Consider the following 168,714-nt stretch of genomic DNA (forward strand, 5'->3'; position numbering starts at 1 on the left):
TCTGCCGTCATAAAAATCTTCGACTCCGGTTTCGGTCTCCTCGACATCAATCAGGTTTATTGTAATAGTAGCCGACGCCGACAATTCGCCATCACTTACCTCCACCACCAGCTCGAAAACAGGGGTAGTTTCGAAGTCAAGTGCTGCTGAAGACTTGACAATGAGGTCTTGGTTTGAGTTTAATTCAAAAGCATCGCCCACATTTCCCGAGCTAATCGAGTAAGTGAGGGGGTCATCATCTGGATCAGAAGCAGCAATAGTTCCCAAACCAATCCCTTCTGGCGAATTTTCCGGTACCGAAAAGCTTTGATTTGCAATCACTGGAGGCGAGTTTTCGGGCTCTACAACCTCATTCACATCGTTGAGATTGACTGTGACGATGGCAGTAGCCGTACCGCCTTGTCCATCACTGACTTCCATTGTCAGACTAAATGATGGCGTGACTTCGAAGTCAAGCGCTAATGTGGTATTAACGGTTAAGCGAGAAATAAATGGCGCCAGCTTGGATACCGTAAAGGCATCATTGGTATTGCCGTCCAAAATGGCGAAGGTCAATTCACCATCACCTGTCGTGGCAACAAGGTTGCCGACAATCGTCCCTTCTGGGGCATTTTCATCAATGGTAAATGTCTGATCGCCGATTGCAGGGCCCAGGTCATTTAGATTAACTGTAACTATGGCACTTGATGTTCCTCCCCTGCCATCGCTAACCTCCACGGTCAAATTAAATACCGGATTGGTTTCGTGATCAAGCGCTGTTGAGTTATGCGCATAAAGGCTATTGACGCCATTCAGTGTAAAGGCGTCTTCTGTGTTCCCAGCTGTAATTGAATACGTTAATACATCGCCATCTGGATCGGAGGCTGCAATAAGCCCGATAACCTCACTGTTGGTTCTGTTTTCATCAATGGTAAAAGACTGAGCCTCAATAACCGGTACTCGGTTACTTTCTGTCGTCACCGACGCTGGATCAGAGGTGGAAGAGCCGTATTCTGTTGTCACTGTAACGCCGAAAGCATATTCTGTATCGGGCGAAAGGCTACCAACCGTAAGCGTTCCTGTTTCGGCGTTGAAGCTTCCTCCATTTTCGTTTTTTATATTCACACCGCCAGCACTGCGGAAGACAGTAAAACTCATATCGCACCCCCCACAATTATCTTCTGGCTTTACAAAATTTACCCTTACTGACTTAGAAGTAATATTATCGTATGTTGGGCTTGCCGGTTTAGCAGGTGGCCCAAACTCGTCCTTGGTAGTGAAACGCCAAACGCTGCTGCCGCTGATGCCCGCATAGGGAGCCCCTTCAAGGTCTTCAAACGCAGTATCGTCGATTAAAACATAAAGCAAAGTACTAAAAGGCAAGTTAGCTCCGGGCTGCAATGTCGCCGTAGCCCCGCTAATGGTGACCTTGTCTGAGGTTACATCAATCGTTTCCACCACTGACCCATCGACTCCCGATTTGATATAGATATTACCGGTTCCCTTCTGAATGCTCTCATTAAATGTTAAAACCAGGGCTGACTCAACTTCTACTGCTACGGCGTTGTTGGCTGGTGAAAATGACACAACTGTTGGTGCAATATTGTTTGTTGTCACCTGACTTGCTTCAATTGAAAAATCGGATGATCCAACGGAATTTACTGCCTTTACCCGGTAAAAGTATTCCTGATTGTCGGTGAGGCTCGTAGCCGTATGGGTCAGACCATTACCATTAAATACTTCCGAAAATGCTCCTCCAACCCCTTGCTTTTGCTCAAGCACATAGCTGGTGATAGCACTGCCATTATCAGCAGGTGCCGCCCAGTTGACCACGATCGAAGTTGACGTAATGGCTCCGAAGGTTGGAGCCGCCGGTTTGCTCGGTGGCCCGGCCAAAGTGGTTGCACTAGCTTCTGAAGAATAGGACGAACTTCCAATAGCATTTGTGGCTTTGACACGGTAAAAATACTCTTGATTGGAAGCAAGGCCGGTGGATGAAAAAGTCAGCGCATCTCCGGTAAATATTGCTGCAAAGTCTCCGCCACTTCCCAATTTCTGCTCAAGCACATAACTTGTGATGGCGCTGCCGTTGTCGTTGGGTGCAGCCCAATTAACTACAATGGAGCTATTCGTAACTGTGCCAAAAGTAGGAGCTGCCGGCGCATCCGGGACACTGCTTGGAGTAAATGTGACCCCATCGCCCCATACCCCACTACCATTGGTGCCCACAAATAGGGTTGATGCTTTTACAATTAGAGGGCCTGTCGATAAATTATTGAGACCTGTATTGTAGGATGTAAAATTGTCTCCCAAATCGTCCGACACATAAACGCCATTGTCTTCAACAGAAAAATACAATTCATCCAAACTTAGAATGGCATGGCCAAGGACAGCCCCAGTCAGTCCTGTTCCAGCTGCAGTCCATGAATCTCCCTTGTTTGAGGATTTGTAAAAGCCCTCAGCCGTAGATGCATAGATACTGCTACCAAGGACATATAGATAGGTGGCAGTATTAAAGCCACTTGTATTAGCAATTCCGTTATCGGCAGCTACCCATGTGTCTCCATCGTCAGAAGATTTGGAAATAATATCACCAAAGAAGTTTCCCGTATATATGTTGGTCAAATCGGATGTCAATGTTAAAGGAATCCCATTTATCTCATTACCAGTCGTGCCATTTGCGCTACTCCAGGTCACACCGTTGTCAGTGGACTTACTCACTCCGCCCAGTAGCTCCAAAGCAAAATATGTATCACCAATGCCAACAATATTTACAACAGGCAAGCCATTCAATCCGGTATTTACTGCCGTCCAGGAAGCTCCTTCGTTGGTGCTTTTGTAAATGCCATTCCCGGTACCCGCCAGAATAAACGATACTTCGCTGTACAGAGTGAAAATCGTGAGTCCCAGTCCAGCCAACCCATTATTCTTAGCTGTCCACGAGCTTCCATTGTCGCTGCTTACAAAAAAACCTCCTCCATTGGTAGACGCATACAAGTCTTCACCGCTGCCTTTGAAGTCAGTAATCTTATGAGCATTGATGCCAGAATTTATTTCCACCCAACTCACCCCGGCATCCGTGCTTCGGAAAATTCCGCCAGTGGTACCAATCATTGACACGTCTGCAGCATAAAAACTCGTGACATTTATATTGGTGGGAATGGCTTCAAAAGCTTGTACCCAGGTGGAGCCCTCAAAGGCAAAAAGCAAGAGGCCGTCGGTTGTTCCGGCATAAACTCCATTGGGGCCCCGAAATACACGGTAAAAACCCTCCGGCGACAAGCCACCAACAGCATTCCAGGTGGCGCCGGCGTCGTCGCTGAAAAACGAGCCACCCTGGAAGTCGGTAACTACCAGCTCATCAGGGAAGCCAAAGGCGACGGAAGAAAAATCCTGAGAGGGTGCACCCGTTACATTGACTGTACCCCACGTCGCACCTCCATCTGTGGTCATATACAGACCTTCATCGGATGCGGCTGCGAGTAGATCAGGGTCTAATCCATCCTGTGAAAAGGAATTAATCTCTGAACTACTGGCTATGCCAGTCCCCAAAGCTGACCATGATGATCCATCGGCTGAGGTAGAGATACCTCCGGTATAACCAACCCAAAATTCACTTCCAATTGTTGCCACGCTTAGCAATTCAGTGTCGGTTAAGCCAGTGTTGGCGTACGCCCAGGTATCACCAGTGTCCGCCGATCTATACACTCCGTTCTCTGTAGCTACTACAATGTTTGTTCCCAGGGTGGCTATGCCAGTCGCTTCTACTCCTAGTATGTCATCGCCTACGAGTGTCCAGTTGTCGCCACTGTCGGAGGTTTTATAAACGCCGCCGTATCGGGTAGCGGCAATCCAGATTTCAGTTGAAATTAGTTTAATGTTAACAATATCACCCCCCTCCGGCCCAGGTGATTGCACCCACTGCGAATATGCCGATTCACTAAAAAAAATCAGCGCTGCAACTACCATTACCGGGATGGAGCGCCGTGAAGCTTTCGTAATTTTTATCATATCCCAAAGGTTTAAACCAGAAACATCGCTAAATTAAACTCGTTGATTATAAGGGAATTAGCATCGTACATAAATCGAAATCAAACTATTTTTGCGAGCTGAGGGAAAGCTTTTCCGAGTGGGGTGTTTTCTTTTCCGAGTGGAAATCCGAGCAACTAACATCACTTTGCAAATGAGGTTTTTTAGATGGTATGTTTACAAACTCCTCGTGAGATGGTCGTTCGCTACCATTTTTCATCTGGCCTTTGTGATGCCTGCCTGGTCTCAGACTACAAGTAAATTTGACAGTTTAAAGCGCAGGTTGGACAGGCCAATCAGCGAGCTGGAGAAAGCTGAAGTGTACCTGACACTGGCAGAGGAAATCAAAGACGTGAATATTTGGATGACGCCAGCTTATGTGGATTCTGCTTTTAAATATTCAAGCGCCCTGGATTACAAAAAGGGAGTTGCCAGGGCTCATTTTTTATACGGAGTAGAGCGTTGGCTCAATGGCTACTACGCAGAAGCTGAAAGCAAATACCACCAATCCATCAGGCTATTCGCATTGCTCAACGATTCATCCATGTTGGCCAAAAACTTCTCCTATCTGGGATTGTGTTTCCACTATCATACCGCCTACGATTCGGCATTATTTTACCACCAAAAGGCTTTGGTGATCAATGAAAGACTAGGCGACAAAAGAAAGATGGCCCACAACATTGACAACATAGCCCTGGTTCACCACCAGCTCGCCAACTTTCCCGAATTAATCAAGTACGCTACCAAATCCCTCGAAATTCGCAACACGATTCCTGGTTTTACGAGTAGAACAAACTTCTACAACTTCGGCGGCGAAATTTTTAGAGACAGGGCGCTTCGAGAGGCCCTTGCCTACCACAGAAAGGTATTGGTAGCGGAGAGAAAGAAGAAAAATGGAGACCTGGGTTCGAGCCTTAATAATATCGGGAGCGTTTACTACAATAACAAAAAGTACGATTCGGCAGTGTACTTCCTGCGGCTGGGGGCAGAGGAAATGCTAAAATCGGGTACAATGAATCAGTACGCCGGGCATCTCCACGAGCTGGGTGAGGCATTAAGGGAAAGCGGCAACTACCTGGACTCAGAGCGGGTATTTCTTGAGGCGATGGCCATCTGGGACTCCATAGGCACGAGGCATAGTGTTTCAATTATTCGGGGAAATTTGGCCCGCCTCTATTTTCTTATGGGGAAATACCCTGAAGGCTTGGCCTACCTGGATCAATCCCTGGCAATGGTAGAAGGGATGGCCTACAATCCCTTTTGTATCAAACTTTGGTCGCTAAAAGCAAGATATTTAATGAAGCTTGGTCAAACTGACGAGGCCCTCGTATTGGCCCATAAATCGCTGACTGAGGCAAAGAAAAAGCAAGTCGTGGTCTCCATTCTCAATAGCTTTGAATTACTCTCGGAGCTCTACTCCGCCATCGGGAACCATGAGCAAGCAATGTTCTATATGAAAGAACACACGGCCTTAAAGGATAGACTATTTAATGGCGAAAGCTCGTTACAGATAGCTCAACTACAGGTTCAATACGACACAGAAAAGAAGAACAAGGAAATAGAACTATTGAACGCCCAAAATACGGCCCAAAAAGCGAAGCTCTTCCAACGGGAACTTATGGTAGGACTGGTATCTATAGCAGTACTCTTATTTGGTTTCGCCTATTACAAACGTCAGAAGTACGTTAGAAAGCTCGGCTCTCAAAAAGACTTTATCGATCAGCAAAGGATAGAGTTGGCGCTTAAGAACCAGGAAAAGGACGTGCTATTAGGCGAAATTCACCATCGGGTAAAAAATAACCTCCAGATAATCAGCAGCCTACTCAAGCTCCAATCACGTCAGCTAACAGACAAAAAGGCCCAGAATGCTGTACTTGAGGGGCGTGACAGGGTGAAAGCCATGGCGCTAATCCACCAATGCCTCTACCAGCACGACCGTTTTTCCAGCATACAGATAGACAGTTACATCAAAAAGTTGATCGATGGCCTGATTTCTTCACATGGCTACAGCGATAGCGAAATTCAGTTAAATTACAATCTGCAAGAATTGCACCTTAGCGTAGACACCGCATTACCTATAGGGCTGATTGTCAACGAATTGGTAAGCAATTGTTTTAAGCATGCTTTTAAGAAAAGTAGAAAAAATTGTCTTTCTCTTCAGTTTGAGAAAAAAGGGAGGAAGCTTCTTTTGGTGGTTAAGGACAACGGCATCGGGATTCCCGATGAGGGCTTACATCCGACTAAGGTTAAATCCTTTGGAATCGGACTTATTCAATCTCTGGTCGAGGAGCTGGATGGAAATGTTGAATTTATAAGAGCTCGTGGAACAACAGTAAAGGTCTTTATTCTTAAATATAGTTTACATTCTGCCAGAAAATCGAGCCAACCCTCTTCCCTGGAATAAGCTGAATTCAATATTTTTTTGTAAATTATCATTACTTCAATCGGCGAGCCATAACACAAGTTCATTTAGGCTTGTGGCGTTTTAGTCTTCAATTTTTGGCAAAAATTCATGGCATGAAAATTCTTGTAGTCGAAAACAGCTCCATTGTTGCTAGTGACATTGTACTCAGCCTGGGTGATCTGGGTTATGAAGTAGTAAAGTGGGTAAAGACCGGGAAGGCAGCACTGGAAGCAGTGCACGACCTGGCTCCAGATCTCATTATCATGGACATCAACCTCGACGGCCCCATGGATGGCATACAGGCGGCTGAGTTAGTTAGCAAAATACAATTAGTCCCCATTATTTACCTAACGGCGTACTCCGACAACACTACCTTTGAAAGGGCTAAAAAGACACACCCGTTTGCGTACCTGGTGAAGCCTTTTGTTGAAAAAGACCTCGGCTTTGCCATCGACCTGGCTATTGATAACTTTTCGAAACAACTACAGGCAAGCACCATAACTGCCCCACCAACAGAGCATTTGGTTTTAGATGCGGTTTTTCTCAAAGTGAATAAGCATTATATTAAAATCCTTCTTCGGGACATATTGTATGTGCAGGCTGAAAGAAGTTACTGTAAGGTATTTACAGTGGAGAAAATCCATCTATTGACAATGAGTCTACATACTTTCGAAACTAAACTCAATAGCCAGGACTTCGTAAGGGTGAGCAGGTCGGCCTTAGTCAATATTCACCACGTAGACTCATTTGAAAATCATAGTGTATGGCTGGGCGATCAGGAAATAAGAATAAGCCGTTCATTTCAGGACGCATTTCAAAGTAAGTTCTTGTCAATTTGAGACGCTGTTCGTCAGCAAATAATGCGCAAAAAGGACTCCGGAGAATCCTTAAGGCAACCACAATATTCTACAGGGAAAGACTTGGGTCAGGGATTGCTCAAAACTCCAGACAAAATAGATCGAGCTAAGGTGACGAAATGCCCTACCCCTCGCTCTCCTCTGTCTGCAACTGCTTCTCGTAAAGCTCTTTGTAAATGCCGCCCTGAGCCAGCAGCGATTCGTGAACACCGTACTCTTTGATCTCGCCATCGTCCAGCACGATGATCTTGTTCGCTAGCTTGGCTGAGGAAACCCTGTGGGAAATAATGATGGTCGTGCGATTCACCATAATGCGCTTCATTGCCTGAAGAATGGAGTTCTCGGTTTTTGTGTCTACCGCCGAAAGCGAATCGTCGAGAATAAGAATCTGCGGGTTACGAACGATGGCACGGGCAATAGACAGCCGCTGCTTCTGCCCACCTGACAGCGTAATGCCCCTTTCACCTATCTTCGTTTCAAACCCGGCCGGGAATCCCTTTATGTTTTCGAGAAGGTCAGCATCTTCAGCAGCCTTTACTATTTGATCCCGGTTGTGATCGTTGCCACCAAAAGCAATATTGTTGGCCAACGTATCCGAAAAGAGGAACACGTCCTGCGGCACATAGCCTATCTGCCCACGCAAATGCTGGACATTGTAGGCCCTTATGTCGTGTCCATCCACTTTTATTTGACCCTGATTCACATCATACATGCGGCAAATAAGGTTGGCAATGGTCGACTTGCCGGATCCAGTTGTGCCAATCACAGCCAATGAGTCGCCGGGATCCACTGTAAATGAAACGTGGCTCAGCGCTTTGATGCCGGAATCGGGATACACAAACGACACATCTTCGAACTTAATTGCTCCCTTGATTTCTTGCTTCACATTGAGTGTCGAAACAATTTCCGTCTTTGTATCCAGAAACTCGTTGATCCGCTTTTGAGACGCCGCTGCCCGCTGGATGATACTGGTAATCCAGCCCAGCGAAGTCACAGGCCAGGTGAGCATGTTTACATAAATAATAAACTCAGCGATGATACCTGTGGTGATCGCTCCCGCCATCACTTCAATTGATCCGATATATACAGTGAGGATGGTGCTAAGTCCGATCAAAAACATGATCAGAGGAAAGAACAGCGCATTGACGAAGGTGAGCTGTAGCGACTTGTCCTTGTACTCATTGCTCTCCCTTTTGAACTTGTCATCAAAATCGTGCTCCCTCACAAACGACTTAATCACTCTTATACCAGAGAAAGCCTCCTGCACAAAAGTTGAAAGATTGGAAAGACTTCTTTGAATTTCTTCCGAACGCTTGTTGATAATGTTGTTAACGAAGTAGATACTGACCGACAACACAGGTAAGGGGAGCAGAGAATAAAGTGTCAACTTCGGGTTGATGCTGAACATAAATGGAATCACCATAAAGAACAGGGTGAACAGCGTGATTCCGTACATGATGGCAGGGCCAATATACATGCGCACTTTGCTCACATCCTCAGAGATTCTTGCCATCAGGTCGCCCGTATTGTTTCGGCGATAAAAGCTCAGCGGAAGGGTTTGATAGTGAGCGTAAATCTCGTTCTTCATGTCATACTCTATCAGGCGTGACATCACAATAATTGTCTGCCTCATGAAAAACAAAAACACGCCCCGAAGCAGCGCCATCAGCAGAATAAAAAATCCATAAATGAAGATGCTGGACGTAAACAAATCGTAGGTTTCCGACTGTAACTCAAGGCCCTGAAATGCGCTGTGCAGGCTGATTCCCCGCTGCACAATATCAAAAGCCTGCCTTACCAGGTAGGCCGGAATGATGGCAAACACATTGGAAATTATAATGAACAAAGTACCCAGAATCAGGTGGTACTTATATTTGAGGAGATACTTATTTATTGCTGCTAGATCTTTCACTGAATCTTAAAACGAGACTTTGGGTAAATGGTTCATTGGGCTGGCGAATACCTTGGTTCGCAACCTAAAAAAAACGTAGCTTTGTGGCTACAAACGCAATTCCGACATTTCTTGTCAAAAGTAGGGAAAGCTTTGAACCCAAATAACAACATGTGACCTTATTTTATCTTCGTGATGATCGAAACTTCAGAATTTAAAACCACCGGCATGGGTATTTTCAACCAGCTGTCGGAGTTGGAGCATGAGCAGGTGGTATTTTGCCACGACAAGGCAACTGGTTTAAAGGCCATTGTTGCCATTCACAACACAGTTTTGGGGCCTGCTGTAGGTGGCACCCGTATGTGGAATTACGCCTCTGAAGAGGATGCCCTTAACGACGCCCTGCGTTTGTCGAGGGGAATGACATTTAAGTCAGCCATTGCCGGCCTTAATATTGGTGGCGGAAAAGCAGTGATTATTGGTGATGCCAAAAAAATCAAAAACGAAGTCCTTATGCGCCGCTTTGGCAAGTTTGTGCATGGGCTGGGTGGCCGCTACTGGACAGCTGAAGACGTAAACATGTCCACCCGTGACATGGAATATATCAGAATGGAAACTCCCTACGTAACCGGCGTGCCGGAGTCGATGGGTGGTGGTGGTGACCCCTCTCCGGTTACGGCCTTTGGTGTGTTCATGGGCATGAAAGCAACAGCCAAAAAAGTGTATGGCAGCGATTCACTGAAAGGAAAAAAAGTGGCCGTGCAGGGAGCGGGCCATGTAGCTACTTACCTCATGGAACGCCTCGCAAAAGACGGGGCAAAAATATTTGTTTGCGACTTTCATGAAGAGAAGCTCAAGCATGCAGTGGACAATTTCGGAGCCACAGTGGTGCCTGTCGACGACATTTACGATCTGGACGTTGACATCTATTCGCCCTGTGCCTTAGGCGCTACGATAAATGACGACACAATCGGTCGGTTGAAATGTGCCATGATTGCTGGTGGCGCCAATAATCAATTGGCAGAAGAGCTGAAGCATGGCAGAAAGCTGATTGAAAAAGGAATCCTGTACGCACCAGACTTTCTTATCAATGGCGGCGGCATTACCAATGTTTATTACGAGCAGATAGGCAACTATAATAGGGACGTAGTGTATCAGCAAACAGAGAGGATATTTGAAACAACTCTCAGGGTATTTGACCTGGCAGAGAAAAAAGGCATTACGCCTCAGGAATCAGCCATGGAAATAGCCATTAACAGAATCAATGATATTGGTAAGATCAAGTTATCTTACTAGTTTAATAGAAATTTAAATAAAACTTTTCGTTCTTTTTTTATTGGGAAATGCTAAACAGAAGAACCCTTCGGATCAAAGCCGTGCAGTCATATTTTGCTCTTGAGCAAAGTATCATCTCAGACTTTGAAATCGCCAATCAGCAAATAGCCGATCACTTTCAGCCAGATTTGAATAGTATGGAGCCTCAGGACGCCAAACTTCTCAGGAAGAAAGGAAAGATAGCGCAAACTTGCTTCGCCGAGCAGCATAAGAATGACGTTATCCAATATCCTGCTGAAGCGGATGATGAGATGAGGAAATCTGTGGCAGATGCCGTCACCTACTTCAGGAATCAGGTCAAAAAAGACAAGGAGGCTTTCCAAAGCCGCATGCTGAAAGACGTGGATAGCATCCACGACTCTTACTACCTGGCATTGATGTTGCCTGTGGAGTTTGCACTCCATGTATCGAAGGAGAAAAGAAAGCAGCTAGGCAATCTGTCGTCCGAAAAAATTGTTGTGGCCAATGACTACAACCTGGCCGACAACAAGGTTGTGCAGGCCCTTCTTGACTTCGAACCGTTGCAGCAGCAGCTTGGCCAACGGTCGCTTAGCTGGTCAGCTTACAGAGACGACACAAGTATCTGGTACAAGGACATTCTGAAAGCGGACGAGGCCTACAAGGCCTATCAGCTACTTTCAAATCCAACGTTTGAGCAAGACAAAGAAGTCGCTTTGCACATTGTCAAAAAGCTGTTTTTCAAGCATCCAACCATTCAAACCTTCATGGAAGAGAAGGACTTGTATTGGGAAGAAAACAGCGGCATTGTAAAGAGCCTTGCGGTGAAAACGATCAAGGCGTATCAGGGTCAGGGCGAACCCTTCCAACTGCTGGAGCTTTCTGCCAACCTGGAAGACGACCTTGACTATTTCCGTGACCTGTTTAAAATAACATTTTCCAATAATGAGGAATATGAGGCCATTGTTGCTGAGAAATCAAAAAACTGGGAAATCGATAGAATTGCGCTTATCGATAAGGTGATTTTGAAAATGGCCATCGCAGAAATGGTTCATTTTCCTTCAATACCGGTAAAAGTGACGATAAATGAGTTTATTGAGATTTCAAAAAACTATAGCACGCCTAAGAGCAAGCAGTTCGTCAACGGATTATTAGATGTATTGGCCAACGATTTGGCAGCGAAAGGCGTTATAAAGAAAAGTGGAAGAGGATTAATTGATAACAAATAGAGATATACTATGAGCAGGACTACTGGTACCTTAATAGCATTTTTGGCTGGAGCCGCCACAGGAGCGGTGCTAGGTATTTTATATGCTCCCGATAAGGGAACTAACACGAGGGACAAGCTTTCCTTCCAGCTCGACAAGTACAAAGGTAGACTTCAGGAGTTGATTGATGAGCTGATGGAGAGCAAAGGCCTGGTGGAGAGCGAAGCGAAATCCGAAGGAGAAAGGATCATCAACGACGCCAAGGAAAAGGCAGAAAGACTGCTTGACGATGTGGATGAGCTCATCGGTCAGATCAGAAAAAAATAGTACGACCCGGGAAAAGATTGGTTAAATTCTCCTCTGCAAAGGGCTTTTCGCCTTTCGTGTAATAGGGAATCTTTAACCTGCCCATTCCGTTTTATTCATTGTTTATACTAAATTTGAAGTTCCTAACAGAATTTTACTAACCCTTCAAAATACCATAGTCATGAAGAAGTCAGTAGTTAACGTATTAGTTTTTGGAGCATTAGTGGCAGTAGGATTTAGCTGCTCAAATGCCGAAATGGAAGGCCGTCTGGCCAGATTGGAAGGTCGTGTTGCAGAATTGGAAGCCGGCAAAGCCAGAAGCGGACCAGCCTCCTCGGCAGCTACAGCCAGCCCTACAATTCAGCAAACTGCCCTTGAAGAAGAAGTGCCATCAGGGCCGGCACCGGTTTTTACCTGGGCCGAAGAGACCCATGATTTTGGCACAATCACAGAAGGTGAGATCGCCGAACACGTGTTCAAATTCACTAACACTGGTGAAGCACCTTTGATTATATCAAATGCTTCAGCTTCTTGCGGCTGCACCGTGCCAGTTTGGCCCAAAGAGCCTATTCCAGTGGGCGGAACAGGCGAAATACAGGTCAAATTCAACAGTAGCAACAAGCCGGGTGTGCAGAACAAAACTGTTAGCATCACTGCGAATACCGCACCTAAGCTGTCTCGTCTCAATATCAAGGCAGTGGTTGCTCCAAAAACTGGCGCCGCAGATGGCCCTGTTAAAAAATAATTATACCTAAACGATCACATAAGAATGCATTTGATTTTAGCACAGGCAAGTTCAGGTGGGGGCTACATGCAGTTTGTTATGCTGGGTGGCATGATCCTGATATTTTGGCTTTTTTTCATCAGGCCTCAACAAAAAAAGCAGAAAGAGCAACGCAAGTTTATTGATGAAATTAAAAAAGGTGATACTGTTGTGACCACCGGGGGAATTCACGGAAAAATAGCAGCAGTTGAAGGTGACACGATTGTTCTTGAGGTTGACAAGGGGCTGAAGATCAAATTCGAAAAGGCCGCTATTTCGCTGGATGCCAGCAAAAAATATGCGACTCCGGCAGCAGCAGCCTCATAAGGAAACCTCAAATATTGCCTGCTAGAATGGCAAATAAAAAAGTCTTTACATTTAAGATTGGAGAAAATTGGAAGGTAGTAGTATTGGCAGTTTTAGCCGCTACTACCTTTTGGTTTTTTAACTCCCTCAACAAAAACTACGAGGCCAGGCTTAGCTACCCTATTGCCTTCGATTTTCCACGTGATAGTGTCGTAATTGTTAAGCCACTTCCGGATGAAGTGCGTATTGACGTGGCCAGTGGGGGCTGGAACCTCTTGCGCAAAACTTTTTGGTTCAACGTTGACCCGTTGGTTATTCAACTCGATAACCCCACCGAAATAAAGTTTCTTACCAGAAACTCGCTCTACGACATCATAAAAGACCAGCTGACTGACATTGACCTGAACAGGGTGGTGACAGACACACTTTTTATTTCTGTCGAGCCCAAAATTCAGAAAATGGTAATGGCCGTGGTGGATAGCCTGACCATTCCCCTTGCAACAAACTACAGGCTTACCAGCCCAATTACTTACGAACCAGACAGCGTGCTTATAGAAGGCCCGTCAAGCCTAATGAACCGCTTTCCGTCCACCTGGCTGCTGGAGTTTGACCGCAGCGACATCGCTGGTGATTTCGAGCGCTCGCTGGCCGTGCCCCTGACTGACAATCGACTGATGAGTTCGACTCCCAAGTCAGTGACTGTTAAGTTCAGAGCCGAAGAATTCATAAGAGACTCCCTGCTGGTAGAAATTCAGCCCGTTAACTTCCCAAACAGATACCGGGGCAAAGTGCCTTACCTGGCTGATACAGTCACCTACGTCTTCTACACGATCAAAGGTGATCTCGCCAGCCAGGTTAGCGACTCAGCATTTTCGATTGCTGCCGATTTCAAAATGTACAACAGCGAAGACTCCACCATCACCCCTGTTGTCTTGTTCAGGCCGACGGAAGTGCTCGAACTTCAGCTGCTCCCTGAAAAACTTAAGGTCGGTCATGCCAACCAGTAAACCCCTGCTTGTTGGCGTCACCGGCGGCATTGGCTCCGGCAAATCAACAGTCTGCAAAATATTCGAGGTGCTTGGTGTGCCCGTCTATAACTCCGACAACAGAGCCAAGGCGCTAATGGTAGAAGACAAAGAGCTTGTGGAGGAAATAAAGGCGGCTTTCGGAGAAGAGGCTTACCTTGACAATAAAAACCTCAATAGGAACTTTTTGGCAAAAGAAGTCTTCTCAAATCCTTCCAAATTGGAAACACTCAATAGCCTGGTGCATCCCGCTGTCGGGCGGGATTTTGCTGCCTGGGTGGCCGTTCAAAGTAGTCAGCCCTACGTCATCAAAGAAGCGGCATTGCTGTTTGAAACGGGTTCACACAACTCGCTGGATAGTGTTGTGCTGGTCACGGCACCGGAAGAACTTAGAATAATCCGGGTGCTGGCAAGGGATCCCCAGCGCAGTGAAAAGCAGGTGAGGGATATCATCGGGAATCAGCTTAAAGACGAGGAGAAAAAAAAGCTGGCCGACTATGTGCTCAACAACAACGAGCAGAAACTTTTGGTGCCCGAGGTAGTGGCGCTACACGAAGCGCTACTGACTGCTGCCACTAAAAAAGCTGCAAAGGAAGCTTGATCTGGTCAGCGTAAAACTTTATTCTGGTGCTTTTGTCGTCGAAGGGTTCAATCTTGTCGATTCTGTCATACTTATGGTTGTAGAAAACCTCAAAAAGCTGAGAGCCCAATTGATAGAGGTTCACTTTGTGTCCATAGTACCTGATCGCAAACAGGAATTCTCCCTCAACATACAGTTTGTTGATTTTTTGATTGAGTGACAGTTGATCGAAGCTTTCCAAACCAGTTATTCGATTTACAGATGCCTGAATATCACAAAAAATCGGGTAAAGTGAAATGGACTTCGCCAAATAAAAAAACACCAGAGCGATACCCCGGTGCCTTTCTCTGAAACATACGTGCAATTATTAATTGATCATTATTTTCCTAACAAGCCTGCTTTTTCCCTGCACTACCTGAAGCAGATAAATGCCCGCTGGCTGGTCAGTCAGGTTAAACTCCTTTGAGTACCTGCCATCGAAAGTCTTAATTTCCTCTTCGTAAATAGTTTTCCCGCTTAGATCCACAATAGACACCTGCAACGGATCAGTTGACCTGAGTGACATCTTTAATGTGAAATGGCCATGACTCGGATTAGGGTAATAGGTCAGATCCAGCGGCTCGAGCTTTTCCATTTTTTTGGACGAGAGCTGATCAAGCGAAGCTTCGTTGTCCTCTATTTTTGAAATAGTTATTTTCTTTCGCAGCACTATAGTCGACCCATTCTTGTCGCCGTCTTCACTATTCCATTCGAAGAAGTAACCATTGTCACCACCCATTTCGAGCCGCTGTCCGAACACTTCCCTCAACGAGTCGATATCAAATGGGGCTAACTTCGTACTGAAGAGGCTATCCATCCCTCCAAACATCCAAACTGCATCTTCAGAGTCTTTGGGGGCCCTAAAAACATATGATTGCGCTCCATCCGCCCCATTGAACTGAAACGTTCCCGAGCCATCGAAAAAGAAAGACTTTAATGAGTCGGAGTCTGAGAGAATGTGTATTCGCTCTTTTACACCCGGAGACTGATCCAGAATGATGGTATGCAAGCCTTCTTCTTTACCATTACCGTAAAATTGCACATCCAGCTTATTCTCATCCAGAAAAGCCTTGAGCTCGTCGTCAGCCAGCATCTCCTCTCTGGTCTTATATTCCTTCTTGAAAGTTTTGGTGCTTCCGTCTTCATCAGTCCGCAACTCCACATGGATGCTTTTGTCTTTTGACTGTTGAATAGTGGTTTGCTTTTGGGCCCAAGCGCCACCAGCCAACAATACGAAGACCGGGAGCAAAAGCCTTATTCTTTTTGTTAATGTCATAGTTTTCATAGTTCGTAGTGTTTAACCAAATGTACTCCGATGAGCAAAGCGGGGATGTTAAAGCATGGTTAATTGTTGTTAAAAAAGGTTAAAAGCGAACCAGTTAGGTATCTTGAGCGTAAATTTGGAGCATGAGTAAGAACACCCTTCGTTGGATCATAGCGCTAATGAGCGTAGCCCTTATGGGGCTGGTAGCCTTCCAGCTTTACTGGATTGATGCTGTGATTGAGGTGAACCAGGAGCGCTTCCGAAAGGATGTACAAACAGCCCTGACCAACGCCGTGGATAAGCTGGAAAGGCAAGAGGCCATGCTCGTGGCTTTCGACAATTTCAATTCCAATATCAAGTTCAGAAGTGTCACGCCCATGGCCCCGGGCAATGTCAGGTATATTGAGAGCACCTATAAAAAATGGGAAGTGAAAAGTGGAGAAGAACCGGTTGAAGCTTCTCAAAAGATAAAAAAACTCCCTTATGGTGTGCAGTACCAATTCGAATCAAATGAAGGCGATAATATCTATGTTGTTCAGGACACGTCAGTTCTCGTGGTGCCATCATCACCCGGCGACGGATTCAGTGGTTTCACATTTACTTCAGAAATCGGCGACTCTACGCATTTTGCGGTAGGGCAGTACAAGAAAACCATACAAAAAGCAGCTCAAAAAACTGAAATGATCCAGGTGGCGCTACACGAGCTGCTTTTTGAGAAACCTACCATCTCCAATCGGATTGACCCACATCAGCTTGATTCTCTGCTGGCTTCGGAGCTCGAAAATAAAGGTATTAACACCGAGTATGACTATAGCATCGTGGATGAGGAGTCCGGTAAGATTGTTTTGGCTTCGACCAACTATCAGCCAAAAACAAGGCGGCACACGGAATTCAGGGCCAGCCTCTTCCCCAACGACTTGCTGGGTGAGGGCAGCACTCTTTTGATAAGCTTCCCCAATCAAAAATCGTTTTTGCTTCAGAAGATTTGGACCAGCATGGCCTCTTCAGCCGTTCTTTTGGTCACCATCATCTTTTGCTTTGGCTATGCCGTGCAAACCATCATCAAGCAAAAGAAAATATCGGAAATAAAAAACGACTTCATAAACAACATGACCCATGAGTTCAAAACACCGATCTCTACGGTCGCCCTGGCTTGCGAAGCGCTACAGGATGAGCAGGTGGCCGTTCAGCCCACTTTTCAGAAGCGCTACTTGAAAATTATTTCTGAAGAGAATAAACGCCTCGGGCTCCAGGTAGAAAAAGTGCTCCAAATGGCCGCACTCGACCGAAAAGATTTCAAGCTTAAACTGGAGAGCGTAGACATCAATGACCTGATCGAAAAGGCCATTGACAATGTGGTGCTTCAGGTGCAAAAACGAAATGGAACAATCACCACCGAGATGAGAGCCAATCCGGCCAAAATACTCGGGGATCAAATGCACTTAACTAATATCATACACAACCTGCTCGACAACGCCAATAAGTATTCGCCCGAAGATCCAGAAATTCTGGTTAAAACTTCTAATAGCAAAAATGGGATTGTCATCACGGTGGAAGACCATGGGCTGGGGATGAGCAAGGAGTCTGCTCAGAAGATATTCGACAGGTTTTACCGGGTGCCTACAGGCAACCTGCACGATGTTAAAGGCTTTGGCCTCGGGCTTGCCTACGTAAAAACCATGGTAGAGGCGCATGGAGGCACAATCGAAGTAAAAAGTGAACTCAAAAAAGGAAGTACATTCGAAATACATCTACCCTATGGAAGTGAAGCCTAAATTATTAATCGTTGAAGATGATCCGAATTTGGGCCAGATCTTACGGGAATATCTGGAAGTAAAAGGCTACGAACCAACTCTCTGTACTGACGGAGAAGCTGGATTTACCACCTTTGCCCGCAATAGCTTCGATATGTGCATTCTTGATGTGATGATGCCTAAGAAGGATGGCTTCACCCTTGCCAGAGAAATACGAGAGAAAAGCAAAACCATTCCCATCATCTTCCTCACGGCCAAATCGATGAAAGATGATACCATTGAAGGCCTGAAGATTGGTGCCGACGATTATTTAACCAAACCGTTTTCAATGGAAGAGCTCCTTTTAAGAATGAAGGCAATATTTAGAAGAACCAATGGCAGTGGCGGGGAAGCGACCCTTCAATTCGAAATCGGCAGCCTATATTTTGATGCTCACCTTAATTTGCTAAAAAGTCCAACTGAAGAAATAAAGCTCACATCAAAAGAAAATGCCCTTCTTCTTTTGTTCTGCCAAAACCTCAACAAAACCGTTGACAGGGCAGAGGCGCTTTTGAAAATCTGGCACGATGACAGCTACTTTAACGCCAGAAGCATGGATGTATACATTGCCAAGCTCCGCAAATACCTGAAAGAAGATGAACGCCTCAGAATTCTCACCGTGCACGGCCAGGGGTTTAAACTTGTGGAGCTCAAATAGATTTTGTATTTTCTTATCAGATTGAAGCTTGGCCTTGCTGGACAAACATTTCTCGGGGCTTTGGTACCTAACCAAATTCTGGAAAATATAATCACAGGCGAGGGTCTCTACGGCTAAAGTTTACTATTTTCACGGGCTCAAAATTTATTTATATGATACAGCTTGTACCATCCATAACAGTGATGAAGGGAAAGTCGGTGCGCCTTACCAAAGGAGACTTTTCCAGTGAGACCATTTATGATGAGCCTCCTTTGGATGTTGCAATGCAGTTTGAACAACATGGCATCGAAAGGGTGTACCTGGTGGATCTTGAGGGGTCAAAAAAGGGCAGTCCCGTTAACTACCATGTGCTGGAGGCTATGGCCGGACACACCAAGCTTAAAATCAATTACGCAGGTGGTGTTCACACCGATGGTGATATTTTGAAGCTGATAGAGTTCGGTGCAGACAGTATTACTTCCGCCACCATGGCCGTTTATAAGCCGGAGCTTTTCACGTCATGGCTGATGTCCTACGGCAGAAATAAGATTGCGCTTGGAGCCGACTCGCTCAATGGGCAGATTCGGGTAGGTGGCTGGCTGAAAGATACCAGTATAGACCTGTTTGAGCATATTGACTTCTTTTACCAGAACGGCCTCAAATACCTTAAAACTACCGACATTTCAAGGGATGGAGTACTTGAAGGCCCGTCTTTCGAACTGTTTGAACAACTGGTAGCCCGCTTTCCCAACCTCCACATATTTGCCAGCGGCGGCGTTCGCAATGTTGATGACATCAAGCGCCTGGCCGACATCGGTGTTTATGGTGTCATATTCGGGAAAGCCTACTATGAAGGCAAAATCACACTAAAAGACATTGAAAGCCTGGTGGTAAAGAGTGTCTGAAAAACTACCAGGCTTTACCATTCAAAGAATAGTGAATTTCTTTTTTGCAACACTGTTGCATTTAGAATTCCCTAGCCCTACTTTTGTTCTTTACAGAAGTTGATTCAACTGGCTTGAGCAAGAAAATATTAGCGTTTACATGTGTGTTGTTTATGGCAAAGGCGAGTGGCACTTTAGCCCAGGCCCAGCCCTGTAACCTAACTTTGCAGGGCACGGTCATCGACATGTCAACCAAAGAGGCGCTGCCCATAGCTGCTATTTGGTTAGTAGGCCCTGAAAAAGGAACTACTACTGACGAAAAGGGACGGTTCAATATAAAAGGGCTCTGCGCAGGCACCTTCACCGCCGACATTCATTACCTGGGCTATAAGGAAAAACACCTGACCATTACGCTTCCGCTACAAAACGAACTTTTCGTGTTGATGGAAGAAGATGAAGTATTGATAGACGAGGTAACCGTGCAGGGTGAAGTTATTTCGCCTGACAAAACACAATCAGAAGTAACGCTATCAGAAACCCAGTTGGCCAGAGCCAGCGGAAAGTCCCTTGGAGAAAGCTTGCAGGAGCTCCCCGGAGTCTCAAGTCTCAAAACAGGCCCAACCATTTCCAAGCCAATCATTAACGGGCTTCACAGCAACAGAATCCTCATCCTTAACAATGGCCTTCGGCAGGAAGGTCAACAATGGGGAACTGAGCACGCTCCCGAAATAGACCCAATGACGGCCACGCAAATTTCGGTGGTGAAAGGTGCCGCCGCCGTTCGTTACGGGCCGGAAGCTATTGGCGGTATTGTGGTAGTGGAACCACCGGCTTTGCCCTATGAGCACAAGCACCTCCACGGTAACGTTAGGCTGATGGCTGCCGACAACGGGAGAATGGGGTCGGCATCGACAACCTTGCAGGGGGGGCTGGGCAAAGCTGAATCGGTGGCATGGAGGCTACAGGCGACCGGGCGTCGTGCCGGCGACTTCAAAGCACCCGACTACATGCTCACTAATACTGGTTTAAAAGAGGCAGATTTTTCTGGAGCCATTGGATACAAAAAGAACGACTGGTTGGCGGAGGTCTATTACAGCAAGTTTACCACTGAGCTTGGCATTTTACGAAGCGCTCACATTGGCAACCTAACCGACCTCCAGGCTGCCTTTGAAAGCGAAAGGCCACTTATTGTAGAAGACTTTTCCTACAAAATCGACAACCCTAGGCAAGAGATAAGTCACGATTTGGCAAAGGCAACTTTTGGGAAGAAAGGTCACCTGGGTGATATCAAACTGGTGTACGGCTACCAAAGGAATATTCGCAAGGAATTTGACATCAGGCGTGGAGGAAGAGGAGAAACGCCTGCTTTACACATGGACCTGCTCACCCACTCAACCGACCTTATTTGGGAACAACGTACTTGGCAGAAGCTTAGAGGGCAAATCGGCGGAAGCTTTATTTACCAGGAAAACAGGAACGTGCCTGGCACAGGAATCGAGCCGTTGATCCCCAACTATAACAGTGCCACCTCAGGCGTGTTTGTCATCGAAAGGTGGATGGAGGACCGCTGGGAGATAGAGGCCGGGCTAAGGTTTGACAATAGAGCCTTTCAGGTATTTACCTTTGACGAGAACAACGAAGTAATACGACCCAAATACCATTTCAACAACTTCTCAGGATCAGTAGGCTTGGTGCTAAAGCCAGCAGATGGATGGAAGGTTACCTCCAACCTTGGCACAGCCTGGCGGCCGCCGAATGTAAGCGAACTCTACAGCCAGGGACTTCACCATGGAGCGGCCACGATAGAGGAAGGCAACACAGAACTTGACACTGAGCAGGCACTGAAGTGGGTCAACCAGCTGCTGATTCGCAAAGGCATTTGGTCAGCCGAGGTGTCGATATATGCACAGAAAATTGACAACTACATCTATCTCCAGCCACAGCCGGAACCACGGCTGACTATCCGGGGAGCTTTTCCGGTATACTCTTACGTGCAAACCGATGCCTTTATGGCCGGGACAGATGTTTCTCTTTCGGCTCAATTGAGCAAGCAGTGGCTGTACAGCCTCAAGGGTTCGCTTATCCGTGCGAAGGACGTCTCGAAGGACGACTTTTTGATATTTATGCCGGGAGACCGTGTCCAAAACAGTGTCACCTGGAGCTATCCATTCCAGTCTAAGAAGACATTTTTTGTTTCAGCCTCGCATAGCCTTGTGCGCAGACAAAACCGTTACCCAAGCGGGGTCGATTATGTAGATCCGCCGAAGGGATATCAGCTGTTTGGCCTCAACGTGGCCTACGGATCACAGCTGTTTGGCAATGACTACGAAATTTATCTTGAGGGCACTAACCTACTCAGTACTTCGTACAGAGAATACCTAAACCGGTTCAGGTACTATGCCAACGAACTGGGAAGAACGATCACTATAAGGTTTAACTATAAATTTTAATTTAACAATGATGAAAACACAATTTGCTTCCAGCTTTCTTTTTGCAACATTGTTGCTTTTTGGGTCTTGTAACGACGACCCCGATCCAGTTAAGGAAAATGAAGAAGAGCTTATCACCACCGTCAGGCTCACATTTACTGAAGGCACCAACTCTTTCGTGGCGGAATGGAAGGACGCCGATGGAGACGGAGCCAACTTGCCAACAGTGGATGACATCTCGCTGGAGGCTGGGAAAACCTATGCTGTGTCGGTAGAGTTACTCAATGAGTCAACCACACCCGCTGACAACATTTCAGCTGAGGTGAGTGAGGAAGGAGCCGAACATCAGTTCTTTTTTATCACAGGCGATGGTCTCGAGTTGACAACAACATACGATGATCAGGATGCTGACGGTTATCCTATTGGTTTGCAAAATACTTTTGTTGCCGGAGTGGCTGGTTCAGGGACGCTGACTGTGATTTTGAGACACGAGCCCAACAAAACTGCTGCGGGTGTAAGCGATGGCGACGCTGCCAATGCGGCGGGCGAAACGGACGTTGAAACAGCACCTCCTTTCAATGTCACTATCCAATAAGGCGATTCGGGGGATAAAAAAAAGGGCTGAAAAGCCCTTTATATTTTTAGTCTGTAGTTCTCGATTCCTGAGAAAACTCTTCTTCCGATTCTGAGTACTTAAACTTGTACACCAGATAGAATATGAAGTTATAAGAAAGCACCGAAGACGAATCAGCTTTGTTACTCAAACCTGGCACAATTTCACGGCTCTTCTGACTTGAAGCAGTATAGTTAACAGCCTTTGGCTTTTCCTTTACCACAGCAGCCTCTGCAGCTTTCTTGTCCTTATCTTCCTGATCGCACTGCTCCTTATTGTCTTTTGATTTGTCTTCGCTCCCATCCTCTATAGATGCTGACGCCAAAGAAGGAAGCAGGCAGATACAGCCTGCAAGTAGTAGTAATCTGAAAATATTCTTGGTATAAATCATATGTGCTTTAGACCTGAAAGGGAAACCAAGATACTAAAATTTTGTTTAAGATTCCTAATGCGTGCATCTAACATTTACCTTTCATCCCTTAATATTAGATTTAACATATTTTTTTTGACTTTCGTATAATTTACTAAACCATGATTGACTGGAGTGACTTTAAAAAGGTAGACATAAGAGTTGGAACCATTGTGGAAGTGTTGCCATTTCCGAAGGCACGAAACCCCTCGTACATTCTTAAAATCGACCTTGGCGCAGAGATAGGTGTGAAACAATCCAGCGCTCAAATCACAACGCTCTATACTCCGGAAGATTTGGTTGGGAAACAGATTGTGTGTGTTGCCAACTTCCCTCCCAAGCAAATAGCGAATTTTATGTCTGAAGTACTTGTTACCGGGTTTGCTAACGAATCGGGTGATATTGTACTTTGCACTCCCGAACTAAAAGTGCCCAATGGCGCAATGTTGCATTAATGAGTCAATACGAAATTCGCCCGCTCCAGCACAATGACCTGAGACAAATGCACAGGTCGTTTTTGGAAGCGTTCTCTGAATATCCCGTCCCTATGCAGCTTAGCTATTCTCTTTTTAAAAAGAGGATGCTTGGCAAGCTCAATATCAGATTTGACCTCTCGTTTGGGGCGTTTTCAGGCGAGAAGCTGGTCGGCTTTATATTTCACAGCCTGAACGAATACAAAGGCATTACCAGTATCTACAATGGCGGAACAGGAGTGATTCCCGGGCACAGAGGCAACCGCCTGACCCGACAATTGTATCAGGCGTTTCAGGAAAAAGCTAGCACGCAGGCAAAAAGATGTGTGCTCGAGGTAATTACTGTCAATGAAGTCGCTATCAAAGTTTATGAAGAGATCGGTTTCCGAAAAGTGGGCTTTTACAATTGCTACAAGCTTAATAAGATCCTTGAGCTTTCTAATCTAAACCAAGAGGAGTTTCTGATTGCCTGTGGCTCCCTCAGCAGGAAAGATTTGTACCAGCAACTGGACAGCGTGGAAACTTCGTTTTCTGACACGTTCGATCAGTTGGCATACAATGCAGCCTCCGAGACCTGCGTGGAGTGCCGTAGTGGCGGCAGGGTGGTTGGTTACATCATTTTTCAGGCTCAATCCGGAAGGATCACACGCATGGCTGTTGATGCCAGCTTAAGAAGAAAGGGCATTGGCACACGACTAGTTTATGAAGCATATATTCAAAGTGGAAAGAAGAACCTGACTGCGATTAACATCCCTGAAGCAGCAAAAGACATTGCAGGTTTTTTGCTGAACGTGGGGTTCGAAAACCAGGTAGATCAATGGGAAATGGAGTTGACGCTATGAGGAGAAACATACTATTTTCCGACCTGCCAAAGCATTGTAAAGGCAAAATCAGCGGTGCTGATACCCCCTCAGCAATCCTGTCGCTGTCACTCGACTCACGCAAAGTATTTTCCGGTGAGGGGGCTGTTTATTTTGCTATTAAAGGGCCAAACCACGATGGCCACTCTTTTCTCCGGGAGGCATATCAAAAAGGCTGGAGACTGTTTGTGGTGGAGTCTCTGCCAAAGGACACCGAGCGTTTTGAAAACGCCTCTTTCTTTCTCACAAGCGACTCCCTGCAAACATTGCAGGAGCTGGTAGCTGCCCACAGAAGGCAGTTCAGCCTGCCTATAGTAGCTATCACCGGAAGCAACGGAAAAACCATTGTGAAAGAGTACCTGTATCAGCTACTGGCCAGCAGTGTTTCCGTTGTCAAAAGCCCAAAAAGCTGGAATTCGCAAGTTGGAGTGCCGTTGTCGGTATGGCCGCTGGCCGAGCACCACGAAGCCGGAATTTTCGAGGCAGGTATCTCACAACCATGTGAAATGGCTCGCCTTAAAAATATTATCCAGCCTACCATTGGCATCATCAGCAACATTGGACCAGCTCACGACGCACTTTTCACATCCCGGGAGCAAAAGCTTGCTGAAAAAATGAAGCTTTTTGAGGGCTGCGAAAAGTTAGTCTATTGCACAGACCATTTGGCTATAGACAGGTTTCTGTCGGGCAATGTATTGGCGGGAGTAGCCCGAATAGGCTGGGGGCAGGGAAAGGGTGCAAAGTATACCGTCAGTGTAGTTGGAAGCAAATTGAAGCTAGCATGGGAAATGGGCATGGTGGAGATTGACCTGCCTTTTACAGATGACAAATCGGTTGAAAACCTTTGTCATGCCGTGGTAGCTGCACTCGAAATGGGAGTTAACCCGAGCTCCCTTGCCCGGCAGGTATCAGTGCTGTCCGCCATCCCTATGCGGCTGTCGCTGAAGGAAGGGGTGTTTGGTAGCAGGCTGGTTGACGACTCCTACAGCAACGATTTTCAGGGGCTGGAAGCAGCACTCGACCTCTCCATCAGCCATAGCCAGACCAAGCCCATCACTGTTGTTCTTTCCGACATACTCCAGGCCGGTGAAGATGAAAAAGAGCTATACCAACATGTGAACGACCTGCTGGGGAGCAAGGGCGTATCAAAATTAGTTGCCATTGGCCCGACTATCTCCGCCAATAGGGATGCTTTCAGGATGGCCTGTGAGACTTATGTATCCACAGAAGTGTTCCTGGAGCAGATAAAAGAAAAACAATTCGCTGGGCAAACAGTACTGATTAAAGGAGCACGCAGTTTCCGGTTTGAAGAGATTGTGAAGAAGCTACAAGCGAAAGTGCACAGAACTGTGCTGGAGGTAAATCTGGAAGCGCTGCAGCACAATTTTCAGTTTTACAAAAGTATTCTTGAGCCAGGAGTTAAAACCATGGTGATGCTGAAAGCATTCGCCTACGGAAGCGGAAGCGGTGAAATCGGACGAACGCTTCAATACCTGAAGGCCGACTATGTGGCTGTCGCTTACCCCGACGAAGGTGTTTTACTACGTGAACAGGGCGTTCATCTTCCGGTGATGGTCATGAATGCGCCGGAAGAAAGCTTTGATAAACTGCCTGCATATGCTCTGGAACCGGAAATTTTTTCGCTCTCCCAATTGCAAAACTATGGCGAGTGGTCATTGGGCAAGAGTGGAGCTCCCCTTATTCATATTAAAGTGGATACTGGCATGCACAGGCTCGGCTTCGTTGCCAGTGAAATAGAGGCTGTTGTGAAGCTGCTTAATCGATATCCAAACATCAAAGTAGCCTCTGTTTTTTCTCATCTGGCTGGCTCCGAAAGTAGCGCCTTTGACGACTTCACTCATGTTCAGGCCAGGACCTTTCTTGATTGCTACGAACAGTTGTCCCAACACCTTGGCTACAAACCCATCCGCCATCTGGTGAACACAGCAGGTATCAGCCGATTCAAATCGTATCAGTTTGATATGGTAAGAGTAGGCATTGGCCTGCATGGCATCGAGTCCACGGAAGAAGAGCAAGGCAAGCTCACCGTGGTGGCAACTCTTAAGACTGTGGTGTCTCAGGTACGGCGGCTAACAGCCGGACAAACTATTGGCTACAGCAGGGCTGGCAAAACCGATAAAGACACCGATGTTGCTACCATTGCTATTGGCTACGCTGACGGTTATTCCAGGGCATTGGGAAATGGCAGTGGGAAGGTGCTGATTAACGGACAACTGCTGCCCACCATTGGCAGCGTTTGCATGGACATGACGATGGTGGACGTAACGGGTGTTGACGTGCGGGAGGGCGACGAGGTAGTAGTGTTTGGTGAGCACCCATCTGCAAATCAGGTTGCGGAATGGGCAAACACGATTCCCTATGAAATCCTTACTTGCGTGTCTGAGCGGGTAAAGAGAGAATATCTGAGCTTTTAAGGCCTAGCCACACCCCAGGTTCTTCTTAAAATCCCTTTCTGGAATGCCGCCAAACTTATTCCCTTCCTCCGCTTCCTGATTTTTATCAGGCCTGACAGAAGTCAGCTCTTTTGGCCTCTCATTTTCCTTATTTCGGCCTTCGGATTTCGCTTTTCTTCGTTTTTTCATGAGAAATTGAATGAATGACAAGAATCAGGTTTGAAAACCGAAACAAATTTAGCAATTTTGAACTAATCTAAATAAGAATAGAGGATGAGAACAGTAGCTGATATGCGTCCGGGAGAAAGGGGAACTGTTACAGGATTTTCTGATCAGGAGCTTTCCATAAAGTTATTAGAGATGGGTGTTTTGCCTGGTACGGAAGTTATTATGAAGATTATTGCCCCCTTTGGTGATCCGGTTTGCATAGAAGTATCTGGCTATAACCTATCCATGAGAAAGAACGAGGCATCGACGATTTCACTCCTCTAAAGAATGCCCGATTCACATAAAGTTAAAGTTGCGCTCGTAGGAAATCCCAATGCGGGTAAATCTTCTCTATTCAACTACCTCACCGGCCTCAATCAAAAAATTGGCAATTTCCCGGGAGTTACTGTGGATAAAAGGACTGGTCAGGCGCAATTGCCCAATGGCCAGGTAATTGATTTGCTTGATTTGCCAGGCACCTATAGTATCTATCCTCGTTCGATGGATGAGCAGGTGGTGGTCGATACGCTCCTTAATGAAAATGCGGCCGACTACCCTGATGTCGTCATAGTCATTGTCGATGCCTCCAACCTTAAAAGAAACCTTTTACTTTTTACTGAAGTTCACGACCTCGGCATTCCGGTCATTCTCGCCCTCAACATGATGGACGTGGCCAGCCAGAAAGGGCTGGACATTAACGCCACCGCTCTAAGCAGGGTGCTTGAGGTTCCGGTTATTTCAATCAACGCCAGAACGGGCGCCGGGCTCGACAGACTGAAAAATGCGCTAACCATTCCTCTTGGACCGGTTACCCCGCCACTTTACGACGTGCTGGCATTAGCTCCCGAGGCAATAGCGGAAACAAAAAAACAACTGGAGCTGGATCACAACTACAAGGCATACCAATACCTGATCAACTCCCCCACTTTACCCAGCCTTAACGGTGACGGCGAATCGATTGCCAAACACATTATTCAGAAGCACGACCTTGAGGTTAGAGTTATTCAGGCTCATGAAACGCTTGAGCGCTACTCAATGATTGATGGTATTCTTGCCAAGGTGCTCAGCAGAAAGCCTACCCAGGAACAACGTCAGTTTTCAAACAAGCTCGACAGAGTTTTGACACACAAGTTGTGGGGCTACCTTATCTTCTTTCTGGTACTGTTTCTCATGTTTCAGTCGATTTTCGCCTGGGCTGAACCGATGATGGATTTTATTGACTTGACCTTTTCTGCGCTGTCAGATTTTGTAGGGTCTGTTCTGCCTGACGGCATTCTCAATCGACTAATCACCGAAGGCATCTTGCCGGGCATCGGTGGCATTGTTGTCTTCATTCCCCAAATTGCTTTCCTTTTTGCCTTCATCGCTATCCTCGAAGAATCAGGCTATATGGCAAGAGCTGTTTTTCTCATGGATAAGATTATGAGAAAGTTTGGTCTGAATGGAAAAAGTGTGGTTCCCTTGATTTCCGGAGTTGCCTGTGCTATTCCAGCAGTAATGGCTACCCGAAACATCGACAACTGGAAAGACAGGATAGTAACCATCATGGTAACGCCCCTGATGAGCTGCTCCGCAAGGTTGCCGGTGTACACCATATTGATTGCCCTTGTGGTGCCTTCTACCTCAGTTCTCGGGTTCTTCAGTCTGCAGGGAGTGGCCCTGATGGGGATGTACCTGCTTGGCTTTATCGCCGCTTTGCTTTCCGCATATGTGATGAAGCTCATTATGAAAATGAAAGAACGCAGCTTCTTTCTTATGGAGCTTCCGATTTACAGAATGCCGAGATGGAAAAATGTGGGTATCACCATCGTTGAAAAAGTAAAGACCTTTGTCTTCGAGGCGGGGAAGGTGATTTTGGCAATTTCCATCGTACTTTGGGTACTTGCATCCTATGGGCCGGGCGACGCTCTCACCAACGCCGAAGAAACCGTAAAAAAAGAGAGCACTCATCTGAATCTTTCGGAAGAGGAGATGAATGACAGAGTTGCCTCCTATAAGCTTGAGCACAGCTATGCTGGGTACCTGGGCAAGGTCACCGAGCCGGTCATCGCCCCGCTGGGCTACGACTGGAAAATTGGCATTGCCCTTATTACCTCGTTTGCAGCCAGAGAAGTTTTCGTAGGAACAATAGCCACCATATATAGCGTAGGCTCGGCAGGAGAAGACAATACAACCATTCGGCAAAGACTGGAAAAAGAAAAAAATCCAAAGACCGGCGGGCCCATGTTTACCCCGGCTGTTGCCTTCTCGCTACTAGTGTTTTATGCATTCGCCATGCAATGCATGAGCACCATTGCTATCGTGTACAGGGAAACCAAAGGCTGGAAATGGCCTGCCATTCAATTAATTTATATGTCTGCGTTGGCCTATTTGTCCGCTTTGGCCGTATACAATTTGTTGTCGTAGGAACAAATCGCAGAAATGGACGAAAAAGAAGCATTTTTTAAAGCTCGTATTACCACATTTGAGCGCCAAACATCAGAAGTTGCTAACAAGCTCAGAGAGTGGTCTGCCTATAGAATTGGGGTTTTTATAGTATCAACAATTGCCGTGGTTTATTTCGCCAATGCGAGAATGGCATGGCCAATTTTTTTAACGCTGGCTGGCTTTTTTGTGATTTTTGGCTCCCTGGTAAATTTATATAATAAAACGAAAAAGAAGCTTTCGTTTCTTAAGTCGATGCTGGCAGTCAATCAAGATGAAGTCAGAAGGCAACAGCTCGACATCAAGCACCTTTCGGATGGCAAGGAATTCCTCAGCGAACATCACCCATACGTAGCCGATCTGGACATTTTCGGGCGGCATTCCATTTTTCAGCTCGTCAACCGGGGATCTACTCCATCAGGAACGGCCACCCTTGCCTCATGGCTAAGCTTCCCCGCAAAGGCCGATGTTGTAAGCTCAAGACAGCAGGCTGTTCGTGAACTTGAAAGCCAAATCGAATGGAAGCAGGCATTTGAGGCCTTTGGGAGGATGAATCTCCCGGATAAGTCAAAGCCCATCGTCCCACTGGAAAGGCTTTTATCAAAGCCGGCTCCCATTTCTAAAAACTTCAAAATCTGGGCGGCCGTTTCAATGGCGATTTCCCTTATCATTTACGGGCTGACCATTTCGTCGGTATTGATTTGGCAGTGGGTATTTCTAGCGGCCATTTTCAACAGCTTCTTTCTTGTTGCATTGATGAAAGCAATGAACGAGGAATACCAAAAAATGCAGGGTCTGGCAAAACAGCTTTCTATCTATGTCGACTTATTTAACAGCATTGAAACCGGCAAGTTTGAGAACGCTTTACTTTGTGAACATCAATCCGTTTTGACGAGCTCAGGCCAGTCTGCATCAGTAGCCTTCAAAAAACTGCACGACGTGGTAAATCGGTTCGACAGCCGGATCAACATGCTCTATCAAATTCTCAACTCATTTCTTCTGCTTGACTTTTGGCTTATCACACTGGCGCAGAAATGGTTTGACGAAAACATTGATCACGTCGGCGGATGGATGGAAGCTCTGGGTGAAATGGAAGCTATTAGTAGCCTGGCAGGGTTTGCCTTTGCCAACCCGGCTTATGTCTACCCCGAAACATCTAGTTGGGATTTTGACCTGAAAGCCAGTCAGCTGGGCCACCCATTGATTCCAGCGAAGAAGCGAGTTGTAAATGATTTTGTGCTTGATGGCAAGGGATTGATATTGATTACAGGATCCAATATGTCAGGAAAGAGCACCTTCCTGCGAACAGTGGGAGTGAACTCGGTGCTGGCGTTGGCCGGGGCCCCGGTTTGCGCCAGCGGCATGACCATCTCCTATATGGAGCTCTTTACCAGCATGCGCACCCACGATGACCTATCGGAAAGTGTGTCGTCTTTTTACGCCGAACTAAAAAGGCTTAGGCAGCTTTTGGATCTACTGGAAACTGGTGCTCCTGTTCTTTACATGCTGGACGAAGTGTTGAAAGGCACCAATTCAGAGGACAGGCATATTGGCACGAAGGCACTCGTAAGGCAGCTGCTCAGAGAAAAGGCGGCAGGCTTTATTTCTACTCATGACCTCACTTTAAGCGAGCTTGGTAATACCGACCCTCTTGTCAGCAACTTCAGCTTTAACAGCCTGGTGAAGGGCGATGAGCTGCTATTCGACTACAAGCTAACTGAGGGGCCCTGCAAAAGCTTCAACGCCTCTCAACTGATGAAGAATATAGGAATAAAAATAATTCCCTAATTTCGCTGCATCAAACCATGGCAACAGTAAACAGAAAAATTGGCATTCTAGGTGGTGGCCAGCTCGGGCGCATGCTCATACAGTCCGGTATCGATTTTAACATCCCTTTCAAAGTAATCGACCCAGACCTCACTGCTCCCTGCAAAGCGCTTGTAGACGAATTTGTTAGTGGCAATCTCAAAGACTTCGACACAGTCTATCAATTTGGCAAAGACTGTGATGTTATCACAATAGAGATTGAGCATGTGAACACGCAGGCTCTCAGAAAGCTAGAAGAAGAGGGTAAGAAGGTTTTCCCACAGCCGCATATTATTGAATTGATACAGGACAAGCGACTTCAAAAACAGTTCTATCAAAAAGAAGGCATTCCTACCGCTGAATTTGTGCTGACTGAAAATGCGGCCGATGTAGCCACTCATGCTGATTTCCTGCCGGCAGTAAACAAGCTTGGAAGAGAAGGCTATGATGGGCGTGGTGTGCAGGTAATCAGGTCGGAAAAAGACCTGACCAAAGCATTTGACCAACCGGGGCTTTTGGAAAAACTGATAGATTTTGAAAAAGAGCTTTCTGTAATAGTTGCCCGAAATGAGCAGGGTGAAATCAAAACTTTCCCGGTAGTGGAATTGGTTTATCATCCCGAGGCGAACCTAGTTGAGTTTCTTTTTTCTCCAGCCCAGATTTCAAGCGAAGTGGAACAGAAGGCCAGGGCTCTTGCTGAAAAAGTGATCACCAAACTTGGGATGGTTGGGCTGCTCGCCGTGGAGATGTTTCTTACCAAAGACGGCGAGATTCTCGTTAATGAAGTGGCCCCCCGGCCTCATAACAGCGGACACCAGACGATAGAGGCAAACATTACCTCACAATATGAGCAACACCTGAGATCCATATTAGGATGGCCCCTGGGGAGCACCAGGGCCCACACTCCTGCAGCGATGGTCAATTTACTAGGAGAAGAAGGCTTTCAGGGAGGGGCGGTTTATGAAGGTTTGGAGGAAGTTTTGCAAAAAGAGGGAGTACATCCTCACCTTTATGGCAAAAGGCTAACAAAGCCTTTCAGAAAAATGGGGCACGTGACTATTGTCAGTGAAAAGACTGAAGACCTGAAGGCCCTGGCTTATTGGGTAAAACATAAACTGAAAATAAAGGCATAAAATGGCTGAAGATAAAAAACCAATAGTAGGTGTGATCATGGGTAGCCAGTCGGATCTCACTGTGATGCAGGAGGCTGCAGAAATACTGGAAGAGCTTGGCGTTCCCTGCGAAGTAACCATTGTCTCAGCACATCGCACCCCACACAGAATGATTTCCTACGCTGAAGAAGCCCGCAAACGAGGCCTGAAAGTAATTATAGCCGGTGCGGGCGGCGCAGCGCACTTACCCGGCATGGTCGCCTCCATCACCACCTTGCCGGTGATTGGGGTGCCGGTTAAATCCAGGAACTCTATTGACGGCTGGGACTCCATCCTTTCCATACTGCAAATGCCCGGTGGTATTCCTGTCGCTACTGTAGCACTGGACGGCGCCAAAAACGCAGGCATTCTTGCAGCTGAGATCGTTTCTACGTTTGATGACAAGGTTGCCGACGCCTTGCAGGCCTACAAAGACAAGCTCAAGTCGACAGTAGAGGAAAGCGCCACCAAGCTCGAAAGCCACGGGTGGAAGTCCGCACAAATAGGTTTCAAAAAATAGCTCAGATAGAACTTCTAATTGTTTACCAATTCAGGTTTTTTAGGGAAGATTAGGGAGAGTATGATAGATCCAATCAACACCACCAAAATCATACTGAATGACCATATCACGGGGACATGAATACTGAAAATGTCCACCAGCATCTTCGCTCCAATGAATATGAGGATGATCGCCAGGCCTTTTTGAAGCAGATAAAACTTATCAAGCACGTTAGACAGTAGGAAGAACATCGCCCTTAGGCCCATCACGGCAAAGATATTGGATGTGTAGATGATGAATGGGTTCTGAGTAATGGCAAAAGCCGCAGGAATAGAATCTACAGCAAAAATAAGATCCGTAGATTCTATTAGAATAATGACCAGAAAAAGCGGCGTAAATATAAGCTTACCTTGTTTGAAGATGACAAACCTGCCGCCCATGTCTCCTTTTGAGATGGGAAAGAACTTTCTGGCAAGTTGAATGAGGGGATTCTTCTCTGGCTCAATTTCCATGTCCTCATCATCCTTGAATATTTTAAGTCCAGAATAGACAAGAAAGACCCCGAAGACGTACAGAATCCAATGTGCTTTGCTAATCAAAAGCGCCCCGACGAAAATGAATATTGCCCGAAAAATAATGGCACCCAATATCCCCCAAAAAAGAATACCATGATAGTATTCATCCTTCACTTTGAAGTAGCGAAGGATAAGAAGAATAACAAATATGTTATCAATACTCAGTGCTTTCTCTGTGAGATATGCCGAGTAAAATTCCAGCATACTTTCATAGGGCGTAACGCCAGGCACAGGATTTTCATAGTAGAAATAGATGACCCCACCGAAAATAATAGAAACAACAACCCAAAAGAGCGACTGCTGAAGCGCATCCTTTTGGCTAATCTTTCCTGGTTTTTTGTGAAAGACACCTAAATCAAGAATTAAAAAAATGGTGATTACAATACCGAAAATGCCGTACAAGAGGTTTTCACTGTTGGCTAGCAGTTGATCAAGCATAAACAAAAGGCGTTAGGACACAGGTCAAAAAAGGCATTGTAAACAAAATAATAGCTGCGGTTTTTTTCAAACGACCGGCAAATTAAACAAGAATTAGGCAATATAAAAAACGATGCTAGGAGTCACAAGAGTGGATTATATTGGAAATGTACAATTTAAAGGCCCCACAAAATACGTATAAATATCAGTAGGGTAGCTGACCTTATCGGAAATCCTATTTGAAGCAAACGAAATTGTTTGAATTAACTCATTTAATTTGATAATACTACGGTTTTTTTGTAAAATCATTGTATAAAAGAGCTGTATGCTAGGTGGTTATACTTTAGATCTTATCCTTGTTGGGATTGCCTATCTGATACTCGTGTATCTGATGGTCACTCTTATGAAGAAGAGAAATAAAGATGTCGGCGGCCATGACGACGACGACGACGGAGGTATCACTGTCAAGGGGCCTCCGGAAATTGATCTTCCCCCTGGCGTTTGCCTGCCAGACGGCAACCCAAGACTAGTGCTTATTGACGAAGAAGAGCGGGAAGAAATGCCTGTTTGAGTTATTGCTGACAGTCCTTACAGTAGCCCGTCACCAGCATGCTTACATCCATCAAAACATACCCTGCCGGTAGTTTTATTCCTGGAATGTCTGATTCGTCGAGGCAAGTTGTGAGCCCACATCGGATGCATTTAAAGTGAACATGCTCATGCTTATGTAAGTCTTCGGAGCAGTCGGCATTGCACAAAGCATATTTCTGAGCTCCATTATCATCAAGCACTTTATGAATCAAGCCCTTGTCCACAAAGGTCTTTAGTGTTCGGTACACAGTCACCCTGTCGTAATGTTCGCTTACCCTGTCCTCAATATCGGCGTGGGACAAGGCAAAATCGTGCTCATAGAATATAGCAAGTATATCCGTTCTGCATTGCGTGTTTCGCAGCCGGTGTTCTTTTAGTGTTTCTTTTAAAACTATTTCTGACATTCCTGTAAGCTACCGGGGGGATGTTGTACAGTAATTTTTGAACAATATACAAAGCTCCTGACTAGACTGAAAATGGTTTTCACTATCATTAGGACACTTCGAGTTGCAGCTTAACAAGCTGACTGTATTTACCTTCCTCGTCAGTGGTCAGTTCGTCGTGAGTCCCTTCCTCAGTAATCTGCCCGTCGCCTATCACATAAATCCGATCCACCTTTCTAATCGTAGCCAATCGGTGGGCAATGATGATCGTTGTGCGATCCTTCATGAGTTTCTCCAGGGCATCCTGCACCAGTCGTTCTGACTCCGCATCCAGCGAGCTGGTGGCTTCGTCAAGTATTAGAATCGAAGGGTTTTTCAAAATAGCCCTTGCGATAGCAATCCGCTGACGCTGGCCCCCGCTTAGCTTTATGCCCCGTTCGCCGACAATGGTATCAAATTGCTCGGGAAAGCTCAAAATAAAGTCCAGGGCGTTGGCCTGACGAGCCGCTTCTACCACCTCGTCTTCTGTAGCGTCGGGTTTACCGTAGCGAATATTCTCTAAAATAGTGCCGCCGAAAAGAATCACTTCCTGAGGCACAATACCGATGTGCTTCCGCAAAGCTGAAATAGAATACGATTGGTTATCCTTTCCATCAATCAATATTTTTCCTGTATCTGGCTGATAAAACCTCATCAGCAGCTGAATGATTGTTGACTTACCAGCGCCACTTTGACCTACCAGCGCCACCTTACTACCATGAGGCACGTGGAAGCTTATGCTCTTGAGCACTGGCATTTCTTTACGGGTAGGATAACTAAAGGTCACATTTTCGTAGGCGATCTCACCTTCTATGCTGATAGATTCCTGCTCGACGCTCTCAACTTCCTCAGTTTCCTCAAGAATTTCCAGAATCCGCTCCGACGCACCAATTGCTTTCTGTATCTGACCAAACAGATCACCGAGGCCAGCAATTGACCCACCAATGAAAGTGGTGTAGAGCACAAATGAAAGCAGATCACCAACCGTCAGCTCTCCGTTTTGTACGAGCGTGGCACCATACCACATCACGCCCACGATGCCCCCGAACAATGCAAAAATCACAAAAGAGATAAAGCCTGCACGGTAGGTAGCGGTCTTTAAGGCTACCTTAACTACAGCCGACATTGAGGCACGGTAACGTTTTATCTCATACTGTTCATTGGTAAAAGCCTTTACCGTGTGGACAGACTGGAGCGTCTCCTCAGCCACTACGCTGGCATTAGCCAGAGCGTCCTGGGTTTTTTTCGACATTTTCCGGATAAACCTGCCGAAAAACATCGCTGCCAGAATCAACACCGGGAATGTGGCCAGCATAAAAACGCTCAGCGACGGCATCGTGTAAAAAATCAGCCCAAGGCCAATGATCAAGATTGATGTTTGACGAATCAGCTCGGCGAGCGTTACAGTAAACGTGTCCTGAATCATGGTCACATCCGAAGTGATTCTACTGATCAACTCTCCTGTTCTCTTGCTGTCGTAAAAGGTAATGGGCAGCCTGATAAGCTTTTGATAAAGATGGGTTCTTATATCTGCGACTGTGCGCTCAGACACGGTTGCGAAGAAATACACCCGAAAAAATGAGACAATGCTTTGCACCAGCAAAATCCCAATGAGTGCCAGGGCTATCGACGTGATGTCATTCAGCAACCAGGATCCCTTGCCGGAGGCAACATCTATGAGCTTGCCAGCCACATAAGGAAACGACAGCAGTATGCCACTTGTAAAAAGCAATAAAACCAAGCCGACTATGAATCCAGCCTTATAGGGCAAAATAAATCTGAAAACACCTAAAAGCTTTTTGAAATTATCTTTATTGAGGGGACGCTTCTCTTCTTTTTCAAGTGTGGAGAACCGTGAGTTACTTCTTGCCATCAGCTACTTATGTCAAACAATATTCAAAACTTTAAGTAATACATTGGGTACTAACAAACAGTTTTGTTCGGTACAAAGTTAAGAACCTAATCCCCGAATCGGGAGAGAAATCGAATGACAATTTCGACGGCCTGACGGAAATCATCAACGGCTCTTATAAAATTCATTGTAATTATCAGAAATATGACAAATATTCATGTCTGGATATTACTCAGTTTGCCTAACCAATTCGGAGACAAGCTATTCTTGAGCTAAATATCTTTTTAAGTCAAAAGTGCTATTTTAATCAATCTGTCATGTACCCACTTCAGCGAATTCTTGTTTGTCTAGACTTGTCACCCATCGATCAGACTCTGATGGAGTACACAGCTCATCTTAGCAAAGTGCTTCCCGAAGCAAAAGTCTACTTTATCCATGTTTCGAAAAAGCTGGAGATTCCTGAAGAGATCAAAAAAATGTTCCCGAACATCACCGGGCCGGCAGATGAGGTGCTTGAAAGAGGAATCAATGACGAGGCTTCCAAGTATTTTGCGAATAAATGTGACACGCCTTATGAGGCAGTGGTGAAAGACGGCAACGAGACAGAACAGATTTTGAAATGGTCGCAGGTTAAGGAAATAGACCTGATTGTGATGGGGCTAAAAAAATCTTTGAAGGGTGCTGGCACCAATGCAGCAAAAATTACCGCCATCTGCCATGCGTCAGTGTTGTTTGTGCCTGAAAACGCTTCTTTCAAACTGGATAGGGTGTTGGTACCTGTCGATTTTTCCAAAAACTCTGCCATGGCAGTTGATGAGGCCATGGCCTTAAAAAAATTGGGAAATGTGGATGTCCTTCTTCAAAATGTATACAAGGTTCCCGTTGGCTATCACTACACTGGCAAACAGTATGTCGACTTTGCCATCATTATGAAGCACAATGCCGAAAAGCAGATGAAGACATTTTTAAGTGCATATCAAATCAACGAGGAGGATGTAACACAAGTTTTCAACCTTGATGAAGATGACAAGCCGGCTGATGTGATTTTTACGGAGGCCAAAGTGCAAGCCGCCGACATGATTATCCTCGGTTCGAAGGGGAGAACCATGGTCGCTGCCATGCTTATGGGAAGTGTCGCCGTTGAGCTCTTGCGTGTCAACAAAGAGATACCCTATATGATAGTGAAAGACAAAAAGGCAAACATGGGATTCATGCAAGCCTTCAAAAACCTCTAATTGCGCGCTTTTGACTCAATTTGATAGTTTACTGTGTCCTTCATCAATATTTTTTGAAAGCCTTTGATGCTGTAGCTTTCCAAAGTGGACACGCCGTTTTGGGCAGCAAAGGTGGCAAATAGCTCACGACTGTTTTGGTACAATGCGTTTTCCTCTTCGAACCTGCCTGAAAAAGCGACTACATTCCCCTGACTATCATATTCAAGCTTCATCCACTGCACACCAGATTCAACCTCTGGCTTCTTTTTGTAAAGAACGCTGCTGCCATTAGATAAATTAGCTTTTTCCTCACTGAATGCCCCAACCAGCACAGCTTTGTTGATGTCCATATTAATGAACATAGACAATTCCTTAGTCCATTCAAGGCTATCGAACTTCAGTGTCTTCGTCTCAGTGAGGCTGTCAATAGAGGCTGACTTTTCGAATGAAGTACCCACAATACGATCAGCCTGTGATGTGAACAAGCCAGCCACGTCAAAATAGGCTGTGATTTTTGTCGCTGAGGAGCTGCTTTCACAGCCACTCAGCGCCAGGCCCAACATTAATGAGCCGATAACAATATTCCTCATATAAGTTCTTCGCCAGTCATTTCTGCTGGCTTTGGAATGCCAATCATCTTAAGAATCGTTGGCGCCAAATCTCCGAGTTTTCCATCCTTAATCGGGCCACGATAGTCGTTGTCTACGAGAATACATGGCACAGGGTTTGTGGTGTGGGCAGTGTTGGGCGACCCATCTTCATTGATCATCATGTCGGAGTTGCCGTGGTCGGCAATGATAAACGTGCTGTAGCCATTTTCAAGAGCCACATTGACAACAGCCTCAGCACAACGGTCAACAGTTTCAACCGCTTTCACTGCCGCTTCAAACACGCCGGTGTGGCCTACCATGTCGGGGTTGGCGAAGTTGAGGCAAACAAAGTCGGTTTCCTGCTTCTTTAACTCCGGGATAATGGCATCACGAATGTCCTCAGCGCTCATCTCAGGTTTCAAATCGTAGGTGGCCACCTTTGGCGATGGGCAAAGAAGCCTTTTTTCTCCATCGAAAGGTTCCTCCCTTCCTCCTGAGAAAAAGAAAGTAACGTGGGGATATTTCTCTGTTTCTGCAATCCTAATTTGTTTTTTGCCGTGGGCTGCCAGTACCTCGCCAAGGGTATTGACCAGATTGTCCTTATCGAACAACACTTTCACGTCTTTGAAGGTGTCGTCGTAATTGGTCATGGTCACATAGTAGAGTGGCAATTTCTTCATGCCGTGCTCTGGAAAGTCCTTTTGAGTGAGCACTTCTGTAATCTCCCTTCCTCTGTCGGTACGGAAATTGAAGCACAAAACAACATCACCTTCTTCTATCACAGCCAGTGGTTTTCCGGCAGCGTCCATATGGATGATAGGCTTGATGAATTCGTCGGTAACATTTTCATCGTATGAGGCCTGCATTTCTTTCAATACATCGCCAGTTTTTTTGCCCTCACCTTTTACCATAGCATCGTAGGCCAGCTTCACCCGCTCCCAACGCTTGTCTCTGTCCATAGCAAAATAGCGGCCAGTGATGCTTGCAAGGGCTCCGGCCGTTTTCTTCATATGCGACTGAAGGTCTTTCAGAAAGCCAAGCCCCGATTTAGGGTCGCAGTCACGACCGTCAGTGAAGGCGTGCACAAATACTTTTTCCAGTCCTTTTTCATGGGCCAGTGAGCACAATCCCTTCAAATGCAGGATGTGTGAATGAACACCCCCATCAGAAACCAAGCCAATGAAGTGCACTTTTTTATTGCTCTTTTTGGCATAATCCAGTGCCTTGATCAGCTCCTCATTATCACCAAGTGTGTTTTCTTCAACTGCCTTGTTGAGCTTTACCAGATCCTGGTACACTACTCTTCCGGCTCCGAGGTTCATATGGCCTACTTCGCTGTTGCCCATTTGCCCGTCTGGCAAGCCAACGAACAGACCCGAAGCCTGAAGCTTGCTGTGCGGGTATTTTTTATAGAGTGAGTCTACGAATGGCGTATTTGCAGCGTCTACCGCAGACACTTTCGGGTTGGAAGCTATTCCCCAACCATCTAAAATCATCAGAATTACTTTCTTATTCATGGAGGCAAATATACGGTTGTCCTTTTTTCTTTTGTAACTGCTGCCTGATTATGTTAGTTTCATTCTGTTAAATTGTAGTTTCTATTTTTCAAACTGCTCAATAGTGGCGCAATTTTTGTTATCAACAACTGTTGAATTCAGAATCATGAAACGGTTTACAATATTATTTCTTTTTACTGCTACCATGGCCTTTGGGCAAACACAAACGGAAGTAGTAAATAATGTGAAAGCGGCCATTAAAGCGGGCTCTTCCAAAGAGCTTGTTCGTTACTTCAATGAAACGGTGTCGCTGAATGTAGACGGCGAGAAGTCGAACTACAGTAAAACACAGGCTGAGATCATTATGAAGGATTTTTTCAAAGAGAATCCTCCTTCTTCATTTGACTATATACACCAGGGAAATTCGAAGGAAGGCTTGCTCTACACCATTGGTCAGCTTTCACACCCCAACGGAACCTACAGGGTGTATATGCTGCTGAAGTCGTTCAATGGCAAATATCTGGTGGACACGCTCGACCTGACAAAGGAGTAGTATTCACACTACCAGACTGCGTTCCGGAAATTTTCTCTTATCAACGAGTCCTTAGTGACAAGCATGCAATCACTCAATTGCGCCTGACTTACAATCATTCTATCGAATGGATCTCGTGTCCAGGAATGTTCCAGTGCGTTATTTACAAGCACATAAAGCGGGCTATCCCGATTAACAAGGGCTATTTCTATTTCCAAACTCTTCAGGATAATATCTGGAGCGACCTTTATTTTCCCTATTTCAAAGAGGTATTTCAACTCAAGTCTCACAAATGAAGAATAGTACAGGGTGGATTCTTCTATTATCGAGATTACTCTTGGCGAAATTTTACTGATTTCTCCTCCGTATAACCATACAACGACATGCGTGTCTAAATAGGCTTCTGGCTCCATTCGCTACTCCAATCAATGTGAACAAGTTCCTCAGAGTCACCCACAACCACATCACGTTTTTTCAGAGCAGCCAACTTAGACCTCTGATTTTCGACGACAATTTTGAGGATCTTTCCCTTTCTTCTTATTTCCAGAGGCTCACCTGTTTCAGCCACTTGGTCAAGTAACTTGTAGATGTTTTGCCTTAATTTTGATGTTGTTATGCCCATAGTTAAAAATACGTACGTAAATATAAATGGTTCGTACGTAAAACAAAAGACCGGCATTGCTACCGGCCTTTTTTAAGGTCAACAACAGATACTGTCAGCTTCCCAGCTTTTCCTCCTTCTTATCGTTGTTTGGAGCCACGTAGGGCACACCTTTCTCTTCCAGCATTTTGTTGTAGGCCGGAACATCATCATTCAAAATCTGCATGATCTCCGTTTTTCTAGTATTCCAGATTTCCTTCAAATCACTATAGCGTTCCTTCTCGCCATCCGTAAGCGGGGGTGAATTCCCGTCAATGGTTTGCAAAAGGTCGTACAGCTGGCTGTCGAGCATGCTGCGGAAGTTGACCACGTCCTGAAATGTCTCCTGCTTCGGCTGGATCAGTTTTTCTTCAGTCGCTCCCACTTTTTTTATAATGGCCTTGCTTTTGTCATTGATCGATTTGTATTCGTCCGAATCGCCCAGCCTCTCATCCATGGCCTTCAGTTGCTTGCGCACTTGCTGAAGGTCTTTCAGCGATTGGTATATGTCCTCAATGTCCAGCGCTATTCTTTCCAGCACTTGCTGCTTTTCCCGATGCTGCGCCAGAGTAGCAGCGTTCCTAGGGTCAGGAAGTATGTTGAGTGCCTGCTGCATTGTTTTGTCGCCAAAGGTCAGGGTTATTGTGTAAGTGCCTGGGCCTACCATATAGCTCGACATGCCCCCGCCACCAAAGCTTGGTACAAATACGCCTTCGGCTGTCTCGATATTTTCACCTCGTAAGTCCCACTTCAGCACATTCATGCCCGCCTTTTTTGGAAGCTGCTCTGCTTTCTTTTTTGAAGCGCTATTGAAAGTTCGTAAAACCTTACCTTCTGCATCAGCTATTTCAAGCTTTAACAAAGTGGAGTCTTTTTCTCCCATTTCCTTCAGGTGATATCGGATAAGGGCTCCTTTATAAGCGCTTTTGCCAACAGTCACATTAGGTAAATCGAAAGCATTACCACTTTTTACCACTTCCCGTGGTTTATACAAGTAGGCGTCTGTAGTTGCTACCTGCGGGGTCAGTTCCTGCAAAGCAGTGATGTCATCAAGGATCCAGAATGCTCTTCCTGAAGTAGCCGCCAGCAGGTCGTTATGGTGAATCTTGAGGTCAGTTACCGGCGTCATCGGGAAATTAAGCTTGAACTGGCTCCACTGTTGCCCGGCGTCAAAGCTGATGTAAATGCCTCTTTCGGTGCCGGCAAAAAGCAACCCCTTGCGGTTCGGGTCTTCTCTTACGACTCTCACAAATGCCTTTGCGCCGATACCTTTTGTGAGCATTTGCCAGCTTTGACCGTAGTCTGTCGTTTTGTATAAATAGGGAGTGAAATCCCCGAATTTATATTTCGTAAGGGCTACATAAGCTGTGCCGGGGGTGTGTGGAGATACTTCGATAGAGTTAATCATTCCCTCACCTGCCTCTTTAGGGCTAATGTTCGTCCACGTCTTTCCAGCATCTCTGGTAATATGCAATAAGCCGTCATCTGCTCCTGCCCAAAGTACTTTAGCATCATGCGGTGACTCGGCCAGGTAGTAAATAGTATGATAGATTTCGCCACCAGCGGCCTCGTTGGTAATTGGGCCGCCCATGAGCCCCAGCTTTGTGGAGTCGTTTCTGGTTAGGTCGCCACTCATTTCTTCCCAGGTCAATCCCCTGTTGGTGGAGCGGAGTACTTTGTTACCTGCGTGATAAATTGTGTTGGGGTTGTGTTGAGAAACAATGATTGGTGCATTCCAATTGAACCGGTATTTGACTTCGTCCGACGGTTCGCCCAGCCCACTTTCGGGGTAGGCTTTTATTCCCTTCGTTTTTTTGCTGGCCAGGTTATACTCATCGATAATCCCCTGATAGCAGCCTGCATACATCAGTATTGGGTTGTTAGGATCAAATGCCACATAAGCACTTTCGCAGCCGCCTACGCCGGCAACCCAGTCTTGCCATTCAATCACTGGGCCATTGGTGCTGCTGGGAATGGCTACTGAGGAGTTGTCCTGCTGACCACCGTACACCCAGTAGGGGAAACGGTTGTCGGCATTGATCCGATAGAACTGGGCCGTAGGCTGGTTCTCGATGGTGCTCCAGGTCTTGCCCGTGTTGAAGGAAATAGCGGCACCGCCGTCACCACCGTACACCATGTTGGCTGGTCGATCGGGGTTGATCCAGATTGAGTGAGTATCACCGTGGGGTACCGGTAAGTTGCTAAATGACTTACCTCCATCGATACTTCTCAGGAGAGGAGCATTCATTACATAAACAACGTCTGCATTTGACGGATCGGCCTGAATATGCATATAGTACCACGAGCGAGCCCTCAGCACCCGCTCTTTATTCATGTTTTTCCAGGTCTTGCCAGCATCATCGGAGCGATACAAACCACCTTCGTCTGACTCGACAATCGCATATACTCTTTCCGGGTCGGCAGGAGAAACTGAAACGCCAATCTTGCCCATCACCACTTTTGGCAAACCCTCGGAAAGTCTTTCCCATGTTTCGCCACCATTGACACTTTTGAATATGCCACTTCCTGCGCCGCCGCTTCTCGAATACCATGGCAGGCGTTGATGATCCCACATGGCTGCATAAAGAATTCTGGGGTTCGACTCGTCCATGCTCAAGTCACTCACACCGGTGAATTCGTTGACAAAATGTACGACCTTGAAGCTTTTGCCACCATCGGTGCTTTTGTAAACGCCCCGGTTGTCGCTTGGGCCATACGGGTTGCCCTGCACTCCCACATAAATCAAATCTGGGTCAGTTGGGTGGACAGCAATTTTAGAAATGTGCATGGAGTTTTCCAGCCCGATGTGGCTCCAGGTTTTTCCGGCGTCGGTCGATTTGTAAAGACCATCGCCACTGGAAGTCATCACACCACGAATAGGTGCCTCGCCCGTGCCAACGTAGATGACATTTGGATCGGATGCGGCTACAGAAATTGCCCCGATCGTTCCGGTATTGAAAAAGCCATCAGTAATGTTTTTCCAGGTAATGCCGGCATCGGTTGTTTTCCATACTCCACCACCAACCGTGCCCATATAGTAAGTTTGGTCGTCGCCCAGCACACCGGCCACTGCTGTGGACCTGCCTCCTCTTGGTGGCCCAATGTTTCTCCACTCAAGTCCTGCGTAAAGCTTCTCGTCCAGCGCCACTTGCTCCGTTTTTTCTTTGGCTCCCTTTTTCTGGGCAAAAAGCATAGTGGGAATTAGTGCCAGAAGAATCAATAGATTTCTCTTCATCATGTTCAGGTTGGTTATATCTCTAAGTAAATCGCTCTTTTGAGGTAGTATTTTCTTCCAATGTCTTAATTTCGAGCCTAAAGCCCAACACCACTCATAGAACTGGCCGGGAATTTTAGTCTTTGAATACAAAAATAAGAAGCGATGGAAACTGTTGTTAAAGATTTGATGGAGCTTTTCGAAAGGGATATAGATAGGCTACAGAAAGAACTCGAATTGACACCCGACGCTATTTTGTGGAAAACAGCAGGCCAAATCAATAATTCGCCTGGCAATCTTTTCCTCCACCTGGCAGGCAACCTGCAACACTTTATTGGCGCAGTTATTGGCAAAACACCTTTCGTAAGAGACAGAGAGGGGGAGTTTGGTAAAAAGGGACTCCCCAAAAGCGAGCTAGCGAGTGAGCTACAGGCAACAAGAAAGGCTGTGCTTGAAACGCTGGCTAAAATGACGTCAGAGCAACTGCACAGCAACTACCCTATTGAGGTTTTCGGCAAGCCAATGACGACGCAAAACTTCCTCATACACCTTAGTGGTCACCTTAACTACCATTACGGTCAGATCAATTACTTCCGCAGAATAGTGGCTAGCTAGTATGAAGCGCCTCCTCAAAGTACTGGCGTGGGTGGCAGGCGCTGTTTTAGTACTGGCGTTAAGCCTGCTAACGACGATTGACAGGACTCCCTATCAGGAAATGTCCTACTATGCGGCCATGCATGCCAGGATGGACTCCCTGGCAGCCGCCTACCAAAATTCAGTTGGCGATACGCTGCAAGTTGGCTGGGCGGAAGCTTCCCTGGTTTATCCTGAGTCCATTCCATTGGCTGGATATGGGAAAAGAAAAGGAGCCCATTTTGAGGGCGTTCATGATTCTGTTGGTGTGAAGACGATGGTGTTTTCCAACGGAAAAGCAAAGGCAGCAATCGTAAGCCTCGACCTCCTTATCACGCCCCCGGAGGTGGTTATCAGGTTAAAAAGCCTGCTTCCTGCATTGGGCTACTCTCTGCAAAACACTTTTTTTACCGCCGTGCACTCCCACTGCAGTATTGGTGCCTGGAGTCCGGGGTTGACAGGAACATTGTTTGCAGGCACCTACCAATCGGAAGTAGCTGATTTTATTGCTGGAGCGGTGATACAAAGTATAAAGGATGCGGAAGGAAACAGAGAAAAGGCCAAAATCGGGTTTGCGACATTCGATGCCGGCGAGCTGATGTATAACCGCCTGGTGAAAGAAAAAGGAACGATTGACCCCTGGTTCAGGGTGATGAAGGTGGTGAAAGACTCCGGCAAAAGTGCCTTGTTTACGACATTTGCAGCACATGCTACCACTTTACCTTCCAGCTTCCTGGCCTTGTCGGCCGACTACCCGGCTGCATTGCGAAAAACGTTTGTCGCCGACTCCCTGGCCGACTTTGTTATATACGGTGCTGGTGCTGTGGGCAGTCAAGGGCCCAATAGTCCAAAAGGAATTGACGGATGGGACAAATCAGAATACATTTCCGAGCACCTTGCGGATCAGTTTGCGCAAATTAGCTTTTTAATACAGCCGGGATACGTTACGTCGATTTCGAGTGGATACTTGCCATTGGAGCTGAGGCAGCCAAGTTTCAAGGTTTCCGAGAGTATTGCCGCCCGGCCGTGGGTGTTCTATTGGTTGTTCGGCGACTATGACTCCGGCATCAGCTATTTGAAGATTGGAGACAACCTTTTGGTCGGCACACCTTGCGACTTTTCCGGAGAGCTAATGGCACCACTTGACAGCATGGCCCGGGCTCAGGGACAAAACCTGATGGTCACCAGTTTCAACGGCGGTTATATAGGTTACATTACCAAAGACGAGTGGTACGATTTAAACAAATACGAAACCAGAACAATGAACTGGTTTGGACCTTATAACGGCGCTTACTTTTCCGAAGTCATTGGCGATATAATAGACACCACTAAATGAAAAACATTTATAGCTTATTAATATTCCTCTGTCTGTGTGGCAACGTAGTGGCGCAAACAGACAGCCTCGACATTATGATTGGCCAAATGATCATGATTGGCCTGGAGGAAAGGCAGTCCATAAAAGAAGGAGATGTGCTGCTGAAAGCCATTGAAGATGGCAAAGTGGGCGGCGTGATATATTTTGAGAAAAATCTGACCAAAACCAATACTGCCGAGAATCTCCGACAGCTCAACAATACGCTAAAATATGCCTCGGGTATTCCTCTTTGGATTGCGATTGACGAAGAAGGCGGAAGGGTGAACCGGCTTAAGCCAAAATATGGATTCGTTACCACTCAATCAGCACAAGAGCTGGGCAAGCAGGGCATTCCCGACAGCACGTACGCCCAAGCCAAGCGCATGGCTGTTCAGCTGCGAGAATTGGGTTTTAACCTCAACTTTGCTCCGTCGGTGGATGTAGCGGTGAATCCCGACAACCCTGTCATAGTAAAGCTCGGCAGGTCATTCAGTAGCAATGCCGATTCGGTGGCGTTGCATGCTGCAGCCTTTATCAAAGCACATCAGGAGGTAGGCATTGTCACGTCTATCAAGCACTTTCCCGGCCACGGCAGCTCCAGTAAGGACACCCACAGTAGTATGGCCGACGTAAGCAATAGCTGGCAGTTTGACGAAATCAGGCCTTTCAAACTTCTTATCGATCAAGGCCGGCTGGACGCTGTGATGTCGGCGCATATTGTGAATGCGCACCTCGATCCTGATTCCTTGCCAGCCACACTTTCTAAAAAAATCGTTCAAAACATCCTCAGAGACTTCATCGGATTCGACGGGGTTATTTTCTCCGACGATATGCAAATGCATGCCATCAGCAAACACTATGGCATGGACAAAGCGATTGAACTGGCCATCAATGCCGGAGTAGACATGTTGCTTATATGTAATAATGTGGGGCAGACAGAAAGATACTCAGCAGATCAAATCCATAAGATCATCCGAGGCAAGGTTGAAAGTGGCGAAATCCCAAAAGAGAGAATAAAGCAATCCTATGACAGGATAGTGAAGCTGAAGAGGGCCAGAGGATATTAAATATTTTCCTTCGACCTGTACAACACCTTTCTTGCATTCGACTTTCTCAGTTCCTGTTGTATATCGGCGATCAGCCCCATTTTCACTGCCTCATCTGCTTTCAGCACAATGATCATCTGGTCTTTGTATGCCTCCGGTAAGGTCGCCTTTTCCTGGTTGACCCATTGCACCAACTCGCTGACCTTCAAATAGTGGCCCCCGTCAGAAATCAAGGGCTCCGAGCCTAGCCGGGCATTGGCTGGCAAGCCCACCTGAAGCTCCCTGATGAGCGTCTTCATTTCAGCCTTGTTGATGTGCTTCGCCTTGGGCACTTCGTACTTCACGAGCTTTTCGTCTGTTCTGATAACAGCCGTTACCATAAAAAAGAACAGCAGTAAGAAGACGATATCGGGAAGCGATGCCGTAGAAATCTCGGCATTCACAATGGTTTTTCTCTTAAATGACTTCATGTGTATATAATTTGTTTTTCAGCGGCCACATGGAATAGCTAAACCCCCTTGGAATAGAATTTTCTCGTGTTAGAGGCATATTCATTCTCGTTGGGTATGGCTCTCCTTATGGCTATTTCATGACGCTATTTGTTTGGTTCAGCAATGGATATGTTCATCGGTATCCCTTCTTTACCCCTCTCGTATAAGGCTAGCTGCCGGGGATTGTCTAGGTCGAGATTTCGGTACTGGTCACCAGATAATCCTACCCTTTCCCCATATATATCGTAGTAAGCACCTTTCAATTCGTCCAGCACCGCAATAAAAGCTGCGTAGTCTGTACCACGGTTTGACTTTAGCGATACAATGGCCTTTTTGGGAGACTCGGCCAGGTCGCTGGCTGCGGCAGGGTTCAAAATGAACATTCTCACTTCTTCCTTAAGCCCAGCAAGATCTTCTCTTGGTTCGTCCTGGATCAAAAACTGGTTTTTGGAGTTGATGCTTATTTTGAAAAGGTTCCTGTCATTCACTGGCATCGCCTCCTGCTTTTCCTTATCAGGCGGCAGCGTAATCATGAGCCCTTTCTCCTGAAGGATGGTGGTGGAGACAAGAAAGAATATGAGAAGCAGAAAAGCGATGTCCGCCATTGAGCCTGTATTGACTGGCTCCTGATTTAGTTTTCGGGTGATTTTCATAGCCTTTTTTACTCTTATAATAAGAGAAAGGCTATAAAGTCACATTATCGCTGGTTTTTCTATACCAGATTGTTCGCATAAGCAAACTTGATCAGGCCAACAAGAGAGTTAGTCTTGGTTTTTCGAAAGATATTTTTGCGATGGGTTTCCACTGTGCGTTCACTGATGAACAGTTCTTCAGCAATGTCCTTATTCGTGTATTCTTTCGCAATCAGCTTCAGTATTTCCCTTTCCCGCTCGGTGAGCAGTTTTCCCTCGTCGGGGTTTTGCAAGTTTTGTATTAGCAGTGTATTAATCTCATTACTCAGATAAGTTCTGCCAGCTCTAATTTGATCGAGAGCCGCAATAAGCTCCTTTTGTGAGTCCTTCTTTAGCAAGTAACCCTTAATGCCCTCCTTTAGAATTTCCTTTACCAGATGCCCTTCATCGTGCATACTCATGATGAGAATTTTTACCTCTGGTCTTATGCGTTGCATCACTTTTACCAGCCCCAGGCCATCCATTCCCGGCAAGCTGTAGTCCGAAATGAGAATATCAACCGCTTCATTCTGAAGGTATTTCAATGCATCCTCGGCGGTAGAAGCTGTGCCAGCGACTTCATACTCATCGGTAGCATTGAGCAACGACTTGACACCATCCATGAGGATAGCATGGTCATCGACCAGGTACACCTTTGTTCTATTCATTTTTCTAGTCCCGCTAAACTTCCGGATGAATTTAGAGGAAATATTGCTGAAAGACTTCATGTCCGAAAATTAGTCCGACAATCAGTTTTTCAACATCCCCCCGGCAGGTGATTTTGCACTACGTACCACCCCTTACTAAAACAGCGCATAGGTAAGCAATGTTTCCACTTTGTTAGCGCCCGTTTGCGATTGATCTCCCTTTAGAATAGCCGGAACGTTCACCGTTAGCATTGTACCTTTTCGGCCTGGGGCCGTGTCCAGATCAATTGTCCCTTTCATCAGATTAGTACGTGACTGTAAGTTTTTCCAGCCGTTTCCCTGGCCCATCTTTAATATTTTTTCATCGAAACCCATACCATCATCTTCGATAGTAAGCGTTATCTCTGCCTCGTCACGTGTGATTTGGATAAAAATGCTTTTGGCATCGGAATATTTGAGAATATTGTTGGTCCACTCCTGAACGATCCGGTACAACGATATCTCCTGAATATCGACTAGTCTGTCGTCCAGATCGAAGAAATGACTTTCTGCTCGCAGCTTGCCGGTGTGATTGATTCTTGCCACCAGTTCATTGACCCCAACGGGTAGTCCGTGCTGAATAAGAGCCTTGGGCATTAAGTTAAAACATACGTTTTTCAACTCACCGTACATATCGTTCAGCACCGATACCGATTGGTCAAACATTCGCTGCCGGTCGACTGCGGCAGAAGGTGGGGCTGCCGACAGAGAATCGACGTTCATTTTCAATACCGAGATAAGCTGGCCAAAACTGTCGTGCAAGTCCTCCGAGAAGCGTTTTCTTTCTCCCTCCACAGAGCTGATCACAGCCCTGAGCAATTCTTCTTGCTTAGCCAGTTTTTCCTCATCCAGCTTTCGCTGGTAGGTAAGTTTCATCCTTGCTCTCACAAGTAAGCCAAGTACGAAAAGAAAAAGTAAGGCTCCGCCAAGTGCCAGCTGGGCAACTCTGTTTTTTTGAATCTCAAGATCCTTTTCGACAAGAGAAAGGCGTTGCAGCTCAAGCTCCTGATCCTTTTTCTCGGTTTCATATTTGGCCTCCAACTCCAGGGCAGCTTTGGTCTTTTCCTCTTCAAATGCCTTGTCTCGCAAGTCGATGTACTGTCGCTGGTAGCCAAAAGCTTTTTCATAGTTGCCTAGCTGCTGCTCACATCTGGTGATAATTACCAATGCCTGCATCAGCACGTCGCTGGCTTTGGCAGAAGACGCCAGGAGGTATGCTTCTGTGGCGTGAGCCAATGCCCTGGTGTATTCTCCTGACGCCAGTTCGTTGCCTGCGAGGTTCTTTAGCGTAAAAGCCACCTCAGCTGTGTTGTTGTTATTTTTATGCAGTGCTAAGGCCTGTTTGTAATAATCACGGGCAACCGAAAGCTCCTTCAGACTGTCATAAGCGATGGCCAGGTTGCCTAGCGAATAGGCCATGAGCCTGCTGTATCCGAGGCTTTCGTAGCCCTGGAGCGATTTTTTGGCAACCTTAATGGCTTGGTTGTAGTTTCCGAGAATAATAAGAATGGAGGCTATGTTTCCCTGCACCACCGACGAGCCGAAAACCGATTGTTCGTTTTCGTAAATTTCGAGTGCCCGTTCGTAGTAAGTGAGCACTTTGTCATAGTCCTTTTGTTTTTTGTACACGATGCCAATGTTGCCAAGTACCATGGCTTCGGAGAAAAGGTCATTGACGGCTTCGTACATCCTTAGGGCCTGAAAGTAGTTGGTCAGCGCCATTTCATCTTTGCCGAGCTGGTCATACACCATGGCAATGTTGTTGAGTGATGCGGCGATGTCGGTAGTGTCGCCAAGCGTCTGCTTGATAGCCAGAGACTTGTTGAAAAAAAGCAGCGCACTGTCAAAGTTGCTGGTGGCTTCGTAAACGGCACCAACCGACTGAAGTGATAGCGCCTCTCCCTCCGGATAATTAACTTCCGTCGACAATTTGAGGGCGGATTTGGCGAGCTCCATCGCTTTTGCGGTTTTTGCTTGCCGGTAATGCCAGGAAATGGCGTTGAGAGTGGATATTTTGTCGCTGCCCGCTTGTTGTGGCAAAGCTCTCTCCAAACTGTCGAGCTCGTCATTTTGTGCAAATAAGGCCGCCCCTCCCAAAAGGGAGAAAACAAAAAATAATAATACCCTTAGGCTCATACTGACTGTTGGCTGTAAACCCCTAAAGGTATAAGAGCAACATGGAATTACAAATGCCCCATATGGGGTATAAGGTAACCCAGTTGCTCGCAGGCAAAAACGAATTGCAGTGCTACTTACCGATTAGCTTTTTTGCTCGAACTCCCGGATGGTTTTCTCAATGATGTCACAGCACTCATGGAGTTGTTCTTCTGTCATCACCAATGGCGGCGCAAACCGGATGATATTCCCATGGGTAGGCTTGGCCAGCAGGCCATTGTCCTTAAGAGCCACGCAAATGTCCCAGGCTGTGCTGCTGTCTTCCGTATCGTTGACGAGAATGGCGTTGAGCAGTCCCTTGCCCCGCACCATTTTCACAAGCTTTGTTGTCTCAATGAATTTGCTCATTCTTTCACGAAAGATCACCCCCAGTTGGCGGGCATTCTGCGCCAGTTTTTCCTCTTTTACGACGTCGAGCGCCGCCATGGCCACTTTGCATGCAAGTGGGTTGCCACCGAAGGTAGAGCCATGTGTGCCTGGGGTGAGCACATCCATGATGTGATCATCGGCAAGAACGGCAGACACCGGATAAGCACCACCCGACATGGCTTTGCCCAATATGAGGATATCTGGCTTTGTATAGGTGGCAGCTTGCCGTTCGCAGTTACCTTCACACGAGCAGTTGCCGCAAACCGCCAGCAAACTGCCCGTCCGGGCGATGCCTGTTTGAATTTCGTCAGCTATGAAAAGGACGTTGCTGGCTTTGCACAAAGCGGCAGCTTCTCTTATATAGGTGTCGGCTGGTGTGTAAACGCCTGCTTCGCCCTGTATAGGTTCCACAAGAAAACCAGCCACATTGGGGTCTTTCAAAGCTTCTTTTAAAGCATCTATATTATTGTAAGGGATCTTTACAAACCCTGGTGTAAGCGGCCCAAAGTTTCTTCTGGCCCCCTCATCGCTGGAAAAAGACACGATCGTAGTGGTGCGGCCGTGGAAATTCTGTTCACAAACTATGATTTTAGCCTGATCGGCAGCAATGCCTTTCTTCTCATAACCCCACTTCCGACAAATTTTAAGCGCAGTTTCTACGCCTTCAGCGCCAGTGTTCATTGGCAGCACTTTTTCGAAGTCAAAATACTCAGTGGCATATTTTTGAAAGGCACCAAGGGCATCACTATAGAAGGCCCTTGAAGTCAGTGTCAAAGTCTCTGCCTGTTCTTTTAAGGCGCCGATAATTTTTGGATGGCAGTGCCCCTGATTAACTGCTGAGTAAGCCGAAAGAAAATCGTAGTACTTCTTTCCTTCAATGTCCCACACAAAGACTCCTTCTCCCCTCGAAAGCACGACCGGCAACGGGTGGTAGTTATGCGCTCCATACTTGTTTTCGAGCTCCATCGCTTCTTTGCTACTCATTGTCTTGATCATATCTTTGACTTTAGGATTGAACAATTGCCTGTTGGGCAGGGTTTCAAAGGTAAATAAAAGCCCCTAGACCGAAAAAGGCGATGGAGAAAGAATCAGCAAAGAAGGTTGAGTACGGGTTAAAGACCGAAGATTATTACCACACCAAAGAGGGGTTCCTTGTCTTTACAAAGGAATACCATCTGAAAAGAGGCTATTGTTGTAAGAGCGGATGCCGACACTGCCCTTACGACTACAAAAGAAAAGATGCATAATTATTCGCCCTCGTTTGTTGGTAATCAAATTTTTCCGATATTTGCAGACCCATTTCAAAAATACACTTATAAGACAATGGCGAGAGTTTGTCAGATAACCGGAAAAAGCACACGTGTGGGAAACAATGTTTCTCATGCAAACAATAAAACGAAGCGCAAGTTTTACCCAAACCTGCACACAAAGCGTTTTTTTATCCCTGAAGAAAATCTTTGGATTACATTAAAGGTTTCATCAACTGCTTTAAGAACCATCAACAAGAATGGTATCAGCGCTGTTTTGAAAAAGGCGAGAGCTAAGGGCAACGTAGTATTTTAAGCTAGAAGAATAGAATAGTCATGGCTAAGAACAAAAATAGAGTTCAGGTAATACTAGAGTGCACAGAGCACAAGACGACTGGTCTTCCAGGCACGTCACGTCACATTACCACAAAAAACAGGAAAAATACTCCTGAAAGACTTGAGATGAAGAAGTATAACCCCATACTTCGTAAGTATACTGTCCACAAAGAAATTAAATAATCATGGCAAAGAAAGTAGTTGCAACCCTGAAGAAAGAAGGTGGCAAAACCTATGCGAAAGTGATCAAGGCTGTAAGGTCTGAAAAAACTGGTGCATATACTTTCCGTGAGGAAATGGTTCCTGCTGACCTCGTAAAAGATACACTAGCGAAATAAGCTGGTTAACAGTACTTATTGACAAGAAAGTCCCTTCATGGGACTTTTTTTGTTACCAAAAGACGGCAGTCAACCCCTGGCGCCTGCATTATTTTTTCAATAATAACCAAACGCAGAATCATTTTCCGGTGGTTTAAGTTTGAAATTTGTATTTTCCGTTGGCTAAAGGAGATGCTCATTGTGCAACTCCGCAGTCAATAAGCAACCCTATTATATATGGCTTTATTTGGATTCATGTCCAAGGACAAAAAAGAGTCACTGGACAAAGGACTGGAAAAAACGAAGGAGAATTTTTTCTCGAAGCTCGGCAAGGCGGTAGCCGGAAAGTCGACGGTAGACATAGATGTGCTCGACGAGCTTGAGGAGGTACTGGTATCGTCAGATGTTGGTATTGAAACCACAGTAAAAATAATTGACAGAGTGGAGGCAAGGGTGGCCAAGGACAAGTACCTGGGCACCTCTGAGCTGAACGTTATTCTGAGGGAGGAGATTGCAGGGCTGCTCTCCGAAAACAACACTGAGGATGTTGAAGATTTTGAATTGCCAAAAGATAAAAAGCCATATGTGATCCTGGTGGTGGGTGTCAACGGCGTGGGCAAGACTACCACTATTGGCAAGCTTTCACATCAGTTCAAGCAGAAAGGATATAAGGTGATATTGGGCGCTGCCGACACTTTCAGGGCAGCAGCTGTAGACCAGATCAAACTTTGGGGGGAGCGTGTTGGTGTGCCCGTGGTAGAGCATGGCATGAATACCGACCCGGCCTCGGTGGCCTTCGATGCTGTTAAAAAGGGCGTAGACGAAAAAGCTGATCTTGTCATTATTGACACGGCAGGACGCCTTCACACGAAAGTGAACCTGATGAATGAGCTTTCCAAAATCAAGAAAGTAATCCAGAAGTTTATTCCGGATGCCCCACACGAAGTAATGCTGGTGCTTGATGGTAGCACAGGACAGAACGCCTTTATTCAGGCACAAGAGTTTACAAAAGCGACGGATGTCACCTCTCTGGCCATCACTAAGCTGGATGGCACCGCCAAAGGAGGTGTCGTTATTGGTATTTCAGATCAGTTCAAGATTCCGGTGAAGTATATTGGTGTTGGTGAGAAAATGGAGGAGCTGCAGGTGTTCAACAAAATGGCTTTTGTGGAGTCGTTCTTTACCCGCAACTAGGCCTCCTGACGCTACTTCAGCTTTTTCTTGGAGTCCTTCGGCCGTAGAGGAACGGCTTTGTCTCTGAAAGCCAGCTTGTAGTAGATGTGGTAACCGAAACCAAAATTTCCGCCATCGGTCACTACCCCATAACCGGGCACAGTATACGGAATGAGTGTTTCTGCTCCCTTTGTCTTTTGCCCAAACTTGCCTCGCAGGGTATAGCCCATGTAAAACTGCTTCCACACCTTCACTTTCATGCCGAACACAACCTCTATCCAGTAGGCACTGAGCCCGGCATTCGTCACGCCCACACTGGCAGGGCCCCAGTACGGCACCGCATAATCGAATGCCAGCGATTCGTCGAAAGTGGCGTGCGCATACCTTAGCCCGAAAAAAACAACGTCTTTGTTTGGGTTGTAAGGAGTCAGGTTAACGTCGACTCCGGCCCGGTAGAATGTGCCATTGGTGGTGTGTGTAAACCCTTCTGCCGAATTGTCGATCTCTTCTCTTCCCAGATCCAGTACAAAAAAGTATTTGTTGAAATCAATGTCTGCCTGAATCTCCTGCCGATTATAGCCATCAGTCAGGGCTGTTTTTGCAAGGCCGAAAACGTCCGCCCCCACCCTAACCGCTGAAGGACGCCAGTCTTCATCCTGGGCCCTGCTGATTATGGGCAACAGTAGCAGAAAAAGCAAAAGTGGGCTAGCGGTAGATTTTAACATTAACTTCTCCAAGTAGGGTAAGTTCTGGCTTGTTTACAATGACGGAGTCGTAAAACCCTTCAAACCCAGTCGTAAGGTTTTGAAACCTGAACCGGGGGCCACATTCTGGCGAAATCAGGTATTCCTTTCTATCGTACATAAAGGTCACTGAGTTGCACGTATCGTTGAGGCAGAAATGGTAAGTGGTGCTCGCTGCTTCGGGGTTTACGTATAATCCATAAATTGAAAGCGTTGTGTCGGCATAAAGCAAAGTGTCCGCATCATCGGCCCAAAGCGAGTCAAGCTGGACAGATTCAACGGTTTCAACACCAGCGTCGTTAACCGTGTAAAAGCTTGCCGTTACATAAGGCAGGTAAATATCTGAGCAGGAGGGGTCGGGTGCACAGGCAGACCAGCCCAACACAAAAATCAGCAACCACAAATGCCAGCCGGATTTCATTTGACTCATCAAATAAACGGATTCACAATTTTAAGTCTCTCCTCTACAACAAGTTCATGCTGCATGTCTTCAGAATATAACGTCTTACATCCACTTTCAAGTGCGGACGCCACAATCAATGAATCAAATAGCTGAAAATCGTACTTTTCTATCAAAAAGAGTGAAGCAACCAAGGTAGACTTTTCAATAGGCATAACCCTGCAATTGTCAATAAGCTGGATACACTTGTCTAAAATCTGTCTTTTTGGAAGGCTGAGGAGCCTTCTAGTCGTATTTAAGAACTCAGAAATCACCTGGCCAGAAATGAATGGCCCGTCGGAAACAAGTTTCTCGGCTATAGTTCTCTTGTGATTACTGCTCTGATCATACAAGTAAATCAAAACATTGGTGTCAATTGCGGCTTTGCTATTCTCCATAGTCGTTCGCCTGCTCTCTATCAAATTTAAAGCCTGACAAATCGACCTGACAGTCAGCAAATATCGAACGAACTTGAGCGAGCCTATCTTCATGTGTAAGTTCGGCTGTTCTGTCATCCTGGTCTTTTAATTCAAAAGCCAATACTTCTATGGTTTTTCCAACCATTTCATCCGGAAGCTCCAGCATAAAGCGCTTGCTTTTTGGCATTACAATTTGTCGTACCATACTGTCAAATTTGCTCAAAGATAGTCTTTTTGTAGCAATAGCCGATCCATATTACGCCCATGAACGAGATTGATGGCCAACACAAATCACTTTCGCCAACATGGAACTAACACCACAGGAAATTGTTAACTTGCGAGCCCATTGGCAGATAGAGAACAATTTCGTGGAAACCAGTGGCCAAATCCAATCTGACATTTGAAAACTAAAGGACTAAAAAATACGAAGGTGAACATCGTTACCCTTGGATGTTCCAAAAACTCTGTTGATTCGGAAGTTTTGCTTACCCAACTGCGGGGCAACGAAATCGATGCCGTGCACGAATCGGAAGACGACGATTCCAATGTGGTTGTTATTAACACTTGCGGGTTCATCGATAATGCCAAGCAAGAATCCATCGATACCATCCTGCGCTATGTAGATGCGAAAAAGGAAGGGCTGGTTGAAAAGATATATGTGACGGGCTGTCTGTCGCAAAGATATAAGGACGACCTGGAAAAGGAGATTCCGGAAGTGGATGCCTATTTTGGTACGAGAGATTTGTCGAGGCTTTTGAAGGAGTTCAAAGCCGACTATAAGCACGAGCTGGTAGGCGAGAGAATCCTCACCAACCCCGCTCACTACGCCTACATGAAAATATCTGAAGGCTGCGACAGACCATGCTCCTTTTGTGCCATTCCACTGATGCGTGGGGGCCATATTTCCCGGCCTATTGAAGAATTGGTGAAAGAGGCATCGCATCTGGCCAAAAATGGCACCAAGGAACTTTTGCTTATCGCCCAGGACTCAACCTACTATGGCCTGGATTTGTACAAGAAAAGAAACCTTGCTGAGCTGCTACAGCGCCTTTCGGATGTCAACGGCATTGACTGGATCCGGCTCCACTACGCATTTCCGGCTGGCTTCCCTATGGATGCACTTGATGTAATGGCAGAGCGCCCCAACATTTGCAACTATGTAGACATTCCCCTTCAGCATGCGTCGAACAATATGTTGAAGCTAATGCGCAGAGGCACTACCAGAGAAAAAACCGAAGACCTGCTGGCCACCATGCGCTCTAAAGTTCCTGGTATTGCTATCCGTACGACGCTAATTGCCGGCCATCCGGGTGAAACAGAGCAGGATTTCGAAGAGATGATGGACTTTGTACAAAAGTCGAAGTTTGACAGGCTCGGGGTGTTTAACTACTCACATGAGGAAAACACCCACTCATATAGCTTTGAAGACGATATTCCTGAAAATGTTAAACAAGAACGAGCCGACGCCGTTATGGAGGTTCAAGAAGCCATTTCCTACGAGCTGAACCAGCAGAAAATAGGCAAGACCTTTAAAGTGTTGGTGGATCGCAAAGAAGGTGGTAATTTCATCGGTCGAACAGAGTATGACTCACCCGAAGTTGACAACGAAGTCATCATTGATGGAAAAGAAAATTATTTACGTATTGGCGATTTCGCCACAGTTAAGATTTATGATGCTGCCGAATTCGATTTGTTTGGAGAATTGTTGTAACCTGAAATGAGAGTAGAAAAAATATCTCTGGGAGAGACTGGACAGTTCTCTCCTATTTTTTTGGAGTACCTGGCAAAAAATGAGTCACTAAAAGACTTTTATCAATACTATCCCTCCGTAGAAAATGCTGAGAAGCAGATAGCGCTGAAAAAAGCTTTCCCCAAAAAGAACAGGCTAAGGCTGGAGGCAGTACTCGACGAGCAGTATGGTGCACTGGATATGTCGCCCAAGTTGAGAGAGAACATCCACGCACTTTCCGAAGAAAACACATTCACCGTCACCACCGGGCACCAGCTAAATATTTTCACCGGGCCCCTGTACTTTATCTACAAAATTGTGACGGTGATAGATGCCTGCAAGCAACTAAAGGCAAAGTACCCCGATTTCCACTTTGTGCCTGTGTACTGGGCTGCTTCTGAGGACCACGATTTTGAGGAGATTAGCTATTGCTACCTGTATGGCAAGAAATATACCTGGGAAACTGATCAGAAAGGTGCCGTGGGACGCTTTATGCCCCATTCACTAAGCAAAGTGCTCGATGAGATGCCCGACAGAGCGTCCGTCTTTGAAAAAGCATACCTCGATCACAACAACCTGGCTGACGCTGTTCGGTACTATGTGAATGAGCTATTTGGTCACGAAGGTCTTGTGATGGTGGATGGGGATCACCCGGATTTAAAAAGGATTTTTGCTCCGATTATCAAACAAGATATTGAAGAACATGTGTCGGGCAAGCTGGTGGACGAAACCACCAAAAAGCTCGATGATGCCGGCTTTAAGACACAGGTGCATGCCCGGGAAATCAACTTCTTTTACCTGAACAGCATCCACAGAGACAGGATCATAGAAGAAGGTGGTATTTATAAAGTCAATAATACCGACCTGTCCTTCACGAAGGAAGAGCTCTGGCAACTGTTGGAAAAAAGCCCGGAGAAATTCAGCCCTAACGTAATCATGAGGCCTGTGTACCAGGAGGCCATTCTCCCCAACCTGGCCTATATAGGCGGCCCGGCAGAGGTAGCCTACTGGCTGCAATTCAAGGCTGTTTTTGATCATTATCAGTTGCCTTTCCCCATGCTGATGCCCCGCAATTTTGGACTGGTAGTGCAAAAAAGCCAGGCGAGCAAAATTGAGAAACTGGGATTGAAGCTTGCTGATCTGTTTATGGAAGGGCATGAGATCCGGAAAAAGTATGTGAGGGAGAACTCCGAAAATGAACTGCTGTTAGGCGAGGAAAAAGCAGCCTTTGCCAAGCTCATGGAGCAGGTGAAAGCCAAAGCAGTGGCCATAGACAAAACCCTGGATGGCTACATGGGCAAGCAGGAAACCCGACTGCTGCAGGAGTTTGAGGGCATGGAGAAAAAGCTGCAAAAGGCCGAAGAGAATAACCAGGCGGTGGCAATCAACCAGATTGAAAGTATTAAAGAGAAGCTATTCCCTGGAGGCTCATTGCAGGAGCGCCACGACAACTTCCTCAACTTTTACCTCACAAATCCTGCTATTTTAGACGAGTTCCTCAAAGGATTTGATGCATTCGACTTTTCCTTCCATATTTTTATGGAAGAATAAGCCACGATGGACAAACAGGCACTTCGAAAACAATACCTGGACAAGAGAAAAGCGCTAAGCTATCAGGAGTGGCAAGCGGCCTGTGACAGCCTGTTTGACCAGGTGAAAGCCAATAAAGAACTTATTGGACGTGGCCCGGTTCATATTTTTTTGCCTATAGAGAAGTTCAAAGAAGTAGACACCTGGCCCATCATTCGCTGGTTGTGGCGGGAGGGGATTCGCACGATGACTTCGCTCACCGATATTGAGCAAGGCACGCTTTCTCACGTTTGGTTTGACGACAAAACACATTTCAACACCAGTAAATGGGGGATTCCAGAACCCGTATATACTCCTCCGGCTGATCCTTCGCTCTGCACCGTGATTTTTGTGCCGCTTCTGGTAGCTGACAAACACGGCAACCGCATTGGCTATGGCAAGGGGTTTTATGATGGGTTTCTTTCTTCGATTTCCCCGGCAACAGGAAAAGTAGGACTCTCTCTGCTACCTATTTTGGAAGAGATTCACGAGGCGGAACAGCATGACGTGAAGCTTGACATGGTTTTGGCACCGGAGCGAAATTGATAATCAATAGTAAGTAGTTACTGGGAAGCCAGCCACCACTTACTGTCAACTGATTACCAATTACCTTCCTTAAATCCTCGCCTGATAAGTATACAGATCGAAGTACCTGCCTTTTTTCTCTATCAGCTCTTCATGCGTACCCCTTTCAGCAATTTTTCCCTGCTCAATCACCAGGATCTGATCCGCTCTGCGGATCGTGCTGAGTCTGTGGGCGATGACAAACGTGGTGCGGTCTTTCATCAACTCAGCTAAACTCTTTTGGATCATCGATTCGCTTTCGGTGTCCAGGTTTGAGGTAGCTTCATCTAAAATGATCACTTTCGGATTTGCGAGAATGGCCCTTGCAATGGCTATACGCTGGCGCTGCCCCCCTGAAAGTTTAACGCCTCTTTCACCAATTACGGTGTCCAGCCCCTCTTCGAACCGGTCGGTAAACTCGTGTACGTAGGCAGCCGTTACCGCATTTTTCAGCTCCTCTTCGGTGGCGCTGGGCCTTGGAAACAAGATGTTTTCCCTTATCGTCCCTTCAAAAAGAAAGTCGTCCTGCAATACTACGCCCAGGTACTGACGGAAACTCTTCAGTCCCACTTTCGACAGGTCTTCCCCATCGAGCGTAATGCGGCCTGCCTTTGGCGTGAGGAAGGTGGCCGCCAAACCCGCTATGGTTGTTTTTCCCGACCCTGAAGAGCCCACCAGGGCGGTGACCGAACCAGAAGGAGCGGTGAAAGTAATATCGTGGATCACTTCCTTGCCTTCTTCATAAGCGAAGCTGACATTCTCAAACGCATAATCTCCTTTCAGCTTTTTCAGCTGTATCGGCCTTTCCTCCGGCATGTCTTCAGGATCCATGTTCATGATCTCCTCGGTACGGTCAAGTCCTGCAAAGGCTTCGGTTAGCTGGCTGCCGATATTGCTCATTTGAACGATGGGCGCAATCATGAAGCCCAGGTAGAGGGTGAAAGCGATGAAATCACCCATGGTCATCTCGTTGGTGATGATCTGGTAGCCACCTATGCCCATGATACCTGTGGAGGCCAAACCAAGCAGAAAAGTAGCGGAGCTGGTCACTAGTGCGGTGGCGGTAAGGCTTGCTTTCACATTTTGAAAAAGCCGCTCCACGCCAGCTGCAAAAGTATTGTTTTCCTGCTCTTCGGCGTTGAAGCCCTTGATCACCCGAACGCCATTCAGGGTTTCCGTGAGGCGGCCCGTCACTTCGGCGTTAATCACACCACGCTCTCTGAAAATGGGGCGAATTTTCCCAAAGGCCTTCATGGCGATAAAGGCGAAAATACCTACCGGCACCAACACATAGAACGTCATCATAGGGCTGATGCGGATCAGCAGCACCAGCGAAATAACAGCAGTGATACTTCCCCCAACCAATTGAACCAAGCCGGTACCTACCAGGTTTCGCACGCCTTCCACATCGCTCATGACACGGCTGACTAAGGCGCCTGACTTGTTGTTATCAAAATACGAAATGGGCAGCGACAAAATCTTTCGCTGCACCTGTGCCCTGAGTTTACTAATGAGCAGTTGGGCCTCTACGCTAAGCAGGCGGGTGAGAGAAAACGACGTCACGGCTTGCAAAGTAATGGATGCCACCACCGCTATAAGCAACAGCTTAAGCATGTGTAAATCGTGATTGACAATTACATCGTCGATCAGGTATTTGGTGGCACCCGGAAGCACCAGGCTGGCGAGGCGACTAATGATGATGAGCACCAGGCCAACTGCCACAATCTTGCGACGTGGCCAGATAAAGTCTTTGAACGCCTGGGCTATGGTTACTTTTGATTTCGACTTGGACATGAAAAAAGGGATGGTTGGATTATCGGTTGTAAGTTAACGGATTAGTAACTGATTTATCGGGGCAAATAGTTCTACCTAAGACGGACGCCCTTTCAGAAAGACGCACACGCAGCATGGATTACTTTAAGAAAAGAACAAAAATATTTCATTTAGTTAACGGCTCGTCTGTGGAGGGCGTGTCTCAAGCCCAGCGCATTATTCAGAAATTCTGTACTTTCATTTTTGAAGCTCCTTCGAAAGGCCAGCAACGAAGGATATACCATCTGCTTTCAAGTAATTTTACTCGTTAACCTAACCACACCATGCACCCTACCTTTACCCGCCGGGACTTTGTAAAACTCAGTTCAATTCTCGCAGCCGCTTTGGCCACACAGCCTGTGCAGGCACTGTCCGTCAACGACCCCTGGAAAACGAGACGGGGCAATAAGCAGAAAGTCATCATTATCGGCGCAGGCATGTCTGGCTTGTCGGCTGGTATGGAACTGCGCAACCTGGGTCATGACGTCCAAATCGTTGAGGGGCAGATGAGGGCCGGAGGGCGTGTGTTCACTGCCCGAAACATGTTTGCTGACGGACTCTATGCCGACATGGGCGCCGCCCGAATCCCTGAAGACCATGAGTGGACCATGAAATACGTGAAGCAATACGGGCTTGAGTTATATCCTTTCAACCCAGCTGAAGGCGGTTTGCTGCACATGGTAAAAGGAAAAAAAATCCGCTATACCAGCAACCAACCAGCTCCATTGAAAGATTATCCCTTTTCGCTCACCCCCAAAGAAGTCGCCATGGACTGGGCGGGCATTAGTACACAACCGTTTCAATCCATCATGACTCAGGTGGGTGATGCCCGGGATTTGAGCTGGCCACCAGCTGCCATTGCAGGCTACGACAAGCTCACTTTCAAGGAGTTTCTTGTGAGCGAGGGCTACAGCCCGGATATCGCTGGTGCGCTGATGCTGGGTTGGGAAGAAGCAGGAGAAAAAGGTCTTTACTTCTCGATTCTTGAGATGGTTCGGGAGACAAGCTTGTCGTTTGGTGCCACTCGCAACAAGATTGTGGGAGGCAATGACCTGCTGCCCCGTGCGTTGGCCAAAGACCTTGAGCGATTGATACAATACGGCACCAAAGTGCTGGCCGTCGATCAGAATGAGACGGGTGTAAGCGTAACCGTGGATAGAGGAGGTGAACGCTCCACACTCACGGCCGACAGGGTGATTTGTACCCTGCCCTTGCCGGTGCTGAAGAAAATGGATTTTGTGAAGACGCTTTCGAACCCCAAACAAACTGCTATCAACAATATGGGGGGCTGGAACCTCGGCCGCACGGCGATGCAGGTAAGAGACCGCTACTGGAAAAAGGACGGCCTGACGGGCTTTGCAGCCACTGACCTACCTTCCGAAATCTGGGATCCACACTACGAATCAGATGCGACCAGGGGTATTATCGCACACTATGTGAAAGGCAGGGACGCTGGTAAGTTTATGACAATGAGTGCTGAGGAGCGCCTGGCCTTTTCTGCCAACCACGTCGACTCAGTCTTTCCCGGCCTCAAGCCGCAGCTGGAAGGGGCGTTTATTAAAGTATGGGGTGAGGACCCCTGGGCCGGGTATGCGCACGCCATTGGCACACCCAATGATTTAACGCAACACCTGCCCCACCTGATCACTGCCGAGGGACGCATTCACTTTGCCGGGGAGCATGCTTCCGCCTACCATGGCTGGATCCAGGGCGCTATTGAGTCGGGTAACAGAACGGCGAAGGAGGTAAATAGTTTTTAGATGAAGAAGGTTTCCTTCAGATTGATCCCTTTTGCAGGAAGAATTGAAGATACAGCCGGACAAGTAAAAAAGTGTGCAATATAAGTTAGTTGCTTTTCTCGACGGATGCGCAATGCCTGGTTTGACACAAATACTTTTCATACCGTCGGACATCAGCAAGAAAACCGTCATTGGTGGTCGAAAACTGTGCGCACGGTCTCGTTTCCCGGGGGACAGGCGATGATGAGTAAAAGAAAGAATGCGATGACCCTGAACCGAAGCTGCATATTGTAAAATAACAACATGTGAGACAAAGGGAAAGAAGTTCCTGGCCACGGTAAACTTCATTCAACACAGACTGGGGTTTTTACCTTCAAGGCTGGTCAACTGACCCTAAACCGGGGGCCATCAAGGGTAAAACAGTTTTGAAAGGCCTGTTATACTTTGTGTTGGCTTCTCTTAGTAAGATATCTTTAAATCATCAACATCTTCCAGGACAATACATTTACCGACCTACGATAGTTGGCAATAAATGAAAATTAGTCGAACATCAGGGATAAAAGGGTAACGAAGGTCTTAACTTAGCGGCACTATTTTCGGTGCTAAAATTCTTACACGTTAACCATGGATTTGATTTCACTCCTTATCGGATTAGCCATTGGCTTGGTGGCTACAGCACTTGTCCTGCTAGCCAGGCAGTCGACCACCAAACAAAGTTTGCAACATGAGTTTGAAGCAAAAAGCAATGAGCAGAATACACAAAACGCCCTACTGAAGGGCAAGCTGGAAGATGTGGAGAAAGAAGCCGCTGGGTACGTGCAAGAGATTAAGTCAGAAAGAGAAAAGGTAATTCAACTGAGCACAAGAAATTCCACGCTGGAGGCCAATTATAAAAATCTACAGGAGAGGCTGGACGAGCACAAAAAGGAAGTGGCTAAGCTCCAGCAACGTTTCACCGTAGAGTTCAAGCACCTTGCTCAGGAAATCTTTGAAGAAAAAAGTAAAAAATTCACTGACCAGAATAAGACGAATATAGCCGAGGTGCTCAATCCGCTACGGGAGAAAATAGCCGAGTTTGAAAAAAAGGTGGAAGACACGAACAAAGAAAGCCTGAAGTGGAACAGCAGCCTGAGCGAGCAAATCAAAAACCTCCGTGAGTTGAATCAACAGATTACCAAAGAAGCGGAGAACCTCACCCGAGCCTTGAAAGGCGACAGCAAATCACAGGGAAGCTGGGGTGAAATGCAGCTGGAGGCGATCCTCGAAAAAGCCGGCCTCCAAAAAGACATCCACTATTTCAAAGAGAAGAACTTCAAGAATGAGGACGGCTCCAATCAGCGCCCCGACTACATCATCAAACTTCCGGATGAAAAGTATCTGGTCCTTGATTCAAAAGTGTCGCTAACTGCCTATACTAACTTTTTCAATGCCGAAAACGACCTGGAACAAGCGAAATTCCTGAAGCTGCATATTGATAGCATTTACAGCCATATCAAGTTGCTCGGCGAGCGCAACTACCAAAACCTGTACGAAATCAGCCAGCCCGACTATGTGATGATGTTTGTGGCAAACGAACCTGCACTGACTGTTGCTTACAAAGAGGATCATGCACTCTATGAAAAAGGGCTAGACAAAAATATCGTGCTGGTGTCCACCACTACACTCCTTGCCACCCTGCGCACTATTTCGTACATATGGAAGCAGGACATGCAGAACAAAAATGCTGAAGAGATTGCGAGGCAGGCTGGTGCACTCTACGACAAGTTCGATGGTTTCGTGGCCGACTTGGTGAAGGTGGGCAACAGCCTTAAACAAACCAAAGAAAACTACGATGCGGCAATGAATAAGCTGGTAGATGGCAAGGACAACCTTGTTCGCAAAACCGAGCGGTTGAGAGAGCTGGGAGCTAAAACTACCAAGCAACTTGACCAAAGGCTCATCGACAGATCAATGGACTAAACTGTTTTGTGCATTTTTTGGTTTAAGAGTAGCTTTGAAACCTGATGAAGGGAAAAAGAATGGAATTGACAGCAGACAACAAGCTGAAAAAGCTGGTGATAGTGGGCGACAGGGTATTGGTCAAGCCAAAAAAGGAATCAGAGAAAACCGAAAGTGGGCTTTACCTGCCTCCGGGAGTTCAGGAGAAGGAAAAAATACAAAGCGGATACATCGTGAAAGCGGGGCCTGGCTACCCCATCCCTATGCAAACTGACGACGATGAGCCATGGAAAGCTGAAGAGGACAAAGTGAAATATGTACCGCTTCAGGCAAAAGAAGGGGACATGGCCATTTTCCTGCAAAAGGCTGCTTTTGAGGTGCACTACAAAGGCGAAAAGTACTTCATTGTGCCGCAGTCGGCTATTTTGATGCTGGAGCGGGAAGAGGATTTGTTTGATTAGACTTCAGTTTATCTAAATGGCAGCCACTTTCTTAAAATTTCCTGAAAGAATCCGATTTTCGGGTGACGAATTGCTGGAAATCTGCTTGGCTAACAAAGAACTACGTATAGAAAGAGACGTGCAGGGGAATCTTATCGTTGATTCCCTGGCGGGATGCCGTACAAGCAGCTTCGGTTTAAAAATTCTAGCACAACTTTGCAACTGGGTAGAGGAAAATTCCAGCCTTGGAATAGCCTTTTCCAATGGCGGATTTATTTTGCCCGATGGCTCCATGAAAGCTGCTCCCGCAACCTGGGTGTCGTTAGAAAAATGGAGTCAAATCAGCGACGAACAGAAAAACAAGTTTGCACCAATTACTCCCGATTTTATCATCGAACTTAAGTCTCCTTCTGATTCCCTTACTACATTAAAGAAAAAGATGGAAGAATGGATAGCCAACGGAGTGCAATTAGGCTGGCTGATCGACCCAGAACTGAAAAAAGCGTTTATCTACAGGCCTTCTCAGCCTGTCAAAGAGGTTGACTCATTTGATTTTTTCCTGGACGGCGAAAACGTGCTACCTGGCTTCCAACTGGACCTTTCGAAATTGACATAGAAGATTAAACATCCGCCTCATACTTCAACCCAATCTTTTCTCTGATCCTATCGAGGGTCTTTAATACAAGAAGGCTGTCGCCATAGCTCCAAAGATCGCTCTCTGTTTTGCCTTCATCCAGGCATTTGTGCACTTCCGTTATCTGATAGTTGAGGCCATTGCTCGGGTAGTCAAACTTGACCAGGCCCCGGGGTTTCCAGTCAGTAAAAATGTTGATGTTGGTTTGTCCCCAAAAAGGCTGGTCAATTTGAATGCGACTCTTCGATCCGTTGATGCTGGCCACTTGGGTATTATTTGAAATAATCGAGCATGAAAGGCTGGCAATGGCACCATTGTCGTATTCCAGCAGCATGGCACACTGCTCGTCTACGCCAGTTGGACCAATCACTCCGCTGGCCTGTATTTTTGCAGGCTCGCCCAAAAGAGCAGTAGTGAGAAATACCGGATAGATACCCACGTCCAGCAATGCCCCGCCACCCAATTCTTTGTTAAACAGTCGAGCCCCCGGGTCATAAGGAGCTTTGAAGCCGAAATCAGCCTGGATAGAAACAACATGTCCTATCTCTTCCTTTTTCACTATCTCAATCACCCGCTTCATCGACGGAAGAAACCTTGTCCACAAAGCTTCCATTATAAACACACCTGACTCACTGGCCACCTCATATACCTCTTTGGCCTGCTGGTAATTCATAGCAAACGGCTTCTCGCAAAGAACTGGCTTGCCAAAACGCAGACAGGCCTTGGCCAGTGATGCGTGGGACGGGTGTGTAGTGGCAATGTAAACTATGTCAACTTCCTTGTCGAGAATGAGATCTTCATAGTTATCGTAAAACGTCTTTGCTTCAAAACGTTCAGCAAAAGCCTCTGCATTTTGTCTGTCTCTGGAGGCCACCGCTACCAGCTGGGCAGTGGGAATCACTTTTAACGCTTCCGCAAATTTGTGGGCAATTCTCCCCAGTCCAACAATCCCCCAGCGATAGGTATTCATTAATTCTCTTTTATTAGAATAGTATTAGACAAATCTTTAGCTAAATACATCAATATTTTCATTTGAACGCCAATTTATAACAATAGTTATACTATCAAACCACTACTTTTTAACCTGCTGAGTGAGAGCAAAGTAGGGAGCCCCTGCTGACCGGCGATAATACTTGCTGCCAGCTTGCCCAGGCCAGGCCCATGCTTGAAACCATGTCCCGATCCTCCACCCAGCAACCAAACGTTCGAAGCTTCGGGATGTGTGTCCAGAATAAAGCTCCCATCAGGCGTATTTGTGTATTGACACACCCTAGACTCAACCAGTGGCAGACTTCCCAGGCCCGGAAACCGGTGATGCGCATAATCTCTTGCTCTCTCCACTTCCGACTCTTCTGGTATCCGGCTCTGTGTTGTTGGGTCAATTTCACGACCCCGCTTGTCGGACGCTACCTTAAAGCCCCTGTGGAAGCCGCCGGGAATGCCATAAAAGCCGCCCTCATGAGCCATATCAATCCAGCTAGGCAAATTTGCTTCAAAAAACCCAGCTTTTGCAGCAGGCAAACCAAAGTAATGTACTTCCTGGCGGGTCACGGCCAGGTGCGGGGCAAGCACATCTGAAAACAACGACTTAAGCCACGGCCCCCCGGCGAACAGGTAGATGTCTGACTCATGCCTGCTCCCGGATGAAGTTTCGCAGGCTCCTATTTTTCCTTTTTTGACCACACCAGGCTTTAGCGCCTCAGCAACATATTGCCCTCCCTCAGAGACAAATTTTTTCAGCACAGCCTGACAGCTTTCCCTGGCTTTAAGCACACCTGCCTTTTCTTCCAGAATCAGGTATGAAAGATCGGAACAATTCACATACGAAAACCGATCCGGCACTTCAGTGGCTTTGTAAAGCTGGTAAGGAAGCTTCAAACCATCCATCTGAACGACGGCGCTCTCCATCTCGTTGTCATTTTCACCCACCATCCACAAATTGCCCGTAGTATGCAATAGCTTGCTGCCTTCCCAAGCCTCTGCCTCCTTCCACATATCGTACGACTCATTAGCCAGCTTTGTGTAAAAGGTGTTGCTGCCATATACGCTTCTCATTAGTCTGGTCTCGCCTCCGGAACTTGACAAGGAATTGCCCGCACCCCATGGATCAAACAGCGTTACTTTGTAGCCAAGCCTAAGCAAATTCAACGCTGTCCACCCGCCAAAAGCACCCGCACCAGCCACGGCAATACGGCTGGACAAAGGAAGCGATGGTATCAAGCCAGCCACAACATTATCGGCCTCAGCGTATCTGGGGGCAATGGTCGACATATTTTTCCAGGCCATGGGGTATAATTATTTTGATGTGTTATTAGAGTTCTGGTAACTTGATTTTACTTGGTAAATGAAATTTATGTAATATTGAATTAGAACCTTAATTAAAACGAAAATTATGGAAGAACAGGCGTCAGGATTTCTTCTTGCTTGGCACAACTTCATGGAAAATGGAGCCTATGTATTGATTGCTCTCGCAGTTGTTATATACATCATTACAAAGCTTCGCATTTCCAGTTTTAAAGAGCTCAAGCAGAAGTATGATTTTACCAGTAAGTATGAATCAAAGCTCCTTTGGGTGATGCATTTGTGCATTGCGCTGGCCATTACAGCGTATGCCAACACTTACAAAGACGAGACAGTCGAACTGAACTTTGTGTGGTTCTTCGTTAGGCTGTTTATCACCATTGCCATAGGTACTTTGTACGGTTATGTTGCATTTCTTATCCTTAAATTTTACTACCCTACAGCCCAGTCCAAAAGGCTGAAAAAGTTCAGATATACTCCCCGGGTGAATCCCAAAACTGGCAACAAGATGAAGCTGCTTAGTGAAGAAGAAGAGGATGTTTACCTTGACGAGGGGATGCAGGCGGAGGAGAATATCTTCAGTGTTGACTATGACGTATGGATAGATCAGGAAACAGGCGAAACCAAGATTGAAAAGTATCCGGGCAACCTCATTGCGATAGAGTGCGACAGGTGTGGTTTCCAAACGCTGAAGCTCGAAAGTGAGGAAATTATCAGCGAGGCCACGGAAACAGAGGAAGGTAAAATTGTGCAGCACTACAAATGCTCATACTGTAACCGCATAAAGCACAAAGACAAGAAACTGGGGCTGGTTAGAAAAGACGGCCAGTTTATTGTGCCGGAGAACGCCACGTTTGTCGATGATCCTTTGGGTGGTAAAAAGGTGATTCTTATCAAGGTGGAGATTCACGCCAAAGACGGTGAATCTAAATCCTTCGAGTTCCAAAACCTTAAAGAGGCGCAGAAATTCATGGACGAGTTTGACTTTGACCGTGTAGTGGAAAAGTGATAGTCGTAGTTCTAAGCCTTCTTTTGAATTGGCTCCAAAGTGATTCATCAGGCACACTTACTGTGGAGATCAAAGGGATAAAAAATGTAAAGGGCGACATTCGTGTGGCCCTTTACGATTTAAAAGAGAATTTTCTTACGGATCGGCTTTACAAAGGCAGGGTAGAAAAGGTAAACGGAGAGTCGGTCCGGGTACAATTCACAAATCTTCCCTTTGGCTCGTATGCTGTTAGTGTGTTTCACGACGAAAATGAAAACGGCAAGCTTGACACGGGCCTTTTCGGCATACCAAAAGAACCTTATGGTTTTGGAAATGATTCTATGGGGCTACTCGGCCCTCCTGATTTCGAAGAAGCTTCAGTTACCTTTCAAGCAAAGACTACCACCCACAGCATCTCGCTTCGATAATTCGTCAGATCTTACTATCTCGTAAAACGGAAAAGCATAGTCTACCGACCAATCCAGCCATGAAAGTTTCAACGATAATTACCCATCTTTGCTTTTTATCGCTTATCAGCTCATTTCTTTTGACCTCTTGCGACCATAAAATGTCGGAGGAAGAAGTAGCAGCCTACAAAGTAGCTCATCAAAAATGGCAACAGGAACGAATTGAAAAACTGAAGGCCCCCAACGGCTATGTGAATCTTGCAGGGCTTTACATGCTCAACAAAGGCCTCTCTGCCTTCGGATCGGATTCGTCCAATAAGATCGTTTTTCCTGAAAAAGCTCCCGCCTTTCTTGGTAAGCTGCGAGTAACTAATACCAAATCTGTACTGTATGAGGCCCCTTCTGAGCCTGTGGTAATGATGAAGGAAGCGGGAAAAGACTCCACCTGGGAAGCCCCGGCCATGCAGTTGGTTTATGACGACTCTATGCGTATGAGTCTGCAAATGAGCCACGAGTCGCTTACCTGGTTTGTCATTAAAAGAGGTGATGAGCTGGCAGTGCGCCTTCGGGACTTTGAAAGCCCAAAATTAGACTCACTCCAATCGATCGATTCCTATCCTGTGGATGTAAATTGGGTGGTCACCGCTGAGTTTGAGCCATACGACCCGCCTAAAGTGCTCACAATCCAAAATATCCTTGGCATCACTTATGAGCAGCCAAGCCCGGGAAGGCTTGTGTTTGAAAAAGATGGCGACGAGTATGCGCTCGATGTGACAGAAGAAGGTGACGAGTTTTTTGTGACTTATGCTGATGAAACAACGGGACAAGAAACGTACGGAGGCGGCCGCTATATGTATACTACTAAACCAAACAGCAGCGGGGAAGTAGTGATGGATTTCAACAAGGGGTACAATCCACCCTGCGTGTACACACCGTTTGCCACCTGTCCACTGCCTCCCCCTCAAAACAAGTTGAAGGTGGCAATATTGGCCGGGGAAAAGTTTGCCAGCCGCTATTGATTCTCACACTTTTGATCAAAGGATTGGGCTTTTCTGTGCGATTTTCTAATTTCAGGCACCTACCTAAATATATCCACTGAATGGAAAGCAAATCGCTGGCTTCTAAAATTGGACTCGTGCTGGGGCCAGTCCTTTTCATCATCTTCCAGTTTATCGTGCAGCCCGAAGGGATGAGCGAATCCGGTCGCTCGGTCTTAGCCTGCACGCTTTGGGTAGCCACCTGGTGGACAACAGAAGCCATTCCTATGGCTGCTACTTCATTATTGCCCATTGTGATACTGCCATTAACCGGCGGCGCCAAAATTGACACAGTAACAGCCGCTTATGGCAATAAAATTTTATTCCTCTACATGGGAGGCTTTATTATCGCCATTGCCATGGAGAAGTGGAACCTGCACAAAAGGATCGCTCTCACTATTATTTCATGGGTAGGCACTAACAGCAGAGGCATTGTGCTAGGCTTCATTATCGCTACAGCCTTTCTATCCATGTGGATTTCCAATACGGCCACATCCCTAATGATGGTGACGATTGGCATTGCTCTCATCAGTCAGCTTGGAGGCATTATCGACAAGAGTGACATGCCTGACAAAGTGAAGCTCAAGGCGAATTTAGGCAAGGCACTGATGCTCAGCATTGCCTATGCGGCTTCCATTGGGGGTATGGGAACACTGATAGGTACGCCCACCAATGTTGTTTTTTCCGCCATCGCTCAGCAGCTTTTCGATGTCGAAATATCTTTTGCTCTTTGGATGGCTTTTGCTATGCCTCTTGTCATTGTTTTGTTGGCAATCCTCTGGTGGTATATGGTCAGGGTGGCTTACCCCCTACCTAAAAAGCCACTTGCCGGAGGCAGAAAACAAATTGAGGACGACCTGAAAGAACTGGGCAAAATGAGCTGGGAAGAAAAAGCCGTTTTCGCCGTTTTTATCCTGACTGCATTTTCCTGGATGACCAGTTCATTCCTTCTCAGGGAAATCTTACCTGGGATCGACGACACGATCATTGCTATGAGTGGCGCATTGGCTTTGTTTCTTGTTCCTGCTAAAAGTGAAACCAGCAAAATGGTCATGGACTGGGAGTCGGCGGTGAAGCTCCCCTGGGGCATAATTGTTCTTTTCGGTGGCGGGCTGGCATTGGCAGCTGGCTTTCAGGAGTCTGGCCTGGCGGAATGGATCGGCCAGCAAATGTCGTTGCTCGAAGGCGTTAACCTTCTGCTTCTTATTTTTATAGTCGCCCTTTTACTCAACTTCCTAACTGAGGTAACGTCCAACGTTGCTACGGCTTCTATCATGCTGCCGATTTTGGCTGCACTTTCTCAGTCGATTGGCGTGCATCCCTTTGGGTTGATGATTGCTGCCACCCTGGCGGCGTCTTGCGCCTTTATGCTACCGATAGCTACACCACCTAATGCGATCGTATTTAGTTTTGGTCATGTGGAAATGAAAGACATGATTCGAAAAGGCTTTGCACTGAACCTCACCAGCACGGTGCTGATAACGCTTTCAGTTTATTTTTTGATGGAGCTGGTGCTCGGTATCGACTTGTCAGTTAACCCGTTTTAAGCGAACTACTTTCTGTTGGCGATAAAAACACCCGCAAGAATAAGCGCCATGCTTATATAGTGGGTGACAAGCAATTTTTCGCCATCCAACAGGCCCCATATCACGGCAATGAGTGGTATGATATAAGTAACAGAACTGGTGAACAAGGGTGTCGAAATCTGCACTGTTTTATTGAATATGATCAATGCAATAGCAGTCCCGACAACACCCAGAATGCTGATATAGCCAAGGGCCTCCCAGGCTCCTTTTGTATAAATGATTTTTGTGCTGAAGTCGGTGGCGCTTGCCAGAATAACCAGAGCAAGGGGCAGCACCATGAGCAGCGAAACACTCGTAATTGTCAACGGCTTCAGGTCGCCAAGGTAGGCCTTGATAATGTTAAGATTGGTAGCGTACAAGATAGTAGCAAGCACTACGAACAGCGCATAAAAATTAAAACCCGAAATACCGCTATCGCTACCTGCAAAGATCAAAAGCACAGTGCCCACGAAGCCGATAGCGATGCCTATGGCATTCCTCCTGGTGAAAGTGGAACCAAAAAACCAGCCCCCTATTACTATAGTGAAAAGAGGGGTAAGTGCGTTGAGCGACCCTGCCAGCCCGCTATTGAGATGCGTTTGTGCAAGGGCAAACAAAAAAGCCGGTCCGAAGCTTCCTACAAAGCCAGCAAGAAGAAGAATCTGCCAGTTACGCTTCGAAAGTTTACCAATACGGCTGACAGCAATGGGCAGAAGAAACAAACCTGCTGTTACTATTCTCAGCGCACCGAGTTCCAATGGAGAATAAATTATGAGTCCTCTTTTGATAAGAATAAAGCTGCTGCCCCAAATGAAGGAAAGTGTAATCAATAAAAGCCATGCGAGCGCTTTGTCACTCATCTGGCTGGCTGGTTTGCTCATATTGTCTATGCCTCCACGAAAGCGTTCATGAATTCCTGCTCCATTTCACAAAGCAGTTGATCTACCTGTTCATAGGTGTCGAACTCCACCAGTTGTTGCCTGTAGGGCTTTATGTTGGGGATGTTTCTAAAATAACTAGTGTAGTGCCTGCGCATTTCCAGGATGCCTGTCTTCTCACCTTTCCATTCAACAGAGAACTTAAGGTGCTTTCTGGCCACCTCTATTCTTTGCTTCATGCTCGGCGCTGTCAGCTTTTCTCCGGTCTTCATGAAATGTTTGATCTCATTAAAAATCCAGGGGTAGCCTATTGCTGCCCTCCCAATCATGATGCCATCAACTCCATACTTGTTCTTGTATTCAAGTGCCTTTTCCGGAGTGTCAATGTCGCCATTGCCAAAGATCGGTATCTGTATCCTCGGATTCTCTTTCACTTTTTTGATTAACGTCCAGTCGGCTTCACCCTTGTAAAGCTGCGCCCTGGTTCGACCATGTATACTCAGCGCTTTGATCCCCACATCCTGTAGTCGCTCGGCCACCTCTTCTATGTTGATACTACTGTCGTCCCAGCCAAGCCTGGTTTTTACTGTCACTGGCAAGCTGGTAGACTTCACCACTGCCTGGGTCAGCCGAACCATCAACGGGATATCCCGAAGTACCCCGGCACCCGCCCCTTTGCAAACCACTTTCTTCACCGGGCAGCCATAGTTGATATCCAAAATATCGGGCTGGGTGGCATCCACTATTCTCGCCGACATAGCCATGGCCTCCTCGTCGCCACCAAAAATCTGAATACCAATGGGCTTTTCGTAAGGAAAAATGTCGAGCTTCTTCCTGCTTTTTATGGCGTCACGGATGAGCCCCTCGCTGCTGATAAACTCGGTGTACATCAGGTCGGCACCGTTATCTTTGCACACTGCACGGAACGGAGGGTCACTTACATCCTCCATGGGTGCCAGCAAAAGCGGGAATTCTCCCAGTTCTATGTTACCTATTTTTACCACCGTATGTCTACCTTTAGGGCCGAATGTGACCAGTTGTGTTACATCAGCTAATCTAACAAGATGCAAAAGTACAATAGTTTCCTTGAAATAAGAGATTTGAAGGGGCCGGGGCTTGGCCTGCTCCAGCTGGTTTTATTTTGTTTTGGTGGAATGATCGTGTTTCAGATAGTTTCCGTGGTGCCGCTGATGCTGCTTTTTAATACGGGGTTTGAAGAAACAATGAGGCTGCTGACGGACATGGGCGACCCACGATCCAAGGTGGCGCTGTACACCACCCAGGCTGTTGGATCGGTCGGAGCGTTTATTCTCGTGCCCCTGTTCTACATCAAACTTTATCAAGGCACAAAAGTAAGCACCTATTTTTCAGTTGACACCCGCTATTGGCAACCATTGATTTATGTCATCCTGATCACTTTTTGTTTCATGGTTGTCAACAGTCTTTTCATAGAATGGAATCTCAACCTGACCTTCCCCGAGTTTATGAGTGGCTTTGAGCAATGGGCTCAAGCCAAAGAGGAACAACTTAAAGTGATTACCGAATACCTGACCGACTTCTCTGGTTTTGGCGAGCTACTGGTTGCTTTGTTTGTAGTCGCCATTATACCCGGCATTGGTGAAGAGCTTCTTTTCAGAGGGCTTATTCAAACCAGGCTTCAGCAACTGGTTCGAAACCCGCATGCGGCCATTTGGATCAGTGCTTTGTTCTTCAGTGCCTTCCACGTTCAATTCTATGGATTTGTGCCAAGGTTATTCTTGGGTGCCCTTTTTGGCTACATTTTCTACTGGTCGGGCAGTCTGGTGCTTGCCATGCTGGCACACTTCTTCAACAACGGGTTCAGCCTGGTAATGCTTTACCTGTACAAAAATGACCTGGTCGACTTCAACATCGACGATACAGAGACTGTGCCTTTGGAAACAGTAGGGTTTTTCTTTATTATTGGTGCTGCCCTCACTTACCTCTTTATTAAGTTTCACAGGAACCTGGAAAACGCTGATGGATAACTGGCAAAAGGTGTTTACAAATAACCAACAACACAAAGCGGAAATTGTGAAGGCAGTATTAGAGGAAAATGATATTTCCGCTGTGGTAGTTAGTAAAAAAGATTCTCTCTATCAGTTGGGCAACTATGAGGTGTATGTTTCATCTGAGAATGTCCTCAGCGCTGTGAAAATGATCAACGATGACATCCATTTTGAATAGGTTCAACAACCTAACCCAAAGAATTATTGCCGCAGTCATAGGAGCCCCCATCTTGCTCTTCCTGATTATTTACAGCCCCTACACCTATTTTGCCATTTTTTTCATTCTGACTCTTCTCACCCAAATGGAGTTTTATAATCTGGTGCGGCTTCACGGCATTTTGCCGTTGCGCTTCCTGGGTTGCTTTATTGGGGCGATTATATTTTGTCTCACCTTCTTTGTTGAAACTGGAGAGATTGACGGTAAATACGCCTTTCTTATTTTTCCTTTGCTGGCAACCATCTTTTTTATCAAGCTCTATAAAAAGAACGAAAAGAACCCATTTACTAATATTGGTTTTACCTTTCTCGGAATTATCTACGTGGCGGTTCCTTTTGCGCTCCTTAACTTTATTGCCTTCTCAAGAGGCGAATATCATTGGGAAATAATAGTTGGCCTGCTGCTGATACTTTGGGCCAGCGATACCGGTGCTTACTTTGCAGGTGTCAACTTTGGCAAGACCAAACTTTTTGAAAGAGTGTCGCCAAAGAAATCATGGGAAGGCAGTGTGGGCGGTGCCCTGACCTCGCTGGCAATGGCTTATGGCCTTTCCATGTTCTTTACTGTGCTGCCCCTCTGGGAATGGCTGGCCGTTTCAGTCATCATCATCGTCGCCGGAACCTATGGCGACCTGGTGGAGTCTCTTTTCAAAAGAAGCATGGAAATCAAAGATTCGGGGAAAAGTATTCCAGGCCATGGAGGGTTTTTGGATCGATTTGATGGTTTGCTGCTTTCTGTCCCGTTTATTATTGTTTTCCTAAGGCTTCTTTGATTTTACCAGCGTGCAAAGCCATCATTCTCCAGATAGTTGACGCCTTTGCTAAAAAATGTACATTTCAGCTTTTTTGAGCAAACTTTCTATTGCTTTTAGTAGCTTTGCCACCGAATACAACACATTAACCCTTTTATATTTTTATGGCTTACATAGAACCGGCACCGATAAAGGACAAAGAAAATCCTTTCGAATCGATGATGTCCAGGTTTGACATTGCAGCAAAATGTCTTGGACTGGATGATGAGGTGTACAACGTGCTGAAGTCACCCGTTAAGCAGGTAATAGTGAACCTTCCTATTACCATGGATGATGGCAGCGTACAAGTGTTTGAAGGCTATCGGGTAATTCACTCCAACATTCTGGGCCCGTCCAAAGGTGGCATCCGCTACGACATGGACGTTCACCTGGATGAAGTAAAAGCATTGGCCGCCTGGATGACGTGGAAATGCGCCGTGGTGGACATTCCCTATGGTGGTGCCAAAGGCGGCATCATCTGCAATCCACGCAATATGTCGCCAGGTGAAATCGAACGGTTGACCAGGGCCTACACGGGCGCACTTGTCGAAATATTCGGGCCTGACAGAGACATTCCCGCCCCCGATATGGGTACCGGTCCTCGTGAAATGGCCTGGTTGATGGACGAATACTCCCGTGCTCAGGGCATGACTGTGAATGCGGTTGTTACGGGCAAGCCGCTCGTCTTAGGTGGTTCTTTGGGCCGCACTGAAGCTACCGGTCGTGGGGTAATGATTACTGCGCTGGCGGCAATGGAGAAATTAAAAATCAATCCTTATCATGCCAAAGTAGCTGTTCAGGGGTTTGGCAACGTAGGGTCATGGGCCGCTACACTTTTGGAAGAAAGAGGCGCCTCAGTCGTTGCCGTTAGTGATATTTCAGGAGCCTACTACAACGACAGCGGAATTGACATTAACAAAGCCATAGAGTATCGCAATGCAAACAACGGCTCACTTGAAGGCTTCAAAGGTGCCGAAAAAATTGCAGGCGACGACCTGCTCACCCTTAACCTCGATGTTTTGGTGCCAGCAGCAAAAGAAGACGTGATTACCGTGCACAACGCAGACCAGATAAAAGCGAAGCTGATTGTGGAAGGCGCCAATGGGCCAACTTCAGCCAAAGCCGATGCTTTGTTGAATGACAAGGGTATCATGGCTGTGCCTGACATCCTGGCCAACGCTGGTGGGGTAACTGTATCCTACTTCGAGTGGGTGCAAAACCGCCTGGGCTATAAGTGGACTGCAGACAGAGTGAGCCGTCGCTCTGACAGAATCATGAAGGATGCGTTCAACAACGTGTTCAAAACCTCTCAGGAGTATAATGTTTCTTTAAGAATAGCCGCTTATATTGTGGCCATCGATAAAGTAGCCAAAACTTATAAATTCAGGGGTAGATTTTAGTAGTATGACCATACACAAAGAAGGTAGAACATTATTGCTGGTAATGGCGATTATTTTCATCGGCTTGAACTACGTAGTTTTCAATTATGTGGCAATGTCGCTTGTTCATACCCTGGTGCTTGCTGCCAGCATAGTGATCTACCTTCTTGTTCTTCAGTTTTTCAGGCTTCCAACATGCGTGACTCCCGAAGACCCTAGAGCTGTTTATGCACCTGCCGAAGGAAAAGTGGTGGTGATTGAAAAAACCACGGAAGACGAATGCCTGAAAGACGAGCGCATACAGATTTCTATTTTTATGTCGCCTCTTAACGTGCATGTCAACCGGGCTCCCATCAAAGGAAAAGTAAGCTTTTTTAAATACCACCCCGGAAAATACCTTGTTGCCTGGCACCCCAAGTCGAGTACCGAAAACGAAAGAACGACCGTGGTGATGGAAAACGACAAGGGTGTGAAAGTGCTGTTCCGCCAAATAGCCGGCGCAGTGGCCCGCCGTATCAAATGGTATGTGAAAGAAGGCGATCAACTGACCCAGGGAGAAGAATTTGGCTTTATTAAATTCGGTTCGAGAGTTGATGTTTTTTTACCGCTTGATGCCAAAATTGAAGTCAACATCAACGACAAAACAACTGGCGGCAAAACGGTGATTGCCAGGCTGGCCTAAAGCATTCGCTTCCACAAAGGTGGTTTAGTGAAAAGAAATTTATATCTTTTCATAAAAACCAACCCTTACACACTATGTCATCTACTAATTATGCTGGATTTTGGCTGCGATTTGTAGCCTACATTATCGACTATATAATTGTTTATGTAGCTCAATCTTTCGTTTTACTACCAATTTTTGCAGCGCTGGGCTTTGGCTTTGCCACCACACCCGGCTTATTTGATGACTCGATGAGCACAGAAGAGGCCGTGGGTATGATAGCTGCTTTTGCTAGCGTAATGAGCGTCACCATTTTCATCACGTTTGCTATTCAAGTGCTCTATTTCTCCTTGATGGAATCGAGCAAAAGCCAAGCCACTGTCGGTAAAATCGCACTCGGCCTGAAAGTTACGGATGCAGACGGTAACAAACTCGATTTTGGCAAAGCCCTGCTCCGGAACCTGGGCAAGATTGTTTCTTCAATGATCCTGGGCATCGGGTATATCATGGCGGGCTTTACAGAAAAGAAACAAGCGCTTCACGACATGATTGCCAGCACACTGGTAGTTAAGAAGTAATTTGAAGCATTTCAATGATTTGTTCGAGGTAGCGCTGGTCTACCTCGTCAAACTCATTGAGTTTGTCGCTGTCCACATCGAGCACGCCAAGCACTTTACCGGCCCTGACGATGGGCAGCACAATTTCCGATTTTGAATCGCCGCTACAGGCAATGTGACCGGGAAACTGATCAACATCCGGCACAATAAAAGTCCTGGCCTCTTTCCACGAAGAGCCACAAACGCCTTTACCCAGGTTGATTCTGGTACAAGCGATTGGCCCCTGAAACGGCCCTAGTACTAGCTGGTCTTCTTTGACCATATAGAAACCAACCCAAAAGAAACCCATCCCATATTTTAATGCGGCGGAAATATTGGCCAGGTTGGCCGTGAGATCAGGTTCTCCCCCGATGAGTGCTTCAATCTGCGGTACAAGTGCTTCGTATTTGTCTTGCTTGGTAGCTTCTTTGGGAATAAACAGCGTTTCTGCCATTAGTTTCTTGTGTAAGTAATGAATGTATCGCCTAAAATATCTTCTTTCCTTAAAATAGTCCCTCCGCAAACTGGAGCCTTTATACCTGTCGTAAATGTCGTGGGTGCATAAAAAACCCTGGCCTCGTCCCAAAGGTTCATTTCTATGAACGATTCGAGCGTTTTGGCACCTCCCTCAATAATCACCGATCGGATGTTTCTTCTTCGAAGATCGGCTAACACCTCGGGTAAATAATGATGTGCATCGACCTTCACAAGCTCAAGGTTGGCGTCTATCGATTCTTGTATCGTTGTATAAATGATCGTGGAAACACTTCCGTCAAGTACATGGTAGTTACCATCCAACTCATCACCAGGATCCAGCACTACCCGCACAGGATTATTGCCTGGCCAATCCCTTGCCGTCAGCTGAGGGTTGTCATATGCCACAGTATTGCTCCCTACCAAAATAGCGTCCTCTTCCGTCCGCCACTTGTGCACCAGCTTTCTTGAATAGGCGTTGCTGATCCACTTCGAGTCATGGTTTTCCCGGGCAACAAAACCATCCATGGTTTGTGCCCATTTTAGGATGATGTAGGGCCTGTGATCTTTCATCGCAGTTAAAAACCGCCGGTTCAGCCACGTAGCCTCCTCAGCCAGCAATCCCACTTGCACTGTGATCCCTGCTTGTTTTAGCTTCTCTATTCCTCTGCCGGCCACTTGCGGGTTGGGATCCTCAACGGCCACCATCACTTCCGCCACCTGCTTGCTGATAAGCAGATCGGCGCAGGGGGGTGTTTTGCCAAAGTGGGAGCAGGGCTCAAGTGTGACATACACAGTGGCGCCTTGAAGCTGCTCAGGGTCTTTTGCCGCATTCACAGCGTTTACTTCGGCATGTGCCTCTCCGTATTTTCGGTGCCAACCTTCTCCAATGACATGGCCGTCTTTCACTATCACGCAGCCAACCAATGGATTGGGACTTGCACTGCCCAAACCTAACTGCGCCAGTTCAATGGCCCGTCGCATGAATACTTGGTGTTGTTCCAAATCAATTGCCATTTGCCTCATAAATTTGACATAAATTGTGAGACAAAAAAATTTATTGCCTTGCCTATCCCCGCTATTACTTCTGCCGACAAACTATTCACCGAAGTGGCCAATCAATTGATCCTGATTTATGGCGCCAATGAAGCACAAAGCATCACGGATTACCTGCTGGAAGGAACTTTGGCAGTTACTGCCAAAGAAAGACTGGCTAAGAAACCACTGGAGTTGTCGGACTTCGATCTCGACGTGCTTGAAGAAGCAGTTAAAAGGCTCAAAAATGAAGAGCCGGTGCAACATGTGGTAGGTTACGGCTGGTTCTATGGCAGAAAATTTCAGGTGAATAAAGAGGTGTTGATTCCCCGCCCTGAAACAGAGGAACTTGTACACTGGATCGTCAATTCTCATGAAAAACCTGACAGAGCAAAGCTTCTGGACATAGGCACCGGCAGTGGCTGCATTCCCATCAGTGCTAAGCTGGAAATGCCGACCTTTCAGTGTGAGGGCTGGGATGTTTCCGAACCAGCCTTGGCAGTTGCCAGAAAGAATGCGAGCAAGCTGGGAGCTGAGATCCAATTCAAACATGCCAATATTCTGGAGGCAATGATCGATAAAGGGGCTTTTAATATCATCGTTAGCAATCCCCCTTACGTGAGACATTCAGAAAAGCCTTTAATGGGCAAAAACGTATTGGCATTTGATCCCAGCCTGGCACTATTTGTTGGGGACGACGACCCGCTCATCTTTTACAGAAAAATTGCCGGGCTGGCACGCACTGGCCTGAAAAACGGAGGCTGGCTTTATTTCGAAATCAATGAAGCCTTCGGAAAGGAAATGAAAGACCTGCTTGATTCATTGAGCTACTCAAATATCGAACTGCGACAGGACATCAATGGCAAAGACAGGATGATCAGAGGACGGGTAGGCTAAAGTTGTTCCTCAAGGAGAAAGGGCAAATTCGAAGAAATAGAGACCATTTCATCCTTTTCAACGTCAAGAGCCATCTTGTTTAATGGGTTCTGAGATGGCTTTGTCGTAAAACCGCTCCACATAAACTCCTGCGGCTCATTGAGTGGCCGAACGGTAAGCCTGGCGCCTGCTGGCAACCACTTGTTGTATTGCCCACTTCGCAGCCACAACCATCGGCTTGTCTCTGTATAGAACACAATGTCCATATTGGCGAAAAAGAGCGCAAACTCCGAAAGGGAAAGGTCAAATGGCGAGGAAAAAATATTGACAGCTTTGTGTCGTTTTGCCAAAAGGTAATGAAGAGCAGCAACGATAGTATTCTGTCCGCTTGTTCTTTCCAAAATGGTCAGGGGGGCGAAAGCTTCCCAGGCGACGGCGTGTTGAATTTTCTCTTCATGGGTCGCCACCACTACATCGGGCTTGATTCCCAGGGTGATTAACACCTCCAGCTCCCCGGCGGGCACCACAATCGTCGGACTCCACTCCAGCAGACTCGCCAGCGTTTCGTCACGAAGCCATGCGGCATTCAGCGTCAACAAAGCCGGCTCTTGTTCATCCCGTACGATATGGTGCGAAGACATTAACAGTGATTGACAACGACACGAAGATGATTATTTCTTCCATGTTTTCATAAGCTCGTCGTTCACTTGTCGAATCTCCTGCCAGGCCCATATTTCCTTTGGCTCTGTTGACTGGTAAGCGTGGCGGTAAAAAGAAACGATAGTGTTTTCTAGCAACTCCGGATGAATAGACGACGAATAGAACTGCCTGTTAAAAGGGTGATCGAAACGTATTTCCTTGTCTTTGATCGAAGGGCCAAGACGAAGAATAGGCCCGGTGTCTGTCACATCGGCACCTGTCCACTTTTCACCGCAAGTTTCCAAACCATTTAGCTTTTCAATGAGTAGCTGAAAGTTAATCCTGGGGTACGGGTTTCGGCCGTAGGCGTCTACCCATGTCGTGTATTTATACTCTAACTCATACAGGTTTTCCGGGTAAATGGTCAGCACCATGTCTGCCTGCGCCGACTTTCCAAAAAGAGCATAATAATGAAGTGGCCTTGGAGCACGAACCACCAACAGCCTTATGTCTTCATAGAACTTCAAACTACCCTGATTGGCCAATAGCGATAAGTGCTGTCTGACCATCTCATATTCCTCTTCCCAATCGGCTCGAAACACCTCCGGGTCATTCAAAACTTTTTCAAACGCTGACAAAAAGAAGATGTACTTTTCAACACATGCCTCCTCTTCCAAATAAGCTTTTCCGAAAGGGGCATAAAACTTTTTCTTTTCTACGCTATTCAGCCATGCCACAAGTTTCAGCGCCTGATCAGCAAACGCTCCATCTTTCGGGAGCTCCCTGAAATCGCCAAGCAAAGCCATTGCCTTTAACAACTGCTGGTGCATTAGCGCCAGTTTCGGGTTCAGCAGCGACCAAATGCCAATAAACCCATCGACATCAAAGTGGTTATTGGTGACAAACCTCGCTTCAACTGGAACGGCGCCTTTTACCACAGCATTGATAGCAATGGCAGCACTGGTGTCCTCGGCCAGTTCAGCAGGAGGGCCTGCTCCCCTCCAGTGGCTCAAATTGAGCCTGCCTGGAAGGAAGCAGTCTACTCCAATCACCTGATGGTGATCAAGTTTTTTGGCTTCAGCAAACGGTATGAACTCCATTAAAACCTCACAGATAAAGCTGCCAGAAAGTTCCTCGTTGCCTGAGGATAATAGTAGTTTTCTCGCACCTCATAAGCTCCCCCGAAGTACCCGAAGGTATATCCATTGGAAGAGTATAGCGTGCTGAATACGTTGTTCACCAGCAAGCTGAGCCCTATCCTGTCTACCCAGGCCGGCTTCCACTCATAGGTAAAGCGAAGGTCATTCACAAAGTAAGGATCGATAGACCGGGACTCCATATGTGTGTTGTCCATGTATTGGCGGCCAACATACTTGGTAAGCAGCCCTGCTTCAAAGGCCGGGAACGGGCGGTAGAAAAGCTGAGACCCTGCAATGACATTGGGAGAGAAAGAGATGTCAGTGTCGTTATAAACATTTCTGATCTCGTTGTATTCGTCAAAGTTGGTGCCGTAGTCGTAAAGCACTTCTGTGAACTCCTTGATCTTGTTTCTGCTCAGCGTCAGATTGGCATTCCAGGTTAGCTGGTTGGTTAGCTGTAAAGAGCCCTGTAGTTCGATACCTGCCCTGTGGCTGTCGGCTACATTGGTACGGACGGACGAGCCTACGTCGTTAACCTCGCCAGTCAATACCAACTGATCTTTGTAGTCCATCAGATAGAAGTTGGCACCAGCCGAGTAGCGCTCACCGGCCGTTTTGTATCCAGCTTCCCAGTTGCCCAGCATCTCAGGCGACGGCACTTTTCCAGCAGGAGCATCGATGAAGTCGCTTCGAATTGGCTCTCTGTGTGCCACACTGTAGGAGGCATAAAGCTGGGAAGTCCCCTCAAGGGCATAAGTAAGGCCTGCCTTTGGATTAAAAAAGAAGAAATTCTTGTCCACATCAATAGCGGCCTGGTCGCTGTCAACCCCTTCGGCAGTGTAGCCAATCGTACGAATTTGCAGATCGCCGTAGGCATTCAACCTGTCGGTAAGTTGATAGTTGGCTTTCAGGTAGCTATTGAAGTCCTTCTTCAGCGCATTGCTTTGGTAATACCTGTCTCTGATTTCGGAATTGCTTGCATACCTGGCCCAAATGATCTCGCCAAAGTGATCTCCATCATACACGTTGAGGCCTCCGCCCAACGTTGTCTGCCACTTCTGGCCACTGTAGTTGATGCTATAGGTAAACCCGTAGAAATCATTGTCCAGCCAGCGACGGCGAATCAAATCTGTCGTCTCAATGGTGGTGTTTTCTGTTACGATCGGGTTGAGCCCATAGTCAGAAAAGTCGTCGCCCTCCCGGTACTGCTCATAGTAGCCCCGGCCATAAGTGTAATGCAATGCACCATTCACCGACCACTCTTTGCTCAGTTGGTGAGTCAGGTGCAGTTGGTAGTGGTCTTGCTGATAGTTATCAACCTCGTTGTCGTACTGATAGTAGTTGAAAGTGCGGCCCGAGTTGAGCAAGTTGTCTGCCTGAGCCTGCGAATACCCGTTGTTGGCGATCACTTCCTGCATACCTTCTTCGTCGTTGTTGAGCCTCGCTTCAGGCGTACCCCACCACGACTGGTAGGTTACTTCTTTGCCTCCAAAAACCAGCGCTTTCACAATGGTTTTCTTGCCGTAATACCCTCCTGAAAGGAAGTATGACTGCAAATCAGAAGACGCCCGGTCTATATAACCATCCGACGCAATTTTTGACAGCCTGCCTTCAAACGACCAGTGATCCTTGATCAAGCCGGTGTTGTACACAATGTTGTGTTTTCTTGTGCCGAACGATCCAAATGAGTTGTTGATTTCACCAAAACCTTCGGTAGAAGGCATGGAAGTTTGGAGGTTGATGGTGGCACCAAACGCCCCTGCTCCATTGGTCGAAGCACCCACGCCCCTCTGGATCTGAATATTGTTGGTAGATGACGCCAAATCGGGCGTATTGACCCAGAAAGTGCCATGCGATTCTGAATCATTGAGCGGAACTCCATTGATGGTCACATTGATCCGGGTAGCGTCGCTTCCCCTGATCCGGATACCGGTATAGCCAACTCCAGCACCTGCATCGGAGGTAGTCACCACGGATGGTGACCAGTTGACCAGCATCGGCATGTCCTGGCCAAGGTTTTGTGCCTTTATTTCCTTGTTGGAAATAGTGGAAAATGTCATCGGCGTTTTCTCATTGGCCCGTGTTGAGGACACAATGATGCCTTCATCAAGCAGCAAGTCTTTGGAAAGGCCAAAGTTCATGACTTCCTCTGTACCACCTGAAATTGCTTTCTCGACCGTTTCATACCCTACAAAAGACACTTTGATGGTCACCTGCCCTTTAGACAGTCCTGTCAGGTAGTAGTTGCCCAAATTATTGGTAGAAACTCCTTTTCCACTTTGTACAACGACCACATTAGCTCCCGGAAGGGCCTCATTCGTTTCTGCATCAGTCACTTTGCCTGAAAGCGACTGTGCACTTGCGTTCGCCGTGGCGAACACAGCCGTTAGTGCCAGCCATAAGCTGACGACCAACATTTTTTTGTTAAACATGTACTTTAAATTTTTCGGTTAAACATCAGTGGCATCAAGGGGTTTCTGCCACCTTAACGTTTCACCTCCTTTCCCTTGCGCCGGCATTACCCGGATCAGGTTCAAAGGGTATAATCTCAGCCCGAACTTATCCCGCCAACTGGCAGGTAGGGCACCCCTGGTAAAATTACGCTGCTAAGGTAAGGAAGAATTTAGGTAGGAATCAAATCGGTGAATCCGGCAGCCTGGAAAAGGAGCCAATTTCAAGCTGTCAGCGAGGCTACTTTCGCAATGGCTAATTGTAGCCTTTCTTCCTCATTCCCACTGACTAACGTATAAGGGAGACATTCCTTTTCGAGGTAGGTTTGGTAAATGTCAAAAAAATACTTTCGCATATGCGGATGCTCCCTCTGAGAGTCTTCTTCCCAGGGCATGTCAATGTCGGTCAGCAAAAAATAATCGTATTGCATCTGATCAACCTGCTCTTCAATCCAGGGGTCACATCGGCCATAACTGTGTTCACTCCACACTTTCACAACGATAAGTGTTGTGTCGCAAAACAAAAACCTGTTGGCGCTTCGAAACAACTGCTCCTCTTTCTCTTTCTGACCTTTTGCAATAGCCAGCAAATCACTTTCCTCGTACGGTCGATTAATGTCGATAAGGTATTGCCTGGCAAACTCGGGTACCCACTGTGTGTGGAAATGTGTCGCCAGCTGCTGGCTCAAAGTTGACTTGCCTGTTGATTCGGGGCCGATGATGCCTATCCTCTTAATCATACAGCCTTTTGTTTTTGTCGCTTCACATCATTTATCCAGGCGACAAGTCCCACCACGGCAATTATTGTGAAAATGAAAAACTGAAAGCTGGCCAGCAATAGCCCTTTGTAGAAGTAAAGTGGCACGGAAATCAGGTCGCCGAGAATCCAGGCGATCCAGTTCTCCACTTTCTTTTTTGCCATTAGCCACATGCCCACGATGAAAATTGCCGTCGTCAAGGAGTCCCAAAGAGGTACGTCACTGTCAGTATGCTGAGTAAGGATGTAATACCAGAATGCAAATGATCCACCCAGGAAAAAAAAGGTAATTACATTTTCCCGTCGGCTGTTATAACTCACCGGAAGCGCTTCTTCTCCAGGGTTCTTTTTACTCCAAAGAATCCATCCATACACACTCATGGCAGTGTAATAAACATTGATGGCCATGTCGGCATAAAGCTTGGCTGGAAAGCAGATATAGACAAAAATAACAGTACTTACTATTCCGGTAGGGAAAACCAAAATGTCTCTCCTCATGGAATACCACACGCTCAAAAGCCCAAAGAATACGGCTATTGCCTCCAGCCAGGTCATTTGTTGCACGCCACTCTTCAATCCTTCCAAAAACCACTCCATGCCCAAATATTCTTTCGTTAAAATTAATTTCGAACTAACCGTTCCGAATAATCTTTAATATCTTTAATTTTGCCCCGCAAATAATATCACGTAAATTATTATTTGCAAATGGCCCTCAATAACTCCAAGTTCAAGTACGAAGCGCTCACTTACGACGACGTACTATTGCTCCCAGCGTATTCTGAAGTACTTCCACGTCAGACAGATACTTCGACGCAACTTACCAGAAATATCAGACTTAATGTGCCCCTGGTGTCTGCGGCTATGGACACGGTCACCGAATATTCTCTTGCCATTGCTATGGCCTTAGAAGGCGGCCTTGGTTTCATTCACAAAAACATGTCGATAGAGGCCCAGGCCGAGCAGGTGCGAAAAGTGAAGCGCTCTCAAAGTGGCATGATCCTCGATCCCATCACGCTTGATGTGAACTCGACAGTAGGCGATGCCGTCGCTATCATGCGTGAATTCAAGATTGGGGGTATTCCGGTCATTGACGGAGATCGAAAACTGGTAGGCATCATTACCAACCGGGATTTGCGCTTTCAGAAAAAAATGAACGTGCCGGTAAAGGACGTAATGACCACAGGTAAGCTGATTACTGCAGATGTGGGCATCGACCTTGCGCAGGCTGAGGATATTTTGCAGGAGTTTAAAATTGAGAAGCTTCCCATCGTCGACAAGTCGGGCAGACTGAGTGGCTTAATTACCTATAAAGACATTTTAAAGAAAAAGGATCGTCCATACGCATGTAAGGATGAGTTTGGCAGGCTGAGAGTAGGAGCTGCGGTGGGCGTTACAGAGGACATTTTGGATCGGGTCGATTTGTTGATAAAAGCGGGCGTTGATGTGATCAGTATCGATACCGCACATGGCCATTCAAAGGGGGTTATTGACACCGCCAAAAGGGTGAAGAAGGCCTATCCCGACCTTGATATGATTGTCGGAAACATTGCTACTGGCGAAGCGGCCAAAGCGCTTGTTGATGCAGGTGCCGACGCCGTGAAGGTAGGCGTTGGCCCTGGCAGTATCTGCACCACCAGAATCATAGCTGGTGTGGGCGTACCTCAGCTATCAGCAGTGGTAGAGTCCGCAGAGGCTATCAAGGGCAGCGGGGTGCCAGTCATTGCCGACGGCGGCGTCCGCTTCTCTGGTGACCTGGTGAAGGCCATTGCAGGTGGTGCCAGCAGCATCATGATTGGGTCGCTACTGGCTGGGACAGAAGAGGCACCCGGGGAGATCATTATTTACGAAGGAAGGAAATTCAAGACATACAGAGGAATGGGCTCAGTCGAAGCCATGGAAAGTGGCTCAAAAGACCGTTACTTCCAGGATGCTGAGGACGACGTGAAGAAACTGGTGCCGGAAGGTATTGTTGGCCGTGTTCCTTTCAAAGGCCTGGTGTCGGAAGTTCTATACCAACTCGTTGGCGGACTGAAGGCGGGCATGGGCTATTGTGGTGCTGCTGGCATCGAAGACTTGCAGAAAGCCCATTTTGTGAAAATTACTGCCGCTGGTGTGCGTGAAAGTCATCCGCATGATATTGCCGTCACCAGAGAGGCTCCCAATTATTCGTCGAGATAATAATTATCACCATAGCATAATAAAAGCTGTCTTTGGGCAGCTTTTATATTTTTACAGTAATTAGTGATTTATTTAAATTGCCCTGTCAAACAGGTGTAACACTATTGGATGTTGTCGAACAAAAGCATCGTCAGACTTAGCATAGCCTTCGGAATTATATTCTGGACGTTGCTGCTATTGACCAACCTGTCGATCCTTTTCGATCAGAAGAACAACGCCTCATTGGGTATACCCCAGTTTTTACCCCACGCTTTTCTCATCCTTTTTATCTTGTCTGTTGGCGTTTATTATCGCTACAGCATTGGCAAGGCAGAGAGCATCAATTTCATCGATCTGTTGTGGCGGGTATTTGTAACGGGGCTCCTTACTACCATCGTTTCACTGTCGATCAAGTTCTTTTTCTATGTTTTTGGAGGCTCTATGCTCACCAAGAATATCCTGCTGATCAACTTCTTTTATCTGGTCAACCTGGGACTGATCCTGGCGTTTTTGATTTCCACCTTTATCGTTTGGAAAAGGCTGATCCTTTATCAAAAATCAAAAAAACTACTCCGCACCTGGCAGTTCTTTGAATATTTTCTTTTTCTAAGTCTAGCCTTTGAGTTTTCCGGATACAAGTTATTCGACGTTCCATTTAACACAGTAATTCTCTTGCTCGTTGGCATTGGGTTGATCTTGTCTGTCAATTTGAAATGGGTCGCCTATCTCAATTTCAAGCAAAAGTGGAAAAGCATCTTGTTTCTGCTGCTGGTCATCATTTATCTGTGGTACTTCTTCATGAGCCTGGTTGGATATTCCAACGAGTCCGTGCTCATTACTGACCTGCTGAACAATGTTTTTGTACTGGCTGTCTTCGCCTTCATCTTCATTTATTCAGTTTTTTCAGTCCTTGTCATCCTGTTTAACCTTCCCACGTCATCTGTTTTTGAGAGCAAGCTTGAAGAGGTAATAAATTTTCAGCGGCTGAGCCAGACCATCCCAACCGGACAAAAGGAAGAACAGGTCTTCGAAATACTGCTTGATAGTGCTGTAAGCGCTGTGTTTGCCGACGCTGCCTGGCTAGAAGTGACTGATGCCAAAGCTGGCAAGCAGGAGTTGCTGGTAAGAAACCTCAACCCAGACCTCATTGATAAAATAAAGGAGGCGGCTCAAAACAGCACGCTCAAACGCATCCTCAATTCCGAACTTGAACGGAACCCTACCAGTCAAAAGCTAACTGCTACGCTGAAAAAGGTGCCCTTCAAGTCAATACTGGTTTATCCGATCATTGTTAAAAACGAGCAAATAGGGACACTTGCCTTGCTAAAAGAGGTCGATGACTCCTTCAACAAGGAAATGATCGACATCATTAACACCTATGTGAATCAGGCGAGTATTTCGATTGAAAACTTTCGCCTGTTAAACGAGGCCCTGGAAAACGAACGGTACAAGGAAGAGCTGAAAATTGCCTCCCGGGTTCAAAAAAGCCTTTTACCTCAAACGCTGGATAAAAACCACGACTATAACATCACGGCATTTTCTATGGCTGCCGATGAAGTAGGGGGCGATTATTACGACACCTTTCGCATCAACGACAATAAAGTAGCCCTTATCATAGCCGACGTTTCCGGCAAAGGCACGTCAGCCGCCTTCCATATGAGCCAGATGAAGGGGATTTTCCACAGCCTTGCCCAGCTCGACCTGGAGCCGAAGGAGTTTATGGTACAAGCCAACAGTGCATTAAGTAGGTGCCTTGAAAAAACCTCGTTTATTACTGCTTCCTATTTCATTATTGATACAAAAAGTAAAATCGTCAGGTTCACCAGAGCAGGGCACTGCCCAACTTTATATCTGGATGGCCGTACAAGGGAGACCAGCTTCTTCAAAAATAAGGGTCTGGGGTTGGGGATATTACGAAACTCTTCCTTCGAAGACTATGTTCAGGTTAATGAGTTCTACTATAAGCCGGAGGATGTGTTTGTGTTATACACTGACGGTATTACGGAAGCCACTAATCAGAACCAGGAGGAATTTGGCTACGATCGCCTCCGCACCTCTCTACTTAAGCATGCTAACCTATCGCCCGACAAAATAAAGGACGGGATCATTGATGATTTATACGATTTCTGTGGAAAACGATCGTTGGACGATGATTATACCATGCTCATCGTAAAGTTCACTGGGCATGAAAACGTTAAAAGTGTTGAATCCGTAAAAACTAAAAAATGATTGAAATCTCTACAGCAGAAGACAAAGAGTATGTGTGCATTAGCGTTGGAGGCGAAGTGGATGCAAGTTCATCTATTCAGCTCGATGCAACCATCCAGAACGCTGTATCTGATGGCTTCAAAAAAATAATGATCGACTGCTCTGGGCTTAACTATATTTCTTCTGCAGGACTGGGAGTATTTATGTCGTACATACAAGAACTGGAAATAAAGGAAATTAACATGGTTATTTTCGGCTTGCAGGACAAGGTTTTCCATGTTTTTCAAATTTTGGGTCTCGATCAGCTTTTAAAAATTGTTGATGACGAAAAGTCCGCTAAGGGTTTATTAAATGTTATATAATTATAAGGCATCGTGCAGTACTGATAAACTTCAGGAGATTCGTCAATTCGTTGACGATTTGCTGAGGCAGCATGGCCTTTCCGATGTGGAAAGTCACAAGGTTGTGCTTGCTGTGGACGAGGTGTGCGCTAACCTTATCATTCATTCCCATGGGTGCGATGCCAACGAGTCGATTGAAATTTCGGTCGAATTCAAAGCAGATAAAACGACAGTATTCGAAATAAAAGACCACGGTGAGGCATTCAACATGGCTCAGTACAAAGAGCCCTCGCTGTCAGATATTATCAGAACCAAGAAAAAGGGAGGCATTGGCCTGATGCTCGTTAACCGGATCATGGATAAAATCGAATTCTACCAGTCCAATGGTTACAATGTTTGCAGACTCACGAAGGATTTTAACAAATAGTCAAAACACCTCGAACAGAATAATGAAGCCCAAGGGAGTCCTTTTTGCCTTTTTCATTTTTTCATTTGGTCTATCCAATCCGTTACTCTCCCAGAAAGATGATCACCTATTTCAGATTGGTGACGAAACCTTTTCGACAGACGAGTTTCTCTATGCCTTCAACAAAAACCGGCAGGCGACTTCCGGGTCTTTCACAGAGAAAGAACTTGACGACTACTTCAAGCTCTATGTCAATTTCCGGCTCAAGGTAAAGGAGGCAAAAGCACTTGGTTATGATAAAAAGCCAGCATTTGTTGAGGAAATGGCTGGCTACAAAAAACAATTGGCAAAACCTTACCTGACCGAAAACCTCATTAACGAGGAGCTGGTCAGAGAAGCTTACAGCCGCACCCTTGAGGAGGTGGAGGCTTCCCATATTCTCATAGAAGTACCAGCGAATGCCTCACCCGAAGATACCCTCAAAGCATACAACCTACTCCTTGACATCAAAAAAAGGGTAGGTAATGGAGAATCATTTGCCACCCTGGCCAAACAATATTCGCAAGATCCGTCGGCTGCGCAAAACAATGGCTATTTGGGTTATTTTGGAGCCTTCCAAATGGTGTACCCCTTCGAAAATGCGGCCTTTAAAACAGCGCCCGGAAAAGTATCTGACCCGTTCAAAACATCGTTCGGTTACCACGTTGTATATGTCCATTCAAGGCGAAAAGCCCTGGGGTCTATTAAACTCGCCCATATATTCTTCAAAATGAATGCCGATTCAACATTGGCGTACACCAGGGCTACGGAGGTAAAAGCAAAACTCGACAAAGGTGAAGACTGGAACACCTTGGTAGCACAATACAGCGACGAAGCCTCCAACAAAAGCAAAGGTGGAGAACTACCCTGGCTAACCTTTAGGCAGCTACCAGCATCATTTTATACGGCGGCAAGTGGTTTGAACAAGCCCGGCGACATTTCTGAGCCTCTCAAGGCACAAAATGGGTGGCACATCATCAAACTGGTGGAGAGAAAGCCAGTACCACCTTTGGAAGAAGTGAGGGCAATGATCGAATCACGCATTTCGGGCGACGACCGTGCCTCCAGCAGAAATGATCAAACTGTTGATAGTTTGATCAGTCGCCTAAACGTGAAGGTTTTTGTTGAGCAGAAAGAAGCCGCCTTCTCACTGCTGGATGGCAGGCTCACTGAGGGCAATTGGTCTTACGATGCCGGAGGCTCTGAATTGAAAAAAGTTTTGTTTAGCGCAGCCGAGACCCAATTGACAACTGAAGATTTCTTTAGGTATGTGGAGGTAAACCAAAAGAAAAGCAGCCACCTAACGGCTGAAAAATATGCTGCTGAGCTTTGGGACGATTTCTTACTCGAGAAACTGGAAGACATCGAGCTCCAGCAACTCTATGCCACTAATCCAGCTTACCGGTTTTTGTACAATGAGTACTTTGATGGCACTCTGCTGTTTGAGGTCATGAATGAAAAGGTGTGGCAGATGGCAAACACCGATACGGTGGGCTTGAACAACTTTTTCTCAGAGCACAGGGATGATTATATATGGAATGAACGGGCAGAGATATTGAGCATTGAAGGTGAAAAACAAGTGCTGGAAAGCCTGATGGGTTCTTCCATCGACACATTGTTTCTTTTAAGAAAGTACACCGTTGGCACCTCACCAGAATGGGAAGTAACAAAGGCTGGTCTTGCAGAGGTATTCAGTTCGATTGACACCTTAGGCCTGTTCATTTACGCAAACAAAAAATCCACTCAGGAAATAAAGACGGCATTTCCCGAGGTGGTGTCAAGGGTCGGCTTTATCGAAGATGAAATCAACTCCTCGCAAATTGAATTGCTCACCCGATCAAAAAGTGTGTTGGAAAAATATTTCAATGGCCCGGATACGCTATCTTTGAAGGTTTCAAATACTCTACTTGAGAAAGACAACAATCTGGTTCCCAAAGAATACTGGAAGGCGGGGATTCATTTCGTCAACGACGGCGCCTTCTCGAGGATAATGTATATAAGGAATATACAGCAGTCTGCCCGAAAAGATCTGGTAGAGGTCAAAGGCAAAGTGGTTTCAGATTACCAGGAATTTCTGGAAACCACGTGGCTAAATGAGCTGAAGGCAAAGTACCCGGTAAAGGTGAACGGCAGGGCTTGGAAAAATGTAGTAAAACAACTTAATGAAAATTAGATACCTTCCTTTTATTCTCTTCGTTTCTCTACTGCATAGCTGCGAGTTCATAAAGCTAAAATCAGGAGAGGAAGCTAATGTTCAGGAAATTCCGGTAGCACGTGTGTTTGACACTTACCTCTATAAAGCGGACCTCACGGGAATTGCTCCTGAAAATTTATCTCCTGAAGACAGTGTCAAGCTTGTTGAGAAGTACGTTGATGGTTGGATAAAAAAACAACTCATGATTGCCAAGGCGTCTTCGAAGATAGAATTCAACGAAGCAGAAATCGAACGCAAAGTGCTTGACTATAAATATGCCCTCATGGTGCATGAGTTTGAAAAATATGAGATCAGCAGGCGCCTTAGCAAGGAGGTTTCTGAGCAGGAAATACAAACCTATTACGATGATAAGTTTGAGAACTTTCTGCTGAAGCAGAATATTATCAAGTGCCTCTTTGTCAAAATTCCCAAGGAGGCCCCACGAATTTCACGAATCCGGGGTCTGTTAAGAAGTTACCCCGACTCCGACATGGAAGAAATCAAGTCATATTGCTTCAGGTTTGCAATATCCTCCTCACTTGAGGACAACGCCTGGCTCAACTTTGATGAGGTGGTGAAAAGCACGCCGCTTGCCACCATTCCCAACAAAGTTCAGTTTTTGCGGGATAATTCTTTCGTCGAGTCGTCGGATGACAAATTTATTTACTTCATAAAACTGCTTGAATACAAAATCTCTGATCAGGTTTCTCCGTTGGAGTTTATCAGAGAAGACATAGTTAATATTATTCTTAATAAGCGTAAAATTGAGCTCGCTAAGAAACTGGAAGAAGAGATCATAAACGAGGCGCAACAAAACGATGAATTTGAAATTTACAGGAACTAGAATATTCGCACTTTCACTGGCTTTGACTGCGGTGGCATCCCTGAAAGTAATGGGACAACAAACCATGGTATTGGATGAGATCATCGCTAAGGTCGATAACTATATCATATTAAGGTCGGACATGGAAAAATCCTACCTGGAAATGCTATCGAGAAACGATATTACAGGTATCACCAGATGCGACGCCTTGGAAACCCTGGTTATCAATAAAATGCTTGTAGCCAAAGCTGAAATCGACTCTGTGATGGTGGAAGATGGTGATGTGGAAAGTAATTTGGATCGCAGACTGCAATTCTTCATCAATCAGGTTGGCTCAGAGGAAAGGCTCGAAGAATTCTACGGGAAAACCATAGATCAGTTCAAAGACGAACTTCGTGAGAGCGTAAAGGAGCAGATGGTTGTGGAAAAAATGCAGGGAACCATCACCAAAGATTTGACTGTGACGCCAGCAGAAGTGAAGAAGTTTTTCAAAACCATTCCTGTCGACTCGTTACCTTTCTTCTCAACCGAAGTGACTATTGGGCAAATCGTAAAAATTCCTGAGCCTGGGGAAGTGGAAAAAGAAAAGATTCGCACGCAATTAATTTCGATCAGAAATAAAATCCTTGCCGGCGAAAGCATGGCCACACTTGCTCAGCAGTATTCTATGGATCCAAGTGTGAGGAGAAACAATGGTGAGCTCGGGTTCTTCAGACGGGGAGATTTGGCACCGGAGTTTGAAGCCACTGCGCTTAGCATGCAGCCGGGAGAGATTTCTATGCCAGTTGAAACCGACTTTGGGTTTCATATCATACAACTTGTAGAAAGAAGGGGAAACACCTACAACAGTCGGCACATCCTGATGATTCCTGTGCCCTCTCCTGCTGACATTAAAGCCTCCCGGGACTACCTGGACAGCCTAAAAACGCAAATTGAGGCAAAGACAATAACGTTTGAAAAGGCAGCGAAAGAATATAGTGATGACAAGGCGACAGCTTCCGACGGCGGTTTTCTGCTTGATGGTACCGGAGCTCCGAGAGTTTCCGTTGAAGAAATCGACCCAGTGCTTTTCTTTACTTTAGACACGATGAAGGTTGGCAACATTACTGCACCCATTGACTACAGGCTAGATGACGGGACTCAGGCTTTGAGACTGATCTACTACAAAGACAAGGTTTCGCCCCACCAGGCAAACCTGGAGCAAGATTTCCAGAAGATTTATCAGGCTACACTAAGCGCCAAAAAAAATAAGATTCTATCTGAGTGGTTTCGTAAAGCACAGGGAGATGTGTACATTGACGTTGATCCAGAATTCGACTTCTGCAATCTTTTAAAAGAGAATTACTGATAAACAATGGTTCAGTTTAAAAACGACAAAGAGGCCGCTGATGCTTTTCACCAGTCATATCTACAGTTAACAAAAGAAGTTTCGAAAGTAATAGTTGGTCAGGACAAGGTCGTTAAGCTATTAATTTCGTCTATTTTCTGTCAGGGGCATTCTCTTCTGGTAGGAGTGCCTGGCCTGGCTAAAACCCTGCTTATTCACACAATGGCGTCGGCGCTGCATTTGAAGTTTAACAGGATACAGTTTACTCCTGACTTAATGCCCTCCGATATTCTGGGAGCTGAAACACTTGATAAGGAACGAAACTTCAAATTCATATTCGGCCCCATTTTCGCTAACATCATTCTGGCCGACGAGATAAACAGAACCCCTCCAAAGACTCAGTCTGCGTTGTTAGAGGCGATGCAGGAATACTCAGTAACCATTGGCGGTAAAAACCACCCTCTTGAAAAGCCTTTCTTCGTTTTGGCAACACAAAACCCCATCGAACAAGAAGGCACCTACCCACTGCCTGAAGCGCAGCTAGATCGGTTTATGTTCAATATCAACCTTGATTACCCCACGCTGGCCTCCGAAATTGAGATTGTGAAGAACACTACTTCGGAGCGGGTACAGTCTGTAGATCAAGTAATGACGGCCGACGAGATCAAATACTATCAGCAGCTGGTGCGAAGAGTTCCTGTCGCAGATAATGTGATCGAGTACGCTGTGAAGCTGGTTCATAAAACCAGACCGAACGACGGAGGAGATGAGCTTGCTAAGCAGTACCTGGAGTGGGGCGCAGGCCCAAGGGCATCTCAGTTTCTTGTGCTTGGCGCAAAATGCAATGCACTTATGAACGGCAAGTATTCTCCGGACATCGAAGATGTCCAATCCGTAGCGGAGCCGATCCTCAGACACAGAATAGTGCGTAACTTCAAAGCAGAATCGGAGGGAATAACCGAAGAGCAGATCATCACCCGACTACTTTAGGGCTAGTTAGAAATGTAGAGGAATGTGCCATCCGACACAGCCCTGTATTCCACCAGAGGGTATTTTGCCGGGCCTGCGCTAGGATAGCCGTCAAGGTCGAAGGTCGACTTACAGCAGAGATCTTCCATATAAAACCCTGAGCTATTCATGGTCACGACTTCACATTCTTTATCTGGCCCGTAGGTACAGATTCGATCCCACACCCTATATTCTGATTGAGATTGCCGGTAAACAACCAGACCTTTGTTTCCGCCCGATAAGTACACAAAGCCTCCAACCTGCCGAAGTGATTGATATTGAATATTAGACAGGTTTATTTCGATGTTAACAATTTTTGGCGGGATATTAGGGCCAGTGTTCGATTCACTACATTGAGCAAAAATCAACGCCACTGCTAAAATTCCAAAGACACTAGCCAGCCTGCTCAAAGAATAGAGGAAAACTGTTTCAAGAAGCGAACATCGTTTTCAGTAAAGAGGCGCAGGTCTCTCACCTGATACTTCAACAAGGCCATTCTCTCTATCCCCATTCCAAAAGCAAAGCCCGTATATTTCTCCGAGTCAATGCCACAGTTCTCCAGTACATTCGGGTCAACCATTCCAGAGCCAGCTATCTCCACCCACCCTGTATACTTGCATATGTTACAACCTTCTCCATTGCAAATAAGACAAGAGATGTCAATCTCTGCACTGGGCTCCGTGAAAGGAAAATAGGAGGGTCGGAACCTTATTTTGACATCCTTATGGAACATCTCCTTGGCGAAATGATACAGGGTGTCCTTCAGATCCGCAAAGCTCACTCCTTCATCTATATACAGGCCCTCTACCTGGTGAAAAATGCAATGAGCCCGTGCGGTAATGGCCTCATTCCTAAAAACTCTTCCCGGCATAATAGCCCTGAAAGGTGGCTTGCCGCTCTCCATTAACCTTACTTGTACGGAAGAGGTATGCGTTCTCAGCAACACGTCAGGATTCTTCTCAATGAAAAATGTATCCTGCATTTCCCTTGCAGGATGATTTTCGGGAAAGTTAAGCGCAGTGAAGTTATACCAGTCAGTCTCAATTTCAGGCCCGTCGGCCACCGAAAACCCTATTCTTTCAAAAATCTCTATTATTCTTGCTCTGAGGGCAGTCAAAGGATGAATGCCTCCTATTTGGTCTGTTGCGGCAGGGAGTGTTAAATCCTTTGTTTCTGTGGTTGCCTCCCTACTCTCTTCCAAGCCAGACACCAGCTCCTTGAAACGATCCTGTACCAGCACTTTTAGTTGGTTCAGAGCGACTCCGTAATCTTTCTTTTGAGCTGGGGGAACGTCCTTGAAAGCATCAAACAAATCTGTAAGAACGCTCTTTCTGCTGACAAACTTCATCCTGAACGACTCAAGGTCAGCCTCCTTCTCAGCAACAAATTTCTGCACCTCTTCCTTTAACTCTTCAATTCGCTCAATCATGAAAGAAATTTTTTACAAAAGTAAGCAACTCGCCCCTTAATCAAAATGCTAGTTGCAGCCGACCAAGAGCCAAACTAAAGCCGTATGTTTTTCGAGCTATATATTCTATGAAACTCTTCGTAAACACTTCTTATTCCTTGTTCCAAAGTAATAGTTGGCTTGAAACCCATCGCCGAGAGACGGGATGTGTCCATGAGCTTTCTTGGTGTCCCATCGGGCTTTGATGTGTCGAACTTTAAGGTTCCCTGAAAGCCAACAATATCTTTTATTAACAGCCCCAGGTCTTTTATGCTAATATCCTCTCCCCAACCGATATTCAAAAATGACGGATTCTTTGAATGTGGCTTAGCATCGAATTTATCCATCAGATAAATACACGCTTCAGCCATGTCGTCGACATGAAGAAACTCCCTTTTGGGAGAACCGGTACCCCACACCTCCACCTCACTGGCGCCACTTATCTTTGCGTCATGAAATTTTCTAATGAGCGCAGGCAGCACGTGCGAATTTTTCAGATCATAATTGTCGTTCGGTCCATATAGGTTGGTAGGCATTACCGATACAAAATTACAACCGTATTGATCTCTGTAGGCCTCACACATTTTGATGCCAGCAATCTTAGCTATCGCATAGGGTTCGTTTGTCTCTTCCAACAAGCCTGTGAGCAAATAGTCTTCTTTAAGCGGCTGTGGGGCAAGTTTCGGGTAAATACAAGAAGAGCCAAGGAACATCAATTTAGTCGATTGATATTTCCAGGCCGAGTGAATGACATTGTTCTGAATCATCAGGTTGTCATGTAGAAATTCTGCCCGATAAGTGTTGTTGGCATTGATTCCTCCGACCTTAGCAGCGGCCAGAAAGACATAATCTGGTTTTTCAGCCTCGAACAGGCTTTCCACATCAGTTTGGCGACGCAAATCACATTCCGACGAAGCTTTCAATACAAGATTCGAGAAACCACGCTTCTGCAAACCCCTTAAAATAGCAGAGCCGACCATTCCCCTATGGCCGGCAATAAACACTTTTGATTCTTTATGCACTTGCTAGAACATTTTAAAGACCATTCTAATAGGCATTTTCCCTATTGAATACTATTGAATAAACAGTCAAAACTATGATTTTCAAGTCAAGAATAAAAGACCAATTCTGAAGGTAGAACCTGTCCAGTTTCACCCGTGAGCTCATTTGATGGAACTTTTGTATCTCGCCCCTATACCCCATAGCCTGGGCCAGGCCAGTGATGCCAGGCTTCGAGGCATGACGCTGAGTGAATTTGTGCACTCGGTTTTGATAAGACTCGTTTAGCGGAATTGGGTGGGGTCTTGGCCCAACTATCGACATATTGCCTATCAGGACATTTAAAAACTGTGGGATTTCATCAAGGCTTGTCCTTCTGAGGAACGTGCCAACCCTTGTAATTCTTGGATCGTTTCTCGATGCCCATTTGGTGTCTGCCACATTGTTGATCACCATCGTCCTGAACTTGTAGCATACAAATGGTGAATTTCCCTTCCCATGGCGAAGTTGCCTAAAAAAAACGGGGCCCGAGGACTCAAGTTTAATTAGCAACCCGAGTATCGGATATAACCAGCTTAGCACAAAAACCACAACAAACAACGAAAAGACAATGTCAAAAGTTCTTTTTACAACACGATTCAAGATGCCATCCAGGGGCAGGTCGTTAATATCGACTATTGAGATGTCATCAAATCTTGTAAGGGAGTAGGTCTTAAAAAGTTCGGTGTTGAACTGTGGAATTAACTTAACCTTTTTTAGTTGTGCGTCGGCAACATTAACAATTTGGCTAAGAGCAAATCGGTTTACACTTTCACTGACATAAATAAACTCCGTATCGTCAATACCATTCCTGATAAAGTCGTCTATTCCACCGAGAATTGGAATCCCATCTCTTTGAGAGAGCCCGGAATGAGTATCGTCATAAAACCCCACACACCTTATTCCATACTCAGGCTTTCTCTTAAACAAGTTATAAAGTCGCACGCCCTGCTGGTCGAAGCCAATAATAATGGCGCTTCTAACGTTGCCTCCAAACTTCCGATATTTATTAAGCGCTATGTGAACTAGCACTCTATAGAAGCCGACCGCAACAAATAGCTGAATGAAAATAAGAACTAAAAATTCCCGGCTCAGCTCGTATGCTTCAAACAAAACCCAGAAGAACGATATCAGTGAGAGAGAAATGAAGAGCGTAAAAAAAGCTCGCTTCAGCGTCACATAATAGTTTGTAGATCGGCCAATTTTAAAGTCCTCCGCCACAACAGAAACAGAGAGCCATATGCCCAGGTAAAACCCAAAAGCCCAACGGTACACTGGCGCAAGCTCAAGGTTGTTATTGATAATGTAATAGGAAAGCAGGAACGGAATAGATATTATAACGAGCTCTCCAAATATGAAAAGTGCTGGAAATAGTTTGTAAAACCTTTTAGGCATTTCAAAATGCGTTACAGAGTAAAATTAATTCTGCAAAATGTTTTCGGTCTCAATAAGGGTCTTTTCTACAATAGGGTGATTAGTAGGTACTTTGGCTCCAGGAAATTTTTTATTGACCAGTAATTTAGGGCTTTTTCTGACTTTATTTTTTACGGACCGCAAAACAAGATAGTCTAACGTAAGTCCGAGAAAAATGGCTGTACCAATTACAATGGGAAGCATCATCAAGTCTGAATAGCTTTTTCCAGCGATAGCAATCGCTACGAACAACAAGTTAACAGACGTCAATATAAGTGTGATATGTCGATGCTCAAACCCCATCCGCATAATGAAATGGTGTACGTGACTCTTATCAGGCGAAAGCGGAGACTTTCCTTTTTTCACCCTTTTCACAAAAATACGGGCGGTGTCAAAAATAGGTAAAATCATTACCGCCACTCCTGTGGCCACCGAACCACTGAACTTTATTGGAGAGCTCGCATCAAGAGCGTAATTGCTTTCGATAAATAAAACGGCGAAAGATGCCAGTAGCAAACCAATTGCCAAAGCTCCGGTATCTCCCATAAAAATCTTTGCGGGCGACCAGTTAAACATCAAGAAACCCACTATGCCACCGGCGAACGTAGCAGCTATGGCTGCATACAGATGCTGATCGTTCAGTTCAAACCATGTTCCAAAAAAGGTCAACGCTAAAAGGCTGCACATACCCGCCAGCCCATCAACACCGTCTATAAGGTTAAAAGCGTTGGTTAACACTATAACTGTAAATAGAGAGACTGGTATACCTACAAATACTGGTAACTCATATACACCAAAAAGTCCGTACAACGAAGTGAGCTGAACCCCACCATAGACAACTACAAGCAGTGCCGCAGCCAGCTGACCTACCAGCTTATGAAATGCTGAAAGGTTAACAAGATCGTCCCTGAGGCCGACAATAAACATGATAGTAACAGCAAATAGAATACTACGGCTTTGATTCAACTCCCCAAGGGTAAACCAAAGCAAAACGGCAAAAAACACACCAATCATGATTGGTATTCCGCCCATTGAAGGAGTGCTTGCTTTGTGTATTTTCCTTCCCCCTGGCGTATCGGTAATCCTGTTCCTTACGAAAAAATAGATAACCGCCGGAGTAAGTATGAAACAAATCAAAAAAGACGTAAGTGCAAAAAGTATCTTTTCCATATCGAAATTCGGATGACAAAGATAGTCCTTATCAATTGACATGCCAATTTATGCGTCCTAAATATTCCCAGTCAAAATGTGAATTTTTCAAACTTAACGCCGGTTGTTAGTAAATTAACTAACAAAATCCTGTAGGAAATAGATTGATATGGTCTTTTCCAGAAATTTTAGGCCGCACTGTATTGCCTGCGGAGATGGGTAAGTGGAGCCGGTGGGCTCTAATTTTGTTGTCACCATACCGCTCAAGGCAACTAGAACACAGGCTGATCCTATTGATTTTTAAGTCTATGCTCAATGAATCTGGCAAGCGCCAGCATCAGCCTGGTGTCTTCCGCATCAGCAGTCATCAGTCGGTCTTTTAGCCGGTTGTAAAGACTGGGCTGGCGGGGCACGTCAAGGTCACTAAGCACTTTCTTGGCCTTTTTTTTCAGAGCTTTTTGAGCACCTTCCTCCGCCTCCTTTTTTGGTGGTTTCGCTTTGCTACTATAGGAGGCTTTCGAAAGCTCCCAGGCGTAAATAAGGACACTTTGAGCCAAGTTTAGGGAGGGGTGCGGGGCTGCAAGCGGAATACTACTAATCAGATCACACATACCCATTTCTTCCTTTGTTAAACCGTCTCGTTCGCTCCCAAATACAATTGCAACGCTGTTGATCGTTCTGCCTTTTTCTTGCAGAAGGTTGCCGACTTTCTCTGGAGAATGATAGTCATGTCTCCCAAGTCTTTTCTTAGCCGTGGTGGCTATGCTCAGGTCGATATCGCTCAAAGCATCTGCCAGCGATGGATAGACAAGTGCGCTTTCTAATATATCATGTGAGCCGTAGGCTGTTTTCCTGGCCTGCTGCGAAAGGTGATCTGTTGGATTAACCAGCCTGAGACTGCCAAATCCCATTGTATTGATGGCACGGGAGGCAAACCCGATGTTTTCAGAAACAGCCGGATGGCTGAGAACGAAGTGGATGGTCATAGGTGCACCAAATTCCGGGAATCATTGATGGTGGTCAATATTTAGTTCATTCTTACCCAGTCATCTTCGTGATTGTGGCTTGCCACTGGCGTATACTTCACCCACTCTGTGTGGTATACTTCGCCGTCACGGTGAATTCGGATGAGTGTGTCGCCGGAGGTGAAACTGAACCTGTCGTGTCCATGATCAACGTCAGTTTGCATGGAGGAATAGATGATATGTAAAGTGCTGTCGGTTTCTACCGCCCGTCCGAGATACTGTTCAACCCAAAAGTTTGCATCGCTGTCGTCATCTTCCTGTTGTCCTTTTAAGATGACAGAGTAATGATGCTCCTCATCCGGTCTGCGGGGCTTTCTTAAAATCAAGTCGTGGGTATACGTGATATGATGACCTTCGTCGGATTCGTATTTTTCCAGATACTCATACTTAGAACCCCAGTTGTGCTTGGGATACCTGCCACTACAGGCCGCAAAAAATGTTACAATGAAAAATACCAGCCCTAGTTTAACAATAGCTTTCATAAGTCGAGGTCATTGATGCTTGTTAGAATACCTGTGAAAATTAAGAGTAATTGTGGGCTATTACAAATAAGGTGTTCGATATGAACAAGGCGGAATCAAGCTGAACAAAAAAAGACTACTCATTGAGAGTAGTCCTTTTTCACTTCTAACCTGTGAGCTTATGTGTAAAATCTACGAGTCAAGGTTGATGTTGAGCCCATTTCAAATACACATTACAATGTTAAGTATCGCCCATCCCGGATACATACCTGTTTTTAGGTATTTTTTAAATTATGTCGGTTTAGTACTATTTACGGGTTGCGTATCGACGCTGGATCCATCTCCTCTCCCTAAAGAGTCACCCGGTTAGCAGTTCTTATTGTCAGTTTGCTATTTTTGAGACTTATGCTGCGATACCTTATTGTACGGTTACTTTCTGCATTCCCCGCACTACTCCTTGGACTGATTGGGCTTTTTGTCTTCAGGGTTTTGCCGTCGCAGTCGGTGTGGGAGGAAAGGATTGACCTTCTGGCATTGGAAGGAGGCAGCTATAACACACTAAGAATCCAACAGGAAAAAATAAGGGTAAGGAAAGAGCTTGGTCTTGACCTCCCTGTGTTTTATCTGTCCTTGCGATCTGCAGCGTTGCCAGCAGCCCTGCCTCTTGACATGCCGGATGTGCAAAAGGAATGGGTCAGGAGCATTTGTTTGCTTACAGGTCAGCCAGAAAGGGTTCTGCAACTGGCAGCAGCTTTGCAGGCTAAAAATTTCTCTGCATGGGTGCCTGACAATACCAAATTGCAGTGGCAAAGTGTGCGAACCTGGGTTTTAGGCAATGAGGTGGCTGCATCATCCGAAATTCTTTCGCAGGTAGATGAGTTGGAAGCTTCGTCCCAGCAGTGGAGAGCTTATGTGCCAGCATTGTACTGGAATGGTTCAGACAATCAGTTTCATCTGTGGTTTTCTCAGCTTTTACATGGAGACCTGGGAGTGAGCTGGAAAAACCGGGAAAGGGTGTTTGACGTCATCAGCCGGGCGCTTTCCAACACCATTGTGTTCACGGTGCCTGCTATTATTCTGATTTTTCTTTCTGCCTACTGGCTGGTGATTGGGATGTCGCACCTCGGGCCCAGGACCAAAGCATTGGCGGATCAGGTCATTTATTTCTTTGACCTGGTTCCCCTCTTCGGTTGGGCGCTTTTGGCTATGATTCTGTTTGCTAGTGGAACGGTTTTCTCCTGGTTTCCGTCACATATTTCGGCCAGCTCACTCAATAGCTTTTCTTTTTGGTCGAGGAGTTTCTGGCCTTATGTGCTGCCGGTAGGTATTCTGTGGATCAGCACCTTGCCTTATATCACCAAGCACATCGACAATGCCTTTCAAAAGTCTGCCGACCTTCCGTTTGTGTTTATGGCCAGAGCAAGAGGCCTTGGTGAGCATACGATCAAAAGGAGATATAGACTAAGGTATAGTATGCTGCCAGCTATCACTCTCTTCGGACAATATTTGCTGGCAGTAGTAAGCGGCGCTTTGGTAGTGGAGGTGCTGTTCTCGATTCAAGGTGTTGGCATGCTACTCACTCAGTCGGTTGCTGCGCAGGACTATCCCGTTGTTAGTGGTATTATCCTGCTGTTGATTTTGGTTAGGATGCTATCCTACTTAATTACCGATCTCTTGTACTATTGGTTTGATCCCAGAATAAGGCTGTCCAACCAATGAGCAACCGACCGACATTCAGATGGTGGCCATTGGCGATGCTGGGAGCGATCCTGGGGGTTGTTGTGCTTACGTGGTTCTTTGACGGATTGAAGCCTGAGCTCAGGCTTGACATGAGAAGCCTGCCCCCAGGAGCAGGCCATTGGCTGGGAACGGACACACTCGGCAGAGATGTATGGCTGTCTATTTTGGCTGGCTCCCAAAGGTCAATTCTGGTCAGCATTGGTGCAGCGTTGATCGGTGGAAGCATAGGTGTTGGCTTTGGAAGTGTTGCTGCTTTTTTCGGAAATGACCGTCTGCGGTTTCCTTTGAGAACCTACCTTACGGGACTGTTGCTGCTGCTCATTGCCGTTTATTTTGCTGCGGTGCTTTGGCCGACCATTTCTTCCACTGGCCAGGTGCTTGCCGGGGCGCTGATTGTCCTTCTTCTGGTTGTTTCAGTTGTAGCAATATGGTGGTTGCTTAAAAGGTTTGGCGTTTTGGCGGGCAGAATGACTTTTCCCCTCGACACCATCACCCAGCGGTTTATTGAGGTGATCTCGGTCATTCCCCGCTTGTATTTAATCGTGGCTTTTGCTATGATCATTCCCATCAATATGTTCACTCTGATAATGCTGTTTGCTGTTACCAGCTGGGATGTGATGGCGAGGATGGTGCGTGCTGAGATGCTGAAAGTAAGAGAGATGACCTATATCGAATCGGCGAGGGTAATAGGGCTATCAGAATCTAAGGTCTTTTTTCGGCATGCACTGCCAAACGCCATCGGGCCGGTAGCCACGCAGGTGTGTTTTACCATATCGGGTTTGCTGATCGCCGAGGCCACCCTTTCATTTATTGGAGTAGGTATTTCTCCCGAGACTGTTAGTTGGGGAAGTATCATCCATGGCTACCTCGAAAACCTGCAAGCCTGGTGGTTGGCCGTTTTCCCCGGCATTTGTATTTACCTCGCTGTCATTAGCCTGCATGCAGTGGGCAATGATTTGGATAGGATGTACCATTCAAAGCATTAACAATCCCCACAACATCAGCTTAATACCTGACAGAAATCATACTTTGCCGAAGGGCATCATTGCATTTTTGTAAAGTCAAACAAATAGCAATGCCAATGCAAACTGACCTATTGTTCCAAAATGCCACCCACGAAGCATTCAATGCTTTAATTACAAACAAGTATATCTCAAGAAATGCTGAGAGCATGAACACACTTTCTTTAGCCCTTAAATACGACCTGATCAGGTTGTCTTCGCTTGGGGTGGTAGTGTTTTTAGAAGACAGAATACAATTGGCAGAAGGGATGGAAAGTTGGGTGCAGCTCTATTGGAGTGAGGTGAGCAGAACCTGGTAAAAAGGCTGAATTACTTCCTGTCCTTTTTCAACGATTTGATAAACTGCGCCCAGGCGAAAGGATTGAGTAGCGGATTGCTTCTGGGCTGAAATTTATCCGTCATCGCCAGAAACTGTTGATTGGAATAATACCTGTAATTTTCCGAAGCGTCCATAGGTGCCCCTTGCATCATTCTCATCAAAATGTCCGCCCTGAGCACCTCCTCCATCTTACGATAGTCTTCGGCATCAGGCAGCTTGAGGGCAAGCACAGCCTGCTTGAAGAGCTCTTCGGTAGGGTAAGGTAAAATTTCTATGGGTGGCAAATAAGTGGTGTCGGTAACGAGCTCAATGATCGCTGTAAAGTTCTCACCTTTGTTGCCGGGAACAATGAAATGCTGCTTTTCAAAGCCTATGGCACTGATCACCACACTGTCGCCAACCAGGGCAGGCATCGAGAAATAACCATACACATTGGAAGTAGTACCTCTTCCGGCTTTCGGCACATACACGTGCACTCCCGGCACTCCCGAAACGCTGTCCTCTCCCAATATTACCCCGGAAAACTGGATGACCCTGCTTCCGCCCTGGGCCCAGCTTTCCTGATGTGCCACCAGCATAAATAGGAAGCACATAAAAGGCAGAAAATATTTAGAGATGAACTTTGACAAGCCTTTCTTTACTTATGAATTAAGAGGATACTAATTATGGGTTAATAGTTGCAATTGGGCCCTAAGCTACAAATTATTAGATCAATTGCACAGGTTTTGTGTTACACGGATAAGCCATAAACTTTCATTATTGTTCCCATGAGGCTCAAAAACTTTAGTCTGCAATACGGAAACCAAATATTCAAATCCTTCTCGGAGGAGGCAAGAGTGCGTATTCTCTTTTTACTCTTCAATCAAAAAGAACTTTGCATTACCGATATTGAATTGTCTCTGGACTTTACTCAAACCAAAACGTCGAGGCACCTGACCTACCTGAGAAACGCCGGGCTGGTCAACGTCCGAAAAATAGACCAGTACGTTTTCTATTCTATCAAGGAGGAGGTGTCGGACATTGTCAGTCAAATATTTCAATTTTTGCAGAAAGACGCCAGCCTCCAGAAAGACCTTGAAACCTTTCGAATCCTTTATTCGAACAGGGAGCTGGTAAAAAACAAAATGGAAAAACGCCAGTTAACCGGCCTTAGATAAATGTATGGGCAAAAAATACAAACACCTTTTTTTCGACCTCGACCACACGTTGTGGGATTATGATCAAAATGCCAGGGAGTCCCTCATGGAGCTCTATTCCGTGTACGCTCTCAAAAACTTCGGTAAGTTCTCGGCGGAGCAGCTAGTTGATAAGTTTTTCCGGGTAAATACGCAGTTCTGGTATCTGTACGACCTGAAAAAAATTGACAAGGATCATCTCAGAGAGGAGAGGTTCAGGACAGTGTTCAGAGAGCTGGGTTTCGCAGACATGGATCTTGCTTTTCAGTTTGGCGAGGACTATGTGAACCTATGCCCCACCAAAACGGCTGTGATGCCAGGAGCCATAGAGTTGCTTACCTACCTTGTTGAAAAATACCCGATTCACATCATTACCAATGGTTTTGACGACATCCAGTCGGTGAAGATCAGAAGTTCAGGCCTGGAGAAATTCTTTTCTGAGGTTATTACTTCCCAGAGAGCTGGAGCCCGCAAACCCTCCCCACAAATCTTCGAGTACGCCATGCAGCTAACCGGGGCGACACCGTCTACGTCGGCCATGGTAGGCGACAACCTTGTCACAGATATTGGGGGAGCCAGAGGGCATGGCATAGATCACTTTTATTTCAACCCTGAAAAACTTCCACATACGGAACCAGTTACACTCGAAATACATTCCCTTAGTGAATTGCATCACCATTTCTAAAGGTTTTTAGGCCGGTGGTGAGTAAATTCGCCCCTCAATTTATTGCAGTCGACAAAACCAAATAAACAACATGTCATTAGCGATTTTTAAGACCCCCAAACCAACCAACGAACCTGTTCTCAGCTACGCACCCGGCACACCCGAGCGGACAGCACTCCAAAAGGAACTGAAGGAGCTGAAGTCAAAAGAGGCTGATATTCCTATGTACATCGGAAGTGAAGAAGTGCGGACCGGAAAGAAGATTCGGATGTCGCCGCCTCACGACCACAAACACACTCTCGGCTACTTTCACGAAGGAGATGCCAGCCATGTGGAGCAGGCCGTTAACGCTGCGCTTGGCGCCAAAAAGGCATGGGCAGAGATGAGCTGGGAGCACAGGGCAAGTATTTTCCTCAAAGCCGCCGACCTTCTGGCGGGCCCCTACAGGGCAAAAATAAACGCCGCCACCATGCTCGGGCAGTCGAAAAATGCTTTTCAGGCAGAAATTGATGCCGCCTGTGAATTCATTGATTTCCTAAAATTCAATGTGGCCTTTATGGTGGAGCTGTTTCACCAGCAGCCCGACTCGGCGCCAGGCATGTGGAACCGTATGGACTACCGGCCACTTGAGGGCTTTGTATTTGCCATCACACCCTTCAACTTCACCTCTATTGCAGGCAACCTGCCAGCCGCTCCAGCGCTGATGGGTAATACGGTCATCTGGAAGCCGGCATATACCCAGGTGTATTCGGCGGAAGTGATCATGGAAGTGTTCAAAGAATCAGGCTTGCCCGATGGCGTCATCAATCTTATTTATGTGGACGGGCCTGTTGCCGGAGACGTGATTTTCAACCACAAAGATTTTGCAGGTCTCCATTTCACCGGCAGCACCGGTGTGTTTCAACAGCTTTGGAAGACGATAGGCCAAAACATTACCAAATACAGAACTTATCCCCGCATTGTAGGCGAGACTGGCGGCAAGGACTTTATCATTGCCCACAAATCGGCTAATGCAAAAGAGCTGGCTACCGCTATTATCCGTGGTGCCTTTGAGTTTCAGGGGCAAAAGTGCTCGGCTGCCTCAAGGGCGTACATTCCTGACAACCTCTGGCCCGATGTGCAAAAGTATATGCTTGAGGATTTGAAGAATGTAAAAATGGGTGACGTTGAAGATTTTGGCAACTTTGTGAACGCTGTGATTGATGAGCGTTCATTCAACAAAATCACCAAATATATAGACGAGGCCAAGAAAAGCCCCATGGTGGAAGTGGTTGCCGGTGGCAATTACGATAACAGCAAAGGCTGGTTCATAGAGCCTACCGTGCTGCTTGCCAAAGACCCGATGTATGTAACCATGTGCGAAGAACTATTCGGCCCTGTGCTAACGGTTTATGTGTACCAGGCCGAGCGCTACGAAGAGGCATTGGAACTGGTGGATAGCACTTCGCCTTATGCTTTGACAGGCGCCATTTTCTCGAAGGATCGTTATGCCATCGAGCTGGCCATGAGCAAACTCATGCATGCCGCAGGCAATTTTTACATCAATGATAAACCAACAGGAGCCGTGGTAGGCCAGCAGCCTTTTGGTGGTGCCAGGGGGTCAGGAACCAACGACAAGGCGGGTTCTATTCTTAATTTGATTCGGTGGGTGCAGCCAAGAACCATCAAGGAAACCTTTGCTCCGCCAACGGATTTCAGGTACCCATTTTTAAGTAAATAACGAAAAAGCCCTTCAAAGGGCTTTTTTTATTGACTTATAGAGATAAATTAGCTCTATGGAAAACATCAGAACGCAGTTGTCGCTCCTCATTACCCTTGCCAACAGTGATGGTGAATTTCATGAAAGAGAAAGGCACGTTATAGAACGAGTGGCGAGGTCAGGGGATATCTCGCAGGAAGAACTGGAGCTTTTGATCAAGCAGCCCGACCCTGTCGAAGGCCTTGACAAGATGCCCTACGACGATCGCTTTGATTATCTCTACAATGTCATTCTGCTCATGAAGGCAGACAGCGTTATTCAGGACTCTGAGCTGCTTTTTTGTCAAAAAATAGCCAATTCTCTGGGCTTTCAACTAGCCGCATTTATGGAGTTGTATCCTCACGTGCACATCAATATGAAGGCACCGGAAGAGCTGAGGATGATGAGAAAGAAACTTCAGGACTACCACGCCGACTAGTTACCCCTTCCAGGCCAGCTCTTTTTCAAGTGCAGTGTCCAGCCTGTGAATCTTTGATTTTCTGTAATTAGCGAAGGCATGTTCATGTGCTTCCAACAAATCATCGTAAGGCCCCCTGGGGCTCATGAGTTTTACCAAAACGGGCGAAGCTTCTATCATTACAAATAGAAGCATTATGAAAATATTGGCAAATGCTATTGAAGAATGCTTGTTGGTAAGCCGGTCCAATGATTCGAGTTGCAATGCCAGCCCACCAATATGCGAGACATCAATTTTGGCCAATTCATTGGCTTGTAGTAGTGCTACTGAGTCTTGCTTTTCCCGTAAAGCTGAAATCAGTGCCAGGTGATTTGCCTTAAGCTCGTTCAACTCAGCTTCGGCTCTTTCAGCATTTGCTTTCTTTACGGCATAAATAGGCCCCAGATTACGACGGCCCGAACCGCCGGTGCCATCCGCCTCTTCCTGAGCCATTCGGGTAAGCTCATCTCTTGCTTGTTCTTTACTGGCAATTTGCGTTTCCAGCTGGTTGAGTTCAACCTTGTATTCAGCCACCTGAGGTGCATAGCGGGATGCAATCATCGTTCCTTCAGCAGTCTTTTGTTCTTCCTTGATGAGGACAAGTTCTGCCTCTATTTCAGGCTGAAATAACCGCAGCTCCAATGGTTTTGCTACCACTATCGCTATCAACACTGCAAGCACGATTCTTGGTGCGGCCATTAGCCACTCCTCCCATTTGTTTTCGTTTTTCTTTAAGCTGGAAACCAGAAAGCGATCGAGGTTGAATATCATAAGCCCCCAAAGCAGACCAAATAGCACTGCGACCCAGTAATTGCTAAAAACAGAATATAGAGCAAAGCCTCCACTTACACCCGCCAAAAGACCTGTGAAAAACACGGCACCACCAATACTCACAAAGCGGGCCGACTCTGTTGGGCATCTTTTCAGCAGCGAATGAGAAGCTCCCGAACAGAACCAGAAGAAAGAGGTAAATTTTTTCATCGAACACTTTATTGAAAAGAATAACGGCACCAACTCTAATAAGTTGCATTAAAAGGTTCCTTTTTATACATAGTAGTAAGGTTAACCTGTTTGAATATCAGTGCTGGTGGGTAGTGTTAAATACCCCGTATGAGCGATTTTCTCGAAATGCTATTATCAGGTACTTAGCACCAAATTAATCGACTATGAAAAAAATAGGATTACTCATACCGTTTGTCTTTTTGCTGGCTACTGAGATTTCTCAAGCGCAGGAAAAGAGAGGATTAAAGTTGGGTGAAAAAATAGGTAAACTAACAGCCAAGCTGATGACCTCCAAAACCTCCAACCTGGGAGAAGCTGCCGTATTGGTACATCATATCAACGGTATGCACACTATGGAAGCCCGGATTTCTGGCCAGGAGGTGTACCCCGAAGATTTTAAGGAAGGCGATGTGGCCGTTGCTATATTTTTTTCAAAAGCAGAGGGCCTCGGAATGCTCAACATAGACGGCTCAGTAACCAGCGAGGGCAAAGAGCTGACTTCGACGGGTTTGGGGTACTACATGATCGAGCTTGAGCCTGGCGATCTTAGCCCAAAAACCGTGAACGTGGAAACCGTAACGGGAGATAAAGCATCCTTTACGATTAAGCCTGTACCGTCGGTGAAAATCATTTCTGTGAATGGCTCGACGTCAAACGCTGAGGTCGACCTATCTAAAGATATTGAGTTAGTACTTGAAAATGGCTCCGGCCACGAAGGCAGCCTTTTAAATGTGGCGCTGGTGACTGACGTAGCCGGGGCAAGGGGGCTCAACTACTTTGCTTCATTCAAGTCTACCGATAAAGTAATCATCCCCAAGGAATCACTCAGCAACCCGACTATTTCAGGCAGTGTGGACGGCGTGGGCAATTACAACCAGGGAGAGAATTATTTGATAGTAGAACGCTATGTGCAAGCGCCTACCGATAAGCAGTCGACTGCCGCAGCAGAGCTTCAGAGCAGGGCGTATGGCTCGATGAAAGTGAATGTGTCAGGCAAGCAACAGGAAAGTGTTTATGGGTCCACAAGTGTGAAAGGGAAAATTGACAACCCTTCTGGCGTATTGAATTTTGCGGCCAGCAAGCCAAACGCAGCTACAGGGGCACCATTTTCGCAAGGATCGAAATTTGCAGTTTCATCGCTTTCTGTTCGGGGTGTTTTGTTCAAACAAGAAACCAGCGAATCAGTTTCATACGGCTACAATACAAAAATTACCACAACAACAACGACCACCTACCAGTTTCCAAAACTGCCAGATGCTTTCTGGGATCAACTGCTTAACAACATGCACGCTGACATTGTCAAAATGTTCAAAGAAGAATTTTCTATAGAAATGGTGCCTACTGAAAAGCTGACGGCATCTTCTTACTACGAGGAATTTTATCCGGTTAAAGAAAAGAATACCGATGACCTGATTGTGAAGACTTATAAAAACACGGTCAATATGCAGCCAACCAAGGTGGCTGACATTTTTGGTTCTATTTCCACCAATATGACCTCTGATCGGCCAATCATCAACCTGATGAAGGATGCGGATGTTGACGGCCTGATCAATGTGCAAATGGACTTGCAGATTGCGGGGGATGACAACGGAAAAATTATCCTTGTACCCAGGCTCAACTTTTTCATTCAAGGGAGGGAAGAAACCTATACCAATAAAGATGTGCAATATGGCTCAGGTTGGGTAGCAGCGTCCGATGGCAAGCCTTTCTCCGAGTCTGAGTTTAATGACATTAATGCCCTGAACAGCATAGTGAGAAAAGACGACATGATGAATGCTATGAGGGACGCAATGAAACGCCTGCGAGAAGCCGAAATAGAAAGAGGCTACGATAAGATCTGGGCATTAAAGTAAAATAGTTGGCTAAACATCGCATCCAGGAAAGGCCGGTCAATTAAGATCGGCTTTTCTTTTTTCAATCAACACTTCCCATCTTGTTTGGTATTTCGAAAAGGCCTATTTTGAATTGAATTCGAAAATTATCAATCTATGAAAAGGAAACTATTTACATCTATTCTAGCCTTGGCGGCATTTACTTTGGTTTTCGGCACCAGTGCTTTCGCTGCTGGAACGGAGCCAATGACAAAAGAACAAATCAATAACCTTACGGAAGAGCAGGCCGAAGAGAGAGTGACTCAGCTGACCCAAAGGGTGAATGAGATCAAAGACATGAAAAAAAATGAACTCTCAAAGGAAGATCGCAAGGAGGTGAAGAAAGAGCTGAGAGAGATCAAGAAAGAACTGGATTTCTTGAACAATAAGCTGACATTGTCAGTGGGTGCTATTATTATCATAGTACTACTGATCATTCTTATTTTCTAATCCTCCTTTTAGGAAAATAAAAAGGCGATTGGTTCAGACCGATCGCCTTTTTTGTTGCTTCTCAGCACTACTTTTTCAGTAGTCCAGCCCGACGCAGCAACGCTTTTGGGTCTGGTTCACGTCCTCTGAATTTCTTGTAGAGTATCATTGGGTGTTCACTGCCTCCCTTGGAGAGGATGTTGTCTTTGAACTTACCAGCTACCTCGCTGTTGAAAATACCCTTCTCTTTGAAAAACTCAAAAGCATCAGCATCCAGCACTTCGGCCCATTTGTAGCTATAGTAGCCAGACGAGTAGCCGCCATTAAATATGTGAGAAAATTGGCAGCTCATATTGGTTTCTTTCACCTGAGGAAGCACCTCCATTTTTTCGAATAGTGCTTTTTCAAACTCCCCAACATCCTTTATGCCTGATGGGTCTACGCCGTGGTAGGCCATGTCGAGCATGCCGAACGCTACCTGGCGGGTAGTAGCATAACCTGCCTGAAAATTAGCGCTGTCTTTCAGCCTTTGCACAAGATCTGCAGGAATAGCTTCGCCGGTTTTGTAATGCCTGGCAAACAGGTCAAGGCAATCTTTTTCAAGTGTCCAGTTTTCCAGAATCTGCGACGGAAGCTCCACAAAATCCCAGTACACATTAGTGCCGCTCAGGCTGCCGTAGTTGCCTTTGGCCAGCATGCCGTGTAGTGCGTGACCAAACTCATGGAAAAGTGTCTGCACCTCATTGAAGGTGAGCAACGAGGGCGTAGATTTCGTGGGCTTGGTAAAGCTGCACACGATGCTGATATGTGGACGTTTGTCCTCTCCGTTAGCTTTCTTTTGCTGACGAAAAACTGTCATCCAGGCGCCCCCTCGTTTGCCTTCCCGGGGAAAGAAGTCAGCATAGAAAATGGCTACGAGCTCTTCCTGCTCATTTCTCACTTCATACACAAGCACCTCCGGGTGGTACCTGTCAATGTCCTTGTTTTCCACAAAGTGAATCCCAAAAAGTTTTTCAGCTACTTTGAACACCCCATCAATCACTTTTTCAAGTTGAAAATAGGGTTTGAGTAATTCGTCGTCTACCTCATACTTTTCTTTTTTCAGCTTTTCGCTGTAGTAAGCAAAGTCCCACCTTTCAATTGCATCAAGTCCATCCAGCTTTTTGGCATAAGCAGTAAGTTCTTCTACATCTTTTTGGGTGGCAGGTTGAGAAATCGTCAGTATGTCGGTAAGAAACTCATTGACTTTCTCCGGTGTTTCGGCCATTCTTTCTTCAAGCACGAAATGTGCATGGGTGGGGTAGCCGAGCAACTGAGCCCGTTCGAAGCGGAGTTGCACTAGTTTCTTCACCACCTCCTGATTGTCGAACTCATTGCCTTTGAAACTCCGTGAGCCATAGGCCATGAACATCTTCTTGCGAAGCTCCCTATTGGCCGAATAGGTCATGAAGGGAATGTAGCTGGGGTATTGAAGTGTAAATATCCACGTACCTTCCCTGTTCTTTTCCTTCGCTGTTTCCGCCGCCGCTTCTTTTACGAAATCAGGAAGTCCATCCAACTCCTTTTCATCCGTTACTTCCATGCTAAAGGCATTGGTTTCCTTAAGCACATTTTCGCCGTACTGCTGGCCCAGCACTGAAATCTCTTTGTCTATCGTACGTAGCTTCTCTTTTTTATCTGCCGACAAGTTGGCGCCATTCCTAACAAAGCCTTTATAGGTCTTCTCCAGAAGCGTCAGAGACTCCTCATCAAGTTTGGTTTTGTCGGTAGTTTCGTATACCAGCTTTACTTTTTTGAAAAGCGCTTCATTGAGCATCACATCATTGCTAAACTCGGAAAGCAAAGGCGAAATGTCTTTGGCCAACGCCTGCATCTCGTCGCTTGTTTCAGCCGAGTTCAGGTTGAAGAAAATATTAGATATGAGGTTGACTTTGCTCCCAGAGGCTTCCAGGGCCACAATAGTATTTTCGAAAGTAGGAGGCTCACTGGACTGTGTTAAAAGAGCTATCTCCTCCTTGGCGAGCTTAATACCTTCTGTAAAGGCAGGCAGATAGTGCTCATTCTTAATTTTACTGAAAGGAATGGTATCGAATGGGGTGTAAAAACTTTCTAAAAGAGGGTTTGACATTTATAGTTATTTTAGTCTTCAGAATTATATCAACAACAAAGAAGTGGCGCCTTTTGGTTTGCCAAATGATGCTCAAATTTAAAGGCGAATTTAGGAACAAACCCCGTTAAGTCGTCTAATTATCAAAAGATCAATGGTATCCGGGGAGTAATTCTTTGGAACTGCCTATAATTACAAGAAAAACACCTATGAAAAGCCACTCTGTTTCCTGCTTAATCAAATCAATAGTAATAGCGATTCTAGTCACCCCCACGCTTTCAATAACCGTGGTAGGCCAGTCAAAAAAGGCCAAGGAGGAATGGACGACACTCTTCAACGGAAAGGACATTAATGATTGGATTGTCAAAATCTATCACCACGATGTGGACGTAAACTTTGGCAACACATTCAGGGTAGAGGATGGCATCATCAAAGTTCGCTACGATCAATACGGCGACTTCAACGAGCAGTTTGGTCATTTATACTACAAGCAACCGTACTCTTACTATCGTTTGGTGATGGACTATCGGTTTGTTGGCGAATTGCAGCGGGGTGCCCCGGAGTACACGATAAAAAACAGCGGCGTGATGTTCCACTCTCAAGACCCTCGCTCAATGCCGAAAGAGCAAAACTGGCCGATCTCTGTGGAAATGCAGTTCCTCGCAGGCTTGGGCGATGGTAAGCCACGCCCCACGTGCAACATGTGCTCGCCGGGCACTGATGTGGTGTACAATGGCAAGGTTGACCCTAACCACTGTATTAACTCTACTTCAGCTACCTATGAAGGTGACCAATGGGTGCACACGGAGTTAATCGTGATGGGCGACTCTTTGGTCATTCATAAGGTGAATGGCGAAGAAGTGCTGCGTTATTCCAAACCTCAAATGGGCGGAGGCGTCGTTACTGGTTACGATCCAGCTCTTTGGGAGCCAGGCAAGCCATTGACAGAAGGATATATTGCCTTGCAGAGTGAAGGACAGCCGATAGATTTCAAGAATATCGAGCTACTTAACCTGGAAGGTTGCATGGATCCGAAGGCTACCAACTACAAAAGCTATTTCATCAAATCGAACCCTGGCACCTGCACATACAAAAAGTAATTTCTACTGAATGCTGAAAAACAAAAAATCCCCGAATCGCTCCGGGGATTTAACTTTATAGCTGGCATTGGCGCTTAGGCCGATACTATATCAAGGCTTCTCTTGATGAAGGCGGTAAGCTCAGGGCCTGTCAGCAAGTTCTGAGACAACTTGGCCAAATCAAATGCCTGCTTGGCAAGGGCAGTTTTTTCCTCATCTGATGCTGCTTTGAGAATCTTGCCAACCAACGCATGGTTGCCATTTATAGCTACTGAATAAGCGTCAGGCATATTGCCCATCATGGCCATTCCTCCACCCATTGCTGACATGTCTTTCATTCTGCGCATAAACTCCGGCAATGTGATTACCACCGGCATGTCGTCAGTCGACATGGCTTCCACGTTTACTGTGAATGCTTTGTTGTTTATCGCCTTATCAAAAAGTTCTTTTACTTCAGTTTGCTCCTTCTCCGAAAGCACCGACTCCTTCTTCTCGTCTTTGTCGATCAATTTGTCCAGCACATCAGCATCCACTCGCTTCCAGTTTACCTTTTCCATCTTCATTTCCATGTGGTTGATGAAGTGGTTGTCGAGCTGGCCGTCCATTTTCAGCACGCCATACTCACGCTTCCGGGCGTTTTCAATGTAGCTGTGCTGCTGTGCCTGTTTAGTTGTGTAAAGGAAGATTGTATTGCCATCCTTGTCAGCTTGATTTGGCTTTACATGCTCTTCGTATTCTTTGAGTGTGTAAAACTTGTCATCGATATCCTGCACAAGCGTGTAGTCAAGCGCCTTCTCATAAAACTTCTCTTCACTGATCATTCCGTATTTCACGAAAAGGCCAATGTCGTTCCACTTTTTCTCATACCCTGCTCTATCTTTCTTGAAGAGGTCGCCAAGCTTATCTGCTACTTTCTTGGTAATGTAAGTGTTGATTTTCTTCACGTTCCCGTCCGACTGAAGGTAGCTCCTCGATACGTTCAATGGAATGTCAGGCGAGTCGATCACGCCGTGAAGCAGCATCAAAAACTCCGGCACTACGTCCTTCACCTCGTCGGTAATGAATACCTGGCGGCTGTATAGTTGAATCTTGTTTCTCTGAACATCCAGCTCATTTTTCAGCTTAGGGAAATACAGCACACCAGTAAGGTTGAAAGGATAATCCACGTTCAGGTGAATCCAGAAAAGAGGATCCTCAGCAAATGGATAAAGCTCTTTGTAAAAGTTCAGGTAGTCCTCATCTTTTAACTCACTTGGCTGCTTCGTCCAGATGGGGCTTGGGTTGTTAACCACCTTGTCGTCGAATTCAATTTCGATAGGCAGGAACTTGCAGTATTTATCCAGAATACCCTGAAGTCTGTGCTTTTGCAAAAACTCTTCAGAATCTTCAGCAATGTGAAGCACTATGTCTGTACCCCTGTCTTTTTTCTTGGTCGGGGTAATTTCAAAATCAGTTGATCCATCGCACTCCCAGCGGGCAGCTTCTGCCCCTGTCTGATACGATTTCGTGAAGATTTCTACCTTTTTGGCGACCATATAAGAAGAGTAGAAACCGAGGCCGAAATGGCCAATGATTTGCTTCTCCTCTCCTTTATCTTTGTATTTCTCAACAAATTCGGCTGCGCCCGAAAAGGCAATTTGGTTGATGTATTTCTTTATTTCATCGGTCGTTAAACCGATGCCTTTGTCACTGATTGTGATTGTTTTTGCTTTCTCATCGATAGACACTTTAATTTTTGTGTCACCAATTTTTCCTTTGTACTCGCCCAGGGCTGCCAGGCGGTTCAGCTTTTGTGTGGCATCCACGGCATTCGATACCAACTCCCTCAAAAAGATCTCGTGATCCGAATAGAGAAATTTCTTGATAATGGGAAAAATATTCTCGGTGTGGATCGAAAGGGTGCCTTTTTCTTCTGTTACCATGTTTGTATTTGTTTGCAAATGATTGGTCAATAAGTGAAGGGTTGGCAAAAGCCGTTCCATAGCCCGATTTTACCCACAAGGCTGTCAGGATGGCAGTAAGAAGTGTCAGGCCAACGGAATTAGCCACCTTCGTCGACCATTTTGTCGATTACTGCCGCATTAAAAATTTTGATTTTATCTGAGCCTGTTGGAGTCACGCACCAGCCTCTCGTCACGCCGGATAAAGCGGTTGGCCATAGAGTTGAGGATGAGGGCCACAGGAAAAAGATAAAAGGCCGCCAGGTAAGCACCTTTTTCGTCTGGAACGATAGTCTTTTCTGCATTCCAGCAAAAGTAGAGAACGAGAAACATTGTGCCACCAATGATGAGGGAGTTCAGGGCGCCGAACTGAATCTGGCGGAGTCTATTGCCATATTGAAAAATAGAAAAAAAGGCCACTCCTGCAGCAATCAGACAAAGAGCGGCTACGTACATGATGTTTTTCTCAGCCAGAATCTCGTCTATCGCTACACCATCGCCCGCATATCTGATATGGGTGATTTCAAGAGCGGTAATGGTCACTATTTCACTTTTTTCGACATCAATTTTTTGCCATAGCGGGAGAAAGACAATGATGACCATGACGATGGCAGCAAGCGCCAGAAATATAGATTGGATTCGCTGAAGCATTGGAAGAATTTTTGGCAAATAAACGCATAAAAGACTTTAGAGAAAACCTTAATCGGCTGAACATGTGAATTATGTTGAATGAATTACCTTTGCCGGGCATGCGGTATTTTATTCAGTTGAGTTACGATGGCACAAAATATAGCGGTTGGCAGACCCAACACAACGCTGTGGCTGTGCAGCAGGTTGTTACCCAATGTTTGAGCACGTTACTTGGCACCGAAGTGGAATGTGTCGGCAGTGGGCGAACCGATGCAGGCGTGCATGCCCGGGTGCAGGTGGCGCACGTCGACATGGAACTCAGGCACGAACCTGAGGAATTTCTCTACAGGCTTAATTCCCTGCTGCCTCACGACATTGCCGCTCATTGGGTTAAGCCCGTCCGGTCGGAAGCGCATGCCCGCTTCGACGCTGAGTCACGATCTTACGAATATCACATTCATCAAAAAAAGGATCCCTTCAAAACTAAATACAGCTATCTTTTCAGGCCGGAGCTGGACGTGGATGTCATGAATAAGACGGCGGCGCTGATGTTGACATGGAAGGACTTTCAGTCGTTTAGCAAAGTGAAGACTGATGTCAAGCATTTTGATTGTGATATTTTCGAAGCTCGCTGGAGAAGAGAGAACGATAGCCTCATATTTTACGTTAGTGCCAATAGATTTTTAAGAGGGATGGTTCGGGCCGTGGTTGGAACGCTGCTGGAGGCAGGACAGGGCAGACTGAGCCAGACTGAATTTAAGGAGATTTTGGAGAGCAGAGACAGGAAGTCGGCGGCTCGCAATGTGCCAGCTGAAGGTCTTTTTCTAACAAACGTTACTTATCCTGAAGAAATTTATATCCTTTCTTGAAATTTGCAGTTAATTACTAACCACGTCCCTAGTCAATAGTTTTGGAAAAGGAAACCGTAAGCGGAAATATCATTGACCTGAAAGTACTCAGGCGACTTTTTGTATTTGCAAAGCCCTACATAGGCAAGTTTTACTTTCTCGTGGTGCTCACCATTCTGCTGGCGTTTTTGTCACCACTTCGCCCTTACCTCATTCAGATTACGATTGATAAGTACGTGGCCATTGGTGATTTCCAGGGACTGGTGAACATGACCCTTATTTTGGTCGGGGTAATCGTTGCAACCGCTATTGTGCAATACAGCCATACTTACTTGTCGGGTTGGCTGGGCCAGTTCATTATTCGAGACATCAGGATCAAGCTCTTCAAGCACCTCCAAACGCTGAAACTTAAGTTTTTTGACAAAACGCCTATTGGCCGCCTCGTGACCAGAAACGTGTCTGACGTAGAGACTCTGTCCGACGTATTCAGCGAAGGCCTGGCAGCTATTATTGGAGACCTGCTTCAGATCGTCGTCATCTTTGCCATGATGTTTGCGATTAGCTGGAAGCTGACGCTGGTAAGTCTTTCTACGCTTCCCTTGCTCATTATCAGCACCTACGTTTTCAAAGAGAAAGTGAAGGTGGCTTTCAATGAGGTCCGCACAGCCGTTTCCAACCTGAACTCTTTCGTACAGGAGCATATCACAGGCATGAACATCGTGCAGATATTCAACAGCGAAGACAGGGAGTACGAAAAATTCAAGGAGATCAACCGGGAGCATAAAAAGGCCAACATCAGGTCGGTACTCTATTATTCAATTTATTTCCCAGTGGCTGAGGTGATCCAGGCAGCGGGTATTGGTCTTGTGGTTTGGTATGGCGCCAGAGGCGTTATCGACGATCAAATCACCCTTGGCGTGCTGATCTCATTTATCATGTATATCCAGATGTTTTTCCGCCCCATCAGGATGATTGCTGATCGCTTCAACACCCTGCAAATGGGCATCGTTAGCTCCAACAGGATTCTGGATTTACTCGATAGTAAGGAGCACATTGTGAACAACGGCACTTTTGCACCAACTACCTTGAAGGGCGAAGTGAAGTTTGAGCATGTATCTTTTGCCTACATCGACGAAGAATACGTGCTGAAGGATATCAACCTTGAAGTGAATCCGGGAGAAACCCTGGCTTTGGTGGGGGCTACAGGAGCTGGTAAGTCTTCGGTAATAAACCTATTGAGTAGATTTTATGAAATCAACAAGGGCAGCATCACCATTGATGGGGTGGACGTGAGAGAATATGACCTGGCGTCGCTCAGGCTCAATATCGGCGTAGTGCTTCAGGATGTTTTTCTGTTTTCAGATTCCATTCTTAATAATATTACCCTCGGCAACCCCGAAATTCCAAAATCAAAAGTGATTGAGGCAGCCGAGCTTGTTGGTGCACGGGAGTTTATAGAGCGGCTGCCAGGCGGCTTCGACTATAATGTGATGGAACGTGGCGCCACACTGTCTGTAGGGCAGCGCCAGCTCATCTCCTTTGTACGGGCCATGGTGTATGACCCCAAAATCATTGTCCTCGATGAGGCCACTTCATCGGTTGATACTGAGACTGAAGAACTGATTCAGGGAGCCATTGACAAACTAATGAAAGGAAGAACATCAATTGTGATTGCTCACCGTCTCTCGACAATTCAACGGGCAAACAAAATTGTGGTGCTTGAGAAAGGCGAAATAAAGGAGGAAGGCACCCATGACGAGCTGTTGGGCATGGATGGCTACTACGCTCAGCTACACAAAATGCAATACAAGGAGGTCGTTTAGTGATGTTTGAAATCGGCCTTTTTTTGATTTCTTTTGATGCCTCAACAGATCAAATCCATGACGATTGACCCCAGGTACAAGTACTACGCTATTTCTGCCGTCTCTCTGGCAATTATTTCATTCAGCATTTACTTTCTTCTTGGAGGCACCAAAGAATACGAAGTTCAGGAGTCTGGTGCGGTAAGCTACGACATAGTGGGCACACCTTTCAAAGGTCGCTACGTGGCTGATTCGGCAAGGATGGTTTTTGAAGACATCCGGTCAAAAATTATCAACGAGGACTGGAAGGGGGATTTGGTGGAGCTTACTTATCCACCGGAAGATGGCGATGAAATCAATCAGTTTTTCGGAGTGTTGCTGACAGGAAGAGTAACCCAAATTGAAGGCAACTATCAATTGAAAAAGTTAAGAGCTCCAGGAAGCCTTACGGTGAACCTTTCCATGCACTGGTTGGTGCGGCCCAGTCGGGAAAAAATACAAACGATGATTTTTGACTATGCACAGGAAAGGGGAATAGCACTGGAGGACTTCTTTATGCAGCGGTACCTGCCCGACAATTCAGTAACGATAGAGGCGTTTGTTAAGTAAAAAAAAGACCTGTCGGTATTCACCAACAGGTCAGTATTCGTATCAGTTATTGCCTGGCTTATAGGCCAAACTCTTTTTTTACCTTATCAACGTAGTCAAGTTTTTCCCAGGTGAAAAGCTCCACTTCCATTTCTTTTGTTTCGCCAGGTCTGGTAAACTTCTTCTTAACTACTTCATTTTTTCTGCCCATATGTCCGTAAGCTGCTGCTTCCTGGTACATCGGCTGACGAAGCTTCAAACGTTGTTCGATGATGCCCGGACGCATGTCGAAAATTGCGGATACCTTCTGAGCAATTTCTCCATCTGACATTTTTACTTTTGCTGAGCCATAGGTATCAACAAAAATACCCATAGGTTCTACCACTCCAATAGCGTAGGAAACTTGCACAAGAATTTGATCAGCTACACCTGCAGCTACCAGGTTCTTGGCAATATGGCGTGTAGCATAGGCTGCTGAGCGGTCAACTTTGCTCGGGTCTTTACCGGAAAATGCACCACCACCGTGAGCGCCCTTGCCTCCGTAGGTATCTACAATGATTTTTCTTCCGGTCAGGCCAGTGTCACCATGGGGGCCACCAATAACAAATTTGCCAGTTGGGTTAACGTGGTATTTTATCTGATCGTTGAACAGTTTTTGAATATGATCAGGAAGTTGTGCCTTTACTCTTGGAATTAAAACGCTGATGATGTCCTGCTTAATTTTTGCAAGCATCTTGGTCTCTTCATCAAAGTCATCGTGCTGGGTCGAAACAACAATGGAGTCAATCCTGATGGGTGTATGGTCATCAGAGTACTCGATTGTCACCTGCGACTTGGCGTCAGGTCTCAGGTACTTGATGGCGCCATTTTCTCTTCTCATTACCGCCAATTCTCTCAGCAGTCTGTGAGAAAGGTCAAGCGCCAATGGCATATAGCTTGAGGTTTCGTTGCTGGCAAAGCCAAACATCATTCCCTGATCGCCGGCACCTTGCTCCTCTGGCTTGCCACGATCAACGCCTCTGTTGATATCAGGCGACTGCTCATGCACTGCAGAAAGTACCCCGCACGAATTGCCCTCGAACTGATACTCTGATTTGGTATAACCAATGCGGTTAATCACCTCACGGGCAATTGACTGCACATCAATATAAGTGTCTGACTTTACTTCACCAGCTAACACTACCTGACCAGTAGTTACAAGTGTTTCGCAAGCAACTTTCGAATTAGGGTCAAAAGCGAGAAAATGATCGACCAGCGCATCTGAAATTTGATCAGCTACTTTATCAGGGTGCCCTTCCGACACAGATTCCGACGTGAATAGATATGGCATTTGTTTTTCTTTGTTGTCTGATTTTTAAGCGTGCAAATTTAGCGGAGCTTTCCTTATTTAAAAACCTGAGGCCCAGGTATTATTTTCCAAACAGGAAAACAGTTGGTATTTTGTGTAAATTTGGGTGTTTAACCTTCCAGTCAGAAATTTTCTTGGTTTGGATAAACTCCGTCTCTCCTGTTATATCGCTTGCGATGCATAAAAGCGAGTTATTTTGGCAGGTATTGATGATTACCTCCATTAACTGGTTGTTTCTGTAGGGCGTTTCCATGAAAATTTGTGTTGTACCCTGTAGCACAACCTCTTTCTCCATTTGCCTTACCTTGTCCTGCGCTGCTCTCTTATCAATTGGCAAATACCCATGAAAGGTGAAAGACTGACCAGAAAACCCGGAACTCATTAACGCCAAAAAAATAGAGGAAGGACCAACCAGTGGGATTACTTCAACTCCTTTTTTGTGGGCAAGGGCGACTATTTTAGCACCTGGATCGGCTATTCCGGGGCAGCCAGCTTCGGAGATGACACCGGCATTTTCGCCGGAAGTGACAATATCCATAAGCTTCGATATTTCTGCATCCTCAGTGTCTTTGTTGAGCTCAGCAAAATGCAGCGATTCGATGGGCTTGCCTAAATTCAAGGAGCTGATAAATCTTCTGGAGGTCCTGATGTTCTCAGCGAAGAACCAATTGAGTGACGAAATAAGCTGCTTGGTTTGTTCATTGATGATCAAGTCGACCTTGTTAGCGGAAAGTGGACTTGGTACCAGGTATAATTTTCCAGCGCTCATGTGCTCTTCTACGATAGAAAGGCCATCAATGTCTCAAGAAATGCTTCAGGCTGCTCGGCATGCACCCAGTGTCCGGCATTTTTTATAGTAACAACCTGGCTGTCAGGAAAAAGCTTCTTGATAATCGGAAGGTCAATGTCCCGAATGTAGTTAGAGTTCTCGCCATCTATAAAAAGGGCTGGAACAGGATTTGGCTCTCCGTCTATTTCTCCAACGATCAACCCGATATTATTATCGATGGCAGCCACGTTTATTTTCCATTCGAATCCGTCACCGGTTCGGCTAAGGCTTTTAAGCAGAAACTGTCTTTCGCCCACATTGGGAACATATTTGGCCAGCTGATCATCTGCCTCTTTTCTTGATTCCAGAGAGCCGAGGTCAATAGACTTTAACCCCTCCAGTATTTTGTCATGGTGGACTTTGTAACCACGAGGTGAAATGTCTACAACAATCAGCTTCTCAAGTTTGCCCGGGTGGTTCAACGCATAGTTCATTGCCACCTTACCGCCCATTGAATGGCCAAGAATGATCGGCTGAGCAATATTATTCTCTTTTATAAAGTTACCCAGGTCTTCCGCCATTACATCAAAATTGTGCGCTGGGTCGTGGAACGACTGGCCATGGTTTCTCTGATCGACCAGATAGACCTCATAATGTTCAGACAATGACTTGCCAATGGTCAGCCAGTTGTCCGAGGCTCCAAAAAGCCCGTGCAAAATAATAAGCGGCTTTCCCTGCCCCAGTTTTCTAAAGAATAGCTTTTTGTCACTCATAGTTTTAAATTAACTGGCGCAGATACATTTGGATAGTGTTCTCCAGCCCATAATACAAGGCATCGCAGATCAGGGCATGCCCAATGGAAACTTCGTCAATTGCTGGAATTTGCTGCACCAAATAAGCCAGGTTGTGCAGGTCAAGGTCATGGCCGGCATTAATGCCAAGCCCGGCAGACTTTGCCAGTTGTGCTGTTTCGATATATGAAGCGATAGCCTTTTCCCGGTTGCTATGATAATGCGTGGCATATGGCTCAGTATATAGCTCTATTCTGTCCGCACCACTCTTTGCAGCTGCCTCTACCAGTTTAATGTCGGGATTAAGAAAAATGGACACCCTTACACCGGCAGCGTGGAGTTCTGCTGAAACTTCAGCGAGGAAAGCCTGGTGCTTCAGGGTATCCCAGCCAGTGTTTGATGTGATCGCTTCAGGTGGATCCGGAACCAAGGTTGCTTGTGCGGGCTTTACGTTTTTAACCAGATCAATAAACCTTCTGTCGGGATACCCTTCAATATTAAATTCAGTTGTCACTACCTTCGAAAGCACAATTACGTCACTGTGGCGAATATGCCTTTCGTCGGGCCGTGGGTGTACAGTGATTCCTTGTGCACCAAAGACCTCGCAGTCCTTTGCAACCTTTACCACGTCAGGGTTATTTGCTCCTCTGGCGTTTCTGAGCGTGGCCACTTTATTTATGTTAACACTGAGCCTGGTCATTCTTATACTGATTTGTATAACTTTGCTGCAAATTAACCAATAACGATTTTAAAAAATTCAGATATGAGCCTTAAAACCCAAATCGATGGAGATATAAAGCAAGCCATGCTTAGCAAAAACCCAGAAAGGCTGAGGGCACTGAGAGCTATCAAGTCGCTGATTTTGTTGGCGGAGTCTGAAAAGGGTGCCAAAGCAGAGCTGGATCAGGCTGCGGAAATGGCCATTTTGACTAAGGCCGCCAAGCAGAGAAAAGACTCACTGGCTATTTTTGAAGAGCAAAACCGACCCGATTTGGCAGAAAAGGAGCAAGCGGAGCTGGATGTTATCAACGAATTTTTGCCAAAGCAACTTTCAGAAGAAGAAGTGAAGTCGGAGGTTGCAAAAATTATTGCTCAAGTGGGTGCCTCCAGCCCTCAGGACATGGGCAAAGTGATGGGAGCAGCTACGAAAGCACTTGCCGGAAAAGCCGACGGGAAAATGATCTCAACGCTGGTTAAAGAGCTACTAAGCAAGTAAGATCATTGAGAGTCATTGATATAGTCATTCTTATTATCCTTGTTCTTGGAGCGTTTCGGGGTTTCCAAAAAGGACTTCTGTTGGAAATTGTCGGTCTGTTTGCCTTCATTTTGGGAATTATTGGCGGGTTTCAATTCACCCCACTTGTGGCAAGTTTCCTCGACGGATACTTTACTAAAGTGCCGGGGCTTGTTCCTGTCATCTCTTTTATTATCGTTTTTGTCGTTATAGTGCTCGTCGTTAACCTAATTGGCCTGGCTCTCAAAAAAACGATTGACTTAACTTTACTCGGGAGCTTCGACGACCTGGCAGGGTCGCTGGCCGGGATTTTGAAATGGGCTTTGGCCCTAAGCTTTCTGCTTTGGTTGCTGACATTTTTTGGATTTCAGCTAGCAGATGAATACATCGAGGGAGCCAAAATTTACCCTTTCATCGTTAGTCTGGCTCCATGGATGATCGATACTATTTCAGTCGTACTGCCTTTTGTCAAGGAGTTTTTCGAGAAGTTAACTCCTGAACAGCAACCGGCAGAGAGGCAAGCTTATTTTGCAGCATTTACTGAACTGAGAATTGTTTGAGTATGAGCAACACATCATCGAAAAAACTTTATCACAGAACGGATTTTATCTATATTGGGTTAATTCAGTGATCAGCATGAACATAGAACTAAAAACGAAGAACAACTATCCGTATATCGACGAGGGCAAAGGTGAAACGCTTTTGTTGCTGCATGGCCTGTTTGGGGCCCTAAGCAATTGGGATAGCGTAGTTCGTCGGTTTTCCAAGACGCACAGAGTTGTCATTCCCATGCTTCCGATTTACGAAATGCCAATTAGAGAAGCTGGGCTCGATGGATTAGTCGAATACCTTGAGGGTTTCGTCGAAATGATGGGACTCAAAGATTTTACCCTGATGGGCAATTCACTTGGAGGCCATATAGCGCTGATATATACCCTTGCAAATAAAAGCAAGGTGAAGAAAATGATACTTACTGGTAGCTCCGGGCTTTTTGAAAATTCAATGGGCGGCTCGTTTCCGAAGAGGGGAAGCTATGAGTACATTAAGGAAAGGGTTGAGTACACTTTTTACGATCCAAAAACAGCCACGCCGGATTATATCGAGGAGGTTTTTGAAACGACTAAGAGCATCCCGAAGTGTATGCGCATTGTAGCCATTGCAAAATCTGCTCAGCGTCACAATATGGCCAAAGAAGTACAATCAATTAAAATACCTACCCTTCTGGTGTGGGGGCTTAACGATACCATCACCCCTCCGGAGGTGGCGCATGAATTCAACAGACTGATACCCAATTCAACACTTAGGTTCATCGACAAGTGTTGCCACGCTCCAATGATGGAACACCCTGATAAGTTTAACGATATATTAAGTGAGTTTCTACTAAATGAAGCTGCATGATAGCTAGTGATCTTATCAATTACATGATTCCTCCACTCAAGCTGAGTGACGAAATTCAGAAAGCAATTCTGTGGATGGAAGAGCTCCACTCGACCGAACTTCCTGTTGTTGAGAAGGGAGAGTTTCTGGGATTCATCAACGAAGACACGATCCTTGAATTGAATGGAGCCCTGCCAAGAGTAGCAGACTACGATTTACAGGGCGTTAAATGTAAAGTAGATCAGTCGCAGCACTACTATGATGTGATAAAGGCCTGCGACAACAATGGGCTGTCGCTGGTAGCGGTAACAGACAACGTTGGTACTTACCTTGGTGTAATTACACTGGAGGACGTTATTCAGGCATTTGCCATGACATCTTCGATAAAAAGTCATGGGGGCATTCTTGTGCTTTCAATGAAACAGATAGATTATTCCCTGGCAGAAATTAGCCGGCTCATAGAATCGGACAATGGCAAGATTCTCAGCTCATATCTAACTGACGATCCAAATGATTCTTCAAAAGTGAGCCTTACGATCAAGATCAACCTCGAAGACCTTAGCCGGGTACAAGCAACTTTGGAAAGGTTTGGATATCAAATAGTGGCTAAATTCAATAATGCTCCAGAAGCTGTTGACGAACAGGAAAGAATGGACATTTTAATGAAATACCTGGGCATTTAAAGCCAGCACAATTAGTTAATCCGATATGAGAATAGCCCTCCATGGTCATAAATTCAACAGCGACACCATTCCATTTATTCAGGAGGTTATCTTATTTCTTCAGAAGAAAAATGTTGAGGTAATAGTTTCGCAAATCTTTCGAAAGCATGCTACCAAAGCGGGGTTTGACTTGCCAGATGGCCCGGACCTCAGCAAAGCAAATCCCGTTGAGTCATTGGATGCTATTATCAGCTTAGGTGGCGACGGGACATTGCTTGAAACTGTCACCTATGTGAAGCATGCAGAAACACCAATTTTGGGAATTAACACCGGCAGATTAGGGTTTCTGGCAAATATCTCAAAGCTGGATATTCAGAATGCTTTGACATCTTTTTTTGAGCAACGCTTTACCTACGACTACAGAACACTTCTGAGACTAGAAACGAACAAGGAAGTATTTGGCGATACAAGTTTTGCTCTGAACGAATTCACAATTACAAAGAAGGATACCTCTTCAATGATCACCGTTAAGTGCTATATTAATGGAGAGTACCTTAATTCGTATTGGGCTGACGGACTGATGGTTTCGACGCCAACAGGATCCACTGGCTATTCACTTAGTTGTGGCGGGCCTGTTATTCTGCCTCATTCAAACAATTTTGTGATAACCCCGGTTAGTCCCCATAACTTGAACGTACGCCCTTTGATTGTCCCTGACGAAAGTGTCATTTCGTTCGTTATAGAAAGCAGGGGGAGAAACTTCCTGGCCTCATTGGATTCACGGTCACATACGGTTGATTCTTCGGTAGAAATGTCGGTTAGGAAGGAGGATTTCAGAGCCAAATTGATCCAGCTCAACGGATACTCGTTTTTGGATACACTTAGGAATAAACTAAATTGGGGCTTTGATCTCAGAAATTAATTTTAATCCAGCTTTTCTTTTTTTACTACTTTTACAAAAAAATAGAACTCTTCAATGAAGAAGTTTATTCTCGTACTTATCATTTTGGTTCCTGCACTGCTTGCAAGTGAAGATGCGTTTGGTCAATATAAGAGGAGGAGCAAGTCCAGGACGCAGAAAAGTAAGGCTATGTCCTCCTACAGAGGTGGCCGGATCAGTGGCGGCGTTTCCCGGTTCAAGAGCTATCACTCACTTGGAGTGAATTTGAATGCATCAAACTACTTTGGCGATATAGCTCCACTTTCCCGGGCTGTCAGTACAGATATCTCTTTCACCAGACCTGGTTTTGGTATTACCCATACCTACAGGGCCCATAAAATGGCCAGCGTGCGGTCTAGTTTCAACTGGGTAAGATTGAAATCTGATGATTTTGACTCGGCTGATCCTGCACTAATCGAAAGTCTTCCACGATACACGAGAAATCTTTCCTTCAGAAACGACGTGAAAGAGCTATCTGTCATTCTGGAGATGGACATATTTCCAAACGAAGGTGGTGCAGGGTCAAGGCTACCATTCGCTCCCTACGTATTTGCTGGGGGGGCAGCTTTTCTTCATAACCCCAAAGGACTTGCCCCGGAGCTTGGCAATGATGGCACTCCACTAGCCGAAGCAGGGAAATGGGTTTCTCTAAAAGATTTAGGTACTGAAGGTCAAAATAGCGATCAGTATGATATTGAGCCCTACAAGTCGCTTTCTTATGCTATTCCGTTTGGTATAGGATCAAGATTTAGGCTGCCTGGCCCTTTCGACGCTGCTTTCGAAATAGGGTATCGCCTTCTTTTCTTCGATTATATTGACGACTTGAGTGGCAGATACGTTGATCCTGGAGCTTTTGGCACGAATGAACTTGCCCGCACCATGGCCGACAGGTCTCGTGAAGCCACCTCGGCTTCGGGGCAACCCCGACAGCTGACTTTGATCACCGAAGCCTATGGTGGAACGAGTACTAAGGTTTCTCAAATTGATGGTCAGCCTTATCCAACAATAGCTGGCTGGGGCTTCGAAGACGACATAAGAGGAAATCCCAGCAACAACGACCAATATATTGTTACCCAGATACGTTTAATGTACGTGTTCGGCAAAGTTCGCCGGAGTGCTAAATTCAGATAATATTGGGAAGTTGAAAAAAAGAGTTTACATATCATTAATCACCAGTCTGCTGGTGATTTTTTTTAGCGGCAAGGCCCTTGCTCAATATACAGAGTACGGTGGGGGATTGGGAATGCTTACTTATACCGGAGATCTAAGCCCAAAGCTGCGATTGAAAGGCTGGACTCCCGGGCTCAACGCATTTTACAGGATGAATGTTAACAACGTCGTTAGTGTAAGGCTTGGGCTGACGGCAGGGAAGATAAAAGGAGACGATCAACGGGCAGTTGATATACTAGGCACCAATAGAGACTACTCATTCGATATCACGTTAATTGAGGGTTCATCTGTGTTTGAGTACTATTTTCTGGACTACAAGCACCCACACACCAACGTTTACTTTTCTCCCTACTTTTTTGCGGGTTTTGGCATTTTCAGAACCTTCGGCTACGATGAGGCAAGAGCAGACTTTAGTAAACTGCAACCAGTTATTCCATTTGGGGTAGGCATTAAGCAGCTGGTGGGAAAAAGATATGCTGTAGGATTAGAATTTGGTTTGAGAAAGACCTTTTTCGACTATTTGGACAGTGTGTCCGATGGTGATATCACATTGAAAAACTACCAGTACGGCAATCCGGAAAGCAAAGATTGGTATTACTTCGCTGGGTTCTCGATTACCTATATTTTGTACGAAATTCCATGCCCTTTCAGGTATGTTCCCAACCGTTATGAGTATAATTGACTCTCCTATTTAGATTTCTCCTTATTTATTTAGCTAAAAATTAGCAACTTTGCGGTTTGCTAGACACTGAGAGACCCTTAGGGCATGAAAGAATTGATTAATTCAGACGCTATTCCCCGCCACATTGCCATCATTATGGATGGCAACGGCAGATGGGCTAAGAAAAGAGGCGCTGCAAGGATATTCGGACATCAGAATGCCATACAGGCAGTGAGAGATGCGGCAGAAGGAAGTGCAGAGCTGGGCGTCGATTATTTAACTTTGTATGCATTTTCAACGGAGAATTGGGCCAGGCCTATTGAGGAAGTAAATGGATTAATGTCATTGTTGGTATCCACCATAAAAAAGGAGCTGCCAACACTACAGAAAAATAATATAAGGCTTAAGTCGATAGGCAACATTCTGAGCCTGCCCAAGGATGCCCAGGACAACCTGGACTATGCCAGGAAGGCAACCCAGTTCAATGATGGATTGACGCTGATACTGGCCTTAAATTACAGCGGTAGGTGGGAAATTACGGAAGCTGTCAAAAAAGTAGCCCAGGATATCGTGGACGGGCACAGAAGCACAGAAGACATTACGGAGGGCCTGCTGGGCGCTTACCTTGACACTAAGGGCATTCCTGACCCGGAATTGTTAATCAGGACTAGTGGGGAAATGCGCATAAGCAATTTTTTACTTTGGCAAGTTGCTTACACCGAGTTGTTTATTACAGAAGTGCTTTGGCCCGACTTCAGAAGAGAGCATCTTTATGAGGCTATAGTTGGGTACCAAAGAAGAGAAAGAAGATTTGGAAAAATCAGTGAACAAGTGAATTCCTGAGAATGAAGAAAATTGTAATTGTATTTGCGGCCTCCCTGTTGTGTTTTGTCCAAAGTGTGGACGCACAAATCCGCCCGGGACTTCGGAGCACGCCAGCCACGTCTGGCTCTGGTCTTCAGCTTGACTACTCCAACCCAAAGGAGTATGAGATTGGGGGGATAGAAGTGACAGGTTCAGAATACCTGGACAAGAATGCCATCATCTCAATTTCGGGCCTGAGTGTTGGGTCAACGATTAAGGTGCCTGGTGACGCTACCTCCGGTGCCATCAAAAAGCTTTGGAACCAGGGAATTTTGGGAGACGTCTCTCTTTTTGTAAGCAAAATAGAGGGCAACCAAATCTTTTTGACGATTGAGCTGAAGGAAAGACCACGACTGACCAAGTTCACTTTCGAGGGCCTAAACAAAACGCAGAAAAGCGATATCGAAGACGATATTAAACTCATAAAAGGAAGGGTTGTAACCGACGCCGTCATCAAGAACACCGAACTGACGATTCAAAAGTATTTTCAGGGAAAAGGGTATTTGAATGCCGACGTAAAGGTTGTGCAGCAAAAAGACACGCTGCTCTCCAACAGCGTCATGCTGAAGATAGTGGTTGACAAAAAGTACAAGGTCAAGGTAAACGACATCAAATTTACAGGCAATGATGTTTTTCTTGACTCCAAGCTGAAGTCAAAAATGAAAAACACGGGAGAGCGGCTTAGGTTCACGCTTATAGAGGACTTGGTTGGTCGTTCTCTTAGAATCTTCCAGCCTAAGGAAGTAAAAGAATTTGTTACGTCGACTAAGCCCTTCGGGTGGAGAGAGTTTAGAAGCTACTTGCACGACAACGTTAAAATCAATTTTTTCAAAACCAAGAAGTTTCTTCAGCCAAAATACGAGGAGGACAAAAAGAGCCTTATCACTTATTTTAATTCTCAGGGATACAGGGATGCGGAAATTGTAGCCGACTCAACCGTAAAGAGCGACAAAGGGCTTGATGTCTACATTACGGTAGACCCAGGTCAGAAATACTACTTTGGGGACATCACCTGGTCAGGCAACTACGTATATGACAGTGAAACGCTGGATAAGGTGCTCGGCATTAAGAAGGGTGACGTGTATGACATGGAGCTCATTCAGAAGAAGCTTACCTTCAACCCACAGGGGCCGGATATTAGCTCCCTGTATATGGACAATGGCTACCTTTTCTTTAATCCTCAAGCGGTAGAAGTTAGAATAAACGGTGACAGTATCGACATAGAAATGCGCCTTTCTGAAGGCTCGCAGGCGACGCTTGATAAGATTTATGTGACCGGCAATGACCGCACGAACGACCACGTAATTCTTCGTGAGCTGAGAACGCTTCCTGGCCAGAAATTCAGCCGTAACGACGTGATCCGTACGCAAAGGGAGCTTGCACAGCTGGGCTACTTTAACCCGGAGACAGTAACACCCAACGTGCTTCCTAACATAGCCAAGGAAACCGCCGACATCGAATGGCAGGTGGAAGAACGCCCAAGTGACCAGATAGAGCTTTCTGGTGGTTGGGGTGGGCCTATCGGCTTTGTGGGCACACTCGGTGTCACGTTCAACAACTTCTCTCTAAGGAAGATACCTTATCCGAAAACATGGAGCCCGCTTCCTGTGGGTGATGGTCAGAAGCTCTCCGTAAGGTTCCAGGCCAATGGCAAAAGATTCCAGACGTACTCAGTGTCGTTCTCTGAGCCATGGCTGGGCGGTCGCAAGCCGAATTCCTTTGGCCTGTCGTACAGCTATTCTATTCAGAGGCAATATCTTTATACCACAAATGCGAAACCACTCGGAACCCTTGGTGTTCAGGGCATCACCGCAAGCTTAGGTCGCCGTGTTACCTGGCCTGATGATTACTTCACGGTAAGCAATAGTCTTTCTTATTTGAAGTACGATCTGAATAACTATGGGGGTGGATTCACCAGTACCCAGTCGCTAGGTTTTACCGACGGTGTTGCCAATAGCTTAACATTTAACACCACCATTGCCAGAAACAGTGTGGATCAGCCGATGTACCCAAGGTCTGGCTCTAACATCTCATTAACTGCATCGTTTACACCACCGTATTCTGCCATCAGAGGTCAGGGGATCTCGGACTTACCCCCTAACGAAAAGTACAAGTGGGTGGAATACCACAAGTGGATGTTCGATTCGTGGTACTATCTCAAGCTGGTGGGTAACCTTGTTTTGGTGAACCGTGTGCACTTTGGCGTCATTGGATCTTACGATAAAGACAGTCCTGGCACGCCTTTTGAAAGGTTCTCTTTGGGTGGTAGCGGTTTGGCAGGACAAAACTTTATTCTCGCCACTGACATTATTGGACTGAGGGGTTACGCAGATAACTCGCTGAGAACGGAAGACAGAGTGAATAATATTACTGGTGGAATCATTTACAATAAATTTGTCTTCGAGCTAAGGTATCCTGTGTCGTTGAGCCCAACGGCCACCATTTACCTGCTTACCTTCGCTGAAGGCGGCAACAACTGGAACGTGTTGAAGGATTATAATCCTTATAACTTATATAAATCAGTAGGAGCAGGCGTTAGAGTATTCATGCCCGCTTTTGGACTTCTGGGTGTGGATTATGGTTATGGTTTTGATACTTTGCCAGGCCAAACCTCCAGAAGTGGTGGACAGTTCCACTTCTCCATAGGGCAGCAAATACGCTAACCTCATGTGACTATGAAAAGGACAGTCTTTACGCTATTTATTTTAAGTTTAGGGATAAATACTACCTTTGCCCAAAAATTCGGTTATGTTGACACCGGGTATATCCTGGAGCAAATGCCGGATTACAGGGAAGCCCAGGGAGAAATCGACAAGTTGTCGCTGTCCTGGGAAGAAGAAATAAAGAAAATGTTCCAGGAAGTGGAGCAGATGCAGATTGCCTTTCATGCAGAAGAGGTGCTTCTTACTGAGGAGATGAAGAAGGACAGAAGGGCGGAGATCGACCGGAAAATGCAGGAAGTGAAGGAGTATCAGAAGAAAGTGTTTGGCTTTGAAGGCCTTTTCTTCTTAAAGAAGAAGGAGCTGATAAAGCCTGTTCAGGATAAAATATGGGAGGCGGTGGAAAAAATGGCAAAGAACAATCGCCTCGCCATTGTTTTTGATAAATCCGGTGAGTTGGTCATGATCTACACAGATCCGATTCATGATTATACTGACTATGTACTTGAAGAGCTTGGCCTGGCCAACGAAAACGATGTAATTAAAAATTAAAACGTAAAGTCATGAAACTTAGAAGCTTGCTGTTTGGTGTATTTGTACTTTTCGCTGTTTCAGTCACAGCACAGGAACTGAAAGTTGGGTACACCAATGTAGACTATATACTCACCCAAATGCCCGAATCGAAGCAAATCGAGGCCGATCTTAAGGCGTACGAAACTCAGTTGCAAAACCGCCTTCAGGCCAAAATTCAGGAGTTCCAAACCAAAGGCCAGGCGTTCCAAACCGGCTACCAGGCGATGACGGACATCGAAAGGGCCGACAAACAGGAGGAGCTTCAGAACCTTCAGGCGTCTATCGAAAAATTTCAGCGTGATGCCCAGCAGTCTATGCAGGACAAGGAGCTTCAACTGCTACAGCCTGCCTACGACAAAATCCAGAAAGCAATTGACGATGTAGCCAAAGAAAACGGTTTTACTCACGTTTTCAGGTCAGAAGCGTTGCTTTTCGCCAAGGACAGCGACGAAATTTCTAATATCGTGTTGCAGAAAATGGGAATCACGCCGAAGGCTGCTCCAACTGGAGGAAACTAGTTCTTTACAATGCTAAAAAAGGCCATAGAATACCTCTATGGCCTTTTTGTTATTTGATAGACGCTCGCTTAAACTAGCTAGAGAGAGCAGCTGGATCCATGTCTGCCGGTATAGGTTAGAGAGCCCTGTAGTCCATATCCGATAGGATAATTACTTTGTACATTGTAGATGTCGTATGTAATTGTCGAAACCGTTTGCCCATTTGTTGTTGCGTTAAGGGTTATAATATCGGTGATCGTTGTCACCGGATATGTTGTCACATAGTAGTCGACCCATCCATTTATATTTAACTGGGAGGTGTCTTTTGATCTCCAACCAAAAACTCCTTTATATTCATTACTTGCTCTCAAATACATGTAAATAATATATGGGCCAGTTCCTTGCCCTCCTGAGGGGGTTGAGTAAAGAGCCTCGGCTCTCCCTTTAACCCTTTGTCCCCCTCCAGTCGTATATCCTGTACAATCGCTTGTTCCATTAAACAACATGGATCTGCCATTTTCAAGTGAAATTTCAATTGTTTCTCGCTTTACCGTAGAGACATATACATTTTCTTTCCTATTTGACTCGTTGTAGTCGGAAAGCGATTTAATCTTGTTGGCATTACCATCAGTTATAACCTTGATATACCCTTCCGAATAGGAGAATATAGAGTCACCAATTTGAACTAGCCCATGTCTATTCACAAATTTTTCTATGCTGGGAGCATAGCCCTCTATTTTCAGGTAGAAAACACCGTCTTCATCGAAGTCAAGAATATTTTTATTGGAAAGAACGCTTTCGTCAAAGTAGAAGTCATCTCCAATAGTTTCCTTTAGCTTAAGTGCGTCTTCCATAGGTAGGTTATCGATGGCCTCTTTATGTTTTTCATCTTTTTTTAATATCTCCTTTAAAATAGACCTTTGAGACTTGAATCCAGCGAACCTACTTTCCCAATTGTCGAGGTCATCGTTAGTAGCGTCTGATAGTGCATCTCGGGTACTATTGAATACTGTGGCGCTAGGAAATACTAGTCTCCCGTCTGTCACATTGATCTTGGATGGTAAAGAGGCGGCAGGTTCAGGATTGGAAACATCATCCTGAGAGCAAGAAAAACCCAGCACCAGTGCAACAATAGTCGCAATTCTTAAGATTTTTTTCATGGTATTAGTTAGTTAAATGAATAACTAAGTGTAAATCTTTGAATTAGTCATTGCAAGGTTTATTGTTGTCTTGATCTATATTGCTCTATTCTGCATGAAAAATATCAATTATTAACTTTTGTTCTTTAGCACTCAGGTATTTTCTGGGAGAAATGTTTAGACTATGATCTTTGATTCTTCTTCTGAGGGTATGATAACTCACGCCAAGCTCATTGGCCAATTCCTGCCTGGTTTTTACTTTTAGCATAGTTGAAAATATTGACATTTTATAATTGATAATAAAGATAACTATTTATGGAACGTATTGAGTATGGGAATTGAGAAATTTAAGGAAGGAAACAGCAGAGTTAATTATACATATAGGAGCGCATTTCCTATACGTTTAGAAATACTTCTGGAAATAGTTATTTTCGAAGTTCAAAGATGAAAACAATGCATAAGTTAGTCGCAACGCTCTTAATTCTAATTAGCCTGAATACTTCTCTTCTTTCGCAAAGCCAGATATCTATCGAAGATTTTACTTTGAAGAACACTTTCAACGTGGAGTCGGTGAACAGCGTGAACTGGATGAAGGACGGGCAGTTTTACTCCGCATTGGAGGACAATAAGGTGGTGAAATATGATGTGACTACCGGTGTGGCAGTTGAGGAGATTGTTGATGGAAGTGCGCTTTCCCCTTCGCTAAAAATAGACGACTATACGTTTAGCGACGACGAGACTAAACTATTATTGTTAACTGATCGGCAGTCAGTATTCAGGAGATCCTACACAGCGGTTTTTTATGTGTATGACATCGCTGCGAAGGCAATTTCGAAACTTTCTGAGGGGCGCCAGGCATACGGCACCTTTTCACCCGACGGAACCAAAGTGGCCTTTACCCGTGACAACAATCTGTTTTGGAAAGACGTTACTTCAGGCCAGGAGGCACAGATAACCAGCGATGGCAAACGCAACGCCATCATCAACGGTAGTACCGACTGGGTGTATGAGGAGGAGTTGTACCTGACAAAGGCCTTTGAATGGTCACCCGACGGGCAGCTAATAGCCTACTACAAGTTCGATGAGTCGCTGGTGAAGGAGTATAACATGCAAGTGTGGCATGAGGGTCAGCTTTATCCGGAGGACTATAGATACAAATACCCGAAAGCAGGCGAATTGAACTCGGTGGTTAATATTTTTATCTACGAGGTGGGGGCCAACCGAAACGTTAAGGCCGACATTGGTAGCGAAACAGATACTTATATCCCCAGGATCAAGTGGCTGAAGGATGCAAAGACCCTTTCAATCCAGCGACTGAACCGCCTTCAAAACCAATTGGATATTTTGCACACTGACGCTTCCACGGGGAAATCGGCAATCATACTCACCGATAAGTCAGAGACTTACATTGATTTCACGTTTTGTGACGACCTCACCTATCTGGAGGATGACAAAACATTTTTGTTTTCCTCCGAAAAAAGTGGCTTCAAGCACTTTTATCTGTATAGCCTGAGTGGTGAGTTGATCCGTCAGATTACCAATGGCTCATGGGAGGCGGTGTCGCTCGCCGGCGTTGATCAAAGCACAAAAACACCGGTGTTGTTCTATACTTCTACTGAAGATTCGCCGATGGAAAGAGCCTTTTACAGAATAGATATAAAGGGGAAGAACAAGGCGAAATTGAGTCTTGATAAAGGGTGGAACAGGGTAGTGATGAGTACCGACACCAGGTTTTATATAAATTACTTTACCAGTGCCACGCAGCCACAAAAAGTTACTTTACATCAAAGCAAAGGCAACAAATTAGTAAAAGTATTGAAGGACAATGCCGCACTGGCGAAAGCCATTCAAGACCATGGATTTGTAGACAAGGAGTTCTTCAGTTTCACAACTTCGCAGGGAAGTAACCTGAATGGCTATTTTCTGAAGCCGGCTGATTTTGACTCTGACAAAAAATATCCAGTATTGCTATATCAATACAGTGGGCCAGGGTCTCAAAACGCCACCAACGCCTGGGGTGGAGGGCATTTTTTTTGGCACCAAATGCTGACCCAAAAGGGCTACATTGTTGCAGTGGTAGACACCCGGGGAACAGGAGGGCGTGGGGAAAGGTTTAAGAAAATGACCTATAAGCAACTTGGCAAGTATGAAACAGAGGATCACATAGAAGCGGCCCGGTATTTCGGAACGCTCCCATTTGTTGATACCTCCCGCATCGGCATATGGGGTTGGAGTTACGGAGGATACATGAGCTCACTGGTGTTGTTCAAAGGAGCTGATCTCTTCAAGGCGGCCATTGCGGTGGCACCTGTGACTACATGGCGATTTTATGACACCATTTATACTGAACGCTACCTTATGCGGCCACAGGACAACGCCGGTGGATATGATGACAACTCGCCGATTACTCATGCCGATAAGCTCAAGGGCAATTTCTTGCTTATACACGGGACAGGCGATGACAATGTTCACTTTCAAAACTCGGTGGCTCTGCAAGATGCACTTATCAGAGAGGGAAAGCAGTTTGAGTCGTTTTACTACCCCGATAAAACGCATGGTATTTCTGGTGGTAAGTACCGGTATCATTTGTATACCATGATGACTAATTTCATTACTGACAACCTATAGCCGACTATGCCCAGAAAACTTCTGTTAATGGTAAACCCGGCCGCCGGGTATGGCAAAGGTGCCAAAATAGTTGGAGAGGTAGAGAAATTCCTGCGAACGAACGACCTGGTCTATGAATCTTTCTTTACTAAGAAAGGCCAGAATGCAAGGGCAATCGTGAAGAAGAGATTGGACGAAAGCTTTACTGACCTTTTGGTTATCGGCGGAGACGGAACGCTCAACGATGCAATAAACGGAATTGGCGACAATAAGCAGGTGGTGGTCAATGTAATTTCCACCGGCACGGGCAACGACTTTATTAAGTCGGTAAATGTTGGGAGCAATCTCATCCAACAGTTGGATACCCTTCTTCATGGAGTAGAGAAAACCATCGATTTGGGCGTTTGCAACGAACGGCTGTTTCACAACGGGGTTGGAATAGGGTTCGATGGTCAGATTGTAGCTGATATGAAGCAAAAGAAAAGGCCGTTACTTCTCTGGGGCTACGGGGCCTACTTGTACAGGGTGCTCAGAATCTTAAGCTCATACCAGGAGAAGCAGCTATCATTCAGCATCGATGGTAGGAAATACACCAAAAAAGTTCTTTTGCTCACGGTGGCCAATGGAACCACTTTTGGCGGTGGCTTTGTGCTAACTCCAGATGCCAAAGTGGATGATGGCTTGCTGGATGTGTGCCTTATTGAAAGAATTCTCCCCTGGAACAGGTTCCTGAGCCTGAGTAAGCTTGGAGCCGGAAGGCACGGCAAGCTTGAAGAAGTAAGTTTCTTTAAGGCCAGTCACGTAAGCATAGAGGCTGACAAAAAGCAATGGATGCATATCGACGGGGAGCTTTTGGGCCACCCACCTTTTGAAATCAACATTCATAAGAAGGCATTAAAAGTGAGAGTCAGGGCTTCCGATTGACGATAGGCTTTTGTTTTTTGGAGAACCGGTAGTAGAAAATGCCTACCAGGGAAATCAGAACAAGAGAGATAAGCTGAGAATGTGAAAGTACATTTTCAATAATGAACCCCCTTCGGATATCACCCCTGAATATTTCTGTAACCGACCTGCCAACAGCGTACATCATGATGTACAGAAAAAACAACTGCCCCTCAAACCGTTTGTGCCGTTTGAACATTAGCAGCACTACCAAAATAGAAAGAATGAGAAAGATCTCATAAAGCTGTGTCGGGTGCAGCGGAGTATTTAGTGGTTTGGCTTGTGAAAGGGTGTCGGAAAAGCTAATACCCCACGGCATGTCAGTTGGCTTGCCGTAGCAGCAGCCAGCAAAAAAACAGCCCATTCTACCACAAACGTGAACGATGCAGCCCGTAACAGCTACCAAATCCATCATGGGCCAAAACGGTAGTTTGTGCTTTCTGAAATACCAAATGACGGTCGGAATGGCAAAAATGAGGGAACCGTAAAAAACGAAACCTGTTCGAAAGTTTTTTAACATATTGGCAGGTTCGCCAAAATAGTAGGCAGGTGACTCGAAATAATAGAACAATTTCCCCCCAACAAAGGCGGCAATAATTACCCATCTTGCGAGTCCTTGAATGACATCTGACTCGATCCCCAGTTCCCGTTTGGCGGTTTTTGCTGCGTAAAAATAGCCCAATGTTGCTCCAAGAGCGATCAACAAACCGTAAAAGTGGATGGTGACCGGCTTTCCAAAAAGCTCGAATGAAATGAATTCTGGATGCATTTATTGCGTTTATTATCGTATATTAAAGAGGCACTCGTTTTACAAATCTATCAAAATGCTCGTTCGCAACTCTTTCTTTTTTGTTTTCCTTAGCTTTCTCTTTTTTGTGCCCAAGGTATCAGCTCACGATTTTAGCAATGATGAGTTGGCTGAAGCCATCCGCTTGCGATTGGAAACAGCCCAGGCATATGGGCAAATGAGGCTTGGCGAAGAGCCAGTTTTTTGCATCAACACCTTGCCTGAGTTTTATGTAAGCAGAGACTTTCAGCCACTTTGGATAACAACCAGGGACAAATACCAAAAAGCCAAGGAGATGCTGAGCATCATCGGCGATGCGGAGGAAGAAGGACTAGCACCTGACGACTATCATTATGCTCATATATTGAAGTCGCTTAATCACTCCATCCGGCATGATTCGGTCGGTCGTTTTGAGCTTATTAAGTTAGAGCTTTTGCTTTCCGACGCCTTCTTTTTGTATGCCTCTCACCTTTACTATGGAAAGTTGAACCCTGAGACTGCCGACCCCGAGTGGAAAGCAAAACGAAAAACCGATAGCTTCGACTTTGCCGGTTATTTAACCGAGGCGGTGGAGTCGGGCAAGCTAAGAGAGTACACCCAAGTGCTAGCTCCCAGCCTGCCGGAGTACACGATACTTAAGTCTTTTCTCGACTACTACCGTGAGGTGGTGTCAAAGGGAGGCTTTCCAAACGTGCCTGCTGGTGATAAGCTTCAAAAGGGAGATAGTAGTGAGCGAGTAGTGGCCATCAAGAGACGACTGTACATGGGATCGAACGTAGAAATTAAAGATGGCAACATGTCGCCTTTTTTCGACGACGACCTGGAAGCAGCCCTAAAGATATTTCAACGCCGAAATGGGTTAGGGGCAGATGGTGTGGCTGGAGTAAAGACCGTGGAATTACTTAATGTCCCGGCAGTGAAACGCACCCAGGATATAAAGATCAACATGGAGCGACTCAGATGGTTGCCCGAAGATCTTGGCGAACGCTACATACTTGTCAACCTTGGAAGTTTTGAACTTGAGATATTCGACAAGGCCTCCAGGACGTATGACTCGGAAGTGATCATTGGTAAAACCTATAGGAAGACCCCTGTGTTTAGCAGTAAAATGACCTATTTGGTGCTTAATCCAACCTGGACTGTGCCCCCAACTATTCTTAAATCCGATATTCTTCCGGAGGCCAGAAAGGACCCATCTGTAATCACAAGAAAAGGTTTAAAGGTGCTGAGAAGTGATGGAACTGAAGTGCCGTTGGCAGATGTAGACTGGCCAAATGTTTCTTCAACCAACTTTCCCTATATGCTACGCCAGCCACCGGGCCCCTCAAATGCTTTGGGAGATGTGAAGTTTATGTTTCCAAACCCCTACAGTGTTTACATACATGACACCCCGAGTCGGGAGATGTTCAATAAAAGTGAAAGAGCGTTCAGCTCCGGGTGTATCAGGTTAAAAAACCCATTAAACATGGCTGCCTACCTTTTAGCAGGCACTAAGTATACCAGAGAGGAGATTGGGAGAATCGTGCAAGCGAGGGTAGAAACTACCATCACTTTGCCGAAGCCCCTTGATGTTCACATACTCTACCTCACTGCGTGGGTAAGCGAAAGTAACAGTCTTCGCTTTGGTGTGGATATATACGAACGTGATGCCAGGATAGCCAAAGGCCTATCGGGAACTCCCGAGGTTGGCAGCAGTATTGGCAGCAGGCTCTGACGTCAATTTTTGAACCTGGGCAACCAAATTGGTTGGTTGAAGCAATTTGCTTTTGGAGAGATAGTTTTTGTCGGGGTAGAATATAAAGAGGGCCGTTCCGTCTTTGATGGTGTTGATCACTTCCTTGTGAATAGCCATAGGAACCGAAGGGCATCCAAAGCTTCGACCAAGCCGACCATGCATTTTCACAAAGTCTTTGCTTACGTAGTCCGCCCCATGGAGTACAATCGCTCTTTCTCTCGCTTTGTCATTAAAGCCTTTTTCCTGCCCGTCTAAACGGAGCGAAAGCCCATGCTTGCCTATGTATGTCTGTGCAGTGGTGTAGAAGCCAAGGCTGCTCGTGTTGGAATTGGGAACATTAGAAAATGACTCTGGGTAGAGGTTTCCTGTATTTCTTCCATGTGCAACAAGTGTATGATACAGCACGCTTCTCGCTTTCAGGTCAACTATCCAAAGTCTTTTTTGGTTGGAAGGCTTTCGGAAGTCAATAATGGTGACAATATCTGCCTGGCCAATACGATCGCTATCTTTGAGATTGAAATAACCTGTGACTGCAAGCTTGAAAAGCCCAAAATCCGGTAGGGGCTCCTCCTTAGCAAACGACTGGTAGTACAATAGAAGCTGACGATCAGGCGAGAAGTCCGCTGACTCATCCTCCAGACTCTTTTCCTGAGCAAAAGCTACTCCGGACGCAACGAACAAAAGTGCAATGAAAATTCTCGTCATAAAGGCCACGATTACGAAACAAATGTAGATAACGGAATGGTTCACAGGCCTTTGATGTAAGAATATTTTTGAAGCGCAATATTCCACTCAAAGTGACGGCGGCACCAATATCTTTCAGGTTTCTGCTCACTTACCTTTTGTGCCTGTTATATTTGCTGAAATATTAATTAACGATGCTTTCAAGAAGACCAAGAAGAAACAGGAAATCGGGCGTAATTAGAGAGATGGTGGAGGAAACGAGGCTTTCTACCAAAGATTTTATCTTTCCACTTTTTGTTATCGAAGGGACAGGAAAAAAAGTAGAGGTGAAATCAATGCCCGGCATTTTCCGCTTTTCTTTGGATGCCCTTTTGAAGGAAATTGAGGAATGCCTCATGTTAGGTATTCGCACATTTGCGATTTTTCCAGCCATCGACGATTCGAAGAAGGATAAGTACGCTACCGAGAGTCTAAATGGTGAAGGGCTTTACCTCAGGGCGCTGAGCGAGATTAAAAAGAGATTTCCTGAGGCTTGCCTGATGACTGACGTTGCTATGGATCCTTATAGCAGCGACGGACATGACGGGTTAGTAAAAGATGGGCAAATTGTAAACGACGAAACCCTCGAGATACTCGGAAAAATGGCCGTTGCTCAGGCTGGCACCGGAGCTGACATTATTGGCCCCTCCGACATGATGGATGGCCGTGTTGGGCACATAAGGGAGATGCTGGATGACGCAGGATATACCAATACGTCTATCCTTGCCTACACAGCCAAGTATGCAAGTGCCTTTTACGGTCCATTCAGAGATGCGCTTGACTCGGCTCCAAAAGCTGGAGACAAAAAAACTTATCAGATGGATACGGCTAATCGGAACGAAGCCCTCGTGGAAGCCGAACTGGACTATAATGAGGGAGCTGATATATTAATGGTAAAGCCTGCGCTGGCTTACCTTGATGTGATCAGGCTGTTGAAAGATAACTTTCCATTGCCAATAGCGGCGTATAATGTGAGTGGAGAGTACGCCATGATTAAGGCTGCTGCGCAAAATGGCTGGTTAGATGGCGAGAGGGCAATGGTTGAGTCTCTTTTGAGTATAAAAAGAGCAGGGGCCAGCATCATATTAAGCTATTTTGCCAGGGAGTTTGCTCAGCTTCAAAAGCAGTAAACAAAATAAAAAAAGCACCGGATAATTTACCCGGCGCTTTCCCGTAAGAGGATTCTACTACTTGTTATCTTTAAGGGTAGATGATGTTTCTCACCACCCATACTTTACTTTCTAGTTCACGCCCGTCGAAATCTTCTATTTCGCTTCTACCCTTACCTAACGCTTTCAGGTAGGTGTTCATTGCCTTAACGGGCAGGTCATTTTTCAGATAATAGTCACCCAACACTGTCAGGTTGTACACCGACTCATTAAGATCGAGTGACATTGAAAGCCAGTCGTAAGCTTCCTTCAGATTTTTGTCGATCACAATGCACCTTTCAGCTGCTTTTGCCAGTGTTTTCCAATCATGGTAGGCCGACTCCTCAACCATTTCCCTGGCCTTTTGCACTGCCTTGCTTTCATTTTTCTCTTTTGGGCCTGCTGCCCAAACTAAATTTGTCATTCCAATCAGTGACAGGCTCATAACGCCAGCCACTAGTGTCCTTTTTACTGAGTTTCTCATAGCACGAAAATTTAAGTGTTCAATAGTCACACATTAGTTTCCGATTGATTATGCTATTCAGATCCTCTTACAAATCTTCACTAAAGACGGTTATTCTCCGTTCGGGTTGCGTCAATACTTCACTTTATTTTAGCTCCCATTTTAAAAAAATGCCTTGAGCATTAGTACTGGAGAATCATTTACGGTTGGGCACTACCTCTTGGTTGCTGTATATACGATGCGCATCAGGATTAGTTGGTTGCATTGTGTTAAAAAAAGTTAAAATGCCTCCGGCCCGAACCTGAACAAATCGTTGACAATTCCCCCTTGCTATTGTTGGCTATATCTATAGTACCCGATAACTTGTGAAAAGTTACACCTTCCATCATTGAACTTTAATTAAGCTAATGGTAACAGACTGGAAATTTTTTTTGGTTGAACATGGCGTCGACCCTGACTACGGATTTCTTTTGACTCCGTTTCCTGAAGTAAGCCTTTCGTCCTATTTTGCTCCCTGGGACCAGGCTGCACTCCATTTGCCAGAGTGGATAGAAAACGGCAGCGTAGCCGAAGAGGCAGGCAAATTACCATTCAAAGACCCGGGCAGAATAAGCAGCAAAGGCGAAATGGAAAGGGCCATGCTGGTGCTTTCATTTTTGGGAAGCGCCATAGTTCATACATCTGCCGATACTTCGCCACTGATCCCCAGAAATATATCCGTTCCATGGCGATACATCGCCACTCGCTTAGGAAGGCCCCCCGTGTTATCGCATGCATCCGCTGTGCTTGCTAACTGGAAAAGAATAGGCAATATGGGGGTGGTGTCATTGGATAACATTGAGCCTCTGGTAACATTCACCAGAACTGAAGATGAGAAGTGGTTCTATATGGTCACCGTGGAGATTGAATCGCAGGCTGCAGAAGCTATTGCTGCCGTTGCCCTGGCGCTGGAATATACCACCACGAGAAACTCTGAGAACATTCTCCAACAACTGAAAGTAGTCAGGAACTCAGTGAGGATGATGACCACGACGCTGAAGAGGATGAAAGAGAAGTGTAACCCTTCAGTTTTTTACTCCAGCATACGGCCTTTTCTCAGCTCTTTCAAGGATGTCAGGTATGACCTTGGAGGGAGAACAGTGATAGAGAGCTGGCACGGTGGGAGTGCTGCTCAAAGTGCTGTCCTGCAGTTTTTGGACGCAGGAATGGGGATTGAGCACATGGAGCCTAAGTCTTCGGCATACATGAAAGATATGCTTAATTACATGCCTCCGCAGCATGCCACGATTGTGAGAAAGCTAAAACAAGGATCTCCCCTGAAAGACTATTGTAGTTCGGAATCAACACTCCGGTTCTTTTACGATAAAGCTGTAGAGACAATCCATGACTTCAGGACAGAGCATTTCAAAATAGCGCATGAGTATATAATTGCGCAGGCAAAAGCAGAAGAAGGGATAATTGGCACTGGGGGAACTGAGTTGTCATCGTTTCTGAAATCGATGAGAGACGACACAAAAAAAAAAGGTGACTAAATTAATCACCCTTTTCACGCTTAAACAACACCCTAATTTATTTATGGCAAATCCTTACACAAAAATCATGAAGAATTCTTTTTCTGCTTCAAATATGACCCAAAGTTTTCTAAAAAAATGCAAATGAGAAAGTTTTAGGTCTTTTTTTTGCCCTTTAAAATGAAAATTTACACAATTATGAATTTTTGCGACTAAAATTCTACCCACTGTAAGTATTTTCATAAAAAGAGCTTCATTCTTAACGATTTTTCAAAAAAAAGGAAAAGCGCTTTAAATGCATCTTTTCATCGCAACGTGAAGCTTGCTGATTTTTAATAATTTTTCGTATTTGTTGCGAATCATTCAAGAAATTCCGTATTTTCATATTACCGTGATAATTAAATTGTGAATTTCACAACAAAATTGGTTGCTTCGCCTCTCATTTTGACAAATTCATAAAAACGGCTTCGCATTAACCCCAAGATGATAATTGGCCTTTTTCCAAAAAGGCATCGCCATTTGCTTTTTGCTAAATGCATCTTGAACGTTTTTAGACATCCTAAGTATGGAAGAAATAAAAAAACAACGTGAGGGCTTGTACTGCCCGGAGCTCGAACACGACAATTGTGGTATGGGCTTTCTTGCCAATTACAATGGCCATAAATCGAATGAGATAATTACTGGTGCTATATCCATGCTTGAAAACATGGAGCACAGAGGCGCTACCGGCGCTGAGCCAGAAACCGGAGATGGGGCTGGTATTCAGTTTCAGGTGCCCTATGAGTTTTTTGAAGCAGAGGCGCTGGCTTCAGGAGTCAAACTTCCGGCCCCGGGTAAATATGGCGTGGTTACACTCTTTCTTCCAAAAGACCAAAGGGGAAGAGAAGATACTGTTAGTCAACTAAAGCAAATCGCCGCCGAAAGGGAGTTTAATATTGTTTTCCGCAGAAAAATACCCACCGACAATAGCAGAATAGGTTTGTCGGCCCGGCAAACAGAGCCTGACATGTATCACTACTTTCTGGTGCCAAAGGAGCCCTTGGAAGACTCAATGGTATTAGAAAGAAAACTATACGTTTTTAAAAACCAGGCCACTCACTTCATTGCCAAATCACATCCCGATTTCTATATAGCCTCGTGCTCTGCTTTCAAAGTGGTTTACAAAGGGCAGCTGCGTACGGATCAATTACGGTTTTACTATACAGACCTGAGAGACAAAAGGCTGACGTCAGCCTTTGCCATGATTCACTCCCGGTTTTCTACCAATACTTTCCCCAAATGGAAGCTGGCACAGCCCTTTCGTTTTCTTGCGCACAATGGTGAAATAAATACCATAAGAGGGAATGTGAACAAAATGAAGTCGAAGCAGGCGCTGATGGAGTCTTCGTTGTTTACCAAAGAGGAGATGCGGTGGCTGCTACCCATTTGTGATTCAGCCGATTCAGATTCTGCCAATCTGGACGCCATGGTGGAGCTTTTGGTGCTCTCTGGCAGGAGCATACAGCATGCAATGATGATGCTTATTCCTGAAGCCTGGCAAAACAATCCTCTGATGGATGAGGACAGAAAGGCATTCTATAAGTTTCATGCGTCGATGATGGAGCCCTGGGATGGCCCCGCAGCAGTATGCTTTACTGATGGTTTGAGAATAGGTGCTACGCTTGATAGAAACGGCCTAAGGCCAGCTCGCTATACAGTAACCAGCGATGGCCTGATCATTTTGGCTTCGGAGGTTGGAGTTTACCCCGTCGACCCTTCCAAAATTATTTCCAACGGAAGGTTGCAGCCGGGAAAAATGGTAATGGTTGACCTGGTGCAAAAAAAGGTGTTGTTTGACGAAGAGATCAAACAGCAGATTTTTGACAAGCAGCCCTATTCCGAGTGGATTAAAGGCAATAGAACAAAGCTTAGACTGCTGCCCGAGCCCAAGGATTTGCACCCGTCGTTTGAGGACGACCAATTGAAAACGAGGCAGTTGGCGTTTGGGTACTCCAACGAAGACGTGAGAACCATCCTTAAGCCGATGGTCGAAGATGGAAAAGAGCCACTCGGCTCTATGGGGACCGACACCCCTGTTGCCGTCTTGTCTAACCAGCCTCAACACCTTTCATTCTACTTTAAGCAGTTGTTTGCTCAGGTAAGTAACCCACCTATCGATCCCATCAGGGAGCGGCTTGTGATGTCATTGTTCACCAGGGTGGGTACCTCAAAGAATATTTTGGCTGAAACGCCTGAGCATTGCAGGCAGATACATATATCGCAGCCCGTTCTGGACAAGTCAAACTTTGAAAAGCTGCTTCAGTGGGATCACAAGCATTATAACTACAAGATTATAAATATCTTGTTCAACGCAGACGGCAAGGCAGGCAGACTTGAAGAAGGGGTCAACGAAATTTGCAAAGAGGCCGAAAAGGCCATTGCTGAAGGCTCCAACATCCTTGTGCTGAGTGATAGAAACCTAAGTAAGAACAGAGCCGCCATACCATCATTGCTGGCGCTGGGAGCAGTTCAGAATCACCTTGTAAAGAACAAAATACGCACCAAGGCAAGTCTGATCGTGGAATGCGGCGACGCCCTGGAAGTGCATCATTTTGCGACTCTTGTTGGCTTTGGTGCCAGTGCTATCTATCCTTACATGGCGCTTGATACTATTGCCGAGTTGGTGAAAAGTGAAAAGCTTGATAAACCCTTGAGCTTTCAGGAGGCAAACGCCAAGTTCATCAAAGCCATAGGCGATGGAATTTTGAAGGTAATGTCGAAAATGGGCATTTCTACTCTTCAGTCTTACCAGGGAGCTCAAATCTTCGAAATACTTGGGCTTTCCAGTGCTGTGGTAAACAAATGCTTCTACGGCACTATTTCCAGAATTGAGGGCCTAGGTTTCGATGGCATCGCACGGGAAACGCTGGCCAAGCACAAGCTGGCATTCACGGAGTCGAACCAAACAAAGCGACTTCCAGAGGGAGGAATCTACCAGTGGAAGCGCCGGGGAGAGGTTCACTTATTTAACCCCGACACAATCCACTTGCTTCAAAAATCTACTAAGCTTAAGTCGTACGACTTATATAAAAAGTACGCTGAGAAGATCAATAAACAAGAAGAGAAGGCCATTACGCTCAGGAGCTTACTAGAATTTAAGGCTGGCAAGGCTATTCCTATCGAAGAGGTGGAGCCAAAGGAGGAAATCTTCAAAAGGTTTGCTACCGGAGCTATGTCATTTGGTTCTATCTCTTTTGAAGCCCATACGACATTAGCCATTGCCATGAACCGGATTGGTGGAAAAAGTAATAGTGGGGAAGGTGGTGAAGACCCAATCCGCTACGAGCGCAAGCCAAATGGGGACTACATGAGATCGGCTATCAAACAGGTAGCGTCTGGCAGGTTTGGTGTGTCGTCTTACTACCTCAGCAATGCTGACGAGCTTCAAATCAAAGTAGCTCAGGGTGCAAAGCCAGGTGAGGGTGGGCAGCTACCGGGTCACAAAGTGGATGATTGGATAGGACGTGTTAGAAACTCTACGCCGGGTGTTGGTCTTATCTCACCGCCTCCGCACCACGATATATACTCGATTGAAGATTTGGCGCAGCTTATCCACGACCTTAAAAATGCCAACCGGGAAGCCAGGATCAACGTTAAGCTTGTTTCGGAGGCAGGTGTTGGAACTGTTGCAGCTGGCGTGGCAAAGGCATTTTCTGACGCCATTCTTATATCTGGTTATGACGGCGGTACCGGAGCTTCTCCAATAAGCTCGATCAGGCATGCCGGCTTGCCATGGGAACTTGGTTTGGCAGAAGCACATCAAACGCTCGTGAAAAACAGGCTACGTTCCCGAGTGGTACTGCAAACCGACGGCCAGTTAAGGACGGGAAGAGACATTGCCATAGCTACAATGCTGGGTGCTGAGGAGTGGGGCGTTTCTACGGCCGCTTTGATTACCATGGGCTGTATTATGATGAGAAAGTGTCATCTGAACACGTGCCCTGTTGGTGTAGCGACCCAGAACCCAGATTTGAGGGCGCTCTTCACCGGTAACCCCGAGGAAGTGATTGCCTTGTTTACATATATGGCGGAGGAGCTAAGAGAGATAATGGCTTCGCTGGGCTTCAGGACAATCAACGAGATGGTCGGCCGTGCTGATATGCTTCAGGTGAAAGACAAGCTACCTGGTTGGAAGGCTGCTACAATTGATTTGAGCCCTGTATTGAAATATGCCGAGCCCGCTCAGGGAGAGACCGCTTACAACTCAATTGCGCAAAAGCATAAGCTGAACGAGGCACTGGATTGGAAGCTTTTAAAAATTGCACAGCCTTCACTGGACACCGGTCAGTTCTCTTCAGGCAAGTTGAAGATAGTGAATATCAACAGGTCAGTAGGAGCGCTTATTTCGAATGAAATTTCGAAGAAATACAACGAAGAGGGGCTTCCGGAAGGAACAATAAGGATAAACTTCAGGGGGTCAGCTGGCCAGAGCTTTGGCGCTTTTGGCGCTCCTGGGCTTAAGTTTGTGCTTGAAGGAGAGGCCAACGACTACTTTGGTAAGGGCCTTTCTGGTAGCCAGCTGATAGTCTTCCCCGACAGGCGTACGAAGTTTGTGCACGACCAGCAGATCATAATAGGAAACGTGGCCCTTTACGGCGCAATTACGGGAGAGGCCTATATCAATGGTATGGCTGGCGAACGGTTTGCCGTCAGAAATTCTGGTGCTAACGCTGTTGTGGAAGGTGTGGGTGATCATGGCTGTGAGTACATGACTGGAGGTAGAGTTGTAATACTCGGCCCTACCGGAAAGAACTTTGCTGCCGGAATGAGTGGAGGTATTGCTTATGTTTATTCTCCGGGAGAAGAGTTTGAGCAGTTGTGCAATATGGAAATGGTGCTATTCGATTCAATAGATCATCAGGACGTTTCCACAATTAAAACACTTGTGACGAATCATGTGAAGTTTACGGGAAGCAAAAAGGCTGAAATGATTTTGTCAGAGTGGGACAGGCATATTGGTAAGTTTATCAAAGTGATGCCAAAAGAGTACAAGGAAGTTTTGGCCAATGCCAATAAGCGTAGAATCCGTCAAGCAGTATAAGATCATGGGAAAAGTAACAGGTTTTTTAGAATATAATAGGGAGCTGCCAACTGCAAAGCCTCCCAAGCAGCGCATCAACGAGTACAAAGAAATATACGACGAGTTTGCTGACGAGAAAACAGAGGAACAAGCTGCCAGGTGCATGAGTTGCGGCGTTCCGTTTTGTCACACTGGATGCCCATTGGGAAATAATATTCCAGAATTCAACGACGCCGTCTACCAGCAGGATTGGGAGCTGGCCGCCGAGATACTTGGCAGTACCAATAACTTCCCTGAATTCACAGGACGGATATGCCCTGCACCCTGTGAAGGATCGTGCGTGTTGGGAATAAACAAGCCTGCGGTAGCTATTGAGTACATCGAGAAGTCGATAGCGGAAAAGGCATTCGAACTGGGTCTGATAAAGCCGAACCCACCTAAAACAAGAACCGGTAAAACCATTGCTGTGGTTGGTTCGGGGCCAGCTGGCCTGGCGGCAGCGGCGCAGCTTAACAAGGCTGGTCATACAGTAACCGTGTACGAAAGAGCGGCTCAGCCCGGTGGACTTTTGCGTTATGGCATCCCCGACTTTAAGCTCGAAAAGTGGGTTGTGGAGCGCCGTGTTGAGGTGTTGAAGGCAGAGGGAATTGAATTTAAATGTGGAGTGAACGTAGGTGTTGATATCACAGCTAAGGAACTACAGTCGAAGTATGACAGTATCTTGCTGGCAGGTGGCTCTACCATTCCCAGAGATATCCCAATTCCCGGACGGGACTTGAAGGGAGTTTATTTTGCCATGGAATTCCTGACACAGCAAAACAAAGAAGTGTCTGATGAAAAGATTGAGGAGAAGAGGATTTTGGCTACAGACAAAAATGTGATGGTGATTGGGGGTGGTGATACCGGTTCTGACTGCGTGGGAACATCCAACAGGCATAGGGCCAAGTCTGTTACTCAGCTTGAGTTGCTTCCCCAGCCGCCAAAGTCGAGAGCCATCGATAACCCCTGGCCTGAGTGGCCAATGACATTACGGACTTCGTCTTCACACGAAGAAGGCTGTGAGAGAGACTGGGCTGTGCTAACCAAGGAATTTGTGGGTGATAAGGACGGCAACCTGGCAGGTGTGAAGTGTGTGAATATCGAATGGAAGGCAGCGAAACCAGGCGAAAGGGCTGGCTTTGCTGAGGTTGACGGCACTGAAAGAATAATCCCCTGCGAACTGGCTTTGCTGGCGGTAGGCTTTGTGGGCCCGGAGAAGGAAGGGTTGGTTGATCAGCTGAAAGTGACCCTTGATGAAAGGGGAAATGTGGCAGCTACCGATTACAAAACATCTTTAGAGAATGTTTTTGCGGCCGGCGACTTGCGCAGAGGCCAGTCCCTGGTTGTTTGGGCGATCTCAGAGGGCCGTGAGGCCGCCAGGGCTATTGATATTCATTTGATGGGCTCAAGCGATCTGGAAGCAAAAGACGCATCTTCTATTTCAGAGCTTATCTAGCTATTTGAAAGCATTTTCAGTAGGAGGCTGACTGCTGTCATACACCCGTATGGCAATAACATCGGCCTCCGCTGTTTTTAGCCCATTGACAAACACCTCACAGTAGAAAACAGTTTTTCTATTCTTTACTTCGCTTATCCGGGCCCTCAGTTCTATCGTTTGATCGTTGGGAGTTGGCTTCAGGTAGCGGACATTCAAAGTGCCGGTGGCATATCTGTATTCAGGCATAGAATCCAGCCGCCTTCCCTCCAATTTGTAGGCATGCGCCATGGCAGAGCCCATGCAGTGACAATCGATAAGGGTAGCTAAAATGCCGCCATTCAACAGGTTGGGCCAGCCGTGGTACTTTTCCTGCGAAACCCATTTGCATACAGCCTCTTCACCCTCCCAATAGCTTTTTATTTGCAAACCATTGGGATTGTGTATACCACATCCAAAGCAAACATTCTCGGGCATAAAGTCCTGAAAGTACTCAGGTTGCTGATTTTCCATTTTCCAATCGTTATTTTAGTGGCGAAGTTATTAATTTCATGGAACCCCGGTGCTGTTATGCTTGACGTTAAAATATTAGACCTTCACTTTCTTGGGCTTGAGAAAACTATTTCCTCATTCTTAATCAAAACAAGTGAAGGCCCGGTCTTGATCGAAACAGGCCCCCATTCTTCTATTCAGTCATTGGAGAAAGGATTAACGGAAAACGGAGTTCACCCGGAGGATGTCAAACACGTTTTTCTGACTCACATTCACCTTGATCATGCAGGAGCTGCCTGGTATTTTGCCCAAAAGGGTGCGAGCGTCTATGTTCATCCATTCGGAGTAAAGCATTTGGCTGACCCTTCGAAGCTGATGGAGTCGGCAAGGCGCATCTATCAGGATAAAATGGATTACCTGTGGGGGCAAATGCACAGCATTGACGAAAGCCAGCTGGTGGCGGTAAACGACGAACAAACCATCGAAATAGGTGGAGTTGCGATCAAAGCGTTGCATACGCCCGGGCATGCTGTTCACCATATTGCCTGGCAAATAAATGACACCCTCTTTTCCGGCGATGTGGCAGGCGTAAAAATAGAAAATGGGCCGGTGATGCCTCCTTGCCCGCCTCCCGACATCAACGTTGAAAACTGGAAAGGCTCCATTGAGCGAATAAAGGCCGCCGGGGTTTCACAGCTCTACCTTACCCATTTTGGAGTAGTGAAAGATGTTGACAAACATCTCGATGACCTGGAATCAGTACTGGATGAGTGGGCGTTTTGGATCAAGCACCAGATGGAAAAGGGAACAGACGCAGAGTCCATGACACCGATGTTCCAGGCGTTTGTGGCAGATGGCTTGAGAGCTCAGGGCCTGACTGACAGGCAAATCGAGCAATATGAAGCGGCCAACCCTGCCTGGATGAGTGTGGCAGGGCTAATGCGCTATTGGACCAAAAGAAAGTCAGCTGAACAAGCTTAGAAGAAAATAGGGCGAAAAACTGTATCTTTAACAAAGTTCAGTGCGTGAAAGTCAATTTTTTAATCATTCTATGGCTAATACTAGTTTACCCTTCGATCTTCAAAAGCTTGTTGCCAGGCACGGATACATCTATGAAGATTTAAACTCCGTCCAGATATTCAGAAGCAAAGCCAGCTTTTCCAAATTTGCCAACCTGGCGCTTATCTTTCTCGGCATTTTCCTGCTGATAGGCGGCCTTTTTTCTTCAATATTCTTCCTTTTTGGTTTTGGAGTTCTTTTGGTTCCACTGATCAAATACATCCAGAGAAAGAGGTTTGTATTTGACTTTAAAAAGGGAACCTTCGAACTAAAAGGCTCCATTTTTGGGGGGAAGAATATTTATCCGTTCAGAGAAATTACGGCGATTGAAGTAAACTATGACGTTTCTGAAGGGGACGTATCCGCTTTTTCCAACAATCAGAAGCAGCATAACTACAGAATATACCTCAGGGCCAGCAACAACAAGGAGCATGAACTCTTCTTTATCTCGGAAAAGGAGTTTAATCCAATTGACAGCGTGGCCGCCTTGAGGTATACGATATCTAACTGGATAAAGCCCGGTTCCTGATCCTGGGAAAAGGAGCCTGGATGAAGAACAAAGTGCCTATTTCAGCACTTTGTTCTTAAAGTATTCTAATGTTGGTTTCAATCCTTCGGCCCGGGAGAATTTGGGTTCCCACCCGAGAATTTCTCTGGCTTTTGTGGTGTCGGGCTTCCGTTGCTTTGGATCGTCCGTTGGCAAAGGCTTGAAAATAAGCTTTTGATTAGCATTGGTCAGCTTGATAATCTCCTCCCCAAATTGCTTGATAGTAATTTCGTCGGGGTTGCCGATATTCACGGGGTGCGGGTAGTCGCTCAAAAGCAACCTGTAAATGCCCTCAACCAAATCGTCGACATAGCAGAAAGATCGGGTTTGAGAACCATCGCCAAAACAGGTGAGGTCTTCACCCCTTAAAGCCTGTGAAATGAAAGCTGGTAGCACTCTGCCATCGTCCAGCCTCATACGGGGCCCATAAGTGTTAAATATCCTTATGATGCGTGTTTCCAGTCCGTGGAAAGTATGGTAGGCCATGGTAATAGCTTCCTGGAAACGTTTGGCTTCATCGTAAACTCCTCTTGGTCCTACGGGATTAACATTGCCCCAGTAGTCTTCAGTTTGTGGGTGCACCAATGGGTCGCCATAAACTTCTGAGGTGGAGGCTATCAGGATTCTGGCATTTTTTGCCTTGGCAAGGCCAAGCAAGTTGTGCGTGCCAAGTGAGCCTACCTTAAGGGTTTGGATAGGCATCTTAAGGTAGTCAATTGGGCTTGCGGGCGAAGCAAAGTGAAGAATGTAGTCCAAATCGCCTGGTACGTGCACAAATTTTGAGACATCGTGATGATAGAATACAAAGTCTTCTCGTTTAAAAAGATGTTCTATGTTGTCGAGAGAGCCGGTGATGAGATTGTCCATTGCAATTACATCGTAGCCTTCCTTTAGAAACCTGTCGCATAAGTGAGAACCAAGGAATCCTGCTCCACCAGTGATCAATACTTTCTTTTTCTTTGCCATTTTAGCTGAATTAAAATTTGAACTTACCTGCGGCATCTGCTAGCGATCCGAGGGCTTTGTCTTTCTCCGAAAGAATCAGCGACAATTTATCTAGCTTCCAATCGATGTTTAGGGAATTATCGTCGAATCGTATGCCATCGTCGAAGTTTGGTGCATATGGTCGGTCGACGCAATAGAAAAACTCAGCGGTTTCGGAAAGGATGACGAACCCGTGGGCAAATCCCCGGGGCACAAACAGCTGTTTTTTGTCCTCGGCACTCATCTCGATACTAAAGTGTTGCTGGTAAGTCGGAGAACCCTCTCTCAAATCGACTACTACATCTAGTATAGTTCCCGAGAGTACCCGAACCAATTTAGCCTGTGTATAAGGTTCTCTCTGGAAGTGAAGTCCTCGCAGAACTCCTTTCGACGATTTTGACTGATTGTGTTGTACAAAATCGGCTTTGATGCCAGTTGCTTTTTCGAAATTGACTGCACTGAAGCTCTCGAAAAAGTAGCCTCTTTCATCCTCAAATACTTTGGGCTGAATAACAAACAACCCTGGAAACCTGGTTTCTTCGATAATCATTTAATAAGGTTTAATAGGTAGCCACCATAGCCGCTCTTCACCAAAGGATTGGCGAGTTTTGCCAACTGCTCTTTCCCAATAAATTTCATTTTGTAGGCAACCTCTTCGATACAGCCAATTTTTAGCCCCTGTCTTTCTTCGATCACCTGAACAAACTGACCGGCTTGCATCAGTGAAACGATGGTACCAGTATCCAGCCAGGCGGTACCCCTATCGAGAATGCCGACGGATAATTTCCCCTGCGCCAGGTACACTTTGTTTACATCAGTGATCTCAAGCTCCCCCCTGGGGCTGGGTTTCAGATCTTTGGCTATTTTTACCACGCTATTGTCGTAGAAATAAAGACCCGGCACAGCAAAATTCGACTTAGGTTTCGCAGGCTTTTCTTCAATCGACATAGCCGTGAGATTTTCATCAAATTCGACGACGCCATAACGTTCCGGGTCTGTTACGTGGTAGGCGAAAATGACACCGCCGTCAGGGTCACTTTTGCTTTGCAGCAGCTTGGCCATTCCCGATCCGTAAAAAATATTATCCCCGAGCACAAGTGCCACCTTATCGTTACCGATAAATGACTCCCCGATAATAAAGGCCTGGGCCAGGCCCTCCGGTTTTTCCTGAACAGCATACGAAAACTCGCACCCCAGGCTCTTGCCATCTCCCAGAAGGCTTTTAAATAAAGGAAGATCGTGAGGAGTGGATATGATGAGTATTTCTCTGATCCCGGAAAGCATCAAAGTGCTTAATGGGTAGTAGATCATTGGTTTATCATACACGGGCAAAATTTGCTTGCTGACTGCAATTGTGAGTGGGTGAAGACGAGTGCCAGATCCACCAGCTAGAATTATACCTTTCATTTTATCTTGAAGACATTGTGGCATGCAAATTAGCAATACCTGTTAAGAAAATCGCTGAGATGGTGTTTTGTTATATTCTTTTGAAGAAAAATAGTGCGCATTGCCATACTTTACCTTCCGACTTATTGCTTTGAGATAATACTTCGAAATACCTTTTAGGTCTCGCTCCACGATTTCAGGGTTAATGGTTAATTACTGGTTAGCTGCAACCTAAACTGGTTGACTCCTTTTCTTAACGAAACGTTGACCCCATCGCTTAGCTGCTTGCCGGAAAATGCTTTTTCGCCTGAATCTTCCAAATTAATCCATTTGTACTGCATGCCTTCTTCAGCAGTGAACCACTCCGGAAACTGGTTGATCCGGGGCCAATCCCACGGCATATTCATATTGGCCTGGTGTCTGGCCACGTCAAACTTAAGGACGCCTTCCCAATCTGCGTCGACAGTCACACTGATCAGCAAGTCCTCTCCGATTCTTACTACCCCAGGTTGCACATCAGTCCGCCAGGGTGCCACTGTCATCCCTTGTGTCTTCCACAGGCAGTACATAATGGCAGTTCTGGCAAAATTACCGTCCCCATGCCAGCCCTCAATTATGCCGGATGAGTGCCATTGCCCGGTATTCACCCTGTGGCTGGAGTCCTGCATCGACCACATTACCTGAATTTCGCTGTCAAGCCAGCTAGGTACACTGCTTACAGGCTCACGGTTGTAAAGGTTCAGCGCCCCTTCAATGGCGTCGGCATAACCATCGGCAGAGCCTGTTTCCCAGTCAAAGTTTCTGTAGTTGCCACTCAATGCATTAAGTGCTTTCAGCGTGGCTTCCTTGTAGGCATCCGTAGAGTCTACCTGATAAACCGTGTAAAAACCATTGAGATTGTACCCAAAGTTATCAGCCGTGCCCGCCGACAAGACCTCTCCTGTTTGGGGATTGACGGAATTGTAAAAAAGGCCATCTTCATTTCTTCCCACCTCAAGTATTCTGTCGAGCATTTCGTGCATGTGGGACTCATAGACTTTCTTTTTTGCCGGATCGGCAGCATCGATTGTTGCGTACAATTCGCACAGGCCGGATACAATTTCACAGCCATGGTCACGCAACCGCAGTGATTCAAAATTTCTGGTCGGGTGTTCATTGCCAAGCAGGTAGTAGTCGCCCAGGCGAATGGCCCATTCCAAATATCTTTGATCGCTTGTCATCCAGTATAACCGGGATAGCACTTGCAGCATCTCCCCGTTCACCTCCACATTGGTAGACACAATCTTGCCATGGGGCGTTTCAACGGGTGCATATTTCCACATATCGTCAAGAACACCGATCATCCGGTCTGACCATGGGCTGGCTCCCAGCCATTCGGTGAGTGGCAGTAGACCATCTTTGATATACTCCGACGAGCCAAACATGATGCTGTTCAAATCCGGCTCGGGTTTCTCAAAGCCCTTCGTTGAAAAGGAGTAAGTATCGGGCAACCGATCAATGCGGGAAGTGAGTCTGGTTTCAGTGTGTAGCATGTCGAGCATTCTGCCACGAAAAAGCGAATCGTCTGTTAAAGCCGCCGTGAGAACCATAAAGGGATAGTTGTCGGCAGCGGCATCCCAGGCATTCCAGATGTCTTTGCTTTCGTTGAGGTTGCGGGGAATGAGGCCGGAGCTTGAGTCTGCATATGCCAGCCAGTCGGTCACAAACTTCCGGCTGCGCTCGAGACCCTCGTTCACCAGCTGGCCATTGATAGCGGCCTGCTTCAATGCCAGGCTGTCGGCACTGGTTAGCTCCGGGTTATTGGCCGAAGGTTGTGAGCAGGAAAAAAGGAAAGTCCCTGTTAACAACAGAAGCACGTAGGATTGTAGGTTTTTCATATGATTGAAGGTAATGAAAAATCCGTATCGGGCTCCCAGACATTTACGTTCCGGCGCCATATCATTCCAAAAATTGAGTCATTCCATCGCTGCTATTCCTTATCTTAGACAACTGAAACCTATCCGGCTATATGAGCAAACCTAATCCAACCAAGCGTTCATTTTTTGTCACCTTTCTGGGTGCCAGTGCAGCCCTGGCCGTTTTGGTGGGTTTTGCCATCATTTACTATGTGTTCAACAACGTCAAAAACCTTGACATGGTGGTGGAAGGTGATATTACCACGCTGAGCATGCTGGGTGAGTTTGTAGGGGGCACCGTAGGCTCCATGTGGTCGCTGGCAGGCGTCATCTTTTTTTACCTGGCCCTGATTTACCAGCGCCGGGAACTGGAGCTACAGCGGGAAGAGCTGCTGGAGTCACGCAAGATCATGGACAAACAATCTAAAACACTGCAAACACAGCAGTTTGAGAACACGTTTTTCCAGCTTCTCGAATTTCACCTCAATGCCGCCAAGCGCATCGAAACCCAGGACGGAGGCAATGGCTTTGATAAAATGTATGTCGATTTAAAAAAGGCCCTGGCCACCACCAAGCGAAAAAGAAAAACAACGGGCAGCTCACAAAACCTGGATTCCCAGTCTTTTGAAACCAGTTTCCGCCTGGTATACGACAGCTACAGAAACACGCTCTCCCACTACATGGAAAGCTACAAAGCCCTGCTGTTTCTGGTAGATGAAAAAAGCAGCGACCCTGTTTTCTATGTGAACATCATCAAGCCCCACCTCACCGAGCAGGAGGTGCTCATGCAGTTTTACTACCTGCTGTTGTACGACAAGAATGAAAGATTCAAGTCTGTGGTAGAAAGCTATGGCCTGTTCCAGCGCCTCAATATCCGAGCAGTGCACGCCATCGACAAGCTCCATTTGGAGGAGCTGAAGGAAACTGCCTATCAGGCTACGCCGGAGCAGAGGACGGAGGAGCCTGAGAAAAAGGAAGAGAAAAAAAAGAGCAAGAGGCTGTTTTTCAAAGCGCAATAGAGCGAAGCTGTTTTGCCGAGTAATCAAAAGCTGAATGAACAGAGGTTATTTCTTGTCTAAAGCCGTACACTCCGCCTCAATCACCCAGGCGAAGAAGTCACTCTTTTCCCATTGCGCTTCCTGGTTTTTGCGATAGTAGGCGTAGTCTCCCTTTACGCTGATCTGAGCTGGTTTTTCGATTTCTGGCATGTATAAATCAGATGCTTCCACCGTCCATTGCAGGGCAACGAAGAAGGTCTGGTTCACCAGGATCTTATGCTCGCTCATATTCACTTCTACCCAACCTTTTGTGATGGAACCCAGCACGGAAATCTTCCCGGGAAGCAGACTGGTGCCCGGCCCGCCATCCGCTCCCATATCGTAGATGTCGAGCAAAAACTCAAAAGGCCTCCCTGAGTAGTTCGAAACATGGAAGGCTATTTTGTTCAGGAATAGGGAATCTCCCTTTACCTCCATCTGCTTAGCAGCTTCGCCGAATTTGCCTCCAATAAAGGCCGCTGGGCCAAGCCAACCCGGGTGTTTTTGCCCCAGCACCACCTTTTTTCCGACGAAGGCTTCTTCCACCAGCACATTGTTCAGCCTGGCGTAGCGTTCGTTAAGGGCTATCCTTTCGGTACCATTCCAGCCTGCCAAAAGACGGCCTGTGCTCCGGTAGCCAAGTGCGGACATTACTACAGAGTCGGCGGTGGTGCGATTAACCCGTGTAGTAAATTGTCCGTTGACGTCCGTGGTCAATTGCTCATTGGTGCCAGGAAACGATACAGTGGCGCCCGGAATGGGTTCATTGGTTTTGGCGTCAATGATCACACCAGCTATATCGAGCCAATCCGGCTGACCGCTGACCAGCTCAAAATCGGCTTGGGTGTTTGCAGGGTCGATCACTTCAAAGCCTTGAAATGCAAGCCTGGCGGAGCTTTTCCTGATGGCTTTGGTAAGCCCAGTCACCAGTCGGATCAGCTCGTTCTTTTCGTAATAGCCATAGTCCACAATATCGATTACGAAGCCTGTCTCGTTGGGATGGAGCGTGCCGCCCGCCACCATTACTCTTTTGACAGGCTGTTTGAAATGAGGCAGCAAAACCGAAGCGATGAACTCCAGATGAGCACTATCGGCATCGGCGAAGCCAAACGTCCAGTGCACCTGCTTATCCGAAAGGCCACCTTCTGCCAGGCCCTGGTACAATTGCTCTACCCGTTCTTTTGGAGAGCTTTGTTTTTGAGCCAGAAGGCTTGTGACCAAGAGCAAAAAAGGCAAAAGAAAAGAAATCCTAACCATGTTCTTAAAATAGGTCATTTTTTGCACTTTTGGGCTATTACTCTTTATTGAATCCATTGTCTGGGTTTTTAGGTATGTTAAACACCCGTGTACTAGGCCTTTGTCTGTGTCCCAACATTTGCCGGGCCCGACCGTCATTTCGGGAGCCTAAAGAACTGTTGAACACTTGATTTGACCAATGAGGCATGAGTTAAAAAACAAGTGAAGATGGAAAGTAGGACACCGTTTCCTGTGCTGGAGGCATTAATTGGAAATATGATTGCCAAACATGTGTAGCATACCCCGTTCGAAACTTTCACTCAAAGGCCCCTTTACAAAAGGCGACCTTTGGTTTTTCCCCACTACACATATCATATTCTTTGCCTTCCTTTTTTTCCCCGCCCTTGGCTTTTCGCAACAGCTTTTTTTCGGAAATATCATTGACGAGGCTTCTCACAAGCCCATCCCCTACGCCCATATTTTGATTGATGGTACCAACAGCGGAACCGTATCAAATGAGCAGGGGAGATTTAAGTTGGTGCATGCACCAAACAAGGCGAATGAGCTAACAGTAAGAGTTTCTTGCATTGGGTATAAAACCACATCAGCCAAACTAAGTGCCGCACAAAACAATTCGATAGTACTTCAAGCGGAAGAAGCGGTTTTGCAGGAGGTGGTTGTGCTTGCTCACGACTACGCCAGGGAGCTGGTGCAGAAGGCGGTGGCAAGAATTGCAGAAAACTATGCAAATCAACCCGAAATGATTTCAGGGTTCGTGAGAAACGGCGCCTACCAGGATGCCGGGAACCTGATTCCCTATTACCTGATTGAAGCAGTGATTGAAGCGGAAAAGGGTAGCTACGCCGGGGAAACAAAAAGTGGGCATGTAAAAGTAATACAAGCAAGGAAGTATGAGGCCCAGACGCTGGACTCTCTTGATGTCAGGTTCTTTGGTGGTCAGTCGGTTGCCCACTGGGGTGACCTGGTGGCCAGCAGAAGAGGCCCACTGGATGTCCGCCGCCTTGATGGGTATGATTATTCAATCATTGATACATTGATGTATGACGGGCACGATCTTTATCAGGTAGAATTTTCACCTGGGAGAAAAGTAGCCGGTACCGGCATGCTGTATATTCAGGAAGCGTCTCTTGCGATAGTGAAAATAGAACTACAATACAATAGCGAAGAGGTGGCAGGTGTCTTTTCAGGCGTGGAGGAGGCGCTTAAGGGAAGGCGTCGACTGTATGGGCGATACATCACTGAATATGCAAAGACAGCATCAGCCTGGAGACTAAGCAGGGTTGAATACAGGACAGCATTTGAAAGGGGAAGTAAACCGGACATTTTCCTTACCGACTATTTTGTGGCCACTAACGCAACCCCTTTGAAAGCCAGCATTCCTTACGAAGAGAGAATAGCATACCGCGATATCTTTTTGCATGAAACTGGCCCTTATGATCCCAATTTCTGGCGGAATTATACCATCGTATTGCCTACTGAAATGGAAGCAGCAGCGTTTGAAAAATCCTCCGGTACAGACACCAATCGGAATTCAAAAGCGGAAAGAACCATGGCAGTACTCAGCAGATTGAGAATGACGCTGGGTGTTGGCCTGCTTCCAACAATGGTGAACGGGGTTGGTGTGGCTTTCCAACAGGATGCGTTTGGCTTTCAGGAGCAAATCATGCCTACTAATGTTTACGAATCGGCACTTACAGGTAATATGGAGTTCGAATTATCGCCAAATTTGATCGTCGGATTTGCCTCCATCAGCTCGTTCAGGGCAAGAAGATATACGGCCAATTGGGCCAAAATAGGGTGGGAGAGCCAATTCGCATCTATCGCCACCCGGCCTTTTTATGTTGATGCGTCCATCCAACTGGGCCAGGTTGATCAGCGTTATCGGTTTGGCACTTACCCAACTGACGGCATTGAAGTCAATGGTCGGAAGTTGAACAGTGAGAAAATAGATGCCTTCATGGTGCAGCGGGCCTGGAGTGCCATGCCATCGATCAGGATCTCAGGCGAGAAAACAAAGCGCCTTCGTTTTTTTGCCGAAGTGGGACGCTACTTCTTCTTTAATACCACGGACGGGCTGATATTGCAGGAGAAGCAGTTCTGGTTCAAAAAGGCAGCGTTTGTTCCCGCAGGAGCTACGGGCCTCAATTTTCAAAAAAGCGCTGAAAACGCAATCAACAATAGGTGGTATTTAAATGTCGGCATCATGTTGTCATTTTGATGCCGGTCTAGCGCCTTGGTTAGCGCCCACCCCCCTGGTTCGTGTCTCACGAACCAGCATAGCCACCCTTACCTGTTCCTCACTATCGTCAGCGTCTCATTCCATTTCCTTTCCCAAGTCAAGAAAGTGATGAACATGTAAAGCAAGCCCACTACTAATGCCTATTCATTTTAACGTTTTTGAAAAGCCAAAAGGGGGCATAAAAGAACCCAACAAACACCAGCACACTACATGTTCAAATTTCGGAGAGGTGACAAACCCAAAGATCATACCTCTGAAAGCCCTGTCCAATATATAATTTGTTGGCCACAGAAAAGTAAAAAAGACCGGAAGGCTCCAAACTTACTGGAAATGACGCCACTAATTCCCAGGTGTCACTGTCTGGAGTGTACGACCACAAGTCTTTGTCCATCCAATCAGTCTGTACATGATAGTTATTAGAGCTTAGACCAAAATAAAGTTTGTTGTTATGTGAAAACGCAATAATAGTTTCTTTCAGACTGCCAGGGTATTGTGTCTTTACGACCCAGCTGTTGGTTGAGGTCTCATATTCCCAGATATTCTTGTCGGTTGTAACAAGGTAAGCTTTGCTGCCCAGGGAGGCTCCGCCAATGGAGTAACCGTAGTTAGTCGGCAATCGGGATTTTTGGCTCCACTGGCCAGTTCTCAGGTCATATTTATACGACAGGTAGGAGCTCAAAATGTAAATTTCGTTGTCTGTAGCGTGCCCATGATAATAGCCTGACCACCGTCCGGGTGAGAAGGGAGCCTGACTCTGAATTGTCCAGCTGTTGTTCGCAAACTTATATAGATGTTGATCAATGCTGTTAAAAAAGTACTGAGTATCATCAATGGTCACAGAGGTAAACCTGGTTCCGGTGTTTCCACGTACAGGGAAATTTGGGGCCTCTGAGAATTTGTTTTCAGCAGGGTCAAAGGCATGAAAATCAGAGCTTTGAAAAAGAAAGTATCCTTTTTCGCTTGTTGAGCTACCATGCATACTTGACCAACCTACCAGATCAACTTCGGTAAGTAGTAATTCCCAGGGGTCTTTTTCGCTGCCCTTACTCGTAAAGGATATTGAGTTTCCGTAAACAGTCTTGTCCGCATAGGTAGTAAATGCCCTCACTTTGTACGTCACTCCTTTGGCCAACCCATAATTAACGCTTTTCTCGAATAGGCCTGTATTTAGCTTTTCGCCCAACTCAATTTTATGGGAGTTTTCAACTGTCGGTTCTGACGTGTCCCAAACAAAGCCGAAGGAAGTCGTTTCATTAGCGCCTTTTTGCAAAGCCTCAGCATGAAAGGTTGCTCCCGTTGCGTCATTATCTGGTGGCAGGGTTCGAATGATGGGGAACTCCTGTAGGCTAGGGGCCTGCTCTCCGCACCCTAAGGTAATCATCAATAGAAACAGTATAGCAATATTTTCTCTCATGATATCAGAATAATAATCCAGCCGAAAAACAAATTTGAGTGACTCCCAGCAGCTCACTTTGCTTGCCGACCGAATACAAGTTGTTGATTCCCATTTGGAAAGTCATGGTCTGTTTCGAATCGTACTTTACCATAAGGCCAACATTCAGGGTGAAGCCAAGCTGATCCTTCGCAATCGCCGAGCTCTCCTCAATGCCAATGAAGATGTCATTGTCAGTTGTGTTGTAGCTAAACAATAAGTTTTCTCCGCCAAGGTATCGTGAGTAAGTTGGCCCAAGCTCAATAAAAGGGACGTTTTTCACATTGAAGGCATTGTATCTGAACAACGCAGGAACGTTGACCCTGTATTGATTAGTCACCAGATCGTACGTTCTGGAATCAGAAAGCAGCGTGGAGCTCTTGTAATGGTAAAAGGTTGGCTCGGTAACAAACGACATGTTTGTTCTTCCCATCGGCACATGAACCTCCAGGCCAAAAGATAATCCCGCAGCCGTGTGAAAATCAGCAGTGCTAAATAGGTTACCAGCCTTTTGAGCAGTCAGGGTAGTGAGAGCAAGCCCCCCCTTAACGCCATATCGAAAACGGGGGAAGTAACGGTCCCAACACAAATCATAATCTCCAAAGAACCTCACCAGGCTGTTTTTTGACAATTTCACAAATGGGGTATTCTCAAGGGCCGCAGGACAGTCCTGAACATATTGCTTCAAAAAGGATGCAAGCTGTTTGCCGTCTGGCAGCTGGTGGAGGATCACCGTGTCAGCCGGTGTGATAAAATACCTAGTCGCTTCATGCTTTATTGCCAGGGAATAAACCATATATCGGCCATGGAATATTCTTTCAAAAAAGAGATGAACCTCTTCGCCGCTCACGGTTGTAGGGAATGAATGGAAAACCCGCCCGTCATTGAGTCTGTACTCACTTAGCTCAAGAGGTGAATAGGTAACTATTCCGGATTTGGTTGCCACTTTGATAAACTGCGCATTTTCGTATGCTGACCCTCCAATGACCTCAACTGTATTCAATGTGCTGTCGGTGGATATATATCCCTGCTGTGAGAAAGAAAGGTGTGTTGTAAGGCAGAAAGCCACGGCCATTAAAAATTGTGCTACTTTCTTCATCTGTTGGATTGGTTGGGCTCAGAGAACATGGTGGCTAAATTAGCAATAAGCTACCAGATAGGGCCTAATTATCACCTGTTTCTTTGGGAAATGCTCAAACTGCGACCCATTTGGACTTTCATCAAAATACCCTTTGCCCACTGGCTCCTGACACATCGCCCCAATTCGATGTTGAGCGTAGAAGCCCATGGGCTTCTACGCTCACCTTTTGATGTGGGATTTCCTACCCTCGGCCTGGTTCGTGTCTCACGAAGCAGCCTCACCACTCTTAACTATTTCTCACGATGGTCAATACCCTTTAAACTTCCTTTCCGACTTTGAGAAAGTGATTTTAACGTTTTTGAAAAGCCAAAAGGGGGTATAAAAGAACCCAACAAACACCGACGCATAAAACTTGACAATCACATATAGCAAGAAACCGACGATCGGGATTCTATCAAACATCTTCGGCGAAAAACGGTTCAGCGTGAGCCAGCCGATAACTATTGAGAAGCCATAATAGACACATCCCAAAAGAGTGAGGAATATAGTTAACGGAGTGAGGTTGATGTCTCTGTTTTGAAAAAAGATAAGCGTAAAAACAAAACACGCCAATGAAAGGGCTATTCCGACATATAGGTTTGATCTGGCCATTTTCTTCATTGTTGTTTGATGGGTATTAGCGGGTCGAGGTTGGGAGGTAAAAGAACTGAACCGGCTTGTCAAATTAAACGAAAAATAGAGAAATAGTGGCCAATTCACGGTTATGTTCAGTTAAGTGTGTCATTTTTTAAAAGTTGGGTTCAAGTCTTTCGGGATATGTCATAGTTAGTATACTTATCACCTTGGTCCATGATACCGGTCTGGACCATTTCTTTTGAACCTTTGAACTGACTAAATA

The 168,714-nt window shown here is 46.0% G+C and carries 158 protein-coding genes and 1 riboswitch; of the genes, 94 read left to right on the forward strand and 64 right to left on the reverse strand.

The features are described from left to right. The coding region (locus tag RIG68_RS00025) for a cadherin domain-containing protein (RefSeq protein WP_350117566.1) at window positions 1–3,990 on the reverse strand (3,990 nt) is incomplete at its 3' end. Window positions 3,991–4,162: 172 nt separating this feature from the next. On the opposite strand from RIG68_RS00025, the gene RIG68_RS00030 reads away from it, so the two are divergent. After that, a complete protein-coding gene (locus tag RIG68_RS00030) occupies window positions 4,163–6,412 on the forward strand; it encodes a tetratricopeptide repeat-containing sensor histidine kinase (protein WP_350117567.1) in 2,250 nt (749 codons plus the stop codon). A 113-nt stretch (window positions 6,413–6,525) separates the two neighbouring features. After that, on the forward strand, window positions 6,526–7,251 hold the full coding sequence (locus RIG68_RS00035) for a response regulator (protein ID WP_350091349.1): 726 nt from the start codon (window positions 6,526–6,528) through the stop codon (window positions 7,249–7,251). 142 nt (window positions 7,252–7,393) lie between these two features. Here the strand turns inward: RIG68_RS00035 and RIG68_RS00040 are convergent, their stop codons facing one another. Next, on the reverse strand, window positions 7,394–9,181 hold the full coding sequence (locus RIG68_RS00040; RefSeq protein ID WP_350117569.1) for an ABC transporter ATP-binding protein: 1,788 nt from the start codon (window positions 9,179–9,181) through the stop codon (window positions 7,394–7,396). 174 nt (window positions 9,182–9,355) lie between these two features. Between RIG68_RS00040 and RIG68_RS00045 the strand changes: the two genes are divergently transcribed. The 7 genes from RIG68_RS00045 to coaE all read left to right on the forward strand — a co-directional run bounded on the left by RIG68_RS00045 (window position 9,356) and on the right by coaE (window position 14,662). Then, the gene (locus RIG68_RS00045) at window positions 9,356–10,456 is read left to right on the forward strand and encodes a Glu/Leu/Phe/Val dehydrogenase dimerization domain-containing protein (protein ID WP_350117571.1); all 1,101 of its coding nucleotides are present in this window, start codon (window positions 9,356–9,358) and stop codon (window positions 10,454–10,456) included. Between the two features lie 47 nt (window positions 10,457–10,503). Next, complete coding sequence (nusB, locus tag RIG68_RS00050; protein WP_350117573.1) at window positions 10,504–11,682, forward strand: transcription antitermination factor NusB; 1,179 nt, start codon at window positions 10,504–10,506, stop codon at window positions 11,680–11,682. A 9-nt stretch (window positions 11,683–11,691) separates the two neighbouring features. Continuing rightward, entirely contained in the window at window positions 11,692–11,988 is a 297-nt protein-coding gene (locus RIG68_RS00055; protein WP_151997673.1) for a YtxH domain-containing protein, read from the forward strand. A gap of 160 nt (window positions 11,989–12,148) precedes the next feature. Then, window positions 12,149–12,712 (forward strand): DUF1573 domain-containing protein, encoded by a 564-nt coding sequence (locus RIG68_RS00060; RefSeq protein ID WP_151997674.1) that lies wholly within the window; start codon window positions 12,149–12,151, stop codon window positions 12,710–12,712. Window positions 12,713–12,736: 24 nt separating this feature from the next. Beyond that, the gene (yajC, locus tag RIG68_RS00065; RefSeq protein WP_151997675.1) at window positions 12,737–13,057 is read left to right on the forward strand and encodes a preprotein translocase subunit YajC; all 321 of its coding nucleotides are present in this window, start codon (window positions 12,737–12,739) and stop codon (window positions 13,055–13,057) included. Between the two features lie 26 nt (window positions 13,058–13,083). Beyond that, a complete protein-coding gene (locus tag RIG68_RS00070) occupies window positions 13,084–14,043 on the forward strand; it encodes a YbbR-like domain-containing protein (RefSeq protein WP_350073094.1) in 960 nt (319 codons plus the stop codon). Continuing rightward, complete coding sequence (gene coaE, locus RIG68_RS00075) at window positions 14,030–14,662, forward strand: dephospho-CoA kinase (RefSeq protein ID WP_350117575.1); 633 nt, start codon at window positions 14,030–14,032, stop codon at window positions 14,660–14,662. The genes RIG68_RS00070 and coaE overlap by 14 nt, the downstream gene beginning before the upstream one ends. Here coaE and RIG68_RS00080 read toward each other — a convergent pair. Continuing rightward, window positions 14,637–14,882: a hypothetical protein gene (locus RIG68_RS00080; protein WP_350117577.1), complete on the reverse strand. Its 246-nt coding sequence runs from the start codon at window positions 14,880–14,882 to the stop codon at window positions 14,637–14,639. The two genes, coaE and RIG68_RS00080, sit on opposite strands and share 26 nt — an antisense overlap. A gap of 126 nt (window positions 14,883–15,008) precedes the next feature. Then, window positions 15,009–15,965, reverse strand: a complete 957-nt coding sequence (locus RIG68_RS00085; protein WP_350117579.1) for a T9SS type A sorting domain-containing protein — start codon at window positions 15,963–15,965, stop codon at window positions 15,009–15,011. 122 nt (window positions 15,966–16,087) lie between these two features. On the opposite strand from RIG68_RS00085, the gene RIG68_RS00090 reads away from it, so the two are divergent. From RIG68_RS00090 to RIG68_RS00110, 5 genes are all read left to right on the forward strand, one after another. Beyond that, window positions 16,088–17,719: a sensor histidine kinase gene (locus tag RIG68_RS00090; protein ID WP_350117580.1), complete on the forward strand. Its 1,632-nt coding sequence runs from the start codon at window positions 16,088–16,090 to the stop codon at window positions 17,717–17,719. Beyond that, window positions 17,703–18,395: a response regulator transcription factor gene (locus RIG68_RS00095; protein ID WP_350117581.1), complete on the forward strand. Its 693-nt coding sequence runs from the start codon at window positions 17,703–17,705 to the stop codon at window positions 18,393–18,395. Before RIG68_RS00090 ends, RIG68_RS00095 begins: the two co-directional genes overlap by 17 nt. Before the next feature lie 152 nt (window positions 18,396–18,547). Continuing rightward, window positions 18,548–19,279, forward strand: a complete 732-nt coding sequence (locus tag RIG68_RS00100) for a 1-(5-phosphoribosyl)-5-[(5-phosphoribosylamino)methylideneamino]imidazole-4-carboxamide isomerase (RefSeq protein ID WP_151997681.1) — start codon at window positions 18,548–18,550, stop codon at window positions 19,277–19,279. A gap of 152 nt (window positions 19,280–19,431) precedes the next feature. Further along, complete coding sequence (locus RIG68_RS00105; protein ID WP_350117583.1) at window positions 19,432–21,708, forward strand: TonB-dependent receptor; 2,277 nt, start codon at window positions 19,432–19,434, stop codon at window positions 21,706–21,708. 7 nt (window positions 21,709–21,715) lie between these two features. Continuing rightward, a complete protein-coding gene (locus RIG68_RS00110; protein ID WP_350117584.1) occupies window positions 21,716–22,282 on the forward strand; it encodes a hypothetical protein in 567 nt (188 codons plus the stop codon). Window positions 22,283–22,328: 46 nt separating this feature from the next. Here RIG68_RS00110 and RIG68_RS00115 read toward each other — a convergent pair whose 3' ends face one another. Then, window positions 22,329–22,691, reverse strand: coding sequence for a hypothetical protein (locus RIG68_RS00115; protein WP_350117586.1), 363 nt, complete (start codon window positions 22,689–22,691; stop codon window positions 22,329–22,331). A 140-nt stretch (window positions 22,692–22,831) separates the two neighbouring features. Between RIG68_RS00115 and RIG68_RS00120 the strand changes: the two genes are divergently transcribed. From RIG68_RS00120 to RIG68_RS00130, 3 genes are read left to right on the forward strand one after another with little or no spacing between them, the layout of a single operon-like run. After that, window positions 22,832–23,164, forward strand: a complete 333-nt coding sequence (locus tag RIG68_RS00120) for a tRNA-binding protein (RefSeq protein WP_350117588.1) — start codon at window positions 22,832–22,834, stop codon at window positions 23,162–23,164. Beyond that, complete coding sequence (locus RIG68_RS00125) at window positions 23,164–24,024, forward strand: GNAT family N-acetyltransferase (protein ID WP_350117590.1); 861 nt, start codon at window positions 23,164–23,166, stop codon at window positions 24,022–24,024. The genes RIG68_RS00120 and RIG68_RS00125 overlap by 1 nt, the downstream gene beginning before the upstream one ends. Continuing rightward, on the forward strand, window positions 24,000–26,477 hold the full coding sequence (locus RIG68_RS00130; RefSeq protein WP_350117592.1) for a bifunctional UDP-N-acetylmuramoyl-tripeptide:D-alanyl-D-alanine ligase/alanine racemase: 2,478 nt from the start codon (window positions 24,000–24,002) through the stop codon (window positions 26,475–26,477). Before RIG68_RS00125 ends, RIG68_RS00130 begins: the two co-directional genes overlap by 25 nt. Before the next feature lie 3 nt (window positions 26,478–26,480). Here RIG68_RS00130 and RIG68_RS00135 read toward each other — a convergent pair whose 3' ends face one another. Continuing rightward, the gene (locus RIG68_RS00135) at window positions 26,481–26,645 is read right to left on the reverse strand and encodes a hypothetical protein (protein ID WP_350117594.1); all 165 of its coding nucleotides are present in this window, start codon (window positions 26,643–26,645) and stop codon (window positions 26,481–26,483) included. An 84-nt stretch (window positions 26,646–26,729) separates the two neighbouring features. Between RIG68_RS00135 and RIG68_RS00140 the strand changes: the two genes are divergently transcribed. Genes RIG68_RS00140 through purE form a run of 5 tightly spaced genes read left to right on the forward strand, consistent with a single transcriptional unit; the run spans window position 26,730 to window position 32,564 of the window. Continuing rightward, on the forward strand, window positions 26,730–26,948 hold the full coding sequence (locus RIG68_RS00140; protein ID WP_151997687.1) for a FeoA family protein: 219 nt from the start codon (window positions 26,730–26,732) through the stop codon (window positions 26,946–26,948). A 3-nt stretch (window positions 26,949–26,951) separates the two neighbouring features. After that, window positions 26,952–29,069: a ferrous iron transport protein B gene (feoB, locus tag RIG68_RS00145; RefSeq protein WP_350117596.1), complete on the forward strand. Its 2,118-nt coding sequence runs from the start codon at window positions 26,952–26,954 to the stop codon at window positions 29,067–29,069. Between the two features lie 15 nt (window positions 29,070–29,084). Continuing rightward, entirely contained in the window at window positions 29,085–30,875 is a 1,791-nt protein-coding gene (locus RIG68_RS00150; protein WP_350117597.1) for a MutS-related protein, read from the forward strand. Window positions 30,876–30,892: 17 nt separating this feature from the next. Further along, window positions 30,893–32,026, forward strand: coding sequence for a 5-(carboxyamino)imidazole ribonucleotide synthase (locus tag RIG68_RS00155; RefSeq protein ID WP_350117599.1), 1,134 nt, complete (start codon window positions 30,893–30,895; stop codon window positions 32,024–32,026). Window position 32,027: 1 nt separating this feature from the next. Then, window positions 32,028–32,564 (forward strand): 5-(carboxyamino)imidazole ribonucleotide mutase, encoded by a 537-nt coding sequence (purE, locus tag RIG68_RS00160; RefSeq protein WP_350117601.1) that lies wholly within the window; start codon window positions 32,028–32,030, stop codon window positions 32,562–32,564. 14 nt (window positions 32,565–32,578) lie between these two features. On the opposite strand, the gene RIG68_RS00165 is transcribed toward purE, so the two are convergent. Next, the gene (locus RIG68_RS00165) at window positions 32,579–33,556 is read right to left on the reverse strand and encodes a TerC family protein (RefSeq protein ID WP_151997692.1); all 978 of its coding nucleotides are present in this window, start codon (window positions 33,554–33,556) and stop codon (window positions 32,579–32,581) included. A gap of 382 nt (window positions 33,557–33,938) precedes the next feature. On the opposite strand from RIG68_RS00165, the gene RIG68_RS00170 reads away from it, so the two are divergent. Further along, the gene (locus RIG68_RS00170; protein WP_226940402.1) at window positions 33,939–34,106 is read left to right on the forward strand and encodes a hypothetical protein; all 168 of its coding nucleotides are present in this window, start codon (window positions 33,939–33,941) and stop codon (window positions 34,104–34,106) included. Between the two features lies 1 nt (window position 34,107). Here the strand turns inward: RIG68_RS00170 and RIG68_RS00175 are convergent, their stop codons facing one another. Then, window positions 34,108–34,530 (reverse strand): Fur family transcriptional regulator, encoded by a 423-nt coding sequence (locus RIG68_RS00175; protein ID WP_151997694.1) that lies wholly within the window; start codon window positions 34,528–34,530, stop codon window positions 34,108–34,110. Window positions 34,531–34,618: 88 nt separating this feature from the next. Then, complete coding sequence (locus tag RIG68_RS00180) at window positions 34,619–36,421, reverse strand: ABC transporter ATP-binding protein (protein WP_350117603.1); 1,803 nt, start codon at window positions 36,419–36,421, stop codon at window positions 34,619–34,621. A gap of 296 nt (window positions 36,422–36,717) precedes the next feature. On the opposite strand from RIG68_RS00180, the gene RIG68_RS00185 reads away from it, so the two are divergent. Continuing rightward, window positions 36,718–37,635, forward strand: a complete 918-nt coding sequence (locus tag RIG68_RS00185; RefSeq protein WP_350117605.1) for a universal stress protein — start codon at window positions 36,718–36,720, stop codon at window positions 37,633–37,635. Here the strand turns inward: RIG68_RS00185 and RIG68_RS00190 are convergent. Both RIG68_RS00190 and gpmI read right to left on the reverse strand, forming a co-directional pair. Next, a complete protein-coding gene (locus RIG68_RS00190; protein ID WP_350117607.1) occupies window positions 37,632–38,204 on the reverse strand; it encodes a hypothetical protein in 573 nt (190 codons plus the stop codon). The two genes, RIG68_RS00185 and RIG68_RS00190, sit on opposite strands and share 4 nt — an antisense overlap. Beyond that, window positions 38,201–39,721, reverse strand: a complete 1,521-nt coding sequence (gpmI, locus tag RIG68_RS00195; RefSeq protein ID WP_350117609.1) for a 2,3-bisphosphoglycerate-independent phosphoglycerate mutase — start codon at window positions 39,719–39,721, stop codon at window positions 38,201–38,203. Before gpmI ends, RIG68_RS00190 begins: the two co-directional genes overlap by 4 nt. A gap of 145 nt (window positions 39,722–39,866) precedes the next feature. Between gpmI and RIG68_RS00200 the strand changes: the two genes are divergently transcribed. Continuing rightward, on the forward strand, window positions 39,867–40,253 hold the full coding sequence (locus tag RIG68_RS00200; protein ID WP_350117611.1) for a DUF4783 domain-containing protein: 387 nt from the start codon (window positions 39,867–39,869) through the stop codon (window positions 40,251–40,253). A gap of 8 nt (window positions 40,254–40,261) precedes the next feature. On the opposite strand, the gene RIG68_RS00205 is transcribed toward RIG68_RS00200, so the two are convergent. The 3 genes from RIG68_RS00205 to RIG68_RS00215 form a co-directional block, all read right to left on the reverse strand. Then, window positions 40,262–40,645 carry a type II toxin-antitoxin system VapC family toxin gene (locus RIG68_RS00205; protein WP_350117613.1) on the reverse strand — a complete coding sequence of 128 codons (384 nt, stop codon included), beginning with the start codon at window positions 40,643–40,645 and terminating at the stop codon, window positions 40,262–40,264. Beyond that, on the reverse strand, window positions 40,624–40,854 hold the full coding sequence (locus tag RIG68_RS00210; RefSeq protein WP_350117615.1) for a type II toxin-antitoxin system Phd/YefM family antitoxin: 231 nt from the start codon (window positions 40,852–40,854) through the stop codon (window positions 40,624–40,626). The genes RIG68_RS00205 and RIG68_RS00210 overlap by 22 nt, the downstream gene beginning before the upstream one ends. Before the next feature lie 94 nt (window positions 40,855–40,948). Further along, the gene (locus RIG68_RS00215; RefSeq protein ID WP_350117617.1) at window positions 40,949–44,110 is read right to left on the reverse strand and encodes a WD40/YVTN/BNR-like repeat-containing protein; all 3,162 of its coding nucleotides are present in this window, start codon (window positions 44,108–44,110) and stop codon (window positions 40,949–40,951) included. Between the two features lie 141 nt (window positions 44,111–44,251). On the opposite strand from RIG68_RS00215, the gene RIG68_RS00220 reads away from it, so the two are divergent. Genes RIG68_RS00220 through RIG68_RS00230 form a run of 3 tightly spaced genes read left to right on the forward strand, consistent with a single transcriptional unit; the run spans window position 44,252 to window position 47,140 of the window. Then, window positions 44,252–44,701, forward strand: coding sequence for a DinB family protein (locus RIG68_RS00220; protein ID WP_350073048.1), 450 nt, complete (start codon window positions 44,252–44,254; stop codon window positions 44,699–44,701). A 1-nt stretch (window position 44,702) separates the two neighbouring features. Next, on the forward strand, window positions 44,703–46,055 hold the full coding sequence (locus tag RIG68_RS00225; protein ID WP_350117619.1) for a neutral/alkaline non-lysosomal ceramidase N-terminal domain-containing protein: 1,353 nt from the start codon (window positions 44,703–44,705) through the stop codon (window positions 46,053–46,055). After that, complete coding sequence (locus tag RIG68_RS00230; protein ID WP_350117621.1) at window positions 46,052–47,140, forward strand: glycoside hydrolase family 3 protein; 1,089 nt, start codon at window positions 46,052–46,054, stop codon at window positions 47,138–47,140. The genes RIG68_RS00225 and RIG68_RS00230 overlap by 4 nt, the downstream gene beginning before the upstream one ends. Here RIG68_RS00230 and RIG68_RS00235 read toward each other — a convergent pair. The 5 genes from RIG68_RS00235 to rocD form a co-directional block, all read right to left on the reverse strand. Beyond that, window positions 47,137–47,589, reverse strand: coding sequence for an ExbD/TolR family protein (locus RIG68_RS00235; protein ID WP_350117623.1), 453 nt, complete (start codon window positions 47,587–47,589; stop codon window positions 47,137–47,139). The genes RIG68_RS00230 and RIG68_RS00235 overlap by 4 nt on opposite strands. Window positions 47,590–47,714: 125 nt before the next feature. Beyond that, the gene (locus tag RIG68_RS00240) at window positions 47,715–48,263 is read right to left on the reverse strand and encodes an ExbD/TolR family protein (RefSeq protein WP_350117625.1); all 549 of its coding nucleotides are present in this window, start codon (window positions 48,261–48,263) and stop codon (window positions 47,715–47,717) included. A 59-nt stretch (window positions 48,264–48,322) separates the two neighbouring features. After that, window positions 48,323–48,949, reverse strand: coding sequence for a response regulator (locus RIG68_RS00245; protein WP_350117627.1), 627 nt, complete (start codon window positions 48,947–48,949; stop codon window positions 48,323–48,325). Between the two features lie 135 nt (window positions 48,950–49,084). Further along, window positions 49,085–51,103, reverse strand: a complete 2,019-nt coding sequence (locus tag RIG68_RS00250; RefSeq protein ID WP_350117629.1) for an ATP-binding protein — start codon at window positions 51,101–51,103, stop codon at window positions 49,085–49,087. A 123-nt stretch (window positions 51,104–51,226) separates the two neighbouring features. Continuing rightward, window positions 51,227–52,507, reverse strand: a complete 1,281-nt coding sequence (gene rocD / locus RIG68_RS00255) for an ornithine--oxo-acid transaminase (RefSeq protein ID WP_350117631.1) — start codon at window positions 52,505–52,507, stop codon at window positions 51,227–51,229. 80 nt (window positions 52,508–52,587) lie between these two features. On the opposite strand from rocD, the gene RIG68_RS00260 reads away from it, so the two are divergent. The 5 genes from RIG68_RS00260 to ftsY all read left to right on the forward strand — a co-directional run bounded on the left by RIG68_RS00260 (window position 52,588) and on the right by ftsY (window position 54,605). Beyond that, entirely contained in the window at window positions 52,588–52,758 is a 171-nt protein-coding gene (locus RIG68_RS00260) for a C1orf53 family protein (RefSeq protein ID WP_350073028.1), read from the forward strand. A 76-nt stretch (window positions 52,759–52,834) separates the two neighbouring features. Continuing rightward, entirely contained in the window at window positions 52,835–53,074 is a 240-nt protein-coding gene (gene rpmB, locus RIG68_RS00265) for a 50S ribosomal protein L28 (protein ID WP_151997710.1), read from the forward strand. A 20-nt stretch (window positions 53,075–53,094) separates the two neighbouring features. Beyond that, entirely contained in the window at window positions 53,095–53,277 is a 183-nt protein-coding gene (gene rpmG / locus RIG68_RS00270; RefSeq protein WP_151997711.1) for a 50S ribosomal protein L33, read from the forward strand. Window positions 53,278–53,279: 2 nt separating this feature from the next. Next, window positions 53,280–53,432, forward strand: a complete 153-nt coding sequence (locus tag RIG68_RS00275; RefSeq protein ID WP_151997712.1) for a DUF4295 domain-containing protein — start codon at window positions 53,280–53,282, stop codon at window positions 53,430–53,432. A gap of 216 nt (window positions 53,433–53,648) precedes the next feature. Continuing rightward, the gene (gene ftsY / locus RIG68_RS00280) at window positions 53,649–54,605 is read left to right on the forward strand and encodes a signal recognition particle-docking protein FtsY (protein ID WP_151997713.1); all 957 of its coding nucleotides are present in this window, start codon (window positions 53,649–53,651) and stop codon (window positions 54,603–54,605) included. A gap of 11 nt (window positions 54,606–54,616) precedes the next feature. Here the strand turns inward: ftsY and RIG68_RS00285 are convergent, their stop codons facing one another. Genes RIG68_RS00285 through RIG68_RS00300 form a run of 4 tightly spaced genes read right to left on the reverse strand, consistent with a single transcriptional unit; the run spans window position 54,617 to window position 56,390 of the window. Next, window positions 54,617–55,309, reverse strand: a complete 693-nt coding sequence (locus tag RIG68_RS00285; protein WP_350117633.1) for a DUF6048 family protein — start codon at window positions 55,307–55,309, stop codon at window positions 54,617–54,619. Continuing rightward, window positions 55,290–55,757 carry a DUF6452 family protein gene (locus RIG68_RS00290; protein WP_350117635.1) on the reverse strand — a complete coding sequence of 156 codons (468 nt, stop codon included), beginning with the start codon at window positions 55,755–55,757 and terminating at the stop codon, window positions 55,290–55,292. Before RIG68_RS00290 ends, RIG68_RS00285 begins: the two co-directional genes overlap by 20 nt. Then, window positions 55,757–56,164, reverse strand: a complete 408-nt coding sequence (locus RIG68_RS00295; protein ID WP_350117636.1) for a PIN domain-containing protein — start codon at window positions 56,162–56,164, stop codon at window positions 55,757–55,759. Before RIG68_RS00295 ends, RIG68_RS00290 begins: the two co-directional genes overlap by 1 nt. Further along, window positions 56,154–56,390, reverse strand: a complete 237-nt coding sequence (locus tag RIG68_RS00300) for a hypothetical protein (protein WP_350092133.1) — start codon at window positions 56,388–56,390, stop codon at window positions 56,154–56,156. Before RIG68_RS00300 ends, RIG68_RS00295 begins: the two co-directional genes overlap by 11 nt. 195 nt (window positions 56,391–56,585) lie before the next feature. Between RIG68_RS00300 and rimO the strand changes: the two genes are divergently transcribed. From rimO to RIG68_RS00315, 3 genes are read left to right on the forward strand one after another with little or no spacing between them, the layout of a single operon-like run. Continuing rightward, entirely contained in the window at window positions 56,586–57,896 is a 1,311-nt protein-coding gene (rimO, locus tag RIG68_RS00305) for a 30S ribosomal protein S12 methylthiotransferase RimO (RefSeq protein ID WP_350117638.1), read from the forward strand. Between the two features lie 6 nt (window positions 57,897–57,902). Then, window positions 57,903–59,465 carry a bacillithiol biosynthesis cysteine-adding enzyme BshC gene (gene bshC / locus RIG68_RS00310; protein WP_350117640.1) on the forward strand — a complete coding sequence of 521 codons (1,563 nt, stop codon included), beginning with the start codon at window positions 57,903–57,905 and terminating at the stop codon, window positions 59,463–59,465. Between the two features lie 6 nt (window positions 59,466–59,471). Beyond that, window positions 59,472–60,029, forward strand: coding sequence for a 5-formyltetrahydrofolate cyclo-ligase (locus tag RIG68_RS00315; RefSeq protein ID WP_350117642.1), 558 nt, complete (start codon window positions 59,472–59,474; stop codon window positions 60,027–60,029). 69 nt (window positions 60,030–60,098) lie between these two features. Here RIG68_RS00315 and RIG68_RS00320 read toward each other — a convergent pair whose 3' ends face one another. Next, the gene (locus RIG68_RS00320; protein WP_350117644.1) at window positions 60,099–61,841 is read right to left on the reverse strand and encodes an ABC transporter ATP-binding protein; all 1,743 of its coding nucleotides are present in this window, start codon (window positions 61,839–61,841) and stop codon (window positions 60,099–60,101) included. A 302-nt stretch (window positions 61,842–62,143) separates the two neighbouring features. Here RIG68_RS00320 and RIG68_RS00325 point away from each other — a divergent pair, with 302 nt between their 5' ends. From RIG68_RS00325 to RIG68_RS00340, 4 genes are all read left to right on the forward strand, one after another. Beyond that, window positions 62,144–63,619 (forward strand): flavin monoamine oxidase family protein, encoded by a 1,476-nt coding sequence (locus tag RIG68_RS00325; RefSeq protein ID WP_350117646.1) that lies wholly within the window; start codon window positions 62,144–62,146, stop codon window positions 63,617–63,619. Window positions 63,620–64,222: 603 nt separating this feature from the next. After that, window positions 64,223–65,557: a DNA recombination protein RmuC gene (locus RIG68_RS00330; protein ID WP_350117648.1), complete on the forward strand. Its 1,335-nt coding sequence runs from the start codon at window positions 64,223–64,225 to the stop codon at window positions 65,555–65,557. Between the two features lie 59 nt (window positions 65,558–65,616). Continuing rightward, window positions 65,617–65,997: a co-chaperone GroES gene (locus RIG68_RS00335; protein WP_350092650.1), complete on the forward strand. Its 381-nt coding sequence runs from the start codon at window positions 65,617–65,619 to the stop codon at window positions 65,995–65,997. 16 nt (window positions 65,998–66,013) lie between these two features. Beyond that, a complete protein-coding gene (locus RIG68_RS00340; RefSeq protein WP_350117650.1) occupies window positions 66,014–66,592 on the forward strand; it encodes a Uma2 family endonuclease in 579 nt (192 codons plus the stop codon). A gap of 4 nt (window positions 66,593–66,596) precedes the next feature. Here the strand turns inward: RIG68_RS00340 and RIG68_RS00345 are convergent, their stop codons facing one another. Both RIG68_RS00345 and RIG68_RS00350 read right to left on the reverse strand, forming a co-directional pair. Then, window positions 66,597–67,580, reverse strand: coding sequence for a Gfo/Idh/MocA family protein (locus tag RIG68_RS00345; RefSeq protein WP_350117652.1), 984 nt, complete (start codon window positions 67,578–67,580; stop codon window positions 66,597–66,599). An 86-nt stretch (window positions 67,581–67,666) separates the two neighbouring features. Next, entirely contained in the window at window positions 67,667–68,896 is a 1,230-nt protein-coding gene (locus RIG68_RS00350; protein ID WP_350117654.1) for an FAD-dependent oxidoreductase, read from the reverse strand. 106 nt (window positions 68,897–69,002) lie between these two features. On the opposite strand from RIG68_RS00350, the gene RIG68_RS00355 reads away from it, so the two are divergent. The 4 genes from RIG68_RS00355 to RIG68_RS00370 all read left to right on the forward strand — a co-directional run bounded on the left by RIG68_RS00355 (window position 69,003) and on the right by RIG68_RS00370 (window position 72,890). Next, the gene (locus RIG68_RS00355) at window positions 69,003–69,920 is read left to right on the forward strand and encodes a hypothetical protein (RefSeq protein WP_350117656.1); all 918 of its coding nucleotides are present in this window, start codon (window positions 69,003–69,005) and stop codon (window positions 69,918–69,920) included. Further along, window positions 69,917–70,327, forward strand: a complete 411-nt coding sequence (locus tag RIG68_RS00360) for a DUF2141 domain-containing protein (protein WP_350117658.1) — start codon at window positions 69,917–69,919, stop codon at window positions 70,325–70,327. Before RIG68_RS00355 ends, RIG68_RS00360 begins: the two co-directional genes overlap by 4 nt. Window positions 70,328–70,386: 59 nt before the next feature. Continuing rightward, entirely contained in the window at window positions 70,387–71,325 is a 939-nt protein-coding gene (locus tag RIG68_RS00365) for a DUF1684 domain-containing protein (protein ID WP_350117660.1), read from the forward strand. Window positions 71,326–71,405: 80 nt separating this feature from the next. Then, window positions 71,406–72,890 carry an SLC13 family permease gene (locus RIG68_RS00370; RefSeq protein WP_350117662.1) on the forward strand — a complete coding sequence of 495 codons (1,485 nt, stop codon included), beginning with the start codon at window positions 71,406–71,408 and terminating at the stop codon, window positions 72,888–72,890. 5 nt (window positions 72,891–72,895) lie between these two features. Here the strand turns inward: RIG68_RS00370 and RIG68_RS00375 are convergent, their stop codons facing one another. Next, the gene (locus RIG68_RS00375; protein WP_350117664.1) at window positions 72,896–73,768 is read right to left on the reverse strand and encodes a DMT family transporter; all 873 of its coding nucleotides are present in this window, start codon (window positions 73,766–73,768) and stop codon (window positions 72,896–72,898) included. A 26-nt stretch (window positions 73,769–73,794) separates the two neighbouring features. After that, window positions 73,795–74,790, reverse strand: coding sequence for a tRNA dihydrouridine synthase DusB (dusB, locus tag RIG68_RS00380; protein WP_350117786.1), 996 nt, complete (start codon window positions 74,788–74,790; stop codon window positions 73,795–73,797). A gap of 60 nt (window positions 74,791–74,850) precedes the next feature. On the opposite strand from dusB, the gene RIG68_RS00385 reads away from it, so the two are divergent. From RIG68_RS00385 to RIG68_RS00410, 6 genes are all read left to right on the forward strand, one after another. Further along, window positions 74,851–75,792: a CPBP family intramembrane glutamic endopeptidase gene (locus RIG68_RS00385; RefSeq protein WP_350117666.1), complete on the forward strand. Its 942-nt coding sequence runs from the start codon at window positions 74,851–74,853 to the stop codon at window positions 75,790–75,792. Further along, the gene (locus RIG68_RS00390; protein ID WP_151997733.1) at window positions 75,785–75,991 is read left to right on the forward strand and encodes a putative signal transducing protein; all 207 of its coding nucleotides are present in this window, start codon (window positions 75,785–75,787) and stop codon (window positions 75,989–75,991) included. Before RIG68_RS00385 ends, RIG68_RS00390 begins: the two co-directional genes overlap by 8 nt. Further along, window positions 75,972–76,802 (forward strand): phosphatidate cytidylyltransferase, encoded by an 831-nt coding sequence (locus RIG68_RS00395; protein WP_350117668.1) that lies wholly within the window; start codon window positions 75,972–75,974, stop codon window positions 76,800–76,802. The genes RIG68_RS00390 and RIG68_RS00395 overlap by 20 nt, the downstream gene beginning before the upstream one ends. 143 nt (window positions 76,803–76,945) lie before the next feature. Continuing rightward, a complete protein-coding gene (locus RIG68_RS00400) occupies window positions 76,946–78,220 on the forward strand; it encodes a Glu/Leu/Phe/Val family dehydrogenase (protein WP_317489209.1) in 1,275 nt (424 codons plus the stop codon). A gap of 4 nt (window positions 78,221–78,224) precedes the next feature. Continuing rightward, window positions 78,225–78,881 carry a phosphatidylserine decarboxylase family protein gene (locus tag RIG68_RS00405; protein ID WP_350117670.1) on the forward strand — a complete coding sequence of 219 codons (657 nt, stop codon included), beginning with the start codon at window positions 78,225–78,227 and terminating at the stop codon, window positions 78,879–78,881. A 74-nt stretch (window positions 78,882–78,955) separates the two neighbouring features. Beyond that, a complete protein-coding gene (locus tag RIG68_RS00410) occupies window positions 78,956–79,438 on the forward strand; it encodes an RDD family protein (RefSeq protein WP_151997737.1) in 483 nt (160 codons plus the stop codon). Here RIG68_RS00410 and msrC read toward each other — a convergent pair. Next, window positions 79,428–79,910 carry a free L-methionine (R)-S-oxide reductase MsrC gene (msrC, locus tag RIG68_RS00415; protein ID WP_350117672.1) on the reverse strand — a complete coding sequence of 161 codons (483 nt, stop codon included), beginning with the start codon at window positions 79,908–79,910 and terminating at the stop codon, window positions 79,428–79,430. The two genes, RIG68_RS00410 and msrC, sit on opposite strands and share 11 nt — an antisense overlap. After that, window positions 79,910–80,947, reverse strand: a complete 1,038-nt coding sequence (gene ribD / locus RIG68_RS00420; protein WP_350117674.1) for a bifunctional diaminohydroxyphosphoribosylaminopyrimidine deaminase/5-amino-6-(5-phosphoribosylamino)uracil reductase RibD — start codon at window positions 80,945–80,947, stop codon at window positions 79,910–79,912. Before ribD ends, msrC begins: the two co-directional genes overlap by 1 nt. A 48-nt stretch (window positions 80,948–80,995) precedes the next feature. Here ribD and prmC point away from each other — a divergent pair, with 48 nt between their 5' ends. Further along, a complete protein-coding gene (gene prmC, locus RIG68_RS00425) occupies window positions 80,996–81,862 on the forward strand; it encodes a peptide chain release factor N(5)-glutamine methyltransferase (protein ID WP_350117676.1) in 867 nt (288 codons plus the stop codon). Here the strand turns inward: prmC and RIG68_RS00430 are convergent. The 5 genes from RIG68_RS00430 to pnuC form a co-directional block, all read right to left on the reverse strand. Next, window positions 81,859–82,482: a hypothetical protein gene (locus RIG68_RS00430; protein WP_350117678.1), complete on the reverse strand. Its 624-nt coding sequence runs from the start codon at window positions 82,480–82,482 to the stop codon at window positions 81,859–81,861. The genes prmC and RIG68_RS00430 overlap by 4 nt on opposite strands. Before the next feature lie 30 nt (window positions 82,483–82,512). Further along, a complete protein-coding gene (locus RIG68_RS00435) occupies window positions 82,513–83,580 on the reverse strand; it encodes a DUF6687 family protein (protein ID WP_350117680.1) in 1,068 nt (355 codons plus the stop codon). Next, window positions 83,580–86,051, reverse strand: coding sequence for a TonB-dependent receptor (locus tag RIG68_RS00440; protein WP_350117682.1), 2,472 nt, complete (start codon window positions 86,049–86,051; stop codon window positions 83,580–83,582). The genes RIG68_RS00435 and RIG68_RS00440 overlap by 1 nt, the downstream gene beginning before the upstream one ends. 53 nt (window positions 86,052–86,104) lie before the next feature. Beyond that, window positions 86,105–86,220, reverse strand: a riboswitch (TPP riboswitch). A 73-nt stretch (window positions 86,221–86,293) separates the two neighbouring features. Next, a complete protein-coding gene (locus RIG68_RS00445) occupies window positions 86,294–86,809 on the reverse strand; it encodes an AAA family ATPase (RefSeq protein ID WP_350117684.1) in 516 nt (171 codons plus the stop codon). Continuing rightward, the gene (gene pnuC / locus RIG68_RS00450) at window positions 86,806–87,423 is read right to left on the reverse strand and encodes a nicotinamide riboside transporter PnuC (protein ID WP_350117686.1); all 618 of its coding nucleotides are present in this window, start codon (window positions 87,421–87,423) and stop codon (window positions 86,806–86,808) included. Before pnuC ends, RIG68_RS00445 begins: the two co-directional genes overlap by 4 nt. 108 nt (window positions 87,424–87,531) lie before the next feature. Here pnuC and guaB point away from each other — a divergent pair, with 108 nt between their 5' ends. The 8 genes from guaB to RIG68_RS00490 all read left to right on the forward strand — a co-directional run bounded on the left by guaB (window position 87,532) and on the right by RIG68_RS00490 (window position 97,311). After that, entirely contained in the window at window positions 87,532–89,004 is a 1,473-nt protein-coding gene (guaB, locus tag RIG68_RS00455; protein ID WP_151997745.1) for an IMP dehydrogenase, read from the forward strand. 108 nt (window positions 89,005–89,112) lie between these two features. After that, complete coding sequence (locus RIG68_RS00460; RefSeq protein ID WP_350072963.1) at window positions 89,113–91,212, forward strand: GAF domain-containing SpoIIE family protein phosphatase; 2,100 nt, start codon at window positions 89,113–89,115, stop codon at window positions 91,210–91,212. Further along, window positions 91,209–91,553: an STAS domain-containing protein gene (locus RIG68_RS00465; RefSeq protein WP_151997747.1), complete on the forward strand. Its 345-nt coding sequence runs from the start codon at window positions 91,209–91,211 to the stop codon at window positions 91,551–91,553. The genes RIG68_RS00460 and RIG68_RS00465 overlap by 4 nt, the downstream gene beginning before the upstream one ends. After that, a complete protein-coding gene (locus tag RIG68_RS00470; RefSeq protein ID WP_151997748.1) occupies window positions 91,543–91,959 on the forward strand; it encodes an ATP-binding protein in 417 nt (138 codons plus the stop codon). Before RIG68_RS00465 ends, RIG68_RS00470 begins: the two co-directional genes overlap by 11 nt. A 22-nt stretch (window positions 91,960–91,981) precedes the next feature. Then, window positions 91,982–94,150, forward strand: a complete 2,169-nt coding sequence (locus RIG68_RS00475) for a peptidylprolyl isomerase (RefSeq protein WP_350117688.1) — start codon at window positions 91,982–91,984, stop codon at window positions 94,148–94,150. Further along, a complete protein-coding gene (locus RIG68_RS00480; protein WP_350117690.1) occupies window positions 94,140–95,015 on the forward strand; it encodes a peptidyl-prolyl cis-trans isomerase in 876 nt (291 codons plus the stop codon). The genes RIG68_RS00475 and RIG68_RS00480 overlap by 11 nt, the downstream gene beginning before the upstream one ends. Continuing rightward, window positions 94,990–96,342, forward strand: a complete 1,353-nt coding sequence (locus RIG68_RS00485) for a peptidylprolyl isomerase (RefSeq protein ID WP_350072958.1) — start codon at window positions 94,990–94,992, stop codon at window positions 96,340–96,342. Before RIG68_RS00480 ends, RIG68_RS00485 begins: the two co-directional genes overlap by 26 nt. Window positions 96,343–96,348: 6 nt before the next feature. Further along, window positions 96,349–97,311, forward strand: coding sequence for an AAA family ATPase (locus RIG68_RS00490; protein WP_350096614.1), 963 nt, complete (start codon window positions 96,349–96,351; stop codon window positions 97,309–97,311). Between the two features lie 2 nt (window positions 97,312–97,313). On the opposite strand, the gene RIG68_RS00495 is transcribed toward RIG68_RS00490, so the two are convergent. From RIG68_RS00495 to RIG68_RS00525, 7 genes are all read right to left on the reverse strand, one after another. Next, a complete protein-coding gene (locus RIG68_RS00495; protein WP_350117692.1) occupies window positions 97,314–97,460 on the reverse strand; it encodes a hypothetical protein in 147 nt (48 codons plus the stop codon). A gap of 275 nt (window positions 97,461–97,735) precedes the next feature. Then, complete coding sequence (pheS, locus tag RIG68_RS00500; RefSeq protein WP_350117694.1) at window positions 97,736–98,758, reverse strand: phenylalanine--tRNA ligase subunit alpha; 1,023 nt, start codon at window positions 98,756–98,758, stop codon at window positions 97,736–97,738. Between the two features lie 74 nt (window positions 98,759–98,832). Then, window positions 98,833–99,798, reverse strand: a complete 966-nt coding sequence (locus tag RIG68_RS00505; protein ID WP_151997753.1) for a GDP-L-fucose synthase family protein — start codon at window positions 99,796–99,798, stop codon at window positions 98,833–98,835. Window positions 99,799–99,823: 25 nt separating this feature from the next. Next, complete coding sequence (locus RIG68_RS00510) at window positions 99,824–101,209, reverse strand: exopolysaccharide biosynthesis polyprenyl glycosylphosphotransferase (protein WP_151997754.1); 1,386 nt, start codon at window positions 101,207–101,209, stop codon at window positions 99,824–99,826. Between the two features lie 24 nt (window positions 101,210–101,233). Next, on the reverse strand, window positions 101,234–102,397 hold the full coding sequence (locus RIG68_RS00515; protein WP_350117695.1) for a glycosyltransferase family 4 protein: 1,164 nt from the start codon (window positions 102,395–102,397) through the stop codon (window positions 101,234–101,236). Window positions 102,398–102,666: 269 nt separating this feature from the next. Continuing rightward, window positions 102,667–103,362, reverse strand: a complete 696-nt coding sequence (locus RIG68_RS00520) for a tRNA/rRNA methyltransferase (protein ID WP_350117697.1) — start codon at window positions 103,360–103,362, stop codon at window positions 102,667–102,669. A 41-nt stretch (window positions 103,363–103,403) separates the two neighbouring features. After that, window positions 103,404–103,883, reverse strand: coding sequence for a DUF5991 domain-containing protein (locus tag RIG68_RS00525; protein ID WP_151997757.1), 480 nt, complete (start codon window positions 103,881–103,883; stop codon window positions 103,404–103,406). Window positions 103,884–104,267: 384 nt separating this feature from the next. Here RIG68_RS00525 and RIG68_RS00530 point away from each other — a divergent pair, with 384 nt between their 5' ends. The 3 genes from RIG68_RS00530 (at window position 104,268) to RIG68_RS00540 (ending at window position 106,923) form a co-directional block, all read left to right on the forward strand. Then, entirely contained in the window at window positions 104,268–105,581 is a 1,314-nt protein-coding gene (locus RIG68_RS00530) for an ABC transporter permease (RefSeq protein WP_350117699.1), read from the forward strand. Next, window positions 105,578–106,588 carry an ABC transporter permease gene (locus RIG68_RS00535; RefSeq protein WP_350117700.1) on the forward strand — a complete coding sequence of 337 codons (1,011 nt, stop codon included), beginning with the start codon at window positions 105,578–105,580 and terminating at the stop codon, window positions 106,586–106,588. Before RIG68_RS00530 ends, RIG68_RS00535 begins: the two co-directional genes overlap by 4 nt. 95 nt (window positions 106,589–106,683) lie before the next feature. Beyond that, a complete protein-coding gene (locus RIG68_RS00540; protein ID WP_151997762.1) occupies window positions 106,684–106,923 on the forward strand; it encodes a hypothetical protein in 240 nt (79 codons plus the stop codon). Window positions 106,924–106,933: 10 nt separating this feature from the next. Here the strand turns inward: RIG68_RS00540 and RIG68_RS00545 are convergent, their stop codons facing one another. Beyond that, a complete protein-coding gene (locus RIG68_RS00545; RefSeq protein WP_151997763.1) occupies window positions 106,934–107,536 on the reverse strand; it encodes a carboxypeptidase-like regulatory domain-containing protein in 603 nt (200 codons plus the stop codon). A gap of 174 nt (window positions 107,537–107,710) precedes the next feature. On the opposite strand from RIG68_RS00545, the gene RIG68_RS00550 reads away from it, so the two are divergent. From RIG68_RS00550 to RIG68_RS00565, 4 genes are all read left to right on the forward strand, one after another. After that, entirely contained in the window at window positions 107,711–108,100 is a 390-nt protein-coding gene (locus RIG68_RS00550; RefSeq protein WP_151997764.1) for an ArsR/SmtB family transcription factor, read from the forward strand. Between the two features lie 4 nt (window positions 108,101–108,104). After that, window positions 108,105–108,803 carry a YjjG family noncanonical pyrimidine nucleotidase gene (locus tag RIG68_RS00555; protein WP_350117701.1) on the forward strand — a complete coding sequence of 233 codons (699 nt, stop codon included), beginning with the start codon at window positions 108,105–108,107 and terminating at the stop codon, window positions 108,801–108,803. Between the two features lie 70 nt (window positions 108,804–108,873). Beyond that, window positions 108,874–110,502, forward strand: coding sequence for an L-glutamate gamma-semialdehyde dehydrogenase (gene pruA / locus RIG68_RS00560; protein ID WP_350117703.1), 1,629 nt, complete (start codon window positions 108,874–108,876; stop codon window positions 110,500–110,502). A 55-nt stretch (window positions 110,503–110,557) separates the two neighbouring features. Next, window positions 110,558–110,959, forward strand: a complete 402-nt coding sequence (locus RIG68_RS00565; RefSeq protein ID WP_151997767.1) for a TerB family tellurite resistance protein — start codon at window positions 110,558–110,560, stop codon at window positions 110,957–110,959. Here the strand turns inward: RIG68_RS00565 and RIG68_RS00570 are convergent, their stop codons facing one another. After that, a complete protein-coding gene (locus RIG68_RS00570; RefSeq protein ID WP_350117705.1) occupies window positions 110,960–111,958 on the reverse strand; it encodes a DUF4407 domain-containing protein in 999 nt (332 codons plus the stop codon). 185 nt (window positions 111,959–112,143) lie between these two features. On the opposite strand from RIG68_RS00570, the gene RIG68_RS00575 reads away from it, so the two are divergent. Beyond that, window positions 112,144–113,832, forward strand: a complete 1,689-nt coding sequence (locus RIG68_RS00575; RefSeq protein ID WP_350117707.1) for a hypothetical protein — start codon at window positions 112,144–112,146, stop codon at window positions 113,830–113,832. Window positions 113,833–113,967: 135 nt separating this feature from the next. After that, entirely contained in the window at window positions 113,968–114,300 is a 333-nt protein-coding gene (locus RIG68_RS00580; RefSeq protein WP_350117709.1) for a hypothetical protein, read from the forward strand. Between the two features lie 67 nt (window positions 114,301–114,367). Here the strand turns inward: RIG68_RS00580 and RIG68_RS00585 are convergent, their stop codons facing one another. Further along, on the reverse strand, window positions 114,368–116,407 hold the full coding sequence (locus RIG68_RS00585; protein WP_350117711.1) for a M3 family metallopeptidase: 2,040 nt from the start codon (window positions 116,405–116,407) through the stop codon (window positions 114,368–114,370). 188 nt (window positions 116,408–116,595) lie between these two features. Here RIG68_RS00585 and RIG68_RS00590 point away from each other — a divergent pair, with 188 nt between their 5' ends. Continuing rightward, complete coding sequence (locus tag RIG68_RS00590; RefSeq protein ID WP_350117713.1) at window positions 116,596–117,486, forward strand: 3-keto-disaccharide hydrolase; 891 nt, start codon at window positions 116,596–116,598, stop codon at window positions 117,484–117,486. Between the two features lie 74 nt (window positions 117,487–117,560). Here RIG68_RS00590 and htpG read toward each other — a convergent pair whose 3' ends face one another. Beyond that, window positions 117,561–119,387: a molecular chaperone HtpG gene (htpG, locus tag RIG68_RS00595; protein WP_350117715.1), complete on the reverse strand. Its 1,827-nt coding sequence runs from the start codon at window positions 119,385–119,387 to the stop codon at window positions 117,561–117,563. A 174-nt stretch (window positions 119,388–119,561) separates the two neighbouring features. Further along, on the reverse strand, window positions 119,562–120,056 hold the full coding sequence (locus RIG68_RS00600; protein WP_350117717.1) for a DUF4293 domain-containing protein: 495 nt from the start codon (window positions 120,054–120,056) through the stop codon (window positions 119,562–119,564). Window positions 120,057–120,127: 71 nt separating this feature from the next. Here RIG68_RS00600 and truA point away from each other — a divergent pair, with 71 nt between their 5' ends. From truA to RIG68_RS00615, 3 genes are read left to right on the forward strand one after another with little or no spacing between them, the layout of a single operon-like run. Then, on the forward strand, window positions 120,128–120,904 hold the full coding sequence (truA, locus tag RIG68_RS00605) for a tRNA pseudouridine(38-40) synthase TruA (protein WP_350117719.1): 777 nt from the start codon (window positions 120,128–120,130) through the stop codon (window positions 120,902–120,904). A gap of 35 nt (window positions 120,905–120,939) precedes the next feature. Then, a complete protein-coding gene (locus tag RIG68_RS00610; RefSeq protein WP_350117788.1) occupies window positions 120,940–122,706 on the forward strand; it encodes an ABC transporter ATP-binding protein in 1,767 nt (588 codons plus the stop codon). Window positions 122,707–122,742: 36 nt separating this feature from the next. Further along, entirely contained in the window at window positions 122,743–123,294 is a 552-nt protein-coding gene (locus tag RIG68_RS00615; RefSeq protein ID WP_350117721.1) for a hypothetical protein, read from the forward strand. A 58-nt stretch (window positions 123,295–123,352) separates the two neighbouring features. Here RIG68_RS00615 and metK read toward each other — a convergent pair whose 3' ends face one another. The 4 genes from metK to RIG68_RS00635 all read right to left on the reverse strand — a co-directional run bounded on the left by metK (window position 123,353) and on the right by RIG68_RS00635 (window position 126,881). Beyond that, window positions 123,353–124,603, reverse strand: a complete 1,251-nt coding sequence (metK, locus tag RIG68_RS00620) for a methionine adenosyltransferase (protein WP_350117723.1) — start codon at window positions 124,601–124,603, stop codon at window positions 123,353–123,355. A 79-nt stretch (window positions 124,604–124,682) separates the two neighbouring features. Then, window positions 124,683–125,390 carry an SAM-dependent methyltransferase gene (locus RIG68_RS00625; protein WP_350117725.1) on the reverse strand — a complete coding sequence of 236 codons (708 nt, stop codon included), beginning with the start codon at window positions 125,388–125,390 and terminating at the stop codon, window positions 124,683–124,685. 8 nt (window positions 125,391–125,398) lie between these two features. Further along, window positions 125,399–126,163, reverse strand: coding sequence for an alpha/beta fold hydrolase (locus tag RIG68_RS00630; protein WP_350117727.1), 765 nt, complete (start codon window positions 126,161–126,163; stop codon window positions 125,399–125,401). A 4-nt stretch (window positions 126,164–126,167) separates the two neighbouring features. Next, window positions 126,168–126,881, reverse strand: a complete 714-nt coding sequence (locus RIG68_RS00635) for a pyridoxine 5'-phosphate synthase (RefSeq protein WP_350117729.1) — start codon at window positions 126,879–126,881, stop codon at window positions 126,168–126,170. A gap of 63 nt (window positions 126,882–126,944) precedes the next feature. Here RIG68_RS00635 and RIG68_RS00640 point away from each other — a divergent pair, with 63 nt between their 5' ends. The 11 genes from RIG68_RS00640 to RIG68_RS00690 all read left to right on the forward strand — a co-directional run bounded on the left by RIG68_RS00640 (window position 126,945) and on the right by RIG68_RS00690 (window position 136,840). Beyond that, on the forward strand, window positions 126,945–127,397 hold the full coding sequence (locus RIG68_RS00640) for a GatB/YqeY domain-containing protein (RefSeq protein ID WP_350117730.1): 453 nt from the start codon (window positions 126,945–126,947) through the stop codon (window positions 127,395–127,397). A gap of 5 nt (window positions 127,398–127,402) precedes the next feature. Further along, window positions 127,403–127,975, forward strand: coding sequence for a CvpA family protein (locus RIG68_RS00645; protein WP_350117732.1), 573 nt, complete (start codon window positions 127,403–127,405; stop codon window positions 127,973–127,975). 76 nt (window positions 127,976–128,051) lie between these two features. Then, entirely contained in the window at window positions 128,052–128,813 is a 762-nt protein-coding gene (locus tag RIG68_RS00650; RefSeq protein WP_350117734.1) for an alpha/beta fold hydrolase, read from the forward strand. After that, window positions 128,810–129,475 (forward strand): CBS domain-containing protein, encoded by a 666-nt coding sequence (locus tag RIG68_RS00655; protein WP_350072900.1) that lies wholly within the window; start codon window positions 128,810–128,812, stop codon window positions 129,473–129,475. Before RIG68_RS00650 ends, RIG68_RS00655 begins: the two co-directional genes overlap by 4 nt. Window positions 129,476–129,500: 25 nt before the next feature. Beyond that, complete coding sequence (locus tag RIG68_RS00660) at window positions 129,501–130,376, forward strand: NAD kinase (protein WP_350072898.1); 876 nt, start codon at window positions 129,501–129,503, stop codon at window positions 130,374–130,376. 54 nt (window positions 130,377–130,430) lie between these two features. Beyond that, window positions 130,431–131,525, forward strand: coding sequence for a DUF6089 family protein (locus RIG68_RS00665; protein WP_350117736.1), 1,095 nt, complete (start codon window positions 130,431–130,433; stop codon window positions 131,523–131,525). A 10-nt stretch (window positions 131,526–131,535) separates the two neighbouring features. After that, the gene (gene porG, locus RIG68_RS00670; RefSeq protein WP_350117738.1) at window positions 131,536–132,246 is read left to right on the forward strand and encodes a type IX secretion system protein PorG; all 711 of its coding nucleotides are present in this window, start codon (window positions 131,536–131,538) and stop codon (window positions 132,244–132,246) included. A gap of 84 nt (window positions 132,247–132,330) precedes the next feature. Then, window positions 132,331–133,068 (forward strand): undecaprenyl pyrophosphate synthase, encoded by a 738-nt coding sequence (gene uppS, locus RIG68_RS00675; protein ID WP_350117740.1) that lies wholly within the window; start codon window positions 132,331–132,333, stop codon window positions 133,066–133,068. A gap of 2 nt (window positions 133,069–133,070) precedes the next feature. Further along, on the forward strand, window positions 133,071–135,752 hold the full coding sequence (locus RIG68_RS00680) for a BamA/OMP85 family outer membrane protein (RefSeq protein WP_350117742.1): 2,682 nt from the start codon (window positions 133,071–133,073) through the stop codon (window positions 135,750–135,752). 12 nt (window positions 135,753–135,764) lie between these two features. Next, window positions 135,765–136,301 (forward strand): OmpH/Skp family outer membrane protein, encoded by a 537-nt coding sequence (locus tag RIG68_RS00685; RefSeq protein ID WP_151997789.1) that lies wholly within the window; start codon window positions 135,765–135,767, stop codon window positions 136,299–136,301. An 11-nt stretch (window positions 136,302–136,312) separates the two neighbouring features. Beyond that, a complete protein-coding gene (locus RIG68_RS00690; protein WP_350117744.1) occupies window positions 136,313–136,840 on the forward strand; it encodes an OmpH/Skp family outer membrane protein in 528 nt (175 codons plus the stop codon). A 77-nt stretch (window positions 136,841–136,917) separates the two neighbouring features. Here RIG68_RS00690 and RIG68_RS00695 read toward each other — a convergent pair whose 3' ends face one another. Continuing rightward, window positions 136,918–137,979: a hypothetical protein gene (locus RIG68_RS00695; RefSeq protein ID WP_350117746.1), complete on the reverse strand. Its 1,062-nt coding sequence runs from the start codon at window positions 137,977–137,979 to the stop codon at window positions 136,918–136,920. 432 nt (window positions 137,980–138,411) lie between these two features. Here RIG68_RS00695 and RIG68_RS00700 point away from each other — a divergent pair, with 432 nt between their 5' ends. Both RIG68_RS00700 and RIG68_RS00705 read left to right on the forward strand, forming a co-directional pair. After that, entirely contained in the window at window positions 138,412–140,586 is a 2,175-nt protein-coding gene (locus tag RIG68_RS00700) for a S9 family peptidase (RefSeq protein WP_350117747.1), read from the forward strand. 6 nt (window positions 140,587–140,592) lie between these two features. Beyond that, window positions 140,593–141,489 (forward strand): diacylglycerol/lipid kinase family protein, encoded by an 897-nt coding sequence (locus RIG68_RS00705; protein WP_350117749.1) that lies wholly within the window; start codon window positions 140,593–140,595, stop codon window positions 141,487–141,489. Here the strand turns inward: RIG68_RS00705 and lgt are convergent. Beyond that, entirely contained in the window at window positions 141,473–142,276 is an 804-nt protein-coding gene (lgt, locus tag RIG68_RS00710) for a prolipoprotein diacylglyceryl transferase (protein ID WP_350117751.1), read from the reverse strand. The two genes, RIG68_RS00705 and lgt, sit on opposite strands and share 17 nt — an antisense overlap. Before the next feature lie 55 nt (window positions 142,277–142,331). Here lgt and RIG68_RS00715 point away from each other — a divergent pair, with 55 nt between their 5' ends. After that, window positions 142,332–144,008, forward strand: coding sequence for a L,D-transpeptidase family protein (locus RIG68_RS00715; protein WP_350117753.1), 1,677 nt, complete (start codon window positions 142,332–142,334; stop codon window positions 144,006–144,008). On the opposite strand, the gene RIG68_RS00720 is transcribed toward RIG68_RS00715, so the two are convergent. After that, complete coding sequence (locus RIG68_RS00720) at window positions 143,961–144,734, reverse strand: murein L,D-transpeptidase catalytic domain family protein (RefSeq protein WP_350117755.1); 774 nt, start codon at window positions 144,732–144,734, stop codon at window positions 143,961–143,963. The genes RIG68_RS00715 and RIG68_RS00720 overlap by 48 nt on opposite strands. Window positions 144,735–144,907: 173 nt before the next feature. Here RIG68_RS00720 and hemB point away from each other — a divergent pair, with 173 nt between their 5' ends. Beyond that, on the forward strand, window positions 144,908–145,882 hold the full coding sequence (gene hemB, locus RIG68_RS00725) for a porphobilinogen synthase (RefSeq protein ID WP_350117757.1): 975 nt from the start codon (window positions 144,908–144,910) through the stop codon (window positions 145,880–145,882). A 70-nt stretch (window positions 145,883–145,952) separates the two neighbouring features. Here hemB and RIG68_RS00730 read toward each other — a convergent pair whose 3' ends face one another. Then, complete coding sequence (locus tag RIG68_RS00730; RefSeq protein WP_350117759.1) at window positions 145,953–146,384, reverse strand: hypothetical protein; 432 nt, start codon at window positions 146,382–146,384, stop codon at window positions 145,953–145,955. 386 nt (window positions 146,385–146,770) lie between these two features. Here RIG68_RS00730 and RIG68_RS00735 point away from each other — a divergent pair, with 386 nt between their 5' ends. The 3 genes from RIG68_RS00735 (at window position 146,771) to RIG68_RS00745 (ending at window position 154,428) form a co-directional block, all read left to right on the forward strand. Next, window positions 146,771–147,895: a PrnB family protein gene (locus RIG68_RS00735; protein WP_350117761.1), complete on the forward strand. Its 1,125-nt coding sequence runs from the start codon at window positions 146,771–146,773 to the stop codon at window positions 147,893–147,895. 544 nt (window positions 147,896–148,439) lie between these two features. Next, on the forward strand, window positions 148,440–152,954 hold the full coding sequence (gene gltB, locus RIG68_RS00740; RefSeq protein ID WP_350117763.1) for a glutamate synthase large subunit: 4,515 nt from the start codon (window positions 148,440–148,442) through the stop codon (window positions 152,952–152,954). 4 nt (window positions 152,955–152,958) lie between these two features. Further along, window positions 152,959–154,428 carry a glutamate synthase subunit beta gene (locus RIG68_RS00745; protein WP_350117764.1) on the forward strand — a complete coding sequence of 490 codons (1,470 nt, stop codon included), beginning with the start codon at window positions 152,959–152,961 and terminating at the stop codon, window positions 154,426–154,428. Here RIG68_RS00745 and RIG68_RS00750 read toward each other — a convergent pair whose 3' ends face one another. After that, window positions 154,429–154,920 carry a PaaI family thioesterase gene (locus RIG68_RS00750; RefSeq protein WP_350072868.1) on the reverse strand — a complete coding sequence of 164 codons (492 nt, stop codon included), beginning with the start codon at window positions 154,918–154,920 and terminating at the stop codon, window positions 154,429–154,431. Between the two features lie 18 nt (window positions 154,921–154,938). Between RIG68_RS00750 and RIG68_RS00755 the strand changes: the two genes are divergently transcribed. Together RIG68_RS00755 and RIG68_RS00760 are read left to right on the forward strand one after the other, a co-directional pair. Next, the gene (locus RIG68_RS00755) at window positions 154,939–155,880 is read left to right on the forward strand and encodes an MBL fold metallo-hydrolase (RefSeq protein WP_350117766.1); all 942 of its coding nucleotides are present in this window, start codon (window positions 154,939–154,941) and stop codon (window positions 155,878–155,880) included. A gap of 70 nt (window positions 155,881–155,950) precedes the next feature. Further along, entirely contained in the window at window positions 155,951–156,487 is a 537-nt protein-coding gene (locus tag RIG68_RS00760) for a hypothetical protein (RefSeq protein WP_350117768.1), read from the forward strand. Window positions 156,488–156,523: 36 nt separating this feature from the next. Here RIG68_RS00760 and RIG68_RS00765 read toward each other — a convergent pair whose 3' ends face one another. The 4 genes from RIG68_RS00765 to RIG68_RS00780 all read right to left on the reverse strand — a co-directional run bounded on the left by RIG68_RS00765 (window position 156,524) and on the right by RIG68_RS00780 (window position 160,752). Beyond that, window positions 156,524–157,471, reverse strand: a complete 948-nt coding sequence (locus tag RIG68_RS00765; protein WP_350117770.1) for a UDP-glucuronic acid decarboxylase family protein — start codon at window positions 157,469–157,471, stop codon at window positions 156,524–156,526. 10 nt (window positions 157,472–157,481) lie between these two features. After that, complete coding sequence (gene rfbC, locus RIG68_RS00770; protein ID WP_152001215.1) at window positions 157,482–158,039, reverse strand: dTDP-4-dehydrorhamnose 3,5-epimerase; 558 nt, start codon at window positions 158,037–158,039, stop codon at window positions 157,482–157,484. Further along, a complete protein-coding gene (gene rfbA, locus RIG68_RS00775; RefSeq protein WP_350117772.1) occupies window positions 158,036–158,896 on the reverse strand; it encodes a glucose-1-phosphate thymidylyltransferase RfbA in 861 nt (286 codons plus the stop codon). Before rfbA ends, rfbC begins: the two co-directional genes overlap by 4 nt. A 188-nt stretch (window positions 158,897–159,084) precedes the next feature. Next, window positions 159,085–160,752 (reverse strand): hypothetical protein, encoded by a 1,668-nt coding sequence (locus tag RIG68_RS00780; protein ID WP_350117774.1) that lies wholly within the window; start codon window positions 160,750–160,752, stop codon window positions 159,085–159,087. A gap of 131 nt (window positions 160,753–160,883) precedes the next feature. Here RIG68_RS00780 and RIG68_RS00785 point away from each other — a divergent pair, with 131 nt between their 5' ends. After that, entirely contained in the window at window positions 160,884–161,789 is a 906-nt protein-coding gene (locus RIG68_RS00785) for a putative phage abortive infection protein (protein ID WP_350117776.1), read from the forward strand. Between the two features lie 45 nt (window positions 161,790–161,834). Here RIG68_RS00785 and RIG68_RS00790 read toward each other — a convergent pair whose 3' ends face one another. Continuing rightward, complete coding sequence (locus tag RIG68_RS00790; RefSeq protein WP_350117777.1) at window positions 161,835–163,121, reverse strand: carboxypeptidase-like regulatory domain-containing protein; 1,287 nt, start codon at window positions 163,119–163,121, stop codon at window positions 161,835–161,837. Window positions 163,122–163,332: 211 nt separating this feature from the next. Between RIG68_RS00790 and RIG68_RS00795 the strand changes: the two genes are divergently transcribed. Then, window positions 163,333–165,282, forward strand: coding sequence for a carboxypeptidase-like regulatory domain-containing protein (locus RIG68_RS00795; RefSeq protein ID WP_350117778.1), 1,950 nt, complete (start codon window positions 163,333–163,335; stop codon window positions 165,280–165,282). Window positions 165,283–165,517: 235 nt separating this feature from the next. On the opposite strand, the gene RIG68_RS00800 is transcribed toward RIG68_RS00795, so the two are convergent. From RIG68_RS00800 to RIG68_RS00810, 3 genes are all read right to left on the reverse strand, one after another. Then, window positions 165,518–166,717 (reverse strand): Kelch repeat-containing protein, encoded by a 1,200-nt coding sequence (locus RIG68_RS00800; protein ID WP_350117780.1) that lies wholly within the window; start codon window positions 166,715–166,717, stop codon window positions 165,518–165,520. 4 nt (window positions 166,718–166,721) lie between these two features. Then, on the reverse strand, window positions 166,722–167,834 hold the full coding sequence (locus RIG68_RS00805) for a porin family protein (RefSeq protein ID WP_350117782.1): 1,113 nt from the start codon (window positions 167,832–167,834) through the stop codon (window positions 166,722–166,724). A 288-nt stretch (window positions 167,835–168,122) separates the two neighbouring features. Then, entirely contained in the window at window positions 168,123–168,467 is a 345-nt protein-coding gene (locus RIG68_RS00810; RefSeq protein WP_350117784.1) for a hypothetical protein, read from the reverse strand. Window positions 168,468–168,714 lie beyond the last annotated feature (247 nt).

Origin of the sequence: Imperialibacter sp. (genome assembly GCF_040222385.1) — a bacterium.
GTDB lineage: Bacteria > Bacteroidota > Bacteroidia > Cytophagales > Cyclobacteriaceae > Imperialibacter.

What these genes read in the sequence shown, in the direction of transcription:
- RIG68_RS00030 (WP_350117567.1), top strand. Translation starts at nt 4,163, where the DNA reads ATGAGGTTTTTTAGATGGTATGTTTACAAACTCCTCGTGAGATGGTCG.
- RIG68_RS00035 (WP_350091349.1), top strand. Translation starts at nt 6,526, where the DNA reads ATGAAAATTCTTGTAGTCGAAAACAGCTCCATTGTTGCTAGTGACATT.
- RIG68_RS00045 (WP_350117571.1), top strand. Translation starts at nt 9,356, where the DNA reads ATGATCGAAACTTCAGAATTTAAAACCACCGGCATGGGTATTTTCAAC.
- nusB (WP_350117573.1), top strand. Translation starts at nt 10,504, where the DNA reads ATGCTAAACAGAAGAACCCTTCGGATCAAAGCCGTGCAGTCATATTTT.
- RIG68_RS00055 (WP_151997673.1), top strand. Translation starts at nt 11,692, where the DNA reads ATGAGCAGGACTACTGGTACCTTAATAGCATTTTTGGCTGGAGCCGCC.
- RIG68_RS00060 (WP_151997674.1), top strand. Translation starts at nt 12,149, where the DNA reads ATGAAGAAGTCAGTAGTTAACGTATTAGTTTTTGGAGCATTAGTGGCA.
- yajC (WP_151997675.1), top strand. Translation starts at nt 12,737, where the DNA reads ATGCATTTGATTTTAGCACAGGCAAGTTCAGGTGGGGGCTACATGCAG.
- RIG68_RS00070 (WP_350073094.1), top strand. Translation starts at nt 13,084, where the DNA reads ATGGCAAATAAAAAAGTCTTTACATTTAAGATTGGAGAAAATTGGAAG.
- coaE (WP_350117575.1), top strand. Translation starts at nt 14,030, where the DNA reads ATGCCAACCAGTAAACCCCTGCTTGTTGGCGTCACCGGCGGCATTGGC.
- RIG68_RS00085 (WP_350117579.1), bottom strand. Translation starts at nt 15,965, where the DNA reads ATGAAAACTATGACATTAACAAAAAGAATAAGGCTTTTGCTCCCGGTC.
- RIG68_RS00090 (WP_350117580.1), top strand. Translation starts at nt 16,088, where the DNA reads ATGAGTAAGAACACCCTTCGTTGGATCATAGCGCTAATGAGCGTAGCC.
- RIG68_RS00095 (WP_350117581.1), top strand. Translation starts at nt 17,703, where the DNA reads ATGGAAGTGAAGCCTAAATTATTAATCGTTGAAGATGATCCGAATTTG.
- RIG68_RS00100 (WP_151997681.1), top strand. Translation starts at nt 18,548, where the DNA reads ATGATACAGCTTGTACCATCCATAACAGTGATGAAGGGAAAGTCGGTG.
- RIG68_RS00105 (WP_350117583.1), top strand. Translation starts at nt 19,432, where the DNA reads ATGGCAAAGGCGAGTGGCACTTTAGCCCAGGCCCAGCCCTGTAACCTA.
- RIG68_RS00110 (WP_350117584.1), top strand. Translation starts at nt 21,716, where the DNA reads ATGATGAAAACACAATTTGCTTCCAGCTTTCTTTTTGCAACATTGTTG.
- RIG68_RS00115 (WP_350117586.1), bottom strand. Translation starts at nt 22,691, where the DNA reads ATGATTTATACCAAGAATATTTTCAGATTACTACTACTTGCAGGCTGT.
- RIG68_RS00120 (WP_350117588.1), top strand. Translation starts at nt 22,832, where the DNA reads ATGATTGACTGGAGTGACTTTAAAAAGGTAGACATAAGAGTTGGAACC.
- RIG68_RS00125 (WP_350117590.1), top strand. Translation starts at nt 23,164, where the DNA reads ATGAGTCAATACGAAATTCGCCCGCTCCAGCACAATGACCTGAGACAA.
- RIG68_RS00130 (WP_350117592.1), top strand. Translation starts at nt 24,000, where the DNA reads ATGGGAAATGGAGTTGACGCTATGAGGAGAAACATACTATTTTCCGAC.
- RIG68_RS00135 (WP_350117594.1), bottom strand. Translation starts at nt 26,645, where the DNA reads ATGAAAAAACGAAGAAAAGCGAAATCCGAAGGCCGAAATAAGGAAAAT.
- RIG68_RS00140 (WP_151997687.1), top strand. Translation starts at nt 26,730, where the DNA reads ATGAGAACAGTAGCTGATATGCGTCCGGGAGAAAGGGGAACTGTTACA.
- feoB (WP_350117596.1), top strand. Translation starts at nt 26,952, where the DNA reads ATGCCCGATTCACATAAAGTTAAAGTTGCGCTCGTAGGAAATCCCAAT.
- RIG68_RS00150 (WP_350117597.1), top strand. Translation starts at nt 29,085, where the DNA reads ATGGACGAAAAAGAAGCATTTTTTAAAGCTCGTATTACCACATTTGAG.
- RIG68_RS00155 (WP_350117599.1), top strand. Translation starts at nt 30,893, where the DNA reads ATGGCAACAGTAAACAGAAAAATTGGCATTCTAGGTGGTGGCCAGCTC.
- purE (WP_350117601.1), top strand. Translation starts at nt 32,028, where the DNA reads ATGGCTGAAGATAAAAAACCAATAGTAGGTGTGATCATGGGTAGCCAG.
- RIG68_RS00165 (WP_151997692.1), bottom strand. Translation starts at nt 33,556, where the DNA reads ATGCTTGATCAACTGCTAGCCAACAGTGAAAACCTCTTGTACGGCATT.
- RIG68_RS00170 (WP_226940402.1), top strand. Translation starts at nt 33,939, where the DNA reads ATGAAGAAGAGAAATAAAGATGTCGGCGGCCATGACGACGACGACGAC.
- RIG68_RS00175 (WP_151997694.1), bottom strand. Translation starts at nt 34,530, where the DNA reads ATGTCAGAAATAGTTTTAAAAGAAACACTAAAAGAACACCGGCTGCGA.
- RIG68_RS00180 (WP_350117603.1), bottom strand. Translation starts at nt 36,421, where the DNA reads ATGGCAAGAAGTAACTCACGGTTCTCCACACTTGAAAAAGAAGAGAAG.
- RIG68_RS00185 (WP_350117605.1), top strand. Translation starts at nt 36,718, where the DNA reads ATGTACCCACTTCAGCGAATTCTTGTTTGTCTAGACTTGTCACCCATC.
- RIG68_RS00190 (WP_350117607.1), bottom strand. Translation starts at nt 38,204, where the DNA reads ATGAGGAATATTGTTATCGGCTCATTAATGTTGGGCCTGGCGCTGAGT.
- gpmI (WP_350117609.1), bottom strand. Translation starts at nt 39,721, where the DNA reads ATGAATAAGAAAGTAATTCTGATGATTTTAGATGGTTGGGGAATAGCT.
- RIG68_RS00200 (WP_350117611.1), top strand. Translation starts at nt 39,867, where the DNA reads ATGAAACGGTTTACAATATTATTTCTTTTTACTGCTACCATGGCCTTT.
- RIG68_RS00205 (WP_350117613.1), bottom strand. Translation starts at nt 40,645, where the DNA reads ATGGAGCCAGAAGCCTATTTAGACACGCATGTCGTTGTATGGTTATAC.
- RIG68_RS00210 (WP_350117615.1), bottom strand. Translation starts at nt 40,854, where the DNA reads ATGGGCATAACAACATCAAAATTAAGGCAAAACATCTACAAGTTACTT.
- RIG68_RS00215 (WP_350117617.1), bottom strand. Translation starts at nt 44,110, where the DNA reads ATGATGAAGAGAAATCTATTGATTCTTCTGGCACTAATTCCCACTATG.
- RIG68_RS00220 (WP_350073048.1), top strand. Translation starts at nt 44,252, where the DNA reads ATGGAAACTGTTGTTAAAGATTTGATGGAGCTTTTCGAAAGGGATATA.
- RIG68_RS00225 (WP_350117619.1), top strand. Translation starts at nt 44,703, where the DNA reads ATGAAGCGCCTCCTCAAAGTACTGGCGTGGGTGGCAGGCGCTGTTTTA.
- RIG68_RS00230 (WP_350117621.1), top strand. Translation starts at nt 46,052, where the DNA reads ATGAAAAACATTTATAGCTTATTAATATTCCTCTGTCTGTGTGGCAAC.
- RIG68_RS00235 (WP_350117623.1), bottom strand. Translation starts at nt 47,589, where the DNA reads ATGAAGTCATTTAAGAGAAAAACCATTGTGAATGCCGAGATTTCTACG.
- RIG68_RS00240 (WP_350117625.1), bottom strand. Translation starts at nt 48,263, where the DNA reads ATGAAAATCACCCGAAAACTAAATCAGGAGCCAGTCAATACAGGCTCA.
- RIG68_RS00245 (WP_350117627.1), bottom strand. Translation starts at nt 48,949, where the DNA reads ATGAATAGAACAAAGGTGTACCTGGTCGATGACCATGCTATCCTCATG.
- RIG68_RS00250 (WP_350117629.1), bottom strand. Translation starts at nt 51,103, where the DNA reads ATGAGCCTAAGGGTATTATTATTTTTTGTTTTCTCCCTTTTGGGAGGG.
- rocD (WP_350117631.1), bottom strand. Translation starts at nt 52,507, where the DNA reads ATGATCAAGACAATGAGTAGCAAAGAAGCGATGGAGCTCGAAAACAAG.
- RIG68_RS00260 (WP_350073028.1), top strand. Translation starts at nt 52,588, where the DNA reads ATGGAGAAAGAATCAGCAAAGAAGGTTGAGTACGGGTTAAAGACCGAA.
- rpmB (WP_151997710.1), top strand. Translation starts at nt 52,835, where the DNA reads ATGGCGAGAGTTTGTCAGATAACCGGAAAAAGCACACGTGTGGGAAAC.
- rpmG (WP_151997711.1), top strand. Translation starts at nt 53,095, where the DNA reads ATGGCTAAGAACAAAAATAGAGTTCAGGTAATACTAGAGTGCACAGAG.
- RIG68_RS00275 (WP_151997712.1), top strand. Translation starts at nt 53,280, where the DNA reads ATGGCAAAGAAAGTAGTTGCAACCCTGAAGAAAGAAGGTGGCAAAACC.
- ftsY (WP_151997713.1), top strand. Translation starts at nt 53,649, where the DNA reads ATGGCTTTATTTGGATTCATGTCCAAGGACAAAAAAGAGTCACTGGAC.
- RIG68_RS00285 (WP_350117633.1), bottom strand. Translation starts at nt 55,309, where the DNA reads ATGTTAAAATCTACCGCTAGCCCACTTTTGCTTTTTCTGCTACTGTTG.
- RIG68_RS00290 (WP_350117635.1), bottom strand. Translation starts at nt 55,757, where the DNA reads ATGAGTCAAATGAAATCCGGCTGGCATTTGTGGTTGCTGATTTTTGTG.
- RIG68_RS00295 (WP_350117636.1), bottom strand. Translation starts at nt 56,164, where the DNA reads ATGGAGAATAGCAAAGCCGCAATTGACACCAATGTTTTGATTTACTTG.
- RIG68_RS00300 (WP_350092133.1), bottom strand. Translation starts at nt 56,390, where the DNA reads ATGGTACGACAAATTGTAATGCCAAAAAGCAAGCGCTTTATGCTGGAG.
- bshC (WP_350117640.1), top strand. Translation starts at nt 57,903, where the DNA reads ATGAGAGTAGAAAAAATATCTCTGGGAGAGACTGGACAGTTCTCTCCT.
- RIG68_RS00315 (WP_350117642.1), top strand. Translation starts at nt 59,472, where the DNA reads ATGGACAAACAGGCACTTCGAAAACAATACCTGGACAAGAGAAAAGCG.
- RIG68_RS00320 (WP_350117644.1), bottom strand. Translation starts at nt 61,841, where the DNA reads ATGTCCAAGTCGAAATCAAAAGTAACCATAGCCCAGGCGTTCAAAGAC.
- RIG68_RS00325 (WP_350117646.1), top strand. Translation starts at nt 62,144, where the DNA reads ATGCACCCTACCTTTACCCGCCGGGACTTTGTAAAACTCAGTTCAATT.
- RIG68_RS00330 (WP_350117648.1), top strand. Translation starts at nt 64,223, where the DNA reads ATGGATTTGATTTCACTCCTTATCGGATTAGCCATTGGCTTGGTGGCT.
- RIG68_RS00335 (WP_350092650.1), top strand. Translation starts at nt 65,617, where the DNA reads ATGGAATTGACAGCAGACAACAAGCTGAAAAAGCTGGTGATAGTGGGC.
- RIG68_RS00340 (WP_350117650.1), top strand. Translation starts at nt 66,014, where the DNA reads ATGGCAGCCACTTTCTTAAAATTTCCTGAAAGAATCCGATTTTCGGGT.
- RIG68_RS00345 (WP_350117652.1), bottom strand. Translation starts at nt 67,580, where the DNA reads ATGAATACCTATCGCTGGGGGATTGTTGGACTGGGGAGAATTGCCCAC.
- RIG68_RS00350 (WP_350117654.1), bottom strand. Translation starts at nt 68,896, where the DNA reads ATGGCCTGGAAAAATATGTCGACCATTGCCCCCAGATACGCTGAGGCC.
- RIG68_RS00355 (WP_350117656.1), top strand. Translation starts at nt 69,003, where the DNA reads ATGGAAGAACAGGCGTCAGGATTTCTTCTTGCTTGGCACAACTTCATG.
- RIG68_RS00365 (WP_350117660.1), top strand. Translation starts at nt 70,387, where the DNA reads ATGAAAGTTTCAACGATAATTACCCATCTTTGCTTTTTATCGCTTATC.
- RIG68_RS00370 (WP_350117662.1), top strand. Translation starts at nt 71,406, where the DNA reads ATGGAAAGCAAATCGCTGGCTTCTAAAATTGGACTCGTGCTGGGGCCA.
- RIG68_RS00375 (WP_350117664.1), bottom strand. Translation starts at nt 73,768, where the DNA reads ATGAGTGACAAAGCGCTCGCATGGCTTTTATTGATTACACTTTCCTTC.
- RIG68_RS00385 (WP_350117666.1), top strand. Translation starts at nt 74,851, where the DNA reads ATGCAAAAGTACAATAGTTTCCTTGAAATAAGAGATTTGAAGGGGCCG.
- RIG68_RS00390 (WP_151997733.1), top strand. Translation starts at nt 75,785, where the DNA reads ATGGATAACTGGCAAAAGGTGTTTACAAATAACCAACAACACAAAGCG.
- RIG68_RS00395 (WP_350117668.1), top strand. Translation starts at nt 75,972, where the DNA reads ATGACATCCATTTTGAATAGGTTCAACAACCTAACCCAAAGAATTATT.
- RIG68_RS00400 (WP_317489209.1), top strand. Translation starts at nt 76,946, where the DNA reads ATGGCTTACATAGAACCGGCACCGATAAAGGACAAAGAAAATCCTTTC.
- RIG68_RS00405 (WP_350117670.1), top strand. Translation starts at nt 78,225, where the DNA reads ATGACCATACACAAAGAAGGTAGAACATTATTGCTGGTAATGGCGATT.
- RIG68_RS00410 (WP_151997737.1), top strand. Translation starts at nt 78,956, where the DNA reads ATGTCATCTACTAATTATGCTGGATTTTGGCTGCGATTTGTAGCCTAC.
- msrC (WP_350117672.1), bottom strand. Translation starts at nt 79,910, where the DNA reads ATGGCAGAAACGCTGTTTATTCCCAAAGAAGCTACCAAGCAAGACAAA.
- ribD (WP_350117674.1), bottom strand. Translation starts at nt 80,947, where the DNA reads ATGGCAATTGATTTGGAACAACACCAAGTATTCATGCGACGGGCCATT.
- RIG68_RS00430 (WP_350117678.1), bottom strand. Translation starts at nt 82,482, where the DNA reads ATGTCTTCGCACCATATCGTACGGGATGAACAAGAGCCGGCTTTGTTG.
- RIG68_RS00435 (WP_350117680.1), bottom strand. Translation starts at nt 83,580, where the DNA reads ATGGAGTTCATACCGTTTGCTGAAGCCAAAAAACTTGATCACCATCAG.
- RIG68_RS00440 (WP_350117682.1), bottom strand. Translation starts at nt 86,051, where the DNA reads ATGTTTAACAAAAAAATGTTGGTCGTCAGCTTATGGCTGGCACTAACG.
- RIG68_RS00445 (WP_350117684.1), bottom strand. Translation starts at nt 86,809, where the DNA reads ATGATTAAGAGGATAGGCATCATCGGCCCCGAATCAACAGGCAAGTCA.
- pnuC (WP_350117686.1), bottom strand. Translation starts at nt 87,423, where the DNA reads ATGGAGTGGTTTTTGGAAGGATTGAAGAGTGGCGTGCAACAAATGACC.
- guaB (WP_151997745.1), top strand. Translation starts at nt 87,532, where the DNA reads ATGGCCCTCAATAACTCCAAGTTCAAGTACGAAGCGCTCACTTACGAC.
- RIG68_RS00460 (WP_350072963.1), top strand. Translation starts at nt 89,113, where the DNA reads ATGTTGTCGAACAAAAGCATCGTCAGACTTAGCATAGCCTTCGGAATT.
- RIG68_RS00465 (WP_151997747.1), top strand. Translation starts at nt 91,209, where the DNA reads ATGATTGAAATCTCTACAGCAGAAGACAAAGAGTATGTGTGCATTAGC.
- RIG68_RS00470 (WP_151997748.1), top strand. Translation starts at nt 91,543, where the DNA reads ATGTTATATAATTATAAGGCATCGTGCAGTACTGATAAACTTCAGGAG.
- RIG68_RS00475 (WP_350117688.1), top strand. Translation starts at nt 91,982, where the DNA reads ATGAAGCCCAAGGGAGTCCTTTTTGCCTTTTTCATTTTTTCATTTGGT.
- RIG68_RS00480 (WP_350117690.1), top strand. Translation starts at nt 94,140, where the DNA reads ATGAAAATTAGATACCTTCCTTTTATTCTCTTCGTTTCTCTACTGCAT.
- RIG68_RS00485 (WP_350072958.1), top strand. Translation starts at nt 94,990, where the DNA reads ATGAATTTGAAATTTACAGGAACTAGAATATTCGCACTTTCACTGGCT.
- RIG68_RS00490 (WP_350096614.1), top strand. Translation starts at nt 96,349, where the DNA reads ATGGTTCAGTTTAAAAACGACAAAGAGGCCGCTGATGCTTTTCACCAG.
- RIG68_RS00495 (WP_350117692.1), bottom strand. Translation starts at nt 97,460, where the DNA reads ATGAATAGCTCAGGGTTTTATATGGAAGATCTCTGCTGTAAGTCGACC.
- pheS (WP_350117694.1), bottom strand. Translation starts at nt 98,758, where the DNA reads ATGATTGAGCGAATTGAAGAGTTAAAGGAAGAGGTGCAGAAATTTGTT.
- RIG68_RS00510 (WP_151997754.1), bottom strand. Translation starts at nt 101,209, where the DNA reads ATGCCTAAAAGGTTTTACAAACTATTTCCAGCACTTTTCATATTTGGA.
- RIG68_RS00515 (WP_350117695.1), bottom strand. Translation starts at nt 102,397, where the DNA reads ATGGAAAAGATACTTTTTGCACTTACGTCTTTTTTGATTTGTTTCATA.
- RIG68_RS00520 (WP_350117697.1), bottom strand. Translation starts at nt 103,362, where the DNA reads ATGACCATCCACTTCGTTCTCAGCCATCCGGCTGTTTCTGAAAACATC.
- RIG68_RS00525 (WP_151997757.1), bottom strand. Translation starts at nt 103,883, where the DNA reads ATGAAAGCTATTGTTAAACTAGGGCTGGTATTTTTCATTGTAACATTT.
- RIG68_RS00530 (WP_350117699.1), top strand. Translation starts at nt 104,268, where the DNA reads ATGCTGCGATACCTTATTGTACGGTTACTTTCTGCATTCCCCGCACTA.
- RIG68_RS00535 (WP_350117700.1), top strand. Translation starts at nt 105,578, where the DNA reads ATGAGCAACCGACCGACATTCAGATGGTGGCCATTGGCGATGCTGGGA.
- RIG68_RS00540 (WP_151997762.1), top strand. Translation starts at nt 106,684, where the DNA reads ATGCAAACTGACCTATTGTTCCAAAATGCCACCCACGAAGCATTCAAT.
- RIG68_RS00545 (WP_151997763.1), bottom strand. Translation starts at nt 107,536, where the DNA reads ATGTGCTTCCTATTTATGCTGGTGGCACATCAGGAAAGCTGGGCCCAG.
- RIG68_RS00550 (WP_151997764.1), top strand. Translation starts at nt 107,711, where the DNA reads ATGAGGCTCAAAAACTTTAGTCTGCAATACGGAAACCAAATATTCAAA.
- RIG68_RS00555 (WP_350117701.1), top strand. Translation starts at nt 108,105, where the DNA reads ATGGGCAAAAAATACAAACACCTTTTTTTCGACCTCGACCACACGTTG.
- pruA (WP_350117703.1), top strand. Translation starts at nt 108,874, where the DNA reads ATGTCATTAGCGATTTTTAAGACCCCCAAACCAACCAACGAACCTGTT.
- RIG68_RS00565 (WP_151997767.1), top strand. Translation starts at nt 110,558, where the DNA reads ATGGAAAACATCAGAACGCAGTTGTCGCTCCTCATTACCCTTGCCAAC.
- RIG68_RS00570 (WP_350117705.1), bottom strand. Translation starts at nt 111,958, where the DNA reads ATGAAAAAATTTACCTCTTTCTTCTGGTTCTGTTCGGGAGCTTCTCAT.
- RIG68_RS00575 (WP_350117707.1), top strand. Translation starts at nt 112,144, where the DNA reads ATGAAAAAAATAGGATTACTCATACCGTTTGTCTTTTTGCTGGCTACT.
- RIG68_RS00580 (WP_350117709.1), top strand. Translation starts at nt 113,968, where the DNA reads ATGAAAAGGAAACTATTTACATCTATTCTAGCCTTGGCGGCATTTACT.
- RIG68_RS00585 (WP_350117711.1), bottom strand. Translation starts at nt 116,407, where the DNA reads ATGTCAAACCCTCTTTTAGAAAGTTTTTACACCCCATTCGATACCATT.
- RIG68_RS00590 (WP_350117713.1), top strand. Translation starts at nt 116,596, where the DNA reads ATGAAAAGCCACTCTGTTTCCTGCTTAATCAAATCAATAGTAATAGCG.
- htpG (WP_350117715.1), bottom strand. Translation starts at nt 119,387, where the DNA reads ATGGTAACAGAAGAAAAAGGCACCCTTTCGATCCACACCGAGAATATT.
- RIG68_RS00600 (WP_350117717.1), bottom strand. Translation starts at nt 120,056, where the DNA reads ATGCTTCAGCGAATCCAATCTATATTTCTGGCGCTTGCTGCCATCGTC.
- truA (WP_350117719.1), top strand. Translation starts at nt 120,128, where the DNA reads ATGTTGAATGAATTACCTTTGCCGGGCATGCGGTATTTTATTCAGTTG.
- RIG68_RS00615 (WP_350117721.1), top strand. Translation starts at nt 122,743, where the DNA reads ATGCCTCAACAGATCAAATCCATGACGATTGACCCCAGGTACAAGTAC.
- metK (WP_350117723.1), bottom strand. Translation starts at nt 124,603, where the DNA reads ATGCCATATCTATTCACGTCGGAATCTGTGTCGGAAGGGCACCCTGAT.
- RIG68_RS00625 (WP_350117725.1), bottom strand. Translation starts at nt 125,390, where the DNA reads ATGAGCGCTGGAAAATTATACCTGGTACCAAGTCCACTTTCCGCTAAC.
- RIG68_RS00630 (WP_350117727.1), bottom strand. Translation starts at nt 126,163, where the DNA reads ATGAGTGACAAAAAGCTATTCTTTAGAAAACTGGGGCAGGGAAAGCCG.
- RIG68_RS00635 (WP_350117729.1), bottom strand. Translation starts at nt 126,881, where the DNA reads ATGACCAGGCTCAGTGTTAACATAAATAAAGTGGCCACGCTCAGAAAC.
- RIG68_RS00640 (WP_350117730.1), top strand. Translation starts at nt 126,945, where the DNA reads ATGAGCCTTAAAACCCAAATCGATGGAGATATAAAGCAAGCCATGCTT.
- RIG68_RS00650 (WP_350117734.1), top strand. Translation starts at nt 128,052, where the DNA reads ATGAACATAGAACTAAAAACGAAGAACAACTATCCGTATATCGACGAG.
- RIG68_RS00655 (WP_350072900.1), top strand. Translation starts at nt 128,810, where the DNA reads ATGATAGCTAGTGATCTTATCAATTACATGATTCCTCCACTCAAGCTG.
- RIG68_RS00660 (WP_350072898.1), top strand. Translation starts at nt 129,501, where the DNA reads ATGAGAATAGCCCTCCATGGTCATAAATTCAACAGCGACACCATTCCA.
- RIG68_RS00665 (WP_350117736.1), top strand. Translation starts at nt 130,431, where the DNA reads ATGAAGAAGTTTATTCTCGTACTTATCATTTTGGTTCCTGCACTGCTT.
- uppS (WP_350117740.1), top strand. Translation starts at nt 132,331, where the DNA reads ATGAAAGAATTGATTAATTCAGACGCTATTCCCCGCCACATTGCCATC.
- RIG68_RS00680 (WP_350117742.1), top strand. Translation starts at nt 133,071, where the DNA reads ATGAAGAAAATTGTAATTGTATTTGCGGCCTCCCTGTTGTGTTTTGTC.
- RIG68_RS00685 (WP_151997789.1), top strand. Translation starts at nt 135,765, where the DNA reads ATGAAAAGGACAGTCTTTACGCTATTTATTTTAAGTTTAGGGATAAAT.
- RIG68_RS00690 (WP_350117744.1), top strand. Translation starts at nt 136,313, where the DNA reads ATGAAACTTAGAAGCTTGCTGTTTGGTGTATTTGTACTTTTCGCTGTT.
- RIG68_RS00695 (WP_350117746.1), bottom strand. Translation starts at nt 137,979, where the DNA reads ATGAAAAAAATCTTAAGAATTGCGACTATTGTTGCACTGGTGCTGGGT.
- RIG68_RS00700 (WP_350117747.1), top strand. Translation starts at nt 138,412, where the DNA reads ATGCATAAGTTAGTCGCAACGCTCTTAATTCTAATTAGCCTGAATACT.
- RIG68_RS00705 (WP_350117749.1), top strand. Translation starts at nt 140,593, where the DNA reads ATGCCCAGAAAACTTCTGTTAATGGTAAACCCGGCCGCCGGGTATGGC.
- lgt (WP_350117751.1), bottom strand. Translation starts at nt 142,276, where the DNA reads ATGCATCCAGAATTCATTTCATTCGAGCTTTTTGGAAAGCCGGTCACC.
- RIG68_RS00715 (WP_350117753.1), top strand. Translation starts at nt 142,332, where the DNA reads ATGCTCGTTCGCAACTCTTTCTTTTTTGTTTTCCTTAGCTTTCTCTTT.
- RIG68_RS00720 (WP_350117755.1), bottom strand. Translation starts at nt 144,734, where the DNA reads ATGACGAGAATTTTCATTGCACTTTTGTTCGTTGCGTCCGGAGTAGCT.
- hemB (WP_350117757.1), top strand. Translation starts at nt 144,908, where the DNA reads ATGCTTTCAAGAAGACCAAGAAGAAACAGGAAATCGGGCGTAATTAGA.
- RIG68_RS00730 (WP_350117759.1), bottom strand. Translation starts at nt 146,384, where the DNA reads ATGAGAAACTCAGTAAAAAGGACACTAGTGGCTGGCGTTATGAGCCTG.
- RIG68_RS00735 (WP_350117761.1), top strand. Translation starts at nt 146,771, where the DNA reads ATGGTAACAGACTGGAAATTTTTTTTGGTTGAACATGGCGTCGACCCT.
- gltB (WP_350117763.1), top strand. Translation starts at nt 148,440, where the DNA reads ATGGAAGAAATAAAAAAACAACGTGAGGGCTTGTACTGCCCGGAGCTC.
- RIG68_RS00745 (WP_350117764.1), top strand. Translation starts at nt 152,959, where the DNA reads ATGGGAAAAGTAACAGGTTTTTTAGAATATAATAGGGAGCTGCCAACT.
- RIG68_RS00750 (WP_350072868.1), bottom strand. Translation starts at nt 154,920, where the DNA reads ATGGAAAATCAGCAACCTGAGTACTTTCAGGACTTTATGCCCGAGAAT.
- RIG68_RS00760 (WP_350117768.1), top strand. Translation starts at nt 155,951, where the DNA reads ATGGCTAATACTAGTTTACCCTTCGATCTTCAAAAGCTTGTTGCCAGG.
- RIG68_RS00765 (WP_350117770.1), bottom strand. Translation starts at nt 157,471, where the DNA reads ATGGCAAAGAAAAAGAAAGTATTGATCACTGGTGGAGCAGGATTCCTT.
- rfbC (WP_152001215.1), bottom strand. Translation starts at nt 158,039, where the DNA reads ATGATTATCGAAGAAACCAGGTTTCCAGGGTTGTTTGTTATTCAGCCC.
- rfbA (WP_350117772.1), bottom strand. Translation starts at nt 158,896, where the DNA reads ATGAAAGGTATAATTCTAGCTGGTGGATCTGGCACTCGTCTTCACCCA.
- RIG68_RS00780 (WP_350117774.1), bottom strand. Translation starts at nt 160,752, where the DNA reads ATGAAAAACCTACAATCCTACGTGCTTCTGTTGTTAACAGGGACTTTC.
- RIG68_RS00785 (WP_350117776.1), top strand. Translation starts at nt 160,884, where the DNA reads ATGAGCAAACCTAATCCAACCAAGCGTTCATTTTTTGTCACCTTTCTG.
- RIG68_RS00790 (WP_350117777.1), bottom strand. Translation starts at nt 163,121, where the DNA reads ATGGATTCAATAAAGAGTAATAGCCCAAAAGTGCAAAAAATGACCTAT.
- RIG68_RS00795 (WP_350117778.1), top strand. Translation starts at nt 163,333, where the DNA reads ATGTGTAGCATACCCCGTTCGAAACTTTCACTCAAAGGCCCCTTTACA.
- RIG68_RS00800 (WP_350117780.1), bottom strand. Translation starts at nt 166,717, where the DNA reads ATGAGAGAAAATATTGCTATACTGTTTCTATTGATGATTACCTTAGGG.
- RIG68_RS00805 (WP_350117782.1), bottom strand. Translation starts at nt 167,834, where the DNA reads ATGAAGAAAGTAGCACAATTTTTAATGGCCGTGGCTTTCTGCCTTACA.
- RIG68_RS00810 (WP_350117784.1), bottom strand. Translation starts at nt 168,467, where the DNA reads ATGGCCAGATCAAACCTATATGTCGGAATAGCCCTTTCATTGGCGTGT.